This window comes from Rhodococcus sp. 105337 (assembly GCF_012844225.1).
Classification (GTDB): Bacteria; Actinomycetota; Actinomycetes; order Mycobacteriales; family Mycobacteriaceae; genus Rhodococcus.
Window position 1 is genome coordinate 170,377 of the sequence record NZ_JABAGQ010000003.1, and the last position, 230,686, is coordinate 401,062.

Here is a 230,686-nt window from a genome sequence, read left to right on the forward strand (position 1 = left end):
TCGAGCACGTCCTGTACACCCCGCTCGAGGTTCGGGACGGCGTTCTCACCGGCCGCGTCGACGGCAGGTCGCTGTGGCGCAGCGGGAAGGCCCAGGCAGCGCGCGCCTTCATGGACGCCCACGGTATCGACAGCGAGACGAGCTACTCCTACTCCAACGGAGGTGAAGACGCGGATTTCCTTGCTGCGACAGCACATCCCACCGCGACGAACCCCGACCGCACACTACATCGCATCGCGCTCGAACGTGGCTGGCCGGTGTTGCGTTTCCGCCCGCGAGGCACTCCGGGGGCGAAGGAATTCGTACGAACCGCCGCGGCGTACGGAGGATTGTTCGGTTCGGTCTGGGCCGGGCTCGGCCTCGGGCTGCTCAACGGAAGCAGGAAGATCGCACTCGACTCCATCCTCAACCTCGGCTCGGAGGTGTCGCTGGCACTCGCCGGTATCGATGTCCGCGTCGTCGGGCAGGCCAACGCGTGGTCCGCACGGCCGGCGGTGTTCCTCTTCAATCACCAGAGTCAGCTCGACCCGCTGGTGCTCGCGAAAGTGCTGCGCCACGACTTCACCGGAGTCGCGAAACAGGAAATGGCGCGCGACCCGTTCTTCGGGCCGCTGCTGCGATTCGGCGGCGTCACGTTCGTCGACCGAAACAACACGGAGCGAGCCCTCGCCGCGCTCGGCCCGGTGGTGGAGACTCTCCGCAACGGAACGTCGTTGGTCATCGCGCCCGAGGGCACCCGCTCGTTGACGCCGGCGATCGGCACGTTCAAAAAGGGTGCCTTCCGCATCGCGATGGCGGCGGGCGTTCCGGTGGTTCCGATCGTGATCCGCAACTCGGGAGAGATGCTGTGGAAGCACTCGACGCTGCTGAGGTCGGGCACCGTCGACGTCGCGGTGCTCGACCCGATCGACGTCGGCGACTGGTCCCCGGACGAACTGGGTGACCGCATCGCAGAGGTCGAAGATCTCTACCGGAACACCCTCGGCCGCTGGCCGGTCGCCCGATGACGGACGACGAGAACCGCGAGGACCACTCCCCCGACGAGTCGGGGAACGGGGACGAGGCAGGGAACGAGAAGGCGGAGAACGAGAACGACGAGGCCGGTGCCGGCCATACCGGGGCACTGACCCCGAACCGGCGCAAGAAGCTCAAGTGGATCGTCGGCGGACTCCTGGTCGTGGTTCTCACCGTCGAGGTGATCTTGATCTGGCCGGAGTTGTCGAGCAGCGTCCGGGATCTGGGTGATCTGAAATGGCTGTGGGTCGCGGCCGCTGTCGTCGCGTCCATGGCCGAGATGTCGAGTTTCGCGCGGGTGCAACGGGCGCTGTTGTCCGCTGCCGGGGTGAAGGTGACGCAGCGGCAATCGTTGTCGGTGGCTCTCGCGGCGAACTCGATGAGCGTGACGCTCCCCGGCGGGCCGGTACTCGGGACCACGTTCACCTACCGCCGGATGCGCGCGTGGGGAGCCCAGCCTGTCGTCGCGACGTGGCAGCTCGTCATGGCCGGGGTATTGCAGGCAACGGGTCTCGGGCTGCTGGGACTTGTCGGAGCCCTGCTGGTCGGGGCGACCAGCAACCCGTTCTCCCTGATCTTCTCCACCGGCGCGCTTCTCCTGATGATCGTGCTGATCCAGTACGCGGCCAGCAACCCCGGCTCGCTCGAATCCATCGGCCTGATCGCGCTACGGGGAATCAACCGGATACGCAAGAAGCCGGAGCAGTCCGGGACCCGCGCGTGGGGGAAGATCGTCGACCAGATCGGTGCCGTACAACTCGATCGGCCCCACGCCGCGCGGGCCTTCGGATGGTCGCTGTTCAACTGGGTGTGCGACGGCGCGTGCCTGATGTTCGCCGCATACGCGGTCGGAGGACACCCCAGCATCGCCGGAATTGCGGTGGCGTACGCGGCGGGCACCGCTGCGAGTCGTGCGATTCCGCTGTTGCCCGCCGGACTGGGCGTGATGGATGCGGTGCTCGTTCCTGCCCTGACCGCCAGCGGGATGAGTGGTGCCGAGGCGCTCTCCGCAGTGGTCGTCTACCGATTGATCAGCTTCGTGCTCGTCGCAGCGGTGGGATGGATCGTGTTCGCGCTCCGCTATCGCGGCACACCGGAAGACGACGCCGAACCACCACCCGACCTGCAACTCTGGCGCGACGACTGACGACGGCGCACTGCGGTCCCCGCGCGCTTTCGGCACGGCCGGGGTGACGGTTACGCGAAACACACAGCACCCGGGGAAGTACGCTGCTCCCGGGCCACGCACCAGTGTGACCCCATTCCGTCGAGTGGAGGGACGTCGTTCGTGGCACAGCAACAGGTCGCCAAGAAACGGGAGGTCTGGTCCGGGCGCTCAGTGTTCATCATGGCCGCGATCGGTTCCGCCGTCGGTCTGGGCAACATCTGGCGTTTCCCGTACATCGCGTACGAGAACGGTGGCGGCGCGTTCCTGATCCCGTATCTGGTCGCTCTCCTCACCGCGGGCCTTCCGCTCCTGTTCGTCGACTACGCGATCGGGCACAAGTTCCGGGGATCGCCGCCGCTGGCCTTCCGCAGGCTCAGCCGCGGCGCCGAGTTCCTCGGCTGGTGGCAGGTGCTGGTGTGCTTCGTGATCGGTGTGTACTACGCCGTCATCATCGCCTGGGCGGCGCGTTACACGTTCTTCTCGCTCAGCGAAGCGTGGGGCGATGACGCGGAAGGGTTCTTCCTCGAAACGTTCCTGCAGGTCGACGGTGATTCCTCGTTCGGGATGAGCTTCGTCCCGGGTGTCGCGTGGCCTCTGCTGGCCGTCTGGATCCTCACGCTCGGTGTTCTCGCGCTCGGCGTGCAGCGCGGTATCGGCAACGCCAACCGGTTCTTCGTCCCGTTGCTGGTGCTCCTGTTCGGTGCGCTCGTCGTGCGGTCGCTCACCCTCGAGGGCGCCACCATCGGCCTCGACGCCTTCTTCACGCCGAACTGGTCCGCGCTGACCGATACGAGCGTCTGGATCGCGGCGTACGCGCAGATCTTCTTCTCGCTCTCCGTCGCGTTCGGCATCATGATCACCTACTCGTCGTACCTGAAGCGCAAGACCAACCTGACCGGTTCGGGCCTGGTCGTCGGCTTCTCGAACTCGAGTTTCGAGGTCCTGGCCGGTATCGGCGTGTTCTCCGCGCTGGGCTTCATGGCCCAGGCACAGGGGGTGGGAGTCGACGAGGTCGTCGCCGGAGGTATCGGACTGGCGTTCATCGCGTTCCCGACCATCGTCTCCGAGATGCCGGGCGGCCCGATCTTCGGCGTTCTCTTCTTCGGATCCCTCGTGTTCGCCGGTTTCACCTCCCTGATCAGCATCATCCAGGTCGCCGTCTCGGCGTTCGAGGACAAGACCGGCCTCGGACGCGTTCCCGCCGTCCTCACGATCGGTGGCGTGTCGGCAATCGTCTCGCTGCTGCTGTTCCCGACCACCACGGGACTCAACACGCTCGACGTCGTCGACCGCTTCGCCAACCAGTTCGGCATCGTGGGTGTCGCCTTCGTGGCGCTCATCGTGATCGCGTGGATTCTGCGGCGCCTGCCCGACCTGCGAGACCATCTCAATTCGGTGTCGTCGTTCAAGGTCGGCCGGGGCTGGCTGGTGTTCACCGGCGGCGTCACACCCGTAGTGCTGGGATACATGCTGTTCAGCGAGATCCGTGATCGGCTGAGCGAGGGCTACGGCGGACTGCCCGACGACCTCGTCCTGGTGTTCGGGTGGGGCGTCCAGGCAGTGGTGCTCGTGGCCGCCGTCGCACTCTCGTTCGTCCCGTGGCGCAAGAGCATCGACCTCGGATACGACGCCGGTGGCGAGATTCCCACCTCCGACGTGACCGTCTCGGCCGGCACCACGGATCCCGACAGCACCACCACCGGAGGTACGAAGTGAGCACATCCGCCATCGCCCTCATGATCTTCGCCCTGGTCACGCTCTGGGGCGGTCTCATCCTCAGCATCGTGCACCTGCACAACCATCCCGACGAACCCGAGTGATTCCCGGCAGATAAAGGGACACAGTCGGCCGGCAGCGGGGGCGGCGCTTCGAACAGGAGCGCCGCCCCCGCTGCGTACCCATGAGGTCATGAGCGCCGTCTCGTTCGCGGCGGAGTGCGCGTCGCGCCGGCCGGCAGGTCAGCCGGCGCGCTGCAACCGCTCGAGGCGGTCGAACACCAATGTCACCGCGGTATCGGTGTGCGCGAGCACCTCGCGCGTGCTCTGCCGCCCGGCAGCCCAGCTCACGAGGGTGGACATCCACACGTCGGCGATGATGTGCACCGCGTTGAGAACCTCTTCGGTGACGGCGTCGATTCCGGCAGCGCGGGCGAACAGATCGGTGAGGACATATCCGAGGTGGTCGAGTTCGGGGGCCGACGACGCATCGGCGAACATGGTGGCTCGCACCAGAGCGTCGTACAGGCGCGGATTCTCCTCGAGTTGCGCGACCGATGCCCGGAACACCACCATGATCCGGTCGTGCGGGGTGTCGCCGGGAAGCTCCGCCTCGGCAAAGCGCCGGGCGGCCGTTTCGAACTCGAGCACCAGCGCAACCACCAGCAGATGGTTCTTCGACGGGAAGTAGCGGTACACCGTGCCGAGAGCCACGCCGGAGCGGTCGGCTACCGAACGCATCTGCACGGCCTCGTACCCGCCCTCGGACGCAAGCTCCTTCGCCGACCCGATGATGCGCATGTAGCGGGCTCGCTGAGCGGGCCTCAGATCTGCGCCCGGTGTCGAAAAAGCCCGCTGTCTCGTGTGCGCAACCTCCGTAGTCGGGTCGTCCGCCATCACGTCACCTTCCGTTCATCCCTGTTCGAGGATAGTTCAGGCACCGATGCGGCCTTCACGACCAGCCTTCCGGCGACTCATCTAGACAGGTGTCCGGAAACCCCTTCCCTCCAGAGGTAGAACGCGTTACATTTTCTTCGTCATCCGACGAGAGGGGCCGCAGTGCGCCACGGAATCACCCTGTTCACCAGCGACCGGGGAATCCGACCCGATGTCGCCGCGACAGCCGCGGAGAGTCGCGGGTTCGACAGCTTCTACGTTCCCGAACACACCCACATCCCGGTGCGGCGCGAATCCGCGCACCCGGGGACCGGCGACGAGACGCTGCCCGACGACCGGTACATGCGCACCCTCGACCCGTGGGTCTCGCTCGGTCTCGCAGCCGCCGTGACCTCCACGATCAGCTTGGGTACGTCCGTCGCCTTACCGCTCGAACACGACCCGATCACCCTGGCGAAGACGATCGCCACGCTCGATCACCTCTCCGGCGGACGAGTGATCCTGGGGGCCGGCTTCGGCTGGAACGCCGAAGAACTCGCAGACCACGGGGTTCCCCCCGGTAAGCGTCGCACCGCCCTGCGGGAGTACCTCGAGGCGATGCAGGCACTGTGGACCCAGGAGGAAGCGTCCTACGACGGCACCTTCGTCTCCTTCGGCCCGAGCTGGGCGTGGCCCAAGCCGGTACAGCAGCCCCGGCCCCCCGTGCTCATCGGCGCGGGCGCGACCGAGCGGAACTTCGCATGGATCGTGCGCTCGGCCGACGGCTGGATCACCACCCCCACCGAGCGAGACACCGTGGACAACGTGCACCGGCTCCACAAGATGTGGGCAGACGCCGGTCGCACCGGGACTCCGACGGTCGTCGCGCTCGCCGGACGCCCCGATACCGAGCAACTGAGCCGGTGGAGCGACGCGGGCGTGAACGAGGTCATCTTCGGTCTCCCCGATCGCACGGAGGACGAAGTCGTCGCCTACATCGACCGGCTCGCCGGCAAACTCGACCACTGATCCACCGCACCAGAACGGGACCCACATTGAGCACCGACTTGCATCCCCTCCACGCCGACCGGATCACCGCCTGGCACCACGAGGCCGACGTGGTGATCGCCGGATACGGCATCGCCGGAGTGTCCGCGGCCGTCGAGGCCGCGCGCACCGGCGCCGAGGTACTGGTTCTCGAACGCACCGGCGGCTGGGGCGGGGCCGCATCGTTGTCCGGGGGCATCATCTACCTGGGCGGTGGGACGGGTCTCCAGAAAGCGCTCGGGTTCGAGGACACCCCCGAGAACATGAAGACCTTCATGCTCGCAGCGCTCGGACCGGGAGCAGACGAAGCGAAGATCTCCGAATACTGCGAGGGCAGCGTCGAGCACTACGACTGGCTCGTCGACAACGGCGTGGTGTTCAAAGAGAGCTTCTGGGGTGAGCCCGGCTGGGAGATCCCGGGCGACGACGGCCTGATGTACTCCGGCGGCGAGAACGCCGCGCCCTTCAACGACATCGCGACTCCCGCTCCCCGCGGCCACGTCCCCCAGATGGCGGACAAGCGCACCGGCGAGAAGGGCGGCGGATTCATGCTCATGCAACCGCTGTCGCAGGTCGCCGAGAGCCTCGGGGTCCGAGCCGAATACGACGTCCGGGTGCAGCGTCTGATCGTCGACGAGGACGGCAAGGTCGTCGGCATCGCCGCCAAGCAGTACGGCAACGAGGTCTATGTCCGGGCACGTCGCGGCGTCGTCCTCGCGACCGGGAGTTTCGCCTACAACAAAGAGATGATCTCGGCGTATGCGCCCCAGCTGGAGGGGCGTCCGGGTGCTGCGATCGAGGAACACGACGGTCGTGCGATCCGGATGGCCCAGGCGCTCGGTGCCGACCTCGCCCACATGGATGCCACCGAGGTCGCATTCTTCGGGGATCCCCAGTTGATGGCGCGCGGCATTCTCGTCAACGGCCGCGGGAACCGGTACGTGCCCGAGGACACCTACCCCGGCCGCATCGGGCAGTTGACCCTGCTCAAGAACGACAATCAGGCGTTCCTCGTCATCGACGAGGCCGCGTACGAAGACGGCTGTGCCGCAACCAGTTCCACGCCCTTCTTCCGTTTCCGGCCGAAATGGGTCGCCGAGACGGTCGAAGAACTCGAATCCGATATGGGATTGCCGGCGGGAACACTGCAGGCAACCGTCGAGGTCTACAACCGGCACGCAGAGACCGGGACCGATCCCGTCCTCGGCAAGAAGAGCGAATGGTGTGTTCCGATCGGTTCGCCGATCGCCGCGATCGACCTGCGCAACTGCACCGCCGGATTCACTCTCGGTGGCCTGCGCACGACCGTCGACTCCGAGGTTCTCCACGTCTCCGGCGAACCGATCCCCGGCCTGTTCGCGGCGGGCCGTTGCACATCCGGGGTCTGCGCCTGGGGATATGCGAGCGGAACGTCGCTCGGCGACGGCAGTTTCTTCGGTCGACGGGCGGGCGTCTCCGCGGCCAAGGGCTGAACCGGATCCCGACCGGTCCCGGGCTCAGAACACCACACCGGCATCGCGGCGGACGATCTCGTCCGCACCGTACTCCGCGAGCGCGGCGATCGTCATGGACGGATTGCACGCGCCGGTCGAGCCCGGGATCTTCGCCCCGTCCACCACGTACAACCCGCGCTGCCCGAGCACGCGGCCCGCCTCGTCGCACACCGGTCCCATCGGCGCTCCCCCGAGCGGATGGAACGTGTTGACGTCCACCGCATTGATGTCGACCACGAGTGCGGCAGGACCGGCGATACGGCGGATACGTGTTTCGATGGCCCGGGTCAGCTCACGGTCGAATTTCTGATCCCACTGCAGCACAGCATCGTCGGTGGCGGCGTCGTACTGCCATCGCCCGAGCCCGCGCACGACCCCCAGCCCGATCACCGATGTGGTGCCGATGTCGGCCGGCCACGGCACCGGTCCGGTCACGATCATCAGCGCGCCGGCGGGATCGGAATAGTCCTTCATCCCGACGCACGCCGGCCCACCCTGGAACTCCCCCGGACTCGACAGCGGTGTGGTCACCGAGAACACGCGGTCGCCGTTGTTGCCCCACCCCGTTCCCACCTCGTCCGGCAGGTCCGGGACGAGGTTCTTCACGTGGGCCTTCATCAGCAACCGGGTCGTGCCAGCCGATCCCGCACCGAGGAATACCGCCTCCGACAGGAGCCTTTTGCGTTCGAGAATCGTTCCGTCGGTGTGGATCCGGTCGACATGCGTGATCCACGTTCCGTTCGGTGCCCGCTCGATGTCGGTGACGCGATGCAGCGGCGCAACCGACACGTTGCCGGTGTTCTCGGCCGCGGCCAGATAGGTCACATCCACCGAGAACTTCCCACCGTTGTTCACGCCGTAGATGACGTCACCGGTCGTGTAGGACGGTTTCAGTTCGCCCGTGAGTTCGCGACGCGCGAAATCCCAGTCGATGGACATCGGCACCCGGAACGTGTCGAATCCCTCGCGCCCGGCCCGGTCGAGGAATTCCCGCGACGACCGGTAGCGAGGGTGTGCGAGCAGGTCGTCGGGGATCTCCGCGACGCGCAGCATCCGCGCGACCCGCGGGTAATACTCCCGGTCGAGGAGGTCGTAGTCGAGGCTCGGCGACACGGACGCCGCGAACCGTGCACCGTCCGGTTGCAGCGTCATCCCGTGGTACGCGAGCGAACTGCCACCGACGCCCGCGCCGCACAGGATATCGATTCCGTTGCCGCGCACCCGTTCCATCAGGCCCGTGTACGGCTCCGACGGAATCGGCGGCGCACCGGTCATCACCGGCATCGGTGACAGCCACGACGCACGCCGGTCGGGCGCGAACATGCGGGGGAACGTTTCCGCATTCGGGCCTGTGGGCCAACGGATCCCACGCTCGAGCACAACCGTCTCCACCCCCGCACGCCCGAGGTGCATCGCGGTGATCGCGCCGCCGAAACCGCTTCCGATCACCACCGCGCGATGGCGTTCCTCGGTGACCTCCGCCCGGGCGCGGGGAACCGCCACCACCGTCAAGGCCACTGCCGCGGCAGCAGCGGTCCCCAGAAAAGTACGACGCGACAGAGCGGTGTCCACATGATCTCCTGAACGAATGGGGTTCGATCGTGAAGAGCGGAAAGCCTGGCAGAGCCGGAACGTCAGAGAACGGTGAGCGGTAGCGGAATCCCGCGGTCGGCGAACACGAAATCGGTGCCGGAACTGAAGCGGGTGATCGCCACCTCGCCGCATTCCTTCGCGGGCGTGTCCTCACGCACGACACCGACGACGAGGAAGTCCTCGGTTTCCGACTCCACCCGGACGGAAAAGTGTGCGTCCACGCCCCGCACGAGCGCATCGAGAGCACCCAGGTGATCGGAGTCGACCAGTGTCGGCCACGCCCCGTCCACGTGCGCCCCACCCCGCCGGTGGATGTGCAAGGTCAGACCGTGCGAGTCGTGCTCGACGGTGCGTTCGACATAGTGGTAGGGCGACAACACGGGATGAACGTCGAGGACGGCCGCGAGTCCTGCGAACGACTGCGGCGTTCCCAGCGCCCGATGGATCCGCTCCGACGCGATGCCCGCAATCCCGGTGAGCTGTTTGCGGGCGAGATCGAGCGCGGACGCTTCGTCGGTGCGCTTGCGCACGCCCATGAGAAATCCCAGCGTGAGCATGTGCTGTTGCAGGCATACCTCTTCGGCGATCCGCACCAGCGCAGATTTCGAGAAGTCCGCGAACCGCAGGTCCGACAGGAGCGGACCCGAATAGTCGTGGTTCCCTTCGCCGTCGCCGTCGATCGGACTCAGCTCGGCGGCCACGGCCGCGGTGCGCCCGAGTGCTTCGGTGTGCGGTTCCATCTTCGGCGGCACGTGCGACGGATCGATGGTGACCGTCCACGCGCAGTGCGGGTGCCGGTCCTCGGGAACCCGCGGCGGCCGGTGGATTGGCCGCACCTGCGCGTACGGATTGGTGGCGAGCGCGGTCGCGTCGAACGTCGGGTCCTCGATGTCGTGGCACATGGCCGTGACGTACGCGTCGCCGAGCGGTTCGACGTCCATGAGTGCGCCACAGTGATCGAGCTGGAACTCGCCGTGGTTGCGGTCGTCGACGCGGTACCGGAAGTCCATGAACTGCGGCGGTGCACCGATGTCGAGTTGCAGACCCTTGAAGATGGTGACGACGTCGTCACCCTCGTAGTTCAGGGCCCGCTGCATCCGCCGGGTGTACCAGGGCGACGCCGCCTGCCATTCCTCGATCGCGACTTCGGCCATTCCCTCACGACCGAAGGCCGAGATGAGGTGCGCCATGCCCGAGCGGTCGATGAGTTGTCCGCACAGCAGCAGTTCGGGCACCAGCACGGCCAGGTCGGCGCGCGAGAGCGCCGCAAACGATCCCCCCGTGCGCGCCGGGCTCACCACAGCGGAACCGGCGACTGTCCGACGCGGTACCAGCCGGGCAGCGGAGTCTTCGAGGTGGACCGTTCGATCCGCTTGCTCATCCCGTCCGACAGTTTGTTGTCGGTGATCATCTCGAGGAACAGATGGGAGACGTTGCCGAAGTCGAAGAAGTCGCGCTGCCAGGACCACTGGAAGTTTCCGCCGTAACGGAACCAGCTGCCCCCGATGCCCTGCACCGTGTAGGGCTCACCGTTGTCGCGGGTCTCGTCCGCGGTCTGCTTCCAGAAACCGATGACGTCCCCGGACCGCTCGTCGACGACGAACTGCTGATAGGGGTACTGCCACCCTTCGAGTCCCTCCATCTCCTGTCCGAGCGCGATGTCGCGGATCTCGTCGCGGCCGACCGCCATGAACTCCTGCTTCGGTCCGTAATTCCAGCCGTAGGTCGCGTCCTCGGTATACATGTCCGCCAACGGCTTCCAGTCGCCCTCGGCCTCGGCGCGCTTGTTGGCGTCGGTCCAGCGGGCGATCATCTCGTCGAGCTCGGCACGATCGAACGTAGCCATGGGTCGGTCTCCTGGGTCTCAGTCTTCGACGATGCGAAGTGCTTGGGTCGGGCAGTACTTCACGGCGGCCTCGGTGTCGCTGCGCAACTCCTCGGGCACAGGGTTTCGGAGTATCTCCACCTCGCCGTGTTTTGCGACGGCGAACACGTCGGGCGCCTCCATCGCGCACATGGCATGTCCCTGGCAGAGATCGAGATCTGCTTCGACTCTCACGGCGGACACCTCAGTCCCGGTCACGGCGGCGGTACCGGACCGCGCACGGTTGCGCGAGCTGCACCACCATCTTGGAGTGGTCGTTGCGGTAGGTGTCGGACGGCTGGGCGAGCTCGAATTCGAAGTCGCGCAGCAGAACCGAGAAGATCGCTTTGAGCTGCATGAGCGCGAAAGCCGCGCCGACGCAGCGGTGCCGGCCGGCACCGAACGGAATCCACGTCCACCTGTTGACGATGTCTTCCTGGTTGGGATCGATGTACCGGCCGGGATCGAACGCATCCGGATCGGGAAAGTCCTCGGCGATGCGGTTGGACACCGCGGGCGTCGCACCCACGAGATCGCCCTCCCGGATCTTGTATCCGGCCACTTCGAAGTCGTCACATGCCACGCGGAGCAGCAGAATCAGGGGCGGATGCAACCGCAGGGTCTCCTTGAGGACTGCTTCGAGCACCGGGATCTGGCGGAGCGCGTGGAAACTCACGTCGGCACCGTCGGCGTAGAGCGTGTCCAGTTCGTCGGTCACCTGCTCGAGGTACTCGGGATGCCGTAGCAGTTCGATCAACGCCCACGCGGCCGTGCCCGACGTGGTGTGGTGTCCGGCGAACATCATCGAGATGAAGATGCCGGTGATCTCGTCGGCGCTGAACCGCTCGTGCCCTTCGTCGTCCTTGATCGAGACGAGGACATCGAGCATGTCGCGATCCTCTTTCCCCTTCGGCGGGTTCGCGATACGGCCGGTCATGATGTCCTGCACGAGGGCGACGAGGCCACGTCGTGCTTCGTCACGCCGCCGGAAACTCTCGATGGGTGCATACGGGTCGACGAAAGCGAGAGCGTCGGTACCCTTTTCGAGGTCGTGATAGAGGTGGGCGAAGCGGTCGTCGAGCTGGTCGCGGAACTTCTTGCCGATCAGGCACGCGGACGAGGTGTAGATCGTCAGCTCGGCGAAGAACTCGAGCAGGTCGATCTCGCCTTCGTCGCCCCAGCCGGCGATCATGTCCTGCACTTCTCGGTCGATGGTCGCCGCGTGGCCCTTCATCTGTTCACCGCGCAGCGCCGAGTTGTGCAGCATCTCCTTGCGCCGCTCGGGACTGGCATCGAACACGACGCCCTCACCGAAGACCGGCTTCATGAACGGATAGGCGGCCTGCTGGTCGAGTTCCTCGTCCGCGGCACGGAAGAAGAACTCGTTCGCTTCGGCTCCGGAGAGCAGCACGACTTTCTTGTCGGCGAGCTGGAAGACGCCCACGTTTCCGCACTCGTCACGAACGCGCCGCATGAGGGCGATCGGGTCGGTCCGCAATTCTTCGAGGTGGCCGTGCTCGTGCTCGCCACCGGACACCCGTGTGGGTTCGACGATCGTGGTCATCAGGAATCCTTCTTCAGTGGGGCCTCGGGCTGAACTTCGATGAGCACGATGTGGGCGCCACGCGGTGCCGAGACGACCGCCACGGCCGCGTCCGCGATGTCCGACGCCCGGAGGAAGTACGGGTGCCGGGCGAGCCCCCATTTGGTCCAGTCGTTCAGCAGCGGTTCGAGGATTTCCGCGGGTGCCGTCATTCCGGCCGCGGTCTGTGTGGGTCCGGGACGCACCACCGACGCGCGCACTCCGGTGCCCTCGAGTTCCATGCGCATCTCCCGCGCGAGCGCTTCGAGACCGGTCTTGGCCGCGACGTAGGCGCCCATCCACGGACGTGCCACGTCGGCGCAGTCGGACCCGATGACGACGAAATCACCGCGCCGGCGTTCGATCATGCCGGGTATCACCCGGTGGGCGAGCCGCTGAGTGCCCATGAGGTGCACGCTGACCTGGAAGGCGAATCGGTCGGGGTCCATCTCGTGGGCAAGCGAGAAATCCATGTCGCCGGCACCGGACACGACGATCTCGGTGGGGCCGAGTGCGTTCTCGGCCGCGGCGACGAACTCGTCCACCGACTCGGTCGAGGACACGTCGAGCCGATGGGCGAAGGCTTCGCCTCCTTCGCCGCGGATCTTCTCCGCGACGGCCTCGCACTCGTCGACGCGGCGAGCACCGAGAGCGACAGGATGCCCGAGTTCGGCGAGGGCGTACGCGGTGGCGGTGCCGATACCGGAGGACGCTCCGGTGACGATCGCCGGGCGACGAGAGGGGTGGGGTTCGAATCTAGGCATGTCGATCGGTGACCTTCATGGGCAGGGCGGCGAAGCCTCGGACGTTGGTGGAGTGCACACGCTCGCATCTGTCGAAGTCGACCTCGTAGTCGGCGACCCGGCGTGCGAACTGCCCGAGCGCGATGTTCGCCTCCAGTCGGGCGAGGTGCGCGCCGAGGCAGAAGTGCACGCCCCCTCCGAAACTCGCGATCTTCTGGGAACTGCTCCGGCCGATCCGGAACGTGTCGGCATCGTCGAACACCTCCGAGTCGCGATTGGCGGACCCGATGAGCAGGAGCACCTTGTCACCGGCGCCGATGGTGGAGCCGTGCAGGTCGATGTCCTCTGCGGCGGTGCGCGCGACGAGTTGGCTCGACGTGTCGTACCGCAAAGTCTCCTCGACCCACTCCGGAGCCCGGTCGGGTTCGGACAACACCCGTCGCACTTCCGTCTTGTTGTGCGCGCCCCAGAACATGGCGTTGCCGAGCAATTTCGTGGTGGTCTCGTTGCCCGCGACCACCATCAGGAACATGAATCCGATGATCTCGTCGTCCGACAACCGGTCGCCGTCGATCTCCGCACCAAGCAGAGCCGAGGTCAGATCGGAGGTTTCCTTCGCGCGGCGCTCGGTGATCATCTGTGCGTAGTAGCCGACGAGATTCAAGGACGCGTCCATGGCGGCGACGGGGACGTCGAGAACGCCCTCCTCGCGGTGCACGACGAGGTCGGCGAGCCTGCGGATCTCGGCGCGATCGGACTTGGGAACGCCCATGAGTTCGGAGATCACGTCCATCGGCAGCTTGCCGGCGACCTCGGAGATCCAGTCGAACTCCCCTGCCCCCAAAGCGGGTTCGAGGTATTCGAGGGTGAGTTCGAGTATCCGGCCTTCGAGATCCGCCACACGGCGCGGCGTGAAGCCCTTCGAGACCAACTGGCGCATCCGCATGTGTCGCGGGTCGTCCATCGCGAGAAAGGACATCACCTTGTGGGCGTTGGGCCCGTACGCCGACGGATCCAGCGAGACGCCGTTGGCACTCGAGAGCCGGGTGCCGTCACGGAACGCCGCAACCACGTCGGCGTGGCGAGACAACGCCCAAAATTCCAGGTCGGGGTTGTAGTACAGCGGCGCTTCCTCGCGCAGCCGGCGGTAGGTGGGGTACGGGTCCTCGTGGAACGAGTAGTCGTACGGGTTGAAGGTCGGCGGGTCGAGCGATGAGGACTCCAGGGAGGCCTGAATCATGGATCACTCCAGTAAAAGTCGGGCTGAGACTTCCAACCTGTCGGCGAGCTTTTCGTACGTGCCGTAACCCATACCGGCGCGCACGAGGGCACCGGCGTAGAGCAGTTCGAGTGCTTCGAGTTCGTCGGGGTCGGCGCCGGGTCCGAGCGCGGCGGAGAGCCGCTCCCGGATCTCGAGACCGATTCGTGCCCGCAGATGCTCGACGTCCGGATCCTGGCCGAGCAGCGCGCTGGTCACCGCGGCCGCCAGTTCCGGTTCGCCGGCCATCAGCAGCGCGATCCCCCGGAGCACTGCCGACACCCGGTCGGCTCGGTTCCCGTCGGCCTGCCCCGGCGCCGGCTCGACGGCCGCCTCCGTGGCGAGCCGCCGCCAGAACACCTCGGCGACGAGATGCTCTTTCGACGAGAAGTACGTGTAGGCGGTCGCCGGTGCGACACCCGCACGGGAGGCAACCATCCGGACCGTCAGTCCTGCGAATCCCTCTTCGCGCAACACCTCGACCGCGGCCTGCGTGAGGCGCTGCACGGTATCGGCCTGCCTCTCGGTCAGACGGCGGCGAGTCGATTCGAGATTCACATTTCTGGACACGTGTCTGGACATTACTACGGCAGGTCGGGTCCGGCAATGCCGATACTGGGCGGTACGCACCGAATTCGTCACCCGCGCGGGTGGATCCGCACGGGCATGGCCTTGACCCCGTTGATGAAGTTGGACCTCAGCCGTCGCACCGGCCCTGCGGATTCGACACGGTCGAGGCGCGTCGCGAGCGTCTCGAACATCACCCGCAGTTCCAGACGGGCGAGATGCGCTCCGACACAGAAATGGACCCCGCTGCCACCGAAGGCGACGTGCGGGTTGTGTTCCCGGCCGATATCGAAGACCTGCGCGTTCTCGAACACGTCCTCGTCGCGGTTCGCACTGGGGTAGTACACGACCACCTTGTCGCCGCGCTCCACCGCCTGGCCACCGATCGACGCCGGACAGGTGGGGGTGCGACGGAACGCCACTACGGGAGTCACCCAGCGCAGGATCTCCTCCACCGCGCTGTCGATCAACTCGGGCCGGTCCTGGAGTCTGCGCCATTGCTCGGGATGGTCGATGAAGGCCTGCATACCGCCGGTGATCGCGTTGCGGGTGGTCTCGTTGCCCGCGATCACGAGGAGCACGAAGAACATGTCGAACTCCACCTCGGACAGCGTGTCGCCGTTCTCGTCGGGACGAACGAGCGCGGAGACGATGTCGTCGCGTGGCTCCGCTCGCCGTCGGGCGGCAATCTCGTTGGCGTACAGGAAGACCTCTGCTGCGGCGAGCTCACCGTCCTCCTGCGTGCTCCCGTATTCGGGGTCGTCCCAGCCGATCATCCGGTTCGACCACTCGTAGAGTTTGCCGACATCCTCGGTGGGTGCCCCGAGCAACTCGGCGATCACCTCGAGCGGCAGCGGCGCCGCCACCGTCGGCACGAAGTCGACGACGGCACCGTCCCGTCCGGCTTCGACGACCTCGTCGACGATCCGGTCGCACACCTCTCGGATGTGCGCCTCGAGCGTCTTGACCATCCGCGGCGTGAAGCCACGACTGACCAGTTGCCGCAGGCGGGTGTGGTCCGGGGGATCGAGATTGAGGAGCATCGCGGCCTGCTTGAGGCGCGTTTCCTCGTCGAAGTCGTCGACCTGGGTGGTTCCCAATGCCGACGAGAACGTGCTGCTGTCGCGGGAGACAGCGACGACGTCGGCGTGCCGGGTGACGGCCCAGAAACCGGCACCCCCCTCTTCCGGCTGCCGCGGCACCGGGCAGACGCGGCGGAGTTCGGAGAAGTACGCGTGGGGAATCCCCTCGAGGTAGAGATCGGGGTTCTTGAGATCGATGCGGGAGGTGGTCATGCCCTTACCCTCGTCCGGATATACGAATGTGTGTCGCACTTAAACTACAGATCTTCGTTTGATGCGGAAGACCCTTAGACTAAGTTCATGGCACGCGACAATTCCCGGCCCGTCCGGCGGCGCACCCTCACGCGCGAGAAAGTTGTCGCCACAGCGCTCGACATCGTCGAGGAACTGGGCTGGGAGCAACTCACGATGAGCACCCTGTCGGCTCGCCTGGGCATCGTCGCGGCCTCGCTGTACAACCACGTGCGCAATCTCGACGACGTGCGGTCCGCCGTCCAGGTCCGCGCCATGACCGATCTGGGCCTCCACCTGCGTGAGGTGGCGATGGGCCGGAGCGGACTCGCCGGCCTGCGTGCCTTGATCGATGCCCACCGGGCATGGGCCGTCGAGCATGCCCGACTGTACGGCGCCCTGACCGCCGCACCGGTCGACCGCGACGCGCTCGTCGGCGCCGCACTCGACGCGAATGTCGCGCTGCGGACCATGCTGTCCTCGTGCGGAGTCCCGGCCACCGAATCGCTCGAGGTCGCCATCAGCATGTTCGCAGCGCTGCACGGCTTCGCCACGCTCGAGGGGAGCGGATTCCTCGGTGACGAACTGGACCTCGACCAGATCTACGACACCGTGGTGCGGGGCGTTCTGGCAGGAGTTCCCGCCACGGGCACGCACACGGGCTGAGCGAACCGTAGGCTGAATACGGCCGTTGTCGGAGGGAGGGTCCCATGGCAACCATCCGCTCCCTCGGAGATCTGGTGTCACCGCTCGGCGGCACGATCAACGTGGCGAACGTGATCATGCAGTTGGCTCTGCCGGGGGTTGGTCAGGGTGTCGTCGACAGCGCGGTGGACTCCGGTCGAGCCGACCTGCATCCGGTGAAACGCGCCCGGACCACCGGCGCATATCTGGCGGTCGCGGTCTTCGGCAACGACGACGATCGTGCGTATGTCCGGGAAGCCGTGCGCCGCATCCACTCCCAGGTCACGTCCGCTCCGGGAGCCCCCGTTGCGTACAGCGCCAACTCTCCCGTGCTGCAGTTGTGGGTCGCGGTGTGCCTGCTCACGTACTTCGTGGACCAATACGAATTGCTGCACGGGCCGCTGAGCGAGGACGAATTCCGGCGCGTACTGCGCGACGGCGCGAGTCTCGGCACCACCCTCAACGTTCGCCCGGAGTCCTGGCCCACCACGCGGGAGGAGTACGACGAACTCTGGCGCGCAGGCGTGGACAGCATCTCGATGAACGACGACGTCCGCACCTATCTCACCCACCTGGCGGAACTCAGTTTCCTCGAAGTACGGCTGGGACGCCTCGGCCGGGTCATCCACCGCGTGTTCGGTCGTTCCTTCGAGTTCGTCACCCGTGGAGCACTCCCACCGGAGTTCCGGGACGTCATGCACTACGAGTGGACCCTTGCGGACCAGCGCAGATTCGATCGCTATCTGGCGAACCTCCGCACGATGCATCGGTGGACACCGTGGGTGTGGCGACTGCCGTGGCAGGCCTACCTGCTCGACATGCGACTGCGGCGCCGCCTCGGCCTGCCCGTGTTCTGATCCGCGCGCCGCGGCGCCGGCAGTACGGACGAACCCCGGATCAGACGAACCCGGCGATCTCCTCCGGCGTCCACGGCGGAGACGTCTCGTGGTCGCGCCAGGCGAGCAGGTCCGGCGCCTGCTTGCCGAACCGCCCGACGAAACACCCGGACCCGGCGAAGATCCCGCCCGTCGACGAGGACAGCGCACTCGCGAGAAACACGTAGAGGGGTGCCACGTACTCGGGCGGAGCCGGATTGCGGGACGCCTCGTACGCCACGTCGTCGAGCAGGCCCCGCTCGTGCAGCCGCGTGAGGTGCCGCGCGTAGTCGTCTCCCGTGGACAACCGTGTGCGTGCTCCCGGGCACACGACGTTGGCGCGCACGCCGTACTCGCGCAGTTCGGCCGCGATCGCCAGGGTCAAGCTGTTCACCGCGCCTTTTCCCGCGGGGTATCCCGTTCCGCCGTAGTCGCCCAGAAATGCGAACGACCCCGTGTTGACGATCGCACCGCCGCCTTGTTCGACGAAGTACGGAGCGAGGACCCGGCACGTCCGGAAGGTGCCCGTGAGATGTGCGTCGATCAAGTCGTGCCACTGACGGTCGTCGATGCCGAGGATGGACGAGCCGGCCGGTTCCGCGGTACCGGCGCAGTTGACGAGCGCGGCCACCGACCCGAATTCGGCCAGTGCGGTGTCGAGCAGTCGTTCCGCGACCCCCGGTTCGGCGGCAGATCCCGCCACGCCGACCGCCCGCGCCCCGGCTGCCACCATCTCGTCCACGGTCGTCTCCACCGCACCGGGGTCCCGGCCGTTGACCACGACCCCGGCCCCTTCCGTCGCGAACCGCTGGGCGACGGCACGGCCGATCCCCCGGCTCGACCCGGTCACGATCACAGCCTTGCCGGCCAGGCCGGTCGAATTCGGCTCTCCCATAAGTTCTCCCGTTTCGGCCATTGCGTCGTACAACTGCCCGAACTATAGTCCAGACACCTGTCCAGAACCGAGGGAACGTCTGATGACACTTCGCCCCACCGACAGCTCCACACTCCTGATCGACGGAAAGCTCGTACCCGGCAGCGGCGGCACCTTCGAGGTGTTCGACCCGAGCACCGAAGAACTGCTCGGAAAGGCCGCCGACGCCACCGCCGCCGACATGGATGCCGCGATCGAGGCCGCACGACGCGCGTTCGACGACACCGACTGGTCGCGCGACCACGCGTTCCGTGCCCGGTGCCTCCGGCAGTTGCGCGACGCGCTGCGCGGACACATCGAGGAACTGCGCGAGATCACCATCGCCGAGGTCGGGGCTCCCCGCTTCCTCACCTCGGCCGCCCATCTCGAAGGTCCCGTCGACGACCTGCTCTTTTTCGCGGATCTCGCCGAGAACTATTCCTGGAAACAGGATCTCGGCAACGCCGCGCCCATGGGCATCCCCACGCATCGCTACCTGCTCAAAGAAGCCACCGGCGTGGTCGGTGCGATCACACCGTGGAACTTCCCGCACCAGATCAACTTCGCCAAGATCGGGCCCGCGCTAGCCGCGGGAAACACCGTCGTTCTCAAACCCGCCCCCGACACCCCATGGTGCGCAGCCCTGGTCGGAAAGATCCTCGCCGAGGAAACCGATTTTCCGCCCGGGACGCTCAACATCGTGACCTCGAGCGATCATCTCCTGGGCGCACAACTGACCGAGGACCCGCGCGTCGACCTGATCTCGTTCACAGGTTCCACCGCGACCGGCCGATCCGTGATGCGGTCCGCCGCCGACACCCTCAAAAAGGTGTTCCTCGAACTCGGCGGCAAATCGGCGTTCCTCGTGCTCGACGACGCAGACCTGCGCAGCGCCTGCTCGATGGCCGCATTCACCGTGTCCACGCACGCGGGTCAGGGGTGCGCCATCACCACCCGGCTCGTCGTCCCCCGCGACAAGTACGACGAGGCCGTGGCCGCCACGGCGAAAACGATGCGTACCCTGCGTCCGGGCGACCCTCGCGACCCCGGCACCGTCTGCGGACCGTTGATCTCCGAGCGCCAGCGTGCCCGCGTCGAAAGCTACCTGCGGCTCGCTGTCGAAGAAGGCGGCACGATCGTGGTCGGAGGCGGCCGGCCGGCCGAACACGCACGCGGGTTCTTCGTCGAACCCACTCTGATCTCCGGTCTCGACAACCGATCCCGGACGGCGCAGGAAGAGATCTTCGGTCCCGTGCTCGTCGTGATTCCCCACGACGGGGACGACGACGCGGTGCGCATCGCCAACGACTCCCCCTACGGCCTGTCGGGCGCGGTATACGGCACGGATCCCGCGCGCATCGCCCGTGTCGTCGCCGGGGTGCGCACCGGAACCCTCGGCGTCAACGGCGGCATCTGGTACGCGGCCGATGCCCCGTTCGGCGGCTACAAACAGTCCGGAATCGGCCGGGAGATGGGCGTCGCCGGCTTCGAGGAATACCTGGAAACCAAGCTGGTCGCGGAGCCCGCGAGCTGATCGCCGCACCCTCACAGAATCGAAAGGACCGACAGCATGGGCAGATTCACGGACCGCACGGCGATCGTCACCGGTGCAGCACAGGGCATCGGCGAGGCATACGCCCGCGCGCTCGCGGCCGAAGGCGCGAACGTCGTGGTTGCCGATCTCGAAGCCGAACTCGGTGAGCAAGTCGCCAAACAGATCATCACCGACGGCGGCAACGCGACGTTCGTGCCGGTCGACGTATCCGACCCGGTATCCACCGAGGCACTCGCGGCCTCGACCGTCGAGAAGTACGGCCGCATCGACCATGTGGTCAACAACGCCGCCATCTACGGCGGCATGAAACTCGACCTACTGCTCACCGTGCCCTGGGACTACTACAAGAAGTTCATGAGCGTGAACCTCGACGGTGCCCTCAACGTCACCCGCGCTGTATGGCCGCACATGTCGGCCCACGGCGGGTCGATCGTCAACCAATCGTCCACCGCCGCATGGTTGTACTCCGGCTTCTACGGACTCGCCAAAGTCGGAATCAACGGACTGACCCAGCAACTCGCGGTGGAACTGGGCGGGTCGAACATCCGTATCAACGCGATCGCACCGGGCCCCATCGACACCGAGGCGACCCGCAGCACCACACCCGCGAAGATGGTCGCGGACATGATCAAGCATCTGCCGCTCAAGCGAATGGGCACCCCCGACGACCTCGTCGGCATGTGCCTGTTCCTGCTCTCCGACGAGGCGAGCTGGGTGACCGGCCAGATCTTCAACGTGGACGGCGGACAGGTGATCCGCTCGTGAACACTCCCGAGAACATCAGGATCGGGTACGTCGGGCTCGGCAACATGGGCGCACCGATGGCTCGACGTCTCGTCGGCCGTCCCGGCGGGCTCACCGTCCTCGACACCCGCGCCGAGGCCGTCGCACCGTTCGTCGACGCGGGGGCCACCGCCGCGGCGGACCCGGCAGAACTCGGTGCGTCGTGCGATCTGATCTCGGTGACCGTGCTCGACGACGCGCAGGTACGCGAGGTCGTCGCGGGCGGGAACGGGCTCCTGTCTACCGCGCGACCGGGAACCGTGATCGCGGTGCACTCGACGATCTCCGACACCACCGCCACCGAACTCGCCGCCGAGTGCGCCGAGCACGGGGTGGATCTCGTCGACGCGCCGGTCAGCGGTGGCGCACCCGGGGCCCGCAACGGCACGCTCGCCGTGATGGTCGGCGCGACGGACGAGGCGTTCGCCACGGTTGCCGAACCGTTCGGGCACTTCGCCGAGGTCGTGATCCACGCCGGTCCGGTCGGAGCGGGCACCCGCATGAAATTGGCGCGCAATCTCCTGCACTTCATCTCCTTCACCGCCGCGACCGAGGCTGCTCGGCTCGCGGAGGCAGCTGGGATCGATATCGCGGAACTCGGCAAGGTCGTCCGCCACACCGATGCCATCACCGGCGGCGCCGGAGCCATCATGTGGCGTGACAGCACGTCCCGTCTCGACACGGATGATTCGTGGTACCCGATCTTCTCGCACGTCCGCGACCTCGGCGAAAAAGACCTGTCGCTCGCTCTCGAGCTCGGCGAGCGCCTCGGGGTCGAATTGCCGCTCGCAACAAGGGCATTGGCCGGACTCGGGCCCGGACTCGGTGTCGGTACCGGCAGCGCCGCCCATTCCTACGCCAGCGAGGAGCACGCATGACCGACGACACCCGCCGCCGCGGACTCGAGATGATGACCAAGGTCTACGGCTGGGAGATGCAGGACGGTCCGGGAGACCACTTCGCGGTGACAGCAGACCACCTCTTCGCCGACATCTGGTCCCGGCCCGGACTGAGCATCCGGGATCGCAGACTGCTGCTCCTGGGCGCCCTCACCGCGCAAGGACTCACCGATGTCGCCGAGATCCAGATCGGTGCGGCTCTGCACAACGAAGAACTGGACGAGGAGCAACTCAAGGAAATCGCGCTGTTCCTCTGCCATTACGTGGGGTGGCCGCTGGGCACCAAACTGGATTCGACGATCGGGAGCGTGCTGCACAAGCGGCGCGCATCGAACCGGTCGTGAGCGCCACCGGCCGGGCCGCTGCGACCCCCGAGTTCCCGGAACTCGGGTTCTACGGCCTCGCCGGGCACTCCCCCGAACCTCGCGACCTGCTCGACGAGGTTCGTCACGGTGAACAACTCGGCCTCGGGTCGGTGTTCCTGTCCGAGCGATTCGACACCAAGGACGCCGCGGCGCTCGCCGGTGCGGCCGCGGCGGTGAGCGAGACGATCGGAATCGGCACCGCCGCAACGAATCCTCACACCCGGCATCCCCTCGTCACGGCGACGATGGCGACGACCCTGCACCGATTGAGCGGGGGCCGGTACGCCTTCGGCCTGGGACGCGGATTCGATGCACTCTTCGACCTCATGGGCCTGCCGCGCGTCACGTCCGCCGGGCTGGAAGATGCAACCGAAATCCTGCGCGCGCTCTGGAACGGCGAGGCGGTCGCGGGGCACGACGGACCCGCCGGAGCGTTTCCGTATCTACGCCGGATCTCCGAAGGGTCCGACCGTATTCCGATCCTCATGGTCGCGCTCGGCGACAGGACCCTCGACCTCGCCGGACGAATCGCCGACGGCGTCGTCCTGCACACCTTCTTCACCGACGCCGCCGTCGCCCGTGCCGTGAAGATCATCCGCGACGCGGCTGCGGCGGCCGGGCGAGACCCCGCCGCAGTGCGGGTCTGGTCGGTTCTCGCAACGGTCGAGGACTCGATCTCCGGAGACCGGCAACAGCGGATGCTGGTCGGCCGTCTCGCCACCTACCTGCAGGGATACGGCGACGTCCTGGTGCGAGCCAACGGATGGGATCCCGGCGTGCTCGGGCGGTTCCGCGACGATCCCGTCGTGCGCGATCACCGTGGACCGTTCGATGCGGCCGGCAGCCCCGCGGTTCTGCGGCACGTCCGCGCCCTCCTGCCGGAGGAGTGGATCGCTGCCTCCGCCACCGGAACCGCCGGACACTGCGCCGCGCGCATCGCGGACCAGTTCGATGCGGGCGCCGACAGCGTGATCCTGCACGGCGCAACCCCGGCGGAACTCGCACCCGTGGTGGCAGCATGGAGCACAGTACGCACGCCGGAGAACCACTCGCGGCTGCCCGCCAATCCCGGATGGAACGCCCGATGATCTCGCCTCCGCCCGACCCGGCCCTGATGCTCGACGTCGACGAGCTGACCCCGGAGCGATTGGGGGCTGCCCTCGGAAGCGCGGTGCGCTCGGTACGGTCCGAGCCGATCGGGACCGGCCAGATCGGCCGGTGCCTGCGGCTCACGCTCACCGGCGACGAGATACCGGCCTCGATCGTGGCAAAACTTCCCGCGGCCGATCCGGGAACACGAGCGATGCTGGCCGGCGCCTACCGTGGCGAAGTCCGGTTCTACACCGACATCGCAGACTCGGTGTCGGTCTGCGTGCCGGTCTGCTATTACGCCGCACTCGGCGACGGCGGCGATTTCACGCTGCTGCTCGAAGATCTCGCGCCCGCACAGCAGGGCGACCAGGTCGCCGGCTGCACCCCGGCGCAGGCGCACGACGCGGTGCGCAACCTCGCAGGTCTGCACGGGCCCCGCTGGTGCGACCCGACCCTCCTGGAACTGTCGTGGGTCGGCCGGACCGGCCAGGACGAAGCGCAGGTGCTCGCCGAACTCTACGGCCCGGCGCTGGAGACGTTCGCGCACGATCTGGGTGAACACGTCTCGAGTCGAGATCGCGCCACACTGCGCGACTGCGTCGAGGTCACGGAGCGGTGGATCTGCGCACGACCGGAACGGTTCGCACTCGTGCACGGCGATTACAGGCTCGACAACCTCCTGTTCCCCCCGGTCCCGGACACGGGCGTGACCGCAGTGGATTGGCAGACACTCACAATCGGGCTTCCCGCCCGCGACCTCGCCTATTTCGTGAGCACCTCCCTGACCCCCGAATTGCGACGGGAGCACGAGTGCGACCTCGTGGCGACCTACCACCGGGCACTGCTCGGTCACGGAGTCGAGAAATACAGCCTGACGGACTGCTGGGACGACTACCGTTTCGCGATGCTCCAAGGCCCTCTGGTTGCTGTCTTCGGCTGCGCGTACGGCACTCGCACCGACCGTGGTGATCGGATGTTCGCAACGATGGTCGCCCGGGCGTGCACCGCGATCCGCGACCTCGACAGTCTCACCCTGGCGGCCCACACCTCCGGCTGAGGCAGCGTCTCGGTAAGGTTGCCCACCGGACACCGCAGTTCGCGAACGGACGGAGACCCCGATGACCCGCACCAGCTTGCCCCGTGAGGTAGTCGAACTTGCCGAAGCCACTCCGGGTTTCATGCCGGAGGACGAAGGAACTGCGCTGCACGACGTGGCTCTGCGTTACCTCGGCGACGGGGTCGGCGTCGAGATCGGCACCTATTGTGGCCGGTCGACGGTCTACCTGGGCGCGGCGGCGCGATCGACCGGGGGCACGATCGTCACGATCGATCACCATCGTGGTTCCGAGGAACACCAGCCCGGATGGGAGTACCACGATCCCGCGCTGGTCGACGACCATACCGGCCGCATCGATACCGCCGGACGGTTGCGGCACACACTCGCCGACGCGGACCTCGAATCACACGTCGTGGCCGTGATCGGCACTTCGCCTCGGGTGGCGGCATTCTGGCGCACGCCCGCACGCTTCGTCTTCATCGACGGTGGACACAGCAGCGCCGCCGCCCAGGCCGACTACGAGGGATGGTCACCGTGGGTGGAGGTCGGTGGAGCATTGATCATCCACGACGTCTTCCCCGACCCGAAGGACGGCGGCCGGCCGCCGTACGAAATCTACTGTCGCGCTTTGGAGAGCGGGGAATTCACCGAGATGCCCGCGACGGGAACGCTGCGCGTGCTCGAACGCACCGGAGGGACCGTCGGAGTCCTGCCCGGTCGCTAGAGCAGCGGGGCGGCCGTCAGACCAGGACCGGGCAGTTCTCCGTGCAGCGGTCGGCACCCGCGACGTGCGTGGGTGCCGCCGCGTCCCGGAAGACCCCGTTTCCCCGTGTCGTCCGCGACAGTGCGTCGGCAGCCAGGATCACCGCCGCACTGGTCCACGAACTGACCTCGACCGGCCAGCGTTTACCGTCGCTGTAGACGAGGCCGGTCCAGTACGAGCCGTCGGGGTCACGGAGATGCTGCATGGCAGCGAACAATTCGTGCGCACGCGCGCTGTCGCCCAGGCAGTCCAGCGCGAGGACCAGTTCGCAGGTCTCGGCGCCTGTCACCCACGGACGGTGGTCGACGCAGCGAATTCCCAGGCGGTCGACGACGAAGTCCGACCAGCGTTCCCGGATCCGTTCGTGTGCGTCGGGTCCGCGGACGGCACCGCCGAGGATCGGGTAGTACCAATCCATCGAGAACTCCGGCTTGGGAGTGAACACCTCGGGGTGCCGTCGCACGGTGTGTCCCAGCCGGAACGACGCCACTTCCCATTCCGGCTGCGGGTCGCCGACGAACTCGGCGAGACGCATTCCGCACTGCAGGCTCTGGTGGATACTCGAACACCCGGTCAGCAGTGCTTCGTCGAACATGCCGCCCGCCCCGCGGGCCCAGGAGATCGAACCGTCCGGACGTTGCATGTCGACGACGAGATCGAGTGCTCGCCGGACGGTCGGCCACATGTGTTCGACGAAGTTGCGGTCGCCGGTGACCAGATGGTGGTGCCACACTCCCACCGCGATGTAGGCGGTGAAGTTGCTGTCGACGTCCTCGCCGTCGGCCACTCCCCGATCGAACCGGACAGGCAACGACCCGTCGGGCCGCTGCGTGTCCCGGAGCCAGTGGAAAGCGGCATCCGCTTCGTCGCGCAAGCCCGTCACGGTCAGCGCCATCGCCGACTCGACGTGATCCCACGGATCGGTGTGGCCGCCCGGAAACCACGGAATCGCGCCGGAAGACTCCTGCATCCGGGCGATGGCCCGCCCGGTCGCGAGGCACTGTTCCTGGGACAGCACCCCCGGCACGGAGGGAATCATCGGCAGGCTGGTATCACTGGGCGGCACCGGAAGCACCCGGTTTGCGGAGGTAGAACACCACGCTCTTGCCGATGACCGGATCGAGCAACTTCTCGGCGGTCCTCGTGATCCACGGACCTTTCATCAGGTCCCACACCAGCATCCGGTGGTACGCCTTCGTCAGCGGGTTGTCGTTGTTGTCGACGCCCACAGCGCATTTGAGCCACCAGTACGGAGCGTGCAGGGCATGAGCGTGCCCGGTTCCCGACACCTTCAGACCGGCGGCAGTGAGCTTCGCCGCGAGTTCGTCTGCCTTGTAGATGCGCACGTGTCCGCCCTCGACTTCGTGGTACGCGTCGGACAGCGCCCAGCACACCTTCTCGGGGAACCAGCGCGGCACCGTCACCGCGGCGACGCCGCCCGGCTTGAGCACCCGCACGAGCTCGGCGATGGCGCGTTCGTCCTCGGGCACGTGCTCGAGGACCTCCGAGATCAGAACGATGTCGAACGACGCGTCCTCGTACGGCAGTGCGAGCGCGTCACCGACCTCGGCGCGGGCGAGAGTTCCCTCGGGGACCTGGCCCTCGAGTTCCATGGCAACGAACATGTCGGCAACCGCCTTCATGTCGTCGGCACTGCGATCGAACGCCACCACATCCACGCCGCGTCGATACAACTCGAAGGAGTGCCGGCCGGCGCCTGCTCCGATATCGATGGCGCGTTGCCCGGGCTCGATCCCCAGCCGGTCGAAGTCGACGGTCAACATCAGTTGGTCCTTCCTTCACGTGCGGCGATCGCCTGCTCGTACACGCTCGCGGTCTGTGCAGCCACCGCGGCCCAGCTGTACCGGTCGAGCACTCTCGCGCGGGCCTTCGCTCCGAGCTGCTCCCGTGCGCCGGGATCGTCGAACAGTCCGGCCAGCGCTCCCGCCAGTTGTGCTGCGTCTCCGGGCTCCACGAGGACGCCCGCGTCACCCACCACCTCGGGGATCGCTCCGGCGCGACTCGCCACCAGCGGTGTGCCACACGACATCGCTTCCACTGCCGGCAGCGAAAAGCCCTCGTAGAGTGAGGGAACCGCCGCGACTTCCGCAGATGCAAGCAGTGCCGCCAGCTCGGCGTCCTCGATTCCCGAGACCGTGCGCACCACGTCACCGATGGCAAGGGCGTCGATGAGCCGCTCGGTGGCCCCTCCCGGGGCCAGTTTCGAGACGAGGACGAGTTCGACCTCGCGCTCGGTTCGCAGTTTCGCGACGGCCTCGAGCAGCGTCGGCACTCCCTTGAGCGGAGCGTCGGCGCTCGCGACACACACGATCCTGCCCGCGACCCGGGGCGTCGACGGCGGTGCGAACAGTTCCGTGTTCACGCCGAGCGGGATCGTGTGGATCCGATCCGCCTCGATCCCGAACGCCGCACGGATGTCGTCGGCCGAGTTCGCCGACACCGTCAGCAGGGAGCCGATCTTCCGGGCCACCCGCTCCTGCATGCGGAGAAAGCCGTACCAGCGGCGCAAGGTGAGCTTCCGGCGCCAACTGCTCGCCGACGCAAGATCGAGTTCGCGATCGCGGGTGATCGGATGGTGGATCGTCGCGACGAGCGGGAAGTGCTCGGCGATCTTCAACAGCCCCGATCCGAGCGACTGGTTGTCGTGTACGACGTCGAAGTCGCCGAGCCGGGTGCGCAGAAGCCGGGCAGCACGCAGGCCGAACGTCCGGGGTTCCGGGAAGCCCGCCGTCCACATCGTCGCGACCTCGAGGACATCGATGAGATCGCGGTACTCACCGGGACGGGGCGTACGGAACGGATCGTCGTCGCGATAGAGGTCGAGACTGGGGACCTTGGTGAGAGTCACCCACGGATCGAGTTCCGGATAGGGCTGACCGGAAAACACCTCCACCGTGTGACCCTGCGCGACGAGTTCGCGGCTGAGATGCCGCACGTAGACCCCTTGGCCCCCACAGTGCGGCTTGCTCCGGTACGACAACAGAGCTATGCGCACATTCCACCTCGGGTTGGTTCGAACGGACGTGGACCGGACGGACACCTGGCCGTCGGGCCGCGTAGAGCACCCTAGAACAAGTTCCGTCGTGTCACGATAGCGGCACGAACCGGATCGGACCGTCCGGCGGTATGCGAGTGGGACGGACGACGACAAGGCGAAGGCCCGGTATCCGTAGATACCGGGCCTTCGCCTGATGCGACCCTGACGGGACTCGAACCCGCGACCTCCGCCGTGACAGGGCGGCGCGCTAACCAACTGCGCTACAGGGCCATGAAAGAACCCCAACGGGGTTCCCATAGCAGGACCCACCGCACGCGGTGGGTCCTCGATATGTAATTGAGCGGTTGTCTGCCGGACAACCTCTGTGGCCAGGGCCGGGATCGAACCGGCGACCTTCCGCTTTTCAGGCGGACGCTCGTACCAACTGAGCTACCTGGCCGGACGGCACCCGAACCGAATGCCAATCGCTTGCGTTGAGCGACCCTGACGGGACTCGAACCCGCGACCTCCGCCGTGACAGGGCGGCGCGCTAACCAACTGCGCCACAGGGCCATACATATTCAGTTCTTTCACCAAAGTACTGCACACTTCGACATAATCGAAGCGTACCCCCTACGGGATTCGAACCCGCGCTACCGCCTTGAAAGGGCGGCGTCCTAGGCCGCTAGACGAAGGGGGCCCGATCGGATCTCTCCGAACCGCACCCTCAACGGGTTTGGCGTTTCCGTTGGGAGCTTGGACAGCTTATGCCACGGCATTCGAGAATCACAAATCGCCAGGTCACGCCACTATTCGGTGTTCGGACGGGCACTCGGCCAGCCACGCTCGCGCCACCGCGCGAGCCAGTCCTCGGACGCTGTCGCTTCCAGGGGAATCTCGAGGCAGCTCTCGAACCGTGAGCGCACATCCACACCCGGCGCGGTGAGGTCGGCGAGATAGCGCTGGCCGGCGAGCGACGAACCGACGGCGCCGACGAACCGCCGCAGATCCACGCCCGGCCGGAACAGCCCGAGTTTCTCGGCCTCCTCCGCCAGCCGGTAGCCGGCATGCCCCCACACGGAGGTTCCGCGCAACTCCGCCTCGTCGGCGAACTCCGGGTCGATGACGAGACGGAACTCAGCCGCGATGATGACATCGTTGTGGAGCGCCTCTCCCAAATCGCAGATCATCCCGTGGAGCCGCTCGAAGGGATCGAGCTCGGAAAAGCCGACCCACCTGTCGACGATGGCGCGGTAATGGTCGAGCCCCTCCTCGAGTACCGCGCGCGCAAGGTCTTCCTTCGACTTGAAGTGGAAGTACATCGCGCCCTTGGTGGCGCCCGAGTGCTCGAGGATCAGATTGATCGACGCCGCGGCAAATCCCCTCTTGGCGAATTCGGCGGCCGCCGATTCGACGATCGCGGCCCGAGTACGCCGGGCACGCTCCTGCTGTAGTGGCATGGGGAATACAGCCTTCCGAGTACCGGTCAATTCCCCCCTTCAGTCAACTTTAGACTGCTCCGGCACGTCAGGGGGCAGGTAGCCGGAGCGGGAGCACCCGTTCTCGCGGGACGGCCCGGGACGGCTTTCCGGCACTGCGCCCGAGAACACACCGGGTGGTATTCTTTTTCCGGCTCGGGTGCGAAGCAGGGGGTGAGCACCCGAGCCGTTCTGCTTTCACCGGGTCCCGCGCACCACGGGAGGGTGTCGAAACCGGAGCCGAGCGTCCGATACCATCGAGACGCTCGATGTGGTTACATTGTGCGCCCACGCCCCTATAGCTCAGTTGGTAGAGCTACGGACTTTTAATCCGCAGGTCGTAGGTTCGAGCCCTACTGGGGGCACCACGCGCGACCCGGCGTTCGTTTCCGAACGCCGGGTCGTTTCGTTTTTCGTGGCGCCCGGAGCCGGAACAGCGTGCCCGTAACAAAAATCACGACGAAACGGATCAACGAGACATGAGAATTCGCGCTCTCGCGCTCGCACCTGCTCTGGTACTCCTTGCCGCATGCGGAGGAGGGGGCAACACAGCAGAGTCCGGGTCCCCCGCCGGTGCCGGGTCCGAGGTCGACTGGAACTACATCCGCGCACAGCACAGCGACACGCTGGCGAACATCTCGTGCCTCAGCGATGCGACGTCGTCCGCTGTGGACTGCAACCGGGAGCGCTCCGAGAGCCTCGCCTCGCTACGCGCGGACGTCGAACGACTCCCCGACGGTGCGTCGAAGAACGACATGCTCGGCAGCATCGACCACTGGGACGAGAAGTACGGCGAGTACACCGCCAAGGAATGCGTCGGCACCGTCGACACGACCCTGCTCCCGTGTGCGCTCGACGAGAGCCTTCTCAACGTGAACATGCTGAGCATCGCGTCCGCCGCGAAGAACTCGGCAGGCTGATCGGATACGGGGCGATCAACTCCCGGATCGGTGAGCGCCCGGGGGTACGTCGTCCGGGCCGGTCCCCAGTTCCTGGGCAGCCCGGCGCCGCTCTTCTTCACGCTTTTCCTCGAGCCGCTGCCGCTCGAGATTCTCGCGCACGCGGTTGAGGTCGCGCCCCCGCTTGCGGTAGCGGTTGACGGCGACGAAAAAGATCACGCACGCCAGGGCCCCGACGATCGCGCCCACCAGTGACGCGCCCCGGAACCCCGGCGCGTCGACGTCGAGGATGCGCTCACCGGCGTGTGCGGCGTTGCTACCACCGAGCACGATGCTCAGGGTCATGAGGTTGGGGAGCGCGATGACCAGCGCCGCCACGGCGAGCAGGATCTGGAGAACCCGGTGATGCTTCCATCGCCGGACCTGCCAGATACAGGCGAACAGGACGAGCGGGATCGCGGTACAGAGAAGACCGAAAGACAGCCCCCACAGAATGCCGCGGGCGAATCCACCCTCCGCGAGGCCGGCGATCCGTTGCGCCCACCATCTCGGGACGAATGCGGCGAGCACGAAATACGCAATGACGAGCACGGCCAGCGTGACGACGACGACGAGCGTCTTCTTCGCCCACGGAGGCAAACCCTGCCGTGTCTCCTCCGACCGAATACTTGCGTCCGACATCGTGCGGCCCTCCCTGGGTCCTCGGTAGACGCGCCTCAGCCTACGGACCGGTCCGAGTCGTCGAACGTGAATCGGTCCGCCTGCGTTTCTATCCGGTGACCGAACGCTTCTTTGGATACGGTGAGTCCGCAAAACGAATTGTCTCGGTTCGTTTTCGTTTCAGGGGGGAACATGCGCAGTTTCGTGGACCTGGGCCTGTTTCTGGCCGCAGTCGCACTGGGTATCGGGGCGGTGCTGCCCGTCGTCGGAGGTGTACGCCCCACCCAGATCCCGTTGTCGGGATTGCGTGACGGGTTCGCGAGCGCGGATCTCGCCGGCATCGCTTCGCCCGGCTTGCCCCTCCACGAATCTCTCGCGGTGCCACTGGCTGTCGCGGCCGTCCTGCTCCTCCTCGCGGCCTTGTTCGACTCCGTGATCACCGGATGGGTCGGAACGCTTCTGGGGATCGTCACGGCAGTCGCGTTCTGGGCGCAGATCTTCTCCGCGCACGGTGACTACGTGCAGGAGAACCGCCGGACCGCGCTCACCAACCAGAACGGCACGGTGTTGTTGCTGAGCGGCATCCTCGTGGCGTTGCTGTGCTGCCTGGTCGCGCTTCGTCGACCCCCCGGTGGCGCCGACTCGTTCGATTGACAGGTTGCCTGCCGGATCGGCACCACCCGGCGGCCGGGCTCTCCCTGCGGTGCGGTTCGTAACGGCGGCAGTCGCTAATCTCGGCCGCACGGGCGGCCGCGACGGGACGCCCATGACCAGGCAGGTGCTCATGGCAAGTCTCGACGAACTCCTCTCCCAGATCCCCCTCGACCGTGTGGCCGAGCGCCTCGGCGTCGACCGGCAGACCGCGGAGACCGCGGTGCGTGCGGCGCTGCCCACGCTCGTCGGTGGACTCGGTGCCAATGCACGCGATCCGGAGGGAGCGGCCTCGCTGATGTCGGCACTCGACGAACACTCCGGTTCGGGTGTTCTCGACGGCGGGGTGAACGTGGACGAGGTCGACGCCGCAGACGGCAGCAAGATCGTCTCCAACGTGTTCGGGGAGAAGAAGGAACAGGTGATCAGCACCCTGGGTGCGGTCAACGGATCCGGCGGGAACGACCTGATTGCCAAGCTTCTCCCGATCCTCGCGCCCATCGTGCTCTCCTACCTCGCAAAGCAGATCACCGGCAACGGCGCCACCACGGCCGGCGACGCTCGGCCGAGCGGTGGGATCGGCGACATCCTCGGAGGTCTGCTCGAAGGCGCGGCCGGTCGTTCCGGTGCGGGTGGCGGCGGCATCGGGGACGTTCTCGGCAGCGTGCTCGGGGGCAACTCCGGCGGCGGTCTCGGCGGGATTCTCGGTGGTCTTCTCGGCGGCAAGCGCTGAGCCGGGACACCGACGACGACGCCGGCGCCCTGTCGGCGTCGTCGCCCGTTTCGACCGCTCCCCCGCCGTGTCGGGGGCGGCCTCCGGCCGTAGACCGGATCCGGCCTGTACGGTGACCGGCGAACGATTGTGATCGGGGACACGGATAAGACCTGATCACGGCAGCATGTTGTACCGCGTGACAGCGCAGTACGACATTTACCTACGGTTCCGTAGGCTGACAGAGTTCATGCGACACCACACGGAGGGTACGAAGGTATGACGCGAGTCCTGACACAGTTGGAGTTGCTACGCGAGCTGGAGCCCGTTGCCGAAGCGAACGTCGACCGTCACCTGTCGATGGCGAAGGACTGGCATCCTCACGACTACGTCCCGTGGGACGAAGGACGCAACTTCGCTGCGATGGGCGGAGTCGACTGGGAGCCCGAGCAGTCACAGCTCGGCGAGGTCGCCAAGGCTGCGATGATCACCAATCTCCTCACCGAGGACAACCTGCCCTCGTACCACCGCGAGATCGCGGAGGCGTTCTCCCGGGACGGCGCGTGGGGTACCTGGGTGGGCCGCTGGACCGCCGAGGAGAACCGCCACGGCATCGTGATGCGCGACTACCTCGTCGTCACCCGCGGTGTCGACCCGGTGGCACTCGAGAATGCGCGCATGGAGCACATGACCAACGGCTTCGGTTCCCCGAACGAGACGGGAATGCTCCATTCGGTCGCGTACGTGACGTTCCAGGAACTCGCGACGCGCGTGTCGCACCGCAACACAGGTCTGGCCTGCAACGACTCCGTGGCCGACAAGATGCTGCAGCGGATCGCCGCCGACGAGAACCTGCACATGATCTTCTACCGCAACATCTGCGACGCCGCGCTCGACGTCGCGCCCGTGCAGGCACTGGAGGCGATCGTTCACGTTCTCCGCACCTTCGAGATGCCCGGAGCGGGGATGCCCAATTTCCGCCGCAACGGAGTGCTCATGGCGAAGCACGGCATCTACGACCTGCGTCAGCACCTCGACGACGTGGTGATGCCGGTGCTGCGCAAGTGGCGGATCTTCGAACGCGATTTCGGAGCCGGTGGCGCCCAGCTCATCGACGAACTGGGGACCTACCTCGAAGAACTCGAGCGCCAGGCCGTGAAGTTCGAGGACATGCGCGACCGGTCGCTCGCACGCGAAGCAGCCAAACTGGAACGCGCGGGCGCCCTGTCCTGACCCCGGACCGAGGTTCGTCCCGGCAGATTCGGGGCCTACGTCGGTAAACGGTTATCCTGTGCCCGGTACCGCTCTCGGTACCGGGCACAGTCGTATCCCCGGCGAGGTACCGCGGGAGTTCGCAGTCTTGTTGAAACACAACGCTTTCAGAGGTTCTTTATGTCACCCCTTCGCATCGGCTCGCTCGAACTGAACAGCCCGGTCGTGCTGGCGCCGATGGCGGGAGTGACGAACGTCGCATTTCGCACTCTGTGCCGCGAACTCGAACTCGAACGAGCCGGAAGCACCTCCGGGCTCTACGTGTGCGAGATGGTCACCGCCCGCGCTCTGGTCGAGCGACATCCCGTCACCATGCACATGACGACGTTCGGCCCCACCGAAACCCCGCGTTCACTCCAGCTGTACACCGTCGATCCCGACACCACGTACGCGGCGGCGAAGATGATCGTCGACGAGAACATGGCCGATCACATCGACATGAACTTCGGCTGCCCGGTGCCCAAGGTCACCCGGAAGGGCGGCGGGTCCGCCCTTCCGTACAAGCGCCGACTGTTCGGGCAGATCGTGGCCGCTGCGGTGCGGGCCACCGAGGGCACCGATATCCCGGTGACGGTGAAGTTCCGGGTCGGCATCGACGACGAGCACCACACCCACCTCGACGCCGGGCGCATCGCCGCCGACGAGGGCGCGGCCGCTGTGGCACTTCACGCCCGGACCGCCGCGCAGCGGTACTCGGGCGCTGCGGACTGGAACGAGATCGCCCGGCTCAAAGAGCACGTCACCACCGTCCCGGTTCTCGGCAACGGCGACATCTTCGACGCGGGGGATGCGGAGAAGATGATGACCCAGACCGGGTGCGACGGCGTGGTCGTCGGTCGCGGCTGCCTGGGCCGCCCGTGGCTCTTCGCAGAACTCAGCGCCGCGCTCAACGGCCAGGAGATCCCCACTCCTCCGTCCCTGGGAGAAGTGACGCAGATCATGCGGCGCCACGCCGAGCTGCTCGCCGACCATCACGGCGAAGACCGCGGCACTCGCGAACTCCGCAAGCACATCGCGTGGTACCTGCGCGGCTTCCCCGCCGGGTCCGAAGTCCGCAGCGGTCTCGCGCGGGTGTCTTCGCTCGCCGAACTCGATGATCTGCTCGGAAAACTCGACGCCGACGTGCCGTTTCCCGCGGATGCGGAGGGCCCCCGTGGGCGTCAGGGTTCACCGAGCAGCGTCGCACTGCCCGAGGGCTGGCTCGACGATCCGGAGGACACCTGCGTCCCGGTAGGTGCCGACATCATGCACTCGGGCGGGTAGGAGTCCTTACCCTTCCCGTCGTGTGCGCGTCCACATGAGGGGTCCGTCACCGGCCGCGTGTACCGCTTCGGTAACAGACGGTCAGTATCATGACGGGATCATTGCGCACCGCCCCCTATGCGGGCGGTGCGCGCGAATGCGGTCGACCCGCGGAGAGGCAAGGCACCGGTGGACGAAGGGCACGACTCGGGCCTGCCCGACAATCGCGCTCCTTGGGAACGTCCGATAGCCGACCCCACCTTCCGTGAGGCTCCGTCCGGGCATCGCCGCCGCAGTCGTGCCCGCCGCGCCGACATCCCGGCCGACGGTGCGCGTGCCGGTGGCGCTCATTCGGAGGATGCCCGTTCCAGAGGTGCGCATTCCGCGGAGGCGCAGTCCGAGGGTGACCACGCGGCAAGCCGCCGTGATTCCGGCCGGAACCGCCGCGCCGCGGACGCCGGCGACGGGGAGCGGCTCACCGTCGCGGACCTCGTCGACAAGGTGTCGCGCCGAGACGGGTCATCTCCCTCGACGCCGACGCCGCCTGTCACACCCCCGGTCACGCCGCCGGTCACGGCGTCGTCCTCACTGCCTCCCGCACATCCGCGCAACGGTCTTCCCGCGAGTCCGCCCGACCGGCCGGTTCCTCCGCCGCCCGCGGGCCGGCCCCTTCCCGCATCGCCTCCCCCCGTACCACCCACCGCAGCACCTCCTGCCGCACCACCGCCTCCACCGGTGCGAACACCGCAGCCCGGCCCCCCGCGGCCACCTGTCGCCTCGCCACCGCCCGTCGCCCCGCCACCGCCCGCCGCCCCGCCGCGGCAGCCCGTGGTGCCGCCGCCCCGTGCGGCCGTTCCCCCGCCCGGCCCCCCTCCGCCCCGGCGCGCACCCCGGCCTCCCGTCGAGGACAGTCCGACCGAGTTGATCGCGCCGGTCGACGACGACTTCGAGGCCGAGCCCCCTGTCGACGACGACCTGCACGACGAGCCCGTCCACACCCGGACGGTCCGGGCGCACGCGGCACCGAAAGAGGTCGGAACAGACGGACTGACCCGCCTCGAGTCGAGCAAGCGACGGAAGGATCGCAGGCTGCGCGTCGCGGCCCGGTCCGCGGTCGCGTTCTTCTCGGTCCTCGCACTCCTCGGCACCGGATCGGTGTGGGCATACGTGAAGTCGACGGAAGCGGGTTTCTCGCAGATCGCGGCGCTCGACACGGAGTCCGCCGACATCGTCGACGCGGCCGGGCAGACCGGCGACGAGACCTATCTCATCGTCGGCACCGACACCCGTGCCGGAGCCAGCGGCGCGGTCGGAGCCGGCACCACCGAGGACGCGGAGGGAGCCCGCGCCGACACCGTGATCCTCGTCAACATCCCGGCGGACCGCAGCCGTGTCGTCGCGGTGTCGTTCCCCCGCGATCTCGATGTGGAACGCCCGGTGTGCCGGGGCTGGGACAGCTCGACCGGCGACTACAGCTCGGATACCTTCCCCGCGGCGGACGGCGACAAGCTCAACGCCACGTATGCCCTCGGTGGGCCGAAATGCCTGGTCAAGGTCATCCAGAAGATGTCCGGGTTGAAGATCGGCCACTTCGTCGGCATCGACTTCGCCGGGTTCGAAGCCATGGTCGACAAGGTCGGCGGGGTGGAGGTGTGTACCACCACACCACTCGAGGACGGGGAACTCGGCACCATTCTGGACTCGCCCGGCACGCACACGCTGAGCGGCCACAAGGCACTCGATTATGTCCGGGCGCGCTACGTCTTCACCGAAGGCAACGGCGACTACGGCCGGATCACCCGGCAGCAGAAATTCCTGTCGTCGCTGCTGCGCTCGGCGCTGTCGAACAAGGTCCTCCTCGATCCGGGCAAACTCAACGGGTTCATCAGCGCGTTCACCAGCGCGACGTTCGTCGAGAACGTCAACACCGAATCGTTGGTCAAGCTGGGCCGCTCACTGCAGAACGTCGACGCCGGAGCCGTCACCTTCCTGACCGTGCCCACCGCGGGAACGAACGACTGGGGGAACGAAATCCCCCGGCTCGACGACATCGAGTCGATCTTCACCGCGATCATCGACGATCTCCCCCTCCCCGGTGAACGGCGCGAGGAACCTCAGGACGACGCCGGTGCCCCACCACCGGAGCCGGCTCCGACTGCTCCCGCTCAGATCGCGGTCGACCCGGGCACGGTGAGCGTGCAGGTCTCCAACGCGTCCGGTGAGTCCGGTCTGGCAGCCCGGATCGCCGAAACCGTCGGGGCGTACGGCTTCCCCGTCTACGAGGTCGGCAACTACTCGGGCACGAGCGCCAAGACGGTGATCCGCTTCGCGGCGGGCCAGGAGGCCGAGGCGATGACCGTCGCCACGGCGTTCCCGGGCGCTGTGCTGCAGGAGGCTCCCGCATCCGCCCAGCTCGGTTCGATCGTCGAGATCGTGCTCGGGACCGGGTTCGACGGCACGGTCGTCGCCCCCACTCCTGCGGGAAGCCGGCTCGAGCCGGTGAAGATCGAAGCGCCCTCCAGCAAGGATTCGATCGAACTCCCGCCCGATCTGTCGATCACCAACGCAGGGGACGATCTCTGCGGGTGACGCCACTCCGGCCCACTCGTTCACCCGGGGTTCACCCGATGCTCGTGACCTGTACTTTTCCGCACCGTAGGGTGTGCCATTATGCGCGTCGTCTACAACGTACAAATGAGCGAACTCGGTGACCTCCTCGGAGAGATGGCCGGACTCGCCGGACTTGCAATGGAGCGGTCCACCGAAGCCCTACTCACCGCCGATCTCGGCCTCGCCGAGCAGGTGATCGAGGAGCACGACAAGATCACCGACCTCGCCGTGGTGTGTGAGGAGAAGGCGTTCCAGCTCCTCGCCCTCCAGGGGCCGGTCGCGGGCGATCTCCGAGCGGTGGTCAGCGGTATCCAGATCGTCGCCGACATCGATCGCATGGGCGCACTCGCCCTGCACATCGCGAAGGCGACCCGCCGGCGTCATCCGAACCACGTGCTTCCCGACGAGGTCAAGGGATACTTCGCCGAGATGGGCCGCATCGCGGTAGCCCTCGGCGGGGCCACCCGCGAAATCCTCGAAACCCGCGACCCGGAGCGCGCGTTGCGTCTCCATCACGAAGACGAAGCGATGGACGATCTGCACCGCCATCTCTTCAAGGTCCTCATGGACCCGGAGTGGAAGCACGGCGTCGCCGCGGCCGTCGACGTCACCCTGCTCGGTCGCTTCTACGAGCGCTTCGCGGACCACGCGGTGGAGGTCGGCCGGCGCGTGATCTTCCTGGTCACGGGCAAGCTCCCCACGGAAGAAGACATCCGCGAACTGGGTAACAAAGTCGACAAACTGACGGTGTACCCCACCGAATCCTGATTCGTCCGAGACACGTGAAGGCCCCGGCGGGATGTTCCCGCCGGGGCCTTCGCGTGTGACGCACCAGGTGCCGGGTCAGCCGAAACGACCCGAGATGTAGTCCTCGGTGGCCTTCTGGGTCGGGTTGGAGAAGATCTTCTCGGTGTCGTCGATCTCGACGAGCCGACCCGGACGGCCGGTCGCCTCCAGGTTGAAGAATGCGGTCTGATCGCTCACGCGCGCAGCCTGCTGCATGTTGTGGGTGACGATGACGATCGTGAAGTCCTGCTTGAGTTCGGCGATCAGATCCTCGATGGCGAGGGTCGAGATCGGGTCGAGCGCGGAGCAGGGCTCGTCCATGAGCAGCACGTCGGGCTGGACCGCGATCGCGCGCGCGATGCACAGTCGCTGCTGCTGGCCACCGGAGAGACCGCCGCCGGGCTTGTCGAGGCGGTCCTTGACCTCGTTCCACAGGTTCGCGCCGCGCAGCGACTTCTCGGCAACCTCGTCGAGCGTCTTCTTGTCGCGTGCGCCCTGCAACTTCAGGCCGGCGACCACGTTGTCCCGGATGGACATGGTGGGAAACGGGTTCGGGCGCTGGAACACCATGCCGATGGTCTTACGCACGCCCACCGGATCTACGTCGGCGCCGTAGATGTCTTCACCGTCGAGCAGCACGGATCCCTCGACGCGGGCGCCGGGGGTGACCTCGTGCATCCGGTTGAGCGAGCGCAGAACGGTGGACTTGCCACAGCCCGACGGCCCGATGAACGCGGTGACGCTCCGGGGCGGCACGGAAAGGGTCACGTCGGCAACGGCGTGGAACTTTCCGTAGAAGATGTTGACGTCCTTGAGATCCAGACGCTTGGCCATTACAGGCTCCCTACTGGTGTATCGATGTCGTGAGAGAAGGTCATGCGGCGGCTACTTCCTCGAGCCGACCTGCGAGTAATGGCTGATCACCTTGGCCGCGACGTTCAGCACCGCGATCACAAGAATCAGTGTGAGGGCGGCGCCCCAGATGCGCTGCGAACCGGCGGCAGTCGGGTTGTTCATTTCGGCGACCATGACACCGGGGAGCGAACCCTGCTCACCGCCGAACAGGTCGAAATTGATGAACGGCGCGTACCCGACCAGGATCAGCAGCGGCGCGGTTTCGCCCATGACCCGGGCGAGGGCGAGCATGATGCCCGTGATGATTCCGGCCATCGACGTGGGAAGGACGATCCTGACGATGGTCTTCCACTTGGGCACACCCAGCGCGTAGGAGGCTTCGCGGAGGTCCTGCGGCACGATCCGCAGCATCTCCTCGGTGCTGCGCACCACCACCGGCACCATCAGCAGCACGAGCGCGAGGGATACCGCGAAGCCCGACTTGGGCATTCCGAACGTGGACACCCACAGGGCGTAGATGAACAGCGCCGCGACGATCGACGGCACACCGCTGAGGATGTCGACCATGAAGGTCGTGATCTTCCCGAGCTTGGACCGGCCTGCGTACTCCACGAGGTAGATCGCGACGAACACGCCGAGCGGTATCGAGATGATCGCGCAGACGAGTCCCTGCAGCAGGGTGCCCACCAGTGCGTGATAGATGCCGCCGCCTGTCGAAGAGGCGGTCAGGCCGCTCAACGAGTGGGTGAACCACGTGGCCGACATCAGGGCCGGAAGGCCCTTGGCGACGACCGTGGCCAGCACCCAGACGAGCGGCACCAGCGCGACGAGTACCGACAGGGTCACCAGCACGGTGGCGCCGACGTCGGTGATGCGCCGGCGGGTGCTCACCTTCTGGAAGGTGGGTGCCTTGACGGGCGAGTCGAGGGTTGTCGTCGACATCGGTCAGTCCCTCTTTCCTGCGACCACCATGCGGGCCGCGGCGTTGACCAGGAAGGTCAGCACGAAGAGCACCAGGCCGGCAGCGATGTAGGCACCTGCCTGGATGTCGTTGTTGAACTCGGCGTAGCCGAGAGCGATCTTCGACGCGATCGTGGCGCCACCGTCGAACAGGGACCACGAGAACCCGGCGGACGTCGTGCGCAGGATCAGGTAGAGCGCCATCGTCTCACCGAGTGCGCGGCCGAGACCGAGCATCGATCCGCTGACGTAGCCGGACTTGCCGAACGGGATGATGGTCGTCCGGACGACCTCCCAGCGGGTGGCTCCGAGCGCGAGCGCGGCCTCGATGTGCGCGACCGGCGTCTGGACGAACACCTCGCGGCTCACCGCCGCGATCGTCGGCAGGATCATCACTGCCAGGACGATCCCCGCGGTGAAGATCGTGCCACCGCCCGCGATCGAACCGCTGCCCGTGGCGAACAACGGGAACCAGCCGAACGTGGTGTTGAGCCACGAGGCGATCGGGCGCAGGAAGGGCGCGAGCACGAGCACCCCCCACAAGCCGTAGACGATCGACGGGACCGCGGCGAGCAGATCGATCACGTAGGCGAGCGGCTTCTTGAGGCGGCCCGGGCAGTAGGTGGTCAGGAAGATCGCGATACCGAGCGCGACAGGCATCGCGAGGGCGAGCGCGAAGAGCGAGACCAGCACCGTGACCTGGAACAGGTCGAGGACGCCGAAGGCCATGTCCTCGATGTCCTGCGTGATCCACTGGTCGCTCGTGAGGAAGTTGACGGTGTTGCGCTGCAGAGCGGGCACGGCACGCCACACCAGGAACACCGCGATCGCGCCGATGATCACCGAGATCAGGATCGCGGAGCCGGTGGCCAGCGAGCCGAAGATGCGGTCGCCCGGTCGCACGACAGTCTTGTGCGTGCGCTCCGAGGGTGGTGTGGTGCTGATCGTTGCCTCCGTAGTACCAGGGTGACCGCCCGTTCCTGACCGGGCCGGGTCGTCCGACTCCGTACGAGCCGTTTTCGTGGGCGCGTCAGTCATGTGCGCTCATATTCTCTCTGGGCGTGTTCGTCAGGAACGGGCGGTCCACCGATCTATTCGGACGCGATGGCGTCGATCGACTGGGTCAGACGCTCCTGGAAGGAGCTCGGCAGCGGCACGTAACCCTGTTCCCCGAGGCCGTCCTGACCCTCGTTGGCCGCCGAGAGAAGGAACGACTTCACAGCGGAAGCGGTGTCGGCGTCGTATCCGGCGGAGCAGACGATCTCGTACGTGGCGAGAACGAGCGGGTAGGTGCCCGGCTCGGTGCTCCCGAAGATCGAGGACAGGTCCAGCGTGAGATCACCTTCGACCGCGGGCGCGAACTCGGCGCCCTCGATTGCCTTGGCGGCGGACTCCTCGGTGAGTTCGACCGGGCCCGAGCCGTTGTCGATCCGCGCCATGCTCAGCCCGTTCTGATCCGCGAACGACTTCTCCACGTAGGTGATCGAGCCGGGGGAGCCGCTCACTGCCTGCGCGACGCCCGCTGAGCCCTTCGCGCCTTCACCGGTGCCACCGGTGAAGTCGGATCCCGCGCCGGTGGTCCATGCACCGTCGGACGCGACCTCGAGGTACTGCTGGAAGTTGTCCGTGGTGCCCGACGAGTCGGAGCGCACGATCGGCGTGATCGCGCTGTCGGGCAGGTCCACACCCTCGTTGAGTGCGGCGATGGCCGGATCGTTCCACGTGGTGATCGAGCCGTTGAAGATCTTGGCGGTGGTCGCGGCGTCGAGCACGAGGCCGTCGACTCCGTCGAGGTTGTATGCCAGCGCGACCGGGCCGAACACCAGCGGAAGGTTCCAGGCGGGGTTGCCGGCGCAGCGCTCGAGAGCCTGCTCGGCCTGCTCACCCTTGATCGCGGAATCGGACCCGGCGAAGTCGATCTGCCTGGCGGTGAACTGTGTGCGACCGTCACCCGAGCCCGTCGGGTTGTATGCGACGTTGACCGTTGTGCCCTTCTGCGAGCACACGGCGATGTAGGTGGCCACGAACTGGTCCATCGCATTCTTCTGTGCGGATGAGCCGGCAGCGGACAGGTTGGGTTTTCCCTCACAGGTGGCACTGGACGCGGACGCATCCACATCTATCGAACCCGAGTTGTCGTCGGTACCGCACGCGGTGAGCGTGAGAGCACCGACCGCCAATGCGCCCAGCAGGGCACCATTGCGCTTGAGGTTCACCTGTACTCCTCCGGAGTTCACGACCGCTGACCGAAGGCAGCGGAATCGAGGCGCGGGTGATCCCTGCGCCGGGCCGCCACAACGGACCCGTATGAAAAAACTAGGTGCTCACGGTTGACTGACGGACGACCCCGGGTGAACGGGGGATGAACAGACCGGATACACCTGGCAGCACTGTTGCCGCGGTCACGATCGGGCGTAGGCGACGTCCACGTGGAAACGCTCGAATCCCAGCTTGCCGTAGGTGTTGAGCGCCGCGGTGTTGTCACCTTCGACGTAGAGCAACACGGTGTGGAGCCCACGGTCGCGGAGGTGATGCAACCCCGCGAGTGTGAGCAGCCGTCCCAGGCCGCGACCCTGCGCGGACGGGTCGATGCCGACGACGTACACCTCTCCGAGGGCTTCCTCCCCGTCCGTGGCCGGATGCACCTTCGTCCAATGGAACCCCAGCAGGACATCGGGATCGGCGGCGTCGAACGCGAGGAACAACCCTTCGGGGTCGAACCACGACTCCGCGCGGCGCTCCGCGACGTCGACGTCCGTCCAGCGTCCTTGCTCGGGATGCCACTCGAAAGCCGCCGCGTTGACCCGGAGCAGTTCGGAGTCGTCGTTCGGCCCCTGGTAGGTGCGCAGCACGATCGAGTCCGGTACCGCGACGGCGGGTAGTTCGGGGACGTCGAGGGGGCGGCGGAGCTGGAGCAGTTCACGAACGCCGGTCAATCCCAGCCGGTGTGCCACAGCGCGCGCTGCCGGAAGGTCACCGTGTGCCCAGACCCGGGCGCCGTCGCCGCCGGCCGTCAGCGCGGCGTCGACCAGTTCACCGCCGAGTCCCTGCCCCCGATGGGCGGGGTCGACGACCACTTCGGCCATGGCGGGATGGTTCTCGTGCGCGGGTACGAGGTTCGCGTAGCCGACGACGGTGTCGTCGACCGTCCTGATCAGGTGTCTGGCGTCGCTGTCGCGGGTGAGGGAGTGGATCACCTGCTCCGAGACCGGCGCGGTGCCGTCGGCAGCGCCCGCTCGGGCGATGACGTCGCGCACCCCCTGCGCCTGTTCGGACGACGGAAGACCGGTGAACTCGGACGCAATGCTCATTCGGCGAATTCTGCCTCGGACTCCTCGAGTTCCGGGGCGATACCCCCTGCTTTGTTCCGGGAGGACGGCCGGACAGCCTTGTAGCCGACGTTGCGGACGGTCCCGATCAGGGATTCGTATTCGGGGCCGAGCTTCGCTCGCAGGCGCCGGACGTGCACGTCGACCGTGCGGGTGCCACCGAAGAAGTCGTAACCCCACACCTCCTGCAGAAGCTGTGCACGGGTGAACACCCGGCCGGCGTGCTGGGCGAGGTACTTGAGGAGTTCGAACTCCTTGTACGTCAGGTCGAGGGGACGACCACGCAACCGGGCGGTGTAGGTGCCTTCGTCGATCGACAGTTCACCGAGGGTGATCTTGCCCGAACTCTCCGCGCTGACGAGGCCGCCTGCACGTCCGACGAGAAGGCGCAACCGCGCATCCAGTTCGGCCGGGCCGGTGGTCGTGAGCAGGATGTCGTCGAGGCCCCACTCGGGATTCACGGCAACCAGGCCGCCTTCGGTGAGCACCGCGATAACCGGGATAGCCGACCCTGTACTGCCGAGCAGACGACACAGTCCTCGTGCTGCCGCGAGATCGCTGCGCGCATCGACGATCGCTATGTCGGCAGAACTGGCCTCGAGCAGCGACGATACTTCCGTCGGAGCCGGTCGAACCGAGTGCGCCAGCAGCGCCAGCGACGGCAGGACCGCGTCCGGGTTCGGGTCGGAGGTCAGAAGGAGAAGCTCCACTGGGCCTCCAGTTCCTCGCGCTACCAGCGCGGATCGGGTGCGTAAACGACGTGCTACAGATTAGCGCTCTGTTTGTTACCGGCATGTAAGCACGACGTCGCAGAAGATCGATTCCCACATTTCGGACACGCTGCTCGCATCCGCGGCACGGTGCCCGCGGCCGCGTCGGCCACAATGGGAGGCGTGCGCAAACTGATCTTCGGTCTCGTGGTCCTGCTCGGAGTCGCCGTTCTCACCGACTTCGGCGCGGCGGCGTGGTCCGAGTACCGCGTGTCTCGTGCACTGCGCGAGGGTGGCGTACTCCAGGCCGATCCCGCCGTCACCATTCACGGCTTCCCGTTCCTTCTCCAGGCCCGCAACGGGCATTACGAGAACGTGGAAATCGTGGCCGACGGAGTGCACACCGAGATGCTCGGGGACATCACCGTCGAAGCGAACCTCATCGGCGCCCATGCCGCCGCGGGCGAACTGCTCGACGGGTCGATCCGTACCGTGCCGGTGGACCTCCTGTTCGGCCGCGTCATGATCGACGCCACCGAACTCGGGCAGCTCTACAACATCCCTGACCTGCAGATTTCCGCCCCTCCGGAGAGCAAGTCCGACGGGACCGGCGGGTCGGGAGGATCCGGTCCGACCACTGCCGGCGGCGTCGTGCTCACCGGTACCGTGCCGGTCGGGCCGGAGCCCGCGACGGTGAGCGTGCAGGCCGACCTCGTGCTCGACGGGGACCGCGTGCACATCGTGGCGTCCGACCTGTACTTCGGCCGGGAGGGGCGCGCGGACTTCGCGGTGCCCGACGCGCTGAAGCCGGTCGTGCTCGGGTTGTTCACCACGACGATCGAGCCTCAGGATCTGCCCTTCGGCGTGAAGCCGACGTTCGTGGAGGCACGAGGATCGCGCATCGTCATCGAGGGCGAGGCGCACAACACCACGATCGATCTCACCGAGGTGCAGGCAGCCCCGTGATCGCACTCGTTGTTCTCGCGATCGTGATCGTCGCCACGCTCGGCGTCGGAGTGATGTTGCGCACACGCGAAGGCAAGATCCGCGCGAGCAGCCCGGAAGGCGCCGGATCTGACTACGTCGACCCTGCGCTCGCGGCGGTGGGGGTGGGCGGCGGCGTGCCCGTGATCCTGCACTTCTCCGCGCCGTGGTGCGGACCGTGCGCATCCGTCCGGCGCGTGATCGCCCGTGTCCTCGGCGACACGTCCGGAGAAGCACTCGACGTGGAACTCGACCTCGACGAAAACCCGCTTCCCGCCAGGCAGCTCGGGGTGATGTCGCTACCGACGACCTTCGTGTTCGACGCCGCCGGACGCGAGCGCTACCGGGTGTCCGGTGTACCGGAGGCCGCCGACCTCCGCGCGGCCCTCGCATCTCTGTAATACGCAGTGGTCCTATTTCCCCCGATCTTCGGTTAAACTCCTCGCGTGCACACACGCCAGGAGCTGATGCTCACCCGACGCCGCGCAGTCGACCTGTGCCGCCTCGGCGCGTGTTGTTGTACCTGCTCCTGACGCACGGCTGCTGAGTAGTCACCGCGGGCTCCTGTCCCCGCTCCGCAGTTGCTGACGTCTCCCCCGATGCGTTTCCCCGCGGTCGGTCGCCGTTCGGCGACCGAATCCCGCTCAGCTATCCCGGATCCCAGCAGGAGCACTCTCATGTCCGTTCCCGGTCCCACCCGTACCGGTTCGCAGGTCGACGTCCGCGGACCGCGTTTCGCAGCGTGGATCACCACCGCCGTCTTGGTCGTCGTACTGCTCGTCTCGACGGTCTCGAACACCGTTGCGGGCGTTGTGCTCGGGGTGCAGGCCCTCGTCTTCGCGATCGGCGCAGCGTTCGGTCCGCGGCGCAGCCCGTACGGCGCGCTGTTCGCAGGCCTGGTCGCACCACGATTGGGCGCACCTTCCGAGACCGAACCTGTTGCGCCACTGCGCTTTGCACAGTTCGTCGGCTTCGCATTCGCGGCTGTCGGCACCGTCGCGTTCGCGCTCGGCGCCGGAACCGTCGGAATCGTGGCCACCGGCTTCGCGCTGTTCGCCGCTCTCCTGAATGCCGCCTTCGGCTTCTGCCTCGGCTGCCAGATCTACCCACTGATCGCTCGGTTGCGTTCCGTCGCGGCCTGATCACCACCCGGCTTCAACAACCACACGCACCATCACCGAAAGGAATATCCATGGCTCGCTCCGACGTCCTGGTCTCCGCCGATTGGGCAGAGCAGAATCTCGATGCACCCAAGACCGTGTTCATCGAGGTCGACGAGGACACCAGCGCCTACGACGGCGGCCATATCGAAGGCGCCATCCGGCTGGACTGGCGCAAGGACCTGCAGGACGGCGTCCGCCGCGACTTCCTGAATCAGGAACAGTTCTCGGCGTTGCTGTCCGCCAAGGGCGTCGCCAACGACGACACCGTCGTGCTGTACGGCGGCAACAACAACTGGTTCGCCGCGTATGCCTACTGGTACTTCAAGCTGTACGGCCACCAGGACATCAAGCTCATCGACGGCGGTCGCAAGAAGTGGGAACTCGACGGCCGTCCGCTGTCGAAGGACGAAGTCACCCGGCCCGCAACCGAATACAAGGCACAGGCACCGGACACGTCGATCCGTGCCTTCCGCGACGAGGTGATCGACGCGATCGGTTCCAAGAATCTCGTCGACGTGCGTTCCCCCGACGAGTTCGCCGGCAAGATTCTCGCCCCGGCCCACCTGCCGCAGGAACAGGCACAGCAGCGTGGCCACGTCCCCGGCGCCGTCAACATCCCCTGGAGCACCACCGCCAACGAGGACGGCACCTTCAAGTCCGACGACGAACTCACCGCGCTGTACGCGGCGAAGGGCTTCGACGACAGCAAGGAAACCATCGCCTACTGCCGTATCGGCGAGCGCTCGAGCCACACCTGGTTCGTGTTGCAGGAGATCCTCGGCAAGAAGAACGTCAAGAACTACGACGGCAGCTGGGTCGAGTACGGCTCGCTCGTCGGCGCACCGATCGAGTTGGGAGCATAAATATGTGCGGAGCACCTGTTCAGAGCCAGAACCTGCCCGCGGGCGTGGACGTCGAGAAGGAAACGGTCATCACCGGCCGCGTCCTCAACGCCTCCGGTGAACCGGTCGGTGGCGCATTCGTGCGTCTGCTCGACGGCACCGGCGAGTTCACCGCCGAGGTCGTCGCCTCCGCCACCGGCGACTTCCGGTTCTTCGCCGCGCCCGGCGAGTGGACGGTGCGCGCACTGTCGAGTGCCGGAAACGGCACCTCGACGGTGAGCCCCAGCGCTCCGGGCGTCCACAACGTCGACGTCACGGTCGCGAAGTAGCACGCGGCAAAGACTGGAGCCACGGCTCCGGAACACAGGGCCTCGCCCCCGATCACCGGGAGCGAGGCCCTTTGTCGTGAAGCGAAGCCGGTGCAGTCTAGAATGACCCCGTGGTCATCTTCTTCGAACTCTTGCTGGTCCTTGCAGCGGTGCTCATCACCTGGTTCGCGCTGTACACCATCTACCGTCTGGTCTCCGACGGGTCATGACGGACCAGTCGGACGGCGGTACTCGGCGTAGCGGCGACGAGGCCATAGCGCAGGCCGCAGAGCGTGCGCGGGTCACCGCCGAGCTGAATATCCCCGTCCTGTCCGGTCTGCCCGGCGTCGACGACACCGCGAACCTGCGGCGCGGCGCCGATCTGAACCCTGCCCTGCTCGCGCTCCTTCCGCTGGTGGGCGTGTGGCGCGGCGAGGGTGAGGCACACGACCCCGAAACCGCCACCGACTACCCGTTCGGTCAGCAGATCGTCGTCGCGCACAACGGCGGTGACTATCTCGTATGGGAAGCCCGCTCGTGGCGCCTCGACGAGAACGGCGACTACGTCGCCGAGGACCGTCGCGAAAGCGGATTTTGGCGCGTCTCCGGTACCGGCGGCCCCGACAGCGACGACCCCGAAACCCTCGAACTGCTGCTCACCCACAGTTCCGGTGTCGTCGAGTTGTACTACGGCACCGCCCTGACCCAGTCGTCGTGGGAACTCGCCACCGACGTGGTGATCCGGACCAGGTCCGGCGAAGTCGTGGGCGGCGCCAAGCGCCTGTACGGCATCGTCGAGGGCGGCGACCTCGCCTACGTCGAGGAACGTGTCACCCCCGACGGCGACATGCGGCCGCGCATGTCTGCGCGGCTCGCACGCCACGTCGGCTAACGAGCCCACTCCGCTTCCGCGCCCGCGTGGCTTTCCGCCCCGGGCGCCGATCCGTTGCCCGCGTGGGCCGAGGAGCCTTCCCGCTCGTCTCGTCCGCCGTCGTCTCCGTCGATCTCGTCCGGGATGGCGCGGGTCACGACCACGACCTCCGGCGCCGGACGGCTTGCCGCAGCCTCGAGGTCCTCGGCGGTCTTGACTTCGGTCCACTGCCGGGTGACCGGTTCGGGGAGTTCACCGAGATCCTCACGGATTCCGCGCACCAGGCTGTACATCATGACGAAGCCCATCACGAAGAAGGGCAGACCGACCACGGTGATCACCTGCTGTAGCGCGTCCAGACCGTCCTTACCGGTCGCGACGAGCATGGTGGCAGCGACCAGGCCCATGATCACGGCCCAGAACAGCCGCTGATGCATGGGTGCCTTCCCTTCGGTGCCGCCGGACATCATGTCCAGGACCATGGCAGTCGAGTCCACCGAAGTGACGAAGAAGATCACCACCAGCAGGATCGCAATGCCCGACACCAGCCCTGTAAGCGGGAAGTTGCCGAGGAATTCGAACAGCGCACCGGGGATGTCGCCCGCATCGACGACACGTTCGACAAGACCCCCGTCACCCTCGAGCTCGATGTGGAAGGAACCCATCCCGAAGATGCTGAACCAGATGACCGAGAAGAGCACCGGCAGAGCCAGCACCCCGGCGACGAATTCGCGGATTGTCCGGCCGCGCGAAATGCGCGCGATGAAGATGCCGACGAACGGCGACCAGGTGATGGTCCAGGCCCAGTAGAACACCGTCCAGGTGTTCTGCCAGCCGGAGTCGGCGAACGTGTCGTTCCAGAACGCGAGGTTCGGCAGGGTGTCGGCGTAGATGCCGACGGACTCGATCATCCCCTTGAGCAGGAACAGGCTGGGGCCGGTGACCAGGACGAAGATCAGAAGCATCACCGCGAGGCCGATGTTGAAGTTCGACAACCGCTTGATGCCCTTGTCGAGACCGAGAGCCACCGAGATGCCCGCCATGACAGTGACGAGGGCGATGAGCGCAATCTGGATGATGCCGGACTCCTCGAGTCCGAAGAGCTGGGCGAGGCCGGCGTTGATCTGGAGCGTACCGAGGCCGACGGACGTCGCGACCCCGAAGATCGTGCCGATGATCGCAACCACGTCGATCGTCTTGCCGATCGGACCGTAGATCCGCCCGCCGAGCAGGGGCGCGAAGATCGAGCTGACACGGGGCGGGAGCTTGCGCTTGTAGATGAAGTAACCGAAGCACAGACCCGGCAGTGCGAAGATCGCCCACGTGTGGAATCCGAAGTGGTAGAGCGTGAAGCCCATTGCTTCACGCGCGGCCGCCTCGGATTCCGGCGCCACGTCCTGCTGTGGAGGATTCGCGAAATGGGAGATCGGTTCCGCAACGCTCCAGAACATCAGGATCGTGCCGATTCCCGCCGCGAAGAGCATCGAGAACCACGCGAGGGTGGAGTGCTCGGGACGCTCGTCGTCGCCGCCGAGCCGGACGCGTCCGTAGTGCGTCAGCGCAATGATCACCAGGAAGATCAGGAACGTCGTGACGCCCAGGATGTAGAACCATCCGAGGTTGGTCATGATCCAGCCCGACGCCGTGCTGAACACGTTGTCGACCGTGGTCGTGAAGGCAACCGTGAGGACGACGAACACCAGCGATATCAGCGCGGAGGTGAAGAAGACGCCTGGTGACGTGCGTAAACGGAGGGCGTCGTGGGCTTTTGTCAGGATCGGCACGTCACGGTCTACCCCGTTCGTAGCTCTCACTACACATGGGTCTCGTCACATACGGGATCTCGTTACCCGCGGGGTCGTGTCCACGGGGATCTCGTGCCTTCCCACCCAGCGGCCCCGAGACACGAACGACCCCCGAGTCGTCTCGGCGAGCCGGAGGAGATCCGGGACTCGACGAGCCCGGTGGGACGATCCGGGGACTCGGGGGTCGGGTGACTACCTGGTATTCGCCGGCCGCTCGCGGTCGGAGAACGCTGTCGTCGACGAGCGGCTAGCGGGCAGCCACCTCACATGTCCGAAGAAAACTCACTTTCAGACCACCTCCTTCCTCGTGTACCAGCGAAGGTACGCCCGGCTCACGCAGTCGGCAACGTATTTTTCTCGACGTGCATCACGACGTCGGCGGCGGTATCGGACGGCAGCTGGTGTGTCACCACCACCACGGTGCGTTCGGGGTCGACGAGACCCGCGTCCCGGTCGAGCAGGCGGCGTTGCAGACGTGCCGCATCGTCGGCGTCGAGGTGTTCCCCCGGTTCGTCGAGCAGCAGGATCCGCGCGGGCGACAGCAGTGCCCTGGCCAGCAGCAGTCGCCTTCGCTGGCCGCCGGAGAGCGCCCTCGCGCCGGATTCGAGCACGGTGTGCACGCCCTCCGGTAGCCCTGCCACCCACGGTCCGAGCCCCACCGCTTCGAGCACGGAGTACGCCTCGGTCTCGTCGACGTCACCGCGCGCGACGCGCAGATTTTCGAGGACCGACGTGCCGAAGACGTGCGCGTCCTCGGCGAAGAATCCGACACGGTGGCGCAGCGCCGCGGGCTCGAGTTCCTCCAGTGGCACACCGTCGAGCGTCACGCTGCCCGAGACCGGGCTCAGCAACCCGGCCAGGGTCATCAACGTCGTGGTCTTGCCGCTGCCGCTCGTTCCCACCAGCGCGACGCGGGCACCGGGAGCCAGGTCGAGGGTCACAGGGTTCGTCGCGGAACCGCCGGGCCACCCGCTCCGCAGGTTGTCGGCGCGAAGCCGTCCCGGTCCGTCGACAGGGCGGTCGCCGTGCGGGACCGACCGGTCGGCGCGATCGAGCAGGTCGTTGATCCGCCGGGACGCGATCCGCGCCCGGACGAGGGTCTGCGCCGCCGCGGGCAGCACCGAGGTCGATTCGAACGCGGCGAGGGGCAGCAGGACGAGGACGCCCAGCGTCGTGGGGCTCATCGCGGCGGGACCGGACCCGAACACCGTGATACCGATCAGCAAGGCTCCGAGGACGCTCGCTCCCACCGCGAGGGGTGCGGCCGCGTCGGCGAACGCGGACGGGACGGCGGACCTGTCGGTGGCACGCACGGCCTCGACGCCCGACGCCCGAGCGCGCCGGGACGCGCGGTCGAGTTGGCCCGAGACCCGCAGTTCCGCCGCGTGATCGAGCACGGTCACGGCGTCGTGGGCGAACCGGTTACGAGCGTCGTCGCCGTCGGTCTCCGCTTGCGTTGCGGCCCGTGCCGACAGCCACGGCGCCAGCACGCCCGCGACGAGCAGCGCGACGGCGAGCACGGCTCCGGCGGCCGGAGAGATCACCGCGAGAACGATGACGGCGGCGGACGAGAGCACGGCGGAGACGGCGATGGGGACGAGTGCCCGGACGACGACGTCTCCGAGCGCATCGACGTCGGCGCCGGTGCGTGCGAGAAGATCACCGCGCCGCAGGCCCGCCGACGCCGCGGGGTCACCGTCGGCGAGCCGCTGATAGAGACGGGACCGGGCCGACGTCATGCCGCGCAACGCGGTCTCGTGCGTGGCGAGTCGTTCGAGATAGCGGAACAGGCCGCGCGCGACGCCCAGTGCGCGCACCGCGACGACGGCGACCGTGAGGTCGAGTACCGGCGGCATCTCCCAGGCTCTGATGATCAGCCAGGCCGACAGCCCCGACAACATGAGCGCACTACCCAGGGTCGCCACGCCCGCAAGAATCGCGAGCGCGACCCGCCGTGGTTCGAGTTCGAGCAGCGCCATCGCACGGCGCAGATCCGACGATGCGGTCACGACGCACCTCCCGGACGGACCTCGACGATGCGGTCGGCGATGGCCAGCAGACTCGGGCGGTGCGCCACGATCACGACGGTGCGGCCGTCGCGGGCGAGTGCGGTCAGGGCGTCGAGCACGGTTGTCTCGGTGTCGGGGTCGAGGTGCGCGGTGGGTTCGTCGAGCAACAACACGGGCCGCGACGACGCGAGCGTGCGCGTGAGAGCGAGCCGCTGTCGCTGTCCCAGGGACAGTCCGCTGCCTCCGGCGCCGACGACCGTCTCCCATCCCTGGGGAAGCTCCGCGAGTACCGAGTCGAAACCTGTTGTGGCGCAGACTGTACCGAGGTTCGGATCGGCAGGGTCGACGCCGGTGAGCCGGAGGTTGTCGGCGAGCGTTCCGGGCAGCAGCACGGGGTGCTGCGGGAGCCATGCCACCTCGTTCCACCATGCCTCGTCGCCGGCTACGGGCCGCCCGTCGACGGTGATGTCTCCCTCCGCCACCTCGGTGAGTCCGAGGAGGGCGAGCAGCGCGGTCGACTTCCCGGAGCCGTTCTCTCCGGTCAGTACGGTGACCTCACCGGGCCGGCACTCCGCATCGAGCCGGTAGGGAGCGAACCCGTCCCGGCTCGCAACGCTGACGTTCCGGAAGACGATCTCGCGCCCAGCGGCGGAGACAGGTTCACCCGCCACCGTGGCGCGGTGCTCCGTGCCCGCCGGCGCCGGTTCGTGCGCGGTGTGTTCGGGGGCGGTCCGTTCGGGAGCGACAGCCAGAATCGCAAATGCTCGATCCGCCGCGGCCGTGCCGTTCTCCGCGGCGTGGAACTTCGCTCCGACGGTGCGGAGCGGGAAGTACGCCTCCGGCGCGAGGATCAACGCGATGATGCCGGCTTCGAGCGGCATCCCGCCGTAGACCAATCTCATGCCGATGGTCACGGCGACGAGCGCAACCGAGAGTGTGGCGAGGAATTCCAGGACGGTGCCGGACAGGAACGCCACGCGCAGCGCCGACATCGTGGTGCGCCGGTGGTCCTCGCCGAGTTCGCGCACCCGCGCGGCAGGGCCCTGCTCGCGGCCGAGCGCGCGGAGGGTGGGCAGACCTGCGAGCAAGTCGAGCAACTGGGACGAGAGGGTGGTCATCGCGTCGAGCGTGCGGTCCGCTTTGCCCTTGGTGAGCAGTCCGATGAGGATCATGAAGATCGGGATCAGCGGCAGCGTGACGATGATGATGATCGCCGACGTGAGGTCGTGCAGGGCGATGACGACGATCGTGACAGGCGTCAGCGTGACCGCCAGGATCAGAGCCGGCAGGTAGCCGGTGAGGTAGTCGCGCAGGCCGTCGAGCCCTCGGGTCAGCACGGTGGCGATCTCGTCGCGACGCGGATCCAGTTCTCGGGGCGGCAGGGTCGCGGCCGCGTCGAGGACCTCGCTCTCGAGTTCGGCGATGACGCGGCTCGCCGAACGATGCGCGTATCGGGAGTGCAGCCAGGTGGCGACCACACGCACGGCGACTGCCCCCGCGAGGACGAGCAATTCGGTGCGCCAGTCACCGAGGGTGCGGGCATCGGTGGTGATGACCCCCGCCAGCACCGTGCCGATCATCAGGGCGCTCACCACCACCATCACGACATCGACCAGCGACGTCAGAACGGTGAGGGCGAGGTACCCCCGTGCCGATGCCGAGTATCGCCACAGCCGTGGGTCGATCGGTCCCCGCCGGCGCTTCTCGGCGCCGGCGGGAACGGTGGCAGCGGCAACCGTCATTTGGTGCCGATCTTCAGACCGATGGACGGCGGGATGTGCGAGGTCGAGATCCGCTGGCGGAACACCCAATAGGTCCACCCCTGGTAGAGCAGGACCACGGGCGTGACGGCGACGGCGGCCCACGTCATGATCTTCAGTGTGTAGGCGCTCGACGACGCGTTCTCGATGGTCAGCGACCACGCCGGATCGAGGGTGGACGGCATGACGTTCGGGAACAGTGCCGCGAACAGCAGCACGATCGTCGCCGCGATGGCCACGGTGGTGAACACGAAAGCCCAGCCCTCGCGCTCGGCGGCGACCAGCGCGACAACGGCGAGCAGTGCGGCCGCAGCGACGGCGACGAGGATCAGCGTCCAGGTCTTGCCGTAGGCGAGCTGGGTCCAGACCACGAAGGACCCCGCGACCAGAACGGTCGGGATGGACAGCCGGCGCGACAGCCTCACCGCGTCGGTGCGGATGTCACCCGAGGTCTTCAGCGCGATGAACACCGCGCCGTGCAAGGCGAAGACCAGAGCTGTGGTGACGCCGCCCAGCAGTGCGTACGGGTTGAGCAGGGCGAAGAATCCACCCACGTACTGCTTGTCTGCATCGATCGCCACGCCGCGCACGATGTTCGCGAACGCGACGCCCCACAACACGGCCGGAACCCAGGAGCCGAAGATGATGCCCCAGTCGCAGCGTCGCCGCCACACCGGATCGTCGATCTTGCCGCGCCACTCGATCGCGCACACCCGGACGATCAGGGCCAGGAGGATCAGCAGCAACGGAAGGTAGAACCCGGAGAACAGGGTTGCGTACCACTCCGGGAACGCGGCGAACAATGCGCCGCCAGCGGTGATCAGCCACACTTCGTTGCCGTCCCACACCGGGCCGATGGTGTTGAGCAGGACCCGGCGACGGGTGTCGGCACTCTCGGTCTTACCGCGGCCGAGCACGGGGAAATGCATACCGACACCGAAGTCGAAGCCTTCGAGGATGAAGTATCCCGTGAACAGAACCGCGATCAGGATGAACCAGACTTCTTGGAGTCCCATCAGAGATCTCTCCTAGTACGCGAAGGACAACTGCTTCGGCTGTGTGTCGTCGTCGGAACCGTCGTCGGAACCGGGTGGCTGCGCGTCGTGCGGCTGCGGGCCTTCCTTCGCGTACTTGCGGATCAGCCAGAACCAGACCACACCGAGTGCCGCATAGACGACGGTGAATGCGATCAGCGACGCCAGGACGGTCGCGGGGGCATGGTCGGAGACACCCTGTTCGACGGTGAGCCGGATCATGTCCACTCCCGTGGGGTTCGGGTGCACGACCCAGGGCTGACGCCCCATCTCGGTGAAGATCCAGCCCGCGCTGTTCGCCAGGAACGGTGTGGGAATCGCGATGAGCGAGAGTTTCGCGAACCACTTCTGGTCGGGTACGCGTCCACGCCGCGTGACCCACAATCCCGCGAGTGCGAGTGCTGCGGAGCCGGCGGCGAGGCCGATCATCGCGCGGAAGGACCAGTAGGTGACGAACAGGTTGGGGGTGTAGTTGCCCGGGCCGAACTGCTCCTCGTACTGCGCCTGGAGGTCTTCGACACCTTGCAGCGTCACGCCCGAGAATTCGCCCTGGGCGAGGTACGGCAGCACGTAGGGCATCTCGAGCACGTGGACGACGCCGTCACAGTTGTTGTGGGTGCCGAGCGTGAGAATCGAGAAGTTCGGGTCCGTTTCGGTGTTGCACAACGACTCTGCCGAGGCCATCTTCATCGGCTGCTGCTCGAACATCAGCTTCGCCTGGACGTCGCCGGTGACGAACAGGGCGACACCCGCGATGAGCATCACCACCAGGCCGAGACGCGTCACCGGGCGGAACAGTCCCCGGGCGTCGTTCTCGAGCTGCTGGGCTTCCTCCGGCTCGGACGCACGGATCTCCTTGGCACGTCGCATGTTCCGTACCATCCACCAACCGCCGATGCCGGCGATGAACGTGGCGGCAGTGAGGAACCCACCGGCCACGGCGTGCGGATATGCCGCCAGCGCGGTGTTGTTGGTGAGCAGTTCCCAGATACTCGTCAGTTCGGCGCGACCGGTCTCGGGGTTGTAGGTGGCACCGACCGGATGCTGCATGAACGAGTTGGCCACGATGATGAAGTACGCGGACGCGTTGACGCCGATGGCGACGAGCCAGATGGTCGCCAGGTGGACGAGTTTGGGCAGGCGCGACCAGCCGAAGATCCACAATCCGAGGAAGGTGGATTCGAGGAAGAAGGCGACCAGCCCTTCGAGGGCGAGTGGCGCTCCGAAGACGTCACCGACGAAGCGGGAGTATTCGCTCCAGTTCATGCCGAACTGGAACTCCTGCACGATGCCGGTGGCGACGCCGAGCGCGAAGTTGATCAGGAACATCTTCCCGAAGAACTTCGTCAGCCGATACCAGTGATCCTTCTTGGTGACCACCCACATCGTCTGCATGATCGCGACCAGCGGCGCGAGACCGATGGTGAGCGGGACGAGGATGAAGTGATACACCGTCGTGATCCCGAACTGCCACCGGGACAGATCCAAGACGTCCATTGCCACTCCGAGGTGAGGCCCGAATACGAGGAAGTCCGAATCCAGGGCGCGGGCCGACGCTCCGATTTCGGACACTTGGCCGCGCGAAAGCACAATTCGGCCTTGTTACTACAAAATGTAGTAGAAGTTTCGGGCCCTCGGTACCAGCCGTGTCGTTGACCACACGGGATACACCTCACACCTCGCGCAGAAGGTGGTTTTCTCCACCGAAAACCCGCACAAATGGGTCTTTCGTCGCTGGTGGAAGGGCCTTTCGGCCCTCACTCAGGATGCAGCGTCCACGGCCTTGTCGACCAGTTCCTCGACCGTGCCGGCGAGTGACCTCACCGACAGCGGGTGCCCGTCGAGCATGTGCACCCGGGCGGCGCGCGACACACTCGACACGAGCCACACTCCGTCCGCCACGATCAGGTCGGCGGGACGCAACGGCTCGTAGCGCACGGCGAAGTCGTGGTCTCCCGCAACGTCGAACAGCGCCTGCTGCGTGGTGCCCGGCAGGATGCCCAGCTCGGGGGGCGGCGTGAGCAGGGTGTGCCCCCGTGCGATCACGACCGTGGACCGCGGGCCTTCGAGCACGTACCCCTCGCTGCTCGTGTAGATCACGTCGTCGACGCCCAGCGACTCCGCGTGACGCAAAGCCGCCATGTTCGTCGCATACGACAAGGTCTTGGCCCCGATGAGCTGCCACGGAGCGGTCCGCGCGACGTCGACGGAGTACCCGCGCTCGAGAGTCACCACCGACACACCCTCGCGCCGCGTCCGCAGCACCCGTTCCGGAACGGGAGTCACCAGCAGGAAAGCCGTCGGAGAGCCGGCATCTTCGCGACCGCGGGTGTAGACGAGCCGGAGGACCCCCTCCCGGTCCCCGCCCCACTCCTCCACCGCGAGGTCGATGGCTGCACGCCACTCGGCCCGATCCGGTTCGGGGAGAGCGAGTGCCTCCGCGGACGACGCGAGCCGGGCAAGGTGCAGTTCCACCGCGCAGGCCCGCCCACCACGGACGAGCAGCGTCTCGAACACCCCGTCGCCGCGCAGCACTCCGATGTCATCGGCGTGCACCAGAGGAGCGTCGAGGTCCCGCACCTCGCCGTCCAGCGTCATCAGCACCCGATCAGCCATGCTTCCAGCCTAGCGAGTGGCGAACACGCGGCCACTTCCCCATAGACTGTTGTCGTGACCGAGATTCCGATCGTGTCCGAGAGCCGTCTCCTCACCGTTCCCGACGCAGTCGCGTCACCCCCTGGCACCCCCGACGAGGGCTTGGCCTGGCATTACGGTGACCCCCTCGGCGAACAACGCGCCGCGACCACCGGCGCGGCGATCGTCGACCGCTCCACGCGGTACGTCATCGCCATCTCCGGCGACGAACGCCTGTCGTGGTTGCACACCATCACGAGCCAGCACGTCGCCGCGCTGCCCCCGGGTACGTCCGCCGAGAACCTCAGCCTCGACGTGAACGGCCGGGTCGAACACCACTTCGTGCAGACCGACCTCGACGGTGTCACCTGGATCGACACCGAACCGAGCCGCGGACCGGACCTTCTCGGATTCCTGACCAAGATGGTGTTCTGGTCGAAGGCCGAACCGCGGGACGGCAACGACATGGCCGTCCTGTCCCTCCTGGGGCCCGACGCGGGCAGCCCGGGCATCCTCGGCGTCCTCGGTCTCGAGGCCCTGCCGGCGGAGCCCTACGCGGCGGTCGCACTCCCGGGCGGCGGGTTCGTCAGACGGATGCCCTGGCCCACCGACGATTCCTACGACCTGTTGATTCCCCGTGACCGGCTCGTCGAGACGTTCACCGCCCTCGTGTCCGCCGGCGCACGCCCGGCAGGTACGTGGGCTTACGACGCGCTGCGGGTGGTCGCCCTGCGGCCCCGCATCGGCATCGACACCGACGACCGCACCATCCCGCACGAGGTGCGGTGGATCGGTGGGCCCGGGGAGCACGGAGCCGTGCACCTCGACAAGGGTTGTTATCGGGGTCAAGAGACCGTGGCGCGGGTCCACAACCTCGGCAAGCCGCCACGGCACCTGGTCCTCCTGCACCTCGACGGCTCGGCGGACGGACGGCCCGAGACCGGCGACGCCGTCACGGCCGGCGGCAGGACGGTCGGGCGGATCGGCACCATCGTGGACCATTTCGAACTCGGTCCCGTCGCGCTGGCGCTCGTCAAACGCACCATCACCCCGGACACGCCGCTCGTCGCCGGTCCGTGTGCCGCGTCGATCGACCCGGACTCGATACCGCAGGACGACGCCGTGCAGGCCGGAAGGCAGGCCGTCGAGCGGTTGCGCGGCCGGTGACCGCCGGCCGGGTCGAGGCGGTGTGCGTCGTGCACGCGCTCCGCGACACCGGACTGCGGCGCGTCCCGGTGACCGCCATCGACAAACGACCCGTCGACGGTGAGGTCCACGTCGGCGAGTCCGGTCTCGCCGGCGATCGCCAGTGCGACACCGCCAACCACGGCGGCCTGTACAAAGCGGTCTACGCGTACGGGGACGACGAGGCTCGCCGCTGGGCGACCGAACTCGGCCGCGACCTTCCCGTCGGGTGGTTCGGCGAAAATCTCCGGGTGAGCGGCATGTCGCCGACCGACGCCGTCATCGGGGAACGCTGGCGGGTCGGAGACGGCGGCCTGCTGCTCGAGATCACCGGACCGCGCACGCCGTGCCGAACGTTCGGGAACTGGTCGGAGGAACCGCGCTGGGGCGCGCGCTTCACCGCGCGTGCGGACACCGGTGCGTACCTGAAGGTGGTCACGGAAGGATCCGTCCGGGCGGGCGACACGATCACCGTCGAGGACGTCCCCGGTCACGGCGTCACCGTGCGGGACCTGTTCACCGGCCGTGACCCGGAACGGCTCGCCGTGATGCTCGACCAGCAAGACGATCTCGCGCCGACAGTGGCGGAGAAGGCACGCCGGCGGATCGCCGGCCGGAAGGCGGAACAGCAGTGAGCGTCGAACTGGTCGAGGTGGTGCGGTCGGGCTTCCGCGAGTGCGTCCACCGCGGATCGCTGATCGTGCTCGACCCGCAGGGTGAGGTGGTGGTCTCCCTCGGCGAGGTGCACACCCCGATCTACCCCCGCTCGTCGAACAAGCCCCTCCAGGCCGTCGCGATGCTGCGGTCGGGTTTCGTGCCGCGCAGTTCTGCCGAACTCGCGATCGCCACAGCGTCACACGAGGGCGAAACCGAGCATGTCGAGCTGGTCGAGAAACTTCTCACCGCCCACGGCTTCGGCGAGCAGGATCTGCAGTGCCCGGAGGATCTGCCGGGCAACGAGCTGGCCCGGGCCGAGGTGCTCGCGTCGGGTCGGGCACCCCGCGCCGCGTACATGAACTGCTCCGGCAAGCACGCCGCGATGCTGGCCGTGTGCGCTGCCCGGGGCTGGGACACCGGTACCTATCTCGACCCGCACCACCCGCTGCAGGAGAGCGTCGTCGCGACCATCGCGGATCTCACCGGAGACATCGAGGACGCGGATCTCGGCATCGACGGTTGCGGCCTGCCGATCGTGCCGGTACCGCTGATCAATCTGGCGCGTGCGTACGCGCGTCTTGCCACCGCCGGGTCCGGCACACCCGAACGCGCGGTGGCCGACGCGATCCGGGAACATCCCTTCCTCATCTCGGGCACCGGCAAGGACGATCTGAGTCTGATGCGTGCTGTCCCGGGTCTGCTGTGCAAAGCCGGCGCGGACGGGGTCCACGCCGGGGCGCTCCCGGACGGAACCTCCTTCGCCTTCAAGATCGACGACGGCCACGAACGCGCCCGGCTACCGCTTTCCTCGGCCCTGCTCCACCGGCTCGGTGTCGGTGACGCGGAGGTCCTCGCGACGCTCGCCTCCCAGCCGGTTTCGGGCGGCGGGGTACGCGTCGGCACCGTTCGGGCCGTCCCGGGGGTGTTCTGAAGGGCACATTCCACGACGCGAGATCTTCATTGCCGCTGGTCGGGTCCGTTTGAGACGTAAAGGACACCGGCCCGGACAGGTGCGTGGGAGCGGAACCGACTTTTCCACGCTAAAGTGGGCCACAGGAAAATACTCAACTCACCGGGGCCGCCAAATTTCCCCAGGCCGCCCCGTCAAAGCGCGAGGGGGTTAGTCATGGGCCGCGGCCGGGCTAAGGCAAAGCAGACCAAGGTTGCACGGCAACTCAAGTACAGCTCGCCGTCCACCGACTTCGAGAACCTCCAACGAGAGTTGTCTGGCGGTGTAACCAACTCGCAGCGTGACGAGGTCTTCGCAGACCAGCGTTCCGGTTGGGACGACGATTACGACGACGATTTTCGTCGTTGACTCACCTTTCTCTCTGACGGAGGGGGCAGCCGAGAATTCGGCACCCCCTCCGTCAGTGGTGTAGTCGGCTTTTTACCGAGTGGGCCCAGCGGTGGTAACGCCGCGACGGTCCACCTTTCGGCGTAGCTACCCTCCCGCGCCGCTGTTCGTTCGGCAGGCGGGAGACACAGTCGGCCACAAGCTTTCACACGACACAGGTCCGGTCCCCCACCCATCGGGTGAGGGACCGGACCTGTGTCGTGAAGGCTCAGAAGCGCGGGTGGTCGCCCGCCAGGATCGCCCGATCGTCGGAACCGTCCTGCGCCCGGCGGACCGTACCGAGGGTCCAGCAATCGATGTGGCGGGCGGTGAGCACCGCGAGGGCGCGATCGACGTCCTCCGGAGCCACGATCGCCACCATGCCGACGCCCATGTTGAACGTCTTCTCCATCTCGGAGCGCTCGACACGGCCGCGCTGGGCGATGAGACCGAACACCGGCGCCGGGCTCCACGTGGTGCGATCGAGTTCTGCGACAAGACCCTTCGGCATCACGCGCGCGAGGTTCGCGGCGAGACCGCCACCGGTGACGTGGCAGAAGGTACGCACCTCGGTCTCGGCAGCGAGCGCGAGGCAGTCCTTGGCGTAGATGCGGGTCGGCTCGAGCAGTTCCTCACCGAGGGTGCGCCCGAACTCGTCGACGTGCGCGGTCAGGCTCATCTTGCCGATCTCGAGCAGCACCTTGCGAGCGAGCGAGTATCCGTTCGAGTGCAGGCCCGACGCGCCCATGGCGATCACGACGTCGCCGGGACGGACCCGCTCGGGACCGAGAAGTTTGTCGGCCTCCACGACACCCACGCCGGTCGCGGAGATGTCGTAGTCGCCGTCGGCCATCACGCCGGGGTGTTCCGCCGTCTCGCCACCGAGCAGTGCGCAACCCGCCTGGACGCAACCCTCGGCGATGCCGGCGACGATCTCGGCGACCCGCTCGGGAACGACCCGGCCCACGGCGATGTAGTCCTGCAGGAACAACGGTTCGGCGCCGCACACCACGAGGTCGTCGACGACCATCGCGACGAGGTCGAGGCCGACGGTGTCGTGCTTGTCCATCGCCTGCGCGACCGCGAGCTTGGTCCCCACGCCGTCGGTGGACGCCGCGAGCAGCGGTTCCTTGTAGTCGCGCTTGAGCGCGAAGAGGCCCGCGAACCCACCCAGACCGCCGAGCACCTCCGGGCGGGTGGCCTTCTTCGCGTGCGGCGCGAACAGTTCGATGGCACGGTCACCGGCCTCGATGTCCACGCCCGCTGCGGCGTAGGAAGCTCCGGGGGTTGTCTCCTCGGTCATGAGTTGTCGGCTCCAGCCTCGAGTTGTGTTCGATCTACTGATAAAGGGTGGCCGGTATCCGTCACGGGGCATGCAGAACGCACGCCGAACAGTGCCGACCGCGGGACTTACGGTACCCGACCAGGTTCTACGGCCGACTCAGAACGTCTGCGTTGGCGTTCTCGAGGACCGTCGGGGTCGGGGAATCCGTGTCGACGACGCCGTCGAGCGAGTCCTTGACGACCGCATGCCCGTTGGGAAGCGGGATGGGGTAATGGCCGTCGAAACACGCAGCGCACAACCGGGTTGCGGGCTGCTCGGTAGCGCCGATCATTCCGTCGATCGAGATGTAGCCGAGCGAGTCGGCTCCGATCGAGCGTCGCACCATCTCGACCATCAGGTCGTAATCGTGCTCGTCGTCGTTGTCGCGATCGCGGGTACCGGCACCGTTCGCGATGAGTTCGGCCGGCGACGCGAAGTCGATCCCGTAGAAGCACGGCCACTTCACCGGCGGCGACGCGATCCGGACGTGAATCTCGAGGGCTCCCGCCTCGCGAAGCATGCGGATGAGGGCGCGCTGGGTGTTGCCCCGCACGATCGAATCGTCGACGACGACGAGCCGCTTGCCACGGATGACCTCACGCAGCGGGTTGAGCTTGAGCCGGATCCCGAGCTGGCGGATCGTCTGGCTCGGCTGGATGAAGGTGCGGCCCACGTAGGCGTTCTTCATCAGGCCCTGGCCGTACGGCAGGCCCGATCCCTGCGCGTACCCGACTGCGGCGGGCGTACCCGACTCGGGAACCGGGATGACGAGGTCACCGTCGACCGGGTGCTCCTTGGCCAGCCGGCGACCGATCTCGACGCGCGTCGCGTGGACGGACCGGCCGGCGATGGTGGAGTCCGGGCGGGCGAGATACACGTATTCGAACACGCAGCCCTTGGGCTCGGGAGCGGCGAACCGCGACGAGCGCACGCCGTTCGCATCGATCGCGAGAAGCTCACCGGGCTCGATGTCGCGGACGAACGATGCGCCCACGATGTCGAGGGCCGCTGTCTCGCTCGCGACCACCCAGCCACGATCGAGGCGACCCAGGCACAGCGGCCGGATGCCCCACGGATCGCGCGCCGCGTAAAGGGTGTGTTCATCCATGAAGGTCAGGCAGAAGGCGCCCTGGAGGGTCGGCAGCAGCTGCATGGCCGCTTCTTCGATGGTGCTGTCCCGTGCACCGTGCGCCAGCAGTGCCCCGACGGTGTCGGAGTCCGAGTTCGCTGCGCCGGGACGCTTCGGGTCGAGCACGCCGAGCCGGCGGCCGCGTTCGGCCAGAGCCGCGGTGTTCACGAGGTTGCCGTTGTGACCCAGGGCGACCCCGGAACCGGACGCGGTGGTCCGGAAAATGGGCTGCGCGTTCTCCCACGTCGTCGAACCCGTGGTCGAGTAGCGGCAGTGGCCGATCGCGATGTGGCCGGGCATCGCGGCGAGCGTCTGCTCGTCGAAGACCTGGCTGACAAGACCGAGGTCCTTGAACACGAGGACCTGCGAGCCGTCGGCGACGGCGATGCCCGCTGCCTCCTGGCCACGGTGTTGTAGAGCATAGAGGCCGTAATAAGTGAGCTTGGCCACGTCTTCGCCAGGAGCCCACACTCCGAAGACGCCGCACTCCTCGCGCGGTTCGTTCTCGGGTTCGTCGGAGGCGAGAAGATTACGTGTGTGAACCGACAGATCGGCACTGGTCACGGAGGTGCTCCCTGAGGCTGGACAAGGGCGGGGCGGTTTCATTCTACGGGCCACGGGCCGGGACTCCGACCGTCGTCCCCGCTCGGGCGGTGCGGACCGCGCAATTCGGGCATCACAAGCGGAGCAGCGGAAGCCAGTGCGCGATCTCGCCGGCCCGGCTTCCCGAGGCGTCGATCGACCCTACGGCGACCGCCTCGTCGAACGTGAGCCGGCCCACCGCCAGACGTAACCAGGTGAGTGCGTCGGTCTCGACGACGTTGGGAGGCGTCCCTCGCGTGTGCCGGGGGCCTTCGACGCATTGCACCGCGACGAACGGCGGCACCCGCACCTCGACGCTGGAGCCGGGTGCGATCTGTTCGAGGGTTCGTGCGCTGAGCCGCACCGCGGCCGCCAGGTCGGCGCGGGCCGGCCTGTCGTCGCTGCGTCCCGAGACCCACGGCTCGACGCGGCCGAGTGCGGCTCTCAGCTCGGCGGGATCGACAGTTCTACGTGGTGCCATGTTTCCGGAGCCTAATCCCGGCGCACGTGTGTGCCTTTCGCTGCCCGGCCCGTCGCCACCCGGACTGCGACGGCCCCACCCACATTGACGGCCAGATGCGCGAGCGCAGGAGCCAGGATGCTGCCGCTGCGTACACGCAACCACGCGAACACCAGACCCGACAGCCCGGTGACGAGCACCGTGCCGGCAACGCTGTCGCCCTCGATCCTGGCCGGGCGGATGTGCCAGAGGCCGAAGACGAGTGCCTGTGGGACAGGACCGACCAGGGCCGTCAAGGCGCTGCGGAACAGCAACTCCTCCGCGACCACCGTGCCGACCGGAATGTGCAGCCCGATCCACTCGTAGAAGTCCGGACGGTATGCGCGACCCTCGTCGACGAAGTGCGCGCGCAGTCCGGGCACCGTTACCGCGACGACGTACCCCGCCGCGACCGCCGTCGCCGCGCCACCACCCCACCGCACACCGTCCCGGGTGCGGGCGGGATCGAATCCGAGCGCGGATACAGACACTCCGGACGCACGAGTCGCCAGGACCGCGCTCACTCCCGCCGCGGCGGCGAGCAACCCTCGACCCCGAGGGCCCGACCGGACTGCGGGCAGGGCCGCACCGAGCGCGAGCGTCGCGGCGGACGCGACCACCCCTCGCCATGACCCCGGCGTCATTTCTCCGGCCCCTGCACGCCCCGCAACTGCTCGAGTGCGGTGCGGGCTCGTTCGGTGTCGTCGGCGGTCCATCCGTCGGGTCGCGCAATCGCCAGCCAGCCGTCGAGCACCGCAGTGCCGTAGTTGTGGCCGTGCCCGTCCGGCACCCCGGCCGCGTTCGTCAGGTCGGCGGACACCTGCCAGAACGTCACGAACGGGAACCACCGCATCTGCGGCAGCCGGTCGTGTCCCGGTGGTTCCGCGAGCCAGTCGGGTCGGCTGAATATCAGGTCGGGAGACCACCACACCACCGGATCGGAGGTGTGCTGGATGTAGAGCACGCGCGGCGCCAGCCACGCCGCGTCGGGTTCGGGAACGGAGTCGCTTCCGCCGGCGAATCGCACGACGAGTCCGTCCGCGTACACCGGCAACACCTCGGGTGTGCCGGGATCTCGCCGCTCGACGATCTGCCGCCACAATCGGTTCGAGTTCGGCGGACCGACCCACAGGACCCCGTCGACACTCGAGCGGATCTCGCCGATGCTGTCGAACGCTCCCTCCCCGGACTGGGTGCCGAGGCTCTCGCCGTAGATGTACAGCTTCGGGCGGGTGTCCTCCGGCAGCTGCGTCCAGCGCTCTCGTACTCGGTCGATGAGCATCTCCCCTGCCGCGGCGGCCTTCTCGCGGTCGGCGAGGAACGAGATCCAGCTCGGTAGGTACGAGTATTGCCATGCCACCATCGCGAGGTCGCCGTTGTGGACGAGTTCCATCGCCTGCGCAGCTGTCGGATTGACCCACCCGGTGCCGGTGGTCGGGATCAACGCGAGCACCGACCGGTCGAACGCGCCGGTTCGTTCGAGTTCGGCGACAACGAGATCCGCACGCTCTTCGGGGGTGTCGGCGGAGTCGAGCCCGACGTACACCCGGATCGGGTCCTGCGCGGGGACGCCGCTGATGGCGCTCAGCTCGCCGGCGTCGAGGCCGCGCGAGACGAAATCTCTGCCCTGGAACCCGAGCGATTCCCAGGGTGCATGCGAATCGGGGCTGCCCGACTTCGTGGGCTCGGCCGGCTGGAGAGTTCCCTCACGGGTCGTATCGTCGTGCAGACTGAACGCTTGATTGGTGAAAAAGTATGCGCCGCGCAGCAATACTCCGTCGATGAGCATGAACGTGGCGAGCACGACGACGAGCACACCGAGAGTCCGGGCCAGCCCGAGCGGTACGCGGGCACGGCGGATCAGTTGCCCGGCTACCCAGCGGCCGATGTCGTGCAGGGCGCGCCAGAGCCCGATCAGACCGGCGGAGACTCCGAGGCTGAGCAGGATGGTGCGCAGATATCCGCTGGTGGTGGTCCGTTCCGACCCCATGAGCGCGGCGAGCTGACGCTGGTCGTCGGCGGCGAGAACGAGTGCGACGAGAGCCGCGACGACTCCCGCGACCGGTATCGCGACCTTGAACGCCCGGACCACGGGCAGCGGCGGCGGCCACCACCGCCTGCCGGACAGCAGGAAGCGGTGGACGGCCCACCCGACCGCGCACCCGACGCCGTAGCCGATGGCGGCGTTGATGCCGCCGACGATGCCCTGGAACAACCAGTCCCGGGGCAGCAGCGACGGCGTCAACGACCAGCAGAAGAACAGTGAAGCGAAGGCGATGCCGGTGAAGTCCAGGCTCAACCGTCCCCACACCCGCGCGGGCAGAGGATAGCGGTCACCGAAGTCGCTGACCGCCGCGACGATTCGGCCCCGTCGGGCCGCGATCGCCGCCAGGCGATCGACCTGGCTCGCCGGCACGGCTACCCGAACAGAGCCGGGAGGGTGCCTTCCCACACCTCGCGAAGTTCGTCCATCGGAATCGAGAACTGATCTTGGACCTCGATGGAGTCGGAGCCCTCGTCGACGACACCGATACGCACCCACGGCATGTTGCGCGCGGTGCACATCCCGGTGAACCGGGATTCCTCCGTGCGAGGCACTGCGACGAGCACCCGTCCGGCGGATTCGGAGAACAGCGTGACGAACGGGTCTGCGCCCTCGGGCAGCAGGATCCGGCAACCGGTCTCGCCTGCGAGCGCCGCCTCGACGACGGCCTGCGCGAGACCGCCCTCGGACAGGTCGTGGGCAGCCGAGATCAGTCCGTCACGCGAACCGGCGAGCAGGATCTCCGACAGCAACCGCTCCCGTTCGAGATCGACCTTCGGGGGCACGCCGCCGAGATGGTCGTGCTCGACCTGCGCCCAGATGGACCCGTCGAACTCGTCGCGGGTCTCCCCCAGCAGGATCAGCGTCTCCCCGGGTTCGAGACCGAGCCCGGTGGGAATGCGGCGATGCACGTCGTCGATCACGCCGAGCACAGCCACGACCGGCGTGGGCAGGATGGGCGTCGAGCCCGTCTGGTTGTAGAAGCTGACGTTGCCGCCGGTGACGGGGATTCCGAGTTGCGCGCAGCCGTCGGCGAGACCGCGCACGGCCTGCTGGAACTGCCACATCACGGCGGGGTCCTCCGGCGAACCGAAGTTGAGGCAGTTCGACACGGCCTTCGGGGTCGCACCGGTGGTGGCGACGTTGCGGTATGCCTCGGCGAGTGCGAGTTGCGCGCCCGTGTACGGATCGAGCTGGGTGTAGCGGCCCGACGCGTCGGTGGCCAGCGCGATGCCGCGGCCGGTCTCCTCGTCGATCCGGATGACACCGGCGTCGGCGTTCTCGGCGAGCACGGTGTTGCCACGCACGTAGCGGTCGTACTGCTCGGTGATCCACTTGCGGCTGCACAGCGCGGGTGATGCGAGCATCTTGCGCAGCGTGGCCTCGAGTTCGGCGGCCGTCTCCGGACGCTTCAGCCCGGCGGTGGTGTTCGCCACCAGCTCGTCCTGGCCTTCGGGGCGCTGCACGGGACGCTCGTAGACCGGGCCCTCGTGGGCGACGGTGCGCGGGGGCACGTCGACCACGGTTTCACCGTGCCAGTCGATGACGAGGCGATCTCCGTCGGTGACCTCGCCGATCACGGTCGCGAGCACGTCCCACTTCTTGCAGACCGCCATGAAGGCGTCGACGTTCTCGGGAGCGACCACCGCACACATGCGTTCCTGCGACTCGGACGAGAGCACCTCGGCCGGGGTCATGCCGGTCGCGCGCATCGGGACGCGCTCGAGGGAGATGTGCATTCCCCCGTCACCGGCCGCGGCGAGTTCGGATGTCGCGCAGGACAGTCCGGCACCGCCGAGATCCTGGATGCCGACGACGAGCTTCTCCCGGTACAGGTCGAGGCAGCACTCGATGAGCACCTTCTCGGTGAACGGGTCGCCGACCTGCACGCTCGGCAGCTTCTTGGGCCGGCCGCCCGCGCTGTCGTCGAAGGTCTCGGACGCGAGAACCGAGACGCCGCCGATGCCGTCGAGGCCGGTGCGGGCTCCGAACAGAATGATCTTGTTGCCGGTTCCGGACGCGAACGCCAGGTGGAGGTCTTCGACGCGCATCGCGCCCGCGCACAGCGCGTTGACGAGCGGGTTGCCCTGGTACGAGGCGTCGAACACGGTCTCGCCGCCGACATTGGGCAGACCCAGCGAATTGCCGTATCCGCCGACACCGCGCACGACACCGTCGACGACGCGCCGGGTGTCGGGGTGGCTGGGATCGCCGAAGCGGAGCTGGTCCATGACCGCGATCGGCCGGGCTCCCATCGCCATGATGTCGCGGACGATGCCGCCGACACCGGTCGCGGCGCCCTGATAGGGCTCGACGTAGGACGGGTGGTTGTGGGATTCGACCTTGAAGGTGACGGCCCAGCCGTCGCCGATGTCGACGACGCCGGCGTTCTCGCCGATGCCCGCGAGCATCGAGGCACGCATCTCGTCGGTGGTGGTCTCGCCGAAGTACTTCAGGTGCACCTTGGACGATTTGTACGAGCAGTGCTCGGACCACATGATCGAGTACATGGCGAGTTCGGCGTCCGTGGGGCGGCGCCCCAGGATTTCCTTGATGCGCGCGTACTCGTCGTCCTTGAGTCCCAGCTCCCGGAAGGGCTGAGCGACATCAGGAGATTCGGCGGCGTGGGTGACGGTATCCACGTGCGGTGACACTGGGCGTCGGGTCCCTTCACTCTGGGATCGAAAACAGCAGGCCGGGCGGGCACTGCCGGGAGCCAGTCTATCGGGGCGAGGGCTCGGCAGGCGTCACCGGTGCGGGGGCAAGGCCGGGAAGCTCGAGGGTGACGTCATGACCCACCGCTTTCAGGACGGTCGTGCCGGTGTGCTCGCCGTCGTAGCGGTACCAGCCGTCCTCGAGGGTGAACACCGCGACCACCGGCGGTCCGTCGAGATCGATGATCCAGTACTGCGGCACGCCTGCCTCGGCGTATTCGGAGAACTTGGTGACCCGGTCGGTGCGGGCGGTGCCCGGCACGGTGATCTCCGCCACGAGCCGCACCTCGGTGATCGGAGCGCGATCGGGGTCGGCGTCGACGAGCGTCCGGTCCACGACGATCACATCGGGCACCCGCACCGTCAGCGGGTTCTCCGACACCAGCACCTCGACGCCGCCGAGCACGCACAGGTCGTCGGGCAACTGGCGGTCCAGTTGCATCGCAAGGACCATCTCGGCGTGATCGTGTGCGGCGCCCGGTGCCGGTGCGACGACGAGAACGCCCTCGCACACCTCGACGTGATGGTTCTCGTGGTCCGGGAGCGCAACCCACTCGTCGAGGGTCAGCAGGTGATCGGGATAGGACGGGCTGCTCACGCCAACACTCCCGTTCATTGCGGGCCGGACAGGACCACCTCAGTCTGTCACCGGAGTGCGCAGCGGTCTCGGGAACCGCCGGTCTCGGAGATCCGGCTCAGATCGCGGGCGTCAGGAACGCAGCGAGAGCATCGGCGTAGCTCGCGACGTCGGCGGCTCCCATGAGTTCGCGGGCCGAGTGCATCGCGAGCTGGGGCGCCCCCACATCGACGGTGGTCAGTCCCGTGCGCGATGCCGTGATCGGACCGATCGTCGAGCCACACGGCAGATCGGCCCGGTGCACGTATCGCTGCAACGGCACGCCGGCCTGCTCACAGGCGAGCGCGAACGCTGCCGCCCCGGCGGCGTCGGTCGCGTAGCGGAGGTTCTGGTTGACCTTGAGCACCGGGCCGCCGCCGACCAGGATCCGGTGGGCGGGTTCATGACGCTCCGCGTAGTTGGGATGGGTCGCGTGGGCCATGTCCCCCGACGCGACGACCGACCCCGCCAGGGCCCGGAGGTAATCCTCGCGGCCGCCGCCGCGCACCAGCGCGATGCGTTCGAGGACCGTGGTGAGCAGATCGGAGAACGCACCCCGGTCGGACATACTGCCGACCTCTTCGTGGTCGAACAGGGCGAGCAGCGGCACCGGGCCGGCGTGCGCCGCCACGTGATCGGCGGCGTGCAGCATTGCCTGCAGCCCGGTGTAGCAGGTGACCTGGTTGTCCAGGCGCGGTGCGCTGACCAGTTCGCCGTCGGCGCCGACCAGGGAACTCGGCGCCAAGTCGTGGGTCATCAGTTCCCATCCGAGCACGTCCCGGGCGTCGACCCCGGCCTGCCCGGCGACGTACGCCAGGAACGAGCGGGGTTCGCTGCCGATGCCCCACACACCGTTGAGATGCCGCTGCGGGTCCAGTTGCACGCCTTTGCGGTCTTCGGACAGATGGATCGCCAGCTGCGGAACGCGCAGTACGGGAAGGTCGACGCGCACGAGCACGTCGGTGGAACCGGATCCCGAGCGCACCGTCAGCCGCCCGGACACACCGAGGTCGCGGTCGAGCCAGGAATTGAGCCAGGCTCCGCCGTACGGTTCGAGTCCGACGAGCCGCCATCCGGCGGACGCGAGGTCGGGATGCTGTTTCACCCGCAGGTTGGGGCTGTCGGTATGTCCACCGACGATGCGGAAGGGCCGCGCCGGATCGGTGTCGTCGCCTTCGGTGCTCCACGCGACGAGCGATCCGCCGCGGACCAGGAAGTACCGTCCCGGCTCACTCGGCCAACGCTGCGACTCGTCGAGTTCGGTGAAGCCCGCGTCGTTCAGCGCGGCCGCGACGGTCGCGCACACGTGGAACGGCGACGGCGACATGTCGACGAAGTTGCACAGTCCCGGGGCATCCGCTTGCGTCATCGAAGGCATGTCTGCATCCTCGCACTTCCGGATCCTCCGACCGGATACCCCTGACGCGAGAGACCCCGCCGGGAGCTCGGATGACGGCGTCGAAGCCGCTTTGGGGAAAATCGGCGACGAGTTGTCAGGACAAACCGGGGCGAGCCGGGCACACTGGTGGTCGGTGCCTCCATCGAACGAAACGGGGGCGCCGGCCCGGGACCCGATCGGGGGGTTGAGCTCCGGGTTTCACGGACGAGGGATCTCGCAGCCGATCGGGACGGCGCGCGAGATCCCTCGTTCCGTATGTCGTCAGCCTGTGCGGTGCAGGCAGAACAACCACTGCTCCGCGAGCACGGAGACAAGCCGTTCGAAATTCTCGTCGTGCCCCTGCACCAGCGCGAAGTGGAAGTTGCGGTCGGTCGACATCAGCATGGACGTCACGTGGAGGCGTGCCCGCAACCGGGCGTCGTCGTCCGACTGCCGCCCCAGCAGGTTGTCCATACCCGACGCGACACGGCGCAACATGGCGAACCACTCGTCGGACACGAGAGGCTCGTGCGAGAGCGCCTGCTCCATGCTCGCGAACTCGGCCCGGTGCGCCCGCCAGAACAGCGCGTGCTCGTTCAGCCAGTCCGTGACGTCGCCGAGCGACGGGTCCTCGAACGCGTCGAGGCGCCGGTAGTCGTCCCGGATCGGCTGTTCGAGCGCCGACATGTGCCACTGCACGATCTCCGCCTTGGACCGGAAGTGCAGGTAGAACGTCGCGCGGGACACCCCCGCGGCCTTGGCGATCGCCTCGGCCGTGGTGGAGGTGTATCCCGATTCGACGAACAGTGCCCGCGCCGATTCGATGAGTGCTTCACGCGTCGCGCGTTTCTGCTCGACCCGCGTCATCTTCGGCACGACCGCCGTTCTCGGTGCCACTCGCCCTCCCGCCTCTCGTCGCACGAAACCCTACCGGTCCCGCCGCCGGAATCCGATCGAGTTTTCGCACGGTCAGGCGTCGAGCACCAGCCTCGAGCACCCCTTCTCCGCGCGCGAGACACACATCATCATCGTCTCGTTCCGCTCCTGCTCACCGGGGGTGAGGATCGAATCCCGATGGTCGGCGCGTCCCGCGAGAATCCGGACCTCGCAGGTGCCACACGTCCCTTCCTTGCACGACGACAACGCCTCGATACCGTTCTCCTCCGCCACGTCCAGCACCGTTTTCCCGGCGGGCACCGTGGCGGTGATCCCGGATCGGGCGAAGTCGACGTCGAACGCCACGTCCGGTTCGGTGCGCACGATCTTCTTCGCGGCGAAGCGTTCCGTCACCAGCGACCCGACCGGCCAGTGCGCGCTCGCGGCTTCGATCGCCTGCAGGAGCGGTTCGGGACCGCAGCAGTAGATCAGCGTGTCCTCGGTGGGCTCGGCGAGCAACGTACGCAGATCCAGCAGACCGGTCTCGTCCTGCGGGCACACGGTGATCTTGTCGCCGAACCGCTCGAGTTCGGAGAGGAAGGCCATCGACGCGCGAGTGCGGCCGCCGTAGAGCAGTTCCCAGCGGGCACCGTCGGCCTCGGCCTGCGCGATCATCGGCAGGATCGGGGTGATGCCGATCCCCCCGGCCACGAAGACGTACCGCGCAGCCGGGCGGAGACGGAAGTTGTTGCGGGGGAAGCCGACCGTGACGGTCGCGCCGTCCCGCAACCGGTCGTGTACGTACTGCGATCCACCGCGCGAATCCGGTTCGCGGAGCACACCGATCCGCCAGCGTGTGCTGTCCTGCGGAGACGACGACAGCGAATACTGCCGCAGCAGGGCGTCGTCGCCGTCGCCGAGCCGAACTTCGATGTGCGCGCCCGGCTTCCACGTGGGCAGCGCGCCGCCGTCGGGGTGGCCGAGGGTCAGCGACACCACCCCGTCGGATTCGTCGCGGCGCTCGAGCACCGTGAGTTCCATGTGCCGGGCGGTCTTGGTTTTCGCTCGCTCGATGTCGGCGACATCCCAGGTCACCGGCAGGGTCCGGCGCACCGGAAGCAGCGCGATCGGCAGGAAGTCGAGGGGAACCTCCGCCGCGGGACGCAACGACGGGAGCCGTTCGAAGAGCACCTGCAGTGCCGTCGCGCCCTGAACCCGGGCGAGTGCCTGGCCGAGGCAGGTGTGCCGGCCCTGGGTGAACGCGAGGTGGTTCTCGGGTTCGGGGCGGTGGATGTCGAACTCGAACGGGTGCGGGCACCGCGCCGGGTCGGTGTTGGCGCTGGCCAGCGCCAGCCACACCATGTCGCCCTTCCGGATGTGCGCGCCGCCCAGTTCGATGTCCTGCTGCGCCTGGCGCGCAGCGAACGGTGACGACGGCCTGCGTCGCACGGTCTCCTCGAACACTCGCTGCCAGAGTGCGGGATCCTCGATCGCCTCGGCGAGGGTTTCCGGGTTCCGCGCGAGGAACAGCACCGCGTTCGAGACCGCCTGGGTGGTCGAATCGACGCCGGCCATCGCGAATTCGGTGAGATGCACAGCGATCTGGGCCGCCGACAGCATCCGGTTGCCGTCTTTGTCGTTCACGATCGCCATATCGGAGATCAGATCGGTGCCGGGGTTCTCACGACGCTCGTCGATGATGCGGCGCAGCACGAGGGTGGCATCGATGTAGCGCTGCCACACCTGCGTCCGCATCGGCTCGGCCATCGGTTCGGCAGCCGACGCGAGGATCATCGCGAAGTCGTCCCGAAGCTGGCGCATCATCGCGTCGTGCTCGTACCCGAGACCCATGTGCGCCATGATCGTCTGCGTGGTGAGTTCGAGCGCGTAGTCCGTCACGAGGTTGCCGGAGCCGCGTGCCTCGAAGCCGTCGACGACGCGGTGCGCGCGTGCCTCGATCTCGGGCTGCAGCGCCTCCATACGTTCTTTGGTGAACCCGCGCTGCGCGACGAACCGGTGGTCGGTGTGGCTCGGCGGATCGGAGCCCACCAGCATCTGCGTGATGAGGTCCGGCGGCACGATCGCCCGGAACTGTTCGGGGACGTCGATGGTGCCGCTGTTGCCGCCGGAGGTGAACCGCTGCCAGTCGGCGAGCACGGTCTCGACGTCTTCGCGGCGGTTGACGATCCACGCGTTGAGGTACGGGTAGAAGAACACGGGCGTCTCGTCCCGGAACTTCGCGAAATGTGCTGCGGGGTCGGTGAAGTAGTCGTCGCTCAGTGCGTCGAAACCGTGCGCGACAGGGCACCGGGAAGCGGAGGGAGCTTCAGGCGTGAGGGTCATGTCAGGTCTTCCCGGAGGAGTCAGAGGGCGGCCGCGGCGGCCATGGTGGAGAGCTTCTGGAATCGGGCGACGTTGTCGCCTTCGTCCATGCAGCCGGCCGACAGGAATACGAACGTCATGTCGAGTTCGGGGTCGACCCAGAACAGGGACGACCCGGCACCGTAGTTGCCGAAGGTGCGGGGGGAGGTGAAGGGTCCGAAGAACGATGCGTGGGGTCCCGTGCCGGACAAGGAGAATCCGAGCCCGAAGTTGCCGGGCGGGGTTTCCCATCCGCGACTCGCGGCGATGCCCGCATACAGGTCGTTGGGCATGTCGCCGGTCTGCAGGGTCGTGGCCTGGTCGACGACCACGGGAGCGACGAGGTGCTGTCCGTTCACTTCGCCCTTGCGGCGGAACATCTCGGCGAAGGCGAAGATGTCCTCCGCGGTACTGACGGCACCGACCCACGGGATCTCCGCGGCCTCGGTGATGGTGTCGTTGAGGTTTTCGATGTCGGCCGGCGACAGCCAGCCGTTGTCGGGTACGTATGCCTTGAGCGGCACCGCGTCCGCGCGCCAGGCTGCGGGCATGCCGAACGCCGTCCGCGTCATCCCGAGCGGCTCGAAGACGAGATCGCGCGCGAGGTCCCGGAAGTGGTCGTAACCGTATGCGCGACGGACCATTTCACCCATGAGGGCGTGGTTGATCGACGGCGCGTAGTTGAGGGTGGTCCCGGGTTCGTTGACGACGTCCACGGAGCACAGCGCGTCGATCACGTCGGCGAGTACCCCGAAGCGGTCCGGTCCGAGGCCGGGGTTCGGGGTGGCGGGCATTCCCGAGCGGTGTGTGAGGAGGTGGTGGAGGTTGATGCGGTCCTTGCGCACCGAGCGGAAGACGTCGGTGCCGAAGAACTCGGGGATGATGTCGACGACGCGCGTCGACAGCGCGAGCTTGCCTTCGCCGAGTGCGCGGTACGCGAGCGTGTTGGTGAACGCCTTCGACATCGAGAGGATGCGGAAGACGCTGTCCGGGCGCAGGGCTGCGTTCGTGGCGCGTTCCGCGTAACCGAGGGTCTCGTGCACAGCGATGTCGCCGTGACGCGCGACGATGATGTTGACGCCGTCGTAGTCGCCGTGGTCGATGTCACGGCGGATCTCGTCGGTGAGCCGGGTGAGTGCGGTGGGGTCCAGAGCGGGCATGGTGTCGGTCCTGTTTCTCTCGGTGCGGCGGGGATCAGCGGTGGGTCACATGACCAATCCGCCGGACGGCGAGAACGTCTGCCCGGTGTAGTAGGAGCCCTCGGCACCCGCCAGGAACAGCACGGTCTTGGCGATCTCCTCGGGGGTGGCGGGCCGCTTGATGGGCTGCATCGAGATGAGGAAGTCGGAGAACTCCTCGTCGCTCTGGCGGAACAGCGGCGTGTCGACGGCCCCGGGCGCAAGGGAGTTGACGCGGATGTTGAAGGGAGCCAGTTCGGTGGCAGCCTCCCGGGTCAGGCCGAGCACACCGGCTTTGGACGCCGGGTAGTACGCGGGCATCGCCACCGACATCAGCGCGGCGGCCGAGGAGAAGTTGATGATCGCGCCGCCGCCTGCCTTCTTGAGCAGCGGAACAGCGGAACGCATCGTGTAGAAGGGGCCGTACAGGTTGATCTTCAGGACGCGGTCGAAGTCCTCGTCGGTGATGGTTTCGTAGAACTCCGGGTTGTGCTGCCGGCCTTCCTTCATCGCCTCGAAGCCCTTGTAGTTCTCGGCGTTGAGGGCGTCGAGCGCAGCCTTGTTGGGCGCGTTGACGCCAGCCGCGTTGACGAGCACGTCGAGTCGGCCGTGCTCACGCTCGACGGTGGCGAAGGCTTCGCGCACGGCGGCACTGTCGGCGATGTCGAGGGGAACGGCGTGGGCTCCCGGGAGCGCCGCGAAGTCGCGAGCGAGGTTGTCGGCGGAGATGTCCGCGCCGTAGACGACGGCGCCCTGGTCGGCGAATGCCTGCGCGGTGGCAAGACCCATGCCTGACGCGGCACCGGTGATGAAAACGACCTTGTCCTGGAACTGCATACGAATCTCCTCGGGAATGTGCGGTAGCTGGCTCACTCGGCCTCCGCCACCGGTGATGCAGAGCATGACATTTTGGGTAGACGTATGTCTAGTGAAACTTTTCCACCGCAGGTGAGGATGGGTATTTCGGCGTTAAAACGACCGCAAAGAATGGACGGACCAACGAAAAACCCCCGCCGTCCATCGGACGGCGGGGGTTTCGGTGCGTCAGGAGATCAGGCGTTGACCACCGCGTCGAGCGCGCTGTAGAAGATGCCGAGCCCGTCGTCGCTGGGGCCGGTGAGCGCCTCGGTGGCGTGCTCGGGGTGCGGCATCAGGCCGACGATCCGGCCGTTCGCCGACGCGATGCCCGCGATGCCACGCTGGGATCCGTTCGGGTTCTCGCCCACGTAGCGGAACACGACACGGCCTTCGCCCTCGAGTTCGTCGAGCACTTCCTGCGAGGCCTGGTAACGGCCCTCGCCGGACTTGAGCGGTACCAGGATCTCGGCACCCTGCTCGTAGCGCGACGTCCACGCGGTTGAGTTCGATTCGACCTTCAGCCACTGGTCGCGGCACACGAAGTGCAGACCTGCGTTGCGGGTCAGCGCGCCGGGCAGCAAGCCCGCTTCCGCGAGCACCTGAAAGCCGTTGCAGATGCCGAGCACCGGCATTCCGCCGCGCGCCGCCTCGACGACCTTGGTCATCACCGGAGCGAACCGCGCAATGGCGCCGCACCGCAGGTAGTCGCCGTAGGAGAACCCACCGGGCACGACGACCGCGTCGACACCCTTGAGGTCGGCGTCACCGTGCCACAGGCTCACGGCCTCGCCGCCGGCAAGCTTCACCGCCCGGGCTGCGTCGATATCGTCGAGCGTGCCGGGGAACGTGATGACCCCGATGCGTGCGCTCATGCGTCACCGTCGATCCGGCGAACCGCCCAGTCCTCGATCACGGTGTTGGCGAGGAGCGCTTCGGCGATCTTCTCCACCTGGGCGTCGTCGACGCTGCCGTCGACCTCGAGTTCGAATCGCTTTCCCTGGCGGACGTCGGTCACGCCCGCGAAGCCCAGCCGCGACAACGCCCCGGCAATGGCCTGACCCTGAGGGTCGAGAATCTCGGCCTTGGGCATGACTTCGACGACGACACGCGCCACGTGCTGCTCCTCGGTAGTAGTGCTGGCGCCCGGGAACGGACACCGGACCCATCGAAGTTTACCGGCTCAGGCCGCTCGAGCCGGAACCGGCCGCTGCCCCGCCGGCCACCGCCCCCAGGGAGTAGCGGACACATACCCCCTAGGGGTATAAAGGAGGAACGACATCGAAGGAGTATCCACATGACGACCGCCGACACGACGCGTGACGTCGAACTCACCATCGGTGGGATGACCTGCGCCTCCTGCGCCGCGCGCGTCGAGAAGAAGCTCAACCGGATGGACGGCGTCACCGCGTCGGTCAACTATGCGACCGAGAAGGCGAAGGTCAGCTACAGCGGCGACATCACGCCCGAAGACCTCGTCGCGACCGTCGAAGCCACCGGTTACACCGCAGCACTGCCCGCACCCCCGCAGACGCAGCACGCTGCCGGCGAGGACAGCGGACCCGACGAAGCCGCGCCATGGAAACAGCGCCTGACGGTGTCGGCCCTGCTCACCGTCCCCGTGGTCGCGCTGTCGATGATCCCGGCCCTGCAGTTCGACAACTGGCAGTGGCTGTGCCTGACCCTCGCGTCACCGGTCGTCGTGTGGGGCGCCCTGCCCTTCCACCGCGCGGCCTGGACCAACCTGCGGCACGGTGCCGCGACGATGGACACCCTCATCTCCGTCGGTGTCACCGCTGCATACCTGTGGTCGCTGTGGGCGCTGTTCTTCACCCACGCCGGTATGCCCGGCATGAAGATGACCTTCGAGTTGTTCGCCTCGGGCGGCGGCGAGGAGCACATCTACCTGGAGGTCGCCGCGGCCGTCACCACCTTCATCACCGCGGGTCGCTGGTTCGAGGCCCGGGCGAAGCGCCGCTCCGGCGCCGCCCTGCGGGCGCTGCTCGACATGGGAGCCAAAGACGTCGCGGTGCTGCGTGGCGGCACCGAAACCCGCATCCCGGTCGACCAGCTCGCCGTCGGCGATGTGTTCGTGGTGCGTCCCGGCGAGAAGATCGCGACGGACGGCGTCGTCGAATCGGGTTCGTCGGCCGTCGACGAGTCGATGCTGACCGGTGAGTCGATGCCCGTGGAGGTCGCGCCCGGCGACGCCGTGGTCGGTGCGACCGTCAACGCCGGCGGTCGCCTCACCGTCCGGGCGACCCGCGTCGGCTCCGACACCCAACTCGCCCAGATGGCGCGCCTCGTCGAGGACGCACAGAACGGGAAGGCGGAGGTCCAGCGCCTCGCCGACCGGATTTCCGCGGTGTTCGTCCCGATCGTGATCGGGCTGTCGCTGCTCACCCTCGCCGCGTGGCTGTTGTTCACCGACGATCCCGTCTCGGCTGCCTTCACGTCGGCGGTCGCGGTGCTGATCATCGCGTGCCCGTGCGCGCTGGGTCTCGCGACTCCCACAGCGCTGCTCGTCGGCACAGGCCGCGGAGCGCAACTCGGCATCCTCATCAAGGGCCCGCAGATCCTCGAATCCACGCGCCGCGTCGACACCGTCGTACTCGACAAGACCGGAACCGTCACCACGGGCGAGATGACCGTCGCCTCCGTTCATGTGGCGCCGGACGAATCCGCCGACGAAGTACTGCATCTCGCGGGGTCGCTCGAACACGCATCCGAGCATCCGATCGCGCGGGCGATCGCCGACCACGCCGCACAGACGCGCCCGCTGTCCGGTGTGGAGAGTTTCGAAAACCACGGCGGACGCGGGGTTTCCGGTGTGGTCGACGGACGTGCCGTGCTCGCCGGGCGGCTGTCCTGGCTGCGCGACGAATGGTCGCTCACACCGGCACCCAGCCTCCGGCGAGAAGCCGAGGCGGCCGAATCCGAAGGCCGGACGCCGATCTGGGTGGCCTGGGACGGTGCGGTCCGTGCGGTCGTCGTGGTGTCCGACACGGTCAAGGACGGTTCCCGTGCCGCCGTGTCCGAACTCCGTGACCTGGGTCTTCGCCCCGTGCTGCTCACGGGTGACAACCGCGGCGCGGCCGAGGCGGTCGCGAAGCAGGTCGGCATCGACGAGGTCATCGCGGAAGTGATGCCCGCCGACAAGGTTCAGGTGATCGAGCGTCTCCAGTCCGAGGGCAGGGTCGTCGCAATGGTCGGCGACGGCGTCAACGACGCGGCAGCGCTGGCCCAGGCCGACCTCGGGCTGGCGATGGGCACGGGAACGGACGTCGCCATCGAGGCGTCGGATCTGACCCTGGTTCGAGGCGATCTACGGGCCGCCCCCGACGCCATCCGCCTCGCGCGGGCAACGCTGCGCACCATCAAGGGCAATTTGTTCTGGGCGTTCGCCTACAACGTCGCGGCGCTGCCGCTCGCCGCGCTGGGGCTGCTCAACCCGCTGATCGCGGGTGCGGCAATGGCATTCAGCTCGGTGTTCGTGGTCAGCAACAGTCTGCGCCTGCGCAGGTTCGCGCCCCGCTGACCCCGGGCGACGGTGGTGGTGTGCGAGATCTTCCGATCTCGCACACCATCGCTATCGCGATATCGCCGACTCCCATTCGCCGCGTTCGGCAGCAACGAGTTCGCGCACCCGCGGCGCGACCTCGGCTGCGAAGCGTTCGAGGTCCGTCGAGGCGTCGCTCGCGAGAACGAACGTGCTCGTGCCGTGCTGCAGAGTCAGCTCGGCGAGCTGCTCGGCCCACACCTCCGCCGGACCGTGCAGAAACGAACCGTCGGCAACATCGGCGAAGGTGCCGGTGACGTTGTACAGGCGGCGGATCTGCGCGGGTTCGCGCCCGGCCTCCCGAGCGGCGTCGTCGACCCGCGCGCTCATCTCTCCCAGGACGTCGGACCCGGCGGCGAACGAACTCGGCAGCCAGCCGTCGGCGAGCCGTCCGGTCAGTCCGAGCATGCGGGTGCCGTAGGCGCCGACCCAGATTCCGAGATCGTGTGCGGGAGCGGGGCCGCGTTTCGCACCGGACAGCGAGTAATACTCGCCGTCGACCTTCGCCCCGCCCTTCTCGTCGGACCACAGCGCCCGGATCACCGCGATCGCATCGGCCAACGCCGTCACCGCTTGCCCGGCGCTTCGGCGCGGACCTCCGTTGGCCGCCACCGCATCCCAGAACGCACCCGAGCCGAGTCCGAGTTCGACGCGGCCGCCGCTGAGCCGGTCCAGTGACGCGGCGCTGCGTGCGAGGATCACCGGTCCGCGCAGGGGAAGGTTCGCCACGTTCGGCGCGACGGTGACGGTCGTCGTCCGGGCCGCGATCCAGCTGAGCAAGGTCCAGGTATCGAGAAAACGCGACTGGTAGGGGTGATCCTGGATCGTCACCAGATCGAGCCCGGCGCGTTCGGACACGAGAGCGAGATCCACCACCCGGGCCGGGTCACCGGCGGACGGTGTGAGGAAGCTGCCGAATTCGAGGGATTGCCGGTAGTCGGGCACGTGTCACGATCCTTCCGACTCGGAGCGCGGGGCGTGGCGGCTGACGATCGAGATGCGGTTGAACGCGTTCATGGTGATGGCCACCCATGCGACGGCTGAGAGCTGGTCGTCGGTGAGGTGCGCTCGGGCCTCCGCGTAGTCGCGGTCCTGCTCGTAGCTCGAGGGCAGCACTGTCACCGATTCGGCGAGGGTGAGCGCCGCCCGCTCGACATCGGTGAACAGCTCGGTGTCCCGCCACACCGACAACACCGCGAGCTGCGTCGTCGACACGCCTGCCTTCAGCGCCTCGCGGACGTGAATGTCGAGACAGTAGGCGCAACCGTTGATCTGCGAGACCCGGATGTTGACGAGTTCGACGAGGGACCGCTCGAGCCCGGCCTTCGCGACGGCCTCGCGCACCGCGCCGGCGACGGCGACCTGCGCCCGGTAGACAGGCCGGGTCTGTTTGTCGATCAGAACGCGGGGCTCTCGGGTTTCGGTCATGTCCGCTCCTCGGGCCGGTCGGCGATCCGTCGTGCATGTGCACCGATTAGTTGACTACGCAACGTACCATCGGGCTCGCGCACGCACCGGAGATCCGGCTCGCGACCGACACTGCGAACGGCATACTCGGAGGCATGCGACTGACCCACTTCGGCCACTCCTGCATCCTCGTGGAACACCTCGGGCAGAAGATCCTCTTCGACCCGGGCAATTTCTCGCACGGATTCGAGGGGATCACCGGCCTCGACGCGATTCTGGTCACCCATCAGCACCCGGACCACGCCGACCCCGCCCGCCTCCCGGCGCTTCTCGACGCCAACCCCGGCGCTGCCCTGTTCTCGGATCCGCAGTCCGCGGAACTTCTCGAGGGCGACTGGTCGGCGGTGCGGCCCGGCGACCGGTTCACGGTCGGCGACGTGACGATCCGGGGCACCGGCGGCCGCCACGCGGTGATCCACCCCGACCTTGCGGTCATCGACAACACCGCGTTCCTCGTCGGAGACGCGGAGAACCCGGCACGCCTGATGCACCCGGGAGACTCGCTGTACATCCCGTCCGAGAAGGTGGACGTACTCGCACTCCCGGCAGCGGCGCCGTGGCTCAAGATCTGGGAAGCCGTGGACTACCTGCGTGCCGTGAATCCCCGGGTGGCGGTGCCGATCCACCAGGGCATCATCACCGATCAGGCGAACGGCATCTTCTACGGCCGGTACTCCGACATGGCCCCCGACGGCACCGAGTTCCGGGTACTGCCGTACGAGGACGACGTCGAAGTCTGATCCGCACCCGGCGCCGCCGAGGGGGGTTTACCGCGCCGCCGCCCGCCCGGCGGCGCGGCCGGAGAAGATGCATCCGCCGAGGAACGTGCCTTCCAGCGAGCGGTAGCCGTGTACGCCACCGCCTCCGAAGCCCGCGACCTCGCCTGCCGCGTACAGCCCGTCGAACACCGAGCCGTCCGCACGCAACACCCTCGACGACAGGTCGGTTTCGAGGCCTCCCAGCGTCTTACGGGTGAGGAGATGCAGTTTGACCGCGACCAGGGGGCCGGCCTTCGGGTCGAGGATCCGGTGCGGCGACGCAATGCGGGCGATGCGATCCGGCTTGTAGGTGCGGGCCGCACGCATCGCGACGACCTGCAGGTCCTTCGTGAACTTGTTCGTCATCTCCCGGTCCCGCGACTCGACGACCGAACGCACCCGCTCGTAGTCGAGCGGCGTATCAGGCGTCAGCTCGTTCATTCCGGCGACGAGGTCGGCGAGGTTGTCGCGGACGACGAAGTCGACGCCACGCCGCATGAACGCATCCACAGGTCCGGGCGCACCCGACCGGATGCGCTGCAGGAGCAAGCGGACATCCCGGCCGGTGAGGTCGGGATTCTGCTCCGATCCGGAGAGACTGAACTCCTTCTCGATGATCTTCTGGTCCAGGAGGAACCAGGTGTGGTCGTGCCCGGTGCGCGCGATGTGCTCGAGAGTGCCGAGGGTGTCGAAACCGGGGAACAGCGGAACCGGCAGGCGAGTGCCGGTGGCGTCGAGCCACAGCGACGACGGTCCGGGCAGAATCCGGATGCCGTGGTTCGGCCACACGGGGTCGAAGTTCGTGATGCCCTCGGTGTAGTGCCACATCCGGTCGCGGTTGACGATGTTGCCACCGGCGTTCTCGGTGATCTCGAGCATTCGCCCGTCGACGTGCGCGGGAACACCGGTGAGCATCCGCTTCGGCGGCTCGCCCAGACGCTGGGGCCAGTTCTTCTTCACGAGTTCGAAGTTGCCGCCGATACCGCCGGAAGTGACGATCACGGCTCCGGCAGCGAACTCGAATTCGCCGACTCCCACCCGCGACGAAGCGACACCGCGAGCCGCGTCGGTCGGCTCGAGCACGGTGCCTCGCACCCCTGTCACCGCTCCGTCGGTGATCACCAGGTCGTCGACCTGGTGACGGTGCTTCAGCGTGACCAGTCCCCGGTCGACGCCCTCCCGGACCTTACGAGCGAAGATCTCGACGAGAGCCGGTCCCGTGCCCCACGTGATGTGGAAACGGGGAACCGAATTGCCGTGTCCCGCAGCGTCGTAACCGCCACGCTCGGCCCAGTTGACCATCGGGAAGATCTTCAGCCCGCGCTGCTTGAGCCACGCGTGCTTCTCCCCCGTCGCGAATTCGACGTACGCCTGCGCCCACCGGCGTGGCCAGCGGTCGTCGACCTCGCGGTCGAAGCCCGCCGTGCCCATCCAGTCCTGGAGGGCCAGTTCGTACGAGTCCTCGATACCGAGACGCCGTTGCTCGGGACTGTCGACGAAGAACAGTCCGCCGAACGACCAGAATGCCTGTCCCCCGAGGTTGTTCGCATTCTCCTGGTCCACCAGGATCACCTTCCGGCCTGCGTCGACGAGTTCTCCCGTCGCCACGAGTCCCGCAAGGCCCGCCCCCACCACGATCACATCTGCGTCCATGCCGCAAACAGTACCGAGCGAACGCACGGCTCGGGACAAACAGTCGCCCACGCAACTCCTCAGACGGTGACGCGCCCCTTCGAGGAAGCCGGCCGGCGATAGACCGACGCGAGTCGTCGCTCGAACGACGACTGCGGGGCGATCACACGTCGGCGTCGCGACGTTCCGGCAGTCTCGCGTCGTTCAGCCCTTCGTCGTGCTTCCCCCAGGATTCGAAGTGCACGGCCTCACCGAGGGGGCGGCCCTGTCGCCAGCCGAACCGCTCGAGGTCCGGAACCTCCTGCAGGCGTGTCACGGGACCGAGGCACAGCCAGGCGATCGGTCGGACGGGGTCCTCGACTCCGACGAAGTCGCGGAGGAATTCTTCTTCGTAGAACGAGACCCACCCGACGCCCAGGCCCTCCGCCGTAGCCGCGAGCCAGAGGTTCTGGATGGCGAGAACCGCTGAGAACAAGCCGGATTCGTCGACGGTATGCCGCCCGAGGATGTGCTTCCCGCCGCGCGACGGGTCGTAGGTGACGACGATGCCGGTACGCGATTCGGCGATGCCCTCGACCTTGATGGGGTCGAAGGTCCGCCGCTTGTCCTCGGGCAGCGAATCGGCGAATGCCTTCCGGCATCCGGCGACGTGCTCGGCGAAAGCGTCAAGGCGCTCCGGATCACGGACCACCACGAAATCCCACGGCTGCGTATTACCCACGCTCGGTGCGTGGTGGGCAGCGGCGAGAACCCGGTGCAGCGCGTCCTCGCGAATCGCCTCCCCGCTGAACTCGGCGCGCACGTCGCGGCGCATGCGGATGATGTCGTACAGCGCCTCGCGCGCTCGAGCGGTGAACATGATCGTCAGGCCGGCACGACTGCTTCGATGGCCTCGATGACCTCGGGGGCGTCGGGTTCGGTGCGGGGACGGAAACGATCGACGACGGTACCGTCCGGGGCGATCAGGAACTTCTCGAAGTTCCACTGGATGTCACCGGCTTCACCGGACGCATCGGCGTGCTTGGTGAGTTCGGCATACAGCGGATGGCGGCTGTCGCCGTTGACCTCGATCTTCTCCAGCAGCGGGAAGGTCACACCGTAGGTGGCCGAGCAGAATTCCTGAATCTCCTCGGCCGTTCCCGGTTCCTGTCCCATGAACTGGTTGCACGGCACGCCGATCACGATGAGGCCGCGGTCGGCGTAGTCGTTCGCGAGCTGCTCGAGTGCGCCGTACTGCGGGGTCAGTCCGCACTTGGACGCGACGTTGACGACGAGCAGCGCGTGCCCCTCGAACGCCGCGAGGCTGGTGGGCTCACCCGAGAGGGTGTGGATCGAGATGTTCTGGAGGTCGGTGGTCATGCCTACAAGCTAGCGTGCCCGCACCGGACCGTTCGGGACGGCGGCCCGCCCGGGACGACAGCGTCGTCGATGCACTCAGGCGAGAGCGAGAAACAGCTTCTCGAGTTGCGCCTCGGTCATCGGCTCCTTGTTTCCGTCACCCGAATCGGTCATGCACTCCCGCAGGCCGCTGGCGACAATCTTGAAGCCGGCACGGTCGAGTGCTTTGGAGACCGCGGCGAGCTGCGTGACGACGTCCTTGCAGTCACGGCCCTGCTCGATCATCGCGATCACTCCGGCGAGCTGCCCCTGAGCACGGCGCAACCGATTGAGGACCTGGGTGATGCTTTCGTCGTCGCCGACCATGTCGATTCCTTTCGCGAATGTCTCGTCATCGTACCCCCTGGGGTATCGGAAATTTTCCGCAACCCGAAGGTGCCGCCATCCGCCGACGCCGTGGTCACAACGCGATCGATGTCCAGCGGAACGCGTGTGGTGTCGACTGTCGGGGTGTCGCTCCGGCGTGCGGATCTCCGGTGTGGTTATTGCTCCCGACTCATGCGGGGCCTGGTCGCACGCGAAACCGTCACCGGAACGCACCTTGCCGACCCGAAAACAAGAACGCGCACACGTCCACATCTGGGAGATCAGCACCCGCGACCACGCCAACTCAACCCGTAGTGTCGTCGCACTCAACGCAACATTGGAGCCCTTGACCATCACTAACGTCGTGCGCGCGAAAGCCTATACAGTCGGCGGCCCCTCGATCGGCGTATTCAGGAGAGATCCCTGGCCCATCAGGGAGCCATACAATGTCTGATCCATCCGAGGACCACGTCGATGTAACCGCCATGACAAACGTTGGCTCCACACCGCACCACGGCCATACGGATAAACCTCCGGAAGAAGAGTCGACCTCGTCGCCGCTAACGTGCTACTTCACACCTGGCCGGTAGAACCACGCAAGCGCAACCCCCGAAGCGCACAACACGGTCGCAACAAGCCACCCCCGTACAGCAGGATCGCCGCCGACAGCGGTGATCAGCACTCCACAAAACGAGCAGAACAAAAGAATCGACCACACCACCTGGCGGACGACCGCCATACGCACTGCCCTCTTCATACGCGCCGCACAAACCAGGTCTATACCCGCGGCGAAATCCACTGCGTGCTGATTCTGAGGGAAGAGATTCCGGTCCGAGGTGTAAGCAAACAACCCGATCCCATGCGCGTTCGCGTAGTCGACCGCCTGCGGGGTGTACGGCGATTCGGAGAACAATTCCGTGAAGAACAACAAGGACTTGGAGTGATCCGACCCCCGGGCACCGTACAGTCGCTGCAAGTCCGGCCGCCCCACCCTCGCATGCATCCACTTCACCTGCGCGACCGCACGACGAGCGACGACATCGAGGCCCCCATCGGGACCGGCCCCGGTCACAATCGCGTCAACGAAGCCCATATCCCGCATCAGAGCAGCCGCGAAGTGCTCAGCATCCTCAGGGCAAGTGATGTAACCAGACCGAGAACCCATGTCAGTCCAACCTCCCGGGTTGCCGCCACTGTAACCACCGACGGCACCCAAACAACACCAAATCAAGACCCCACCCCAGCAGACGCCGCAAAAACGTCCGAGGCCCGTCTCCGATTCCATCCAATTTCTCTGGACTTCGCGAGCACGTGCATTACCTCGATCTACCAACAGTGTGTTGAAGACGTGTCCTGCTCATCTGCCAGAGATGACAAATATTGGTCCAACCTCCGCCGATCGACCACAGCCTCGTCGCGCAGCCGCACAATGGCGGCCAACTCATCTGCCTGCGCCACAAACGAGTTCAGGCCTCGAGGACCCGGAAACCGGAGACCCCGCAGCTGTCACTCGCCTAACCTAGTTGTTGAGCATAACCCGTTCTAGGACCCGCTCCGCTTCCGGACGCAGAGTGGTGCCCAACCCGGCCCTGGTCGGTCTGCACGAGAGAGTTCGCGAATTATGCGGCAGCAATGGGGATTCGACGCCATCGCCGCAGCGGACAGCGGGTAGTGCGTGTGCACGCATAGGCGGTGCCGGCGGCAACCAGCGTGAGGACCGCGACCGCGCCTCCCACAGCGGGATGCAGTTCCTGCGCAATGATGACGGAGGACATCAGCAGAACGAACCACCCGAAGCCCTTACGCAGCGTATCCGGATCGACCTTCGAGGTGAGCCGGCCACCGATCAGGCTGCCGACCACCGCGGCGCCGGTCACCATCGCCGCCAGGCGCCAGTCGATCTGCACGGACGAGAGGTAGCCACCGAGCCCCGCGAAGGATTTCATGGCGATCACGATGAGTGAGGTACCCACGGCGATGGGCATGGGCAGTCCGCCGAGGAGCGCGAGCGCGGGCACGACGAGGAAACCACCACCGGCACCGACCAGACCGGTGACCAACCCGACGACCACGCCGTCGAGCAGAATCTTCCCGACCGGCATAGCGGGAACAGCACTTCCGGTTGCTGCCTTGTTCTTGCGGCCGCGCAGCATCGCGACCGCGGTGGCGATCATCATGGCCGCGAACGCGAGCAGCAGGATGCCGCCGGGAATGAAGCGCGAGAACAGGCCACCGGCGTAGGCACCGACCATGCCCGCCGCACCGAACAGGATGCCGGTGCGCCACTGCACGCGGCCCGCCCGCGCGTGGGAGATCGCGCCGACCGCGCTCGTGACACCGACTACGAGCAGGGAGGTGGCGATCGCTTCCTTGGCGTCCATGCCCGCGACGTAGGCGAGCAGAGGGACGGTCAGGATGGATCCTCCGCCGCCGAGCAACCCGAGGGTGACGCCGACAAGGACCGCCAGTGACACGGTCAGCGCGATCACGATCAGTTCCCTTCGGCTGCAGTGCCGCTGGAAGCGGTCAACTGTGCCACGATCGTCTGCGGATCACAGGTGGCGCCGCGGTTGTAGGGCAGCTTCGACAGCATCATGCCCATCGCGCACGTATTCGACAGTGCCGCAAAGCTCAGACCGCCACCGATGCCGGCGGCGAGCCACTTGAGCTTGGGCACGGCGACACTGCCCAGGACCGAGCCCAGCACCAGCGAGCCCGCGAGCAGACGAACCTGGCGTTCGAGTTCCCAGCGTGCGGCACCGCGAACGACCGGCAGACCCTGTCCTTCCCAACTCGTCATCCCGCCCTCGAGGATGTGCACGTTGAGCAGCCCCGCCTCGCGCAGGGTCTCCTCGGCGTGCGTCGCACGCTGCCCGGACCGGCACACCAGGACGATGCTCTCGTCGAGGTGGGCGAGGAACTCGTCGCGGTGCTCGCGCAGCAGGTCGAGGGGCACGTTGTAGGCGCCCGCGATGTGCAGGGACTCGAACTCGCCGGGGGTGCGGACGTCGACGACACGCACGTTCGCATCGGCGCCGATCAGTTCGTGGAGCGCACTCGGGTCGAGGGTGGCGGGACCGGACGTGGTCATAAGGAGGGCCTTTCGATTCTGGGTTGTGTGCGCACTAGGCGACGCAATTACCCCATGGGGTATTCTGGGAACTCATCGTACACATACCCCTAGGGGTATCTAAAACTATGATCTGCTGCGGGAGCTTCCCTAGCACTCCGGGGTTCCCCATGCGGAGCCGGAGACGAAACTCTGTGCAGCACGATACCCCGGGGGGTACTTGACATACCCTAGGGGGTATATGCCACGCTGTCCACAGACCCGGAATCAGCAACGGAGGAACCCATGATTCTCGAGCAGTACTACATCGAGTGCCTGTCCCACGCGTCGTACCTGATCGGCGACGAGAGCACCGGCCGGGCGATCGTGGTCGATCCGCGCCGCGATATCGGCGACTATCTCGACGACGCCGCGAAGCACAACCTCACCATCGAAGGCGTCATCAACACCCACTTCCACGCGGACTTCGTCTCCGGACACCTCGAACTGGTGGACGCGACCGGCGCATGGATCGGTTTCGGCGAAGCGGCCGAGACCGACTACCCCATTCGCCGCCTACGGGACGGGGAGCAACTTTCCCTCGGCGAAGTCCACCTGGAGATCCTCTCCACCCCGGGGCACACCTGGGAATCGATCTCGGTGGTCGTACGTGAGCGTCCCGACGCCGCACCGTCCGCAGTACTCACCGGCGACTCGCTCTTCATCGGCGACGTCGGCCGGCCGGACCTGGTCAACCTCGGCGACGGGTCCACGAGCGACCTGGCCCGGGCGATGTTCCGTACGGTGCACGAGAAACTGCTGACACTGCCCGACGAGGTCACGGTCATGCCCGCCCACGGTGCCGGTTCGTCCTGTGGAAAGAATCTCTCCACCGAGCTGACCTCCACGATCGGAGAGCAGCGAGTGAGCAACCCCTCGGTGCAGCCGATGAGCGAAGACGACTTCGTCGCGCTGATCACCGAGGGCCAGCCGGCCGCACCGTCGTACTTCTCGGCCGATGCCGCCATGAACAAGCGGATCCACCCGCTGCTCGCCCAGGACCACACCATCCCGATGCTGACTCCGGCTCAGGTCCGGACCGAGCTCACCGCGGGCACCCGTGTTCTCGACGCACGCAGCGTCGACGATTTCGCCGCCGGGCACCTGCGCGGATCGGTCAACGTCGGTTTCGACGGACGCTTCGCCGAGACCGGTGGCATGGTCGCCGAGGTCGGCGAGAGGATCGTGCTCATCACCTACCCCGGCGAGGAACAGGAGGCGGCGGTACGCCTCGCCCGGATCGGATCGGACAACGCGATCGGCTATCTCGCCGTCGCCGACGGCATGTTCCCGGCCGAGCTGACCGAACTGGTTCGGACCGCACCCCGCACCTCCGTCGAGGAACTCGACACCCTGCTCGCCGCCGGCACCGTCACCCTCGTCGACATCCGCAACCCCGGTGAGCGCGAACTCGGCACGATCCCCGGTGCGGTGCCGATCCCGTTGGCACAGTTGCGCACTCGGCTCGGGCAGGTACCGACGGGTAAGCCCATCGTGGTGCACTGCGCCGGTGGATGGCGCTCGAGCGTGGCGGCGTCGTTGCTCCGCGCCCACGGCTTCGACAACGTCTCGGATCTCACCGGCGGCTACAACGCGTGGGCCGAGAGCCACGTCGCGGCCTGATCGGTCCGGCCGGAGCCGGACCGACAACAACGAAGAAGGAGAACCCCATGTGTTACCCCGTCACCTGCCCGAACTGCCGGAAGACCGGATGGGGCGGCTGCGGACAGCATGTCGACGCCGTCATGCGATCCGTACCCGCCGGCGACCGCTGCACCTGCGGTCAGGACACCGCTCCGGCGCCGAGCCCGGCTCGGACGCTGCGGTCCCTGTTCCGCCGCTGACCGGGCAACAGTCGCACGAACCCGCCGGTTACGACCCGGCGGGTCGCGGCGCGGTCTCCGCGCGGTAGGCACCCGACGTCTCGAGCACCCACGCGAACTCGAAAGCCACCTCGCGCCACTTCTCGTAGCGACCGGAGACACCACCGTGCCCCGCGCTCATTTCGGTTTTGAGCAGCAACTGCGAGTCGCCGGTCTTGGTGGCTCGCAACTTCGCGACCCACTTGGCGGGTTCGACGTACAGCACGCGGGTGTCGTTGATGCTGGTGATCGCGAGGATCGCCGGATAGTCGTGGGCTCCGACGTTCTCGTACGGGCTGTAGGAGCGCATGTACTCGTACACCTCGGGATCGTCGAGCGGGTTGCCCCACTCGTCCCACTCGATCACCGTCAACGGCAGCGACGGATCGAGGATGGAGGTCAGCGGGTCGACGAACGGCACGTTCGCGAGGATGCCCGCGAACAGTTCGGGAGCGATGTTGGCAACCGCACCCATCAACAGTCCACCCGCACTGCCGCCGTCCGCCACGAGCCGGTCCGGGCCGGTCACACCTTCGTCGACGAGATGCCGCGCGCACGCGACGAAGTCGGTGAAGGTGTTCTTCTTCGTGAGGGTCTTGCCGTTTTCGTACCAGTGCCGACCCATCTCGCCGCCACCGCGCACGTGCGCGACCACGAACACCATGCCGCGGTCGAGCAACGACAGTCGGGCTACCGAGAATCCCGGATCGATACTGGCTTCGTAGGATCCGTAGCCGTACAGCAGGGTCGGAGCAGGCCCGTCCGCCAGGTCTTTGCGCTGCACGATCGACAGCGGAATCCGGGTGCCGTCTTCGGCGGTGGCCCATTCGCGACGCTGTTCGTAGCGTGCCGGGTCGAAATCGCCGAGCACCGGCTGCGATTTGCGCAGCAGCAGTTCGCCGGTGGCCACGACGTACTCGTAGACACGGGTCGGGGTGATGAACGAGGTGAAGCCGAGGCGCAGGACGGGCTGCTTCCACTCGGGATTGCCACCCGGACCGACTGCGAACAATTCCTCGTCGAACTCGAGTTCGGTGAGTTCGCCGTATCCGTCGTCGGTGAGGGGCCACACCGCGATCCGGGTGAGCGCCTCGCGCCGGTAGCCGAGCACCAGGTGACCCTCGAACGCCTCGACGTCTTCGAGGCGCACGTCGTGGCGGTGCCCGATGAGGGTGCGCAGCGACGACGGGTCGTCGACCGGCGCTTCGGCGAGGACGAAGTTCTCGGCCTTCTCCCCCGTGTCCGGGTCGACATCGTTGTGCATGATCAACAGCCGGTCCCGGCCGCCGATCACCGCATGCTCGGCGCCGTACTCGACACCCTCACGACGCGGGAGGAGAACTCTGAATTCACCTGTGGGATCATCGGATTCGAGAATCCACCCCTCGGTGGTGATCTTGGACCCGACCCAAATCATGAGATACTTCTCGCTGCGGGTCGAGCCGATCGACACCCAGTACCGCTCGTCGGGCTCGTGGAAGACCTTCACGTCCTCGTCGCGCGGGGTGCCGAGTTTGTGCCGCCACACGGTGTCGGGGCGCCACGACTCGTCCACCGTCTGATAGAAGACGTGGCTGTGATCGAGGGCCCAGGTGGCTCCCGGTGCGGTGCCGGTGATTTCGTCGGGGAGCAGTTCACCGGTCTCGAGATTCTTGAAGCGCAGCGTGTACCGCTCGTCACCGACGACATCGGTCGAGTACGCCAGCAGCGTGCCGTCCTGGCTGATCGAGAACGCGCCGATGGAGAAGAACTCGTGCCCTTCGGCTTCCACGTTTCCGTCGAGCAGCACCTGTTCGCCCGGCAGGTCGACGCCGGGAGTGACCTCGGGCGGCGTCCAGTCGTCCGCGTCCGTGATCGGGGCCCGGCACTGGATGCCGTACTGCTTGCCCTCGACGGTCCGTGCGTAGTACCACCAGTTGCCCATACGAGCGGGAACCGACATGTCGGTTTCCTGCGTACGGGACTTGATCTCCTCGAAGATCGACTCACGCAACGGCGCCAGGTGCGCGGTCTGCGCGTCGGTCCACGCGTTCTCGGCCTCGAGGTACGCGACGACCTCGGGTGATTCCTTGTCGCGCAACCATTCGTAGTCGTCGACGAACGTGTGGCCGTGATGGACACGCTCGTGCGGAACCTTCTGGGCGACCGGCGGGGTCGAATTCGAGGAGGTCATCTGCGTTCAGCCGATCCAATCGTCGAAGGAGAGCCCGGAAATACGCTCGTAGGCTTCGATATACCGCGCACGCGTCTTGTCGACGATGTACTGCGGGAGCGCCGGCGGCGGAGTGTCGGACGCGCGGTCCCAGCCGGATTCCTCGCTGGTGAGCCAGTTACGGACGATCTGCTTGTCGAAGCTCGGCTGCACCTTGCCCTCCTCGTACTCGGCGGCATCCCAGTACCGCGACGAGTCGGGAGTGAGCACCTCGTCGGCAAGGACGAGATTGCCGGCCTTGTCCAGACCGAACTCGAGCTTCGTGTCGGCGAGCAGGATGCCGCGCTCGGAGGTGTACATCGCGGCGCGGCCGTAGATATCGAGGGTGTCCTGACGCAATTTCATCGCAAGATTCACGCCGAGTTTCTCGACCACCTGGTCGAAGGTGATGTTCTCGTCGTGATCACCGAGCGCGGCCTTCGTGGCCGGAGTGAAGATCGGTTCGGGCAGGATGCTCGCCTCCACGAGACCCTCGGGAAGCGCGACGCCGCACACCGCGCCGGTGGCGCGGTAGTCGAGCAGGCCGGACCCGGTGAGGAAACCGCGCGCGACGCACTCGACGGGCACCATCTCGAGCCGCTTCACCACGAGCGCGCGGCCGAGCACCTCTTCGGGGATGCGCTCGTCGTCGGGTTCGCCGGCGAGGTGGTTGTTCGCATCGAGCAGATCGAAGAAGAACACGCTCATCGCGGTGAGGACCCGGCCCTTGTCGGGGATGGGCGTGTCGAGCACGTGGTCGTAGGCCGAGATCCGGTCGCTGGCGACGAGAAGCAGGTGCTCGTCGTCGACGACATGCAGATCACGGACCTTGCCGCCGGCGAGGTGGGGATAGGACTCGAGTGAAGGACGCACGCTGACACCCTAGTGCGCGATGCGGACGGGGACCGAACGCCGTGGCGGATATCCCATCGACGACAATGGTCCGGAACCGGTGTTCGAGCCAGGACAGGGGCGTCATGACTGCATCGTCACGGGTGGATGTCGGATTCCGCTCCGAGCGCGGGCCGATCCTCATCGCCTTGATGCTCGCGACCTCCCTGGTTGCGCTCGAGAGCACGATCCTCGCGACGGCGGTGCCCACGATCGTCGCCGACCTCGGCGGATTCACCCAGTTCCCCTGGCTGTTCTCCAGCTACCTGCTCACGCAGGCGGTGCTGGTCCCGGTGTACGGCAAGTTGTCGGACACCTTCGGCCGCACGCCGGTGCTGCTGTTCGGCATCGGGGTCTTCGCGCTGGGATCGGTGTTGTGTGCGCTGGCGTGGAGCATGCCCGCCCTCATCGCGTTCCGCGCCGTCCAGGGCCTCGGTGCAGGTGCCGTGCTGCCCATGGCGCAGACCGTCGCCGGTGACATCTACACCGTGGCCGAGCGCGCGAAAGCACAGGGATATCTCGCCAGTGTGTGGGGGATGTCCGCGGTCGTGGGTCCGGCCCTGGGCGGGGTCTTCGCCGACTTCTGGTCGTGGCGGTGGATCTTCTGGATCAACGTGCCGCTGTGCGCGATCGCTGCATGGGTGATCGTCCGCAACTTCCACGAGGACCGTCCCTCCGGCAGCGCGCGACGCGTGGACTGGGCGGGCGCAGTGACACTCGCCGCGGGCGCGGCGCTCGTGATCCTCGGCCTGCTCGAGGGTGGCCAGTCGTGGGCGTGGTCCTCGGGCATGAGCATCGGCATCTTCGCCGGTGGGATCGCCCTGCTGGTGGTCTTCGGATGGATCGAGTCCCGCGCGGCCGAACCGATCCTGCCGATGTGGGTGCTTACCCGCCGGGTCCTGATCACCACGAGCGCCGTCTCGGCCCTCGTCGGCGCGGTCGTACTCGGGTTGACGTCGTACATCCCGTCGTTCGTGCAAGGTGCTCTCGGTACGTCCGCGCTGGTCGCCGGATTCGCCCTCGCCACGATGACCATCGGCTGGCCCATAGCGGCGTCGCAGTCCGGCCGGTTGTATCTGCGGATCGGGTTCCGGCTGACCGGCCTGGTCGGTGCGGTGCCGCTGCTGGCCGGGGCGGTCCTGCTCACCCGGCTCGGAATCGGATCCTCGCCGTGGCACGTCGCAGGCTGTTGCGTGCTCATCGGTCTCGGAATGGGCCTGATCGCGAGCCCCGCACTCATCGCCGCACAATCGAGTGTCGAGTGGGCCGAACGGGGTGTGGTCACCGGTGCCAATGCCTTCGCCCGCGCACTGGGAAGCGCCGTGGGTGTCGCCGTGTTCGGTGCGCTCGCGAACACCGCGCTGTCCCGTTCCGATGCGCCCACCGGTCGATCCGTCCCGGACGCCGCGGAGCTTGCGGCGTCCGTCGCACCCGTCTTCACCGCGGTGCTCGTCTGCGCGGTCGTCCTCACCTTCTGTGTCGCACTCATTCCGAACCGCCGGCAATCGGAATCCGACTCTGCCTGAATGTGGTCAGGGTGCCCTAAGGTGTCCGCTATGACCAACGAATACGGGATGCTCCCCGTCCTCATCGAAGTGGCGAGGGTCGAGGACATCACGCCTCACATGCGCCGGATCACGTTCGCCGGCCCCGGCGTCGCCGAATATGCCTCCGTCCCGGGCCGGGTGCCGAACATCAAGTTGGTGTTTCCCCGCGCGAACGGTCGACTCGAGGTGCCTGCCCGTAACGGATGGGGTCGGCTCGCATGGCCCGATCCGACCGTGAAACAGCAGGTTCGCACATACACGGTCCGCCGCCTCGACCCCGAGACCGCCGAGATGGACATCGATTTCGTCAAGCACGGCGACGAGGGCCTCGCGAGCGGCTGGGCCGAACATGCCCGCCCGGGGGACGTGATCGCTGCCGCGGGCGCGGGCGGAGTGACCGCCGGTGAGGCCGACTGGTATCTGATCGTCGGTGACGAGACGGCCCTGCCCGCCATCGGGCGGATGCTCGAGCACATGCGCGAGGACGCCACCGGTGTCGCCCTGATCGAGGTGGCCGACGAGCACGAGCAGCAGGACCTGCGCCATCCCGACGGAGTCGAAATCCGCTGGATCCACCGCCACGGCGCCCCCGCGGGCACCACCGATCAACTGTTCGACGCCGCGACCGCGGTCGAGATCCCCGGGGGTGACGTCACGAAGTTCGCGTGGGTGTCGGCGGAGTCGAAGACCGTGCTGGCGATGCGCAAGTGGCTGCGGAACGAGGCAGGGTTCGACCGAAAGGCCACGCTCGTCATCGGCTACTGGCGACGCGGGATGACGGAGACCGGCTACGGCAAGACCGCCGACCACGACCGGGTCGAGGACGAACACGACGAGGTCCTCCCCCACGATCACGACCACGATCACCAGCACGCTCACTGAGGACCCACCCCGGTCGCGCGGATCGTTACAGACCGGATGTTTCGTTCTGCCGCGCGATCGGGCACCATCTCTGCGGTGAGGACCAGACGTGCAGGCAACGAGACCGTCGACGACATGACATACGTCCCGCTGGGATCGTCCGAGCATGCGGCGAACCAGCTCCGGAATGCCAGGGCGATGCAGGACACGACCGACTATCAGTCACTGCGTTCAGCGATGGACGCCGAGTACTACTGGCGGGGCGTGACCGAGACGTTCCGGATCGCGGACGAGTCGTTCACCGCGGTCTCCGGCGCGACGCGCGACGTCACGGACATCTCGGCGCACGTCATGGCGCGTGCGGCCGACTGGGTGGGCACCATCGAATTGGCCGCGGAAGGCAGCCGCCTCTACGGTGCACTGGTGGCGTACACGCAAGGAGTCGGCGACGGCTACGCGGCGATCGAATTGTGGGCGCACGGCGTCCGGAACGCACACTTCTGACGAGCCCGCCCCCGGCGGTGGGCAGCGCCGACTGGCCGGCTTCCGAGCCGTCCGCTAGGTCGAACGCTCGAGGTGCGCGCGATCCCAGTTCCCGAGATCCGCTGCGGCGTCGTAGGTGCTGCGGAGGAAACCCAGCACTTCCGCGTCGGGGTCGGCTGCCGTGCGCACCGCCTCGTAGGGCAACACGAACTCGCCGAGCTCGGACGAGTAGTACGCGGCATCCGGGCGCACGGGACGGTCCGCGTAGCCGTCCGGAGCGGGGTAGGCATACGAGTAGAAGGCGCCCTCGTCTCCACCGCCGGGCCAGAATCCACAGCTGCTCAGCTCGTGCGAGTAGGCCTCGGTCATCACCTCGTCGGGGCAGTGCGGAATTCCGCCGGGATGTGGCGGTGCGGTGCGGCCCGAGAATCGGGTGCAGGCCAGATCCATTGCTCCCCAGAAGAAGTGAACCGGGCTGACCTTGCCCAGGTACTCGCCCCGGAACTGCTGCAGGACACGGTCGGCTCGGAGCAGTTGCCGCCAGAACAGGTGTGCCGCGTCGGGGTCGTACGTGCTGTGCTGGTGGTCCTGCGCGAAGGGGATCGCCGGGTCGACCTCGTTGGGCGCACCATGGATCCGGGTCTCGATGCCCAGTTCGTCCAAGGCGCCGAAGGTGCGCGAGTAGAACTCCGACACGGGCTGCGCCGTGAGCGGGACGGCGCTACGGCCTCCGTCGCTCGAACGGATCCCGAGGTTGTGCTCGCAGAAATCGAATTCGAGATCGAACACACCGCCGCGGTAGGGAATCGACGAGGTACCCAAGCCGCGTGGCGTGACGTACAACGTCGTGTGCCACCAATGGTTGACCGGCGGCGAGTGGACCAACCGGATCTTGCCCACGATCTGCAGCCACATGTGCAGGGTGTCGCGGGTGGCGGCCCAGTCGGCGACACGCAGACTCGGCCACTCGTCGTCCGGACGCTCGACGGATCGGTTCACGGCACCTCCCACGGTCGGAGTTCGATTACCGCATTCTTACCGACTTTTGCGCGCGCCGGGCGAGACTCGGCTGGACGGGAGGAAATCACGCCGGGTGCTTGCTCGAAATCGACAGTCTTCACGAACGGGAGGGTCGCCCCCGCGGCGTGCCGTCCACCGGCGACCGCGGTGGGTCGGGAGCACGCATCAACAGCGAAGCGACGAGGAAACACACCGCGCCAGTCAGCGTGCCGAGATTCGCGGCCGTCGCGCTTTCGAGCCGTTGCGTGGCCGGGACGACGAGCGATCCGACCGCGGAGACACCGAACGCGATCGAACCGACCGCATTCAGCCACGTACTGGCCCAGTTGCGGGCGTGCGGATCCCACAGGCCGTCGACATCGGTCGTCGCGACGACGGCCAGTCCACTCGAGACGAGGAAACACAGCGACCCGAACATATCCGGTTGCCAGACGAACTCGTCTCGTTCGGGTGCCGACAGACTGCGGATCACGGCGGCACCTGTACTGAGGTTGAACAGCACGGTGCCGACGAACTGGGTCAGGGCGGACCACCAGTCGTACCGGTTGACACGGGACGTCGACGGTCCGGGAGTAACCCGCCCGGTGAACCGGAACTCGGCGAACGCGGCCGCGGTGAAGAACAGCGAACCGGCGAAGTAGGTGAGGTTGCCGATATGGGCACCGACCGTCGTCGCGTAGCCGGGGGCCGCCCCGATCGCGAACAACAGTGAACCCAGCGCAAACCCCAACGACGGACCCCGGAAACCCGAATTCTGGCGGTGCCACCCCATGCGGTCACGATAAGCGGCGTTTCTGCACACCGGACGTGGACGGTTCGATCGAACGGCCGGGTCTGCGGCTACACCGGACGCCGACCGTGGTCAGGAGACAGGTTCGAGCCGATCGTCGTCCACGAACCGCCGCAACGTCGGGAACGACGCCCACATCACGACGACGAGCACGATACCGGCGACTCCGTACACCGTCAGTGCCACCGACATCGGCACCACCGACGCGATCACACCGGCGGCGATCGCACCGAGCGACGTACCCGCAGTCACCTGAGCAGACCACACCGCGGCGATACGCCCGCGGTACTCGTCGGCCGTGTTGCGCTGCACCGTCGCATACCGCATCACATCGGCGAGCGAGTCGCCGAATCCGTACGCTGCCAGGCCCAGCAGCACCACCGCGGTCACGCCGGTCGCGCCCGCTCCGGCGAGCCCTGCGGCCGAGACGGCCATGAGGACGAAGACGACCAGGCCCGACCGACGGACGGAACCCGTCCAGCCGCTCGTGAGCGAACCGAGGACGGCACCGACAGCCGGCGCGGCATAGAGCAACCCGACCACCGACGGCCCCGCGCCGAGCACGCGGTCGGCGAACGCCGGGAGCAGCACGGCCCAGCCGGTGAGCAGCATCGCGGCAAAACCTACGACGAGCACCTGGCCGATCACCCGGTTGCGGAACGCGTACGTGAAGCCCGCGGCGATCGATCTCAGCGGTGATTCGACGGACACCGTCGCCGGCGGCAGCGGTGGCAGCCGGGTGATGCAGAAGGTGGTGATCACGGTGGTGAACGCGGCGAGCGCATAGGCCAGGCCCACGCCACCGGCGGCGATCACGACACCACCCAGTGCCGGGCCGACCATCGAGCCGAGATCTGCGGTGAGCGCCATGAGGGCTCCGGCCGCCGCGAGCTTGTCGCGCGGAACCAGGCTGGGGGTGACGGCCATCAGGGCGGTCGCCGAGATACCGCCCGCCGCCCCGTCGACAACGGAGATGAGGTAGATCGCCCACATCTGCGGCTCGGGCAGGTAGGCGTTGACGGCGAGCAGCGCGAATGCCACTGCCGCGGTCCCCCGCGCAATGGCGATCACGTTGCGACGGTCGAACCGGTCCGCGAGGACACCGCCGACGAAAGTCGCGGCGAACGTGGTGATTCCGAGGACCGCGGTCACTGCCGCGACCTGGGCGGTGGATCCGGTGAGCTGGTAGACCTGCACCGGGACCGCGACGATGAGGAACCCGAGCCCCAGCAGCGACACCACCCGCGCGGTGAACAGGTACCGGAATTCGCGACTGGTCCGGATCGGATCGAGGTCGATGGTCAGTTTCTCGAGGAAGGCCACGGCGATCCGCTCACTGTCCGGCGAGCAGGGCGCACCACTGCTCGAGGTCGGGTTCGGATGCCAGCGACACGAAATCGATGTCTGCGCCCGCGCCGCGCCACTGTTCGATCAGCGCCATCAGGCGCACCGAATCGAGGCCCTGATCCACCAGATTCACGGCCGGGTCGAGCTCGTCCGGCTCCACCTCCAGGATGCGGGCGGTATCGGCGAAGATGGTCGCGCGGTCCAACATGTTCTGTCTCCTTCTGCTGACGGTTCGAAAGTCGTTCAAGCGACCGGGGATCGGCGACCGGCGAGGGCGGTCAGTGCCTGCACCCAGCGCTGCGACAGCAACTCGAGGGTGCCGGCGCCGACAACCCCGGTGGCCGCGGCGAATTCGCAGTCCAGGACGGGACCGTCCTCGGTGTCCTCGGTGATCGCGTCGACCTGCAGGACGTGATCGAGCGGTGTCGACGGATCCACCGACCCGCCGAGTGCCGGCGCCTCGGGGGCACCCGACCACGGGGCGCCGGTCTCTTCGCCGAGCGTCATCCGGCCGAGGTAGTTGAACACCACCTCGGGTCGGCGGTACCCGGCGAACCGGTCCGCGAACTCCGGATTGAAGCGGTGCAGCACACCGAAACCGATCCCGTTGTCCGGCAGAGCGCGCAACGACCGGGTGGCGCGGGCGAGTGCGTCACCTGCGGCCGGGCCGCCCTCGAGCGCGTCGCCGATGTCGATTCCGGTGAGGTCGAGGGCAACCGGGAACATAGAGGTGAACCATCCGACCGTGCGGGAGATGTCGGCGCCCGGCACCACATCCTCCTCGCGGCCGTGTCCCTCGAGTTCGACACGCACGGTGTCCCCGCCACGCACCGACGCCACTGCCAGAGCGAGCGCGGTGAGCAGCGCCTCGTTGATCGACTCGCCGGCGAGCACCCGTTCGGTCACCGGGACCGGGACACGCACGCGGACCGAGCGGAGCGCGGACACGGTGTCGACGGAAGGATCGAGGCCACGCTCTCCCAGGGACGGCTCGGATGTCGACAGGGCGGGTTCCCAGGCCGGCCAGGACTCGACGACCCGCTCCGATCGTGCCGCCTCCACGAGTCCGGTGGCCCAGGCGCGGAACGGGGTACCGGAGGCGGCGAGCCGAATGGTTCCGCCACCGGCGGCCTGCTCGACCGCGTCCGCCAGGTCCGGGACCAGGATCCGCCACGACACCCCGTCCACGACCAGGTGGTGAACGGCGACGAGGACACGACCCGCGGTCCGGGGCCCGAAATCGAACCACACCACCTGGAGCATCACGCCCGCGTCCGGGTCGAGCGAGGAATAGGCCCGTTCCCGTTCGGCAGCGAACAGGTCCTGCCACCGCGGGTCGTCGACGCCGGCCTCACCGAGATGCGTCGCGTCGACGCGCCGGACCAGTGCATCGATGGCGGGGACCTCCGGCGCGCGCTCCGCCGGGACCGTCCACGTCGGACGAGCACCCCCGGCGCGGAACCGAGATCGCAGCATCGGATGCACATCCAGCAGCGCCGTGACGGCCGTCTGCAACGTGGGCACAGTCAGCCCGGACGGAGCGACGAGCAACCGGGCCTGGGAGAAGCGGCCGAGGTCGCTTCCCCAGCCGAGTGCCTCCCACACGATCGGCACGAGCGGGACGTCACCGATCGCTTCGCCGGTGCCGTAGACCCGCTCGTGCACCGGACCGGCCGTGTCGGCCGCCGCGGCCAGATCCGCGACGGTGCGCAGTTCGAAGACCTGACGGGTCGTGATCCGCACGCCGGCAGCACGTGCCTTCGAGACGAGCTGCATCGAGACGATGGAATCTCCTCCGAGGGAGAAGAAGTCGTCGTCGGCGCCGACGCGGTCCAGTCCGAGGACGTCTGCGACGACGGCGGCGAGCGCAGCCTCTGCGGGAGTGCTCGGTTCCCGCGACCCGACGAGCGCCGCGAAATCCGGTTCGGGCAGTGCCTTCCGGTCGACCTTGCCGTTGACGGTCGCGGGAAATCGGTCGAGCACCATCACGACGGCGGGGACCATGTAGTCGGGCAATGTCACCGCGGTCGCAGCCCGAACGGCGGCCGGGTCGACGTCCCCGTCCGGCGTCACGTAGCCGACGAGACGGACCACACCACGGTTGTCGGTGTGCGCGACCACGACCGCGTCGCGTACGCCGCGTACGGCCGTGAGGGCCGCTTCGACCTCGCCGAGTTCGACGCGGAAACCCCGGATCTTGACCTGGTCGTCGCCGCGGCCGAGGAACTCGAGCACGGTGCTGCCGTCCGCCCCGGCCACCCGCTTGACGACATCGCCGGTGCGATACAACCGGGATCCGCTGCTGCCGAACGGGTTCGGGACGAACCGGGTGCAGGTGAGGTCGGGACGGCCGAGATAGCCGCGTGCGACACCGTCTCCGGAGATGTAGAGCTCGCCCGCCACGCCCGTCGGAACGGGCCTGAGCATCGCGTCGAGGACGTGCGCGCCGCCGCCGTGCACCGCTCTGCCCAGACACGGTGTATCGGCGTCGGTGACCTTGCCGACGAGGGAGTCGACGGTGCATTCGGTCGGTCCGTACAGGTTGAATGCGCGCCCGTCGGTGAGTTCCCGGAGGCGGCGCCACGACGCGGGGTTGACGGCTTCACCGCCGAATCCCACCGTGGCGGGACGGTGCGGATGGTCGTAGAGCCCTGCGGCGAGCATCCGGTCGAGGAAGGACGGGGTGACCTCGAGGAAATCGAGACGGTGCTCGATCGTGTAGGCGACCATCCGTTCCGGATCGCGCATCGTGTCCTCGTCGAAGACGTGCACGGTGTGGCCGTCGAACATCCAGAGCGTGGGCTGCCACGACGCGTCGAAGCCGAACGACCACGCGTGGCCCACGCCGACGACCTCGCGCTGCGACGCGGCGACCGTGGGCACGTAGAGGTCGGCGCGGTGGCTGTCGAACAGGTTGAGCAAATTCGCGTGGGTGACGGCGACGCCCTTCGGCACGCCGGTCGATCCCGATGTGTAGATCACGTACACGCCGTTGTCCGGGTGCAACACCGCGCGACGGTCCGCGTCGGTCACGGGGGTCGCGGGCAGCGACGCGAGGGCTTTCCGGGTCGCGGGGTCGTCGAGCACGACCACGGGGGTCTCCCCCGCGACGGCGTCGATCCGGCCGGCGACGTCTGCGGTGGTCACGATGACGCACGGTCCGGAGTCCGCAATCATGTGTGCCAGGCGGTCGGCGGGATAGGACGGATCCATGGGCACGTACACGCCGCCCGACCGGATCGCGGCGGCGATGGCCACGATCATGTGCTCGGACCGGGGCAGGGCCAATCCCACGACCGTCTCGGGGCCGACACCGGCACCGATCAGCAGACGTGCCAGACGGGCCGACCGATCCCCGAGTTCTGCGAACGACAATGTCACCGCACCGGACACGACCGCCGGAACGTCCGGGGTGCGGGCGATCTGCGCGTCGAGCAGGTCGGCAACCGTGGCCGCTCCCGACGCGGGCGCGTGCGGGGTGTCCGACCGGCCGAGCACGTTCCGGTGTTCCGCGTCGGTCAGCACGTCGAGGTGCGCGACGGGCACCGGCCGGTCTGCGACGAGTTGCTCGAGGATCCGGACGAGCCGCTGTCCTACCGCTGCGGCGTCGTGCTCACCGAAGACCGCCGGCTGGTATTCGAGCACCAGGCGCAGCGTGTCCTGCAACCCCGCGACGAGGACGAGGGGGAAGTTGGTGGCGTCCGTGCCGTTCATCGCCGACACCCGGACTCCGCTGTCGTGCTGGGCGCGATCGAGGGCGTCGCGGTCCACCGGATAGTTCTCGAACACCAGCAGGGTGTCGAACAGTTCGCCCACTCCTACGGCGCGCTGCACGTCCGCGAGACCGACGTACTGGTGATCCATCACCCGGTTCTGCTCGGACTGCATGCGCGAGAGCAACTCTGCGACCGACTCCTCGGCGGAAGTGCGGACCCGCACGGGGACGGTGTTGATGAACAGTCCGATCATCGACTCCACACCGGGGACGTCCGGCACGCGCCCCGAGACGATCGCACCGAACACCACGTCCGGCCGTCCGGTGAGCGCGGCGAGCAGCAGTCCCCACGCCGTCTGCACCACGGTGTTCACCGTGACACCGCGGGAGCGGCTCACGGACAGAAGCCGCTCCGACAACGCGTCCGGAACCTCGATCGAGAGTTCGCCGGGCAGTTCGGCCTGCATCGACGACCCGGCTGGTGCGACGAGTGTCGGTTCCTCGACACCCGACAACGCCTCGCGCCACACCTCGAGTCCGGCGGCACCGTCCTGGCGGTCGAGCCAGGCGAGGTAGTCGGTGAACGGCACCGCCCGGGCCAGACCCGATGTGTCACCACCGGCCGCGTAGATCTGGAACAGTTCCTGCACCAGCAGCGGCGTGGACCACCCGTCCAGGACGAGATGGTGTGCGGTGAACACCAGGCGCGACCGGTCGTCGGACAACTGCAGCAGGCGGAAGCGGACGAGCGGTGCGGTGTCGGCAGCGAACCGGTCCACACGGTCGGACTCCGCGAATGCGTCGGCGCGTCCGGCAGGGTCGGCGTCCGCGGACAGGTCGATCACCTCGAACGGCGTCTCGACCGCGGTTGCGACGGCCCCGATCGGGACACCCGAAGCGGAGATCCGGAAGCCGGTGCGCAGCACGGCATGCCGTTCGATCAGACGAGAGATGCTGCGGCGCAGCAACACCGTGTCGATCACACCGTCGAGATCGAGAACCGACTGCATCGTGTAGACGTCGACGCCGTCCTCGTCGAGACCCGACAGGAAGTACATGCCGCGCTGCAGCGGGGTCAGCGGTACGACGTCCTCGAGCCCGCCGGTGACCGCGCGGCCGAGTTCCGCCGTCTCCTCGACCGTCAGCCCGGTCGCCGTCAGATCGGACGGGGTGAGGGAAACTGCGGCGGGTTCGTCTGCGACACGGGACAGGGTGGCGAGCGCCTCGCCCCAGGCGCGGGCGATCCGCTCTGCCGTCACGGCGTCCAGTAGGCCGGTGGCATAGGTGAATTCGGCGGACAGCACCGGACCGTCCGGGCCGTCGTCGGTGATCGCGTTGACATCGAGCACATGATCGAGCGGCGTGGCCGGGTCGACGGATCCGCCGAGCGCGGCAGCCTCGGGAGCCGCCGACCACGGAGCCGACGCGGTCTCCCCGAGCGTCATGCGTCCGAGATAGTTGAAGACGATCTCGGGAGCGCGGTAGCCGGTGAACAGGTCGTCGTCCCCGCCGGACAGGCGCCGCAGGATCCCGAATCCGATTCCGTTGTCCGGTACCGCGCGCAGCGACTCCTTGACGTGGGCGAGGCAGAGGGCAGGGTTGTCGGGAGATGCGCCGAGGTCGAGGACGACGGGATACATCGAGGTGAACCAGCCGACCGTGCGGGACAGGTCGGCGCCGGGCACGATGTGCTCCTCGCGGCCGTGTCCTTCCAGGTGCACCCGGACCGCCGATCCGCCGCGGACCGACGTCACCGCCATCGCAAGGGCTGCGAGCAGGACATCGGCGACGCCGGTGCGGAAGGCGGCGGGTACAGAGGTGAGGATGCGTGCGGTGATGTCGCCGGGAACCTGTACCTCGACCGACGCCGATGTCGACACCGTGTCGCGGGCGGGGTCCAAGGCGCGGCAACCGAGCGCGGTATGCTCACCCGCGCCGCCCGCCGTGTCCGTGCGCGATCGCGACCACACCGGGCGGGTCTGTGTCACCCGATCCGAGTGTGCGGCCTCCGCGAGTCCGGTCGCCCAGTCCCGGAACGAGGTTCGCGGTTCCTCGAGCGCACCGGCGGCACCACGGCGGACACCGTCCACCGCACTCGCGAGGTCCGGGACGAGGATGCGCCAGGACACCCCGTCGACCACGAGGTGGTGCACCGTCACCAGCACGCGGCCGGGCACCTCGGGGCCGGCGTCGAAGAAGACGAGCTGCACCATCACGCCGGCAGCGGGATCGATCGCTGCCCGGGCGGCGTCCTGGGCGGCGGTGAACTCCGCCTGCCACCGGTCGGAGTCGAGTCCACGCACGTCCACGTGCCGGACCAGCCCCTCGGCATCGGGTACCTCCTCGGGCACGGTCCAGGAGGCAGGCGCGTTCCCGTCGGCCTCGACGGTGAAGCGCGACCGGAGCATGTGGTGGGTTGTCAGCAGAGCACGCACACCGGCGACGAGGTCGCCGGTGGAGAGACCCGCGGGTGTCACCAGCAGGCGGGACTGGGTGAACGTCCGCAGCGTGTGGGCAGACATGTGCGTGAGGGTGTCGTAAACGATCGGGGTGAGCGGAACCGGTCCGACGGCCGGGGTCGTCTCGCGTCCCGCTTCCGCTGCGGGCGCGGTGTCGTGCGCCGCCGCGATCGCGGCCGCGGTGCGCAGTTCGAACACCTGACGCGCGGTGACCTGGATGTCGGCGGCCCGGAGTCGCGCCACCAACTGGATCGAGACGATGGAGTCCCCGCCGAGGGTGAAGAAGTCGTCGTCGACGCCTACGCGTTCGAGACCGAGTACATCGGCGAACGCGCTGCACAACGTGGTCTCGAGTTCCGTAGTCGCCTCGCCGGAACCTGTCAGAGCCGCGAAATCCGGTTCGGGAAGGGCCTTCTTGTCGATTTTTCCGTTCGCCGTCACCGGAAGAGCCGGCAGCACGACCACCGTGGCGGGAACCATGTACTCGGGCAGGCGCGCGGCGAGGGTGGTACGCAGATCCGCGGGCTCGAGAGCGTCGTCGGCCACCACGTAGGCGACCAGTCTGGTCACGCCCCTGCCGTCGGTGTGCGGAACGACCACGGACTCCCGCACGCCCGGACAGGCGCCGGCCGCGGCCTCGACCTCGGCGGGTTCGATGCGGTAGCCGCGGATCTTGACCTGGTCGTCGTCTCGGCCCACGTATTCCAGAACGCCCGCACGGGTCCAGCGCACCACGTCTCCGGTGCGGTACATGCGCGCACCGGACCCGGCACAGGGGTCGGCCACGAAGCGGTCGGCGCTCAGGCCCGGCCGTCCGAGATACCCTCGCGCGACACCGTTTCCGGCGATGTACAACTCTCCTGCCACGCCGGGCGCGACGGGCCGCAACCAGTGGTCGAACACGTACAGCCGGGTGCCCGGCGTCGGCCCGCCGATCGTGACCGGCCCGCCGGAGATGCGCGCATACGAGGCATCCACGGTGCACTCGGTGGGGCCGTAGCAGTTGAAGGCTTCGACACCGGATCCGGCGAGCGTGCGCCACAGGTCGCCGCTCACGGCCTCACCGCCGACGGTCACCTTGGCCGGCCGGTGGTGTGCGGGATCGAGGAGGCCGCCCTCGAGCAAGCGGGTCATGAGTACGGGCACCGTGTCGACGTAGTCGATGCGATGGGCGCGGACGTACTCGACGAGGTAGTCCACGTCGGTCCGGCGGTCGTCGTCCGGGAGGTGCAGGGTGTGCCCGTCGAACAGCCACGTGAGCGCGGCGACGGCGGAGTCGAATGCGAACGGATACGTCAGCAGCACACGCCACTGACCCCCGCGCGGCTCCCGTATCCCGGGCAACATCAACGTGTTTCTCTGGGCCGCGTGAAGATCTGCGAGATTGCCGTGGGAGACGACGACCCCCTTCGGAGTCCCCGTCGAGCCGGACGTATAGATCACGTAGGCGGCGTGTCCCGCTCGCAGCGGTGCGCGGCGGTCACCGTCCGTGACCGGGTGCGCCGGGAACTCTGCACGGGTCCGTTCCACAGCGGGATCGTCGAGCAGCAGCACGTCGGCTCCGGCGAGCACGTCACCGAGTTCTCCGGCGACTGCGGACGTACTGATCACGACGACCGGCGCAGCGTCGGTCACCATATGCTTCAGCCGGTCGGCCGGGTACGACGGGTCGAGAGGCAGGTACGCCCCGCCTGCGGCGAGCACCGCCACGATCGCCTCGACCATCACGGCAGTGCGCGGCAGTGCGAGTCCGACACGGTCGTCGGGACCCACACCTCGTGCGATGAGTAGCCGTGCGAGACGGGCGGACTCGGTGCCCAGGTCGTCGAACGTGAGCCGCTGGTCGCCACTCACCACCGCGAGATCGCCGGAACGCTTCCGGAACTGCCGGGTGAGCGCATCCACGACGGTCCCCGTGGCAGGGTCCGCAGCCGCAGAAGACCCGGCTCCCGAAGACCCGGCTCCCGAAGACCATGCTCCGAGAACCTGCTCGCGCTCCGCCCCGGGCAACACGTCGAGTGCCGCGACGGGTGCCTCCGCATCGGACGCAAGGGCCTCGAGGATCGCGACGAGCCGGGACCCGAGGGCCGCCGCATCGTCACGGGTGAACAGCGCCGGACGGTAGTCGAGCTTCACGACGAGGTCGTCGGCGAGTCCTGCGGTGAGGACGAGCGGATAGTTGGTGGCGTCGTGTGCCTCCACACCGGCGATGGTGACGCCGCCGGACTGTTGCGCGCGCTCGAGCGCCTCGCGGTCCACCGGGTAGCTCTCGAAGATGGTGAGAGTGTCGAACAACTCGCCGATCCCGGCGTCGCGCTGGATGTCCGCGAGCCCGAGATACTGGTGGTCCACCGTGCGCGACTGATCGAGCTGGACCCGCCGCAGTGTCTCGGTGACGGTGCCGCGTGGGTCGAGCCGGACGCGGACGGGGACGGTGTTGATGAACAAGCCGACCATGGATTCGACGCCGGCGAGTTCGGGCGGGCGGCCCGATACGGTCGCGCCGAACACGATGTCGTCGCGGCCGAGCAGACCGGACAGGAGCATCGCCCAGGCGGTCTGCAGCACGGTGTTGAACGTGACGCCTGCCGTGCGGGTCAGCGTGCCGAGACGCTCGGCGAGGCCGGGGGGCACGGTGACGGCCAGCTCGGCGCACGGCTCGGTGGCGCGGGTGGACCCGGGCGGGGCGACCAGGCTGGGCTCGGTGAATTCGGCGAGGGTCTCGCGCCACAGCTGCCGCGCGGTGTCGTGGTCCTGCCGTTCCAGCCATGCCAGGTAGTCGCGATAGGGCCGCACCGGGCCGAGCACCGTACCGGCGCGCGCGGCGGGTTCGCCCGCCGCATACAGCTCGAGAAGCTCCCGCACCATGATCGGCGTGGACCATCCGTCGACGACGATGTGATGCGTGGTGAGGAGCAGCCGCACGTCGTCGGCACCGAACCTGACGAAGTGCCATCGCACGAGCGGGGGCTGGGTGAGGTCGAACCAGTGGCGGAGGTCGGCGTCGATCAGGTCCTGCATGCGCCGTTCCGCTTCCGGGCCCGGTGTTCCCGTCAGATCCACGCTGCGCCAGGGCGCTTCGACACCGCGTACGACGAGTCCTGCGGTGCGCCCGTCCTTGCGGGGCCGGAAACACGTCCGCAGCGACGCATGCCGGTCGAGCAGCGCCTGCGCTGCCGTGCGCATGCGATCCTCGTCCACCGTTCCCGACAGACGCAGCACCGACTGCACGGTGTACGCGTCGGGCTCGGCGCTGCCGTCGTTGCCGGCCGGCTCGGCGGGAGCGGCGATCGTGCTCAGGTAGAGCAGACCCTGCTGCAGCGGCGAGAGCGGAACGATGTCTTCGAGCGCAGTGGAGCGAGTCATGGCAGCTTTCCGGGGCGGAGACGGGCGTGTCGGGCACGACGAACACGGCCCCCGAGTCGGGGACATCGGGGGCCGTTCGGTCGATGGCAGCCGCGGTGGTCGACCGCGACGGTGTTACTGCTTCTGGTTCGCGGGCAACTTGTCGAGCGCGGCGTCGATGGAGTCGAGTGCGAGCAGCGCGGTTTCGTACGTGGCGGCGTTGGCGTGCTGGACGCCGACGAGGTTGCCGGCCTTGACGGCGGGCAGGTTCTGCCACAGCGGCGAGTCGAAGACTTCCTGGAGTTCGGCGGAGACCGAGCCGTCCGCTTCGAGGCCGTAGACGATCACGTCTGCGTCCGCGAGGTTCTGCGGCAGCTGCTCGAGCGAGACGTATTCGCCGTGGACGTCTGCGGGATCGACGGGCTCGCCGGGGAACGTGAAGCCGAGGTCGTCGAACAGGTTGGTGGTGTAGGACGACTTGTACTCGCGGAAGAACTCGCCCGGCTCGGTGCCGCAGGTGCTGCACAGGCCGGCGAAGTTCAGGCTGCCGAGGGTATCCGCGTACTTGTCCGCGATCTCGGTGGCACGCGCTTCGTACTCCGACTTGAACTCCCCGTAGGCGTCACCGACGTTGGCGGCGTCGGCGTACTGCTCGCCGAGCGAGCGCCAGTCGCCGGGGTTGGTGGGGCCGAGGAACACGACCGGCGCAAGGGCCTCGAGCTTGGCCATGTCGACCTGGGACTGCACGCGGGCCGGAACGCCCATGATGATCAGGTCGGGCTCGGCAGCCGTGATGGCCTCGTAGTTCAGCTCACTCGCTGCTCCGTCGGGTGCCACCTTCGGCAGTTCCTCGTACGCGGCGAGCGTCTCCTCGTCCATGCTCCCGATCTCGCGGGTCCATTCGCACACCGCGGCAAGGTTCGCCCCGGCCTGGATGAGCGGGAACGCGGCGTAGCCACAGGCGACGATGCGCTGCGGATCGGACGGGATCTCGATCGAGCCGTTCTGCGCCTCGAACGTCCGGGTAGCAGCCGCCTCCGTGCTGTCCGAGGCATCGCCGCTGTCGCTCGAGCAGCCCACCAGGCCGGCCGTGAGCAGCGCAGCCGCACCGAGAACCGCGACGCTACGCGCCCGGCTACGTTCAAGAACCCGCATGACGTTTCTCCCAGATGTGTTCTCGCCGGGATGTACCCCCGGTCACGATTGGTTAGGCTAACCGAAACAATTGGCCACGCCAAGCGTCACGATCATCCGAATTCCAAGGCGAACTCGTCGATCTCCGACTGATCGAGGCCACCGAGAGTCAGATCCGACGGAGTGAATCCACCGGCATCCCCCGACGCCGCGTGTCCGGCCAGCGCCTCCAGTGCCGCAACCCAGCACTCCACGAGGTCTGCGACCACGTGCTCGGGCACCAGTGCCGGGCTGTAGCCGAACGTGCCCCGGAGCACCGGCCCCTCCCCCGTTTCCTCGGTGAAGACGCCGATTTCGAGCGCGTGGTTCACCGGCATGTCTGCCTCGGTGGCACCGCCGAGACCGGCCGACTCCGGCGCACTCGACCACGGCTGTCCCTCCGCCTCACCCAGCGTCAGTCTGCCCAGGTAGTTGAACCCGATCTCGGGGGCGGCCGCCGACGCGAGAACGTGCCGTCCCTGTTCGTCGAGATGCCGGAGAATCCCGAATCCGACACCGCTGTCGGGGATCTCGCGAAGCTGCTCCTTGACCTTCTTGAGTGCCTCACCGGCATTCCGGCCACCTGCGAAGGCGTCGTCGAGGTCTGCCCCCGACACGTCGAGCCTGGCCGGGTACAGGCTCGTGAACCATCCGACGGTGCGCGACAGATCGGCGCCGGCCACCACCTGCTCTTCTCGTCCGTGCCCTTCGAGATCCACCACCACCGCACCCGCGCCACACACCCGGGCTGTGGCCAGTGCCAGCGCGGTGAGCAGAACGTCGTCGACACCCGCGTGGAATTGCTCGGGCACCGTCGTGAGCAGAGCCTCCGTCACTGCGACCGGCACGTCGACATGCGCCTGCGCCGTCGCGGACATCGTGTCCCGCGTGGGATCGACAGGGCGGGAGGCGAAGGCAGCACGGCCGCCGGGCGCCGTGATACGACGCCACAACGGCAGTTCGGTTCGTCGCGCCGGCGCGGCCTCGAGCAAGCCGCGAGCCCAGACACGCAGCGGGGTACCGGACCGGAGCGGCGCGGTACCCGCGACGGCCTCGGCGAGGTCCGGGACCAGAATCCGCCACGACACCCCGTCCACCACCAGGTGGTGCACCGCGAGCAGCACCCGGCCCTGCACGCCGGGGCCCGGATCGAAGAACACGACGCGCACGAGTTCCCCGGACCCGGGGTCCAGCGCCGCGTACGCCTCCTCGGTCGCCGCGACCATCACCGCGGACGGGTCGTCCAGGCCGGAGATGTCGACCCGGGTGACCACGTGCGCAGCCGACACCGCACCCACCGGCAGGACCTCGAGAACGCGTGCAGCCGAGTCGAACACCGAACGCAGCGCGTCGTGGACGTCGAGCAGGGATTGCACGGCGCCGGTCAGTTCGCCGAGCGTGAGGCCTTCCGGGGTACGCAGCAGCCTGGACTGCGCGTACCTGGCGTACGGTCCCCCTCGGTCCAGCAGGTCGTGAACGATGGGCGTCGCCGGAATGCTGCCGAGCGCCGCCGCGACATCCGTTTCCTGCCGGCCTGTATCCACCTCGGCGACGCGGGCCAGACCGGCGACGGTCCGGTGCTCGAAAACGTGCCGCGCGGTGAACCGCAGACCCGCCGCGCGGGCCTTGGCCACGAGCTGGATCGACACGATGGAATCACCACCGAGAGAGAAGAAGTCGTCGTCGAGGCCGACCGCGTCGAGTCCGAGCACGTCGGCCACCACGGCGCAGAGCCGCCGTTCCATGTCGTTGCCCGCCACCCGGCCGGCTGTCGCGGGTGCGAACACCGGGGCGGGGAGCGCGGCCCGGTCCACCTTGCCGTTCGCGGTCAGCGGGAACTCCTCGAGCACCACCACCGCAGCGGGCACCATGTGGTCGGGCAGCCGTTCGGCCGTGTATGCCCGGACCGCGTCACCGTCCACCTGCGCAGTCCCCGGCACGACGTAGCCGACGAGACGTCTGCGTCCGGGTTCGTCCTCGCGGGCGAGCACAGCGGCGGCTGTCACGTCCGGATGTCCGGCGAGTACCGCCTCGACCTCACCGAGTTCGATACGGAACCCGCGAATCTTGACCTGATCGTCGGCGCGGCCGAGATATTCGAGACGATGGGGCACCCGGGATGTCCACCGCACCGTGTCGCCGGTGCGGTACAGCCGGCTCCCCGGTGTACCGAACGGATCGGCCACGAACCTTCCGGCCGTGAGGCCGTGCCGGCCGAGGTATCCGCGGGTCACGTGGGGACCGCCGACGTACAGCTCACCCGGCACACCCGGCGCCACGGGGCGCAGGTAGCGGTCGAGGACGAGCGCACGACCCCCGGCGATGGGCTCGCCGATATGCGGCGCCACGTCCGCCGTCATGACTGCGGCAGTCGCGTCCACCGTGCACTCGGTGGGTCCGTAGATGTTCAGTGCGCGCAGCCCCGGAGTGGCGGCGAGCCGGGCCCACAGCTCGGCGGGCACGGCCTCGCCGCCGACGGCGACCACCGACGGGCGGTGATCCGCGGCGGGGTCGAGAAGCCCTTCTGCGACGAGTTGCGTCATCAGCACCGGCGCGCAGTCCAGGGCGTCGATCCGATGGCCGCGGACATAGCCGACGATGCCGTCTGCGTCGGCGGTCAACTCTTCGGGGAGCACGTGCACGGTGTGGCCGCCGAGCATCGCGAGCAACTGGTCGACCGAGGAATCGAACGCGAAGGTGTAACTGAGCAGCACCCGCAGCCGCTGTTCTGCCGGGTCACCGTAAGTGCCGGAACGCACCGTCTCCCAGAGATTCACCACACCGCGGTGCGGCACGACGACGCCCTTCGGCAGACCGGTGGAACCGGAGGTGTAGACCACGTAGGCGGCGTTGTCCGCACGGGCGCGACCGCGCAGTTCCGTGGCCGGCGACGGCATGCTCGCGTCGCCGCACTCCGCGACGGCACTCTCGTCGAGCGCGACGGTCACCCCTGCATCGCGCATCATGTAGTCGATGCGCTCGAGCGGGTAGTTCGGGTCGATCGCGAGGTACGCCGCGCCCGCCTTCCAGACACCGAGAATCGCCGCGACCACGGCGCTTCCCCGCGGGAGCCGTAGCGCGACGACCGTTTCTGCCCGGACGCCGCGATCCACGAGATGACACGCGATCCGGTCGGACCACGCGTCGAGTTCCCCGAACGTCAGGGTTTCCTCCGCGGAGACGACAGCGGGGAGATGCGCCGCTGCGGCAACCGTGCGGTCGAACAGGTCGACCAGCGTCTCCGGAACGGGTTCCGGGCGTGCGGATTCCGGTGCCGATCGACCGGCGCGGAGCCAGTCGCGTTCGGCGCCGGAGAGCAGGTCGACACGGGACAGGGGACGGTCGGGGTCTCCGGCCAGAGCGGCGAACCCACGCACCACGCGCGCGGCGAAAGACTCGGCGGTGTCGTGGTCGAACAGATCACGGGCGTATTCGACGCGTACCCGCATGGACCCGTCCGGTGTGTCCACGACGTCGAATGTCAGATCGAACATCGCGGCATCGTTGGGGACGAGGGACACCTCGGGCGCCAGGTGCTCGAACGCACGCAGGGCAGGCGGGTTCCGGTACTGCACCATCACCTGGAACAGGGGGTGGCGGGCGGCACTTCGCTCGGGGTCGAGGGCCTCGACGACCCGGTCGAACGACACGTCCTGGTGGGCGTACGCGGCGATGTCGGCGTTCTTGATGCGGGCCAGCAGTTCCCGCACGGTCGGGTCACCGGACAGGTCGGTGCGCAGGACCACCATGTTGACGAAGAACCCCACGAGATCGTCGAGTTCGGAGGCGGGCCGGCCCGCGGTGGGTGAGCCGATCGGGATGTCCTCCCCGGCCCCGCTGTGGGAGAGCGCGAGTGCCACGGCGGCGTGCACCATCATGAACATCGTCGTGCCGGTATCGCGGCCGGCGGTGCGCACCGCGTCGGCGAGTCCGGCCGGGACGGCCAGTTCGACGCCGCCACCGGCGGATGATGCCACGGCCGGGCGAGGCCGGTCGGTTGCCAGCTCGAGTTCCGCGGGTAGACCCGCGAGCTCGGTGCGCCAGAAGTCGAGTTGCCGTCCGGCGAGCCCGGTCTCGTCCTTCGGGTCGCCGAGCAGTTCACGCTGCCACACCGCATAGTCCGTGTACTGGACGGCCAGCGGAGCCGGCTCGGTGACGGCGGCACCTGTGTGCGCGGCGTAGAAGGTTCCGAGGTCCCGCAACAGAATCGGCGTGGACAGTTCGTCGCTCGCGATGTGGTGCACGAGCAGCAACAGGATGCTCACGCCGGGCGCGACGGTGAACAGCCGCACCCGGACCGGCATTTCGCGCTCGAGGTCGAATGCGTAGCGCGCCGCCGACCTCACGTCCGCCTCCACCGTGTCCGGGCCGGTCTCCACGACCGCGAACGGCGTCTCGACGTGCTCGAGTACCCGCTGCATCCCGGTTCCGTCCCGTTCGGTCAGCACCGTGCGCAGGCTGTCGTGGCGGGCGAGGACGTCGGTGACGGCACGGCGCATCGCGTCGGCGTCGACGTCGCCGTGCAACCGCACGGTCAGAGGAACGTTGTACGTGGGGCTGGGCCCCTCCATCCGGAACAGGAACCACAGCCGTTGCTGCGCGAACGACAGCGGGACGAGGTCCCCGTGCTTCCTCGCGACCAGCGGTGGGCGTGCGGGCCCGGCGTCCACACCCGCTCTCTCGCAGCGCACAGCCAGTCCGGCCACCGTCGGATGGTCGAATACTTCCCGGATCGCCAGTTCGACACCGAGAGTGTCCCGCACCCGGGCGAGAAGCTTCGCTGCCGAGAGCGAGTGTCCACCGAGTGCGAAGAAGTCGTCGTCGGCGCCGACGCTGTCGAGGTCCAGGATCTCTGCGAACAGCTCGGACAGGCGGCGTTCGAGTTCGGTGGCCGGAGGTCGCGAGGAGACGAGCGTGGCGAAATCCGGTGCGGGAAGCCCCTTCCGGTCCAGCTTTCCGTTCGAGGTCAGCGGTAGCTCACCCAGCACGACGAGTGCAGCAGGCACCATCGGTGCCGGGAGCCACTCGGTCAGTTGCGCCCGGGCGACCGCCGGATCGAGTGCATCGCCGACGAGATAGCCCACGAGTTGTGCGGTACCGGCAGCGTCCGTCTGAATCGCCGACACGGCGTGCACCACACCGGGAAGCCGCAGCAACGCCGCGTCCACCTCCCCGAGTTCGATGCGGAACCCGCGCACCTTCACCTGGTTGTCGACGCGACCGCGGTAGACGATGTTCCCGTCCTCCGTCCACATCGCGCGGTCGCCCGTGCGGTAGAGGCGCGCGTGGACGGGATCGGCCGAGCCCGTCCCGAACGGGTTCGCGACGAACCGGGTCGCGGTGAGGGAGGGCGCGTCGAGATAACCGCGGACGACACCCGGACCGGACAGGTACAGCTCCCCCTCCGTTCCCGGCGGCACCGGGGCGAGACCGCTGTCGAGGAGGTAGGCGCGCAAGTTCGCGACCGGCCGCCCCACCACGGGAGTCTCGCTGTCGTGCACCTCGGCCACGAGGGCGTCGACACTGCACTCGGTGGGGCCGTAGAAGTTGAACGCGGCGCCGCGGCGCGCGCGCAGGTTCTCCCACAGCCGGCCGGTGGCCGCGTCGCCGCCGAAGCCGAGGGTGGAGACGGTGTTCTCGGGAAGCATCCCGTCCTCGACGACGTGGTCGAGTTGCGCCGGCGACAGTTCGACGAAGTCCCAGTCCTCGCGCAACGCCTGTTCGGTCAGTCGTGCGGGGTCGCGCTGGGCGGATTCGTCGACGATGTGGAGGGTGTGCCCGGCGAGCATCCACAGCAAGGGTTGCACGGAGGCGTCGAACGCGAGCGACCACGCGAGTCCGAGGTGCAGGTGGTCGTGCCCGGCTTCGCGTGCGGCGCGGGTGAACACCTGCTCGCGGTGGCTGTGCAGGAGATTGACCAGGCCGCGGTGTGGGGCGACCACGCCCTTGGGCCGTCCTGTGGATCCGGAGGTGTAGATGACGTACGCGACCGAGTCGGGCGTGGGCCCCGACCGTCCGACGGGTGGCAGATCTGTCTCCACACGGCCGTCGATGTCGGTGTCGGTGTCGTCGAGGAGAATCCGGCGGGTGGCACCGTCGGCGTCCGCAACCCGTCCGTCCGTGGTGCGGTCGGTGAGCACGTACACGGGCGATGCGTCGGACAGCACGTACGCGAGGCGCTCGAGTGGCTGGTCGATGTCGAGCGGCACATACGCCGCGCCGGTTTCGAGCACTGCGAAAATCGCGACGACGGCGTCGACCGTACGCGGCAGTGCGATCGCGATCCGCGGTTCGGCAGCGTCGCCGAGTCCCTCGGACGCGAGATATCGCGCGAGCCGGTCGACCCGGGTGCGCAACTCCGCGTAGGTCAGCGTGGTTGTGGCGTCCGCGAGCGCCGGCACGTCGGGTGTCGCGGCGGCCTGCCGGTGCAGCAGATCGACGAGAGTCAGGTCCGAATCGACCGGTATGTCCGGAGATGCGCTCCAGCACTCCAGGATTCGTGTCCGCTCGGCGGGAACAAGGATCGGCAGTTGCGCGAGCGATGTCGCCGGATCGAGGGTGGTCACCGAATCGAACAACTGCTCGAGACGTGCGGCGTGAAGCCGCAGGTCGTCCTCGTCATAGAGGTCGGCGTCGGCGTCGACGAAGACCTCCAGGCCGGCGCTCTCGTCGAGGGGCCGCACCGTGATCATGAAATCCTGGAGCGGTCCGCGGGCGATCGAATGGACTGCAGCGGTGATATCGGCGAAACGGAACCGGTCGCCGAACGGTTTCACGTTGACGGACGGGCCGATGACCCCTCGCGACCCGGCGGGCAGACGCAGGTCGCGCTGGATGTCCTCACCGCGGTAGCGGTAGTGCTTGCGGCACCGGGCAACCGAATCGCGGACCTGCCCGACGAGGCCGGACAGGCTGTCGCGTGCGGCGGGGCGCAGCCGCAACGGCACGACGTTGACCGCCGTCATCGGCACGTTCAGCGCGGCGGAACCGAGCCTGTTCATCACCGGGAATCCGATGGTGATGTCGTCCCGTCCGGTCGCACCGCGCAGGTACGCGGCGACCAAGGCGGTCACCGCGTCGCCCCAGCTTCCACGGGCTGATTTGCCGAGTGCGGCGAGCGCATTCTGCTGCTGTGCGTCGAGGGTGAACCGGGCGGCCCGGGAACGACGCGCGATTCCGCTCGCCCCGGGGCTCAGTGCCACCGCCTCCTCGACGTCCGCGAGGTAGTCGGCCCAGAACGCCCGGTCGGCGGCGAAGTCGTCCGACTCGCGGTAGCTCTCCTCTTCCCGCACGACCGGTTCGACGGGGGCGAAGCGGTGCGCGGGCGGCTCGGTACCGGCGACGAGCGCGGTGTAGTGCTCGCCGATGCGACGGTTGAACAGGGAGAACCCGAACGCGTCGAACACGAGGTGATGCCCGCACACGTACAGCACGACACGGTCGTCCGCGAGGCGCAGTACGGCGGCGCGGACGCACACGTCGACGGCCGGATCGATGGCGCGTGCCAGGTCGTTCGTCATCCACTCGTGGGCCGCGACCCACGGGTCCGGCGCGCCGCGCACGTCCACGACGGGCGGGTCGCCGAGTTGCCTGCGTCCGGGAAACTGGACGACCGTACCGTCGGGCTGTGTTTCGAAGGCCGCGACCAGGGCCTCGCAGTCGTCGGCGGCACGACGCACCGCCACCACCAGGGCGTCCGCATCGACCGATCCGCGTAGTTCGAGGCATTCCGAGGTGTTGAAAATCGGGTTGTCGGGGGTCAATTGCTGAGCGAACCATACGCCCGTCTGGGCGCGCGTAAGCGCAAGTCCCGAAGTCGACGGCCTGGACGTGGGCACTGTCATCCCCTTTTCTGCGTTCGAAAACTCTTGGGCGCGAGCAGAACACCCGTGTTGCGCAACTCTCGGCAATGCGGAACAGTACCAAAGGTAAGGCTAACCGTATATGTTGCTGAAGCGATCTTGTGCACCTTGCGCTCGATCCGCCTTCTCACTTCCGCTATCGAGAGGTTCGAGCATGCAAACATCGGTTGTCGACGCACCGACACCCGACTGTGCCGAGCGGACCGTGCCACGCCCGTTCGTGTTGTCCCGCCCGCACGGCACCGTGATCGCCGAAGGACTCGACGACCGGTTCGACCGCGCCGACGCCGCGGCCGAGGCTCTGCGAACCGGGCGCGTGCGCGCTCTCGCCGGTGCGCTTCCCTTCGACCCCGCGCACCCCGCCGCCCTCACAGCACCGCGTTCGCTGCGGCACACCTCCACGCCGCTCGGCGTCTCGAGGCCCGATCTCCCCACCATCCGCATCGCCCACGCGATTCCTGCCGAGCAGGCACACGTCGACCGTGTCGCCGCCGCACTCACCTTGCTGCGATCGCCCGACGACGACCTCGTCAAGGTCGTCCTCGCACGCGCACTCCGACTGCGCTCCGAACGGCCGGTCCCGACCGCTGACCTCCTCGCACGACTCGCCGGGAACGACCCCGCCGGCAACGGATTCGCGGTCGACCTCACCCCGGCCGGAGGCTCCTGGCGAGGACGGCACCTGATCGGCTCGAGTCCGGAGGTGCTCATCCGGCGACGGGGTGATCTCGTCACGGCACATCCGCTCGCCGGATCGGCACCGCGTCACGCCGACCCCGACTCGGATCGCGCGACCGCCGAGCGTCTCGCGCAGTCCGCCAAGAATCTCGCCGAGCACGCGCACGTCGTCCGTGCGCTGCGCGCCGTACTCGAACCGTTGTGCACCGACCTCGACATCCCGGACCAGCCGTCGCTGACGAGCACCAAGCAGTTGTGGCATCTCGGCACACCGGTCTCGGGCCGCCTGCGCGACCGCTCCACCACAGCGCTCGACCTCGCCCTCGCGGCGCATCCGACTCCCGCGATCTGCGGCACGCCCACCGAGGCGGCGCGCGAGTTCATCCGCGATGTCGAAGGCGACCGCGGGTTCTACGCCGGGGCCGTCGGGTGGTGTGACGCCGACGGTGACGGCGAGTGGATGGTGACGATCCGGTGCGCCGTGCTCGACGCGGACGGTCTCACCCTCACCGCCTATGCCGGTGGCGGCATCGTCGCCGACTCCGATCCCGCAGACGAACTCGCCGAGACCACCGTCAAATTCGGCACCGTGCTCGATGCGCTCGGGGTGCGGCGATGAGCGCCCCCGTCACCCTCGTCGTCGGTGCCGCACAGGGCATCGGACGTGCCACAGCGGTCACCCTGGCCCGCGCCGGACACCGACTCGCCCTCATGGACCGCGACCCCGTCGGACTCCGCAAGACCGCGGCACTGATCGGTGAGGGAACCCCTGTGTACCCCGTCGATATCCGCGACCACGACGCGGTCGAGTTCGCCGTCGGCAACATCGAAACCGACCACGGTCCCCTCGAGCGACTCGCCCACGTCGCGGGAGTGTTCACCACCGGATCCGTACTCGACTCCGATCCGGACGACTGGCAGCGGATGTTCGACGTCAATGTGACCGGACTGGTCGCCGTCCTCCGCTCCGTGGGACGTGTGATGCGGGAGCGCCGTTCCGGCTCGATCGTCGTGGTCGGCTCGAATTCCGCAGGTGTGCCCCGGATGGGCATGGGTGCCTACGGATCCTCGAAAGCGGCCGCGGCGATGATCGTGCGGGTCGCCGGACTGGAACTGGCGCCCTACGGAATCCGCGCCAATATCGTCGCCCCCGGCTCCACCGACACCGCGATGCAACGGTCGCTGTGGGAGGACCCCGACGACGACAACGGTGCGCGCAGCGCCATCGAGGGCGACCCCGCGCAGTTCAAGGTCGGAATCCCGCTCGGGCGCATCGCCGAACCGTCCGACATCGCGGACGCCATCGAGTTCCTTCTCTCCGACCGCGCCCGGCACATCACCATGCAAGCCCTGTACGTCGACGGTGGCGCGACCCTTCGTGCCTGAGACCCGTTTCCGTCCCCGAAAGGAATCATTCGTGACCTCCGGCCTCCGACGCAGCGCGCTTGCCGACATCGCCCGTTTCCCCGAGGATTTCAGTGAGCTGTACCGCGGTGCCGGTTACTGGTCCGGGGAGACGTTCGCGGAGTTCATGCCCACCCGCGCAGCGCACTTCGGCGACCGGGTCGCGGTCGTGGGACCGGACGCCACCGGGGCGCGGCGGCAGCTCACCTACCGTGACCTCGACGAGTCCGCCGCACGCATCGCCACCGGGCTCCTGAATGCCGGTGTTCGTGCCGGCGACCGGGTCGTGCTCCAGTTACCGAACATCGTCGAATACACCGAAGTCCTCTTCGCGGTCTTTCGCATCGGGGCGTTGCCCGTATTCGCTCTGCCGGCGCACCGCGCCTCCGAGGTCGGCTACTTCTGCCGTTTCGCGGACGCCGCCGCGTATATCGTCGCGGCCGAGCACGGCGGATTCGATTACCGCACGCTCGCCCGTGAGGTGACCGGCGCTCTGGAGAACCCGCCCGCAGTGATCGTCGCCGGAGACGCCGCCGAGTTCACCTCCCTGGCATCGCTGCGCCGGCACGAGCCTGCACCGATCGCCGACGTCGATGCCGAGTCCGTGGCCTTCCTTCAACTGTCCGGCGGTACCACCGGAACCCCGAAGCTCATCCCCCGCACCCACGCCGACTACCTCTACTCGGTGCGCGACTCCGCCCGCATCTGCGGAGTGGACGAGCGCACCCGCATGCTGGTCGTGCTTCCTGCGGCACACAACTTCCCGATGAGCTCGCCCGGGATTCTCGGTGTCCTCCACTCAGGCGGCACGGTCGTGCTCGCGCCGGATCCGAGTCCGGACACCGCCTTCGCACTCATCGAGAGCGAACGGGTGACGATGGCCTCGCTGGTCCCGCCGCTCGCACTGGCATGGCTGTCCGCACGAGCCCGTACCGAACACGACCTGTCGTCGCTCGAGGTACTGCAGGTCGGTGGCGCGAAGTTCCCGGCGGAGGCTGCCAAGCGGGTGCGCCCGGAACTCGGCTGCACGCTGCAGCAGGTCTTCGGCATGGCAGAGGGCCTCGTCAACTACACCCGCCTCGACGACGACGACGAGACGATCATCCGGACCCAGGGACGTCCGATCAGCCCGCACGACGAGATCCGTGTCGTCGACGACGCCGACGAGCCCGTCCCGTTCGGTGCCCCCGGCCATCTCCTCACCCGGGGCCCGTACACGATCCGCGGTTACTACAATGCGCCCGAACACAATTCGACGGCATTCACTCCCGACGGGTTCTATCGCACGGGCGACATCGTGCGGATCACCGAGCACGGTTACATCGTGGTCGAAGGCCGCGCCAAGGACCAGATCAACCGGGGCGGCGAGAAGATCGCCGCGGAGGAGGTCGAAAACCATCTCGTCGCGCACCCCGCGGTGCTCGATGCCGCCGTGGTCGCCATGCCCGACCAGTACCTCGGCGAACGCACGTGTGCCTTCGTCGTCACCGAGGGTGAGGCGCCGAAAGCTCTCGCGCTCAAAGCTTTCCTGCGGGAGCGTGGACTCGCGGCGTACAAGATCCCGGACAAGGTGCGCTTCGTCGACGCGTTTCCGGTGACCGGTGTCGGCAAGATCAGCCGCAACGAACTGCGTCGCGCGCTGGCCGCCACCCTCCAGAACTGACCGACCACACCGCAGAAAGCGAAGATCCGATGGCTCTGCCGAAGTCCGTGTCCTATTCCCTTCCCCACGAGCAGCCCACGAACGTGGTGTCGTGGTCGATCGATCCGAACCGCGCCGTCGTGCTGGTGCACGACATGCAGGAATACTTCGTGCGCTCGTTCGACCGGGCGGCCGATCCGCTGGCCACGGTGGTTCCCCATATCGACCTGCTGCGCAACACCGCTCACGATGTCGGCGCTCCGGTTGTGTACACCGCGCAGCCGGGAGACCAGGACCCGGCCGACCGTGCGCTGTTGTCCGACTTCTGGGGCCCCGGATTGTCCGAGGACCCCGCCGAGACGTCGATCATCGCGGAGTTGGCACCGCACGCCGGCGACACCATGCTCACCAAATGGCGCTACAGCGCCTTCATCCGCACCGATCTGCTCGAACGGATGCGCGCGTGGGGCCGCGACCAACTGATCGTCACCGGCGTGTACGCGCACATCGGGTGCCTGACGACGGCCCTGGACGGGTTCATGAACGACATCCAGGTCTTCTTCGTCTCGGACGCCACGGCCGACTTCTCCCAACGCGAGCACGCCGACGCATTGAGCTACGTCGCCTCGCGGTGCGCGGTCGTGCTTCCGACGCACGAGGTGGTGGGCGCCCTCTCGTCGGTGCGCGCCTGACTCACACGCCCACGGACCGGTCGGTGTGCTCGGCGAGCGTGCGGCCGTCGCGTCGCGCGAGTGCCGCGTACTTGCCGCCGCGCGCGACGAGCGCGTCGTGGGTGCCCCGCTCGATGATGCGTCCGTGGTCGAGGACGACGATCTCGTCGGCGTCGCGCACTGTGGAGAGGCGGTGTGCGATGGTGATGGTCGTCCGCCCGGCCCGGGCGTTGTCGAGCGCCTGCTGCACTGCGCGTTCGGTGTCGTTGTCGAGGGCACTGGTCGCCTCGTCGAGCACCAGGATCCGCGGGTCCCGCAGCAGCGTGCGGGCAATCGCCATTCGTTGCTTCTCGCCACCGGAGAACCGGTGTCCGCGTGCTCCGACCACGGTGTCGTAGCCGTCGGGCAGCGAGGTGATCAGGTCGTGGATGTGCGCTGCCCGCGCGGCGTCCTCGATCTCCGCGTCGGTGGCGTCCGGCCTCGCGTAGCGCAGATTCTCCCGGACGGTGGCGTGCAGCAGATAGGTCTCCTGCGACACGACACCGACGAGAGCCGCTACGTCGGCGAGCCGCATGTCGCGCAGGTCGATTCCGTCGATCGTCACCCGGCCGGAAGTGGGGTCGTACAACCGTGCCATCAGTGACCCGAGCGTGGTTTTGCCCGAACCGGTCTCGCCCACGAGCGCGACCTGCGCACCGGCCGGTATTTCGAGGTCGATCCCCTCGAGCGCGAGACGATGTGCGCCTTCGTACCGGAAGCCGAGATTCTCGAATCGGACCCTGCCGGAGATCTTCTCGGGGTCGACCGGGACCGGATGGGCGGGTTCTTCGATGTCGACGGCCAGATCGAGATACTCGAAGATGCGGCTGAACAGCGCGAGCGAACTGGTGACGGACACGCCGACGTCGAGCAGGCTCATGAGGGGACGGAACAGCGCGCCCTGCAGTCCCGTGAATGCGACGAGCGTGCCGATGGTCATGCCGCCCGAGGTCGCGGGCAGGCCTGCGACGAGATAGAGCACCGCCGGAATCGCCGCGAAGACGATGTTCATGGTGGCCATGCGCCACCGCCCCGACAGTTGCGCCTGCACCTCGAGGTCGGCGAGATCGGCGGAGGTCTTCGCGAACTTGTCCGCCAGCGCGGGACCGGTGCCGAGAGTCTTGCCGAGCAGTACGCCGCTGACGGACAGGCCTTCGTCGATCTGGGTCTGGATGTCGGCGAGACGGCGTTGCTGGCGCGTCGTGATCGCCCGTCGCATCTGGGCGACACGGCGGGTGAGCCAGATGGCCGGCGGAAGCACGATCAGCGACAGCAACGACAACCGCCAGCTCAGGACGGCCATGGCGATCGCGGTGCCGACCACGGTCGTGATGTTGGCGGCGAGCGAGGTGGCCGTCGTCGTGACGACGGACTGCATGCCGCCGATGTCGTTGGTCAGTCTCGACTGGATTTCACCGCCACGGGTGCGGGTGAAGAAGCTCAGGGACTGCCGTTGCAGGTGGCTGAACACCCGGGTTCGCAGGCCGTGCATGATTCGCTGGCCGACCGTGGTGGAGATCCAGGTCTGCACCACTCCGAACAGTGAACTGATCACGGTGACCGCGAGCATGCCGCCCACGGCCCACAGCAACAGGCTCACGTTCTGGTGCGGAATCGCGTCGTCGATGACGGCGCGCACGAGGAACGGCGTCGCGAGCGACACAGCGGACGACGCCACGATCAGCACCACGACAAGGGCGATCTGACGACGATAAGGGGCGAAGAGCGCGCCGATCCGGCGCAGGCTGACGGGAGATTCGCGCAGTTGCTCGACGTCTTTGGGATCGATTTTTCCGCGGCCACCGGGGTGACCGCCTCGACCTGGTGGGGGATGCATCATGCACACCACCTCGATTCATGATTCGTACGTAATTACTGAGGTTGCCTCATTAAGAGGTAACTGTCAAGTGAGGTATAGTCCGGTCATGTCCGATTCTCCCGTTGTGCTGCGCGACCTTCTGATGGGCGCCACCCGCACCTTGCGGCGACGTTGGCACGACCTGCTGAACCCGTGGGAGCTGTCCCCACACGAACACCGCGCACTCCGGGTCATCGGCGACACCGACACCCCGATCCGCCTCGGCGTGGTCGCAAAGGCACTGCGTATCGCGCCTCGATCGGCGACCGAGGTCGTCGACCGCCTCGAATCCCGTGGACTGACCGAGCGCCTTCCCGATCCCGCCGATCGCCGCGCGGTATGTGTGCAGCTCACCGATAACGGTCGCACAGTTCTGGACGAACTCGACGCGGCACGCGACACCGACGCCGCGGAGGTGTTCGCCCGGCTCGACCCCTCCGAACGCGCCGACCTCGCCCGGCTGCTTCGCAAGCTCGTCGACGACGCTCCTCGCTGAGATCTCACGTTCTCGCGCTCCGGTGCGTTTACGGTACGAGAGCGAAGGAGCAAGCATGACGCAGCACACCTCGACCTTGCCCGCCCGCATCGATGATCTCCCTTGGCCGCAGCTCGTCGACGACCTCGACAACTACGGTTGCGCCGCCACCGGCCCGCTCCTCGGGAACGCCGAGCGTGCCGAGATCTCGTCGCTGTGGGACGAGGACACCCGATTCCGCACGACCGTCGACATGGCCCGCCACCGCTACGGCCACGGAACCTACAAGTACTTCGGCGCGCCCGTCCCCCGCCCGGTCGCCCAACTCCGCGCCGCCTTCTACCGGCGCCTGCTCGCCCCCGCGCGCGAGTGGGCCGAGCGATTGGGTGATCCCGCACCCTGGCCCGACGACTTCGACGAGTGGCTGGAAATGTGTCACGCTGCCGGCCAGAGCAAGCCGGCGCCGCTGATGCTGCGCTACACAGTCGGCGACTGGAACGCGCTGCACCGCGACCTCTACGGCGATCTCGCGTTCCCGCTGCAGGTGGTGATCGGGCTCGACCGTCCCGGTCTCGACTACACCGGCGGCGAGTTCCTGCTCCTCGAGCAATGTCCCCGAGCCCAGTCCCGCGGTACTGCCACCGTGATCGAGCAAGGGCACGCCTTGATCTTCACCACGCGCGACCGCCCGACACGCGGTGCACGCGGATGGACGCGGTCGCCGGTGCGGCACGGTGTGAGCACCGTCCGGTCCGGACTGCGGCGCACGCTCGGGCTGGTGCTGCACGACGCCGCGTGAGCGTGCGGGCGAGAATCCGCGGCCGACGATGCCCGGTCCCGCAAGGTAGGCCGGGTCTGTCAGATCACCGTTTCGGACCGGCGTTCGAGCAGGACGGTGTCGTGCCAGACGCCGGCGAGCTTGCCGATTCGTTCGCGGATACCCACGGTGCGGAATCCCGCCGCGTGGTGCAGAGCGAGACTGGTGCGGTTCTCCGGGAAGATCGAGGTCTGCAACGTCCACAAACCCGCCTCGTCGGCGGCGTCGACCTGGGTGCGTAGCAGCACTCTGCCGACCCCGCGCCCACGCATCCCGTCGGCGACGTAGATCGAGTTCTCCGCCACCCCGGCATAGCACTCGCGACTCGATACCGGGCTCAACGCCGCCCAGCCGACGACACACCCGTCGATCTCGGCGACCCACCGGTGGCCGGGCAGCCACATCTCGTCGAGTACCTCACGGGCGGGAACCTCGGTGGTGAAGGTCGCGGTGCCGGTCGCGATCCCCTCACCGTAGATCCGCCGCACTGCATCCCAGTCTCGATCCTCGAGCGGGCGCACCGTCACGTCGGCAGGGCAGTCCTCGGGGCGGGGGCGACCGGTGAGGGCTCCCCTCACTGCGTTGCCGGTGTCCACCCCGACGCCGCGAGCAACCGTGACCGGCAAACCGTGCGATGTCATGACTCCACTGTATTGATCAGCACCGACGGTCGCACTCGTCGATGCTGATACGGATGACTGCAGACGCGGCTCGGCGGCAGCCTCACGTTTCGAAGAACCGCCGCGGATTGTCGACGAGCATCGTGGTGATCTGTTCGTCGGTGACACCGCGCTCGCGCAGCACCGGCAGCACATCGTCACTGATGTGGTTGTAGTTCCAGTTCGGTACCGCAAGTTCCTTGACCTCGTGCGGGAACCAGTCGATGAAGCACGACGCATCGTGCGCGAGCACCATGCGGTCCGCGTATCCGCTCTCCGCCAGTGCGACAACGGTATCGACGCGTTGCTCGAAGGGCAGCAGCAGATCGAGACCGAACCGGTCCATTCCGAGGAGCGACCCGGCGTCGGCGATCTTGCGGAGGTACTCGAGGTCGGTGGAGTCTCCGCTGTGCCCGATCACGACCTTCGTCAGATCGACACCTTCTTCGGCCAGCACCTGTTGCGCCACGAGGCCGGATCCGGTGTGCGGATTGGTGTGGACGGTGATGGGGGCTCCCGTTTCGACGTGGGCCCGGCCCACCGCGCGCATCACCCGCTCGACCCCCGGCGTGAGACCTTGCGCCTCGATCGCGCACTTGAGCATCGCCGCCTTCACACCGGTGTCGGCGATGCCCTCACGAATGTCGTGGACGAACAGTTCGGTGAGAGGTTCGGGGGCGTCGAACAGCAATCCCGGTCCGACATAGTGGAATTGGAACGGCAGTTCGTTGTACGTGTACAGCCCCGTCGCCACCAGTATGTTGATGTCGGTGTGTTCGGCGATGCGCTGAATCCGCGGTATGTACCGGCCGAGTCCGATCACGGTGGGATCGACGATCGTGTCGATCCCACGGTCGGACAATGCACGCAGTTTCGAGATCGCGTCGTCGACGCGCAGTTCCTCGTCCCACCTCGTCGGGTAGCCGGGGTAGTTCTCGCGCAGTTCCTCCCCGAGCACGAAGACGTGTTCGTGCATGAGGACACGACCGAGATCACCGGTGTCGGCGGGGCCGCGGACGGTGTCGACAGAAGCCATGGCGCAGACGCTATGTCACCACGAGCGGATACGGATCGGGTTTCGGCGGGCCCGCGCTCCTACTGTTGCGCCGACTGCCCACGAAGGATGTTCTGGTACCGGCGCATACCGCTCAGCCATCGGTCGTAGTCGGCACCCTTGTGCCGGTACATCTCGAGGACTTCCGGATGCGGAAGGATGAGGAAGTGCTCGTCTTCGAGTGCCCGGAGCACTACCTCCGCGACGTCGTCCGGTTCCAGAACCGCACCGGCACCGGTCACCGCACGGGTGGCCAGCGCGCCGAGTTCGGTATCGGAGTTCTTTCCGGCATACAGCAGTGGCGTGTTGACACCCATCGGGCACAGGCACGAGACCCGGACCCCCTGGTCGCCGTAGGTGACCGACAACCACTCGGCGAACCCGACCGCGGCGTGCTTGGTCACCGAGTACGCCGCGGACCCGATCTGGGTGAGAAGACCGGCAGCCGACGCGGTGCTGACGAAATACCCTGAGCCGCGTTCGACCCATCCGGGCACCAGGATGTTCGCGGCCCGGATGTGCGCCCGGAGGTTGACATCGAGTACCTGGTCCCACGCGGATTCGGCAATATCGAGCCCGGGCGGGCCGGTGATGCCCGCGTTCGCGAAGTACAGGTCCACCGGTCCGAATTCTGCTTCCGCTCGCTCGACGAGGCCACGAATCGCTTCGGTGTCGGAGACGTCTGTGCCCACTGCGATCGCCGAGGTGGCGTCGATCTCGTCCACGACGCGCCGCGCAGCGTCCGCATCGAGGTCGGCCACGACCACGCGGGCACCCTCCTGCACGAGGCGAGCGGCGAGAGCACCACCGATTCCGCCTCCCCCGCCGGTCACGATGGCTACCTTGCCGTCAACCTTCACCGGAACCCTCTCAGCCGTGATGCGCGATGCCCCGGACTATAGGGCGAAGGTGACGCTTGGCGGGGGCACCTCGTCGTCCGTGTCGGCAGTTGGCATCCTGGAGGGGTACGCCTGCCACCACCCGTCCGAGAATCGAAGCGTCCCCCGTGAACGAATTGTTCCCCCTGCCCCGCCCCCGTCGTGAGGTCGCCCCCGGTGCGGTGCACGTACCCGGGTGGCTGAGTATCGACGAACAGCGCGGCCTGGTGGAACGGTGCCGCGAGTGGTCGCGGCGCCCGGCGCCGATGCGGCACACCGTGTTACCGGGCGGCGGGCAGATGTCGGTGCGTACGGTGTGCCTCGGCTGGCACTGGTCCCCCTACCGGTACAGCCGCACAGCGGTGGACGTCGACGATGCGCCCGTCGCGCCCCTCCCCGACCTGCTCGTCGATCTCGGGCGGCGCGCGGTCGGCGATGCGTATCAGGACGCGGCCGCGGGAGCGGACTACACGCCGGACGCCGCATTGATCAACTTCTACGATCACGACGCGCGCATGGGCATGCACCAGGACAAGGACGAACGGGTCGCGGCCCCGATCGTGTCGCTGAGCATCGGCGACGCCTGCACGTTCCGCTTCGGCAACAGCGAGTCGCGGGGCCGCCCGTACACCGATGTTCGTCTCGAATCCGGCGACCTGTTCGTGTTCGGCGGGCCGTCGCGTTTCGCTTTCCACGGCGTGCCCGCCGTCTTCCCCGACACCGGTAGCGCACAGGTGGGACTGCCCGGCGGCCGGCTGAACATCACGTTGCGTTCGACGGGACTGGCCTGACCGGATGTGAACTCGCAGCATCCTCGAGGTTTCGGACATCGGTTTCGGTGAGTTCGACCCGGGCTGCCGCGAGGTTGGCGTGAAGATGCGTGATGCTCGTGGTTCCAGGTAAGGGAACGACCGCGCATCCAGCCCGGCGGCCCCGATGATGAACCCACGCGAGAGCGATCTGGCCACGGGTCGCCCCTACCCGCGCGGCGATGTCCGCAAGGACGTGCGCGAGAGGGTTGCCGGTGGAGTGAGTAAGGCTGCCGTGACCGAGTGGCGAATACGCGACCAGCGCGATCCCCAGGTCGGCAAGAGTCGGAACGAGAGTCTCCACGCTGCGCTGCGACAGGGACCACTCCAACTGCACGGCGGCAATCGGATGTACAGCGTGAGCGCGCCGGATGTCGTCGAGCGTGACATTGGACAACCCGAGCGCACCGATCTTCCCGGCTCGGTGCAGTTCGGCCATCGCGGCGACGGTCTCCTCGATGGGTGTCTCATCGCTGCGGTGATGCAGGTAGTAGAGGTCCAGATGGTCGACGCCGAGACGCAGTAACGAACCGTCGATGGCCGAACGCACTGTCGCAGGATCCGCGCGGACGCTCCAATCGTCCATCCGGCCCGATGGCCCCCAATAGACGCCGAACTTGCTGCACAACGTGACGTCCTGGCGACAGCCGCGGAGTGCACGGCCGACCACTTCCTCGTTTCCGTACATTTCGGCGGTGTCCAGCACGGACACGCCGGCATCGACGGCGGCCCGGACCAGGCGGGCGGGGTCACGGTCGTCGTCGCCCCACCCGTCGTCGGACAGTCGCATCAGGCCCAGGCCCTGAAGAGGCGCAGTGTCGGGAGTCCACGTCGCAACCGTCATGAACGATCACGCTACGACCTCGACTGCACTCGAGGTCAAGAGCGACCGGAGACCGGCCGGCATCGCGGTCGTTGGGGGAACCCGGCGACCCCGATCACCCGGATACGGCCGTCGCCGTGTTCGGTATTGTCGGGCCATGAGCGTCGATACCCCGGCAGCGCAGTTCTCCTCCTCCGGCGACGATCCTCTGGCACTCGACCGGCAGGTGTGCTTCGCGCTCGCCGTCGCGAACCGCGCTGTTCTCGCCGTCTACCGGCCGATCCTGGACCGGCTCGGCCTCACCCACCCGCAGTACCTGGTGATGCTGGCCCTCTGGGAGCACGCCCCGATGACGGTGAAGGACATCGGGCGGGTGCTGCAACTCGACTCCCCGACGCTGTCCCCGCTGCTCAAGCGGCTCGAAGCGCTCGGACTGCTCACGCGCGAACGCAGCACGATCGACGAACGGCAGTTGGTCGTCGACCTCACCGACGAAGGCCGTGCCCTGCGCCACGACGCGGAGTCCGTGCCCGGCCAGGTGTTCGATTCCCTGGGCGTCGACGTCGCCGAACTCGAGGCGCTGCACACCGCTCTCGTCCGGGTCAACGCCGCAGCTCTGAAGGCCGGGGACCCGCCCCGCTGAATGCAGGCCCCCGGGCTTCGGCGAGGGAGACTCAGCCCTGCGAGATCAGCGGCACCGACGCTTCGCTCGTGTACACGAGGAACGTGAACGACTCCTGGAAGTACAGCTGGACGTTCTCGCTGTCGTGCGAGAGGTAACCGATCGAGAGGTCCTGTCCGACCTGCAGGTCGTAGTCCCCGCCACGGGTGGTGAGGACGAACGCTCCATCGATCGCGGGAGCCCAGATGATGTCCCCGTCGATAAGGCGCCTGATCTGCTCCCGGATCGGATAGCCGTGGTCGGACGTTTCGCTGACCTTGGTGAATTCGTCGGCGCTGAGCAGCACGTGGTACGGCCCGCCGACACCTGCGAGTCGCAGCTCGGACAGCGCCTGGCTGATGGTCTCGGGGATGTCGCGCGGATCGTCGGGCAGTTGCAACGCGGTGTTGGACGACGACGCGCGGATGCCTTCGATACCGGCGGCGGCGTAACCCTCGAAGATCGCCCGGTCTTCGGCGAACGCGATCTGGCGCGCAGCTTCCTTGACGGCATCGAGATCGACGTCCTTGGCGCCTCGCTCGACGTTGTCCAGTTCTTCGCGCGAAAGAGTGAACGGCACCCGCAGTTCGACCAGCGGCGCCACCCGATGCTGACGCGCGCGAACACCCGCCGCGGGTGACTCGACCTCGCCCAGCCGGCCGAGACCGACCGCGGCGAAATCTGTCCCGTGCGGGCCCGAGAAATCGACCACGAGGCGGCCCGCGACATGCCGCTTGAACGTGCGGGTCGCCTCCTCCTCGATCTCGGCCCACGCCGCGTCGGTGATCGGAGCAAGGTCACGATAGAGATTGTTCACAGCGTTGAACTCCTTCTGAGAGCACCGATTCCGAGTGAGCCGTCCGCATCCGACGGCGTCGATGCACTCGTGTCGGCAGTTCCGGGTACGTCCGCCGGTGCGGGCGGAAGATCTTCGAGCATTTCCGACGAGGGACAGAAGAAGAGCGAACCCGTGACGGCCGTGGAGAAGTCGAGGATGCGGTCGTAGTTGCCGGGCGGATTGCCCAGAAACATGTTGCGCAGCATCTCTTCGGTCACATCCGGCGTCGCGGCGTATCCGATGAAGTACGTACCGAACTCGTCGGCACCGAAGCTGCCGAACGGCATATTCGCCCGCAGGATCTGGCGTTCCTCACCGTCGTCGTCCTCGATGGTGGTGAGGGCGACGTGTGAGTTCGCGGGCTTGGTGGCGTCGTCGAGTTCGATGTCGTCCAGTTTCGTCCGGCCGATCACGCGCTCCTGCTCTTCGACGCTGATGGCGTTCCAGGTCGACAGATCGTGCAGGTACTTCTGCACGATCACGTAACTGCCGCCTGCGAACTCGGGATCCCCGTCGCCGACGAGTGCGGCAGCCGCCGCCTCCTCGTCTTCCGGGTTCTCGGTGCCGTCCACGAATCCGAGAAGGTCGCGACGCTCGAAGTAGCGGAAACCGTGCGTTTCGTCGACGACCGTCGCCGCGCCGCGCAACCGGTCGTTGATCTTCGCCGCGAGTTCGAAACACAGATCCGTCGACGACGCGCGCAGGTGGAACAACAGGTCGCCCGGGGTGGACGGCGCGCGGTGCCGGCCGCCGTCGAGCGGAACGAAGGGATGCAGCTCTGCGGGACGCGGCCCGTCGAACAGTCGGTCCCACATCTCCGACCCGATGCCCGTCACCACCGACAGCCCACCGTCCGGAATCCGGAAACCGACGGACCGTCGCAGGCCGGACAGATCTTCGAGGAGACTGCGCACTTCGCCTTCTCGACCTTCGTCGATCGTGAGGACGAGAAAGATCGCCGCTTCGGTGAGCGGAGTCAAGATCGGTTGGGAACGCGCCACCGTCTCACCGTAGTTCACGCGAGCGGCCCCAGTGCCACTACGTCCCCGAACGTACTACGGCACCATCCACGACAAGACTGCTGTGGTCTGCAACCAGACAAGCACAGCCAGCACGACGACCATGGCCACGCTGATCGGCCAGAGGCGCCGCATCAGCAACCCGTCTCGTCCGGACAGCCCCTGCACCGAGGACACCAGCGCCAGGTTCTGCAGCGCGATGGGGGTACCGGCGGTCCCGCCGGCCATGTTGCCCGCCACCAGCACGGTCGGGTCGAGCCCCGCCTGCTGTGCGGCGGAGACCTGGAGACTGCCGAACATCGCGTTGGACGCGGTGTTGGATCCGGTGACCAGCACACCGAGCCAGCCGAGCAGCGGAGACAGCAGCGCGAACGCGGCGCCGGCTCCCGCGAGGAACTGGCCGATGGTGGTGGTCTGGCCCGACAGGTTCATCACGTACGCGAGGGCCAGCACAGCCGTCACGGTCGCAAACGACCAGCGCAGCTGCACGACCGCAGCGACGAGGCACCGCAGCGCGTCTCCTGCTGCCACTCGGAGCACGACCGTCGACAGCAGCGCCGCGACGAACACGAGCGATCCCGGAGCCGTGAGCAGGTTGAGCGTGAACGTCTCCGCCGTCGGAACCCTGCCGTCGGCGCCCGTCACGTCGAGACCCGGCCAGGTGAACGAGAAGGTGGCGTTGGACAGGAACGACTCCACCGGGCCGAGACGGCTGACGAGGAACACGACCACGATCAGCGCGTACGGCGCGAACGCCTCGATCATCCGCCGCCGAGTGTCCTGGATCCCGTCGTTCCCACCGGTACGTGCCGCGTCCGGGCGCGGTGTCCGCACCTTCAGCACGATCAGGAGTGCGACCAGACCGGCCGCCGCTCCCGCGATGTTGCTCAAGCCCACGGTCAGGTAGCTCGCGCACAGGAACTGCGCGGCACCGAACGCGGCACCGACCACGAGCGCGACGGGCCACGTCTCGCGCACACCGCGGCGACCGCCCACCACCGCGACGAGCACCAGCGGCACGAACACCGCGAGCAGGCACACCTGACGGGCCACCACCGGGCCGATCTCGTCGACCGGAATCTCCGACACCCGCGACATCGTCAGGATCGGCGTACCCATCACCCCGAGCGGCGTCACCACCGAGTTCGCGAGGAGCGACGCCGCTGCCGCGCGGACCGGCGGCAATCCGGCCCCGATGAGCACCACCGTCGCGACGACGATGGGAGTGCCGAACCCGGCGACCGCCTCGAGCAGCGCACCGAACAGGAATGCGATGACGATGGTCAGGATGCGGTGGTCCGGGGAAATCCGCGCGAACGCGCGGGTCAGCACGTCGAAGTGACCGGACTCGACCGTCAGCCGGTACACCCACACGGCGTTGAGGACGGTCCACATGATCGGGAACAGACCGAAGACCGCACCCTCGAGCCCCGCGCTGAGCGCCGACCCGACGGGCATGCCGTACCCGGCGACGGCGACGACGAGCGCGACCAGCACGGCCACCGCCGCCGCCGCGTGCGACTTGAAACGGAACACCGCGAGGAGCACCAGCATCGTCAACAGCGGAAGCGCCGCGACGAGTGCCGACCACGCGAGCGAGCCGCCGATCGGCGAGATCGGCTGGATATACGAACCTGTCACCGCATCATGCCCCGAACGACTCCACGGCGGCCCGAAGTGCGTCTGCGGTGCCGTCGAGCACCGTACGGTTCGGCGTCTGCGCACGCGCACGGATACCGAATCCGTCGCCACTCGTGCGCGGCACCAGGTGCAGGTGGACGTGAAACACTTCCTGACCGGCGGCGACACCGTCGGCCAGGAAGAGGTTCACGCCGTCGATCGGCAGGTCACCCGACCGCATCGCGGTGGCGATGCGCTGACCGGCGGCGAACACCTTCGCGCCGTCGGCCGGGTCGAGCTGCGCCAGACCCGACGCGTGCCGCTTCGGCACCACGAGCAGGTGCCCCGGTGTGAACGGCCGGATGTCCATGAAGGCGAGGACGTCCGGTTCGTCGAGCACGATGCTCGCCGGCGCGTCACCGGCCACGATGGCGCAGAAGATGCACTCGCTCACCGGCCCGGCGCCTCCGCGGCAACCGGCTCGCGTGCGGTGCCGAGCAGGCGGAGCAGTTCCGCCTGCACCGCGGGACGATCACCGACCGGATCGTCGCTGTGCGCGAGGTAGAGCATGGCTTCCTCGACGGCAGCGACGAGCAGATGGGCGAGCACCGAGGTGCGCGTGGACGACGACCGATGCGTGTCGGGAGCGAGCGTTGCAAGCATCTCCTCGACGACGCGCAGGGTGGAATGCCGATGTGCCTCCCGCACTTCGGTCCACCCCAGCACCGCCGGCGCCTCGATGAGCAACAGTCGGCGAGTGGGCTGGTCGTTGACCACGTCGAGGGACGCCAGCACCGCCGTGGTGAAACCGTCCCACGGATCGTCGACCTCGCCGGGATGCAGCGTCTGCTCCGCCTCCCTCTGCACCCGCTCGACGACACCCCGGAACAGATCGCGCTTGTTCACGAAGTGGTGATAGAGCGCGCCGCGCGTCACCCCCGCGACGGCCACGATGTCCTCCGTCGCCGCTGCGGAATACCCGTCGCGCAAGAACACTTCGAGCGCTGCGTCCAGCAACGCTGTGCGCGTGCGCGTCGCGTTTCTCACCCTTCCCGGGCTCATTTTCTCGAGCACTGCTTCCTCCCCTGTGTGTGCAGCTATCCCCTCGGGACTCCCCCGTAGCCGCCCCCTACTTACTACAAAATCGGCGCCGGCGAGTAACGCGCTGCGTCCGGGTAACGGTCCACCAGCTCCTGCACGGCCGCGATGACCGCGCTCACCTGCGCGTCGGCAGCGCCGACGAACGCCGACCGGTCGGCGAGCGCCTCGTCGAGCGCGGCACGGTCGAGCGGAAGCCGGTCGTCCGCGGCGAGCCGGTCGAGCAGGTCCGGTTCGCGGCCCTGCTCACGCATCGCGAGTGCCACCGACACCGCGTGTTCTTTGATCGCCTCGTGCGCGGTCTCCCGTCCGACACCGGCGCGCACCGCGGCCATGAGCACCTTGGTGGTCGCCAGGAACGGCAGATAGCGGACGAGTTCCTTGTCGATCACGGCGGGATAGGCGCCGAATTCGGAGAGCACGGTCAGGAAGGTCTCGACCTGGCCGTCGATCGCGAAGAACGCGTCGGGCAGCGCGACGCGCCGCACCACGGAGCAGAACACGTCGCCTTCGTTCCACTGCGCACCGGCGAGTTCGGCGGCCATCGACGCGTACCCGCGCAGCACGACCTGCAGCCCGTTGACCCGCTCGCACGACCGGGTGTTCATCTTGTGGGGCATCGCGGACGACCCGACCTGGCCGGGCTGGAAACCTTCGGTCACCAGTTCGTGCCCGGCCATCAGCCGGATGGTGTGCGCGAGAGACGACGGCGCGGCACCGACCTGCACGAGGGCCGAGAGGACGTCGTGGTCGAGCGAGCGCGGGTAGACCTGCCCGACGCTGGTGAACACGTGGGAGAACCCGAGGTGCTGCGCGATCTTCTCCTCGAGCTGCGCGAGCTTCGCGGCATCCCCACCGAGCAGGTCCAGCATGTCCTGCGCGGTGCCCATCGGTCCCTTGATACCGCGGAGCGGGTACCGCTCGATCAACTCGCGGACCCGCTGCAGCGCGAGCAGCAGTTCGTCGGCCGCCGAAGCGAAGCGCTTACCGAGCGTCGTGGCCTGCGCGGCCACGTTGTGCGACCGGCCCGCCATCACGTACGACGAGTACTCCGCGGCCCGTTCGGCGAGTCGCGCGGCCACCGCGACACCGTGCGCATGGACGTGCTCCAGTGACCGCAGGATCTGCAGCTGCTCGACGTTCTCGGTGAGGTCGCGGCTCGTCATGCCCTTGTGGACATGCTCGTGGCCGGCGAGGGCGTTGAACTCCTCGATACGGGCCTTCACGTCGTGGCGCGTGACGCGCTCGCGGTCGGCGATGGACGCGAGGTCGACCTGGTCGACGACCCGTTCGTAATCGGCGATCGCCTCGGCCGGCACATCGATCCCGAGTTCCGCCTGCGCACGCAGCACTGCGATCCACAGCTGCCGTTCGAGCACGATCTTGTGCTCCGGTGACCACAACTCCCGCAGTTCGGGGCTGGCGTAGCGAGTGGCAAGGACGTTCGGGATGTGGCTCACGAGTGGCCAGTTTACGTTCCGTGCCCGGACTCATGGTTCGGCAGGCGGCGCGACCGTGTGCATGACATCGAGGAGAATCGTCCTCGCCAGGGCGCGCGGGTCGGGATCGAGGTCGCCGAGCCCGCACAACACCGCCCCGTCGACCACCACCACGAGGGTGTGCAACTGCGGTACCCGGACCGCGCGACCGCACCGTTCGAGCAGGTCGGTCAGCACCTCGTCGACCTGCTCCCGGATGCCCACCTGCGCTTCACGCAGTTCCGGATGGCGCACCGTGGCCACGCAGCCTTCGACGCGGGCGACGAGCCGGTCGCGGTCGTCGTCGGACACCGCTTTCCCGACGAGCAGGTCGAGAACGAGGTCGGCGGTTTTCTCGAGGCTGCGGGGGCACGCCGGAACGTCGCGGACACGCGCGCGCATCATTTCGACGTCCCGCGCGCCGTTGTGCTGCATGGCGCACAGGACGAGGTGTTCGAGGGAGTCGAAGTAGTACGTGGTCGAAGCGAGTGGCAAGCCCGCCCGCGTAGCGACGGCGCGGTGGCGTACCGCGCCGATTCCCTCCTCGAGAATCAGATCGGCAGCAGCCTCGACCAGCGCCTGACGGCGCCGTTCCCCTTTCGGTGTGGCTGCGATAGTCACAGTCACATCGTGACAGCCTGCCGCGCTCACCAGGGGAAAACGCCAGTTGATACCACCCGGTACGATTGCGCCGCAGTCGTCAGATGGGGGCCCGGACTGCGCGGCCCGCTTCGCCTTTTTCACGAACGATCGGAGCCGTACCGGGATGAGACGTCGCCGCTTGCTTCAGGCCTCCGCACTGGGTGCCGCCGTTGCCGCCCTCGGAGTGCCGGGCGGCCCGGTCCGGGTCGCGTCGGCGTTGCCCGTCGGGCTCGACACCTATCGGAACACCCTTCCCGAACTGTTCGCGCCGTCGCCGGTGCCTCCGCAGCATTCCGAGGTGATCGTCGTCGGTTCGGGGTTCGGTGCGAGTGTCGCCGCGCTCAGGCTCGCGGAAGCCGGCAGCCGCGTCACCGTCCTCGAGCGCGGGATGCGCTGGCCGCGCGATCCGTGGCGCGAGGTGTTCACGTCCGATCTGCTCGCCGACGGTCGCGGTTACTACCACCGCACACATTTCACCGGCCCGACCGGAATCCCGGTGCACTGCGACGATTTCGCCGGAGTCCTCGATGTCGTCGACTATCCGCACATGTCGGTGTGGCGTGGCGCTGCCGTCGGCGGCGGGTCGATCGTGTTCTCCGGCGTGATGATCGCACCCGAACAGCGCTTCTTCGAGCACGTCTTCGGCAACTCACTGAGCTACGACGACATGGCCAAGACCTGGTATCCCAAGGTCCGGTCGATGCTGCGCCTCGACGCCATGCCCGACGACATCTATCACGCTCCGGAGTTCACGCACTCCCGCCGCTGGGACGACGACGCGCGGGCCGCGGGATACTCGCCGCACCGGATCGACGGAATCTGGGACTGGGACGTGATCCGCGCCGAATTGGCCGGCTCGGTACGCCGCTCGGCCGTCGCCGGCGAGAGCAACCTCGGCAACTCCAACGGGGCCAAGTTCGACCTGACGCAGAACTACATTCCGGCAGCGGAGGCGACGGGACGCGCCCTCGTGTGTCACGGACACCGGGTGCTCGCGGTCGGCCAGGAGCCCGACGGCCGGTACCGGGTCGAGGTGCAGGCCGTCGACCCGACCGGCGCGGTCCTGAACACCACGACCCTCACGTGCGACCGCCTGGTGCTCGGCGCCGGGTCGATCGGCACGACCGAGTTGCTGGTCGAGGCACGCCACACCGGGTCGCTGCCGCGCCTGAACGAGCACGTCGGCCGGGGCTGGGGCACCAACGGGGACGCGGTGCTGGTGCGTTCCCTGGCCCTGACGGACGGGTTCGGTGGTGACCAGGGCGCACCGTCCGCATCGCGGATCGTCGACGAGTCGGGTCTGCCGCTGAGCCTCGAGAACTGGTTCGTCGCGGGCACCGCCAAGGACGTGGGGATGCTGGCCTCGCTCGGGATGACGCTCGACCCCACTCGCGCGGAGATGGTCTACGACGCCGCCACCGGCCGCACGATCGTCGATTGGCCTGCCGGCGGTGAACTCGCGAGTGTCGACGCGCTGCGCACGGTGCACAACGCGATGGCCGCGGCCGGTGGCACCGTCCCGGGCGCCCCGCCGATGGCGGAGGACGTCAACGCGTCGTTCACGGCTCATCCGCTCGGCGGGGCGGTCCTGGGCGACGCCACCGACGGTTACGGGCGCGTGCACGGTCATCCCGGCCTGTACGTCGTGGACGGTGCCCTGATACCCGGTAGCACGGGCACGGTGAACCCGTCGTTGACGATCGCTGCCCTCGCCGAACGCAACCTGGCCCGCATCGTCGCGGACGGCGGCTAGGACACCGGCCGGACCGCAGGTCACAGCAGCGGAAGCCATCCCGCGAGCCGGTCGAGTGCGGCGGTGACATCCGCGGTGGCACCCGCGAAGGACAACCGCACGGTGCCGTCGCCGCGCACGGTGTCGAAATCGACGCCGGGTGCGAGCGCGAGACCGGTGTCGTGCAGCAGGCGCGCGCACCAGGCCGTGGACGTCTCCCCGGAGAGCAGCAGGTGCCGGATGTCGGCGTAGACGTAGAACGCACCGTCCGCAGGGGCGAGTTCGGTGATACCGAGATCGGGCAGTCCGTCGAGCAGCAACTCGCGGTTCACCGCGTAGCGCTCCACGTGGCCGTCGAGTTCGGTCCGTGCCTCGGTGCCGAACGCCTCGATCGCGGCGAACTGCGCGATCGACGGAGGGCACACGGTCATGTTCGATCCGAGCCGTTGCAGCGCGGGACGCAGCGATTCGGGTGCCAGCATCCAGCCGAGGCGCCATCCCGTCATCGAGAAGTATTTCGACACCGAACCGACCACCACGGAGTCCCGGGAGGTCGCCCAGGCCGTCGATGTCGCGGGCGAGCCGTGCGTCCCGAATTCGATGCCGTGATAGATCTCGTCGGAGACGAGCAGCGCGTCGTGCTCGTCGCACCAGCGGGCGAGCGCTGCGAGTTCGGCGGGTTCGATCATGGTGCCCGTCGGATTGGCGGGACTCGCGACGATCAGACCGGCCGGCGGAGAGTCGAGTGCCTCGAGCATCGCCACCGTCGGCTGGTACCGCGTCTCCGGGCCACAGTCCAGTTCGACGACAGTGCATCCGAGCGCTGCGAGAGTGTTGCGGTAGGCGGGATATCCGGGTCGTGCGACCACCACCGTGTCGCCCGGGTCGAAAGCAGCGAGAAACAGCAGTGTGAACGCGCCCGACGATCCCGTGGTGACGACCACGTCGTCCGCGTCGACATCGATTCCGTAGCGGTCGTGGTGGTACGCGGCGATTGCTTCGCGGAGCGGAAGAATCCCGAAAGTTTCGGTGTAACCGAGCAGTTCCGCATCGATGGCCAGTCCGGCCGCGCGGAGCACGGGCGCGGGCGCGGGAGTCGAGGGCTGGCCCGCCGCCAGGCTCAGGACGTCGCCGTGGGAGCGCTGCCGTTCGGCTGCCGCCTTCCACACGTCCATGACGTGGAAGGTCTCGATACCGGAGCGTTGCGATTCGGTGCGCACATCCTCGACGTTAGTACGCCCGACCAGCCCCCTAGAGGCCGACCCGTTGCCGCCCGACGACCGACCACGCGATCGGCATTTCATCCGGGGCGACGAACCGCGCGGCCCGGTTCGGGAGCCCCGGTGTCTCGCCGCACTGCTCTGCGTCCCCTTCGTTCCCGCCACCGGCGGCGCCCTCGAGCGCGGCGGGCGGGCGAGCCGGAACCACGGGAAGAAGCAGATGCGAATCGAAGTCGCCACCGGCGTGGACGATGTGGAAACCCTTGTTGACGGTGCGGTCGTGCCCGACCGCGGGATTGTCGTCGAGGTCGTGGCCGGTGACGACGAGCACGAGCGTCGAACCCGCCTCGAAGAAGGTGCTGTGCGGCATGATCTCGATGTCGACGGGCACGAGTTGGCCGGGCAGCAGCGGCCAGTACTTGGTGTAATCCAGGACCGGCCGGTACGCGGTCGACGCCTCGGGATCGAGCGCGCGATGCGATACACGGATCCAGCCGTGTGCGACGAAGCCTTTCTCGTAGCCGCCGTGCCCTTCGAACCACACGTCCTCTCCGGACGAGTCGAGTTTCTTCAGGCCGACGAACAGATCCATGTCGTTGGCGTCCTTCGCCTGGACCCACAACCGCAGGGCGGTGTGCCCGGTGATCTCGGTGTCTTCGGTGAAGGTGGTGGTGAAGGTGAGTTCGTCACCCGCGACGGGGAAGGTGCGCCGGGACTGCGGTTCGTCGGGCACCGTGGGCTCGAGCGAACTCGTGCCGTGGTCGAGATACAGCGGCACGTATCGCGTGTCGGGGATGGGCCAGTCCTGCTCGAATCTCTCCGAGTAGGTGCGCAGGTCGTGCCTGGTTTCGAGACGCACGCGCGGCACTGTGTCGAACCCGTTGTCCTCCTCTTTGAGGAAGCGGTCGAAGAACCGGCGCTGAACGTCGAGCGCCTCGGGGCTGTAGTAGGTCTGCCACATCTTGCGTCCGTGGGTGTAGAGCCACTTGTCGGCCGATCCGATACGGGTGTATCCCTCGACCGACCCGCGATTGCGGGGACCCTGATCGGACCACGACGCCCCCACGAGCGCGGGCACGGTGACGTCTTCGAGTTTGGGCGGTGCGGCGACGTGCCGGAACCTGTCGGGAAACCGCCGCAGAAGCCACGGGGTGAGGCGGCGCAAGGACGCCGACGCCGGTTTGGATCCGGTATGCATCGCGCGGTACCAGAACTCGCTGTAGCGGGTCTCGGGGATTCCGCCATGGGTGAGCGTGTCGCGGCAGGGATCGGTGATGCCCTCCCACGGTGCGATCGCCGCGAGGTGCGGCGGCGCGAGTGCAGCGGTGTACCACTGCAGCGTGGCGAGGTACGACGCGCCGGCGAGACCCACTTTGCCGGTACACCAGGACTGTTCCGCAGTCCACTCGATCACGGCCGCGGCGTCTGCGGCGGCACGGCCGAGCAGCAATCTGGGACGACCGTCGCTGGCGAAACAGCCGCGCATGTCCGCGACCACGACGGTGTATCCGCGCGGCACCCAATACGCGGGGTCGGGGGCTTCGAACGACGTCGCCTCACTCAGTTCGAGGTCGCCGACGAATGTGCCGGATGCCGCGAGCGCTGCGAAATCGATCGGGTAGTCGTCGACGCCGGCGTTCTTGCCGTACGGGGTGACGGCGACGAGCGCGGGCCACTGCTCGTCGGCCGCATCTCGCGGCCGGTATACGTCGGCGCGGAGGAGTGTGCCGTCGGCTGTCGAGATCGGAAGATCACGCTCGACGACGATGTCGTCGGGAAGCGGGTACCTCACGACATTGTGGTGCCCCAACGGTGTCGGATCCTGCGTGAGTGTTCGTTTCCACGAAACCATGCTTTCACCCCTGGCACGTCAGAAGATGCACAGAGTGTGCAACATGCACCTGGCAGGCGCAAGATTTACCCGGCCGGCCCGTCGGTTACAGCGCGATGCGGCCCTCCACCGCGGCGAGACCGATGTCGCGGCGGAAATGCCCGCCCGGGAGCTTGATTCCGTCGAGCGTCGCGTAGGCGTCGGCACGGGCGGCAGCCAGGTCGTCGCCCACACCGACCACGCTGAGCACGCGGCCACCGGACGAGAGCAACTCGCCGTGCGGCCCGCGCTTCGTTCCGGCGTGGAGCACGTTGGGGCCTTCCGCACCGGTGATCACGTCGCCCGTACGCGGGGTCGACGGGTAGTACTCGGCCGCGAGCACGACCGTCACCGCGGCTCCGTCGCGCCACTGCAACGGAGGCAGACTCTCCAGCGTGCCGGTCGCGACCGCGTGCAGCACACCGCCGAGCGGCGACTCGAGCAGCGCGAGCACGGCCTGTGTCTCGGGGTCTCCGAACCGGCAGTTGAATTCGACGACGGCCGGCCCGTCCGCACCCATTGCCAGACCCGCGTACAGCAGCCCGGAGAACCCGCAGCCCCGCCGGACCATTTCGGCCGCAACGGGTTTCACGACCTCGTCGACGATGCGCTCGACGCTGCCTTCCGGCAGCCACGGAAGCGGGGTGTAGGCACCCATCCCGCCGGTGTTGGGGCCGGTGTCGCCGTCGCCCACCCGCTTGTGGTCCTGCGCGGGGAGCAGCGGTACGACGGTCTCGCCGTCCACCAGGCAGAAGAGCGAGACCTCGGGACCGTCGAGGAACGACTCGAGCAGGACCGGATGGCCGTTCTCGATGATCTCCGCGGCGTGGTCGCGGGCAGCGTCGCGGTCGGCGGTCACCACGACCCCCTTGCCGGCCGCGAGACCGTCGTCCTTGACGACCCAGGTGGGCCCGAACCGGTCGAGGGCCTCGTCGATCTGTGCCGGTGTGTCGACGACCTCGCTGCGGGCGGTGCGCACTCCGGCAGCGGCCATCACATCCTTGGCGAACGCCTTGGACCCTTCGATGCGCGCGGCGTCGGCGGACGGACCGAAGCAGGGAATGCCCGCCGCGCGGACGGCGTCGGCAACACCGAGCACGAGCGGGACCTCGGGGCCGATGACGACGAGATCGGCCTTCTGCGCGGTTGCCAGTGCCACCACCTCGTCGGCGGAGGCCGCGTCCACCGGGAACTGCTCGGCGATCGTGGCGATCCCGGCGTTGCCGGGGGCGACCATCACCGCGGTCACCGCGGGGTCACGGCTCAGGGCCAGGACGAGAGCATGTTCACGGGCACCGGAGCCGATAACGAGTACGCGCACGCACGACAGACTACGGGACCGGTTTCCACACCAGATCGGCGCGGCAGCGGGTCCGGGCGACGGCCGCAGCGTTGGGAAGGTCGACGGTGTGCACCCAATCGCGGGCTTGGTCGTCGGCCCGGCCGTGGGTGCGGTGCCGGTGCACGAGACGGCGGGTGAGCGTGCGATCGGGGACGTCGAGGTAGATCACGAGGTCGAGCAGCGGGCGGATCTCGGCCCAGCCGTCCTCCTCGAACAGCAGGTAGTTCCCCTCCGTGATCACCACACGGGCGTCCGGGGCCACGGCATGAACCGCGGCGATCGGCTCGTCGAGCGGCCGGGAGAAATCCGGTGCGTAGATCGTGTCGTCGCCCCGGGCTCTGATCCGCTCGAGGATGTTCCGGAAGCCCGCGACGTCGAAGGTGTCGGGTGCTCCTTTTCTCGAGCGTGCGCCCCGGGCTTCGAGTTGCCGGTTCGACAGGTGGAATCCGTCCATCGGTACCTGCCCGGCGGCGATCCCCGCACGTCGCAGGGCCTTCATGAGCAACCAGGCCGCGCGACTCTTTCCCGCGCCCGGGGGGCCGCACAGGCCCACCACGGTGCGCCGGTCCGCCGGTAGTCCCGCGAGCACATAGGTGACGAGTTCGTCCACGAGCTCCCGCAGCGGTGCCGAGCGCACGGATTCGGGGGCCTCCATGGTGCTGACGATACGACGGTCGCGGCATCGGGCCGGTTCGTGGTCGCTCGATCCAAATATTCGGACTTCCGGAATTCCGGAATCTTGTAGTAGCGTCCACTCACCGAGTAGCGACAGGACAAAGAGGAGTTCCCATGGCGAGTAGGTCGATCCCGTGCGTTGCCATAGCCGTGGCACTGACCCTGACCGGCTGTGCCGGTGCTGCCGCGGAGCCCGATTCCGCGGGCGCAGCCCCTGTCCCCCGCGCCGCCGACTGCGAGGCCGTGCCCGAGGCCGACGTCACAACGGCGGAAGGATGGATCGGCTACGTCGCCGAAAACACCGACACGGTTGCGATCGCACTGGACGACGGCAAGGGCACCGTCCTCGACCACCGCAGCGACGAACCGCACCCACTCGCCTCCGCGGTCAAGGTGGTGCATCTGGCTGCGTACGCGCAGGCCGTCGCCGAAGGCCGGCTCGACCCCCTCGAGCGGGTTCCGGTCACCGAGTGGGAGCGCTGGTACCTACCGAATACCGACGGCAACGCACACCCCGCTGCTCTGGAACGGCTCGACGCCACCGGTCCGGCTGCGGTGGTCACGCTGGACGAGATGGTCACAGCCATGGTTCGCGAAAGCGACAACGCGGTGCCCGACTACCTCCGCGACAGGCTGGGCGACGACGCCCTCACCGCAGCAGCAGCGCGAGGTGGCTGGTCGGACTTCCGGCCACCGACGATGCTCGGCACCACATTGGCACTCTTCGATTCCTCGCTGGACGAAGCCGCGGTGTGGCCTGCCGCCCGCCGTTACGCCGACGATCCTCGCTTTCGAGACGAGATCATGAGCGCCGCACAACTGGGCGACGACGTGTTCGCCGACGTCGACCGCATCCAGCGTTTCGGGAATGCCGGGTCGGCTGCGGACCTCGCCCGACTTCACCGAGCCATCGCCGACGGATCGTTCGGACCGGGCGCCGACATCGCTCGCGAGCACCTCGAATGGCAGCCCGCACCCGAGGGATTCGCAGGCGTGGGATTCAAGGGCGGGAGCTTACCGGGCGTGCTCACCGAAGCCATGACCTTCCGCCGGGAGGACGGGAGTATCGCGACGGCAGTGCTCCTGAGCGCGGGGATGTCGGAGAGCGAGTACACGAGCGCCCTCGAGTCGCTACCCCACCAGCAACTCTTGGCTGCCGCAGCGAACGACCCCGCAACCGCGGAGCGGATACGCTGCGCGATGTGAACGACGCATACGAGGCCCGGCTCACCGACCTCGAACGGCGGGTGCACGACCTGGAGGCCGGAGCGACCCCGGCCGGTACCCGAACAGCGAGCGACACGCCCGCACCGGACGCCTCCGGCCGGGTCGCATACAGCGGCACAGTCGCGCTGAACGGGAACATCCAGTGGTCCATCGAATACGACGCCGGTGCGGTTCTGTCGCTGGATCCGGCGACAGTGGCAACAGTCCTCGACGCACTCGGCAGTTCTGCACGCCTCGCCATCGTCCGGACCTTGCTCCGGGGTCCCGCCACCGCCGCCGAACTCCAGGACGCGACCGAGTTGTCCTCCGCGGGGCGGCTCTACCATCACCTGCGGGCCTTGTCGGCGGCGCGGATCGTCGAACAGGAAACACGCAGCCGCTATCGCATCGCACCGGAAAAAGTGGTGCCGCTGCTGGTGCTCGCCCTGGCCGCCGCAGATGTCGCCGAGCGTCTCTGATCCGCCTATCCTCGCCCTATGGCTTCCGTGTTCAGCATGATCATCTCCGGGGAACTTCCGGGCAGGTTCGTCTGGCAGGACGACGACGTCGTGTCCTTCCTGACCATCAACCCGCTCACCGAAGGGCATGTGCTCGTCGTGCCCCGGCAGGAAGTCGACCATTGGCAGAGTGTCGACGATGAGCTGTGGGCGAAGATCAACGGTGTCGCACGGATCGTCGGCCGGGCGGTGTCCGCCGCGTACGACACGCCGCGAACCGGTCTGGTGATCGCGGGCCTCGAGGTGCCGCACCTGCACCTTCACGTGTTCCCCGCCCACTCGCTCGACGACTTCGACTTCGCGAAGGCTGAGAAGGATCCTTCCGCGGAGTCCCTCGATCGGGCACAGGAGAAGATCCGTGCGGCGCTCCGGGAGATGGGCCACGGCGACAACGTTCCCGCCTGACGGGACGCCCGGAACAAGTTTCCCCTCCCGTGGGTTGAGACTCACATGTCTTCCCACCCGCCACACTCTCCAGAACGTCCGGCCGGCTCCCTTCCCCCGGGAGCCGGCCGTCTGATCGCCGTACTCGTCGGCGCGGCCTTCGTGGTCATCCTGAACGAGACGATCATGAGCGTCGCTCTTCCCAAGCTCATGATCGAGTTCGACGTGGGAGCGGCAACCGCGCAGTGGCTCACCACCGCGTTCATGCTCACGATGGCGGTGGTCATCCCGGTCTCCGGATACCTCATGACGCGCCTGGCTCTGCGGACCGTGTACGCCGTGGCGATGTCCAGCTTCCTGCTCGGCACCTTCATCGCGTCCGTGGCGCCGGTGTTCTGGATTCTGGTTCTGGGCCGCGTGGTTCAGGCCGTGGGTACGGCCCTGATGTTGCCGCTGTTGTTCACGACGGTGCTCAACGTGGTGCCCGCCGAGCGGCGTGGCCGCATGATGGGCGTCATTTCGATCGTGATCGCCGTCGCCCCCGCGACGGGCCCGACGATCGGCGGTGTCGTACTCGACCAGTTGACGTGGCGCTGGATGTTCTGGCTGGTCCTTCCCATCGCGGCGATTGCCACGGCACTCGGCGTCAAGTGGATCCGGAACGTGACCGAGCCGCGCGCGATCCCGCTCGACGCGTTTTCGGTAGCGCTGTCGGCATTCGCGTTCAGCGGTCTCGTTTTCGGCCTGAGCAGCATCGGTGAAGCCGCCGAAGGCGACCCCCTCCTTCCTCCGTGGCTTCCGTTGGCGGTCGGCATCACGGCGCTGGTGATCTTCGTGGTCCGCCAGATCAGGCTCGGGGACAATGCGCTGCTGGACCTGCGCGCCTTCCGTACGCCGTCGTTCGCCCTCGCGGTCGTGCTCGTGTCGATCAGCATGATGTCGCTCTTCGGAACCCTGATCCTGCTGCCCATCTACCTGCAGAACGTTCTCGGGCAGTCCACCCTGGCGACCGGCCTGATGTTGCTGCCCGGCGGTCTGGCCATGGGCGTGCTCGGTTACGTGGTCGGGCGCCTGTTCGACCGCTTCGGGCCGCGCCCGCTCGTCGCGCCCGGCGCCGTCGTCGCGAGCATCGCACTGTGGGGAATGACGTCGTTCGGCACCGAGACGACGGTCGGCACCGTCATCGCCTGGCACGTCGTGCTCAACATCGGGCTCGCGATGATGTTCTCGCCGCTCCTGACCTCCGCGCTGGGTGCGCTCCCCCAGCGGATGTACTCGCACGGCAGCGCCATTGTGAGCACCATGCAGCAGGTCGCCGGCGCTGCCGGGACCGCACTGTTCATCACCGTGATGACGCGCACGACGGTCGCGGGTGCCGAGAGCGGCGCCGATCCCGTGGCCGCACTGGGCGACGGTGTCCACGGCGCACTCGTCTGGGGTGCGGCGATCTCACTGATCGCAGTGGTGGGGGCGTTCTTCGTCCGACGGCCCGCCACGACGGTCGAACCCGTGCCCGAGCAGCCGCAGTCCGCGGACCTCGCGCGGCGGGAGCCTGAGACCGAACCGGTGGGCTGATACCGGCTATGCGTCGGCCGGTGCTGCGTCTGCCGCATCGGCCGGCGCGGTGTCGCCGGGTGACGGAACGTCGCCGTGCGGGTTCTCGAGGAACGCGGCGAGTTCTGCCCACGACGTGGTGCGCGCACGGGCACCGGTGAGCATCCCCAGGTGCGTGCCCGGTACCTGCACGAACCGCACCCGTGCGTTCGGCAGCAACCGGGTAACCGGTTCGACGGCCGCGGTCGGCGCGAGGATGTCCTCTGTCCCGGCGAAGGCGAGCACCGGAACCGTGACGTCGGCCAGGTCGACGATCCGCTCGCCGAGGTGGAGCGCCCCGGACGACAGGTCGTTGGCGACCGTGATCCGGGCGAGCTGACGGAACGCGCGGCCCGCATAGCCGTAGATCTGCTCCTGGAACCGATCCACGAATTCCATTCGCCCCAGCTTGTCCGCATCGGTGATGTTGGAGGCGATGAACCACGGCCGCGTCAGTTCCCGGTCGAGCGCGGTGATGCGGTACGCGGCCTGGACCAGCGGAGCCGGAACGCCGCCGAACACCGCGTCGAGAACGTCGATCGCGGGCTCCGCGCAGATCTTCCCGGCCAGCCGCAGCGGCGCCATCACGGGAATCTTCGAGAAGTCGAGCGGACTTCCGAAGGCGGTGATGGACCGCACCGGCAGATCGGGATGCGCGGCGGAGGTGAGCAGTGCCATGGCTCCGGCGATACTCCAGGCGACGACGTCCACGTCGCGGCCGCCGCACAGTTCGGATACCCGGTGGATCGCGTCGGGCACGATGTCGTCGATCCAGTAGTCGAGTCCCAGGTCGCGGTCCTCGGCGCTCATCTCGCCGTATTCCACGACGAAGACGCTGGGGCCGAGGCCGGCGAGATACTGCACCAGACTCTGGTCCGGCATCAGGTCGAAGCACGCGGGCGACGCAGCGAGCGGCGTCACGAGGAGGACCGGATCACCGCCGTCGTCCTCGGCGCCGAACCGGCGCAACGTCCGGTGCGGTCCCTGCCCGACGACAACCGAGGGCGTCCGGTGAGGTGCCGCGACTCCGTCTGCGACGAACAACGACCACGCGTTGTGGACCGCGCGCGTCACCGAGTCCGTGATTCCCATGAGATGCCTCCGCTGCTTGCTGAACGGTCCGGGTTCCAAGATCGTATGGGCACTCGGCCCGGTCACAGCGCCCGGCCGGGCGGCGCTTGCTGGGAAGTTGCCGGCTGCGACGCGCAACACGCCAGGGGACCCGCCTCGAACGACCTGTCCGTGGCGAGTGCTATCAAAGGACTATGACGTGTAGGGAGTGCGACAGCCGAATCGACCATTGCCACGGGTCGTTGATCCTGCACTCGGCGGTGGAAGTCGAGTGCACCGACGACACCTGCGTGGACCTCTCGATCGTCCGGCATGCGCTGGTCGCCGAATGCACCGACCTCGTCGGCGGATGCGCATGCACCGCGGTGGTCGAGGAGTCGGAGATGCTCGTCGCGTCCTGACGCCGTTCGTGGTCCGACGCGTCACATCCGGCGGTGACGGCTTGCCTCCCGCCTCGAGTCTTCATAATCTGCCGGTAGGGGCTGTCACCGGTTTCCCCCGGACGAGCGCACCGTACCCGGCGAGCGACAAGACGGTGTAGGAGCGTTGCGTCATGGCCTGGATCGTTCTCGTCCTCTCCGGTGTTCTCGAAGCGGTCTGGGCGACCGCTCTCGGGAAATCCGACGGCTTCACCAAGCTCTGGCCGACGGTGATCTTCGGCGTCACGGTGGTCGCGAGCATGGCGGGCCTCGCTTACGCGATGCGCACGCTTCCGGTGGGCACCTCCTATGCGGTGTGGGTAGGTATCGGCGCCGCTCTGACCGTCGGCTACGCGATGGTGACCGGCACCGAGTCCGCAACGCTCGTCAAGCTGCTGTTGATCGGCGGGATCGTGGCCTGTGTCGTGGGCTTGAAACTCGTGCATTGACCGCTGCGCGAGGTCCCTGGCGCATAACGGCCGTGCGGTTACAGTGACCCCATGAGCCTCGGTTCCGCTTTGGCACTCCCGCTCCGGGTCGGTATGTCCGTGGCCGATACGGCGCTCGGAATCACCGAAGTTGTCGTCGGTACGGTCCGTATCGCGGTGTCGCCGCAGACATATTCGGCACTCGGCGCCGTCGGTCTGCCCGCGGCCCGGAGTTCGCGCGGATTGTTACAGCAGATTTCGACGCTGACCTCGGAAGATCGCGCACTCGGCCAGGCGCTGCGTCCCGGCGGACCGCTCGATCGTCTGCTGGAACCGGGCGGGCCCGTCGACCGCCTGACCGCTCCGGGCGGACTACTCGACCGGTTGCTGGTGCCAGGCGGAGCGCTCGATCGCCTGACCGCTCCCGGCGGGCCGCTGGACCGGGTCCTCGCCGACGACGGCGCTCTCGACCGTTTGCTCTCGGACGGCGGGTTGCTCGATCGGCTGACGGCGTCCGACGGGCCTCTCGAACGACTGCTGGCGCAGGACGGAGCCGTGGAGCGGCTGACGTCGCCGGGCGGGATCGTCGACGTCGCGACCCGGCCGGGCGGTGTCGTCGAGCGGGCGTTGGCGGAGGGCGGCGCACTCGAGGTGTTGCTGGCCGAGCAGGGTGCCCTCGACCGGCTGCTCGCCCGGGGTGGCCCCCTCGATCAGATCGTCTCGCTCTCCGCCACCCTCGCGGAGTTGACGCCGGGAATCATCAAGATGAACGCGAGCGTCGACATGCTTCAGGAAACCGTCGAGTTGCTGCGCGGCGCGGTCGGTCCGCTCGGCGACCTCGCGGGCAGGCTGCCCGGACGATGGCTACGCGGCAGCAAGGGCGAATTGATGCCGCCCACGTGACACGCTCCGGCGTGTCGGCCGGTCAGCGCTGGGCACGGTGCGATGCGACGAGGATCGCCGCGGCCCTCGCGGCCTCGTGTGCTGCGGCAAAAAGGTCGTGGCCCGTACCGAGCAGCGCGGCCAGGGTTCCCGCGAAGTGGTCGCCCGCACCGGTCGTGTCCACCGCACGCACCCTCGGAACCGCGATGCGTTCGACGTAGTCCTCGGTGGCGACCACCACGTCGTCCGCACCCCGGGTGATCACCACGGTCCGGACGCGTTCGAGGAGCCTGGCGACGATCTCGTCCGGGTCGTCGCCCGCGGAGGCATCCGCGTAGTAGAGCGCTTCGCTCTCGTTCACGACGAGCGGATCGGCGTCGGCGAGGACGTCCTCGCCGAGCGGGGCAACCGGGCTGGGGTTGAGAACGAACCGCCGGTGACGGGCACGCGCCCACTCTGCGGCCGCCGCCGTCGCGGCGGGCAGCAGTTCGAGTTGGGTGAGTACGACCGCAGGGTCCAGCGTGTCGAGCGCCGCGGTGACGTCGGTGGCCGACACCTTCGAGTTCGCTCCGGGTATCACGATGATCCGATTCCGGCCGTCGTCGGTCACGACGACGATCGCACGCCCGGTGGGCACCTGGACGCTGAGCAGGTGGTCGGTGTTCACGCCCGCGGCCGTCTGCGCGGAACGCAGCGCAGTGGCGGCACTGTCGGATCCCACGGCGCCGACGACGGCGGTAGGAGCGATCCGTGCGGCGCCGATGGCCTGGTTCGCGCCCTTGCCGCCCGGATAGGTGTCGAGGCGTCGGCCGAGTACGGTTTCGCCTTCGTCGGGCGCCCGCGCAACCGTGGCGGTCAGATCCAGATTCAAGGATCCGACGACGGCAACCACACAGCCCTGAACGTCTGTCACCCTCTCGACCCTACGGACGGCGTGTCCGCCGAGCGACTCAGTGCTCGTGCGCGTCCGGTTCGAGTTCCGGGCACATGGCGTGGACGACACCGTCGGCCCACGACTCGCTCACCTCGCCGTGACGGAGGTACGCACCGAGATACGAACCGACGAGCATGGACACCGCCGTGTCGATGTCGAGGTCGGCGCGGACCGCACCGGCGTCGACAGCGGCGCGAAGCACACCGGCCACCACGTCGCTGCGGGCATTGATGATCTCCCGGAACGATTCTGTGAAATCCGGATCCTCGTCGATGAGTACCGCACCCACGCTGCCCATGCCCATATCACTCGCCAACGCGCGCCGGACCTGTTCCAGCGTCCACTTCATCCGGTCGTAGACACACAGACCGTCCGGCACACACGGCGTGATCGCCTGCGAGTCCAACGCTGCGTCGAGGATCTCCTCGCGGTTGGCGTAGCGCCGGTAGATCGTCGTCTTCGCTACACCGGACAGGGCGGCGACCGCCTCCACGGTGACGCGGTGGGGGCCGTGCACACGCAGGATCTCCAGCGCCGCCCGCATGATCCGCGCATCCGTTCCCGCGCGTGCCTTGCCGGGGCGTCGCGGCGATTCGGACACCGGATCTGCGTCGGTATCGACCACCATGTCACTCCTTTTCAGGCGAGTATGCCCCGCATGATCCTGAGTGTCTCCGAAAAGAAGACCCGAATCAAACGCTACGAAACGCTACGCTACGCTATACGTATCGTTACATTCACATCGAGGAGGAACGTATGACTGAGATCTACGCACCGACGACGGGCTATGCCACCGATTCGGAGACCCTTCTCGAGAGCTATCGCACATACGAAGCAGTCGAGCGGGCCATCGACCACCTCTCCGACGAGGGCTTTCCGGTCGAATACCTGCGCGTCGTGGGTCAGGGAGTGACGACCGTCGAGAGCATCGAAGGCCGGATGACCAACGGCAAAGCGGCACTCAACGGCGCGGCCGCCGGCGTGTGGACGGGCCTGCTGTTCGGTTTCCTGCTCGCCCTGTTCCTCCCGGCCACCAGCATGGCGGCCATCCTCCTCGCCGGCGCCGCCTTCGGCGCGGTGTGGGGCGGAACCCTGGGATTCGCGGCGCACTGGAGCACCGGCGGCCGCCGCGACTTCGTCTCCCGCAAGAGCATCGAGGCAGCCCGCTACGACCTGATGGTCGACAGCGACTTCGAAGACCAGGCGCGTCGGAAACTCGCTCTCCGCTGACCTGCCCCCTCATCCACCGTGCTCCGCCCCCGCCCCTGTGGCGGGGGCGGAGTCGTCTTGCAGCACCGACCGGGCTGTGAGATCCCACACCGCGCGTGGTCGAAGCGGGGTGCGGATCGAAGGGCCGCTTCCGCCGGGCGCAGGCACTCGCAGCCTCGTCGACCTCGAGGCCGACCCTGCCGCGACCACCGGGGCGTCATGTCGAAAAAAATAGGCCGACCTGCAGTTATCTGCAGATCGACCCACTCTCGAGCCCCCTAACGGGATTGAACCGTTGACCGCTCGCTTACAAGGCGAGTGCTCTACCGCTGAGCTAAGGAGGCAGCGAACGCCGCCCATCATATAGGTCGTCCCACCTCCGGCGCACACCGCCCGTTTCGTTACGGTGGAACGCATGCGTACCGCCCCACCTGTCTCCGCCCGTACCGGAGGTGGCGGTCAGTGAGCCTGCTGGGCGATGTCCTGGACCGGACCCTGGGTACGCGCCGCGCGACCATCGACGCGGTCACCGCAGCACCCACGCCGCTGCAGCCGATCGACCTGACCGACGACGCGGTGGTCGCCGAGGCGCTCGATGTCGCGGTCCGCGTCGGCGAAGTTCTGCTCGCCTCCGGCACGGGCGCGATCGACACCGCAGAGCAGGTCCGGTTCGTCGCCGCGACCTACGGCCTCGCGCAGTGCGACGTCGATGTCACCTACAACTCGATCGTGCTGTCCGCTTATCGCGGGCAGACGATGCCGCCCGCGAGCACGATGCGCGTCGTGCACTACCGCTCGATGGACTTCACGCGGCTGGCCGCGGTCGACCGGTTGACGCGCCGAATCCGCCGCGACGCGATCTCCCCGGCGCAAGCCCACGAGGAACTGCTCGCGATTACCTCGGCGGCCCACCCGTACAACCGCTGGGTCGCGACGATCGCGTGGTCGGGGATGGCCGCGGCGATCTCGGTGCTCCTCGGGGGCGACGCCCTGGTGGCTCTCGTCGCCTTTGCGTCGACGTTCGTCATCGACCGGGTCAACCGCGCCCTCAACCACGCCGGTCTGCCGTTCTTCTTCCAGCACCTCGTAGGCGGCATCATCGCGACCGCCCCGGCGATCACGTTGTACGGGCTACGGGAAACACTCGGCTTCGAAGTGTCCCCGGGGTTGATCATCGCCGCCGGCGTCACCGTGCTGTTGTCCGGTCTGTCGCTGGTGGGTTCCGTGCAGGACGCGATCACCGGAGCCCCGATCACGGCGTCGGCCAGGTTCTTCGAAGTACTCATGATGACGGGCGGCATCATCGCCGGCGTCGCGACCACCCTGCGCGTCGCGGAGGTGTTCGGCGCCGAACTGCCGTTGATCAGTTACGCGGCACTGCCGGATCTCACCCAGTTGCCGACGAAGATCCTGGCCGGTGCCGCCGCCGCCGCGTTCTACGCACTGGCGTGTTACGCGGAGCGCCGCGCACTCACCGTCGCGGCCCTGGCCGGAGCTGCCGGCAGCCTGGGCTATCAGCTGGCGCTCGGGCTCTCGCTCGGTCCCATCATTTCCTCGGCGGTGGCGGCCACCGTCATCGGCTTCGCGGGTGGCCTGATGGCCCGCCGTGCCCTCACCCCGCCGCTGGTCGTCGCGGTCGCGGGTATCACTCCGCTGCTTCCCGGTCTCGCCCTGTATCGCGGTCTGTACGCGATGCTGCGCAACGAGATGAGCATCGGCATGACCGCGCTGTTCGCGGCATTCGGTATCGGCTGCGCACTCGCGGCCGGAGTCACCCTCGGCGAGTGGCTCGCGCGTCGCACCCGCAACCCGCGAAGCATCTTCAAGGTCGGGTCGCTGCGCCGCCCGCAGTTGCGCCGGATCCCCCGGATCAGGCTGGAGAAGAAGCGTGCGATCCGGCCGGCCCCGACACCGGTGACCGGCCCGATCCCCATCACGGACACGATCCCAATTGTCGACGCCGCGGCAACCGAAACAACGAGAGCCACGCTGCGCCTCGGTTGGCGCGGGCGTGACTCTCGCAGAATGTAGAAGTATTCGGTGTATCAGCCGTGACGAAGGGTCAGCCCTGACGAGCCTTTTCGTCGGCTTCCATGGCATCGCGAAGGCTCTTCGGACGCATATCGGTCCAGTTCTGCTCGACGTATTCGACGCACGCGGCACGCGACTCTTCGCCGAATACCACCCGCCACCCCTGCGGAACCTCGGAGAAGGTCGGCCACAGCGAGTACTGCTCCTCGTCGTTCACGAGGACGTAGAACCGGCCGTCCTCGTCGTCAAATGGGTTCGTGCTCATCTCGCCTCACTTGTTGCGTAGGTGTGATGGTCCGGAATCCTATCAAGTTCACCGACAACACCCAGGGCTCCGGACATCTTCAGTTCCCGGCGACCGAGGACGGAAGCCAGGATTTCTCCTGCTCGTACCGCCGCGTTCGACAACAGCGACGAGGTCAGGCCGTGTGTCTTCTCGGTGCCGCCCTGCAGGTAGATGTCGGCATCGATGTCCTCCGGCGTCGGCAGCCGGTAGTCACGGTCGACCACCAATACCGGCCCGTCCGGCGCGAGGTCGCCGAGGAGCGGAGTGAGCGGCGCGGGCTCGAAACCGGTCGCCAGGACCACCGCATCGCACATCAATGTCTCGACGGCGCCGTCCAGGTTGTTCCGGACGTCGATCTCGATGCCCGCGGCGCTTTCCGTGGTGGAGACGATTTCGGAGGCGCGGCGCATGAACAGCCGGCGACGCCCACTGACCCTTTCCCGGTACTCGGTGGCGTAGAGCGCCTCGATGAGTTCCGGGGCCACGACGGAGTAGTTGGTGCCGCGATGAAGAGTGAGCACCCGCTCCCGCTCCGCGGGCGACGCTCCGTGGAGTTCGTCGACTGCCGAAGGATCGAAGATCCGGTTCGCGTACGGGCTGTCGTCGGCCGGGCTGTAGCCGAACCGGTTGAAGATGCTGTGGACTTCGGCCTGCGGGTAGTGGGCGTGCAGGTATTGCACCACCTCCGCGGCGCTCTGTCCTGCCCCGACCACGGCGAATCGCTGATGCGCCGGCTCGGGCATCGCGTCCAGGTGGAACAGGAACTGGTGGTTGTGAAAGCACCGCACCGATTCGGTGGCCCAGCGCGGGATCTGCGCCCGGAGCCCGACACCGACCACGACGCTGCGCGCATGGACCACGCTGCCGTCGGCTGCGTGGATCGCGAACAGATCGGCTGCGCCGTTGTGGTGACGGACCGCTTCGACGGCAGTGATCTCGGTTCCGTACCGGACATCCGCGGTGACACGGTCGGCGGCCCACCGCAGGTAATCCTGGAATTCGTGCCGGGTCGGAAAGAACGTCTGGTGGTTGACGAAGTCCGCGAGCCGCCCGCGCTCGTGCAGGTACGCGAAGAAGCTGTAACTGCTGGTGGGGTTCCGGAAGGTGACGAGATCCTTGGGAAAGGCGATCTGCATGGTCGCGCCCTCGAGGATCATCCCCGGGTGCCACGCGAAGTCTGGTCTCCGCTCGAAGAAGGTGGCACGCAGCGGTGAGGCCGGATCGGCCGCATTGTGTTCCTCGATGGCGATGGCCAGAGCGAGGTTGGCGGGGCCGAAGCCGATTCCGACGAGGTCGAACACGTCCCCTCGAGGTTCGTCCGGATTCTCCGAATCACCTGCGGTAGCGCTGGATCGGTCGGTCATCACTCAACTTCCGTACTCGGGGGCGCGAGCCCAGGTCCGTCGACCAAAGCTCTGAGAATGTAGCTCAGGCTAACCTTGGTTGAGCGAGCCTACCAAGGGTCGACCGTCCATGGGGGACTCCGAACCGCCGGACTCCCACCATCTTCCGGACACGGCTGCCGCCCTTCCCCGGACGGACGCGAGCGCGGTGGGATCGAAGTCGATCCCACCGCGCTCGCCGAACACGTGCCCTGGCCGCTACGCCGCCAAGAAGTCCAGCAACACCTTGTTGACCACCTCGGGACGCTCCAGGTAGCCGTAGTGGCCGGCGTCCGGAATCTCCTCGTACCGTGCGCCAGGAATCGCTTCCGCCACTTCCCGCGACAGATACGCCGGAATCATGCGGTCGTCGGCGAATCCCACCGCGAGGCACTGCTTCGTGATCGCCCGGTAGGCGGCACGGCGATCGAACTCGCGGTCCATGCCCAACTGGGCCCGCACGCCGGGCGACATCTTCCCGCCACTGAACTCGAACACGTCGAGCCAGTCGCGTGCGGTGTTCTCGTCGGCAAGCGAGGCGGGCGACAGGTTCATCACCGCGGTCACCGCGGCCTGATACTTGGGCGGCAACTCCACACCGCTGTCGTACAACTGCCGCTCCCCCTCGGTGAGCGTCATCTGGAACCGGTCCATCCGTGCATGGCCGGCGAGGAACACCGCTTTGCGGACGAGGTCCGGACGCGCCAAGGTCAGTTCCTGCGCGACGCGCGCACCCATCGACGTGCCGACGACATGCGCCGGGCCACCGAGCAACTCGATCAGGCCCGCGGTGTCGGCAACGAGATCGTCGAGCGTCATCCCACTCAGGCTCTCCCCCGACGGCGCAATGCCACGGTTGTCGAACGTGGCCACGCGGTAGCCGGCCTTCACGAGCGCAGGCACCTGATGCAGGTCCCACACCCGGCCGGGGCTGCCGGTTCCCATGACGAGAACTACGAGGTCGCCGGATCCCTTGACCTGGTAGTTCAGCGGGATTCCGTTGATCGTCGCAATGGGCATGGAGACCTTCCTCGAAGACTGCGGGGGGCGAACGCGCACAGATCGACGAGCGCGGCGTTACGGGCCCTACGGTACCGCGAGGGCCCCGGCCACGATCGATCCAGCACCCGGCGGGTGGCGCCCCGGTGTCCCACTCTCCTAGAGTCGAGGCAGATGCATGCTCGCGCCGAGCAGCTACCCGGGAGGAACACATGACCGCGGACCCCACCACGCCCGACGTTCTGGCAGACGACGATCTCGAACCTGTCGCCGACGAGACCGCCCGACAGGCACAGCGCGTCGTCGCCGCCTACGCCGAGACTGCGGACGAGTGCCGCATGCTGCTGTCGATGCTGGGCATCGGCCCGGCCGAAAAGTACTGACGAGATCCATCGGACCGGCACCTCGAGAGGACACGACGTGACAGCAGGCGGCGCGGATGCGACCGAAGAATCCGAGTCGATCACCCCGTCCGATTTCGTCGTCGTCGCGAATCGCCTGCCGGTGGATCTCGAACGCCTGCCGGACGGCACGACCCGATGGAAGCGCAGCCCCGGCGGTCTCGTCACCGCCCTCGAGCCGATCCTGCGTTCCAACCACGGAGCGTGGGTCGGCTGGGCCGGGGTGGCCGACGCCGACGCCGGCGTCATCGTCGAGGACGACCTCACGCTGTACTCGGTTCCCCTGAGCACTCAGGAGATCGCCGACTACTACGAGGGGTTCTCCAACGCGACGCTGTGGCCGCTCTACCACGACGTCATCGTCCGCCCGGAATACCGGCGCGAATGGTGGAACGTCTACGTCGAGGTCAACCGGCGCTTCGCGGAAGAAGCGGCCAAGGCCGCAGCACCGAACGCCACCGTCTGGATCCAGGACTACCAACTCCAGTTGGTGCCGAAGATGCTGCGGATGCTGCGGCCCGACCTCACGATCGGGTTCTTCCTGCACATTCCGTTCCCGCCGGTCGAGTTGTTCATGCAGATGCCCTGGCGCACCGAGATCGTCGAAGGGCTCCTCGGTGCCGACCTCATCGGCTTCCATCTCCCCGGCGGCGCCCAGAACTTCCTGTACCTGGCGGGCAGGCTCGCCGGCCACCAGACCTCGCGCGGCAACATCGGTGTCCGCTCGAAGCTCGGTGTGGTCCAGGTCGGATTCCGCTCGGTGCGCGTCGGTGCCTTCCCCATCTCCATCGCGTCGGGCGAACTCGACGAACAGTCGCGTAGCAAGAAGATTCGCGACCGGGCCAAAGCGATCCGCAAGGAACTGGGCAACCCGGACCACATCCTGCTCGGGGTCGACCGGCTCGACTACACCAAGGGCATCGACGTCCGGCTCGACGCCCTCAACGAACTCCTCGACGAGGGACGGGTCGATCCGGCCCGCACCGTCATGGTGCAGCTCGCGACTCCCAGCCGCGAACGCGTCGAGTCGTATGTGCAGATGCGCGGTGAGATCGAGCGCATGGTCAGTCGCATCAACGGTGAGTACGCCGAGGTCGGCCGCCCGGTGGTCCACTACATCCACCGCCCGGTGCCCCGCGAGGAACTCATCGCCTTCTTCGTCGCCGCCGACGTAATGCTGGTGACGCCGTTGCGCGACGGGATGAACCTCGTCGCCAAGGAATACATCGCGTGCCGCAGCGATCTCGGTGGTTCGCTGGTGCTCAGCGAATTCACCGGCGCAGCAGCCGAACTGCGTCAGTCCTTCCTGTGCAATCCGCACGACCTGGAGGACGTCAAGGACAAGATGCAGGCAGCGATCGAGCAACCCCGCGACGTCGGACGCAAGACGATGCGTGCCCTCCGCCGTCAGGTCCTCACGCACGATGTCGACCGGTGGGCACGCTCGTTCCTCGAAGCGCTGTCGCACACCGGCGCTGCGGGACCCGCACTGATCACACCGGGTGAAGGCCGCAACGGGAACGGCGGGTAGCGGGTCGGTCCCACTGAGTGGAACTATGCCGCGGGACACAACCCGCGGGCATAACGTCTTGGTGTGACGACCGGAACCTTCCCCCATCTCCTTTCCCCCGGCACCATCGGGCCCGTGACGCTGCGGAATCGGGTCGTCCTGCCCGCCATGGACATGAATCTGTGTGACGACGGCGAGATCGAGCAGGGCGACATCGACCATTTCGTCGCCCGCGCCGAGGGCGGCACCGGGCTGATCATCACCGGATGCTGCGCTGTCGCCTATCCGCTCGGCTGCGCCAGCACCAAGGAACCCGGACTGTCGGAGGACAGGTTCATCCCCGGTCTCACCGCACTCGCCGACGCTGTCCACGAGGCCGGTAGTGCTCTGTGCGTGCAGATGACGCACCACGGCAAGGTCGCACGGATCGACACCGTCAACGATCGGCCGCTGCTCGTCCCCTCGACCCCGAACTCGAGCCCCGACCTGAGCGCGCTCGCCGACAACACCGGTGAAGAACTCCAGAAGATGGCTGCGGTCACCCACGGCAAGCAGGCCGAATACCACGAAGCCACACAGGAAGACCTGGCATGGCTCGTGCGCTGCTTCGCGGACGCCGCGGGCCGGGTGAAAGCGGCAGGCGCGGACGCGGTCGAAATCCATTGTGCGCACGGCTATGTGCTCGGCGCCTTCCTCAGCCGCGCCGACAATCGGCGCACCGACGAATACGGTGGTTCGTTCGCGAACCGTGCGCGACTTGCGTGCGAGGTCATCCGCGCGGTGAAGGCCGAAGTCGGCGACTCCCTGGCGATTCTGGTGCGCGTCGCCGGACGCGAATTCGGCGAAGCCGACGGCCTGAGCACAGACGAGGCAGTGCGCGCTTCACAGTTGTTCGAAGCCGCGGGAGCCGACGCGATCCACGTGACCGGCTGGGGCCGAAACCCGTTCTCCAACTTCACCGACGGGCCGCTCCCGAACACTGTCGGCGCCTACACGGGTCTGGCAGCCTCGGTGAAGAAGGCCGTCGGCATCCCGGTGATCGCAGTCGGTCGCGTACTGCCCGAGGTGGGCGAGAAGACCATCGCCGACGGTGACGCCGATTTCGTCGCGATGGGCCGCCAGTTGCTCGCGGATCCCTCCTTGGTCGGCAAGCTCGCCGCGGGCACGCCGGAGCAGGTGCGGCCGTGCATCAACTGCTATGTGTGTGTCCAGGAGAATTTCTGGGACGACACCCCGATCTGCGCGGTGAATCCGGCGCTGGGCAACGAGACCCTGGTGCCGTTCACCCCCACGTCCGCGGCGAAGCACATCGTCGTGGTGGGTGCCGGGCCGGGCGGGCTCGAAGTCGCGCGCGTCGCCTCCGAGCGAGGACACCGGGTGACGGTGCTCGACAAGTCGGATCGGCTCGGCGGCACACTCTGGTTCTCGACCCTCACCACCCCGGACAACGAGCAGTTGCTGAGGTGGCTCCGCTCCGAGATCGAACGCCTCGGCGTCGACGTCCGCCTGAACACCGAGGCCACCGCCCACTCCGTCGCCGCACTCGCACCCGATGCCGTCGTGATCGCCACCGGCGCGGTGCGCGGCCGGCCCGACGTTCCCGGTGGCGATCTGCCCCACGTGCACACCGGCGATACGCTGCGAGCCCTGATGACCGGGGCCGGCGACACGTCGGAACAACCGCTGTTCCTCCGCACCATGGGGCGCCTCGGCAAGCTGTCGGGAATCACCAAGAGCCCACAGGCGATTCGCGCCGTCACCCGCAAGTTCCTGCCCATGGGCAAAGACGTGGTCGTGGTCGGGGGCTCGCTCGTCGGTCTCGAACTGGCGGAGTTCCTCGCAGAACGTGGGCGCCGGGTGACCCTGCTCGAAGAGGGCGGACAACTGGGCGTGCCGATGGCCATGCCACGACGCTGGACGGCAGTTCGGCACGCCGGCGAAGTCGGCGTAACCATTCACCGGCGAGCACAGGTGCAGCGCATCACCGCCGACACCGTCGAATTCCGCGTCGGTGACGAAACCCTCACCGCCCCGGCCGATATGGTCGTCGTGGCGTCCGGAGTCTCGGCCGCGGCGCCGCTCGCCGACGAGCTCGAGGGCAGGGTACCGGAGATCCACGTGGTCGGTGACGCCGCGGACGTCGGCTACATCGAAGGAGCGATCCACTCCGCGTGGAACGTCGCCACGGTGCTCTGACAGAAACACGGTGCTCTGACAGAAACACCGTGCTGACGGGAACACGGTGCTGTTGAGGGAGCGACCCCCCGGAGCCTAGATCGGTGTCAGCCGGCTGACGAGCCAGCGGTCGTCGTGTTTTTCGAGTTCGACTCGCACACGACTGCCGCTGCTCACAGCTTCCGGATTCTCGGAACTCGTGGTGATCTGGTTGAGGAACAGCAGGGTCACGGCGCTGTCGGCATCGGCGGATACCACCGACGATCCCTGCACGCTCACCTGCACGCTGATGGCCTTCTCCTTGGCCCCCGGCGCGATGACGTTCTTCATCAGATTCGTGTACTCGTCACGGAAGTCCCCGGTGAGGCCCTCGCCCGCCACGGCGATCTGATCGTCCACCTCGCCGTGGGTGTAGGCGAGCATCGCGACGGCCTGCTCCTCTGCTGCCACACGGGCTTCGGTACGGGCAGCCTCGGCAGCCGAGTCGGCCCGCGCTCCGTACGCGAGCCAGCCCACGACGACCGCGAACACGAGTACGAGCACCGACAGCCCGATCGCGACGTGCCGCAGGTACGACTGCGAGGACGGTGCTGTGTCCACGGGCGCGGGTGCGGTGTCCGCGGGTGCCGGAGCGGTGTCTGCGGAATTCACGACCGTGTCCGTGGAAGCCGGAGCGGTGTCTGCGGCTGCGGTATCCCCGGGTGAGGAAGCCGTCGCGGCCGCGGTCTCACCGGATGTGGTGTCGCCGGTCGTGTTCGTCTCGCCGGTCGTGTTCGTCTCGCCGGTCGTGTTCGTCTCGCCGGCCGTATCCGTCCGGCTGTTCGTGTCCGCCTGGCTGTCCGTGTTCACTGACGTCACCTGCTTGTCTTTCCGGTCTTCACTCACGGCACGAACTCCACCTTCGACGCCAGCAGTCTGCCGTTCTCGTCACAGATCGTCACGCGCAGACGGAAATCGCGTGGTTCCGGCTCGGTCTGGTCGGCATTGCTCACCATCGCACGCGACGCGACGAGCGACGACGCGCACGTACCGTCCTCGTTCTGGATTCCGGCCTCGAGCACCTCCCCCATCGTCGTGACGCCGGCTTGCTGCACGACCTCGACGAACGGGCCTTCGCGCCCTTCGAATTCGGCCTTGAAGTCGCCGGTGGCCCCGTCGATCAGCCGCTGCACGTCGGCGTCTGCGGAGTCGGCGCGGATCGTCGTCAGGTTCAGCACGGTCTGACGCGCAGCCTGGACGAACGCCGCTCGTCGCTCGTCACGCTCGTCGGCCGACCGCTGGTCGATGATCAGCCAGACACCGGCGGCCACAACGGCGATCAGCAGAATCGATGCGACCACGACCACCCGTTTGGGCCATGTCGGCGCCGCCGGTGCCGTGTCGCTGCCCCCGGTATCGGTCGCACTCGTCGGCGTGGTGCTCTCGTCGGGAACCGTATCGGGCTCGACGGTGGGACCGTCTTTGTCGTGTTCGTTCGCCATCAGCCCTGCTGTGCCTTCATGAAAGTCTCCAAACTCCGGTCGTCTCCCAGTTGGGCGTGGGTATACACGGTGCCGTCGGGACCGATATACGTCCCCGTCTGCGGATCGATCCGGCGCGCGGTGACGCCGGCCGGTGCCGCAGCACCGCTGCCTTCGGTGTATGACGCAGGCGTCGGCACGACATTGTCGGACCCTACCGGCGTAGGTGGACCCTGCCACGGATTGTCGGAGTATTTCGGTGTGTAGCCGGTACGGCACTGATCGGGCGTCGGTGCACGGCGCCCCGGATACTCCATGCACGGCAGGTTCCGGGCACCGCGCTGGGCGTTCGGATAGTCCTGCGGCAACTGGCAGAACACATCCCCCGGCGTGTCGACCATCGTGGTGTCGGCGGGGCTGCGCCACTGATCCGGCGGGACGAATCCGGAAAGACAGGGCGGCGGGTCGTGAAGCTGGAGATGGAAGTCGACGACTGCACCGTCCTCCGGCGGTCCGGACCCGGCCGCCGTGATCAGCGCGGTCGTCATCGGCGGATACAGCACGAGGACCTGCTCGATCCCGGAGTTGTAGATGACACCGACTTCACCGACGCTCACCAGGTTCGCGAGCAGGAGCGGAAGTGTCGGGCGGAGATCCTGCAGCAGCACTTCGGCTTCGGCCGCGGCCGACGGACCGGTCTCGAGCAGTGTCCGCAGATCGGGGTCGCTCTCGCGCAAGCGGTCGGTGAAGGTCACCATGTCCCGCGTCCACGACCGGATGGCGTCGCTGGTGACCGTCTGAGTGTCGAGCAGCGGCCCCACCTCGTCGATGAGCCGACGGGTTTCGGCGCTGTTCCCCGATGCCTCCTGCACGAACAGGCGGGTCGAGTCGATCAGGTCCTGCAATTCGGGACCGGATCCGTTGAACGCCTCGAAGGCTTCGTCCACGAGTGCCTGCAGTCGCGTGTCGCCGATGCTGGCGAGCAACACGTCCGCCTGGTCCAGCAGGGCACCGACCTCTTGCGGGACGGTAGCGCGCTCCACCGGCACCACGTCGCCGTCCGCGAGATACCCACCACTCGAACCCCCTTCGCGGGGAACGAGATCGACATACTGCTCACCTATGGCGGACACGCTCCGAACGGCCGCGTCCACATCGGCAGGAATCTTGTAGTCGCTGCCGATCGACAGCGTCGCGTCGACGCCTGCGGGCGAGAGCGCGACCGACTGGACCGTTCCGACGTTGATACCCCGGTAGGTCACGTTCGAGTGCGGATACAGGCCGCCGGTGGACGGAAGTTCCACGGTGAGCGTGTACCGGCCGACCCCCAGCAGCGCCGGCAGACGCACGTACTGCAGCGTCATCACGACGAGACCGATCACGGTGAGCACAGCGAAGATCGAGAGCTGGATACGAACGAATCGTGAAAGCATCATGGTCCGAACACCCCCTCGGGAAGTCCGGGAATCGTGATCTCGCCGATTCCGGGGATCGAGAGTGTGCCGGCAGGTCCCGGGGCGGGTTGTGCGGGCGGCGGCGCGAGCGGCGCCTGGAACGGATCGACGGCCTGGGCGGCGAGTCCGGCGTCCCTGCCGAGAATTCCCTCCGGTCCGGCCAATCGGCCCGCCAGTGGGGTTCCGGTCAGGAAATTCAGGTCGAGCCGATCGAGGGTCAGGTCGATCGTCATGGCGAGGTTCGCGTAATCACCCCGGATGACGTTGTTGATCCCGTTCTGAGGGAAGGGGTACGTCAGGAGTACGCCGAGGACTTCGGTGAGCGCGCTGCCCGAGTCGGCCAGCGCCCGCAACGTCGGTGCCAGCCCCTGCAGGTTCGCTTTGAGATCGTCGTTGGAGCTTTCGACGACACGACTCGCCACCGTGCTCAGCTCACCGAGCGAGGACATCGCGGACGTGAGGTTCTGCCGCTGGTCCACGAGGACTTCGAGCGCGGGCGGTAGTTCCTCCAGTGCCCGCACGAGGGTTTCGTTCTGGTTGTTCACCGTGACCGCGAGCCGGTCCATCCCTTCGAGCGCGGACACGATATCGCCGCGCTGGGTGTCGAGCGCGGACACGAGTTCGTCGAGACGCGGGAGCAGGTTGCGGACGGAATCCTCCCGCCCGACCAGTGCGGCGTTGAGTTCGGTGGTGATGTCGTTGATCTGCGCCAGACCGCCGCCGTTGAGTACCAGTGACAACGACGAGAGCGTCTGCTCCGTCGTCGGATAGACACCCGCACGCTCGAGGGGAATCCGATCGCCGTCCGCGAGCCGTCCACGCGCGGGTTCGCCGACGGGGGCGAGCAACTCGAGGTGCTGCGAACCGAGCAGGCTCGTCTGGCCGATCTTGGCCGTCGCGTTGGCGGGCACCACGGTGTCCTTGTCGAGCGCCACCGTGACGAGAGCGTGCCATCCGTCCACTTCGATCGCGGCAATCGACCCGACGGTGACATCGTCTACGCGGACCGGTGAGTTCTGGGTCAGCGTCGTGACATTGGGCATCTCGATCTCGACGCGGTAGGCACCTTCACCGCGTCCGGCGGTGCCCGGCATGGGAACCGAGTTGAGCCCGTCCCATTCACAGCCCGTCAGCGCCAGCGTTGCCGCCAGCACGACCGCGGCCGCGGTGATGCGCCGTCCATTCGACAGGATCATCGTCCCCCTCCCGGCTGCAGCAGCGTTCCCAGGTCCTGCGGGACCGCGACGTTCGGTAATCCGCCCAGCAGTCCGTCGAGCGGCGTGGGCGCGGGCGCCGCCTGCGGCGGTGCGGTCCCTCGTCCCGCGGACGCACCTTCGAGCCACGGTTCGCTGTAGACGATGTCCCCGGGGAAGGCCTGCACACTGGCGAGCGGGTTGGCCAGGACCGGCAGGTAGTTGGCGCTCATCGAGGCCAGGACCGGACCGAGTTGCTGACGGCACAACTCCTCGCTTCGTTCGGACGTCGCGTTCGCGGCGGCAGCGACCGACCCACACATCCATTCCACGGGGTTGGCGAGGTTGTTGATGGCGAGGGCGCCGGTCAACGACCCCTGTGCCGGCTTGTAGATGTTGTAGAAGTTGGCCAGCGACGTCGGGCCCGAGTGCAGAATCCGCTCGATCTCCGGCCGCTTGCGCGCGAGCACTTCGGTGGCGTCGGCGAGACGCTCGACCGACTCGGTCAGTCCGGCCCGGTTGTCCTGGACGAAACGCTGCACGTCGCCGACCGCAATGCCGAGATCGGTGAGCGAGACCCCGAGTTGGTCGGAACTCTGCGCGAGCACATTCGAGACGGAGGCCAGCCGTCCACCGAACTGCACGATCTGCTCGTTGCTCGACGACAGCACCGAGACGAAGGTCTGGAGGTTCCGGATCGTCGAGAACAGATCGGTGCGTCCCTCCGACAGCGTATGCATGGTCGCGGACAGCTCTCGCAGTGTGGTGCGGATGGTCTGCCCGTTTCCGTCGAGGTTCTCCGCGGCGGTGTCGATGAACCGGCCGAGCGAGCCCTGTGGATCGAGTTCTTCCGGCCCGAGCGCCTCGGACAGACGCATGAGTTCGGTCTTGATCTGATCCCATTCGACGGGCGACGCGGTGCGCTGCGGAGGAATCGTCGCGCCGTCCTCGAGGGCGGCGCCGCCGGAGTAGACGGGGGTGAGCTGGACGAAGCGGGCAGAGACGAGGCTCTGCGCGATGACGACGGCAGCGGCGTCGGCCGGCACGTCGACCGCGTCGTCGATCGACATGGTCACCCGAACCAGGTCGTCGCCGGGCTCGATATCGGTGATGCGCCCGACCGACACACCCAGCACGCGTACGTCGTCACCTTCGTACAACCCACTGGTCGAGACGAATTCGGCATAGACCGTCCGCTTGCCGAGGCCGGGCAGCACGAACCACACGAAGCCCGCGACCAGCGCAAGGACGACGGCGGCCGCGATACCGATCAGCAACCGGCGCGGAAGTCGGGAGTTCTTCGGAGGCGCCGGTTCGTGGTTGTCCACCGGCATGGTGTCGGTACTCATTCGCCATCCCTCGTGATCGACGGCGGCTCTTTGGGAATCACGTTCTGGAGATCCTCGGGGAGAAGGTCGGGGGCAACCTGGCTGTCCACGATGGCTTTCCACCACGGCGCCGGCAGGATATTCGACACGTAGGCGTTGAAGAACGGCCCGCTGGCCACAGACTCACCGAGAGCGCTGATGTATGGTCCGAGACCGTCGAGCGCCCCAGCGATGTTGTCCTTGTTCGCCTGCAGGTTCGCGGTGACCGCGTTGAGCTTCTCGAGCGTCGGCCCCATCTGGCTCTGGTTGTCCTGGACGAGGCCGGTGAGCTGGCGCGAGACCGCGGAAATGTTCGCGATGAGTTCGGTGATGGCGTCTCGGCGAAGGTTCAGCTCGCCGAACAAGGCGTTGGCGTCGACGATCAGCGCGTTGACCTGATCGCTGCGCTCGGAGAGGATCGCGGTCACGTCCTCGGCCCGGTCGAGCAACTGCAGCAGGGACTCGTCCCGCGAGTTGATCGACTGGGACAACCGGGTCATGCCCTCGAGGGCACCGCGTATCTCCGGCGGAGTGTCCTGCAGCGAATCCGACAGGGCATCGAGCGACTCGTTGATCTGTCCGGTATCGAGTTCGGACACGGTGGTCGTGAGGTCGCCGAGCGCGTCGGTCAGCGAGTACGGCGAGTTGGTTCGGTCGATCTCGATGATCGTGCCCGGACGCATCACGCCGGAGCCTCCCGGACGCACTGCGAGCGACTTGCGGCCCAGCACGGTGTTGGTCTTGATGTCGGCGCCGGTGCCGTCGCCGAGGCCGATGCCGTCCTGGATCGTGAAGTTCACGAGTACGGTCTGGCCGTCGAGCTTCACGTCGGTCACGTCGCCGACCGTGACACCCGAGAGCATCACCTCGTCTCCGGCGACGAGTCCACCCGCGTCCTCGAATCGAGCCGAATAGCTCAGCCCGCCCGAGAGGAACTGGAGCTGGTCGTACTGCAACCCGGCGAGGACGATGGCGGCGGACACACCCAAACCGACGATGCCGATCTGGAGATGACTGCGTTCGCGCGGTGCACTCATTCGACCTTCGCACACCTTCCCGTGTCGTGGTTCGCCGTCGTGTACCTGACGGTGGTGCCGTCGGGTCCGGAGAACTTGAAGGTGTTGGCGCAGAGGAAGAACTGGAAGAAGTTGCCGTAGGCGCCCACCCGGATGAGTTTCTTGTAATCCGACGGGAGACGTTCGAGTGTGCGGTTGATGTCGTCCTCACCCAGATCGAGTTGTGTCATGGACCGATTGGTTTCGGCGATCACGGACTGCAGGTCGGGCCGGTTGTTCTGCAGCAGCGCTGCCAGATCCGCAGTGCCCCCGGCGATCTCCGGGATCGCGGCGCCGATCGGGTCGCGGTCTGCGGCCAGCCCACCGGCGAGGGCACTCAATTGGTCGATGGTCTCGGCGAACTCGCGATCGTGGTCGTCGATGGTGCCGAGAACGCCGTTCAGATTGTCGATCACGTCGCCGATCAACCGGTCGCGATCCGCGAGCGAATTGGTGAACGAATTCGTGTTGCCCAGCAAGGAGACCAGCGTCTGGCCCTGCCCCTGGAACACTTGCAGCAACGCGCCGGACAGGTCGTTGACCTGCTGGGAATCGAGCCCTTGCAGCAGTGGCTTGAACCCTCCCAGCAGCAGGTCGAGGTCGAGAGCAGGTTCGGTCTGCTCGATCGGGATGCTTCCGCCCGGCTGGAGAACGTCGACGCTGCCGGCTCCCTCGAGCAGTTCCAGATACCGGTCTCCCACCAGGTTCTCGTAGCGGACGGTCGCGCGAGTGCCGGTGAAGAGCGTGTACTTGGAATCGACGCCGAATTCGATTTCCGCGTGGTTGCCGTCCCCGATGTCGACCCCGTCGACCGACCCCACCTGGACACCGGCGATACGCACCTTGTCGCCGGATTTCAGTCCGGAGACGTCGGTGAAGGCCGCGTGGTAGGTCTCTTTTCCGGTGAACCGGGCCTGGCTGAACACCACTGCGAGGCCGGCGAACACGAGCACCATCGTGAGCGTGAAGATCAGGAACTTGATCGTGGTGGGCCGCATCGTCACTGCCCTGCCGCGAGTTGGTCACCGAACAGGTACTGGAAGATCGTCGGGTAACGCACCCATGCCTCCGTGGCCGGTTTGTACGGCGTGGTCCCGGTATCGGTCACCACGAACTTCGCGTTCCCGTCGCGTCGCGGATCGTAGTCCGGCATGCCCCAGCAGTTCGGGCCGCCGGAGGCCCCGACGACGGGCAGGTCCTGGGCCGCGTTGTACGGCGTGGCACCACCCATGAAGCTCGTGCTCAGCGTGAGCGCGGCATATTCACCCGTTCCGGCCATCGGTTCGAAGGCGATGCGAGCATCGTTGAGACCGATGATGAAGCACGTGAGTTCGGGCGAGTACTCGCCGAGGAGCCCGGTGGTGTACGACAAGCTGTCGAGTGCGGTGACCACTTGGTTCTCGTTCTCCCCCAGAACGTTACGACCGGTATCGGCCAGACCGGTGAGATTCATGAGCAACAGGTCGAGTTGCGACTGTTCGTCGACGATCGTGTTACCGACCTCGGTGGCGTTGCCGATCGTGGTCATCAGATCCGGCACGGTGTCCGCATAGAGATTGGCGACGTCGGCAGCAGCTCCCAGGTCGTATTGCAACTGCGGGAGCGAGGGGTTCATCTCGGCCAGGTAGGCGTCCGCGTCCGCGAGGGTGGCCCCGAGCGCATCGCCGCGACCGTTGAGCGCCTCCGAGAGCGCACCGAGCGTGGCGTTGAGCTTCTCAGGCTGCACCTGCGTCAGCACCTCGGACAGATGCTCGAAGACCGTATTGAACTCGACCGTCACACTGTCGGCCGCAATCACCGCGCCCTCTTGCAGCGGTACCCGTGACGGATCCTCCGGGACCACGAGGTTGACGAACTTGGCACCGAACACGGTGGTCGACTCGATCGACACGCGCGTGTCGGACGGAATGAGGTGCATCTGTCCGGGCTGCATCGCGAGCCGCAGCACGGCACCGTCCGGGGTGTGCTCGATGGACGAGACCCTGCCGACCTCGACGCCGCGCAGTTTGACCTTCGCGTCGGGTTCCATCACCAGGCCCGATCGCTGCGCGGTGACGGTGACGGGCGTGGTGGAGGTGAATCCGGCGGCAAACATCGTCAGTGCCACGAAGACGATCACGGCGAGCCCACCCACCAGCACGAACGCCGCGAGCTTTTTCTTCCACGAGGGAGTGTCCATGTGCCGCGCCCTATCCCGACAAGTTGAAGTTGCCGGTCGCGCCGTACACGGCGAGAGAGATGAGGAGGGTGACGGTGACGACTGCGACGAGCGACGCGCGCACCGCGTTGCCGACGGCCACGCCGACACCGACGGGTCCGCCGCCGGCGGTGAACCCGTAGTAGGTGTGGATGAGCATGACGGCGATCGCCATCACGATCGCTTGGACGAACGACCAGAGTATGTCGGTGGGTATGAGAAACGTCGTGAAGTAGTGGTCGTAGACGCCGGCCGACTGGCCGTAGATGACGACGGTCGCGAATCGGCTGGCGACGAACGACGCGATCACCGCGAGCGAGTACAGCGGGATGATGGCGATCATTCCCGCCAGGACCCGGGTGGAGACGAGGTACGGGATCGACGGGATGGCCATGGTCTCGAGTGCGTCGATCTCCTCGGAGACGCGCATCGCACCGAGTTGCGCCGTGGACCCCGCGCCGATGGTGGCGGCCAGGCCGATCCCGGCGATGGTGGGCGCCGCGATGCGGACGTTGATGAACGCCGCGAAGAACCCTGTGAGTGCTTCGACGCCGATGTTGCCGAGGGAACTGAACCCCTGCACCGCGATGATGCCGCCGGTGAACAGGGTGAGGAATCCGACGATGACGACGGTACCGCCGATCACGGCGAGGGCACCTGTCCCCATGCTGATTTCGGCGACGAGCCGGAGGGTTTCCTTCGGGTACTGCCGGAGCGCGCGAGGGATCGTCGCGAGCGCCTTGCCGTAGAACAGGGCCTGCTCGCCCAGACGGTCGATCGACGTCGAGGCGCGGGAGAACCGTCGCACGGCCCTCGGGAATCGCCCGGAGATCACTGCCATGGTGTGTCCTCCGCGTTTCTCATCCGGCCGTCAGCTTGATGCCGACGGCGGTGACGAGGAGGTTGACGACGAACAGGGCCATGAACGCGAAGACGACCGTCTGATTGACGGCGTCCCCGACGCTCTTGGGGCCACCTTTGACGTTGAGTCCGAGGTAGGAGGCGACGAGGCCTGCGATCATGCCGAACAATCCTGCCTTGACCTGGGAGATCATGAGTTCACCGAAGCCGGTGAGAAGCGTGATGCCGTTGATGAAGGCTCCGGGGTTCACGTCCTGGAGGAAGACGGAGAACACGAAGCCACCGAGGATGCCGATCGTGCAGACGAGCCCGTTGAGCAGCAGCGCGACGACGGTGGACGCGAGTACGCGCGGGACCACGAGCCGATGGATCGGGTTGATGCCGAGCACCCGCATCGCATCGATCTCCTCGCGGATGGTGCGGGCTGCGAGATCCGCACAGATCGCGGTGGCTCCGGCACCGGCCACGATCAGCACCGTGACCATCGGCCCGACCTGCGTGACGGCTCCGAGCGCGGCCCCGGCACCGCTGAGGTCCGCCGCACCGATCTCGCGGAGCAGGATGTTCAGGGTGAAACTCACCAGGACGGTGAAGGGAATGGCCACGAGAACGGTCGGCACGAGAGACACCCGCGCGACGAACCACGCCTGGTCGACGAATTCACGTCTCTGGAAGGGCCTGGTGAACACCGCCCTCGCGGTGTCGCCGGTCATTGCGAAGAGGCCGCCGACGGCGCGCAGTGGAACCTCGAGGAGATCTACCACCGTCTCCCCTTTCGTTCGCCGGCCCGACCGAAATCCGACCGTGCGCAGAAATCTGCTGTGACCCGCGTCATAGTAACTAGAACGTGTTCACGTGTCAAAGAAACATCCTGTAGACAATTCATCCGTTTTTTCCGCAGCCGCACTCTCCGCGTCCCCACTCTCGCTAATACGGACATAAGGCGCATTGATCAGCCGTTTTTCCGTGGATTCGGCACTACTCTCCCGCTCGCCCCAACCCCGGAAGACGATTCAACACAGTTGAATATTGAAATTGAACGGAGATAAAACTAGAACAGGTGTCCTTTGCCGCCGACGCGCGGCGCACTGCCGACGCGGAACCGGCCGGTCGGCGTGATACGTACCCTTCGCCCAGGATACGTGTCACGCAGGGTTGCAGAGAGTTCCGGCTCGGGCGAGTCGGAAGCGTTCACAGTTTCAGTGCGTCGGACGCGGAGAACGTCGCAGCCGGATCGCGGTCCGCGAAGTAACCCCCCAGTTCGGCCGCGAGGGCGTCCGGTGTCCACTGCACGTCCGCGTCGAACCGTTGCTCCACGACCGGCGCGGCCATGAGTGCGACCATCGGCCCGTACACGATGAAGACCTGCCCACTGATGTGGTCTGCGGCGGGCGAGGCCAGGTAGGCAACCAGATTCGCCACATGGTCGGGCGAGAGTGGATCGACCTCACCGTCCGGCGGGGCGCCGAAGACCGATTCGGTCATCGCCGTGCGGGCACGGGGGCAGATCGCGTTTGCTCGCACGCCGTAGCGCGCCAGCCCCCGCGCGGCCGACACCGTCAATGCCGTGATGCCGGCTTTCGCGGCACCGTAGTTCGCCTGCCCCTCCGGCCCGAGCAGCCCCGCCTCCGACGACGTGTTCACGATGCGCCCGTAGACGGGCCCGCCGGCCTCCTTGGACTTGCCCCGCCAGTACGCGGCGGCGTTGCGGCACAACAGGAAGTGGCCGCGCAGGTGAACCGCGACGACCGAGTCCCACTCGTCGTCGGACATGTTCGGCAGCATCCGGTCACGCGTGATGCCCGCATTGTTGACCACGATGTCCACTCCACCGAACTCCTTCTCGGCGGCGTGAACCATCGCATCGGCGGTCGCGCGCTCGGCGACGCTTCCCGGCACGAACGCCGCACCGGGTCCGATGGCGCGGATCTGCGCGAGAGTGTCCTCCACGGAGTCGTTGGCGACGAGATCGTTGACAACCACCGACGCGCCGGCGCGAGCCAACGCGATCGCTTCGGCCCGCCCGAGGCCCGCACCCGCGCCGGTGACCACGGCGACCTTGCCTTCGAGGGACACACCGCTGCCGACAGAACTCATCCACGCACTCCTTGCGATTCGGGCCGGCCGGACGGCCACACCCCGGTGGACGTCCCCGGCACCACATCGGGACAGTCCAGAGAATGTAGAACGTGTTCCTGTTTATGACAAGACGCGACGGGGTCCCAGTTCACCCTTCGGACAGGGCTGCCCTGGGGCACTGCGCAATTGCCTCACGCACGTTCGCCTCACTACCCTCGGGAACCGGGTGCTTCACGAGCAACTCGTCGTCGTCGTTGAGATCGAACACCTCGGGCGCCACCCCGACACACACGCCGTTCGCCTCGCAGCGGTCGAAGTCGACCTTGACATCCATGACCCGAACCCCGTTTCACTTTCGTACCGACCCGACCGCCTCAGGCTAGAACGCGTTCCATTTCTGTGCAATGATTCGCGCTAATCCCGCAGCGGCGAAGTGGAGCGTTCGTGGACATCAGCTATACCTCCGAGCAACAAGCGCTACGTGAGGAATTGCGACACTATTTCACCCATCTCATGACTCCGGAACGGCGTGAGGCCCTCGCCGCGACGACCGGCGAGTACGGGGCCGGCAACGTCTACCGCGAGATCGTGCAGCAGATGGGCAAGGACGGCTGGCTCACGCTGGGCTGGCCCGAGGAGTACGGCGGCCAGAACCGCTCCGCGATGGACCAGCTGATCTTCACCGACGAAGCCGCGATCGCAGGCGCACCGGTCCCGTTCCTCACCATCGATTCGGTGGCGCCGACGATCATGCATTACGGCACCGCGGAGCAGAAGGAGTATTTCCTCCCGCGCATCTCCGCGGGCGAACTGCACTTCTCCATCGGTTACTCCGAGCCCGAAGCCGGCACGGATCTCGCGTCGTTGCGCACCACGGCCGTGCGCGACGGCGACGAGTGGGTGATCAACGGTCAGAAGATGTGGACGAGCCTGATCGCGTACGCCGACTACGTGTGGCTTGCGGTGCGGACCGACCCGGATGCGAAGAAACACAAGGGCATCAGCGTTCTCATCGTGCCCACCGACGCGGAGGGGTTCTCGTATACCCCGGTCCACACCATGGCCGGTCCGGACACGAGCGCCACCTATTTCGAGAACGTCCGTGTCCCCGCGTCCGCTCTGGTGGGCGAGGAGAACGCCGGATGGTCCCTGATCACCAACCAGCTCAACCACGAGCGTGTCGCGCTCACGTCCGCCGGACCGGTGCTCACCGCGCTCGGCGAGGTGCGCCGCTGGGCGCAGCAGACGAGGCTGCCCGACGGACGCCGCGTCGTGGACCAGGAATGGGTGCAGGTGGGCCTGGCGCGGGTGCACGCCCGTGCGGAATACCTCCAGTTGATGAACTGGGATATCGCGTCGAGTTCCGGCAAGACGCCGCTCGGGCCCGGGCCGGCGTCGGCGAACAAGGTGTTCGGTACCGAATTCGCCACCGAGGCCTACCGTGTGCTCATGGAGATTCTGGGACCCGCGTCGACGATCCGTCAGAACTCTCCGGGCGCGCTGCTGCGCGGACGGATCGAACGTATGCACCGCAGTTCCCTCATTCTCACCTTCGGCGGAGGCACCAACGAGGTCCAGCGCGACATCATCGCGATGGCCGCCCTCGGCCAGCCTCCCGCCAAGCGCTAACGAAGGATCCTCCACCGTGGACTTCACCCTCACCGAGGCTCAACAGGACCTGTCGAGCCTGACCCGCAGCATCGTCACCGACATCGTCACCAACGACCATCTGCGCGTGCTCGACTCGCTCGACGACCGGATCGACCGGACCTTGTGGGACCTCCTCGCCTCCTCGGGAATCCTCGGCGCGGCATTGCCGGAGTCGGTGGGCGGCGACGGGTACGGGCCGCTCGAGCAGGCAAGCATCCTGCTCGAACTCGGCCGCGGCGTTGCCGCCGTCCCGTATCTGACGTCGATCGCGGTGTGTGCCTCCGTCATCGGTGAATTCGGTACGCCGCAACAGGTGTCGGAGTGGGGCAGGCCGGCTGCCGCCGGTGGGACGATCCTCACCGCCGCACTGTCCGAAGAACTCGACGACGACCCGGTGGCCCCCACCACCCGAGCACACGCCGTGGACGACGGGTACGTGCTCGACGGCACCAAGACGGTCGTCGACGCCGCACCGGTCGCCGACGGATTCCTGGTCCCGGCGTCGCTGGAGGACTCCGTCGTGGTCTTCCTCGTGCGGGCCGACGACCCGGGTGCCGGGGTCACCCGCCAGGCAACGACCGACCGCGGCAGCAGAGGCATCCTCACGCTGGACGGGGTGAGGCTCGACGCCGGCCGGGTGCTCGGCACGGACGGCGCAGCCGTGGCCGCCCGGCTGCGGGATCGGACCCTGCTCGGGTCGGCCGCCTACCAGTGCGGAGTGCTCGACCGCGCACTCGAACTCACCGCGCAGTACGCCCGCGAACGCATCCAGTTCGACAGGCCGATCGGCAGTTTCCAGGCTGTCGCGCAGCGACTCGCGGACGCCTACATCGACACCAAGGCGGTCCGCCTGACCTTGTGGCAGGCCGCCCACCGGATGGCCTCCGGCGAACCGCACGACGAGGAACTCCGCAGTGCCGCATTCTGGGCGGCGGATGCGGGACACCGCGTGGCACATACCGCGATCCACGTGCACGGCGGCGTCGGCCTCGACGAGGACCATCCCGTCCACCGATACTTCCTCGCCGCCAAACAGCACGAGTTCCTCCTCGGTTCGGCCACCGCACAACTGCGTGCGCTCGGCCGGGTACTCGCCGACACCCCCGCCTGACCGGACGACGAGGACTGCCATGACCGCCGATCCCACTGTGACCTCGCTGCTCACACGCCTGTCCGACATCGACGACCGCGGCATGGCCTTCGAGGACACCCGTATCTCGTGGCGGGAACACGTCCGCGCCTCGCACGACCGCGCGGCGTTGCTGCGCGACCTGCTCGACGAGAACGCTCCCCCGCACATCGGGGTGCTGATGGACAACGTGCCCGAGTTCTCCCTGCTGCTCGGTGCCGCCGCACTCTCCGGATCAGTGGTCGCGGGCCTGAACACCACCCGTCGAGGCGAGGCGCTCGCCCGCGACATCGCGCTCACCGACTGCCGCGTGGTCTTCACCGAATCCGCTCACCTGCCACTGCTCGACGGTCTCGACCTTCCCGGCGTGCGCGTGATCGACGTCGACTCCGCCGACTGGCCGGAGATGCTCGCTCCGTTCGCAGGCTCGGCCCCGGTGGTCGCGCAGACGAAGCCCGACGACTTGTTCATGCTCATCTTCACTTCGGGGACGAGCGGAGATCCGAAAGCGGTGCGCTGCACCCACGGGAAGGTGACCGGCCCGGGGCTCATGCTCGCGGAGCGGTTCGGCCTCGGGCCGGATGACGTGGTCTACCTGTCGATGCCGATGTTCCACTCCAACGCGATCATGGCCGGCTGGGGCGTGGCGCTGGCAGCCGAGAGCAGTGTGGCACTGCGGCGCCGGTTCTCGGCATCCGGGTTCGTCACCGATCTCCGGAAGTTCGGTGTCACCTACGCGAACTACGTCGGCAAACCCTTGTCGTACATCGTCGCGACACCGGAGCGCGCGGACGACGCCGACAATCGTCTGCGCATCATGTACGGCAACGAAGGCACGGCTCCTGCGGTCGCGGAGTTCACCCGACGATTCGGCGCCCGGGTCGTGGACGGCTTCGGTTCCACCGAGGGCGGCGTCTCCATCGCCGCCACCCCCGGTGCGCCGCCCGGGGCACTCGGAACGCTCCCCGACGGCATCGACATCCTCCATCCGGAAACCGGGAAGCCGTGTCCTCCCGCCGAATTCGACAGCGACGGCCGGATCGTCAACGCCGCCGACGCCACCGGCGAGTTGGTCAACACTCGTGGAGCCGGAATGTTCAGCGGCTACTACAACAATCCCGAAGCCGACGCCGAACGTCTCCGCGACGGGAAGTACCACAGCGGAGACCTCGGTTACCGGGACGCGGACGGGTTCGTCTATTTCGCCGGCCGCAGTTCCGGTTGGCTCCGTGTCGACGGCGAGAACCTCGGCGCCGCGCCCATCGAGCGAGTCTTGATGCGATACCCGGGTTTCGCCCAGGTGTCCGTGTACGGAGTCCCCGACCGGCACGTGGGTGATCGCGTGATGGCGGCCGTCATACCCACTGTCGCCGAGGAATTCGACGCGAAGAGATTCGCCCTCTTTCTCACCGAGCAGACCGATCTCGGCCCCAAGCAGGTGCCCACACTCGTGCGCGTCTGCCGCGAGTTCCCCCGGACCGCGACGTTCAAGATCCTCACCCGATCGCTCGCTGCAGAACGATGGCACTGCGCCGATCCGGTCTGGGTCCGCGAGCGCGGCGATGCCGAATTCGTGCCCTTGTCGCCGGACACGACACACCTCCTCGAACCTCTCACAACGACATCGGGACACCGATAACGTCTAGCCGAACGCCAGGAAGACCCGTGGGAGAAGCGAGGATCGATGGGATCGGTGCCCGGTACCGCAGCGCGCGCCCTCGGGAGTTTCTACGCGTTGTCGCTCGACGCATTCGTGAGTGCGTTCCGGGGCCCGTTCCAGTGGCGTGAATTCCTCTCGCAGTTCTGGTTCATCGCGCGGGTGTCCCTCGTCCCGACGGTCCTCATGTCCATCCCGTTCACCGTCCTGGTGGTCTTCACCCTCAATTCGCTGCTGCTGGAGATCGGCGCGGGTGATCTCAGCGGTGCGGGCGCCGGCCTCGGCGCGATCACACAAATCGGTCCCCTGGTGACGGTTCTCGTCGTGGCCGGAGCAGGCGCCACAGCCATCGCAGCGGATCTCGGATCGCGCACCATCCGTGAGGAGATCGCTGCCCTCGAAGTCCTCGGTATCGATCCCGCGGCGCGCCTGGTGCTGCCGCGCGCGCTCGCGTCGACGGCCGTCGCGGTGACGCTCAACGGGGCGGTGTGCGCGATCGGGCTCACCGGCGGATTCTTGTTCTCGGTGACCTTCCAGAACATCGACCCGGGCGCCTACGCCGCGGGCGTCACCTTGCTCGTGGGGCCGGGAGAACTCCTGCTGTCGGAACTCAAGGCGGCCGTCTTCGGGCTGCTCGCAGGTCTCATCGCATGTCACCGCGGCCTGTCCGTCACCGGCGGACCGAAGAGTGTCGGCGAAGCGGTCAACGAGACCGTGGTGTTCGCGTTCGTCGCCCTGTTCCTCGCGAACATGCTGCTCACCTCGATCGGGATCGCGGTGATGGGTCGGTGAGCGTGCCACGGCCCACCGGCGGGCGGGTCGCGCACGCTGCGCGCCGGACCGGTCACGGTCTCGACCGCGCGGTCGACACCGTCGGCCGTCAGGTGGTCTTCTCGATCGGTGCACTCGCCTCGACCGGGCGGGCCGCCCGCCAGTATCCACGCGAAACACTGCGCGTGGTCTCCGAGATCGGGCTCGGGACCGGCATTCTCGCGATGATCGGTGGGAGCGTCGCGATCATGGGGTTCCTCACCCTGTTCGCCGGTGCGACGGTCGCGGTGCAGGGGTTCACGTCTCTGGGCAATATCGGGGTCGAAGCGCTCACCGGGTTCCTGTCCGCCTACGTCAACGTGCGGGTCGTCGCGCCCGTGACCGCCGGAGTGGGCCTGGCCGCGACCATCGGCGCGGGCACCACCGCACAACTCGGCGCGATGCGCATCAGTGAAGAGATCGACGCCCTCGAAGTCATGGCCATCCGCTCGGTGCCGTACCTGGTGGGTACCCGCATCCTGGCCGGCCTGATCGCGGTGATTCCGCTCTACGCGCTGTCCGTGCTCGCCGCGTTTCTGTCGAGCCGTATCGCCACCGTGGTCGTTCTCGGTCAGTCCCCGGGGGTGTACGACCATTATTTCTCCACGTTCCTGCGCCCGGCCGACGTGGCGTGGTCGTTCTTCCAGGCGGTCGCGATGGCACTCGTCGTCATGACCGTGCACAGCTACTACGGATTCACCGCGAGCGGTGGTCCTTCCGGTGTGGGTGTCGCAACGGGCCGCGCGGTGCGCATGTCCCTCATCGCCGTCGTGACGATCACCCTGCTCATTTCGCTGGTCCTCTACGGCAGCGCCCGCCAGCTGCATCTGGCCGGGTGAGAGCGGTGCGGGCAGGACGGATGCGGAGCACCGGGTTGCACAGACTGGCCACAGCGGGCTTCGTCGTCGTCGCCGCGGTAGTGCTGGTCGTCGTCGGACTCGACTTCCGGGGAGCGTTCGCTTCGGGGGTGACCGTCACGGTCGACACCGGCCGGGCGGGGCTGATGCTCGAGCGCGGCGCGATGGTCAAGGCGCACGGTGTACAGGTCGGCACCGTGACCGAAGTCCGGCACACTCCTGCCGGGGCCGAGGTAGTCATTCGCCTCGACCCCGCCGACGCGGCGCGCATCCCGTCCACCGCGGAGGCCGAGATCCTGGCGACGACAGTGTTCGGCGCCAAGTACGTCTCCCTCACCGGCACCGGATCGACCGGCACTCCCGGGTTGTCCGACGGTGCGGTGTTGCAGGCTTCGAGCGTGACGGTGGAGACGCAGACCGTGTTCGAGTCGCTGTCCGGGATGCTGCAGGCCGTCGACCCCGCGAAGCTCAACCGGACCCTCGGCGCGTTGGCGGCCGCCCTGCGCGGCCGGGGCGAGACACTCGGCGCGGCTCTGTCGGACACCGATGCCGTGCTCGCACGACTCGAGCCGCGCATCGAGGTGATTCGACGCGACCTCGCCGCTGCCGAAGCCACCGCCGACATCTACTCGCCGGTGACCGACGAGGTGACGGAGTCGCTCGGCAATCTGACGGTGACCGGAGCAACGATCGTCGAGCGCGCCGACGATCTCGACCGGTTGCTGCTCGCCACCATCGGGATGGGCGACGCAGGGCGGCGCGTCGTGGAACCGAACACCGCGCAGATCATCGACGTGCTCGATCTCCTGCGCCCCACCGCGTCGCTGCTCGAGGAGTACTCCCCTGTTCTGCCGTGCTTCTTCCAGGGTGCCGACCGTGCCCGGCAACTCGCCGAACCGGCGTCCGGCGGCAACGGATCGTCCATGATGCTCAATTCGACGCTGCTGCTCGGTGTCGATCCATACGAGTATCCGCGCAACCTTCCGGTGGTCGCCGCGACGGGCGGTCCGCGGTGCGGCGCACTGCCGATCGTCACCCTCGACGAAACACCTGCGCCTTACGTGGTCGCTCGCACCGGGGCCGATCCGTTCGAGAGACGGAACACCACACCGGTATTCGTACCGGAATCCCTGTTCGAACTGCTGGGCGGAGGAGCCGGATGACGCGTACCGCGATCGCGGCCGGCATCTACGCCCTCGTCATGACGCTGATCCTCGGCGGGTTGTTCGTCGTCTTCGGTCAGGTGCGCTTCGGCGACTACACCCGGTATCACGCTGTGTTCGAGGACGTGTCCGGACTCGAGCCGGGTCAGTTCGTCCGGGTGTCCGGCGTGGAAGTGGGGCAGGTGGAGAAGGTCGAGTTCGCCGACGGAAACCGCATCGACGTCGTCTTCGAGGTCGACTCCGTCTACACGCCGACCCGGGCGACCGTCGCGACGGTCCGTTACCTCAACCTCGTCGGCGACCGTTATCTCGAATTGTCCGATGGTCCGGGAGAACTCGTCCCGATGAGTGCCGGCGAGACGATCGGTCCCGAACGGACCCGCCCGGCACTGGACCTGGACGTGCTCGTCGGCAGTTTCACACCGCTGTTCCGCGCGCTCGACCCGGACCAGGTCAACCGGCTGTCCGCAGATCTCATCTCCGTACTGCACGGCCAGGGCGGAACGGTGGAGTCGGTGCTTGCCCATGCCGCGTCCCTGACGTCGGCCATCGCCGACCGGGATCTCCTGGTCGGGCAGGTGATCACGAACCTGAACGCGGTGCTGGCCACTCTCGCTGCGCACCGTGACACGTTCGACGCCGCACTCGTGCGCGCGCAGGAACTGCTGTCGGGACTTGCGCAGGATTCGGTGATGCTGGGCGAGTCGGTCACCCGTCTCGATGCGGCGAGCGGATCCGTCGCGGACCTCCTCGGCCGGACGCGCTCCCCGCTTGCCGGTACGCTCCGCGAAACCGAACTCGTAGCGGCACAACTGGAGTCCCGCAGCGACACCATCGACAGCCTGGCGACACGCCTGCCCGATGCGTACGCCGCGCTCACCAGACTCGGCGCCTACGGCGGGTTCTTCAACTACTACCTGTGCGGAATGCTCATCAAGGTCAGCGACCCTTCCGGCAACACCGTCACCTCGCCCCTGTTCGGTCAGACGACGGGCAGGTGCGCTCCGGCATGACACAGTTCCGCGACATGAATCCCACCCGCGTGGGTGTGATCGGCACGGTCGTGCTGATCGTTCTCGTGCTGTGCGCCCTGAACATCCGGTCACTGCCGCTGTTCGACTCCGGGTCCACCTATCGCGCGCGTTTCGTCGACGCCGGCGGTCTGAACCCCGGGGACGCCGTGCAGGTGTCGGGCAAGGACGCCGGCCGTGTGCTCGACATCGTCATCGACCACGACGCCGTCGCCGTCACATTCACCGTCGACCAGCGGGTCACACTCGGCACCGACACGACCGTCGACATCGCGACCGCCACCGCACTGGGTGCACGGCACCTGCGCGTACGTCCGGCAGGTCCGGGGAGACTCGAACCGGGCAGCACGATGGACCTCGACCGGACCACCGCCCCGTACCAGCTGACGGACGCCCTCGGTGATCTCGCCGATACCGCAGCCGAACTCGACGCCGAACAGCTCCGTACCTCGATGCGCGTGCTGTCCGACACCCTGCGCGAGACACCCGACGACGTCGGTGCCGCCGTGGACGGGGTGATGCGCCTGTCCGAGACGGTGGCGAGCCGCGACGCCTCGTTGCGCGAACTGCTCACGCACGCGGAGCAGGTCACCGCGGTGCTCGCCGAGCGCAGCGACGCTATCGACTCGCTCATCGTCGACGCCGACCTCGTGCTCGGCGAACTCGACCGCCGTCGCGCAGCACTCGACACGTTGTTCGCCAACGTCGACGCGTTGTCCGTGGAGATCTCGAACCTGGTCGCAGACAACGAGGCCCAGCTGACGCCCACGCTGACCACGGTCAACGCGGTTCTTGCCGTCCTCGAACGCAACCGCGACAACATCGCGCTCGCCATCGAAAGGCTCGGTCCGTACGCGACCGAACTCGGCGAGGCGGTCGCGTCGGGCCCGTTCTTCAACTCCTACATCCAGAATCTGCTGCCGATGCAGATCATCGAACCGGCCCTCACGCGGGCGCTCGACGATGCCGGTATCACCGTTCCGGGAGGTACTCCGTGAAGCGGAGCACAGGGTTCCTGACGTGGGTGGTGCCGCTGCTCGTCCTGGCGGTGATCGCCGTCGTGTCGTTCACCGTCGTGCCGTGGCGTGCGACCGACGAGTATTCCGCGGAGTTCACGACTGCACGTGGCCTGTACGTCGGCGACGATGTGCGCATCATGGGGGTCGAGGTCGGACGGATCACCGGCATCGAACCGCGCGGCGACCGGGTGCTGGTGACATTCACCGTCGACGCAGCCCATCGCATCCCGGCCGCCGCGGAGGCCGCGCTCATGGCGCCGACACTGGTCTCGGCCCGCTTCCTCCAGATCACTCCGCCCTACACCGGCGGCCCCGAACTCGCTCCCGGCTCGAGCATTCCGCTCGACCGCACAGCGGTACCCGTCGAATGGGACGAGATCACCGCCCAACTGGCTCGCCTGACCACCGAACTCGGTCCGGCCGACGACGATGCGCGGGGGCCACTCGGTGAGGTGCTCGACGTCGCCGCCGACAATGCCGAGGGGCACGGCCCCGCGATCCGCGATTCTCTGCGGGAACTGTCGGCCGCGATGCGCACCGTCTCGGACGGCCGTAGCGACCTCTTCGGCACGCTGGGCAACCTGCAGGTGTTCGTCGACGCGCTGTCGGCGAGCGGCGACCAGATCGTGTCCTTCCACGACCGGCTTTCTGCGGTGACGGATGTCCTGGACGCGAACCGCGACGAGATGGGCGCTGCGCTGGCCGGACTCGACACCGTGCTCGTCGATGTCGAACGGTTCGTCCGCACCAATCGCGAGGAGATCGACACGACCGTGGATCGCACCGCTGTGCTCGCCGAGACGCTCGCGGCACAGCGTGACGGCATCGCCCAGGTGCTCCATGTCGCGCCGACCGCATTGTCGAACCTGCAGAACATCTACCAGCCGGCCCACAACACCGTCGTGTCGGCGCTCGCGCTGACCAACTTTGCGAACCCGGCCCAGTTCATCTGCTCGGCACTGGCCGCTGCGGAACAGGTGGACGCCCACACCGGTTCCGAACTGTGCGTGCAATACCTGGGCCCGATCCTTCCGCTGCTCGCGACGGAGTATCCGCCGGCGCGCATCAATCCCACCCGGGGTGTGGGCGCGCTGCCCGACCAACTCGTCTACACCGAGCCGGATCTCGCACCGGGCGCCCCGGCACCCACCGACCTGACCGAACTCTTCTCGCCGGGGTCGCCGTGAGTACGCGCCCGGCGGTAGCGGCAGGCATGCTCGCGTGTGTTCTCGTGGTGACCGGATGCGACTGGCAAGGACTCAACTCGCTCGACCTGCCCGGCACGCGCGGGCACGGGGCGGACGCCTTCGAAGTCACCCTCGAGATGCCGGATGTGACGACACTGGAACGTAATTCGCGCGTACGCGTGGGTGACGTGACGGTCGGTCGCGTGTCGGGGCTTCGGTTGAGCAACGGGCATGCCGAGGTGACGGTGATGCTGGACGGCTCCACCGTGCTGCCCGCCAACGCGAGTGCCGCAATCGGTCAGACGAGCCTGCTCGGCTCCGCACACGTCGAACTGTCACCGCCGGTGGGCGAACCCGCACGCGGCCGTCTCGTGGACGGCGACGTCATCCCTCTGGAACGGTCGAGTGCTTTTCCCACCACCGAACAGACGCTCTCGTCGCTCTCCCTGGTCCTCAGCGGCGGCGGGCTCGCGCAGGCTCAGGAGATCTCCCTCGAGCTCAACCGCGCGCTGGACGGACGACAGGAATCGACGCGTGCGGTGCTCGTCCGGCTCGACGCCGTACTGAGTGGACTCGATGCCCAGCGGAACGGGATCGTGAGCGCGATGGAGTCCATCGACGCACTTGCCGCGGAGGTTGCCGTGCACAACGACCGGATCGCCGCGGCCGCGGATCAACTCGCGCCTGCGCTCGAGGTGCTGGCGGCTCAGCGCGCGGAACTGACCCGTGCCGCCGATTCCCTCGGGCAGTTCGGGCGGGTCGCCACCGAGGTCGTCGAGGCGAGCGGCGACGACGTGGTGGCGAATCTGCGAGATCTCGAGCCCATCCTGTCGTCACTGGCAGCCTCCGGCGACTCGCTGACCGAATCGCTGCGGTACCTGCTGACCTTCCCGTTCCCGATCGACACGTACCGCAACGCGGTTCGGGGCGACTATGCGAACGGCACCGTCATTCTCGATCTGACCCTGCCGACGCTCGAGAACGCGTTGCTGCTCGGCACTCCGTTCGAGGGTGCGCTCACCGGCGGTGCCGCTCCCCTCCCCGACCTGGTGTCGTTGCTCGTTCCCCCGTCAGGGGAGGCCCCGCGATGAGTCCTACCGCGGCGTTGCGAACCCGCCTGCTCGCGTTCTTCGCGATCGGACTCGCTGCCGTCCTCGTCGTCGCGCTGTGGGTCGTGGAGGTGCCTCGCCTGGTCGGCATCGGCCGCTACGACGTCCGGCTGGAACTCACCGACGGAGCCGGTCTGTACCCGTCGGCCAACGTGACCTACCGCGGAGTCGAGATCGGGCGCGTGACCGCTGTGACGATGACGATCGGCGGTGCGGAAGCCGTGCTGTCCCTCGATTCGGGCGTACCCGTCCCCGCGGACGCCGCGGTTCAGGTCCGGAGCATGTCGGCCATCGGCGAGCAGTACGTCGAGTTCCTGCCTGCCGGCGCCGACGCGCCGTACCTGGGCGACGGTGACGTCGTCGGGTCCGACCGTGTGTCGGTGCCCGAGCCCATCGGACGGGCACTCGATCAACTCGACAGCACCTTGCAGTCGGTCGGGACCGACCGTCTGTCCGTGCTGCTCGACGAAACCCACTCCGCTGTCGCCGATTCGGACGACGCGTTGCGGACGCTCATCGAGTCTGCGGCGGCAGTGAGCGGTGAGGCAGCCGCGAGCATCGACAGCACGGCGACCCTGCTGGATCAGGTCGGGCCGCTGCTCGAGACACAGGTGGCATCCTCGGACGCCATCACCCGATGGGCATCGTCACTCGCCGGCACGACCGGGCAACTCCGTGACTCCGACACCGATATCCGCACCCTGCTCGGGGTCGGCGCGCCTGCCGCCGCGCAGGTGCAGGCATTGTTCGAGGACGCCGAACCCACCCTGCCCCTGCTCCTGGCGAACCTCATCACGGTCGAGCAGGTCGCGGCGGTGTATCAACCGTCGCTCGAGCAGATACTCGTGCTCTTCCCCTCGATCATGGCGTCGACACAGTCCGCCGGCCTGCCCAACGTCGACAACCCGGCGCAGAACACGTATTTCGTCAATTCGTACAACGATCCGCCGCCGTGTATCAGCGGGTTCCTGCCACCGGAGCAACGCCGGTCGCCCACCGAACTCGACGTTCCGGAAACCCCGCCGGATCTGTACTGCACGTTGCCGGCCGATTCGCCGGTCGCGGTGCGCGGGGCACGGAACATGCCGTGCATCGAGTACCCGGGACGACGGGCACCGACCGTGCAATTGTGTCGCGACGGTGGATACCCGGCCACCGGGCTGGAAGATCTGCTGACGCCGACGGGCTGAGCAGGAGCCGGGAGCGGCACTGCGCAAGAGCGCGGGCAGAACACGACCGCGCGCAGCCGGCGAACGAACGGTGGCCGCCGCGCCGGAGCGCAGCGGCCACGTGATCGTCCCGGTCAGGCGCTCGCGGCCTCGTTCAGCCGCTCGAGCGTGCCGGTCGCGTCGAGGTACTCCTGCACCCACCGCTCGATGACCGCGGAGGTCTTCTCGACCTTCGAGAACTGGCCGACGACCTGCCCGACGGGGTTGAACGCGACGTCGACGGAATCGTCCGGGTACTTGTGCGTCGCAGCGACGGCCATGCCCGAGACCATGTACTGCAGAGGCATTCCCAAAGGCTCCGGGGTGTCGTCCTGCTCCCACGCCTCGGTCCAGTCGTTGCGGAGCATCCGGCAGGGCTTGCCCGTGAACGAGCGGCTGCGCACGGTGTCGCGACTGGTGGCGTTGACGTAGGCCGCCTGCTGCACGGCGGTGTTCTCGGCCTCTTCGACCATCAGCCACTGGGAACCGGACCAGGTGCCCTGCGTGCCCAGCGCCAGGGCGGCCGCGATCTGCTGGCCGCTGCCGATACCGCCCGCTGCCAGGACAGGCACCGGCGCAACCTCTTTGACCACCTGTGGCCACAACACGATCGAGCCGACTTCGCCGCAGTGTCCGCCACCTTCTCCGCCCTGGGCGATGATGATGTCGACTCCGGCGTCGGCGTGCTTGCGCGCCTGGTAGGGGGATCCGCACAGGGCTGCGACCTTGCGCCCGGATTCGTGGATGTGCGCGATCATGTCCGCCGGAGGCGTCCCGAGTGCGTTGGCGATGAGCGTGACCTTCGGATGCTGGAGGGCGACGTCGACCTGCGGGGTGGCCGTTGCTTCCGTCCAGCCGAGAAGCTGCAACGCGTTATCGTCTCCTTCGGGCAGCGGCACACCGTGGTCGGTGAGAATCTTGCGGCCGAAATCGAGGGTTTCCTGCGGCACCATCGACTGCAGCATCTTGGTGAGTTCTTCGGCCGAGAGGTCGGTGTCCATGCCCTCGTACTTGTTCGGAATCACGATGTCCACGCCGTACGGACGGTCGCCGATGTGCTCATCGATCCAGTTCAGCTCCACTTCGAGCTGCTCGGGGGTGAACCCGACGGCGCCGAGGACACCGAACCCGCCCGCCTTCGACACGGCGACGACAACGTCACGGCAGTGGGTGAAGGCGAAGATGGGGAACTCGATGCCGAGTTCGTCGCAAAGGGGCGTGTGCATTCGGCACTCCTCGGGAGACAGTGGAAGACTGGAACAGGTTCTACTTTAGAGTGCGCGCGGCGGATTGAACATGCCCAGCGGCGTCTCGCCCGAACTCAGATGATCCCGCGCTCGCGGAGCGCGTCCTGCTCGGCCTCGGCGAGTCCGAGGATGTCGCCGTAGACGGCGGCATTGTCGTAACCGGCGATCGGTGCGCCCGCCATGCGAACCGATCCGGGTGTGCCGGCGAGGACCGGCACGACACCAGGCCCGAGCACGTCGCGGCCCGTGCGCTCGTCGTGGTGCGGCACAAGCATTCCGCGGGCCTGGAACTGCGGATCGCGCACCACTTCCGCGACCGTGTTGACCGGACCGGCGACGACGCCCGCCGCAGACAGGTGTGCGAGCAGGTCGTCGAGCGTCCAGGTCGCCGCCCATCGCCCGATCAGTGCGTCGAGTTCGTCCTGGTTGGTGCCGCGGGAAAGGTGGTCGGCGAAACGCGGGTCGTCTGCGAGTTCCGGGGAGTCCATCGCAGCGCACAGCCTCCGGAAGACGGTGTCCTGGTTGGCGGCGATGACGATCCACATGTCGTCGGCTGTCCGGTAGAGATTCGACGGGGCGATCCCCTCGAGGCGGGTGCCGGACGGGCCCCGTACCACGCCGGCGGCGTCGTAGTCGGGCACCACGGATTCCTGGACCGCGAAGCACGCTTCCGTCAATGCGACGTCCACGATCTGTCCACGTCCCGTGCGTTCACGGCTGAGCAGCGCGGCGAGCACCCCCTGGACGGCGAACATGCCACCGAGGGTGTCGCCGAGGGACAGCGCGAGTCGCGGCGGGGCCTGCCCGGGATAGCCGTTGAGGTGCCGCAGACCGCTCTCGGCCTCGGCGACCGACGCGTAACCCGCGTGCCCGGCCTTGGGACCGGTCTGCCCGTACCCGGACACGCGGGCCAGGACGAGGCCCGGATTGATCTCGGACAGCACGTCGTACCCGAGTCCCCACTTCTCGAGGGTGCCCGGCCGGAAGTTCTCGACGATGACGTCCGATTCGGCGACCAGGCGCCGGAACAGTTCCTGACCGTCTGGAGCGCGCAGATCGAGAGTGATGCAGCGCTTGTTGCGGGCGTGCACCGTCCAGAAGAATCGGTGCCCGTCCCGCTCGCCCTGTCCCCATGTACGCAGCGGGTCGGGACGAGCGGGATCCTCGATCTTGATGACGTCTGCGCCCATGTCGCCGAGCAGGCGTCCGGCGAACGGACCCGCGATCAGGGTGCCCAGTTCGAGCACCCTGATGTCCGCGAGCGCACCGGTGCCTGCCGTCGTCTGCGCCGAATCACCCTGCGTACCTGCGTTACCGGATTGCACTGTGTTGCCTGTTCCTTCGGTCAGTAACCGAGGTGAACCGTCTTCTCCTCGGTGAACGCTTCGAGGCCGCTGCGGCCCAGTTCGCGGCCGATACCGCTGGCGTCGCGCCCGCCCCAGGGTAGCGCCGGGTCGGGCACTCCCCAGCCGTTGACCCACACCGTTCCGACCCGCAACTGCGGGATGACGCTGTGCACCGTGGAGAGGTTCTGGCTGAAGATGAAGGCGTTGAGGCCGTACTTGGTGGTGTTCGCGAGCCGGACCGCCTCGTCGGTGGTCTTGAACGTGATGACCGTGGCGACCGGGCCGAAGATCTCGTCCTGCGCGATGGTGAGGTCGTTCGTGCCGCGGAACACGGTGGGTTCGACGAAGAAACCGCGGTCGCCGATGCGGGATCCTCCGGTGACGAGCTGGGCGCCCTCACTGCGCCCCTTCTCGATGTAGCCGAGGATGCGGTCGAGTTGCTTGCGATTGACGATCGTGCCCTGGGTGCTGGCCGGGTCGAAGGGGTCGCCGACGACCGCGTTGCGGGCGAACTCGACGAGCCCTTCCACCACCTGGTCGGCGATCGACTCGTGCACGATCACCCTCGTACCCGCCGCGCACACCTGGCCCTGGTGGTAGAAGTTGCCCATCGCGATCCACGGCAGCGACGCGTCGAGGTCCGCGTCCGGGAAGATCAACTGCGGGGCCTTGCCGCCCAGCTCGAGGGTGACCTTCCGGAACTTCTCGCCCGCGAGCGAGGTGATGGTCTTTCCGACCGCGGGGCTTCCCGTGAAAGTGATCTTGTCGATGCCGGTGTGCGCGGCGAGCGCAGCACCGGCCTCGGGACCGAGCCCGGGCACGACGTTGAACGCACCGTCGGGCACACCGGCTTCGGCGAGCAGGTCGGCCAGCCTGAGCGTCGCCAGCGATGCGTCCTCTGCGGGTTTGACCACCACCGAGCATCCGGCTGCGAGCGCGGGTGCGATCTTCCAGGCCGCAACCACGGTCGGGTTGTTCCACGGTGTGATCGCACCGACCACGCCGAGAGGCTGCCGCAGCGTGAATCCGAATCGGTGCTGGGGGCCGACATCCGGAAGGATCATCGCCTCGCCGGCAATCTTGTCGGCCCAGCCGGCGTAATGACGGAACGACGCGGCGGCAGCGGGAATGTCACCGGCCACGGTGTCGGCGTAGAGCTTTCCCATCTCCGCTGTCTCGAGCGCGGACAACTCGGGCGCGTGCTGTTCGAGGAGATCCGCCACGCGCGTGAGGATTCGCCCACGCTCGGCGCCGGGCATGCGCGACCACACTCCGGACTCGAAGGTGTCGCGGGCCGCGTCGACGGCGGCGTCGATGTCTGCGGCGCCGCCCGCTGCCACTTCGGCGACGACTTCTTCGGTCGCCGGATTGATCGACGAGAAGTGTGCACCGGACTGCGCCGGGACGGTCCGCCCTCCGATACGCAGGCCGGAGTCGGGAATTGTGACGGGGGCGGGGACGGGGGTGGAGAGGTCGGTCATCGGGACTCCTCAGGAAGAAGGCGGGGTGAAGCGACGGATGAGCCCGGACCACGACGCGTCGTAGTCCGTCTGACGGTGCGCACAGCGGTAGGCGGCGTCGGTCACGGTGAGCGCCGATCGCGTCTCGAACATGAACGAGAGGGTGTTCTCGAGCTTGACCGGTACCAGGTCGGCCGCGGTGGCAAGGTCGAACGTCTCCGCATCGGGACCATGCGCGCCCCACTGGTTGTGGAGGGACGCACCGCCGGGTACGAACCCCTCGGCCTTCGAATCGTGGCGCCCGCGTACGAGTCCCATGAACTCGGTCATGACGTTGCGGTGGAAATGCGGTGGCCGGAAGGTGCGCTCCGCAACCACCCACCGGTCGGGGAAGACACAGAAATCGACGTTCGCCTGGCCCGGTATCGGCGTCGGGGAGGTAAGCACGGTGAAGATCGACGGGTCGGGATGGTCCCACCCCGCGGTGGTCATCGCGTTGAACCTGCCGAGGTCGTACTTGTAGGCACCGTGCGTGCCGTGCCAGGCGACCACGTCGAGTGGGGAATGATCCAGCTCGGTCGCCCAGATCTGTCCACCGAACTTGTTCACCAGTTCGACAGGTCCGTTCCGGTCCTCGTACCAGGCGGTGGGATAGAGGAAGTCGCGTGCGTGTGCGAGACCGTTCGCCCCGATGGGGCCGAGTTCGGGCAGCGCATAGGCAGACCCGTAATTCTCACAGACGTAGCCCGACGCCCGTTCCCCCAGCAGCTCGACGCGGAACCGCACGCCACGGCCGATCACCGCGATCTCACCCGGGCCGACCGCGAGGCGCCCGAATTCCGTGCAGAGCAGCAGTTCACCGTCCTGCGGGACGAACAGCAGTTCCCCGTCGGAGTCGACGAAGTACCGGTCGGTCATCGACGACGACATGGAATAGAGGTGTACGGCTATGCCGGTGCGGGCGTGGACGTCGCCGTTGACGGCGTAGGTGATGATCCCGTCCACGAAATCCGTCCCGGGTGCCGGTGGAGGCAGCGGATCCCACCGGATCCGGTTGGGGGTGAGCACGCCTCCGGACGCCGGCGCCGACACCCAGCCACGGCTGTCGACGCGCTCGAACGGCCCGTGCGCGGCAGACGGCATGATCCGGTAGGTCCATGTTCTGCGGTTGTGTTCGCGTGGTTCGGTGAACGCGGTCGCCGAGTGCTGCTCGGCGTACAAACCGTACGGCGCACGCTGGGGGGAATTCTGCCCCCACGGCAGCGAACCCTCGACGGCCTCGCTGTGATGCTCGTTGCCGAATCCCCGCAGATAGGAAAGACCCGGCGGATCGTCGACCTCCACGCGACCGTCGCTGCCTCCGCTCACGTGAGCGCGACCATCTCGTGCAGTGTGGTCCCGGTACGGACGTACTCCTCGCCATCGACCGTGACCGTCATCGTGAAATCCGACCGGAATCGGAAGTACCCCGGGCGGCCGACGAGTCGATTGACGATCGGCTTCACCAGCGCGCTCGAGGCGAGCGGTACGTCTTCGAGAAGATTGTGGGCGTGCACGATGTCGCGGACGGTGAGCTTCAGATCGAGCGAGCCCGGAACACGGATCCGCAGCCACGACGGATAGGTGCGATCGGCGACCGGGTCGAAGACCGCGGGGCCCTCGGTCATCTCGACCTCGCCGTTGCTGAGCACGATCCGGTCGTCCCGGGCGATCATCACCGGCTGCGACCAGTGGGCACCGTATTTCTTCTGGGTGTGCACCATCGCGTACACGAGGGAGAAGTCGTCGGTGTACAACCTGCCCCAGTACCACTTGTCGATGACACGCTTCATGTCACCGACACCCCAGTTGTGGTCGTGGTAGCCGCGACCGGTGACCTCGGTGGTGACGCCGTCGACCGTCACAGTGCCGGCGACAGAGGCCCGAGGCGCGCCCACGACCCAGGCGAAGAACTCGCGGTCGTTGTAACTCGTCCGGCCCCTGCCCGGCATCCACGGCGGAATCAGGACGGTGAACGTCAGATCGAATCCGAGGCCGCCCTCGGAGACGGCGACACGGTAGATCGGCTTGCCCTCGTCCTCTCCGACGAGACGTGCCGTGTTGTGCGCGACCCGCACGTCGCAGCGTTCCTCCGACACCGTGAGGTCCGAGTCACGGTACTGCCGGATCTCCTCCCTGCGCTGCCCGTCGGGCGAGTAGATGTGGATCTCCACTCCGGGTCTGCGGTGCACCAGTTCCCGCGTCTGCACCATCGCGACGACGATCCGGCCGTCGTCGAGATGTGCGTCGAAATACCAGTGTTCGAAGGCGTGTTTCTCGCTGGAAGGATGAGCGGCATTGTCTTTCGGTCCGACGACGGTGATCTCGCCGTCACGGCGTCCCGGTCCGTTCCAGGCTTCGACGATCTGTAGAGCGGGCATGGGTTGTCTCCAAGAGTTCGGGTGTCGGCGGGGTACTTGTCACACTGTGCGGTCGAGCCGCCCGCTCGATCGCATGTCCGATCAACGACGCAGCGCACCGCTGGCGTCGAATTGTGCTTCGCGGCCGTCCATTTGGGCTCGGTACCAGTTCTCCCGGTGGACGACCATGATCTTCTCGTGCAGCGTGCCCACGCCCGGCACGAATCGCCGGGCGAGTTCCATGAGCGTGATCAGCGGGAACCGCACAACCGGGATGAGGATCCACGGCAGCACCTTCGGCATCGAGTATTTCCGCCGGGTGCCGGGCGACATGAACATCGCCGAGTACACCGAGTTGATGCGGAAATTGTATTTCGCACGGAGCAGGGCGAGACCACGGTGCCCTTCTCGCGGAGCGAACGCCTGCGGGTACGACTCGATGAGTTCCTTGCCGTACTCCCCCGAGTCGTACGACCGCGACACGACGGTGGTGAGCAACGTCCGCACGCTGTCGCCGATCGTCTCGGGGTACCAGGTCGTCCGCACACCGAGGAGGTAGCCCATGTACTTCTGGAAGTGGATGAGCGCCCGTATTTCTCGCGGTGTGGTGTGGTAGCCGAGAGTCCACAGTGCCAGCCCCGGAGTCACGCTGCCCGCGATGAGCGTGAGCAGCATGTAGGTCTGGCTGATGGGAAGTCCCCATTTGGCGGCGTCCCATTCGGGGTGCCCGGCCACGCGGGCACGTACGGAGACATGCATGATCCGCACCTTCAGCGCCGTGGCCCGGCCGCGCGATCCGGCGGCGAGAAGCGCGCCGGGCTCGGACACGTCGATCCAGAACCGCGAGGTTTCGAGGAATCGGCGCAGAGCGTTGTCGCCCGCGTAACCGCCGGCGAGCGAGAGCGGTGTCGCGACAGCGGATTCCGTATAGATTTCGAGAGTTTCCGCACCTGCGAAGCTGAACAGCATCGTGCCCCAGCGCCGCCAGATCTCGGCGCCCTGTTCCACGAGTTCCGGCTGCACCCATTCGGGGACGGTCTCGAACTCGTCGAACAGCGCCTTCATCGCGTCGGGTGCCTCGGGAACGGAGTCGATGCCCTCCGTCAGGGCCCGCTCGAGCAGTGCGCGGGCCGCCTGGGGGCCGAGGTCACCGTGGTAGACCTCGTCCACGAAGCGCTCCGCGGTGGGGTCGCCACTGTAGAGGTCGTTGCACAGTGCGCGAGCCTGCTCGTCGGTGGGAAGGATGTCGAAGCCCGTCACGGCGCGAATCAGTCCCCGTACCCGCCGGACACCGGGCCGGGCCTTCGCCTGCCAGTAGGGGAACGCGCTCGGGCAGCGGTCCGGGGTATCCGATTCCCCGGATGCGCGTGTTTCCAGTGTTCCGGTCATGCCGACGCCTCCTCGGCTCGGTCGTCTGTCACCGTGCGGCGGCTCCATCCGGTCAGGCGGCTCACGACGTCATCGAGGCCACCCGGTTGGTCCACCAGGTAATGGTTGAGGTTGCGCATCTCGATCAGTTCCGCCTCTCCCGGCAGGGCATCACGCATGAGACGCGAATCCTCGGCGAAAGCGGCCTGGTCGCCGAGCAGGCTCATCACGAGCGCCGGCGCGGTGACGTTGCTCAGATCGGTCAGTGCGTCGGCGTGCGTGTGGTCGACGCTCCAGGTGCTGAGCCAACTGCGCACCGTCACGAATCGGGCGAGTCCTCCGGCGGCGGTGTTCGCGGCGGCCGGATCGCCGTACATGCTGCCGGCCTCTCGGTCCGACGGGTCGAGGGTGGTATCCACGAACCGCGGGTCTCCGACGGTGCGATGCACCACGAACCCACGGTCGGACGCGCCCACCCGGTTCAGTTCGTCGAGTTGCCCGAGAGCCCACGCGTCGATGCGGCGCATCCGGGCGAGTTGCGCGTCGCGGTAGCGGGCGACCCACTCGCGGTCGAGCGGTACCGTCCGGCCCGGCGCGTACAGGTCGAGGTCGGGATCGGTCGCATACGGGTCGGCCTCGTCGACGACGGCGCCGTCGATCCAGTGCCGCAGCACCCGCGCCCGTCCGGGGTGAGCTCCGACGAGCAGCAGTCCGTCGGCGGGGCGCAGTTTCGCGTCGGCGAACCGGGCGGGATCGCCGGCGGGGGTCTGCGTGACCGTGGGGTTCTCCGCCTGCGACTGGTAGAACGAGGCCAGCGAGCCCCCGCCGCTGAACCCGAGCAGCACCACCTTCTCGAAACCGAGTTCGTCCGTCATCCATCGCACGCCGGTACCGAGGTCGAACGCCGCGCGCTCCATGATGAGAGCGGGTTCGTTGGATGCGTACCGGGTGTTGAGGCCCATCGCCGGGATGCCGGCGCCGGCGAACGCGCGAAGCAGGAAGTGACTGAGGAAGTTCGACGCCGGATGGCACATGATCACGCCGACCTCGCGTGAGTATCCGGGTGCCGCTACGAGGTTGCCGTGGAGCGTCGGATAGTGGCGGCTCAGACCGGAGTGCATCTCGACGCGGCCGTCCGTCGCCGGTTCGTAGGGAATGCGCTGGAAGTGGTCGCGGGGTTCGGGGCCTGTCGTGGGGTTCATCGCACCGTCCGATACTCGAGCATCATGTCGTGGTCTTCGTGGTCGAGGACGTGGCAGTGCCACACGTAGCCCTGCAACCGGTGGTCGTCCCGGTGTTCCGTGTGTTCGTGGTGCCCGGCACTCTCGGTCGTTGCGGTGCCGACCGCAGCCGGGAACGTCGCGTCGGGATCGAAGCCCAGTTCGTCGGCGGTCGGGAAGTAGGCGACGATGCGGGTCACCGAATTCGGATCACAGATCACGGTGTCCTTGTATCCGGTCTCCCACGGCTCGGGGCCACGCAGTGGTTCCACGACGAACGGATCGGCGTCGGGGGTCCACTTGGTGCCGATCGGCGGCTGCGGTTGCCGCGCGCACATCGCGAGGGTGTCGATCGCCTGGCGTCCCACGACGCGAAAGTGCACGAGGTGCAGGTGGATCGGGTGCGGGTCGGGTGTCGCGTTGACGATGTTCCACTGCTCGACGGTGCCCTGCCGGGGCATCTCGATATCGTCGCTGTGGAATCTGAGATTGTTGAGCGACATGATCGACGGGGGTAGCCGTACGTCCGACGGCTGACTCAGCGACACGTTGCGAATGTGCGCGGGTTCCGGCGTGGCTCCCACGATCGGCGGTTGCCCGGTGCCGCCGCGCAGTCGGTCCGGTACCGGTCCGGTGAAGCCGCGCGCGGCCTCGGCCCGGAAACGCAGAAACATCGGCATGTGCACGGCACCGATCTGGGCGGCTTGGGGTGCGGCCGATTCGGTGTTGCGGAGTTCGACGGTGGCGCCGGGTTCGAGCATGCCGAAATCCACCAGCAGGTCTACGCGTTCGCCCGGTGCCAGCCGTACGTGGGTGGTCGGTGCGGGAGCGTCGAGCAGTCCGCCTTCCATCCCGATGACCCAGAACGGCATGCCGTTGGAAAAACGCAGATCCCACACACTGAAGGACGCGGCATTGACCAACCGCAGTCGGTAGAGGCCCCGTGCCACCCGCGCCTCGGGCCAGATCTTGCCGTTGACGACGCCGACGTCACCGACCGCGCCGCCTTCCCACCTACCCTGCGGAACGATCGGGGTGGAGCGGATGCTCTGGCGTCCGTCGCCGTGGACGATCTTCTCCTGCAGTACCAGTTCGAGTTCGAACTCACCGGCCGGCAGTCCGAGCGGGTTGCCGCGTTCTCCGGTGTCGTAGTCGTCGCGGAGCAGGTACACACCCGCCAGCCCGGCATAGACGTTCAGGCGCGTAACAGCCATGGCGTGGTCGTGGTACCAGAGCCCGGCCGCATCCTGCCTGTTCGGGAAGCGGTACGTCGATCCCTCTCCCGGTCGCGCGATCTTCTGAGGGTGACCGTCGAATTCGGGAGGCGTCACGCCGCCGTGCAGGTGCATCGATGTGGGCACCTCGGTGCGGTCCCGCTCGCTCAGCCCGTGCAGGGTGGTGTCGACGTCGGCAGCAAACGGATGCACAGTGATCCGGTTCCGGTATTCGATCGCCGTTTCCTGTCCGCGGTGCGCGGTGATCACCGGACCGAGATACGTGCTGTCTCCGTAGGCCAGGGTCGGACCGGGCGCGAGGTCGCGGTGGAAGCTGTGTGTCGCGCTCACCGCGTCGATCGTCAGCGACGAGCCCTCGAGCCTCGGGAGGATGGGAAGGTCGTCGACGAACGGCGTCAGCCGGGGCGACGGGAAAAGCATAGGACGGGGCAGGTCGGGGCTGTCGGCGACCGCACGACCGCCGACCAGCGCGCTTGCGCCGGCGCCGGCTGCGATTCCGGCGAGAAGAGTTCTGCGACTGATATTCCGCATGGACCAGGCTTCCGTTTTCACGCGACCGCAGCCGAGAAGGGAGCACATTTCGTGACTGCCGTCACAATACCATACGGTATGGTGTGGTCGACGTTCCGTCCTGGCCGCGATCGCTGTAGTCGACATGATGATCTGTATTGCAGTGTGCCGGAAGGCCGTTCGATACCCTCTCGGGGTGCGCGGTATCGCTCGCCCACGTTCTCTTTTCCCGCGACATGTACGCTCGACGCGTACAGCGAGAGACAAGAGGTGACGACCCCGTGGCGCAGCAACCGACGAAGGACGGCTCGCGGTCCGGGCGGCGCCCCCGGCTTTCCCTCGACGACTGGACCGCGGCCGGGTTGCAGTTGCTCGTCACCGAAGGCCGCACTGCCGTGAAGATCTCCAGATTGTGCGACGAACTCGGCGTCACCAAGGGCAGTTTCTATTGGCACTTCACCGACATCGACGACCTGATGAAGGCCATCGCCACCCGGTACACCTCACAAGACAACGACGCTGCCCGCGGCCTGACGAGCGTCGAAGAACTGCCCGTCCGGGAACGGCTGACGCGCATGGGCACGATGCTCGTCGACGACCGCGCCTGGGAGGCCGAGGTGGCGGTGCGCGAGTGGGCGCGGAGCGACCCGCAGGTCGCCGAATCCGTGCGCGCCCTCGATCAGAGAATCATGACGGTGGTCGAGAACGCGTTCCTCGAACTCGGTTTCGACAAGGACGAGGCACGGGTCCGCGCCGGGACACTGGTGTACGCGGGGATCGGATTCGTGTACGGCCGCGACGGATTGCCCTCCCCCACGGTCGAGCAGATTCAGGCGCTGCTCACGATTCTGGTCCGCAAGTAGAAGACTGTGCCCGGGAGGATTCACCTCCCGGGCACAGTTCCATCCCCCCGGACTATCGGGCTTCGTTCAGACGATCGACCGCCTGGTCGTAGCCGGTGACAAGTTCGTTCATGATGTCGGCGACGGGACGGATGTCGTTCATTCGGCCCACCACCTGGCCCACCGGCATTGCGACGACCTCGGGGTCGTTCGCGGCCGAAATGCGCTGGTGCGCCTCGCTGACGAGGATGTTCTGGAGCGGCATAGGCAGCGGCGACGGTGCGTCCGGCCGCGACCACGCCTCGGTCCACTTGGTCTTGAGCAGTCGCGCCGGCTTGCCCGAATAGATGCGCGACCGCACCGTGTCGGACGACGTCGCACCGAGCAGCGCCCGCTGGATCGACGACGGGCCGTCGGCCGCGGAGCCGAGTTTGTATTCCGCGGCGGTGAGCCAGTACGAACCCATCCAGACCCCGTCGGCCCCCAGCGCCAATGCGGCCGCAACCTGCCTGCCGGACCCGACGCCGCCCGCGGCAAGTACCGACGCGGAATCGCCGACGGCATCGACGATCTCGGGCCAGAGCACCATCGACGCCACCTCACCGGTGTGCCCTCCGGCCTCGTATCCCTGGGCGATCACGATGTCGACACCGTTCTCGACGTGCCGGCGCGCGTGCTCCACCGCCCCCGCCAATGCCGCGACCGGCACTCCCTTCTCGTGAGCGAGGTCGATGACATCCTTCGGGGGCGAACCCAGAGCATTCGCGATCAGCGAAATCCTGTGCCCCAGAGCGATGTCGACGTGGGAGCGCGCCACCGAATGCAGCCAGCCGAGTACACCGCTCGCCTGCTCGACGTCATCGGACAGTGGAGGAACACCGAGTTCGGCGAGGGTCCGGTCGACGAACGCGCGGTGTTCCGCCGGGATCAGTTTGTCGAGATCGACCGCGGTGCCCTCGGTGGGCACCTTGGCCGGCATCACGATGTCCACGCCGTACGGCTTGCCGTCGGTGTTCTCGTCCATCCAGGTCAGGACGGCGTCGAGTTCCTCCGCGTCGTTGAAGCGCACGCATCCGAGGACACCGAGTCCGCCGGCGCGACTGATGGCCGCGGCGACGTGTTCGGAGGGAGTGAACCCGAAGATCGGATAGTCGATTCCGAACTTCCGGCCGAGGCTGGTCTGCATCTCCCTGCCTCTCAGCCCACCGCGCCGGAAGCGCTCGGGGTGCAGTGCTCGTCGGCGGGGCGCCCTTCGGTCTGCTCGTGGGCCCACCGGTAGTCGGGCTTGCCCGCCGGCGAGCGCTTGATCTCGTCGACGAACCATGCGCTGCGCGGCACCTTGTAGCCCGCGATCTTGGTGCGGGCGCTCGCGACCAGTTCGTCGAGAGTCGCGGTGTGGCCCTGCCGAAGCGCGATCACCGCGGCGACCCGTTCGCCGAACCGATCGTCGGGCACGCCGACCACGAGCACGTCGAAGACAGCCGGGTGCTGCTTGAGCGCGCCCTCGACCTCTTCGGGGTAGATCTTCTCGCCGCCGCTGTTGATCGAGACCGAACCGCGCCCGAGCATCGTGACGGTGCCGTCCTCCTCGACCCGGGCGTAGTCGCCGGGGATCGAGTAACGGACGCCGTTGTACTCGCGGAACGTCGCCTTCGTCTTCTCTTCGTCCTTGTAGTAGCCCAGGGGGATGTTTCCCTTGCGCGCGATCAGGCCGACCTGCCCCGAGCCGGGAGCGATGGGGTTGCCGTCTTCGTCGAGCACCGTGGTCGACTCGTCGATCTTCACCGTGGGGCCGCCGCCGCGGGTCTTGCCCTTCTCCACGATTCCGAGACCGCCGAACCCGCTCTCGGACGAGCCGATCGAGTCGGTGAGCACCTTGCCGGGAAGCAGCTCCAGGAAGCGGTCCTTGAGGGAAGGAGAGAACAGCGCGGCACTCGACGCCATCGCGAAGAGAGTCGAAAGGTCGTACGGCTGACCCGTCTTCGGGTTGCCCTCTTCGAGTGCGTCCAGCATCGGGCGGCCCATCGCGTCACCGGTGATGAAGATGACGTTGACCTTGTGTTCGTCGATGATTCGCCATACCTCGTGGCCCGAGAACTCGGGGTGCATGACGACCTTGCCGCCGCTGAACAGCGACTGGAACAGCGCCCACTGCGCGCCGCCGTGGATCATGGGGGGAATGGGATACCGCACGAGCCCGGGGTTCTCGGCACCCTGCTTGGCGAGTTCCCACTCGTCTTTCACCCACTCGCCGGTCATGAAGTTGATGCCGCCACCGAGCACGCGCCAGACATCCTCGTGGCGCCACATGACGCCCTTGGGATGGCCGGTGGTGCCGCCGGTGTAGAGCATGTACAGGTCGTCGGGGCTGCGCTCACCGAAGTTGCGCTCGGCCGAACTCCCGGCCAGCGCGGTCTCGTACTCGACCCCTCCGTACGACGAGAAGTCGCCGTCGGTGCCGTCCTCGATCACCACGACGGTCTGGACCAGCGGCGTGGACGGCAGAACGTTGGCGACCTTGTCCGAGTACCGGCGCTCGTGAATGAGGGCGACCGTATCGGAATTGTCGAACAAGTACTGCAACTCGTTCTCGACATACCGGTAATTGATGTTGACCATGACGGCCCGGATCTTGAACACCGCGACCATCGCCTCGACGGCCTCGATGGTGTTGCGGGAGTAGATCCCGACTTTGTCACCGGGCTGGACACCCTGTTCGGCCAGGTAGTTGGCGAGTCGGTTGGCTCGTTCCTCCAATTGTCCGTAGGTGACCTCCCTGCCGTCCGAGGCCAGTGCGACACGGTCGGGAACGAGGTCGATTGCGTGCTCGACGAGGTCTGCGATGTTAAGGGGCACGCCACAAAAATAGAACGTGTTACCGTTATTGACAAGACTTTACTGAGACCTATTTCACAACACCCGCCAGGAGTCCCCAGTGTCCTCTCCCGCAGCCCCCGGCGCAGCCGATTCGGACATTTCGTCCCGCGCTCCCCACTGCCTCGTGGAGCAACGCGGTCACGTTCTCATCGTGACGCTCAACCGGCCGGAGGCACGCAACGCGCTGTCGGGCGAAATGATGGCGATCATGTCCGACGCCTGGGATCGAGTCGACAGCGATCCCGAGATCCGCGTCGCGATCCTCACCGGTGCCGGCGGCGCTTTCTGCGCAGGCGCCGACCTCAAGGCGATGAACCAGTCGGCACCGGGTGACAAGTTCGAGGGCGGTGGCTGGGACCTGTCCCGCTTACCCGCCCTCCTCAAAGGCCGCCGGCTGACCAAGCCCCTCATTGCCGCAGTCGAAGGCGCGGCCATCGCGGGTGGCACCGAAATCCTGCAGGGCACCGACATCCGGGTCGCCGGCGAAAGCGCCAAATTCGGTGTCTCCGAAGCGAAGTGGGGACTGTTCCCCCTCGGCGGTTCCGCCGTGCGCCTCGTCCGCCAGATTCCGTACACGATCGCAGCGGACATCCTGCTCACCGGCCGGCACATCAAGGCGCCCGAAGCCAAGGAGATCGGGCTCATCGGTTACGTGGTCCCCGACGGCACCGCACTCGACAAGGCACTCGAGATCGCGGAGACCATCGCGAACAACGGTCCGGTCGCCGTCCAGGCCATCCTGCGCACGATTCGCGATTCCGAGGGCCTCCACGAGGAAGAGGCGTTCCGGATCGACGCCGAACTCGGTGCCGCGGTCTTCAAGAGTGCCGACGCAAAAGAAGGTCCCCGTGCCTTCGCCGAGAAACGGCCCCCGAAGTTCACCGGAGCCTGATTCCCCATCGAACCGGCGACGCGCCCGCGCACAACTTCGTGCGCGGGCGCGCTCGTCTGCGCGGCCTTACGAGCCTGTGAGACCTGGACCACACCGACATCCCGGCCTCTGCTACGTTCCGTTGTGATCCAGGACACAGGCCTGCACTGTTCGTGCAGGCGGTAAGGAGCCCCATGTACCCCGGCGTCCACGCGCGCAACACACCCGACAAAATCGCTGTCGTTCTCGCCGACAGCGACCGCAGCCTGACCTATCGCGAATTGGACGACCGTTCGGCGGCATTGGCACGGGTACTGCACGACGCGGGACTCCGGCCGGGCGACGTCGTCGCATTGCTCACGGACAACCGGGTCGAAGCCTTCGAGGTCTTCTGGGCAGCACTGCGTTCGGGCCTCTACATCACGGCGGTCAACAGCCATCTCACTGCCGGTGAAGTCGCCTACATCGTCGAGGACAGCGGCGCGAAGGCGCTCGTCGTCTCGGCGACTCTCGGCGACCTGGCCGAACACGTCGGAGACACGGTTGCCGCCCGGTCGGCCCGGCTCGCCTTCGGCGGCGCGGTTCGCGGCTTCGAGTCGTACGAGGATGCGATCGCGAGCGCCGGACCACGACTCGACGAGGAACCGTCCGGCGCGATCATGCTCTACTCGTCGGGCACCACCGGATTTCCCAAGGGGATCCAGCCGCCGTTGCCCGACCGCCGCGTGGACGAACCGGGTGAATCGCTGGTGATGGTGGCGCAGTACATGTTCGGCATCAGCGACGCCGACGTCTATTACTCCCCCGCACCGATCTACCATGCCGCGCCCCTGCGTTGGGGTGCGGCGGTCCACGCGCTCGGCGGCACGGTGGTGCTCGCGTCGAAGTTCGACCCCGAGACCGCGCTGCGCCACATCGAGGAGTACTCCGTGACCGCGGGGCAGATGGTCCCGACGATGTTCGTGCGCATACTCAAACTCGACCCGCAGATCCGGGCCCGCCACGACCTCTCGAGCCTGCGGGTACTCATCCATGCCGCAGCGCCGTGCCCACCCGACGTCAAGCGCGCCATGATCGACTGGCTCGGCCCCGTGATCTACGAGTACTACAGCTCGACCGAAGCGAACGGCATCACGTTCATCAACAGCCAGGAATGGCTCGACCATCCCGGCTCGGTGGGCAAGAGCGTCATCGGCCCTGCCCACATCTGCGACGACGCCGGCACGGTGCTGTCGGCCGGCGACATCGGAACGATCTACTTCGAAGCCGATCACGTGCCCTTCACCTACCACAACGATCCCGAGAAGACCTCGACCGCACAGCATCCCGAGCATCCGACGTGGACGACGGTGGGGGATCTCGGGTACCTCGACGAGGACGGGTTCCTGTACCTGACCGACCGCAAGTCCTTCACCATCATCTCGGGCGGCGTGAACATCTATCCGCAGGAGATCGAGAACGTCCTCGCGCTTCACCCCGCCATCGACGACGTCGCCGTCATCGGCGTCCCCCACCCGGAGATGGGTGAGGAGGTCAAGGCGGTGGTGGAACTGTCCCCGGATGCCACCGAATCCCCGGAGCTCGCCGAGGAACTGCTCTCGTATGTTCGAGAGCGGGTCGCGCACTTCAAGGTGCCGAGGTCGGTGGACTTCGTCGACCGGCTTCCCCGCACTCCCACGGGCAAGCTCGTGAAGGGGAAGCTGAAGGCGGCCTACTCGTCCTGAGGTGCGTGCGCGACAGCCGCCCCGGTCACTGCAGCACGGCCGAGGCCAGCTCCTTGATCTGGGCGGCGTCGCGGCACGAGACGAGCAACATGGTGACGCCGGCGTCCTCCCACCTGCGCACCCCCTCGCGCACCTCTGCCAGGTCACCGACGATCATCGTCTCGGTCACCATCTCGTCCGGAATCGCCGCGGCTGCTTCGTCTTTGCGGCCGGCGCGGAAAAGTTCGGTGACCTCGTCGACGACGTCGCCGTAGCCCATGCGCCGGTACACCTGCGCGTGAAAGTTCAGCTCGGGCGCTCCCATCCCTCCGACATACAACGCCGTCACCGGTTTCATCGCGGCGACGGTGCCCTCACGGTCGTCGGTCACCACCACCTGGCACGTCGCGGCGATCTCGAAGTCCTCGCGCGTGCGACGTGCGCCGGCACGGGCGAACCCTTCGTCGAGCCATTCGTTGTACATCGGTGCGAGCCGCGGCGTGTAGTAGATGGCGAGCCACCCGTCGGCGATCTCCGCGGTGAGTGCGACATTCTTGGGACCCTCGGCGCCCAGCCAGATGGGTATGTCCGAACGCAACGGGTGGGTGATGGGCTTGAGCGGTTTCCCGAGTCCGGTGGCTCCGGCTCCGGTGTACGGGAGCGGGTAGTGCGGCCCCGGACTCGTGACCGGCGCTTCACGGGCCAGCACCCGACGGATGATCGAGACGTACTCCCTGGTTCGCGCGAGCGGCTTCTCGAACGGCGCGCCGTACCAGCCCTCGACCACCTGTGGACCGGATACACCGAGACCGAGGATGTGCCGGCCGCCCGAGAGGTGATCGAGTGTCAGCGCGTGCATCGCGCAACTGGTCGGCGTACGCGCCGAGATCTGGACGACGGAGGTACCCAGCCGCACCCGGTCGGTCGCCGACCCCCACCATGCGAGCGGGGTGAACGCATCCGAGCCCCACGACTCGGCTGCGAACACCGCATCGAACCCCTCGGCTTCGGCTGCTGCAACGAGTTCCGGTCCGTTGCCCGGGGGTTGCGCACCCCAGTATCCCAGTTGCAGTCCCAGTTTCATTGCACGCCTTTCGGGTCGGACCAAGCGCGGCAAGGTGCAGATCACACGGTACCCTTGCCAGCAACACTAGAACCTGTTCTACTCGAACTTGTGAGCCTGGGAAAGAGTGCGGTCGCCGAGCCACCGCTGAATGCACCGCTGAATCTGAAGTTCGACTACACACGATCCACCGGGCCGACCGTGGGCGCGTTCGTCACCGGACTGCGCGACGGTCGCATCGTCGGTGCGCGCGGATCCGACGGCAGGATCTTCGTCCCGCCCCCGGAATACGACCCCGTCACCCATGAACCGCTCACCGATTTCGTCGAGGTGGGCCTGACGGGAACCGTCGTCAGCTGGACGTGGAATGCGGACCCGTTGCCGGGCCAGCCCTTCGACCGGCCTTTCGCATGGGCTCTCGTCCGCCTCGACGGTGCCGACACCTCGATGCTCCACGCAGTGGACGTCGCCTCCCCCGACGACATCGACACCGGCATGCGCGTCCGGGTCCGCTGGGCCTCCGAACGCACCGGCGGAATCCACGACATCGCGGCCTTCGAGCCCGGTGAAGCGACCGCGGACACACCGTCCGAGCCCGGCGAGCCCGTCTCGATGATCACCACTCCCGTCGACCTGCACTACCGGCACAGCGCGTCACCCGAAGAATCCTGGTATCTCCGGGGATTGAAGGAAGGCAAGATCATCGGCGGCCGCACGGGTCCCGGTGAGAAGGTGTACGTGCCGCCGCGCGGGGCGAGCCCCACCGACGGCGTCCCCACCAAGGAACCGGTCGAGTTGCCCGACAAGGGCACCGTCACGACGTTCTGCATCGTCAACGTGCCGTTCATGGGCCAGCAGATCAAGCCTCCTTACGTCGCCGCATATGTGCTGCTCGACGGTGCCGACATCCCGTTCCTCCACCTCATTCTCGAGTGCGAGGCCACCGACGTGCGCATGGGAATGCGTGTCGAGGCCAAGTGGCGACCGCGGGAAGAGTGGGACCACACACTGCGCAACATCGAATACTTCCGCCCGACCGGCGAGCCCGACGCCGAGTTCGACACCTTCAAACACCACCTCTAGGAGCGTCGAGCACCATGACAGACATTGCAGTCGTCGGCTTCGCGCACGCCCCCCACGTGCGCGAGACATTCGGCACCACCAACGGTGTCGAGATGCTCGTCCCCTGTTTCCAGGAGCTCTACGACAAGCTCGGCATCACGAAGTCCGATATCGGGTTCTGGTGCTCCGGGTCTTCGGATTACCTGGCCGGGCGCGCCTTCTCGTTCATCTCGGCCATCGACGCCATCGGCGCCGTCCCGCCCATCAACGAGTCACACGTCGAGATGGACGCCGCCTGGGCGCTCTACGAGGCGTGGGTCAAACTCATCACCGGCGAAGTGGACACCGCACTGGTCTACGGCTTCGGCAAGTCGTCGGCCGGCACCCTGCGGCGGACACTGTCGCTGCAACTCGATCCGTATCTCGTCGCACCGCTCGGCGTCGACTCCGTCTCCCTTGCCGGACTGCAGGCCCGGATGGGTCTCGAATCCGGGAAGTGGACGGATCGCGAGATGGCCGAAGTAGCCGTGCGCTCTCTCGCCGCAGCGAAGAACAACCCGAAGGCCCAGCTCTCCGGCGACCTCGACATCGACGAACTCCTGTCCCGCCCGTACATCGCCGACCCGCTCCGGAAGCACGACTGCGCTCCCGTCACCGACGGCGCCGCCGCAATCGTTCTGGCCACAGGAGACCGCGCACGCGAACTGTGCGAGAACCCCGCCTGGATCACCGGAATCGAGCATCGGATCGACTCGCCGAACTTCGGCGCCGCCGACCTCACCACCGCGCCGTCCGCGCGTGCCGCGGCACGCGCCGTGACGGGCGGCGACACCGCGTTCGACGTCGCCGAACTGCACGCCCCGTTCACCCATCAGGAACTCATCCTGCGCGAGGAGATCGGACTCGGCGACGACACCGCCGTCAATCCGTCGGGCGGTCCGCTCAGCGGCAACGCGATGTTCTCCGGCGGCCTCGAGCGAATCGGTTACGCCGCACAAGCGATCATGAACGGGACAGCGGGTCGCGCGCTGGCCCACGCGACGAGTGGCGCACTGCTGCAACAGAATCTGGTAGCTGTCCTGGAGGGACGTAACTGATGGCCAAGCAACCCGCAGCTGTCCTGGGCACCGGGCAGACCCATTACGTCGCCAAGCGTCACGACGTATCGATGTCCGGCCTGGTGCGCGAGGCGATCGACCGCGCCATGCTCGACGCCCAGGTGGGCTGGGACGACATCGACGCCGTCATCATCGGCAAGGCACCCGACCTGTTCGAGGGCGTCATGATGCCCGAGTTGTCGATGGTCGATGCGATCGGCGCCACCGGCAAACCGATGCTGCGCGTACACACGGCGGGGTCGGTGGGAGGATCCACCGCCAACGTCGCGGCGAGCATGGTGCAGTCCGGCGTCCACCGCCGAGTCCTCGCCGTGGCGTGGGAGAAGCAGTCCGAATCCAACGCGATGTGGGCGCTGTCGACACCGGTGCCGTTCACGATGCCGGTCGGTGCGGGCGCGGGCGGCTACTTCGCCCCGCACGTCCGCTCCTACATCCGCAGGTCCGGCGCCCCGGAGCACGTGGGCGCGATGGTGGCGGTCAAAGACCGGCTCAACGGTGCGAAGAACCCGTACGCACACCTCAGGCAGCCGGACATCACCCTGGAGAAGGTTCAGGCATCGCAGATGCTGTGGGACCCCATCCGCTACGACGAAACCTGCCCGTCGTCGGACGGCGCGTGTGCCGTGGTGATCGGTGACTCCGACAGCGCCGCCGCGGCAGAGGCCGCCGGGCGCCCGGTGGCGTGGATCCACGCCACCGCGATGCGGACCGAACCCACGACGTACGCGGGCCGCGACCAGGTCGACCCCCAGGCCGGCCGGGACGCGGCAGCAGCATTGTGGAAGCAGGCGGGCATCACCGATCCGCTCACCGAAATCGACTGCGCCGAAATCTACGTCCCCTTTTCCTGGTTCGAGCCGATGTGGCTCGAGAACCTCGGATTCACTCCGCAGGGATCGGGCTGGAAGCTGACCGAGTCCGGCGAAACCGCGATCGGGGGACAACTGCCGATCAACATGTCCGGCGGGGTCCTGTGCTCCAACCCCATCGGCGCGTCCGGCATGATCCGCTTCGCCGAGGCCGCGATCCAGGTCATGGGCAAGGCCGGCGACCACCAGGTCGACGGTGCCCGCAAAGCACTCGGTCACGCCTACGGCGGTGGTTCGCAGTACTTCTCGATGTGGGTGGTTTCTTCCGATCGACCGACGAACTAGGAGCGTCACATGGTGGATTTCACCGTCGGGGTCGCGATGACGCCGCTCGATCAGTTGAGCGGTATCGCGCGCACCGCCGAGGAGTGCGGGTTCTCGTCGATCGCCCTTCCCGACTCACTGTTCTTCATGGAGAAGCAGACCGTCGACTATCCGTACACCCCGGACGGGTCCCGGATGTGGACGGCAGACACACCGTGGGTGGATCCGCTGATCGCCGCCGCCGCGATGGGCGCGGCGACCTCGACCATCCGGTTCTATACCCAGGTGTTGAAGTTGGGGTCGCGCAACCCTGTTCTGCTGGCTCGCCAAGTCGGCTCCGTCGCGAATCTGACGGGAGACCGGTTCGGTCTCGGAGTCGGCATCGGCTGGGCACCGGAAGAATTCGAGTGGTGCGGCGTCCCATATGCCCGGCGCGGCAAGCGCGTCGACGAAATGATCGATGTGCTGAAGCTGATTCTCGGTGGCGGCATGGTCGAGCATCACGGCGAGTTCTTCGAATTCGACCGGCTTCAGATGAGTCCGGCTCCCAGTACCCCGGTGCCGCTCTACGTGGGTGGGCACACCGATATCGCGCTGCGTCGTGCCGCACGGGTCGGTGACGGCTGGACGTCGGCCATGATCGGGTTCGACGACCTGGTGGCGGTCATCGACCGGCTGCGGGTCCTGCGCGACGAATACGGGCGGTCCGACGTGCCGTTCGAGATCCAGGCTGTGTGTGTCGATCGGTTCGGTTCGTCCGGTTACGCCGAGCTGGCCGATGCGGGCGTCACCGACATCATCGTGGTGCCGTGGATCTTCGACGGCCACGGGTTCGACTCCCCCCTCGAGGCGAAACAGGAATCGCTGCGGAAGTTCGCAGACAAGTACATCCACGGAAAGGATGCGGCATGAGCGAGGAACACCCCGCACGGGTGGCGGCGCGCGCGTCGCAAACGGCAGCCAGCGGCAAACGCAAGGACGAGTGGCTCGCGGTCTTCGCAGACGACGCGTGCGTCGAAGACCCGGTGGGGCCGTCGGGATTCGACCCGGAAGGCAAGGGGCACACGGGCCGCGATGCCATCGCCGCGTTCTACGACATGACGATCGCCAACACCGACAAGCTCGAGTTCCTCATCGACGACGTGCTGGTGTGCGGTGACGAGTGCGTCAATATCGGCACCATTCGCACCACGATGGCCGGGAACATCGTCGATGCCGAGGGGGCCTTCGTCTACCGGGTGAACGGCGACGGCAAGATCGTGTCGCTGCGGGCGTTCTGGGAGATGGACCGAGCCATGAAGACGGTACGTCCGGCCCCGTAGGGCCGGTCCCTCGTAGAGTCGGGGGATGAGCACCGCCGGAATCGTTCTCGCAGCAGGGGACGGCTCGCGATTGGGTGGGCGCGCGAAAGCGCTCCTGCCCCACCGCGGCCGTCCCCTGCTGCATACCGTGACCACCGCGCTCGCCGACGGCGGGTGCGACGAGGTGATCGTGGTGCTCGGTGCGTACGCCGGCGAGGTCGCCGCGGCGTGTCCGCCGGATAGCACCGTGGTGGTCAATCCGGAGTGGAGCACCGGGATGTCGACGTCGCTGCGCCGCGGCGTCGACGCTGCTGGCGGTCACGCCACGGTGGCGCTCACCGTCGTGGACTTCCCCGGCATCACCGCCGAACTGGTCCGGCACGTACTGGGCGAACACCACGGCGGAACGGTGACGCTGCCGGTGTTCGACGACCGGCCCGGTCATCCGGTCGTGTTCGACCGTGCCGACGCGGTCGCAGCGGCCCGGCAGGCCACCGCGGACGAGGGCGCCCGCAGTTACCTTGCGCACCACCGCGACCGGGTACGGCGTCTGGACTGCACCACCCTCGCGGATGCCGGAGACGTCGACACGGTGGACGATCTGCACCGGCTCGAGCCCTGAACACGCGACGGCCGCCGGACATTCCCGTCTCCGACCGCCGCGCCCTGACCATCCCGCAGGTGTCGCGAACGACGCGGTCCCCCGCACCCGAAGGTGCGGGGGACCGCGGTACTGCCGTGTGTCAGTGCTTCACCGGGCATCCACCCGACGTCTTGTAGTCCACCTCGAAGTCCTTGATTCCGTTGAGCCACCCGGACCGCAGGCGACGCGGATCACCGATCTTCGTGATGTCGGGAATGTGGTCGGCGATCGCTCCGAAGATCAGATCGACCTCCATGCGCGCGAGGTTCGCGCCGAGGCAGTAGTGCGCACCTGTGCCGCCGAACGCCAGATGCGGATTCGGGTCGCGCAGAATGTCGAACTCACGCGGCTTCTCGAAGACTTCTTCGTCGTTGTTCGCCGACGCGTACAGCATCACGACGCGGTCGCCCTTGCGGATCGCCTGCCCGCCGAGTTCGGTGTCCTCGAGTGCGGTGCGCTGGAAGGACGTGACCGGCGTGGCCCAGCGGATGATCTCGTCGGCAGCGGTCTTCGGGCGGTCGCGCTTGAAGATCTCCCACTGCTCGGGATTGTCGAGGAACGCCGCCATGCCGTGCGTGATCGCGTTGCGGGTGGTCTCGTTGCCGGCAACAGCGAGCACGATGAAGAAGAAGCCGAACTCCTCGGGAGCGAGTTCGTCGCCGTCGATGTCGGCCTCGATCAAGGCGGTGACGATGTCGTCCGCCGGGTTCGCCTTGCGGTCGGCCGCCATCTGGTAGGCGTAGCCGAGCACCTCCATCGACGCCGCCGCCGGGTCGGCGGTGTTGTCGGGATCGTCGTAGCCCGTCATCTGGTTGGACCATTCGAAGATCTTCGAGCGGTCTTCCTGCGGGACACCGATGAGGTCCGCGATGGCCTGCAGGGGCAGTTCCGCGGCGATCTGGGTGACGAAGTCGCCCTGACCGGCGGTGCACGCATCCTGGACGATGGACTTCGCGCGGCGGTCGAGTTCGTCGCGCAGACCGTTGATGGCGCGCGGGGTGAAACCACGGGCAACGAGCTTGCGGAGCTTGGTGTGCTCGGGTGCGTCCTTGTTCAGCAGGACGTGGCGCTGCAGTTCGATAGCCTCTCGGGGCATGTCGTCGTTGAACCGCGGGATCGCGGTGTTCTCCCAGTTGGAGAACACGTCGCTCCGGCGGGAGACCTCACGGACCTCCTCGTGGCGGGACACCACCCAGAACCCGTCGTCGTGGAATCCCCCCTTGTCGGGGGACTTCTTGTTCCACCACACCGGTGCCGTCTTCCGGAGTTCGGCGAACTCTTCGAAGGGCATGCGGTCTGCATACAAGTCGGGATCGGTGAAGTCGATTCCCTCGGGGATGTTCGGCTGCGCCACTTATCTCTCCTGCCTGGCGAGTACCGCTCGCGTGATGTGTAACACGTTCTAAAACCATTCAAACACAGGCGCGGCTCGTGACCAAGAGATCAGCACGTCCCGACCGATTCACACGCTTGCCGCCGCCGACGGCAACCTGTTCTACTTTGCAGAGAGCATTTAGAGTGCAGAGAACTGCAGAGAAAGGAGCCCGCCGTGGGCACCCCAGTCATCGTCGAGGCCGTCCGCACCCCGATCGGCAAGCGGGGTGGATGGCTCGCGGGCCTGCACGCTGCGGAAATCCTCGGCGCCGCCCAGAGCGGAGTCGTCGAGCGCGCCGGGATCGATCCGGCCCTCGTCGAACAGGTCATCGGCGGCTGCGTCACCCAGGCCGGCGCGCAGTCGAACAACATCACGCGCACCGCGTGGCTGAACGCCGGCCTCCCCTGGCAGGTGGGCGCCACGACCATCGACTGCCAGTGCGGCTCGGCTCAGCAGGCCAACCACCTCATCGCCGGTCTCATCGCCACCGGCGCCATCGATGCCGGGATCGCGTGCGGCATCGAGGCCATGAGCCAGGTTCCCCTCGGCGCCAATGTGGGCGACCAGGCCGGCCCGCGACGGCCCGAATCGTGGAACATCGACATGCCCAACCAGTTCGAGGCCGCGGAGCGTATCGCCCGCCGGCGCGGCATCACCCGCGAGGACATCGACGCGCTCGGCGTCCGGTCGCAGATGCTCGCCAAGCAGGCATGGGACGAGGGCCGCTTCGACCGCGAGGTGCTGCACGTCGTCGCACCGGTCGTCGACAAGCAGGGCAACCTCACCGGCGAGAAGCAGACCGTCACCCGGGACCAGGGCCTTCGCGACACGACGTCCGAGTCGCTGGCGAAGCTGAAGCCGGTGCTCGACGGCGGAATCCACACCGCGGGCACGTCGTCGCAGATCTCCGACGGCGCAGCCGCCGTCCTACTGATGGACGAGGACCGCGCCAAGGCCCTCGGTCTGAAGCCCCGTGCCCGCATCGTCGCGCAGGCGCTGGTCGGTGCAGAGCCCGAGTTCCACCTCGACGGCCCCGTCCAGGCCACCGCGAAGGTGCTCGAGAAGTCGGGCATGAGCATCGGCGATCTCGACCTGTTCGAGGTCAACGAGGCATTCGCGTCGGTCCTGCTCTCGTGGGCGAACGTGCACGGCCCCGATATGGACAAGGTCAACGTGAACGGTGGAGCCATCGCGCTCGGACACCCCGTCGGATCCACGGGTTCGCGTCTGCTGACCACCGCGCTGCACGAACTGGAACGGCGTGACGGCTCGACCGCGTTGATCACCATGTGTGCGGGTGGCGCGCTCGCCACCGGAACCGTCATCGAGCGGATCTGACGTGGGAACGGACACCGCTCCCAAAGGACTGAACTCGAAGGCGACCATCCCGATCATGAAGTGGATGTCGCGCGTCAACGTCGCCGCCTACCGGGCCACCGGCGGCCGGGTCGGTGGCAAGTGGCGCGTCGGCAGTGCCTTTCCCTGGGGAATCCCGGTCTGCCTGGTCACCACGACCGGACGCAAGACAGGACAGCCCCGCACCGCTCCCCTGCTGTTCCTCGAGGACGGCGACAAGGTGGTCCTGGTCGCCTCGCAGGGCGGAATGGCCAAACACCCGTTGTGGTTCCGCAATATCCAGGCGAATCCGGAGGTCACCGTCCAGATCAAGTCGCGGGTGCGGAAGATGCACGCGCGGGTCGCGACGGACACCGAGCGCGCGGCGTACTGGCCCCGGCTGGTCGAGATGTACCCGGATTTCGACAATTACCAGTCGTGGACCGACCGCGTCATCCCCGTGGTGGTCTGTGAGTAGGACGGCGACCCGCGGCAACACCGGAATGCGGGAATACTGGCACCGGTAGTTACACGCTTTCGAGAAGGGATGTCGCGATGGCAACCACGAACCACGACCAGGTCCTCGACCGACGGGAGATCGCAGCAGCGCTGCTGCGTGCTCTGGAACAACGTCACGAGGTACTCGATGCCATCGTCGAGAGCGCCGACCGAGCGGAGGCGGTGACCGCAATCGCCGCGCTGCTCGAGACGAGTGAGTTCTGCGCGGAGGCGGTGCTCAACCTCCCGTTCCGCCGCTTGACCAAGGCCGAGCGCAAGAAGATCCGGGAAGAACTCGAAGATCTCGACGCCGTAGTCCACTGGACGACGGCGGCACGGCCCTACGCGACGGGCGCGCATTTCCGCGTGCGTCCGATCTCGGACACGGCGACCGACCTGGAGTTGCTCGAGGCCAGGTGTGCCGACCAGCTGGGCGACAACAGCGCCGAAAGCGTCGCCGCCGAGCAGGCGCGCGGAAACGCGTTGATGAAGGACGAATCCGGGATGTGGCTCGTCGCCGAAGATCTTTCCGGCGACGAGCCCACCGCGGTCGGATTCGCGTTCGGTGAGCTCGTCGGCAACGAGGTGGAAGTGCGCATCTGGGTTCGCCCCGAACTGCGCAAGCAGGGTTACGGCACAGCCGTTCTCAAGCAGGCACGCACCGAATTGGCGGCCTACTTCCCCGGTTCGACCCTGATCGTGCGCACACCCGCCTGATCTGCGCCGCACAAGGATGCGCGCTTCCGATAGCTCTCGCTACCGGAAGCGCGCATCTTTTCTGTCAGGCTCCGTACACCGGCGTCGGTGCCTCGGTGGACGCGAGGAGCTTGTCCACGACCGGTCCGAGTTCCTTGGGATCCCAGCGGTCACCCTTGTCGACGACCTCGCCGTGACGCCAGCCGTCCGCGATGGACACCTTTCCGCCCTCGACCTCGAACACGCGGCCTGTGACGTCCTTCGATTCGGTGCTGCCGAGCCACACGACGATCGGCGAGATGTTCTCCGCCGCCATCGCATCGAATCCTTCTTCCGGCGCGGCCATCATCTCGGCCATCGCGCCGCCGGCCCCGACCGTCATGCGGGTGCGTGCGGACGGGGCGATGGCGTTGACGGTGACCCCGTAACGACCGAACTCGGCCGCGGCCTGAATCGTGAGTGCGGCGATACCCGCCTTGGCAGCGGCGTAGTTGCCCTGGCCGATGCTGCCCATCAGGCCCGCGCCCGAACTCGTGTTGATGATGCGCGCGTCGACCGGGTTGCCGGCCTTGGACTCGGCACGCCAGTACGACATGGCGTGGCGCATGGGCGCGAAATGCCCCTTGAGATGTACGCGAATCACCGCGTCCCACTCTTCTTCGCTCATGTTCGCGAGCATGCGGTCGCGCAGGAAGCCTGCGTTGTTGACCAGTACGTCGAGCCGCCCGAAGTTGTCGAGCGCCGTCTTGACGAGATTCTCCGCGCCGGCCCAGTCGGCCACGTCGTCGCCGTTGACGACGGCCTCACCACCGAGAGAACGGATTTCCTCGACGACCTGCTCCGCGGGTGATTCTCCGGTCGCGGCGCCGTCGATGCCGGCACCGATGTCGTTGACGACGACCTTCGCGCCTTCCGCGGCGAGGGCCAGCGCGTGGGCGCGGCCGATTCCCCGGCCCGCGCCCGTCACGATCGCGACGCGTCCGTCCAGCAGTCCACTCACTTTGTCTCCTTCGTTCGGGCCGCTGCCATGTAGGCAGGGCGTTCGCCGCCGCCGTGGACGGTCAGTGTCGATCCGCTGACGTATGCCGCCAGCGGGGATGCCAGAAATGCTGCGCAGTGACCGATGTCGTCGGGAGTGGAGAGGCGGCCGAGCGGCACCGTGGCGCCGACGGCGGCGACACCCTCGTCGTCACCGTAGAACAGGTGCGACTGCTCCGTGTCGACCATCCCGACCACCACCGAATTCACGCGCACCTTCGGTGCCCATTCCACCGCGAGGGATTGGCCGAGACTGTCGATTCCGGCCTTCGCGGCACCGTAGGCGGCGGTACCCGGTGACGGCCTGGAACCGCTCACGCTGGAGATGTTGACGATGGAGCCACCCGCGTCCTGGGTCTGCATCACCGCGTTCGCGGCCTGCGCGACGAGCAACGGCGCAAGCAGGTTGAGCTCGACGATCTTGGCGTGGAACTTCGGGCTGGCGTCTGCGGCCAGCGCGTAGGGCGAACCGCCGGCGTTGTTGACGAGGGTGTCGAGCCTGCCGTGCCTCGCGACGATCTCGTCCATCATCCGGCCCACCCGATCCGGGTCGCGCACGTCGCAGGCGAGAAACTCCGCGGTCCGGCCGTCCGCCTCCACGGGATGCTCGCCCTCGTTGCGTGCGCACGTCACCACGGTTGCTCCGGCGCGGAGAAACGTTCGGGTGATGCCCGCACCGACGCCGCGGACGCCTCCGGTCACCAGCACGACCGTGCCGTCCAGTCCCAGATCCATTCACTGCCTCCGCGTCCGTGTGGTCGCCCGGGGCGACCGAGGTCGATTCGTCCGGCCCACCGGCGGGGCCGCCCGCCCAACTTACCAAGCAATCGCTTGGTTTGGTATCCGTCGGCGGGCTCGACCACGCCCGGCTCCTGCTCAGTGGGAATCGGGCGATACCGGCTCGGGACCGCACTTAGCGTGGCGTCCGAGTGGGGTGTGCCGAAGAGAAGGTGATTGGGGCCATGCAGACGGTCGAGCATGATTACGAGAAGTACGTCGGCCAGGTGGCCGAGCCGCCCCGGGTCGCCCGGTACGCGGTCGACGAGGCGATGATCCGCAACTGGGTCGAAGCCCACGACGACTTCAATCCGATCTATGTCGACGCCGACGCGGCCCGCGCCACCGGTCGCGACTCCGTGGTGTGCCCTCCCGCGATGATCTCCACCTGGGTGATGGCGGGGTACCGCCGGTGGCGTGAGGTGCACCGCAAGCGCGCCGCAGGAATCGTGGAGGACTTCGCGTACTCGAGGATGCTTGCCGAACTCGACAGCGAAGGCCTCACGTCCGTCGTGGCCACGAACGTCGAACAGGAATACCATCGCGAACTCGTTCCCGGGGACCGCATCACCGCCCACCTGACGATCGAATCCGTTTCTCCCGTCAAGCGAACGGGTCTCGGCGACGGTCGCTTCTTCACGTTGTACAAGCGCTACGAGGACCAGCACGGCGAACTCGTCGCCGAGGAGCGTTTCCGGATGCTCCGGTTCAATCCGAACACCCCCAAGGAGGCGTGATGACCACCGTCCCCAGACTCACCATCACTCAGGACAACGAGTTCTGGTTCAACGCGGTCCGCGAAGGCAGGCTCGAGATCCAGCGGTGCAGCGACTGCCACACCCTCCGGCACCCGCCCGGCCCGGCATGCCCCGTGTGCCGGTCGTTCGAGTGGGACTCCGTCGAATCATCGCGCCGCGGAACCCTACACAGCTGGACCATCATTCATCACCCGCAGGACCCGGCGTTCGAATACCCCCTTGCCGTCGGACTGATCGACCTCGACGAAGGCATCCGCATCGTGGCCGACATCGCGGGCGTGGACCACGACAGCCTCGAACTCGGCATGGAACTCGAGGTGGGTTTCGCCGAACACGCTCACGGTGAGATCCTCCCGCAGCTGCGCAAAGTCGGAGGAACGTCGTGAATCTCTCCGAATGCGCTGTCGGGCAGTCCCTTCCCGGGCTCGAACTGCCCCTCGACCGCTCCACCATCGCCGCGACCGCGATCGCATCGCAGGACTTCGAGGACGTACACCACGATGCCGGGGCCGCACAACGGCGCGGAACACCCGATGTCTTCATGAGCATCAATGCGACGAACGGTTTCGTCGACCGCTACATCACCGATTGGACCGGGCCGGGGGCACGCATACGCCGTGCCTCGCTGCGCCTGGGCGTCCCCGCCTTCCCGGGCGACCCGCTGCAGATGAGCGGCGAGGTGGTCGCGGTCGAGGACCGCACCGTCACCGTGAAAGTGCAGGGCCGCAACAGCAAGGGCGTCCACGTCACCGCGGAGGTCGTCGTGGAGCCGTACGAGAGGAAGACTCCATGACCGTGCAGGGCTTTTCCGGAGCTGCCGCGATCGCCGGCATCGGAGCCACCGAATTCTCGAAGAACTCCGGTCGCAGCGAGTGGCAACTCGCGTGCGAGGCCGTGGTGGCCGCGCTCGCAGATGCGCAGATCGGCGTCGAAGAAGTCGACGGCTTCGCACTCTTCACCATGGAGACGAACCCCGAGATCGCCGTGGCCCGCGCGCTCGGCATCCCGGAACTGAAGTTCTTCAGCCGCATCCCCCACGGTGGCGGCGGTGCCTGCGCACCCGTCCAGCAGGCCGCGATGGCCGTCGCGACCGGCGTCGCCGAGGTCGTCGTGGTCTACCGCGCGTTCAACGAGCGCTCGGGCCACCGATTCGGCTCCGGCCCACCGCCGTTCGCCTACAACTCGAGCACCGATCAGGAATACCGCAACTGGATCAATCCGTACGGTCTGCTCACCCCTGCCCAGCAGGAAGCATTCCTGGCGCGCCGGTACATGCAGCGCTACGGCGCGACGAGCGCCGACTTCGGTCGCGTCTCGGTACTGTCGCGCAAGCACGCCGCCACCAACCCGAAGGCGTGGTTCTACGAGCGGCCCATCACCCTCGACGACCACCAGAACTCGAGGATGCTCGCCGACCCGCTGCGACTGCTGGATTGCTGTCAGGAGAGCGACGGGGGCCAGGCACTGGTCATCGTGAGCGCCGAACGCGCACGCTCACTGCCGCATCCTCCGGCCGTCATCACCGGTGCCGCGCAAGGTGTCGGCCCGCAGCAGATCTCGATGAGCAGTTACTACCGTGACGACATCGACGTGATGCCCGAGGTCGAACTGGTCGCCAAGCAGATGTGGGCACAGGCCGGTATCGGCCCGGACGACATCGACGCCGCGATCCTGTACGACGCGTTCACTCCCATGGTGCTGCTGCAACTCGAGGAGTACGGCTTCTGCGGTCGCGGCGAGGCCAAGGACTTCGTCGCCGAGGGCAACCTCGAGGTGGACGGCCGCCTCCCGGTCAACACCCACGGAGGGCAGCTCGGCGAAGGCTACATCCACGGCGTCAACGGAATCGCCGAAGGCGTGCGGCTCATCCGCGGCACCTCGGTCAACCAGCCCACCAAGGTGCTGAACAACGTCCTCGTCACGGGTGGCTCGCCGGTTCCGCACAGCGCGATCGTGCTGTCGACGGATCGCTGAACCGCGCCGCTCCCACGCCATCCGACCACCTCTCAGGAGACCACATGCATCCCGAGCTGTCCGACAAGTCACGGCGGCTACGCACCGAACTGCGGGAGTACTTCGCCCGCATCATCAACGACGAGGATCGCAGGGCCCTGGTCGACCAGACCGAGGGCGGCCCGGTCTTCGACCGGATCTACCGGCAGATGGGCAGCGACGGCTGGCTCGGACTCGGCTGGCCCGAGGAGTACGGCGGACGCGGTGAGGACCCCGAGGCTCTCTACGTCTTCTACGACGAGACGATCCGCGCGGGCGCCCCGGTCTCGCTGGTCACGCTCAACACGGTGGCACCGGCCCTGATGAAATACGGGAGCCAGGAACACAAGGACTACTTCCTTCCCAAGATCCTCACCGGCGAGCTGAAATTCGCCATCGGGTACACCGAACCCGGTGCCGGAACCGACCTCGCGGCGCTGCAGACACGTGCGCGCATAGACGGCGACGAACTCGTGATCAACGGCACCAAGCTCTTCACCAGCTCCGCGATCTTCGCGGACTGGATCTGGCTCGCCGTGCGTACCGATCCCGACGCGCCCCGCCACAAGGGCATCTCGGTCGTGCTGGTGCCCACCTCGTCCCCGGGGTTCTCGGCTACCGAGATCAAGACCGTCGGCGGCATCAGCACCGCGGTCACCTACTACGAGGACATCCGGGTGCCGCTGAGCAACGTCGTCGGCGGAGTGAACCAGGGATGGACACTGATCACCAGCCAGCTCAATCACGAGCGGGTCGCCCTGGCCGCGCGCGGCGGTATCGCCAACGAGATGTACGACGAAGTACTCGCGTGGGCCAAGCAGGAGCCCGTCGGACCGGGTGTGCTGTTCGACGTCCCGTGGGTCCGCAAGACACTCGCGGAGGTCTACGCACTGCTGTCGGCCGCCGATCTCGTGAACCTGCGCTTGGTGTCGGATATCGCTGCCAACACCCTCGGCGGCGGTGATTCCGCGGCGGCGAAGATCTTCGGCACCGAAGGCGTCGTCACCGCGTACGGCATGTTGCAGGAAGTGCTCGGTGCCCGCGGTCTGCTGCGTCCGGGCAGCCACGGTGCCGTGGTCGAGGGCCGTGTCGAGTCGCTCGCCCGTCGTGCGCAGAACAACACCTTCGGTGGCGGCACCAACGAGGTCCTGCGCGAGATCGTGGCAGCCAAGACACTCGGTATGACCCTGGGCGCCCGTCGGCGCCCCGAAGCCAAAGCGCCGGAGCGGGCAGCGACAACGGCCGTGACGCCGTCAGAGACGAGGAGCTGACATGGAATTCGAGCTCGATGACGACCTGATCGCCGTCGAGGACCTTGCCTCGCAGGTCTTCGGTGCGCTGGCAACGGTCGAACGGGTAGTCGAGGTGGAACGGACCGAGGGTGGCTTCGACGCCACACTGTGGAAGGCACTCGCCGACTCCGGACTGCTGGGCCTCGCCCTGCCCGAATCCGCCGGAGGCGCGGACATGGGCATGCTCGGTTTGACGACGATCCTGCAGCAGCAGGGCCGTCGCGTCGCGCCGGTGCCGGTCTGGTCCGTCGTAGCCGGCGCTGCTCTGCCCCTCGCTCGGTTCGGCACACCCGAACAGGTCGAGCGTTACGTCCCCGGGATCGTCGACGGGTCGATCGTCCTCACCGGCGCATTCGACGGCAACCCCGGTGAGAGCGCGGCGCTGACCGCGATCCGCAAGGGCGACGACCTGGTGATCAGCGGCGAGATCCCGTCCGTCCCCTGGGCGCCCGGCGCAGCCGGAGTGGTGGTCCCCGTCCTGTGCGACGAGTCCGTCGCCGTCGTCGTGGCATCCGCCGACGCGCCGGGCCTCACGGTCACGCCCGTGTCCGTGACCGGACAAACCGCCGACGCGGCCCTTCGCTTCGACGACGTCGTCGTCGCGGCCGCAGACGTTCTACCCGGTGACGGCACGCAGATCACCGAGTGGACACGTCGGCGGATCCGTCTCGCCATCGCAGCGCTCCAGCTCGGCGTGTGTGAGGAATCGCTGCGCATGACCGCGGCGTACACCTCCGAGCGCATGCAGTTCGGGCGGCCGTTGTCGACGAACCAGGCCGTTGCGGTGCGCGCGGCGGACGCCTACATCGACACCGAAGCCATTCGTCTGACGATGCGCCGCGCCGCGTGGCTCATCGACACCGGGCGCGAAGAGGAGGCGGACGCCGCAGTGCTCGTCGCGAAGTGGTGGGCGGCGCGCGGCGGCATTCGTGTCGGCCTGACGGCTCAGCACCTGCACGGCGGGATCGGTGCCGACATCGACTACCCCATCCACCGCTACTTCCTGTGGGGGCGCCAGTTGGCCTTCACGCTCGGTGGCGCGGACGCCAGCGCCGCCGCACTCGGCGACATCCTCGACCGCGCGCCGTCGATCGGCGCCGCCGGGTAGACCTGCCCGGCCACGTCGCCGCTCGACGCGCCGAAGCCCCGCCCACCGCATCCGCGGCCGGCGGGGCTTCGGCGTTGTCACACCGGTCCGGGTGCCGTATCCGCCATGTGGACGAGAAGCAGATCGCAGGCGCGCCGGATGTCGGTCTCGGTCTCCTCGATCGACACTCTGCCGTTCAAGAGCACCAGGATCAGGCCGAACCACACCATCGACAGCAGGCGCACCGCGTCGCGATCTGTGTCCGTGGGCTGTTCGATGCCGCCCTGCGCGAGCACGATGCCCTGGAAGACACGCTCCACCTCGACCGAATCCGGCACCACCGATGCGGAGGCGGTGCTGTTGGACACGAGCATGGCGGACGCGAGGCGGGGCCGCGCGACGATCGCGCGCGTCATGACGACAAGCGCATCGCAGATCGCCTGCGGTGGGGCCACGCCCGGCGGTGGATCGGGCAGTCGTTCCTTCGCGCGTTCGAGTTGGCTCAGGAGCAACGCCACGAAGAGGTGCGTCTTCGACGGGAAATATCGGTACAGCGTGCCGATCGCGACACCCGCGTCCTTCGCGACCTCCGCCATCTGCACCCGGGTGAGTTCGTGTTCGGAACCGAGACGGGCGGCAGCGGTCAGGATCCGCACCTGCCGTTCGCGTTGCACGTCCGATGTCGGTTCGGCGCCCTCCCGCGCCTTGGCAATCCTCGGCATCGCCGGCCCCCTTCCTGCAATTGGACGTGCAGATTGTCCCATCGTGCCCGCATCCACCCGGGCGAGGGAGCCGGGTCGCCGGAATCACCGTTGGTCTCGCTCAGTGGGACCGCCGCCGGCGGGCAGACATCGGGCGCAGGGATCGGCGCGGCGATTTCGCGTGAACGTCCGCTGAGCGAGAACCGGTTCAGGCGTGGCGCAGGTCACCCATACTCTCGGATTCGTGGACGTCGCCGAACCCAGGCGGCCCGGGATCGAATCGGAGTGAGGCACATGCAGATTCAGTCGCTGACCCAGGAACGTGCGTTCGACGGTGACGTACCCACTCCCGACGAGATGCGCAGGGCGATGGGACGTTTCGCTTCGGGTGTCACCGTGGTGACCGGACTCGACGACGACGGCCCCGTCGGCTTCGCCTGCCAGTCGTTCGCATCCGTCTCGCTCGAACCGCCGCTGGTGCTGTTCTGCGCGGATCACCGGGGCCGGGCCTGGCCACGCATCCGGCGCGCCGGCCGGTTCACCGTCAACGTGCTCGGCGCCGAACAGACGGACCTGTGCGGGCGGTTCGGTTCGAGCCGGGGGCTCAAGTTCGACGGTCTCGACTGGGAACTGTCCCGATGGGGCACGCCCACCTTGCCGGGCGTGCTCATGCGAGTCCACGCCGAGGTCCACGACGTACACGTCGCCGGGGATCACGACATCGTCGTCGGCCGCGTGACCGAACTCGAATGCCCGGCAGAAGACCGTCCGATGGTCTTCTACCGGGGCGCGTTCGGCCTCGACGGCTGACCGACCGGGGTTACCCGGTGGCGGCGGCGCTGATCCCGGCCCGCCGCCCGAAGAAGCTCCCGTCACCGAGCGAGATCCCGCTGCAATATCCTCCGGCAGACAATCCGGAGGTACAGCGGCCCGCCGCGTACAGGCCCGGTATCGGATCGCCGTCGACGTGCAGGACCTCCGAGTCCACCGATGTCCGGAGACCGCCCAGCGTGAAACCACCGGTCATGCCGCGCAGGTCGATCGCAGCGATCGGCGACCCGATCGGCTTGACCCATTCGGGCTTCTTCCCGAGCACCGGATCGGTGCCTGCGGCGGCGTGCCGGTTGTACAACTCCACGGTGGCGGTCAGGGTGCCCTCGGGCAGACCCATCTCCGATTCGAGTTCGGCGACGCTCTCGCACACCCAGGTCGGCTGCCTGCGAAGCTGCGGGCTCGAACTCGGCGCTGCCATCCCTTCTTCGTACGCCGCCTCGTCGAGGACGAGAAACGCCTGGTTGTCGTTCTGGTACATGGTGAGCTGACCGATGCGGCCCGGATAGGTGTCCTCGGGGACGTACCGCTGTCCTCGTCCGTTGACGAGGATGCCGCGGGCCATCAGCTGGGGGTCGCAGAAGAAGGCGACCTCGCACGCGTCCATGTGCGCCAGTCCCGCACCGAGTGCCTGCGCCATGAGGATGGCGCGACCGTCGTGCTCCTCGACCGTCGCGGCGGGCCGCTTGTAGAGACGCGGCGCGTAGGCCTGCATCATCTCGTCGTTGTACGCGAACGAGCCGGTCGCGAGCACCACACCGCCGTGCGCGCGGACGGTGATCTCCTGTCCGAGTCGGGTCGCGGTCACACCGACGACACGGCCGGTGCCGTCGACGACCAGGCGCTGCACCCGGATGTCGGATTCCACGCGGACACCGAGGTCGGTCGCCTTTCCGATCAGCGTGGTCATCAGAACGTGCCCGGCTCCCTGCTCGCCGTTGCGCGGCATCGGGACCTGCGCGAGGTGTCCGCGGGGCGCCGGCGGCACGAGTGTGTCGAACGGTGCCGCGTTCTCTCCCCCGCTGTACATCAGGGAGTCGTCGACGGGGCATTCCCAGCCGGGCTGGGACCAGAAACTTTCCTTGTACCGGACCCCGCACGCTTCGAGCCACTCGAAATGCTGCACGCTGCCGTCGCAGTAGACATCGAGTTTGTCCTGGTCGACTCCCGGCCCCAGCGCCTCGGCGAGAAACGTCTTCATGTTCTCGGGGGTGTCGTCGAATCCGCACGCCTTCTGCACCCGGGTGCCGCCGCCGAGGTACACGATGCCCCCGGACAACGCGGCCGCTCCACCGCCGCCGCCGGTGCGCTCGAGTACCAGCACATCGGCGTCGTTCTCCGCAGCACCGATCGCCGCGGACACCCCCGCAATGCCGTATCCCGCGATCACGACGTCGGCCTCGAAATCCCAGGTGCCGACGGTCTCGGAGGAAATCGGACGAATCGGTGAACTACTCATGGGCACAGCCCCTTCCGCATTACAGCCCAGTGGTCTCCTGCGGACCGTAAGCGGACCCGGACCGGTCGGCCGGGAGTATCCCGCTGGTCGGGAGCATGCCCACGCGCAGCGCCGCACATGCGCTTGCGTAGGTGCGACACCCACCACAACCGAGAGGACAACTCCCGTGCAGGACAACACCAGTGAATTCGACGTCATCGTCGTCGGATCGGGCGGCGGGGCGCTGGCAGGCGCATACTCCGCCGCTGCGGCCGGTCTGCGCACCGTCGTTCTGGAGAAGACCGGACTGTTCGGCGGCACCTCGTCGTACTCCGGCGGGGCGATGTGGCTGCCCGGCACCACGGTCCAGGAACGCGCGGGCCTCGGCGACTCGACCGACGCGGCACGCACCTATCTCGCGGCCGTACTGGGCGACGCGGAGAAGGATCGTCAGGAAGCGTTCCTGACCACGGCCCCGGTGCTCGTCGACTTCCTCGAGCGCGACCCGCACCTCGAATTCGAGTGGCGCCCCTTCCCCGACTACTACCCCGCACCGGGGCGTGTGGACGTGGGACGCGCGATCAATGCCCTGGACCTGCCGAGCGAACAGATCGGTGCTCTCCGTGAGCGAATTCGCCCCGAACCGGGACTCGATCGCAACGGTGAACCGCACCCCGACGAAACCCTCATCGCGGGACGCGCCCTGATCGGACGGCTACTCCTTGCCCTGCAGGGCACCGGCAACGCGGACCTGCGTACCGGCACCGCCGTGCGGTCGCTGATCGTCGAGAACGACCGGGTCGTGGGGGTGGAAGCGCTCACCGAGTCCGGGGAAACCGTCCGGTTCCGCGCGACCCGCGGCGTGCTGCTCGCCGCCGGCGGCATCGAAGGCAACCAGGACATGCGCAGCGAGCACGGCACTCCCGGTGCCGCGGCGTGGAGCATGGGCCCGCGCGGTGCCAACACCGGCGATCTGCACGTCGCGGCCGCCGACGCAGGTGCCGCGATCGCGTTGACGGACGAGGCGTGGTGGTGCCCCGGCGTCGAGATGCCGGACGGATCGGGCGCATTCATGGTGTGCGTGCGCGGCGGCGTCCTCGTCGACGCGGACGGCCGGCGCTACCTCAACGAAATGCAGCCGTACGACCGGTTCGGGCGGGAGATGCTGGCACACGGCGTGTCGCGGTCGGTGCCGTCGTACCTGATCTTCGACTCGCGTGAAGGTGGGCCGGTACTGCCGGCCATGTCGATTCCCGAGGCGAGCGCGGACGATCATCTCGCCGCCGGAACGTGGGTGCGCGCCGACAGCATCGAAGAACTCGCCGCACAACTCGGCATGGACGCGGACGCCCTGCGATCGACCGTCGAGCGCTTCAACGACTCGGCGGCCACCGGAGTCGACGAGGACTTCGCGCGCGGTGAAGACCCCTACGACGTGTTCTTCTGCCCGCCGAGCGAGAACCCCAACCGCGCCCTCACCGCCCTGACCGAGGCACCGTTCTACGCGGCCCGGATCGTTCTCAGCGATCTCGGGACGAAGGGCGGGGTGCGCACCGATACCGATGCGCGGGTGCTCCGTGAGGACGGTTCGGCGATCGCCGGGTTGTATGCGGCAGGCAACACCGCTGCATCACTCAGCGGCCGGTTCTATCCCGCGCCCGGAACTCCGCTGGGAACGGCGATGGTGTTTGCCTACCGCGCGGCCCAGCACATGGCGCAGGCGGACTCGATGCTCCCCGGTGCTGCCGTGACCGAGAGCTAGACGAGGTTGTCTTCGACGGGCAGCCCGAAGGCGTCCTTCCCGTACAGGGCGAAGGCGCGTTCGGGCTCGTTCGCGACGTGCATGCTCCCGGCATGCGCGTCGCGCCACGCCCGTTCGATGACGTTGCCGAGAAACAAGGACGTTCCACCGGCGGTCTTGAACAGCAGATCGATTGCTTCGACGGCCCGTTCGGTGGCTCGTACCTGATCGCGCCTGGTTCGTAGCCGCAGGGAGAAGGGGATGTCGTCTCCGGCCTCTGCGAGTCGCCAGAGTTCCCGGATGTTCCGTTCGAGTTGCAGTACCGCGGCGTCGATTTCCGACGACGCGCGCCCCACCGCGACCTGCGCGAACGGGTCGTCGGCGAACCGCCCGCCACCGAGGCTCAGCCGCACCCGTTCCCGCATCGCCGCGAGGTACTCGTCGTAGCAACCCTCGACCACGCCGACGATCGGCACGGCGACGGTGGTCGCGAAGAGCGACGCGAACGGAAGCCGGTACAGGGGGCCGGCATTGACTTTCTGACCGGGACCGCGAAGGTTCGCGGTGTCGAAGTTGCGCACGACCCGGTACGAAGGAACGAACACGTCGTCGACGGTGATTTCGTTACTGCTCGTTCCCCGCATGCCGACGACGTTCCACACGTCGCGAATCGAGTAGTCGTCACGCGGAACGAGTGCGGTGACGAAATCCAGCGGTCTGCCGTCCGCGCCGACGACCATCCCGCCCAGCAGTGCCCACGACGCGTACTCGCATCCGGACGAGAACATCCACGTCCCCGACAACCGGTAACCGTCGCCGACCTGACGGAGCCTGCCGACCGGCGCGTACGCGGACGACACGAGCGTCGACTCGTCGCGGCCCCAGACGTCGTGCTGTGCGCGGTCGGGGAACAGCGCGAGATGCCAGGGATGCACACCGACGACCGATGCGATCCATCCCGTCGACCCACATGCCGCCGACAGCGCCCGCACGACCTCGTAGAACCGCATGGGGTCGGTTTCGGTCCCACCGTAACGTCGCGGTTGCAGCATCCGGAAGACGCCGGCGGCAACCAGTTCCGCGATCGTCTCGTCGGGAATCCTGCGCGACTCGTCGATGTGCGCGGCCCGGGCCGCCAATCCGGGTGCGAGTTCCCGTACCGCGTCGAGCACGTGGCAAGGCGTCATGGAGTGCGCTCCCGTCCTGCTACCCCGTCAGTGCGACGGCGGAGTGAATGCCGCCAGGGGTTCGGACGCCGACCAGTCGTGTCCCCAATAGCTGTCTGCGGTGATTTCCTCTGCCGTGTAGAAGGTCTCGTCCACGAGCATGCCTTCGGTACCGAATTCGATGTCCCAGCCGCCCGGTGCCCGGACATAGAACGAGACCATCTTGTCGTTGGTGTGCCGGCCGAGCGTCGACGAAATCGAGAAACCCAGCTTGCCGATCCGGTCGAGTGCCTGGCCCACCGCGTCGAGGGTGTCCACCTCGAGCATGAGATGGACCAGACCCGGTGCGCCGAGCGGCGGCGCGGGGCACAACGCCAGGCTGTGGTGGCGGCGGTTGACGCCGAGGAAACGCACGCGCCGGACGGGAGGCGGCGCGGACAGACCACCGAGGCGGGTCGCACCCCGGGGAAGGAAACCCAGTACCTCGGTATAGAACTCGTACGATTCGGCGAACATCGCGGAGGGGAGCACCACGTGTCCGAGGCCCTCCGGCCCGGTGTGGAACGTGCCGCCGAACGGAGTCACGAGCGGGCTGTGGTCGAGCACGGGACCGAAGAACACCTCGGTACGGGTGCCGCCCGGATCGTCGAACGCGATGACCTGTTCGGCGTCGCGGTACGTGGACTCCTCCTCGCTCAGCACCTCGACCGAGATGCCGGCCTTCTCGACCGCTTCCCGGACACGCCGGAGCGCGAATTCGTCGCGCACCTCCCAGCCCACCGCCAGGGCACGGTCGGTGTCGCCCGGAAGGACGATCAGGCGTGAGCGCCGCTCGTCGATCCGCAGGTAGAGCCCGTCGCTCTCCGGTCCGGTGCCGACGGCCATCCCCAGCCCGTCGACGACGAGTTCACGCCAGCGAGCCACGTCGCGGGTCTGAATCCTGACATAGCCGAGTCCACGGATATCCGTCATGTCCGTCCTTTCCTGCCTGGGGGGTGGAACTAGATCATCGAGCGCATCATGCCCTGCGGTTCCTCACCGAGCTGGGTGAGCGTCGCCGCATGGAAGATCGATCCGGGCACGTGGATGGCGTGGCTCAGACCGGCGTGGGCATCGCGCCAGAAACGCTGGAGCGGGTTGCTCAACTGCAGGGCACCGCCGCCCGCGCGGCCGAAGATCTCGTCGACCGCGGCCACCGCACGCCACGCGGCAGCGGTCTGCGTCCGCCTGCCGACGGCACGCATCTCGAAGGTGACCTCCTTGCCGCGCTCGGTGAGATCCCAGAACCGGTCGACGGTCTCGAGGACGGCGGCACGCGAGGCGGCGATCTCCGCGGCCGCGTTGCCGAGCGCGGACAGCACGTACGGATCCTGCTTGATCGCGGTTCCGGAGACGGTGACCCGTTCACGCTGCGTCTCGATGTAGCAGTTGAGGGCGCCCTCGGCGATACCGATGAGCGACGAGGTGATGCCCAGCGGGAAGATGCACGAGAAGGGGAACTTGTAGAGCGTCTCCTCGCGTCCGGCGTCCTGCCACGCCACGCCGCCCATCACGCGTTCCGCCGCCAGTGTGCGGTACGCCGGGAGAAAGGCGTTCTCGACGATGAGGTCCTTGGAACCGGTGCCACGCAGGCCGACGACGTTCCAGCTCTCGTGGTCGATGCGGTAGTCGGATCTCGGCACCAGCACGTGCAGGCTCTTCGGCGGAGACACCCGCTTGCCGTCCTTGTCGCCGACTGCCGCACCGATCATCACCCAGTCGCAGTGATCGGTGCCCGACGAGAACGACCAGCGGCCGTTGAGGATGTATCCGCCGTCGACGGGAGTCGCCACGCCCATCGGCGCGTAGGGCGAGGCGATCCAGGTGTCGGGGTTCTCGCCCCACACTTCCTGCTGCGCCTTCGGGTCGAAGAACGCCATCTCCCAGGGGTGTACACCCACGATGCCGCTGACCCAGCCCGTCGCGCCGTCCATCGCGCCGATGGCCATCGCCGTCTCCGCGAACTCTCGCGGGTGAGCCTCCAGGCCGCCGAATTCCTTGGGCTGCAACATCCGGATGACGCCTGCGTCGCGGAGCCGTCCGGCACTGCGGTCGGTCAGACGCATGAGCGTGTCACCCTCGGCGCCGTCCGCCCGGATTTCGTCTGCAAACTCTGCGAGGGAGTCGAGGACCTGTCCCATGATGTCTCCAGCTTTCTGATGGCGACGCCCGGTCACCGTGCGAATGTGCTGCCGGCGGCGTCGGAGTTCCGGTGGTGGCTACGGTCTCAAGAGATCGCAGCCGTGCTCCGGAAATGTTCCACTGAGCGGGATCGACCGGGGCCGAGGGTGTTCAGACCGTCAGGACGCCGTGGCGTCGTCCCGCTTCAGGAACGCCAGGACCGTCGCGAGCCACGCGTCGCGGGCCTCGATCATGGTCCAGTGCCCGCAGTTGGGGAACACGTGCAGTTCTCCGCGGCGCAGGTCCCGCATCGGGAGCATCGCCATGTCGACCGGGCTGACCCGGTCGTCACGGCCCCAGGTGAGCAGGGTCGGTGCGGTGATCCGGCCGAGTTGCGCCCAGTAGGGGGTGGCGTCGGAGGCGAGGGCTGCCCGCCCGGCCGCGGCGAATGCCGCGGTGCTGTACATGCGACGCGCGATTTCCAGGGTCTTGGGCTCGGTGGCCAGTGCCCACCGCTCCTCGATGAGCTCTTCGGTGATGATCGCCGGGTCGTACACCATGGAATGCAGCCAGCGGACGAGCTTTTCGCGTGTCGGATCGTCCGTGAACTCCATCAGAAGCTTGATGCCCTCGCCCGGTGCCGGCGCGAAGACCGAACGTCCTGCGCCGCCGATGGTGACAAGCTTGCTCACCCGGTCGGGCTGTGCGATCGCGAACTGGGTACCGACGATGCCGCCCATCGAGTTGCCGATGATCGCTGTCCGGTCGAGGCCCAGTCCGTCGAGGAAGTCGGCGACCGCTACCGACGCCATCGCCATCGGGTGACCCTCGCAGGGGTCACTGACCCCGAATCCGGGAAACTCCAGGACGAGGCACCGAAAGTGCTCGGAAAGGTCGGCGAGCACGCCGCGATAGTTGCGCCATCCGGTGACTCCGGGGCCGGACCCGTGCAGAAGGACGAGCGGTTCTCCGGCACCTGCCTCGTGGTAGCGGAGGGTGCCCCGGTCGGTCTCGAGCGTCCTGGCAGTCTCGTCGTAACTCAATTCGGTCGTCATATCCGAGACGTTCCCAGTGACGGCCCTCACGCGGCGCGCGACCTCCCGGTCACCGGGACGTGCCGGGCGGTCGTCGGTCGTGGCGGGTTATATCCACTCCCCCGATTGGGTGGCGAGCAGCCGCTCCATGGCGTGCGAGGACCACGACTCTGCGGGGACCCGCGCCGTGCGGGTGCCCCGCCGGGGAACGCTCAGTTCGGGATACAGCGCGCGCGAAACGTCGCGGGCCGCCGCCGCGACGAGCGGCGCGGTCCGTTCGAGAAGACCCGCGCGGGTGGGACCGCACAGGGAGATCGAGGCGATGGGCCCCTCGGGTCCCCGAATGGCGGCACCGACACATGCCATCCCGACCGCGGACTCACCGGTTTCGAATGCCAGACCGCGCCGGCTACGGATGCGGTTGAGTTCGAGATGCAGAGTCGACAGATCGTGGATGGTGCGGTCGGTACGGCGGGCGAGCCGCTCGTCGTAGAGGTCGTCGACCTGCTCGGGCTCGAGGCCTGCGAGCAAGGCTTTTCCGCACGCGCTGGCGTAGGCGGGAACCCGGCCGCCGACACGGGACGGCAGTGCCGCGGCGAGCTGGCCGCCGATCTTGTCGAGATAGACGCAGTCACCGCCGTCGAGCACCGCGAGGTGCGCGACCATGCCCGTGGTCATGTGGAGTTCGTAGAGCAGCGGAGCGGCGGCTTCCCGGATCCGGATGTGGCCGTTGTCGCCTTCGGTCATGGCCTTCGCCCGCCGGCCCAGGCAGTAACCGAACGACGCGTGGTCGATCCAGTCGAGCCGAACCATCTGGTCGAGGATGCGATGAACGGTCGAGCGCGGCAGTCGCGTGCGGCACGCGACCTCTTCGAGAGTGAGACGAGACGAGCGATCGTCGAAGGCATCGAGGATCAGGGTCATGCGTTCCACCATCGACGCGGGAAGCTCGCGCTTCGCGGACTCGGCCGGTTTCGCGTGGTCGGACTCTGACATCGGCACCCTTTCGTTCACCTGCACAGAACCCACAGAACGACAAACTGAAATTCATTCTTGTGGTCTGCACCAAAGGGTACTACGGAAGGTGACGAAGTACACACACCGCCCGCACATCCCACTGACCAGGAAGAACCTGTCCACCGATCTGCGGCGC

The 230,686-nt window shown here is 67.5% G+C and carries 204 protein-coding genes, 6 tRNA genes, 1 pseudogene and 1 riboswitch (1 of these 212 cut by a window edge); of the genes and pseudogenes, 91 read left to right on the forward strand and 120 right to left on the reverse strand.

Annotated elements, in window-relative coordinates; translation table 11 throughout:
- The 4 genes from HF886_RS21375 to HF886_RS07215 all read left to right on the forward strand — a co-directional run.
- On the forward strand, window positions 1-1,007 hold the 3' portion of the coding sequence (locus HF886_RS21375) for an HAD-IB family hydrolase (protein WP_169651926.1). It extends 427 nt beyond the left edge of the window; the window shows 1,007 of its 1,434 coding nt (coding positions 428-1,434); its start codon lies beyond the left edge, outside the window; its stop codon occupies window positions 1,005-1,007.
- Window positions 1,004-2,161, forward strand: a complete 1,158-nt coding sequence (locus tag HF886_RS07205) for a YbhN family protein (protein ID WP_169621235.1) — start codon at window positions 1,004-1,006, stop codon at window positions 2,159-2,161. Before HF886_RS21375 ends, HF886_RS07205 begins: the two co-directional genes overlap by 4 nt.
- Before the next feature lie 141 nt (window positions 2,162-2,302).
- On the forward strand, window positions 2,303-3,898 hold the full coding sequence (locus HF886_RS07210) for a sodium-dependent transporter (protein ID WP_169651927.1): 1,596 nt from the start codon (window positions 2,303-2,305) through the stop codon (window positions 3,896-3,898).
- Window positions 3,895-4,002, forward strand: coding sequence for a methionine/alanine import family NSS transporter small subunit (locus tag HF886_RS07215; protein WP_169621237.1), 108 nt, complete (start codon window positions 3,895-3,897; stop codon window positions 4,000-4,002). Before HF886_RS07210 ends, HF886_RS07215 begins: the two co-directional genes overlap by 4 nt.
- Before the next feature lie 138 nt (window positions 4,003-4,140).
- Here HF886_RS07215 and HF886_RS07220 read toward each other — a convergent pair whose 3' ends face one another.
- Window positions 4,141-4,794, reverse strand: coding sequence for a TetR family transcriptional regulator (locus HF886_RS07220; protein ID WP_169651928.1), 654 nt, complete (start codon window positions 4,792-4,794; stop codon window positions 4,141-4,143).
- 162 nt (window positions 4,795-4,956) lie between these two features.
- On the opposite strand from HF886_RS07220, the gene HF886_RS07225 reads away from it, so the two are divergent.
- Complete coding sequence (locus HF886_RS07225) at window positions 4,957-5,802, forward strand: LLM class F420-dependent oxidoreductase (protein WP_169621239.1); 846 nt, start codon at window positions 4,957-4,959, stop codon at window positions 5,800-5,802.
- 26 nt (window positions 5,803-5,828) lie between these two features.
- Window positions 5,829-7,292, forward strand: coding sequence for an FAD-dependent oxidoreductase (locus HF886_RS07230; RefSeq protein ID WP_169651929.1), 1,464 nt, complete (start codon window positions 5,829-5,831; stop codon window positions 7,290-7,292).
- Window positions 7,293-7,316: 24 nt separating this feature from the next.
- On the opposite strand, the gene HF886_RS07235 is transcribed toward HF886_RS07230, so the two are convergent.
- From HF886_RS07235 to HF886_RS07275, 9 genes are all read right to left on the reverse strand, one after another.
- Window positions 7,317-8,885: a GMC oxidoreductase gene (locus HF886_RS07235; protein WP_346765312.1), complete on the reverse strand. Its 1,569-nt coding sequence runs from the start codon at window positions 8,883-8,885 to the stop codon at window positions 7,317-7,319.
- A 62-nt stretch (window positions 8,886-8,947) separates the two neighbouring features.
- A complete protein-coding gene (locus HF886_RS07240; RefSeq protein ID WP_169621242.1) occupies window positions 8,948-10,207 on the reverse strand; it encodes a hypothetical protein in 1,260 nt (419 codons plus the stop codon).
- A complete protein-coding gene (locus HF886_RS07245; protein ID WP_169621243.1) occupies window positions 10,201-10,752 on the reverse strand; it encodes a nuclear transport factor 2 family protein in 552 nt (183 codons plus the stop codon). Before HF886_RS07245 ends, HF886_RS07240 begins: the two co-directional genes overlap by 7 nt.
- 18 nt (window positions 10,753-10,770) lie before the next feature.
- Window positions 10,771-10,965, reverse strand: coding sequence for a ferredoxin (locus HF886_RS07250; protein ID WP_169621244.1), 195 nt, complete (start codon window positions 10,963-10,965; stop codon window positions 10,771-10,773).
- A 10-nt stretch (window positions 10,966-10,975) separates the two neighbouring features.
- Window positions 10,976-12,334 carry a cytochrome P450 gene (locus tag HF886_RS07255; RefSeq protein WP_169621245.1) on the reverse strand — a complete coding sequence of 453 codons (1,359 nt, stop codon included), beginning with the start codon at window positions 12,332-12,334 and terminating at the stop codon, window positions 10,976-10,978.
- Window positions 12,334-13,116 (reverse strand): SDR family oxidoreductase, encoded by a 783-nt coding sequence (locus HF886_RS07260; protein WP_169651931.1) that lies wholly within the window; start codon window positions 13,114-13,116, stop codon window positions 12,334-12,336. Before HF886_RS07260 ends, HF886_RS07255 begins: the two co-directional genes overlap by 1 nt.
- Window positions 13,109-14,335 (reverse strand): cytochrome P450, encoded by a 1,227-nt coding sequence (locus tag HF886_RS07265; protein WP_206036964.1) that lies wholly within the window; start codon window positions 14,333-14,335, stop codon window positions 13,109-13,111. Before HF886_RS07265 ends, HF886_RS07260 begins: the two co-directional genes overlap by 8 nt.
- A 3-nt stretch (window positions 14,336-14,338) precedes the next feature.
- A complete protein-coding gene (locus HF886_RS07270) occupies window positions 14,339-14,911 on the reverse strand; it encodes a TetR/AcrR family transcriptional regulator (RefSeq protein WP_169621414.1) in 573 nt (190 codons plus the stop codon).
- 80 nt (window positions 14,912-14,991) lie between these two features.
- Window positions 14,992-16,215: a cytochrome P450 gene (locus tag HF886_RS07275; protein ID WP_169651932.1), complete on the reverse strand. Its 1,224-nt coding sequence runs from the start codon at window positions 16,213-16,215 to the stop codon at window positions 14,992-14,994.
- Between the two features lie 87 nt (window positions 16,216-16,302).
- On the opposite strand from HF886_RS07275, the gene HF886_RS07280 reads away from it, so the two are divergent.
- A complete protein-coding gene (locus tag HF886_RS07280; RefSeq protein WP_169651933.1) occupies window positions 16,303-16,899 on the forward strand; it encodes a TetR-like C-terminal domain-containing protein in 597 nt (198 codons plus the stop codon).
- A 44-nt stretch (window positions 16,900-16,943) separates the two neighbouring features.
- The gene (locus HF886_RS07285) at window positions 16,944-17,774 is read left to right on the forward strand and encodes an oxygenase MpaB family protein (protein WP_169651934.1); all 831 of its coding nucleotides are present in this window, start codon (window positions 16,944-16,946) and stop codon (window positions 17,772-17,774) included.
- A gap of 40 nt (window positions 17,775-17,814) precedes the next feature.
- Here the strand turns inward: HF886_RS07285 and HF886_RS07290 are convergent, their stop codons facing one another.
- The gene (locus HF886_RS07290; protein ID WP_169651935.1) at window positions 17,815-18,687 is read right to left on the reverse strand and encodes an SDR family oxidoreductase; all 873 of its coding nucleotides are present in this window, start codon (window positions 18,685-18,687) and stop codon (window positions 17,815-17,817) included.
- A gap of 82 nt (window positions 18,688-18,769) precedes the next feature.
- Here HF886_RS07290 and HF886_RS07295 point away from each other — a divergent pair, with 82 nt between their 5' ends.
- From HF886_RS07295 to HF886_RS07325, 7 genes are all read left to right on the forward strand, one after another.
- Entirely contained in the window at window positions 18,770-20,239 is a 1,470-nt protein-coding gene (locus tag HF886_RS07295; protein WP_169651936.1) for an aldehyde dehydrogenase, read from the forward strand.
- A 36-nt stretch (window positions 20,240-20,275) separates the two neighbouring features.
- Window positions 20,276-21,025, forward strand: a complete 750-nt coding sequence (locus HF886_RS07300) for an SDR family oxidoreductase (RefSeq protein WP_169651937.1) — start codon at window positions 20,276-20,278, stop codon at window positions 21,023-21,025.
- Window positions 21,022-21,921: an NAD(P)-dependent oxidoreductase gene (locus HF886_RS07305; protein WP_169651938.1), complete on the forward strand. Its 900-nt coding sequence runs from the start codon at window positions 21,022-21,024 to the stop codon at window positions 21,919-21,921. The genes HF886_RS07300 and HF886_RS07305 overlap by 4 nt, the downstream gene beginning before the upstream one ends.
- Window positions 21,918-22,286, forward strand: coding sequence for a carboxymuconolactone decarboxylase family protein (locus HF886_RS07310; RefSeq protein ID WP_169621254.1), 369 nt, complete (start codon window positions 21,918-21,920; stop codon window positions 22,284-22,286). Before HF886_RS07305 ends, HF886_RS07310 begins: the two co-directional genes overlap by 4 nt.
- Window positions 22,283-23,395 (forward strand): TIGR03857 family LLM class F420-dependent oxidoreductase, encoded by a 1,113-nt coding sequence (locus HF886_RS07315; RefSeq protein ID WP_169651939.1) that lies wholly within the window; start codon window positions 22,283-22,285, stop codon window positions 23,393-23,395. Before HF886_RS07310 ends, HF886_RS07315 begins: the two co-directional genes overlap by 4 nt.
- Window positions 23,392-24,456 (forward strand): phosphotransferase, encoded by a 1,065-nt coding sequence (locus HF886_RS07320; protein WP_169651940.1) that lies wholly within the window; start codon window positions 23,392-23,394, stop codon window positions 24,454-24,456. Before HF886_RS07315 ends, HF886_RS07320 begins: the two co-directional genes overlap by 4 nt.
- Window positions 24,457-24,517: 61 nt before the next feature.
- Window positions 24,518-25,180, forward strand: a complete 663-nt coding sequence (locus HF886_RS07325; RefSeq protein ID WP_169621257.1) for a class I SAM-dependent methyltransferase — start codon at window positions 24,518-24,520, stop codon at window positions 25,178-25,180.
- A gap of 16 nt (window positions 25,181-25,196) precedes the next feature.
- On the opposite strand, the gene HF886_RS07330 is transcribed toward HF886_RS07325, so the two are convergent.
- The 8 genes from HF886_RS07330 to HF886_RS07365 all read right to left on the reverse strand — a co-directional run bounded on the left by HF886_RS07330 (window position 25,197) and on the right by HF886_RS07365 (window position 29,677).
- Window positions 25,197-26,258, reverse strand: a complete 1,062-nt coding sequence (locus HF886_RS07330) for a prenyltransferase (protein ID WP_169651941.1) — start codon at window positions 26,256-26,258, stop codon at window positions 25,197-25,199.
- Between the two features lie 13 nt (window positions 26,259-26,271).
- Window positions 26,272-27,003 carry a class I SAM-dependent methyltransferase gene (locus HF886_RS07335; protein ID WP_169621259.1) on the reverse strand — a complete coding sequence of 244 codons (732 nt, stop codon included), beginning with the start codon at window positions 27,001-27,003 and terminating at the stop codon, window positions 26,272-26,274.
- Window positions 27,003-28,280 carry a glycosyltransferase family 4 protein gene (locus tag HF886_RS07340; RefSeq protein WP_346765313.1) on the reverse strand — a complete coding sequence of 426 codons (1,278 nt, stop codon included), beginning with the start codon at window positions 28,278-28,280 and terminating at the stop codon, window positions 27,003-27,005. The genes HF886_RS07335 and HF886_RS07340 overlap by 1 nt, the downstream gene beginning before the upstream one ends.
- 154 nt (window positions 28,281-28,434) lie before the next feature.
- Window positions 28,435-28,508: transfer RNA gene (locus HF886_RS07345), tRNA-Asp, on the reverse strand.
- Window positions 28,509-28,603: 95 nt separating this feature from the next.
- Window positions 28,604-28,677 (reverse strand) — tRNA-Phe (locus tag HF886_RS07350).
- A gap of 39 nt (window positions 28,678-28,716) precedes the next feature.
- Window positions 28,717-28,790 (reverse strand) — tRNA-Asp (locus HF886_RS07355).
- 54 nt (window positions 28,791-28,844) lie between these two features.
- Window positions 28,845-28,917 (reverse strand) — tRNA-Glu (locus HF886_RS07360).
- 109 nt (window positions 28,918-29,026) lie between these two features.
- A complete protein-coding gene (locus HF886_RS07365) occupies window positions 29,027-29,677 on the reverse strand; it encodes a TetR/AcrR family transcriptional regulator (RefSeq protein WP_169651943.1) in 651 nt (216 codons plus the stop codon).
- A 310-nt stretch (window positions 29,678-29,987) separates the two neighbouring features.
- Here HF886_RS07365 and HF886_RS07370 point away from each other — a divergent pair.
- Window positions 29,988-30,063: transfer RNA gene (locus tag HF886_RS07370), tRNA-Lys, on the forward strand.
- Window positions 30,064-30,174: 111 nt separating this feature from the next.
- Window positions 30,175-30,615 carry a hypothetical protein gene (locus HF886_RS07375; RefSeq protein WP_169621091.1) on the forward strand — a complete coding sequence of 147 codons (441 nt, stop codon included), beginning with the start codon at window positions 30,175-30,177 and terminating at the stop codon, window positions 30,613-30,615.
- Window positions 30,616-30,630: 15 nt separating this feature from the next.
- Here HF886_RS07375 and HF886_RS07380 read toward each other — a convergent pair whose 3' ends face one another.
- A complete protein-coding gene (locus HF886_RS07380) occupies window positions 30,631-31,275 on the reverse strand; it encodes a hypothetical protein (RefSeq protein WP_169651944.1) in 645 nt (214 codons plus the stop codon).
- Between the two features lie 171 nt (window positions 31,276-31,446).
- Here HF886_RS07380 and HF886_RS07385 point away from each other — a divergent pair, with 171 nt between their 5' ends.
- The 6 genes from HF886_RS07385 to phoU all read left to right on the forward strand — a co-directional run bounded on the left by HF886_RS07385 (window position 31,447) and on the right by phoU (window position 38,509).
- Window positions 31,447-31,908 carry a hypothetical protein gene (locus tag HF886_RS07385; protein ID WP_169621263.1) on the forward strand — a complete coding sequence of 154 codons (462 nt, stop codon included), beginning with the start codon at window positions 31,447-31,449 and terminating at the stop codon, window positions 31,906-31,908.
- A gap of 130 nt (window positions 31,909-32,038) precedes the next feature.
- On the forward strand, window positions 32,039-32,638 hold the full coding sequence (locus HF886_RS07390) for a DUF937 domain-containing protein (protein WP_169652041.1): 600 nt from the start codon (window positions 32,039-32,041) through the stop codon (window positions 32,636-32,638).
- A gap of 258 nt (window positions 32,639-32,896) precedes the next feature.
- Window positions 32,897-33,850 (forward strand): acyl-ACP desaturase, encoded by a 954-nt coding sequence (locus HF886_RS07395; protein ID WP_169621264.1) that lies wholly within the window; start codon window positions 32,897-32,899, stop codon window positions 33,848-33,850.
- A 159-nt stretch (window positions 33,851-34,009) separates the two neighbouring features.
- A complete protein-coding gene (dusB, locus tag HF886_RS07400; RefSeq protein WP_169621265.1) occupies window positions 34,010-35,152 on the forward strand; it encodes a tRNA dihydrouridine synthase DusB in 1,143 nt (380 codons plus the stop codon).
- Between the two features lie 807 nt (window positions 35,153-35,959).
- On the forward strand, window positions 35,960-37,720 hold the full coding sequence (locus HF886_RS07405) for an LCP family protein (protein ID WP_346765314.1): 1,761 nt from the start codon (window positions 35,960-35,962) through the stop codon (window positions 37,718-37,720).
- An 81-nt stretch (window positions 37,721-37,801) separates the two neighbouring features.
- On the forward strand, window positions 37,802-38,509 hold the full coding sequence (gene phoU, locus HF886_RS07410) for a phosphate signaling complex protein PhoU (RefSeq protein ID WP_169621267.1): 708 nt from the start codon (window positions 37,802-37,804) through the stop codon (window positions 38,507-38,509).
- 75 nt (window positions 38,510-38,584) lie between these two features.
- Here the strand turns inward: phoU and pstB are convergent, their stop codons facing one another.
- The 6 genes from pstB to HF886_RS07440 form a co-directional block, all read right to left on the reverse strand.
- The gene (pstB, locus tag HF886_RS07415) at window positions 38,585-39,361 is read right to left on the reverse strand and encodes a phosphate ABC transporter ATP-binding protein PstB (protein ID WP_169621268.1); all 777 of its coding nucleotides are present in this window, start codon (window positions 39,359-39,361) and stop codon (window positions 38,585-38,587) included.
- 51 nt (window positions 39,362-39,412) lie between these two features.
- Entirely contained in the window at window positions 39,413-40,324 is a 912-nt protein-coding gene (gene pstA, locus HF886_RS07420; RefSeq protein ID WP_169621269.1) for a phosphate ABC transporter permease PstA, read from the reverse strand.
- Window positions 40,325-40,327: 3 nt separating this feature from the next.
- The gene (gene pstC, locus HF886_RS07425; RefSeq protein ID WP_169651946.1) at window positions 40,328-41,380 is read right to left on the reverse strand and encodes a phosphate ABC transporter permease subunit PstC; all 1,053 of its coding nucleotides are present in this window, start codon (window positions 41,378-41,380) and stop codon (window positions 40,328-40,330) included.
- Between the two features lie 53 nt (window positions 41,381-41,433).
- On the reverse strand, window positions 41,434-42,558 hold the full coding sequence (pstS, locus tag HF886_RS07430; RefSeq protein ID WP_169621271.1) for a phosphate ABC transporter substrate-binding protein PstS: 1,125 nt from the start codon (window positions 42,556-42,558) through the stop codon (window positions 41,434-41,436).
- A gap of 186 nt (window positions 42,559-42,744) precedes the next feature.
- Window positions 42,745-43,653: a mycothiol synthase gene (gene mshD, locus HF886_RS07435; protein ID WP_169621272.1), complete on the reverse strand. Its 909-nt coding sequence runs from the start codon at window positions 43,651-43,653 to the stop codon at window positions 42,745-42,747.
- The gene (locus tag HF886_RS07440; RefSeq protein ID WP_169621273.1) at window positions 43,650-44,381 is read right to left on the reverse strand and encodes a response regulator transcription factor; all 732 of its coding nucleotides are present in this window, start codon (window positions 44,379-44,381) and stop codon (window positions 43,650-43,652) included. The genes mshD and HF886_RS07440 overlap by 4 nt, the downstream gene beginning before the upstream one ends.
- Window positions 44,382-44,564: 183 nt before the next feature.
- On the opposite strand from HF886_RS07440, the gene HF886_RS07445 reads away from it, so the two are divergent.
- The 6 genes from HF886_RS07445 (at window position 44,565) to HF886_RS07470 (ending at window position 48,570) form a co-directional block, all read left to right on the forward strand.
- On the forward strand, window positions 44,565-45,347 hold the full coding sequence (locus HF886_RS07445; RefSeq protein ID WP_169621274.1) for an LmeA family phospholipid-binding protein: 783 nt from the start codon (window positions 44,565-44,567) through the stop codon (window positions 45,345-45,347).
- Window positions 45,344-45,766 (forward strand): thioredoxin family protein, encoded by a 423-nt coding sequence (locus tag HF886_RS07450; RefSeq protein ID WP_169621275.1) that lies wholly within the window; start codon window positions 45,344-45,346, stop codon window positions 45,764-45,766. The genes HF886_RS07445 and HF886_RS07450 overlap by 4 nt, the downstream gene beginning before the upstream one ends.
- 276 nt (window positions 45,767-46,042) lie before the next feature.
- The gene (locus tag HF886_RS07455; RefSeq protein WP_169621276.1) at window positions 46,043-46,507 is read left to right on the forward strand and encodes a DUF4395 domain-containing protein; all 465 of its coding nucleotides are present in this window, start codon (window positions 46,043-46,045) and stop codon (window positions 46,505-46,507) included.
- A gap of 50 nt (window positions 46,508-46,557) precedes the next feature.
- A complete protein-coding gene (locus tag HF886_RS07460) occupies window positions 46,558-47,391 on the forward strand; it encodes a sulfurtransferase (protein ID WP_169621277.1) in 834 nt (277 codons plus the stop codon).
- A gap of 2 nt (window positions 47,392-47,393) precedes the next feature.
- A complete protein-coding gene (locus HF886_RS07465; RefSeq protein ID WP_169651947.1) occupies window positions 47,394-47,699 on the forward strand; it encodes a DUF1416 domain-containing protein in 306 nt (101 codons plus the stop codon).
- A 205-nt stretch (window positions 47,700-47,904) separates the two neighbouring features.
- Window positions 47,905-48,570, forward strand: a complete 666-nt coding sequence (locus HF886_RS07470) for an FABP family protein (protein ID WP_169651948.1) — start codon at window positions 47,905-47,907, stop codon at window positions 48,568-48,570.
- On the opposite strand, the gene HF886_RS07475 is transcribed toward HF886_RS07470, so the two are convergent.
- The 6 genes from HF886_RS07475 to HF886_RS07500 form a co-directional block, all read right to left on the reverse strand.
- Entirely contained in the window at window positions 48,567-50,327 is a 1,761-nt protein-coding gene (locus tag HF886_RS07475; RefSeq protein ID WP_346765323.1) for a BCCT family transporter, read from the reverse strand. The genes HF886_RS07470 and HF886_RS07475 overlap by 4 nt on opposite strands.
- 359 nt (window positions 50,328-50,686) lie before the next feature.
- A complete protein-coding gene (gene cydC, locus HF886_RS07480) occupies window positions 50,687-52,333 on the reverse strand; it encodes a thiol reductant ABC exporter subunit CydC (RefSeq protein WP_169652043.1) in 1,647 nt (548 codons plus the stop codon).
- Between the two features lie 26 nt (window positions 52,334-52,359).
- Window positions 52,360-54,105 (reverse strand): thiol reductant ABC exporter subunit CydD, encoded by a 1,746-nt coding sequence (gene cydD / locus HF886_RS07485; RefSeq protein WP_169651949.1) that lies wholly within the window; start codon window positions 54,103-54,105, stop codon window positions 52,360-52,362.
- A complete protein-coding gene (cydB, locus tag HF886_RS07490) occupies window positions 54,102-55,139 on the reverse strand; it encodes a cytochrome d ubiquinol oxidase subunit II (protein ID WP_169651950.1) in 1,038 nt (345 codons plus the stop codon). Before cydB ends, cydD begins: the two co-directional genes overlap by 4 nt.
- Window positions 55,140-55,151: 12 nt before the next feature.
- Entirely contained in the window at window positions 55,152-56,654 is a 1,503-nt protein-coding gene (locus tag HF886_RS07495; RefSeq protein ID WP_169651951.1) for a cytochrome ubiquinol oxidase subunit I, read from the reverse strand.
- A 264-nt stretch (window positions 56,655-56,918) separates the two neighbouring features.
- A complete protein-coding gene (locus tag HF886_RS07500; protein ID WP_169621283.1) occupies window positions 56,919-57,773 on the reverse strand; it encodes an aminodeoxychorismate lyase in 855 nt (284 codons plus the stop codon).
- A 54-nt stretch (window positions 57,774-57,827) separates the two neighbouring features.
- On the opposite strand from HF886_RS07500, the gene HF886_RS07505 reads away from it, so the two are divergent.
- The 4 genes from HF886_RS07505 to HF886_RS07520 all read left to right on the forward strand — a co-directional run bounded on the left by HF886_RS07505 (window position 57,828) and on the right by HF886_RS07520 (window position 60,951).
- Window positions 57,828-58,958: a folate-binding protein YgfZ gene (locus HF886_RS07505; protein ID WP_169651952.1), complete on the forward strand. Its 1,131-nt coding sequence runs from the start codon at window positions 57,828-57,830 to the stop codon at window positions 58,956-58,958.
- Window positions 58,955-59,611, forward strand: a complete 657-nt coding sequence (locus tag HF886_RS07510) for an MOSC domain-containing protein (RefSeq protein ID WP_169651953.1) — start codon at window positions 58,955-58,957, stop codon at window positions 59,609-59,611. Before HF886_RS07505 ends, HF886_RS07510 begins: the two co-directional genes overlap by 4 nt.
- Window positions 59,608-60,564: an asparaginase gene (locus HF886_RS07515; protein ID WP_169621286.1), complete on the forward strand. Its 957-nt coding sequence runs from the start codon at window positions 59,608-59,610 to the stop codon at window positions 60,562-60,564. Before HF886_RS07510 ends, HF886_RS07515 begins: the two co-directional genes overlap by 4 nt.
- A 195-nt stretch (window positions 60,565-60,759) precedes the next feature.
- Window positions 60,760-60,951, forward strand: coding sequence for a DUF3073 domain-containing protein (locus HF886_RS07520; protein WP_072701946.1), 192 nt, complete (start codon window positions 60,760-60,762; stop codon window positions 60,949-60,951).
- 247 nt (window positions 60,952-61,198) lie between these two features.
- Here the strand turns inward: HF886_RS07520 and purM are convergent, their stop codons facing one another.
- The 14 genes from purM to purS form a co-directional block, all read right to left on the reverse strand.
- A complete protein-coding gene (purM, locus tag HF886_RS07525) occupies window positions 61,199-62,272 on the reverse strand; it encodes a phosphoribosylformylglycinamidine cyclo-ligase (RefSeq protein WP_169651954.1) in 1,074 nt (357 codons plus the stop codon).
- Between the two features lie 127 nt (window positions 62,273-62,399).
- Window positions 62,400-63,986, reverse strand: a complete 1,587-nt coding sequence (gene purF, locus HF886_RS07530) for an amidophosphoribosyltransferase (protein ID WP_169621288.1) — start codon at window positions 63,984-63,986, stop codon at window positions 62,400-62,402.
- Between the two features lie 112 nt (window positions 63,987-64,098).
- The gene (locus HF886_RS07535; protein WP_169651955.1) at window positions 64,099-64,485 is read right to left on the reverse strand and encodes a sterol carrier family protein; all 387 of its coding nucleotides are present in this window, start codon (window positions 64,483-64,485) and stop codon (window positions 64,099-64,101) included.
- A gap of 11 nt (window positions 64,486-64,496) precedes the next feature.
- Entirely contained in the window at window positions 64,497-65,147 is a 651-nt protein-coding gene (locus HF886_RS07540) for a CPBP family intramembrane glutamic endopeptidase (protein WP_169651956.1), read from the reverse strand.
- Complete coding sequence (locus HF886_RS07545; RefSeq protein ID WP_169651957.1) at window positions 65,144-66,919, reverse strand: alpha/beta hydrolase; 1,776 nt, start codon at window positions 66,917-66,919, stop codon at window positions 65,144-65,146. Before HF886_RS07545 ends, HF886_RS07540 begins: the two co-directional genes overlap by 4 nt.
- A 2-nt stretch (window positions 66,920-66,921) precedes the next feature.
- The gene (purL, locus tag HF886_RS07550; RefSeq protein WP_169651958.1) at window positions 66,922-69,201 is read right to left on the reverse strand and encodes a phosphoribosylformylglycinamidine synthase subunit PurL; all 2,280 of its coding nucleotides are present in this window, start codon (window positions 69,199-69,201) and stop codon (window positions 66,922-66,924) included.
- Window positions 69,202-69,268: 67 nt separating this feature from the next.
- Window positions 69,269-69,859, reverse strand: a complete 591-nt coding sequence (locus HF886_RS07555; RefSeq protein WP_169621293.1) for a Uma2 family endonuclease — start codon at window positions 69,857-69,859, stop codon at window positions 69,269-69,271.
- A 97-nt stretch (window positions 69,860-69,956) separates the two neighbouring features.
- Window positions 69,957-71,255, reverse strand: a complete 1,299-nt coding sequence (locus tag HF886_RS07560; RefSeq protein ID WP_169651959.1) for a M18 family aminopeptidase — start codon at window positions 71,253-71,255, stop codon at window positions 69,957-69,959.
- Between the two features lie 282 nt (window positions 71,256-71,537).
- Window positions 71,538-72,152 (reverse strand): TetR/AcrR family transcriptional regulator, encoded by a 615-nt coding sequence (locus HF886_RS07565; RefSeq protein WP_206036968.1) that lies wholly within the window; start codon window positions 72,150-72,152, stop codon window positions 71,538-71,540.
- A 72-nt stretch (window positions 72,153-72,224) separates the two neighbouring features.
- Window positions 72,225-74,474 (reverse strand): cytochrome P450, encoded by a 2,250-nt coding sequence (locus HF886_RS07570; protein WP_169651960.1) that lies wholly within the window; start codon window positions 74,472-74,474, stop codon window positions 72,225-72,227.
- Between the two features lie 20 nt (window positions 74,475-74,494).
- Window positions 74,495-75,652, reverse strand: a complete 1,158-nt coding sequence (locus tag HF886_RS07575) for a serine hydrolase domain-containing protein (protein WP_169651961.1) — start codon at window positions 75,650-75,652, stop codon at window positions 74,495-74,497.
- Window positions 75,653-75,697: 45 nt separating this feature from the next.
- A complete protein-coding gene (locus HF886_RS07580) occupies window positions 75,698-76,543 on the reverse strand; it encodes an SDR family oxidoreductase (RefSeq protein WP_296551446.1) in 846 nt (281 codons plus the stop codon).
- Window positions 76,544-76,722: 179 nt separating this feature from the next.
- Window positions 76,723-77,400: a phosphoribosylformylglycinamidine synthase subunit PurQ gene (gene purQ / locus HF886_RS07585; RefSeq protein WP_169621297.1), complete on the reverse strand. Its 678-nt coding sequence runs from the start codon at window positions 77,398-77,400 to the stop codon at window positions 76,723-76,725.
- Window positions 77,397-77,642, reverse strand: a complete 246-nt coding sequence (gene purS / locus HF886_RS07590; RefSeq protein ID WP_072701971.1) for a phosphoribosylformylglycinamidine synthase subunit PurS — start codon at window positions 77,640-77,642, stop codon at window positions 77,397-77,399. The genes purQ and purS overlap by 4 nt, the downstream gene beginning before the upstream one ends.
- Window positions 77,643-77,822: 180 nt before the next feature.
- Here purS and HF886_RS07595 point away from each other — a divergent pair, with 180 nt between their 5' ends.
- On the forward strand, window positions 77,823-80,063 hold the full coding sequence (locus HF886_RS07595; RefSeq protein WP_169651962.1) for a heavy metal translocating P-type ATPase: 2,241 nt from the start codon (window positions 77,823-77,825) through the stop codon (window positions 80,061-80,063).
- A gap of 51 nt (window positions 80,064-80,114) precedes the next feature.
- Here HF886_RS07595 and HF886_RS07600 read toward each other — a convergent pair whose 3' ends face one another.
- Entirely contained in the window at window positions 80,115-81,029 is a 915-nt protein-coding gene (locus HF886_RS07600; RefSeq protein WP_169651963.1) for an LLM class flavin-dependent oxidoreductase, read from the reverse strand.
- A 3-nt stretch (window positions 81,030-81,032) separates the two neighbouring features.
- Entirely contained in the window at window positions 81,033-81,512 is a 480-nt protein-coding gene (locus tag HF886_RS07605) for a carboxymuconolactone decarboxylase family protein (RefSeq protein ID WP_169621300.1), read from the reverse strand.
- Window positions 81,513-81,646: 134 nt separating this feature from the next.
- Here HF886_RS07605 and HF886_RS07610 point away from each other — a divergent pair, with 134 nt between their 5' ends.
- A complete protein-coding gene (locus HF886_RS07610) occupies window positions 81,647-82,291 on the forward strand; it encodes an MBL fold metallo-hydrolase (RefSeq protein ID WP_169652045.1) in 645 nt (214 codons plus the stop codon).
- Between the two features lie 27 nt (window positions 82,292-82,318).
- Here HF886_RS07610 and HF886_RS07615 read toward each other — a convergent pair whose 3' ends face one another.
- From HF886_RS07615 to HF886_RS07645, 7 genes are all read right to left on the reverse strand, one after another.
- On the reverse strand, window positions 82,319-83,962 hold the full coding sequence (locus tag HF886_RS07615; RefSeq protein WP_169621301.1) for an FAD-binding dehydrogenase: 1,644 nt from the start codon (window positions 83,960-83,962) through the stop codon (window positions 82,319-82,321).
- A 142-nt stretch (window positions 83,963-84,104) separates the two neighbouring features.
- Window positions 84,105-84,800, reverse strand: coding sequence for a 5,6-dimethylbenzimidazole synthase (gene bluB, locus HF886_RS07620; protein WP_169651964.1), 696 nt, complete (start codon window positions 84,798-84,800; stop codon window positions 84,105-84,107).
- A 5-nt stretch (window positions 84,801-84,805) separates the two neighbouring features.
- Window positions 84,806-85,300: a glutathione peroxidase gene (locus HF886_RS07625; protein ID WP_169651965.1), complete on the reverse strand. Its 495-nt coding sequence runs from the start codon at window positions 85,298-85,300 to the stop codon at window positions 84,806-84,808.
- A 75-nt stretch (window positions 85,301-85,375) separates the two neighbouring features.
- Window positions 85,376-85,645 (reverse strand): metal-sensitive transcriptional regulator, encoded by a 270-nt coding sequence (locus HF886_RS07630; protein WP_169621305.1) that lies wholly within the window; start codon window positions 85,643-85,645, stop codon window positions 85,376-85,378.
- 568 nt (window positions 85,646-86,213) lie between these two features.
- On the reverse strand, window positions 86,214-86,930 hold the full coding sequence (locus tag HF886_RS07635; protein WP_346765315.1) for a restriction endonuclease: 717 nt from the start codon (window positions 86,928-86,930) through the stop codon (window positions 86,214-86,216).
- 334 nt (window positions 86,931-87,264) lie between these two features.
- Window positions 87,265-88,134, reverse strand: coding sequence for a sulfite exporter TauE/SafE family protein (locus HF886_RS07640; protein WP_169651967.1), 870 nt, complete (start codon window positions 88,132-88,134; stop codon window positions 87,265-87,267).
- Window positions 88,135-88,136: 2 nt separating this feature from the next.
- The gene (locus HF886_RS07645; protein WP_169621307.1) at window positions 88,137-88,736 is read right to left on the reverse strand and encodes a rhodanese-like domain-containing protein; all 600 of its coding nucleotides are present in this window, start codon (window positions 88,734-88,736) and stop codon (window positions 88,137-88,139) included.
- Between the two features lie 264 nt (window positions 88,737-89,000).
- Here HF886_RS07645 and HF886_RS07650 point away from each other — a divergent pair, with 264 nt between their 5' ends.
- Entirely contained in the window at window positions 89,001-90,377 is a 1,377-nt protein-coding gene (locus HF886_RS07650) for an MBL fold metallo-hydrolase (protein WP_169651968.1), read from the forward strand.
- Window positions 90,378-90,626: 249 nt separating this feature from the next.
- Here HF886_RS07650 and HF886_RS07655 read toward each other — a convergent pair whose 3' ends face one another.
- A complete protein-coding gene (locus tag HF886_RS07655; protein ID WP_169651969.1) occupies window positions 90,627-92,789 on the reverse strand; it encodes a S9 family peptidase in 2,163 nt (720 codons plus the stop codon).
- Window positions 92,790-92,795: 6 nt separating this feature from the next.
- Complete coding sequence (locus HF886_RS07660; RefSeq protein ID WP_169651970.1) at window positions 92,796-93,680, reverse strand: phosphoribosylaminoimidazolesuccinocarboxamide synthase; 885 nt, start codon at window positions 93,678-93,680, stop codon at window positions 92,796-92,798.
- A 104-nt stretch (window positions 93,681-93,784) separates the two neighbouring features.
- Here HF886_RS07660 and HF886_RS07665 point away from each other — a divergent pair, with 104 nt between their 5' ends.
- The 3 genes from HF886_RS07665 (at window position 93,785) to HF886_RS07675 (ending at window position 96,610) form a co-directional block, all read left to right on the forward strand.
- A complete protein-coding gene (locus tag HF886_RS07665; RefSeq protein WP_169651971.1) occupies window positions 93,785-95,224 on the forward strand; it encodes an MDR family MFS transporter in 1,440 nt (479 codons plus the stop codon).
- 30 nt (window positions 95,225-95,254) lie between these two features.
- Window positions 95,255-96,127 carry a siderophore-interacting protein gene (locus HF886_RS07670; RefSeq protein WP_169651972.1) on the forward strand — a complete coding sequence of 291 codons (873 nt, stop codon included), beginning with the start codon at window positions 95,255-95,257 and terminating at the stop codon, window positions 96,125-96,127.
- Window positions 96,128-96,202: 75 nt separating this feature from the next.
- Window positions 96,203-96,610, forward strand: a complete 408-nt coding sequence (locus HF886_RS07675) for a hypothetical protein (RefSeq protein ID WP_296551430.1) — start codon at window positions 96,203-96,205, stop codon at window positions 96,608-96,610.
- 54 nt (window positions 96,611-96,664) lie between these two features.
- Here the strand turns inward: HF886_RS07675 and HF886_RS07680 are convergent, their stop codons facing one another.
- From HF886_RS07680 to HF886_RS07710, 7 genes are all read right to left on the reverse strand, one after another.
- On the reverse strand, window positions 96,665-97,588 hold the full coding sequence (locus tag HF886_RS07680) for a DUF5996 family protein (protein WP_169621313.1): 924 nt from the start codon (window positions 97,586-97,588) through the stop codon (window positions 96,665-96,667).
- Window positions 97,589-97,706: 118 nt separating this feature from the next.
- The gene (locus HF886_RS07685; protein WP_169651973.1) at window positions 97,707-98,381 is read right to left on the reverse strand and encodes a YrhK family protein; all 675 of its coding nucleotides are present in this window, start codon (window positions 98,379-98,381) and stop codon (window positions 97,707-97,709) included.
- Window positions 98,382-98,471: 90 nt separating this feature from the next.
- Window positions 98,472-99,722 carry an enterobactin transporter EntS gene (gene entS, locus HF886_RS07690; RefSeq protein ID WP_169651974.1) on the reverse strand — a complete coding sequence of 417 codons (1,251 nt, stop codon included), beginning with the start codon at window positions 99,720-99,722 and terminating at the stop codon, window positions 98,472-98,474.
- A 10-nt stretch (window positions 99,723-99,732) separates the two neighbouring features.
- The gene (locus tag HF886_RS07695) at window positions 99,733-99,954 is read right to left on the reverse strand and encodes a phosphopantetheine-binding protein (RefSeq protein ID WP_169621316.1); all 222 of its coding nucleotides are present in this window, start codon (window positions 99,952-99,954) and stop codon (window positions 99,733-99,735) included.
- Window positions 99,955-99,989: 35 nt separating this feature from the next.
- Window positions 99,990-109,286, reverse strand: coding sequence for a non-ribosomal peptide synthetase (locus HF886_RS07700; protein ID WP_169651975.1), 9,297 nt, complete (start codon window positions 109,284-109,286; stop codon window positions 99,990-99,992).
- A 114-nt stretch (window positions 109,287-109,400) separates the two neighbouring features.
- A complete protein-coding gene (locus tag HF886_RS07705; RefSeq protein ID WP_169621318.1) occupies window positions 109,401-110,420 on the reverse strand; it encodes an ABC transporter substrate-binding protein in 1,020 nt (339 codons plus the stop codon).
- Between the two features lie 92 nt (window positions 110,421-110,512).
- Complete coding sequence (locus HF886_RS07710; protein WP_169651976.1) at window positions 110,513-118,276, reverse strand: non-ribosomal peptide synthetase; 7,764 nt, start codon at window positions 118,274-118,276, stop codon at window positions 110,513-110,515.
- Between the two features lie 178 nt (window positions 118,277-118,454).
- Between HF886_RS07710 and HF886_RS07715 the strand changes: the two genes are divergently transcribed.
- The 4 genes from HF886_RS07715 to HF886_RS07730 are packed head-to-tail and all read left to right on the forward strand — an operon-like array spanning window position 118,455 to window position 122,716.
- Window positions 118,455-119,597: an isochorismate synthase gene (locus HF886_RS07715; RefSeq protein WP_169651977.1), complete on the forward strand. Its 1,143-nt coding sequence runs from the start codon at window positions 118,455-118,457 to the stop codon at window positions 119,595-119,597.
- Window positions 119,594-120,364, forward strand: a complete 771-nt coding sequence (locus HF886_RS07720; RefSeq protein ID WP_169651978.1) for a 2,3-dihydro-2,3-dihydroxybenzoate dehydrogenase — start codon at window positions 119,594-119,596, stop codon at window positions 120,362-120,364. The genes HF886_RS07715 and HF886_RS07720 overlap by 4 nt, the downstream gene beginning before the upstream one ends.
- 31 nt (window positions 120,365-120,395) lie before the next feature.
- Complete coding sequence (locus HF886_RS07725; RefSeq protein ID WP_169651979.1) at window positions 120,396-122,045, forward strand: (2,3-dihydroxybenzoyl)adenylate synthase; 1,650 nt, start codon at window positions 120,396-120,398, stop codon at window positions 122,043-122,045.
- Between the two features lie 29 nt (window positions 122,046-122,074).
- A complete protein-coding gene (locus HF886_RS07730; RefSeq protein WP_169651980.1) occupies window positions 122,075-122,716 on the forward strand; it encodes an isochorismatase family protein in 642 nt (213 codons plus the stop codon).
- 1 nt (window position 122,717) lies between these two features.
- Here HF886_RS07730 and HF886_RS07735 read toward each other — a convergent pair whose 3' ends face one another.
- On the reverse strand, window positions 122,718-124,574 hold the full coding sequence (locus HF886_RS07735; RefSeq protein WP_169651981.1) for an ABC transporter ATP-binding protein: 1,857 nt from the start codon (window positions 124,572-124,574) through the stop codon (window positions 122,718-122,720).
- A gap of 85 nt (window positions 124,575-124,659) precedes the next feature.
- On the opposite strand from HF886_RS07735, the gene HF886_RS07740 reads away from it, so the two are divergent.
- Both HF886_RS07740 and HF886_RS07745 read left to right on the forward strand, forming a co-directional pair.
- Window positions 124,660-125,088 (forward strand): MarR family transcriptional regulator, encoded by a 429-nt coding sequence (locus HF886_RS07740; protein WP_169621325.1) that lies wholly within the window; start codon window positions 124,660-124,662, stop codon window positions 125,086-125,088.
- A gap of 55 nt (window positions 125,089-125,143) precedes the next feature.
- Window positions 125,144-125,866, forward strand: coding sequence for a 2OG-Fe(II) oxygenase (locus HF886_RS07745; RefSeq protein ID WP_169651982.1), 723 nt, complete (start codon window positions 125,144-125,146; stop codon window positions 125,864-125,866).
- A gap of 59 nt (window positions 125,867-125,925) precedes the next feature.
- Here the strand turns inward: HF886_RS07745 and HF886_RS07750 are convergent.
- The 3 genes and pseudogenes from HF886_RS07750 to HF886_RS07760 all read right to left on the reverse strand — a co-directional run.
- Window positions 125,926-126,468: pseudogene (locus HF886_RS07750) on the reverse strand (N-acetyltransferase family protein); the annotation flags it as partial.
- A gap of 139 nt (window positions 126,469-126,607) precedes the next feature.
- Window positions 126,608-127,579, reverse strand: a complete 972-nt coding sequence (locus tag HF886_RS07755) for a phosphotriesterase (RefSeq protein ID WP_169651983.1) — start codon at window positions 127,577-127,579, stop codon at window positions 126,608-126,610.
- A 59-nt stretch (window positions 127,580-127,638) separates the two neighbouring features.
- Entirely contained in the window at window positions 127,639-128,457 is an 819-nt protein-coding gene (locus HF886_RS07760; RefSeq protein ID WP_169621328.1) for an SDR family NAD(P)-dependent oxidoreductase, read from the reverse strand.
- 146 nt (window positions 128,458-128,603) lie between these two features.
- On the opposite strand from HF886_RS07760, the gene HF886_RS07765 reads away from it, so the two are divergent.
- Window positions 128,604-129,266 carry an alpha-ketoglutarate-dependent dioxygenase AlkB gene (locus tag HF886_RS07765; RefSeq protein WP_169651984.1) on the forward strand — a complete coding sequence of 221 codons (663 nt, stop codon included), beginning with the start codon at window positions 128,604-128,606 and terminating at the stop codon, window positions 129,264-129,266.
- Here the strand turns inward: HF886_RS07765 and HF886_RS07770 are convergent.
- The gene (locus tag HF886_RS07770; protein ID WP_206038604.1) at window positions 129,238-130,128 is read right to left on the reverse strand and encodes an aldo/keto reductase; all 891 of its coding nucleotides are present in this window, start codon (window positions 130,126-130,128) and stop codon (window positions 129,238-129,240) included. The two genes, HF886_RS07765 and HF886_RS07770, sit on opposite strands and share 29 nt — an antisense overlap.
- 136 nt (window positions 130,129-130,264) lie before the next feature.
- Here HF886_RS07770 and HF886_RS07775 point away from each other — a divergent pair, with 136 nt between their 5' ends.
- Window positions 130,265-130,750, forward strand: a complete 486-nt coding sequence (locus tag HF886_RS07775; protein WP_169621330.1) for a MarR family transcriptional regulator — start codon at window positions 130,265-130,267, stop codon at window positions 130,748-130,750.
- Window positions 130,751-130,781: 31 nt separating this feature from the next.
- On the opposite strand, the gene HF886_RS07780 is transcribed toward HF886_RS07775, so the two are convergent.
- From HF886_RS07780 to HF886_RS07810, 7 genes are all read right to left on the reverse strand, one after another.
- A complete protein-coding gene (locus HF886_RS07780) occupies window positions 130,782-131,585 on the reverse strand; it encodes a family 1 encapsulin nanocompartment shell protein (protein ID WP_169621331.1) in 804 nt (267 codons plus the stop codon).
- Entirely contained in the window at window positions 131,582-132,607 is a 1,026-nt protein-coding gene (locus HF886_RS07785) for a Dyp-type peroxidase (RefSeq protein ID WP_169651985.1), read from the reverse strand. The genes HF886_RS07780 and HF886_RS07785 overlap by 4 nt, the downstream gene beginning before the upstream one ends.
- A gap of 54 nt (window positions 132,608-132,661) precedes the next feature.
- Window positions 132,662-134,266 (reverse strand): lactate permease LctP family transporter, encoded by a 1,605-nt coding sequence (locus HF886_RS07790; RefSeq protein ID WP_169651986.1) that lies wholly within the window; start codon window positions 134,264-134,266, stop codon window positions 132,662-132,664.
- Window positions 134,267-134,270: 4 nt separating this feature from the next.
- Window positions 134,271-134,699: an HIT family protein gene (locus HF886_RS07795; protein ID WP_169621334.1), complete on the reverse strand. Its 429-nt coding sequence runs from the start codon at window positions 134,697-134,699 to the stop codon at window positions 134,271-134,273.
- Complete coding sequence (locus HF886_RS07800) at window positions 134,696-135,292, reverse strand: TetR family transcriptional regulator (RefSeq protein WP_169621335.1); 597 nt, start codon at window positions 135,290-135,292, stop codon at window positions 134,696-134,698. The genes HF886_RS07795 and HF886_RS07800 overlap by 4 nt, the downstream gene beginning before the upstream one ends.
- An 89-nt stretch (window positions 135,293-135,381) precedes the next feature.
- Window positions 135,382-136,803: an adenylosuccinate lyase gene (purB, locus tag HF886_RS07805; RefSeq protein WP_169621336.1), complete on the reverse strand. Its 1,422-nt coding sequence runs from the start codon at window positions 136,801-136,803 to the stop codon at window positions 135,382-135,384.
- 30 nt (window positions 136,804-136,833) lie between these two features.
- Entirely contained in the window at window positions 136,834-137,442 is a 609-nt protein-coding gene (locus HF886_RS07810) for a TetR family transcriptional regulator (RefSeq protein WP_169621337.1), read from the reverse strand.
- 145 nt (window positions 137,443-137,587) lie between these two features.
- Here HF886_RS07810 and HF886_RS07815 point away from each other — a divergent pair, with 145 nt between their 5' ends.
- Window positions 137,588-139,216, forward strand: coding sequence for a GMC oxidoreductase (locus tag HF886_RS07815; RefSeq protein WP_169651987.1), 1,629 nt, complete (start codon window positions 137,588-137,590; stop codon window positions 139,214-139,216).
- Window positions 139,217-139,236: 20 nt separating this feature from the next.
- Here the strand turns inward: HF886_RS07815 and HF886_RS07820 are convergent, their stop codons facing one another.
- The 4 genes from HF886_RS07820 to HF886_RS07835 form a co-directional block, all read right to left on the reverse strand.
- Window positions 139,237-140,415: a pyridoxal phosphate-dependent aminotransferase gene (locus HF886_RS07820; protein ID WP_169651988.1), complete on the reverse strand. Its 1,179-nt coding sequence runs from the start codon at window positions 140,413-140,415 to the stop codon at window positions 139,237-139,239.
- Between the two features lie 31 nt (window positions 140,416-140,446).
- Complete coding sequence (locus HF886_RS07825; protein WP_346765316.1) at window positions 140,447-142,207, reverse strand: CocE/NonD family hydrolase; 1,761 nt, start codon at window positions 142,205-142,207, stop codon at window positions 140,447-140,449.
- 145 nt (window positions 142,208-142,352) lie between these two features.
- Entirely contained in the window at window positions 142,353-143,606 is a 1,254-nt protein-coding gene (gene purD, locus HF886_RS07830) for a phosphoribosylamine--glycine ligase (protein ID WP_169621341.1), read from the reverse strand.
- Window positions 143,607-143,616: 10 nt separating this feature from the next.
- Window positions 143,617-144,282 (reverse strand): nucleoside/nucleotide kinase family protein, encoded by a 666-nt coding sequence (locus tag HF886_RS07835; protein WP_169621342.1) that lies wholly within the window; start codon window positions 144,280-144,282, stop codon window positions 143,617-143,619.
- A 134-nt stretch (window positions 144,283-144,416) separates the two neighbouring features.
- Between HF886_RS07835 and HF886_RS07840 the strand changes: the two genes are divergently transcribed.
- Genes HF886_RS07840 through HF886_RS07855 form a run of 4 tightly spaced genes read left to right on the forward strand, consistent with a single transcriptional unit; the run spans window position 144,417 to window position 147,985 of the window.
- Window positions 144,417-145,508 carry a serine hydrolase gene (locus HF886_RS07840; protein WP_169621343.1) on the forward strand — a complete coding sequence of 364 codons (1,092 nt, stop codon included), beginning with the start codon at window positions 144,417-144,419 and terminating at the stop codon, window positions 145,506-145,508.
- Window positions 145,505-145,987: a helix-turn-helix domain-containing protein gene (locus HF886_RS07845; RefSeq protein ID WP_169621344.1), complete on the forward strand. Its 483-nt coding sequence runs from the start codon at window positions 145,505-145,507 to the stop codon at window positions 145,985-145,987. Before HF886_RS07840 ends, HF886_RS07845 begins: the two co-directional genes overlap by 4 nt.
- 18 nt (window positions 145,988-146,005) lie before the next feature.
- The gene (locus HF886_RS07850; RefSeq protein WP_169621345.1) at window positions 146,006-146,431 is read left to right on the forward strand and encodes an HIT family protein; all 426 of its coding nucleotides are present in this window, start codon (window positions 146,006-146,008) and stop codon (window positions 146,429-146,431) included.
- Window positions 146,432-146,476: 45 nt separating this feature from the next.
- Entirely contained in the window at window positions 146,477-147,985 is a 1,509-nt protein-coding gene (locus HF886_RS07855; RefSeq protein WP_169621346.1) for an MDR family MFS transporter, read from the forward strand.
- A gap of 6 nt (window positions 147,986-147,991) precedes the next feature.
- Here HF886_RS07855 and HF886_RS07860 read toward each other — a convergent pair whose 3' ends face one another.
- A complete protein-coding gene (locus tag HF886_RS07860; protein ID WP_169621347.1) occupies window positions 147,992-149,095 on the reverse strand; it encodes an alpha/beta hydrolase in 1,104 nt (367 codons plus the stop codon).
- A 173-nt stretch (window positions 149,096-149,268) separates the two neighbouring features.
- Between HF886_RS07860 and HF886_RS07865 the strand changes: the two genes are divergently transcribed.
- The 3 genes from HF886_RS07865 (at window position 149,269) to HF886_RS07875 (ending at window position 150,824) form a co-directional block, all read left to right on the forward strand.
- On the forward strand, window positions 149,269-149,475 hold the full coding sequence (locus tag HF886_RS07865) for a hypothetical protein (RefSeq protein ID WP_169621348.1): 207 nt from the start codon (window positions 149,269-149,271) through the stop codon (window positions 149,473-149,475).
- 74 nt (window positions 149,476-149,549) lie between these two features.
- A riboswitch (guanidine-III (ykkC-III) riboswitch) is annotated at window positions 149,550-149,616 on the forward strand.
- An 11-nt stretch (window positions 149,617-149,627) separates the two neighbouring features.
- Window positions 149,628-149,942, forward strand: a complete 315-nt coding sequence (locus HF886_RS07870; protein WP_169621349.1) for a multidrug efflux SMR transporter — start codon at window positions 149,628-149,630, stop codon at window positions 149,940-149,942.
- Window positions 149,943-149,993: 51 nt separating this feature from the next.
- On the forward strand, window positions 149,994-150,824 hold the full coding sequence (locus tag HF886_RS07875) for an ABC transporter (protein ID WP_169621350.1): 831 nt from the start codon (window positions 149,994-149,996) through the stop codon (window positions 150,822-150,824).
- Window positions 150,825-150,846: 22 nt separating this feature from the next.
- On the opposite strand, the gene HF886_RS07880 is transcribed toward HF886_RS07875, so the two are convergent.
- Both HF886_RS07880 and HF886_RS07885 read right to left on the reverse strand, forming a co-directional pair.
- On the reverse strand, window positions 150,847-151,716 hold the full coding sequence (locus HF886_RS07880; RefSeq protein ID WP_169651990.1) for a ribokinase: 870 nt from the start codon (window positions 151,714-151,716) through the stop codon (window positions 150,847-150,849).
- Between the two features lie 37 nt (window positions 151,717-151,753).
- Window positions 151,754-152,365, reverse strand: coding sequence for a TetR/AcrR family transcriptional regulator (locus HF886_RS07885; RefSeq protein ID WP_169621352.1), 612 nt, complete (start codon window positions 152,363-152,365; stop codon window positions 151,754-151,756).
- A gap of 128 nt (window positions 152,366-152,493) precedes the next feature.
- Here HF886_RS07885 and HF886_RS07890 point away from each other — a divergent pair, with 128 nt between their 5' ends.
- A complete protein-coding gene (locus HF886_RS07890) occupies window positions 152,494-152,967 on the forward strand; it encodes a general stress protein (protein WP_169621353.1) in 474 nt (157 codons plus the stop codon).
- 251 nt (window positions 152,968-153,218) lie between these two features.
- On the opposite strand, the gene HF886_RS07895 is transcribed toward HF886_RS07890, so the two are convergent.
- Window positions 153,219-153,290, reverse strand: a tRNA-Thr gene (locus HF886_RS07895).
- Between the two features lie 118 nt (window positions 153,291-153,408).
- Between HF886_RS07895 and HF886_RS07900 the strand changes: the two genes are divergently transcribed.
- Window positions 153,409-154,977: a threonine/serine exporter family protein gene (locus HF886_RS07900; protein ID WP_346765317.1), complete on the forward strand. Its 1,569-nt coding sequence runs from the start codon at window positions 153,409-153,411 to the stop codon at window positions 154,975-154,977.
- Window positions 154,978-155,008: 31 nt separating this feature from the next.
- On the opposite strand, the gene HF886_RS07905 is transcribed toward HF886_RS07900, so the two are convergent.
- The 3 genes from HF886_RS07905 to HF886_RS07915 all read right to left on the reverse strand — a co-directional run bounded on the left by HF886_RS07905 (window position 155,009) and on the right by HF886_RS07915 (window position 157,665).
- The gene (locus HF886_RS07905; RefSeq protein ID WP_072702139.1) at window positions 155,009-155,242 is read right to left on the reverse strand and encodes an MbtH family protein; all 234 of its coding nucleotides are present in this window, start codon (window positions 155,240-155,242) and stop codon (window positions 155,009-155,011) included.
- The gene (locus HF886_RS07910) at window positions 155,239-156,627 is read right to left on the reverse strand and encodes a SidA/IucD/PvdA family monooxygenase (protein ID WP_169651991.1); all 1,389 of its coding nucleotides are present in this window, start codon (window positions 156,625-156,627) and stop codon (window positions 155,239-155,241) included. The genes HF886_RS07905 and HF886_RS07910 overlap by 4 nt, the downstream gene beginning before the upstream one ends.
- Window positions 156,628-156,864: 237 nt before the next feature.
- Window positions 156,865-157,665 carry an alpha/beta hydrolase gene (locus HF886_RS07915; protein ID WP_169621355.1) on the reverse strand — a complete coding sequence of 267 codons (801 nt, stop codon included), beginning with the start codon at window positions 157,663-157,665 and terminating at the stop codon, window positions 156,865-156,867.
- A 191-nt stretch (window positions 157,666-157,856) separates the two neighbouring features.
- Here HF886_RS07915 and HF886_RS07920 point away from each other — a divergent pair, with 191 nt between their 5' ends.
- From HF886_RS07920 to HF886_RS07930, 3 genes are all read left to right on the forward strand, one after another.
- Window positions 157,857-158,027 carry a hypothetical protein gene (locus HF886_RS07920; protein ID WP_169621356.1) on the forward strand — a complete coding sequence of 57 codons (171 nt, stop codon included), beginning with the start codon at window positions 157,857-157,859 and terminating at the stop codon, window positions 158,025-158,027.
- 37 nt (window positions 158,028-158,064) lie between these two features.
- Window positions 158,065-159,576: a trehalose-6-phosphate synthase gene (locus HF886_RS07925; RefSeq protein WP_169651992.1), complete on the forward strand. Its 1,512-nt coding sequence runs from the start codon at window positions 158,065-158,067 to the stop codon at window positions 159,574-159,576.
- Between the two features lie 63 nt (window positions 159,577-159,639).
- On the forward strand, window positions 159,640-161,751 hold the full coding sequence (locus tag HF886_RS07930; RefSeq protein WP_346765124.1) for an FAD-dependent oxidoreductase: 2,112 nt from the start codon (window positions 159,640-159,642) through the stop codon (window positions 161,749-161,751).
- 75 nt (window positions 161,752-161,826) lie between these two features.
- Here the strand turns inward: HF886_RS07930 and HF886_RS07935 are convergent, their stop codons facing one another.
- The 12 genes from HF886_RS07935 to HF886_RS07990 form a co-directional block, all read right to left on the reverse strand.
- The gene (locus tag HF886_RS07935; protein ID WP_296549168.1) at window positions 161,827-162,381 is read right to left on the reverse strand and encodes a twin-arginine translocation pathway signal; all 555 of its coding nucleotides are present in this window, start codon (window positions 162,379-162,381) and stop codon (window positions 161,827-161,829) included.
- Between the two features lie 230 nt (window positions 162,382-162,611).
- Window positions 162,612-163,211: a hypothetical protein gene (locus HF886_RS07940; RefSeq protein WP_240954924.1), complete on the reverse strand. Its 600-nt coding sequence runs from the start codon at window positions 163,209-163,211 to the stop codon at window positions 162,612-162,614.
- Complete coding sequence (locus tag HF886_RS07945) at window positions 163,211-164,626, reverse strand: MlaD family protein (RefSeq protein WP_169621358.1); 1,416 nt, start codon at window positions 164,624-164,626, stop codon at window positions 163,211-163,213. The genes HF886_RS07940 and HF886_RS07945 overlap by 1 nt, the downstream gene beginning before the upstream one ends.
- A complete protein-coding gene (locus HF886_RS07950) occupies window positions 164,623-165,840 on the reverse strand; it encodes an MCE family protein (protein WP_169651993.1) in 1,218 nt (405 codons plus the stop codon). The genes HF886_RS07945 and HF886_RS07950 overlap by 4 nt, the downstream gene beginning before the upstream one ends.
- Window positions 165,837-167,171 carry an MCE family protein gene (locus tag HF886_RS07955; protein ID WP_240954970.1) on the reverse strand — a complete coding sequence of 445 codons (1,335 nt, stop codon included), beginning with the start codon at window positions 167,169-167,171 and terminating at the stop codon, window positions 165,837-165,839. Before HF886_RS07955 ends, HF886_RS07950 begins: the two co-directional genes overlap by 4 nt.
- 11 nt (window positions 167,172-167,182) lie before the next feature.
- Window positions 167,183-168,241: an MCE family protein gene (locus HF886_RS07960; RefSeq protein ID WP_169651995.1), complete on the reverse strand. Its 1,059-nt coding sequence runs from the start codon at window positions 168,239-168,241 to the stop codon at window positions 167,183-167,185.
- On the reverse strand, window positions 168,238-169,257 hold the full coding sequence (locus tag HF886_RS07965) for an MlaD family protein (protein WP_169621362.1): 1,020 nt from the start codon (window positions 169,255-169,257) through the stop codon (window positions 168,238-168,240). Before HF886_RS07965 ends, HF886_RS07960 begins: the two co-directional genes overlap by 4 nt.
- 2 nt (window positions 169,258-169,259) lie before the next feature.
- Entirely contained in the window at window positions 169,260-170,438 is a 1,179-nt protein-coding gene (locus tag HF886_RS07970; protein ID WP_169651996.1) for an MCE family protein, read from the reverse strand.
- Between the two features lie 10 nt (window positions 170,439-170,448).
- Window positions 170,449-171,297, reverse strand: a complete 849-nt coding sequence (locus tag HF886_RS07975) for an ABC transporter permease (protein ID WP_169621364.1) — start codon at window positions 171,295-171,297, stop codon at window positions 170,449-170,451.
- A gap of 19 nt (window positions 171,298-171,316) precedes the next feature.
- Entirely contained in the window at window positions 171,317-172,081 is a 765-nt protein-coding gene (locus HF886_RS07980) for an ABC transporter permease (RefSeq protein ID WP_169621365.1), read from the reverse strand.
- 427 nt (window positions 172,082-172,508) lie between these two features.
- Window positions 172,509-173,414 carry a 3-oxoacyl-ACP reductase gene (locus HF886_RS07985; RefSeq protein ID WP_169651997.1) on the reverse strand — a complete coding sequence of 302 codons (906 nt, stop codon included), beginning with the start codon at window positions 173,412-173,414 and terminating at the stop codon, window positions 172,509-172,511.
- Window positions 173,415-173,544: 130 nt separating this feature from the next.
- Window positions 173,545-173,730, reverse strand: a complete 186-nt coding sequence (locus HF886_RS07990) for a ferredoxin (RefSeq protein ID WP_169621367.1) — start codon at window positions 173,728-173,730, stop codon at window positions 173,545-173,547.
- Window positions 173,731-173,840: 110 nt separating this feature from the next.
- Here HF886_RS07990 and HF886_RS07995 point away from each other — a divergent pair, with 110 nt between their 5' ends.
- The 11 genes from HF886_RS07995 (at window position 173,841) to HF886_RS08045 (ending at window position 186,198) form a co-directional block, all read left to right on the forward strand.
- Entirely contained in the window at window positions 173,841-175,025 is a 1,185-nt protein-coding gene (locus tag HF886_RS07995) for an acyl-CoA dehydrogenase family protein (RefSeq protein WP_169621368.1), read from the forward strand.
- Window positions 175,026-175,041: 16 nt separating this feature from the next.
- Entirely contained in the window at window positions 175,042-176,157 is a 1,116-nt protein-coding gene (locus HF886_RS08000; RefSeq protein WP_169651998.1) for an acyl-CoA dehydrogenase family protein, read from the forward strand.
- 19 nt (window positions 176,158-176,176) lie between these two features.
- On the forward strand, window positions 176,177-177,814 hold the full coding sequence (locus HF886_RS08005) for a long-chain-fatty-acid--CoA ligase (protein ID WP_169651999.1): 1,638 nt from the start codon (window positions 176,177-176,179) through the stop codon (window positions 177,812-177,814).
- A 45-nt stretch (window positions 177,815-177,859) separates the two neighbouring features.
- Window positions 177,860-178,624, forward strand: a complete 765-nt coding sequence (locus HF886_RS08010; protein WP_169621371.1) for an ABC transporter permease — start codon at window positions 177,860-177,862, stop codon at window positions 178,622-178,624.
- Window positions 178,625-178,716: 92 nt separating this feature from the next.
- The gene (locus tag HF886_RS08015) at window positions 178,717-179,481 is read left to right on the forward strand and encodes an ABC transporter permease (RefSeq protein ID WP_346765324.1); all 765 of its coding nucleotides are present in this window, start codon (window positions 178,717-178,719) and stop codon (window positions 179,479-179,481) included.
- 20 nt (window positions 179,482-179,501) lie between these two features.
- Complete coding sequence (locus HF886_RS08020; protein WP_169652000.1) at window positions 179,502-180,662, forward strand: MCE family protein; 1,161 nt, start codon at window positions 179,502-179,504, stop codon at window positions 180,660-180,662.
- Window positions 180,659-181,675 carry an MCE family protein gene (locus HF886_RS08025; RefSeq protein ID WP_169652001.1) on the forward strand — a complete coding sequence of 339 codons (1,017 nt, stop codon included), beginning with the start codon at window positions 180,659-180,661 and terminating at the stop codon, window positions 181,673-181,675. The genes HF886_RS08020 and HF886_RS08025 overlap by 4 nt, the downstream gene beginning before the upstream one ends.
- The gene (locus HF886_RS08030; protein WP_206038606.1) at window positions 181,672-182,691 is read left to right on the forward strand and encodes an MCE family protein; all 1,020 of its coding nucleotides are present in this window, start codon (window positions 181,672-181,674) and stop codon (window positions 182,689-182,691) included. Before HF886_RS08025 ends, HF886_RS08030 begins: the two co-directional genes overlap by 4 nt.
- Window positions 182,688-183,899: an MCE family protein gene (locus HF886_RS08035; RefSeq protein ID WP_346765318.1), complete on the forward strand. Its 1,212-nt coding sequence runs from the start codon at window positions 182,688-182,690 to the stop codon at window positions 183,897-183,899. Before HF886_RS08030 ends, HF886_RS08035 begins: the two co-directional genes overlap by 4 nt.
- Entirely contained in the window at window positions 183,896-184,990 is a 1,095-nt protein-coding gene (locus tag HF886_RS08040; RefSeq protein WP_346765319.1) for an MCE family protein, read from the forward strand. The genes HF886_RS08035 and HF886_RS08040 overlap by 4 nt, the downstream gene beginning before the upstream one ends.
- On the forward strand, window positions 184,987-186,198 hold the full coding sequence (locus tag HF886_RS08045) for an MlaD family protein (RefSeq protein ID WP_169652003.1): 1,212 nt from the start codon (window positions 184,987-184,989) through the stop codon (window positions 186,196-186,198). Before HF886_RS08040 ends, HF886_RS08045 begins: the two co-directional genes overlap by 4 nt.
- Before the next feature lie 113 nt (window positions 186,199-186,311).
- On the opposite strand, the gene HF886_RS08050 is transcribed toward HF886_RS08045, so the two are convergent.
- The 8 genes from HF886_RS08050 to HF886_RS08085 form a co-directional block, all read right to left on the reverse strand.
- The gene (locus tag HF886_RS08050) at window positions 186,312-187,442 is read right to left on the reverse strand and encodes a nitronate monooxygenase family protein (RefSeq protein WP_169652004.1); all 1,131 of its coding nucleotides are present in this window, start codon (window positions 187,440-187,442) and stop codon (window positions 186,312-186,314) included.
- A gap of 95 nt (window positions 187,443-187,537) precedes the next feature.
- Entirely contained in the window at window positions 187,538-188,716 is a 1,179-nt protein-coding gene (locus tag HF886_RS08055; protein WP_346765325.1) for a CoA transferase, read from the reverse strand.
- 92 nt (window positions 188,717-188,808) lie between these two features.
- Window positions 188,809-190,290, reverse strand: a complete 1,482-nt coding sequence (locus HF886_RS08060) for an aldehyde dehydrogenase family protein (protein WP_169652006.1) — start codon at window positions 190,288-190,290, stop codon at window positions 188,809-188,811.
- Between the two features lie 9 nt (window positions 190,291-190,299).
- On the reverse strand, window positions 190,300-191,637 hold the full coding sequence (gene hmgA / locus HF886_RS08065) for a homogentisate 1,2-dioxygenase (RefSeq protein ID WP_346765320.1): 1,338 nt from the start codon (window positions 191,635-191,637) through the stop codon (window positions 190,300-190,302).
- Window positions 191,634-192,689 carry a lipocalin-like domain-containing protein gene (locus tag HF886_RS08070; RefSeq protein WP_169652007.1) on the reverse strand — a complete coding sequence of 352 codons (1,056 nt, stop codon included), beginning with the start codon at window positions 192,687-192,689 and terminating at the stop codon, window positions 191,634-191,636. Before HF886_RS08070 ends, hmgA begins: the two co-directional genes overlap by 4 nt.
- 81 nt (window positions 192,690-192,770) lie before the next feature.
- A complete protein-coding gene (locus HF886_RS08075; RefSeq protein ID WP_169652008.1) occupies window positions 192,771-194,057 on the reverse strand; it encodes an oxygenase MpaB family protein in 1,287 nt (428 codons plus the stop codon).
- Window positions 194,054-195,238, reverse strand: a complete 1,185-nt coding sequence (locus tag HF886_RS08080) for an alpha/beta hydrolase (protein WP_169652009.1) — start codon at window positions 195,236-195,238, stop codon at window positions 194,054-194,056. The genes HF886_RS08075 and HF886_RS08080 overlap by 4 nt, the downstream gene beginning before the upstream one ends.
- Complete coding sequence (locus HF886_RS08085) at window positions 195,235-197,022, reverse strand: multicopper oxidase domain-containing protein (protein WP_169652010.1); 1,788 nt, start codon at window positions 197,020-197,022, stop codon at window positions 195,235-195,237. Before HF886_RS08085 ends, HF886_RS08080 begins: the two co-directional genes overlap by 4 nt.
- A 260-nt stretch (window positions 197,023-197,282) precedes the next feature.
- Here HF886_RS08085 and HF886_RS08090 point away from each other — a divergent pair, with 260 nt between their 5' ends.
- Entirely contained in the window at window positions 197,283-197,864 is a 582-nt protein-coding gene (locus HF886_RS08090; RefSeq protein WP_296549114.1) for a TetR/AcrR family transcriptional regulator, read from the forward strand.
- Between the two features lie 52 nt (window positions 197,865-197,916).
- Here HF886_RS08090 and HF886_RS08095 read toward each other — a convergent pair whose 3' ends face one another.
- Both HF886_RS08095 and HF886_RS08100 read right to left on the reverse strand, forming a co-directional pair.
- Window positions 197,917-199,029, reverse strand: a complete 1,113-nt coding sequence (locus tag HF886_RS08095) for a nitronate monooxygenase family protein (protein ID WP_169621384.1) — start codon at window positions 199,027-199,029, stop codon at window positions 197,917-197,919.
- A gap of 11 nt (window positions 199,030-199,040) precedes the next feature.
- Complete coding sequence (locus HF886_RS08100) at window positions 199,041-200,699, reverse strand: acyl-CoA synthetase (protein WP_169652011.1); 1,659 nt, start codon at window positions 200,697-200,699, stop codon at window positions 199,041-199,043.
- Window positions 200,700-200,778: 79 nt separating this feature from the next.
- On the opposite strand from HF886_RS08100, the gene HF886_RS08105 reads away from it, so the two are divergent.
- Complete coding sequence (locus tag HF886_RS08105) at window positions 200,779-201,612, forward strand: crotonase/enoyl-CoA hydratase family protein (RefSeq protein WP_169652012.1); 834 nt, start codon at window positions 200,779-200,781, stop codon at window positions 201,610-201,612.
- Between the two features lie 173 nt (window positions 201,613-201,785).
- Complete coding sequence (locus HF886_RS08110) at window positions 201,786-203,315, forward strand: AMP-binding protein (RefSeq protein ID WP_169652013.1); 1,530 nt, start codon at window positions 201,786-201,788, stop codon at window positions 203,313-203,315.
- A 25-nt stretch (window positions 203,316-203,340) separates the two neighbouring features.
- Here HF886_RS08110 and HF886_RS08115 read toward each other — a convergent pair whose 3' ends face one another.
- A complete protein-coding gene (locus HF886_RS08115) occupies window positions 203,341-204,378 on the reverse strand; it encodes an LLM class F420-dependent oxidoreductase (RefSeq protein ID WP_169652014.1) in 1,038 nt (345 codons plus the stop codon).
- A gap of 90 nt (window positions 204,379-204,468) precedes the next feature.
- On the opposite strand from HF886_RS08115, the gene HF886_RS08120 reads away from it, so the two are divergent.
- The 6 genes from HF886_RS08120 to HF886_RS08145 are packed head-to-tail and all read left to right on the forward strand — an operon-like array spanning window position 204,469 to window position 209,593.
- On the forward strand, window positions 204,469-205,440 hold the full coding sequence (locus tag HF886_RS08120; RefSeq protein WP_169652015.1) for an OB-fold nucleic acid binding domain-containing protein: 972 nt from the start codon (window positions 204,469-204,471) through the stop codon (window positions 205,438-205,440).
- Window positions 205,441-205,454: 14 nt separating this feature from the next.
- A complete protein-coding gene (locus HF886_RS08125) occupies window positions 205,455-206,516 on the forward strand; it encodes a thiolase domain-containing protein (RefSeq protein WP_169621390.1) in 1,062 nt (353 codons plus the stop codon).
- Entirely contained in the window at window positions 206,516-207,691 is a 1,176-nt protein-coding gene (locus HF886_RS08130) for a thiolase domain-containing protein (protein ID WP_169621391.1), read from the forward strand. The genes HF886_RS08125 and HF886_RS08130 overlap by 1 nt, the downstream gene beginning before the upstream one ends.
- Window positions 207,692-207,703: 12 nt before the next feature.
- The gene (locus tag HF886_RS08135) at window positions 207,704-208,582 is read left to right on the forward strand and encodes a TIGR03619 family F420-dependent LLM class oxidoreductase (RefSeq protein ID WP_296549162.1); all 879 of its coding nucleotides are present in this window, start codon (window positions 207,704-207,706) and stop codon (window positions 208,580-208,582) included.
- Entirely contained in the window at window positions 208,579-208,992 is a 414-nt protein-coding gene (locus HF886_RS08140; protein WP_169652016.1) for a nuclear transport factor 2 family protein, read from the forward strand. Before HF886_RS08135 ends, HF886_RS08140 begins: the two co-directional genes overlap by 4 nt.
- Before the next feature lie 25 nt (window positions 208,993-209,017).
- Window positions 209,018-209,593 (forward strand): nucleotidyltransferase family protein, encoded by a 576-nt coding sequence (locus tag HF886_RS08145; RefSeq protein WP_169652017.1) that lies wholly within the window; start codon window positions 209,018-209,020, stop codon window positions 209,591-209,593.
- A gap of 121 nt (window positions 209,594-209,714) precedes the next feature.
- On the opposite strand, the gene HF886_RS08150 is transcribed toward HF886_RS08145, so the two are convergent.
- Complete coding sequence (locus HF886_RS08150; protein WP_169652018.1) at window positions 209,715-210,968, reverse strand: cytochrome P450; 1,254 nt, start codon at window positions 210,966-210,968, stop codon at window positions 209,715-209,717.
- 195 nt (window positions 210,969-211,163) lie between these two features.
- Here HF886_RS08150 and HF886_RS08155 point away from each other — a divergent pair, with 195 nt between their 5' ends.
- From HF886_RS08155 to HF886_RS08165, 3 genes are all read left to right on the forward strand, one after another.
- Window positions 211,164-212,327: a steroid 3-ketoacyl-CoA thiolase gene (locus tag HF886_RS08155; RefSeq protein WP_169623126.1), complete on the forward strand. Its 1,164-nt coding sequence runs from the start codon at window positions 211,164-211,166 to the stop codon at window positions 212,325-212,327.
- Window position 212,328: 1 nt separating this feature from the next.
- Window positions 212,329-212,802: a nitroreductase family deazaflavin-dependent oxidoreductase gene (locus tag HF886_RS08160; protein WP_296550254.1), complete on the forward strand. Its 474-nt coding sequence runs from the start codon at window positions 212,329-212,331 to the stop codon at window positions 212,800-212,802.
- A gap of 77 nt (window positions 212,803-212,879) precedes the next feature.
- Complete coding sequence (locus tag HF886_RS08165; RefSeq protein ID WP_169623125.1) at window positions 212,880-213,539, forward strand: GNAT family N-acetyltransferase; 660 nt, start codon at window positions 212,880-212,882, stop codon at window positions 213,537-213,539.
- Window positions 213,540-213,603: 64 nt separating this feature from the next.
- On the opposite strand, the gene HF886_RS08170 is transcribed toward HF886_RS08165, so the two are convergent.
- Window positions 213,604-214,518, reverse strand: a complete 915-nt coding sequence (locus HF886_RS08170) for an SDR family oxidoreductase (protein ID WP_169623124.1) — start codon at window positions 214,516-214,518, stop codon at window positions 213,604-213,606.
- Window positions 214,515-215,291, reverse strand: a complete 777-nt coding sequence (locus tag HF886_RS08175) for an SDR family oxidoreductase (protein WP_169623123.1) — start codon at window positions 215,289-215,291, stop codon at window positions 214,515-214,517. Before HF886_RS08175 ends, HF886_RS08170 begins: the two co-directional genes overlap by 4 nt.
- Before the next feature lie 227 nt (window positions 215,292-215,518).
- Here HF886_RS08175 and HF886_RS08180 point away from each other — a divergent pair, with 227 nt between their 5' ends.
- From HF886_RS08180 to HF886_RS08205, 6 genes are read left to right on the forward strand one after another with little or no spacing between them, the layout of a single operon-like run.
- Entirely contained in the window at window positions 215,519-216,070 is a 552-nt protein-coding gene (locus HF886_RS08180) for a MaoC family dehydratase N-terminal domain-containing protein (protein WP_169652019.1), read from the forward strand.
- Complete coding sequence (locus tag HF886_RS08185) at window positions 216,070-216,477, forward strand: Zn-ribbon domain-containing OB-fold protein (protein ID WP_169623121.1); 408 nt, start codon at window positions 216,070-216,072, stop codon at window positions 216,475-216,477. Before HF886_RS08180 ends, HF886_RS08185 begins: the two co-directional genes overlap by 1 nt.
- Window positions 216,474-216,884 (forward strand): MaoC/PaaZ C-terminal domain-containing protein, encoded by a 411-nt coding sequence (locus HF886_RS08190; protein WP_169623120.1) that lies wholly within the window; start codon window positions 216,474-216,476, stop codon window positions 216,882-216,884. Before HF886_RS08185 ends, HF886_RS08190 begins: the two co-directional genes overlap by 4 nt.
- Window positions 216,881-218,065 carry a lipid-transfer protein gene (locus HF886_RS08195; protein WP_169623119.1) on the forward strand — a complete coding sequence of 395 codons (1,185 nt, stop codon included), beginning with the start codon at window positions 216,881-216,883 and terminating at the stop codon, window positions 218,063-218,065. The genes HF886_RS08190 and HF886_RS08195 overlap by 4 nt, the downstream gene beginning before the upstream one ends.
- A 44-nt stretch (window positions 218,066-218,109) precedes the next feature.
- The gene (locus HF886_RS08200; RefSeq protein ID WP_169652020.1) at window positions 218,110-219,354 is read left to right on the forward strand and encodes an acyl-CoA dehydrogenase family protein; all 1,245 of its coding nucleotides are present in this window, start codon (window positions 218,110-218,112) and stop codon (window positions 219,352-219,354) included.
- 1 nt (window position 219,355) lies between these two features.
- Window positions 219,356-220,483 carry an acyl-CoA dehydrogenase family protein gene (locus HF886_RS08205; protein WP_169652021.1) on the forward strand — a complete coding sequence of 376 codons (1,128 nt, stop codon included), beginning with the start codon at window positions 219,356-219,358 and terminating at the stop codon, window positions 220,481-220,483.
- 77 nt (window positions 220,484-220,560) lie between these two features.
- On the opposite strand, the gene HF886_RS08210 is transcribed toward HF886_RS08205, so the two are convergent.
- The gene (locus HF886_RS08210) at window positions 220,561-221,184 is read right to left on the reverse strand and encodes a TetR family transcriptional regulator (RefSeq protein ID WP_169623116.1); all 624 of its coding nucleotides are present in this window, start codon (window positions 221,182-221,184) and stop codon (window positions 220,561-220,563) included.
- 273 nt (window positions 221,185-221,457) lie between these two features.
- On the opposite strand from HF886_RS08210, the gene HF886_RS08215 reads away from it, so the two are divergent.
- Window positions 221,458-221,973 (forward strand): flavin reductase family protein, encoded by a 516-nt coding sequence (locus HF886_RS08215; protein WP_169623115.1) that lies wholly within the window; start codon window positions 221,458-221,460, stop codon window positions 221,971-221,973.
- A gap of 10 nt (window positions 221,974-221,983) precedes the next feature.
- Here HF886_RS08215 and HF886_RS08220 read toward each other — a convergent pair whose 3' ends face one another.
- The gene (locus HF886_RS08220) at window positions 221,984-223,453 is read right to left on the reverse strand and encodes an FAD-dependent oxidoreductase (RefSeq protein ID WP_169652022.1); all 1,470 of its coding nucleotides are present in this window, start codon (window positions 223,451-223,453) and stop codon (window positions 221,984-221,986) included.
- 166 nt (window positions 223,454-223,619) lie between these two features.
- Between HF886_RS08220 and HF886_RS08225 the strand changes: the two genes are divergently transcribed.
- Complete coding sequence (locus HF886_RS08225) at window positions 223,620-225,194, forward strand: FAD-dependent oxidoreductase (protein ID WP_169652023.1); 1,575 nt, start codon at window positions 223,620-223,622, stop codon at window positions 225,192-225,194.
- Here the strand turns inward: HF886_RS08225 and hsaA are convergent.
- From hsaA to HF886_RS08250, 5 genes are all read right to left on the reverse strand, one after another.
- Complete coding sequence (hsaA, locus tag HF886_RS08230) at window positions 225,191-226,360, reverse strand: 3-hydroxy-9,10-secoandrosta-1,3,5(10)-triene-9,17-dione monooxygenase oxygenase subunit (RefSeq protein WP_169652024.1); 1,170 nt, start codon at window positions 226,358-226,360, stop codon at window positions 225,191-225,193. The two genes, HF886_RS08225 and hsaA, sit on opposite strands and share 4 nt — an antisense overlap.
- Window positions 226,361-226,387: 27 nt before the next feature.
- A complete protein-coding gene (locus tag HF886_RS08235; RefSeq protein ID WP_169623111.1) occupies window positions 226,388-227,311 on the reverse strand; it encodes a VOC family protein in 924 nt (307 codons plus the stop codon).
- Window positions 227,312-227,340: 29 nt separating this feature from the next.
- A complete protein-coding gene (locus HF886_RS08240) occupies window positions 227,341-228,519 on the reverse strand; it encodes an acyl-CoA dehydrogenase family protein (protein ID WP_169623110.1) in 1,179 nt (392 codons plus the stop codon).
- Between the two features lie 159 nt (window positions 228,520-228,678).
- The gene (locus HF886_RS08245) at window positions 228,679-229,554 is read right to left on the reverse strand and encodes an alpha/beta fold hydrolase (RefSeq protein ID WP_169623109.1); all 876 of its coding nucleotides are present in this window, start codon (window positions 229,552-229,554) and stop codon (window positions 228,679-228,681) included.
- Between the two features lie 87 nt (window positions 229,555-229,641).
- Window positions 229,642-230,529, reverse strand: a complete 888-nt coding sequence (locus tag HF886_RS08250) for an IclR family transcriptional regulator (RefSeq protein WP_169652025.1) — start codon at window positions 230,527-230,529, stop codon at window positions 229,642-229,644.
- Window positions 230,530-230,686: the final 157 nt, after the last annotated feature.

Bases quoted from the DNA above. Each gene is read 5' to 3' on its own strand.
- HF886_RS07885 (WP_169621352.1), bottom strand. From the start codon at position 152,365: ATGGTGGTCGATACCGACGCAGATCCGGTGTCCGAATCGCCGCGACGC.
- HF886_RS07535 (WP_169651955.1), bottom strand. From the start codon at position 64,485: ATGGCACCACGTAGAACTGTCGATCCCGCCGAGCTGAGAGCCGCACTC.
- HF886_RS07310 (WP_169621254.1), top strand. From the start codon at position 21,918: ATGACCGACGACACCCGCCGCCGCGGACTCGAGATGATGACCAAGGTC.
- HF886_RS07905 (WP_072702139.1), bottom strand. From the start codon at position 155,242: ATGAGCACGAACCCATTTGACGACGAGGACGGCCGGTTCTACGTCCTC.
- HF886_RS08080 (WP_169652009.1), bottom strand. From the start codon at position 195,238: ATGAACCCCACGACAGGCCCCGAACCCCGCGACCACTTCCAGCGCATT.
- HF886_RS07455 (WP_169621276.1), top strand. From the start codon at position 46,043: ATGTCCGTTCCCGGTCCCACCCGTACCGGTTCGCAGGTCGACGTCCGC.
- HF886_RS08205 (WP_169652021.1), top strand. From the start codon at position 219,356: ATGGAATTCGAGCTCGATGACGACCTGATCGCCGTCGAGGACCTTGCC.
- HF886_RS07965 (WP_169621362.1), bottom strand. From the start codon at position 169,257: ATGCGGCCCACCACGATCAAGTTCCTGATCTTCACGCTCACGATGGTG.
- HF886_RS07395 (WP_169621264.1), top strand. From the start codon at position 32,897: ATGACGCGAGTCCTGACACAGTTGGAGTTGCTACGCGAGCTGGAGCCC.
- HF886_RS07245 (WP_169621243.1), bottom strand. From the start codon at position 10,752: ATGGCTACGTTCGATCGTGCCGAGCTCGACGAGATGATCGCCCGCTGG.
- HF886_RS07610 (WP_169652045.1), top strand. From the start codon at position 81,647: ATGCGACTGACCCACTTCGGCCACTCCTGCATCCTCGTGGAACACCTC.
- pstA (WP_169621269.1), bottom strand. From the start codon at position 40,324: ATGTCGACGACAACCCTCGACTCGCCCGTCAAGGCACCCACCTTCCAG.
- HF886_RS07375 (WP_169621091.1), top strand. From the start codon at position 30,175: ATGAGAATTCGCGCTCTCGCGCTCGCACCTGCTCTGGTACTCCTTGCC.
- HF886_RS07335 (WP_169621259.1), bottom strand. From the start codon at position 27,003: ATGTTGACCGTCGACTTCGACCGGCTGGGGATCGAGCCCGGGCAACGC.
- HF886_RS07855 (WP_169621346.1), top strand. From the start codon at position 146,477: ATGTCTTCCCACCCGCCACACTCTCCAGAACGTCCGGCCGGCTCCCTT.
- dusB (WP_169621265.1), top strand. From the start codon at position 34,010: ATGTCACCCCTTCGCATCGGCTCGCTCGAACTGAACAGCCCGGTCGTG.
- HF886_RS08095 (WP_169621384.1), bottom strand. From the start codon at position 199,029: ATGCAGACCAGCCTCGGCCGGAAGTTCGGAATCGACTATCCGATCTTC.
- HF886_RS07500 (WP_169621283.1), bottom strand. From the start codon at position 57,773: ATGGCTGATCGGGTGCTGATGACGCTGGACGGCGAGGTGCGGGACCTC.
- cydB (WP_169651950.1), bottom strand. From the start codon at position 55,139: ATGGGACTCCAAGAAGTCTGGTTCATCCTGATCGCGGTTCTGTTCACG.
- HF886_RS07470 (WP_169651948.1), top strand. From the start codon at position 47,905: ATGACGGACCAGTCGGACGGCGGTACTCGGCGTAGCGGCGACGAGGCC.
- HF886_RS08210 (WP_169623116.1), bottom strand. From the start codon at position 221,184: ATGCCGAGGATTGCCAAGGCGCGGGAGGGCGCCGAACCGACATCGGAC.
- mshD (WP_169621272.1), bottom strand. From the start codon at position 43,653: ATGAGCATTGCGTCCGAGTTCACCGGTCTTCCGTCGTCCGAACAGGCG.
- HF886_RS08020 (WP_169652000.1), top strand. From the start codon at position 179,502: ATGCGGAGCACCGGGTTGCACAGACTGGCCACAGCGGGCTTCGTCGTC.
- HF886_RS08180 (WP_169652019.1), top strand. From the start codon at position 215,519: ATGCAGACGGTCGAGCATGATTACGAGAAGTACGTCGGCCAGGTGGCC.
- HF886_RS07960 (WP_169651995.1), bottom strand. From the start codon at position 168,241: ATGAGTGCACCGCGCGAACGCAGTCATCTCCAGATCGGCATCGTCGGT.
- HF886_RS08175 (WP_169623123.1), bottom strand. From the start codon at position 215,291: ATGGATCTGGGACTGGACGGCACGGTCGTGCTGGTGACCGGAGGCGTC.
- HF886_RS07715 (WP_169651977.1), top strand. From the start codon at position 118,455: ATGCAAACATCGGTTGTCGACGCACCGACACCCGACTGTGCCGAGCGG.
- HF886_RS07920 (WP_169621356.1), top strand. From the start codon at position 157,857: ATGACCGCGGACCCCACCACGCCCGACGTTCTGGCAGACGACGATCTC.
- HF886_RS08025 (WP_169652001.1), top strand. From the start codon at position 180,659: ATGACGCGTACCGCGATCGCGGCCGGCATCTACGCCCTCGTCATGACG.
- HF886_RS07975 (WP_169621364.1), bottom strand. From the start codon at position 171,297: ATGGCAGTGATCTCCGGGCGATTCCCGAGGGCCGTGCGACGGTTCTCC.
- HF886_RS07835 (WP_169621342.1), bottom strand. From the start codon at position 144,282: ATGGAGGCCCCCGAATCCGTGCGCTCGGCACCGCTGCGGGAGCTCGTG.
- pstB (WP_169621268.1), bottom strand. From the start codon at position 39,361: ATGGCCAAGCGTCTGGATCTCAAGGACGTCAACATCTTCTACGGAAAG.
- HF886_RS07745 (WP_169651982.1), top strand. From the start codon at position 125,144: ATGACGCAGCACACCTCGACCTTGCCCGCCCGCATCGATGATCTCCCT.
- HF886_RS07390 (WP_169652041.1), top strand. From the start codon at position 32,039: ATGGCAAGTCTCGACGAACTCCTCTCCCAGATCCCCCTCGACCGTGTG.
- HF886_RS07720 (WP_169651978.1), top strand. From the start codon at position 119,594: ATGAGCGCCCCCGTCACCCTCGTCGTCGGTGCCGCACAGGGCATCGGA.
- HF886_RS07460 (WP_169621277.1), top strand. From the start codon at position 46,558: ATGGCTCGCTCCGACGTCCTGGTCTCCGCCGATTGGGCAGAGCAGAAT.
- HF886_RS07265 (WP_206036964.1), bottom strand. From the start codon at position 14,335: ATGATTCAGGCCTCCCTGGAGTCCTCATCGCTCGACCCGCCGACCTTC.
- phoU (WP_169621267.1), top strand. From the start codon at position 37,802: ATGCGCGTCGTCTACAACGTACAAATGAGCGAACTCGGTGACCTCCTC.
- HF886_RS07625 (WP_169651965.1), bottom strand. From the start codon at position 85,300: ATGACCACCGACCTCCAGAACATCTCGATCCACACCCTCTCGGGTGAG.
- HF886_RS07645 (WP_169621307.1), bottom strand. From the start codon at position 88,736: ATGACCACGTCCGGTCCCGCCACCCTCGACCCGAGTGCGCTCCACGAA.
- HF886_RS07255 (WP_169621245.1), bottom strand. From the start codon at position 12,334: ATGACCACGATCGTCGAACCCACACGGGTGTCCGGTGGCGAGCACGAG.
- HF886_RS07870 (WP_169621349.1), top strand. From the start codon at position 149,628: ATGGCCTGGATCGTTCTCGTCCTCTCCGGTGTTCTCGAAGCGGTCTGG.
- HF886_RS07275 (WP_169651932.1), bottom strand. From the start codon at position 16,215: ATGACCACCTCCCGCATCGATCTCAAGAACCCCGATCTCTACCTCGAG.
- HF886_RS07670 (WP_169651972.1), top strand. From the start codon at position 95,255: ATGACCAACGAATACGGGATGCTCCCCGTCCTCATCGAAGTGGCGAGG.
- HF886_RS08005 (WP_169651999.1), top strand. From the start codon at position 176,177: ATGACCGCCGATCCCACTGTGACCTCGCTGCTCACACGCCTGTCCGAC.
- HF886_RS07295 (WP_169651936.1), top strand. From the start codon at position 18,770: ATGACACTTCGCCCCACCGACAGCTCCACACTCCTGATCGACGGAAAG.
- HF886_RS08215 (WP_169623115.1), top strand. From the start codon at position 221,458: ATGCAGATTCAGTCGCTGACCCAGGAACGTGCGTTCGACGGTGACGTA.
- HF886_RS07575 (WP_169651961.1), bottom strand. From the start codon at position 75,652: ATGCCCGCTCTGGACCCCACCGCACTCACCCGGCTCACCGACGAGATC.
- HF886_RS07915 (WP_169621355.1), bottom strand. From the start codon at position 157,665: ATGCCCATTGCGACGATCAACGGAATCCCGCTGAACTACCAGGTCAAG.
- HF886_RS08060 (WP_169652006.1), bottom strand. From the start codon at position 190,290: ATGACCGACCTCTCCACCCCCGTCCCCGCCCCCGTCACAATTCCCGAC.
- HF886_RS07705 (WP_169621318.1), bottom strand. From the start codon at position 110,420: ATGCGGGTTCTTGAACGTAGCCGGGCGCGTAGCGTCGCGGTTCTCGGT.
- purQ (WP_169621297.1), bottom strand. From the start codon at position 77,400: ATGAGCGCACGCATCGGGGTCATCACGTTCCCCGGCACGCTCGACGAT.
- HF886_RS07875 (WP_169621350.1), top strand. From the start codon at position 149,994: ATGAGCCTCGGTTCCGCTTTGGCACTCCCGCTCCGGGTCGGTATGTCC.
- HF886_RS08245 (WP_169623109.1), bottom strand. From the start codon at position 229,554: ATGACGACCGAATTGAGTTACGACGAGACTGCCAGGACGCTCGAGACC.
- HF886_RS08220 (WP_169652022.1), bottom strand. From the start codon at position 223,453: ATGAGTAGTTCACCGATTCGTCCGATTTCCTCCGAGACCGTCGGCACC.
- HF886_RS07775 (WP_169621330.1), top strand. From the start codon at position 130,265: ATGAGCGTCGATACCCCGGCAGCGCAGTTCTCCTCCTCCGGCGACGAT.
- HF886_RS08010 (WP_169621371.1), top strand. From the start codon at position 177,860: ATGGGATCGGTGCCCGGTACCGCAGCGCGCGCCCTCGGGAGTTTCTAC.
- HF886_RS07770 (WP_206038604.1), bottom strand. From the start codon at position 130,128: ATGACGGTTGCGACGTGGACTCCCGACACTGCGCCTCTTCAGGGCCTG.
- HF886_RS07860 (WP_169621347.1), bottom strand. From the start codon at position 149,095: ATGGGAATCACGGACTCGGTGACGCGCGCGGTCCACAACGCGTGGTCG.
- HF886_RS08250 (WP_169652025.1), bottom strand. From the start codon at position 230,529: ATGTCAGAGTCCGACCACGCGAAACCGGCCGAGTCCGCGAAGCGCGAG.
- HF886_RS07850 (WP_169621345.1), top strand. From the start codon at position 146,006: ATGGCTTCCGTGTTCAGCATGATCATCTCCGGGGAACTTCCGGGCAGG.
- HF886_RS08240 (WP_169623110.1), bottom strand. From the start codon at position 228,519: ATGGGACAGGTCCTCGACTCCCTCGCAGAGTTTGCAGACGAAATCCGG.
- HF886_RS07300 (WP_169651937.1), top strand. From the start codon at position 20,276: ATGGGCAGATTCACGGACCGCACGGCGATCGTCACCGGTGCAGCACAG.
- hsaA (WP_169652024.1), bottom strand. From the start codon at position 226,360: ATGACGCCTTGCCACGTGCTCGACGCGGTACGGGAACTCGCACCCGGA.
- HF886_RS07815 (WP_169651987.1), top strand. From the start codon at position 137,588: ATGAGACGTCGCCGCTTGCTTCAGGCCTCCGCACTGGGTGCCGCCGTT.
- HF886_RS07635 (WP_346765315.1), bottom strand. From the start codon at position 86,930: ATGGAATCGGAGACGGGCCTCGGACGTTTTTGCGGCGTCTGCTGGGGT.
- cydD (WP_169651949.1), bottom strand. From the start codon at position 54,105: ATGACGGTTGCCGCTGCCACCGTTCCCGCCGGCGCCGAGAAGCGCCGG.
- HF886_RS07330 (WP_169651941.1), bottom strand. From the start codon at position 26,258: ATGATTCCCTCCGTGCCGGGGGTGCTGTCCCAGGAACAGTGCCTCGCG.
- HF886_RS08115 (WP_169652014.1), bottom strand. From the start codon at position 204,378: ATGAAACTGGGACTGCAACTGGGATACTGGGGTGCGCAACCCCCGGGC.
- HF886_RS08145 (WP_169652017.1), top strand. From the start codon at position 209,018: ATGAGCACCGCCGGAATCGTTCTCGCAGCAGGGGACGGCTCGCGATTG.
- HF886_RS07730 (WP_169651980.1), top strand. From the start codon at position 122,075: ATGGCTCTGCCGAAGTCCGTGTCCTATTCCCTTCCCCACGAGCAGCCC.
- HF886_RS08235 (WP_169623111.1), bottom strand. From the start codon at position 227,311: ATGACGGATATCCGTGGACTCGGCTATGTCAGGATTCAGACCCGCGAC.
- HF886_RS07665 (WP_169651971.1), top strand. From the start codon at position 93,785: ATGACTGCATCGTCACGGGTGGATGTCGGATTCCGCTCCGAGCGCGGG.
- HF886_RS08085 (WP_169652010.1), bottom strand. From the start codon at position 197,022: ATGCGGAATATCAGTCGCAGAACTCTTCTCGCCGGAATCGCAGCCGGC.
- HF886_RS07520 (WP_072701946.1), top strand. From the start codon at position 60,760: ATGGGCCGCGGCCGGGCTAAGGCAAAGCAGACCAAGGTTGCACGGCAA.
- HF886_RS07325 (WP_169621257.1), top strand. From the start codon at position 24,518: ATGACCCGCACCAGCTTGCCCCGTGAGGTAGTCGAACTTGCCGAAGCC.
- HF886_RS08045 (WP_169652003.1), top strand. From the start codon at position 184,987: ATGAGTCCTACCGCGGCGTTGCGAACCCGCCTGCTCGCGTTCTTCGCG.
- HF886_RS07615 (WP_169621301.1), bottom strand. From the start codon at position 83,962: ATGGACGCAGATGTGATCGTGGTGGGGGCGGGCCTTGCGGGACTCGTG.
- HF886_RS07695 (WP_169621316.1), bottom strand. From the start codon at position 99,954: ATGTTGGACCGCGCGACCATCTTCGCCGATACCGCCCGCATCCTGGAG.
- HF886_RS08050 (WP_169652004.1), bottom strand. From the start codon at position 187,442: ATGCACACGCCCCTTTGCGACGAACTCGGCATCGAGTTCCCCATCTTC.
- HF886_RS07650 (WP_169651968.1), top strand. From the start codon at position 89,001: ATGATTCTCGAGCAGTACTACATCGAGTGCCTGTCCCACGCGTCGTAC.
- HF886_RS08200 (WP_169652020.1), top strand. From the start codon at position 218,110: ATGCATCCCGAGCTGTCCGACAAGTCACGGCGGCTACGCACCGAACTG.
- HF886_RS07700 (WP_169651975.1), bottom strand. From the start codon at position 109,286: ATGACTCGCTCCACTGCGCTCGAAGACATCGTTCCGCTCTCGCCGCTG.
- HF886_RS07630 (WP_169621305.1), bottom strand. From the start codon at position 85,645: ATGGTCGGCGACGACGAAAGCATCACCCAGGTCCTCAATCGGTTGCGC.
- HF886_RS07260 (WP_169651931.1), bottom strand. From the start codon at position 13,116: ATGCCTAGATTCGAACCCCACCCCTCTCGTCGCCCGGCGATCGTCACC.
- HF886_RS07685 (WP_169651973.1), bottom strand. From the start codon at position 98,381: ATGGGGTGGCACCGCCAGAATTCGGGTTTCCGGGGTCCGTCGTTGGGG.
- HF886_RS07595 (WP_169651962.1), top strand. From the start codon at position 77,823: ATGACGACCGCCGACACGACGCGTGACGTCGAACTCACCATCGGTGGG.
- HF886_RS08185 (WP_169623121.1), top strand. From the start codon at position 216,070: ATGACCACCGTCCCCAGACTCACCATCACTCAGGACAACGAGTTCTGG.
- HF886_RS07655 (WP_169651969.1), bottom strand. From the start codon at position 92,789: ATGACCTCCTCGAATTCGACCCCGCCGGTCGCCCAGAAGGTTCCGCAC.
- HF886_RS07205 (WP_169621235.1), top strand. From the start codon at position 1,004: ATGACGGACGACGAGAACCGCGAGGACCACTCCCCCGACGAGTCGGGG.
- HF886_RS07910 (WP_169651991.1), bottom strand. From the start codon at position 156,627: ATGACCGACCGATCCAGCGCTACCGCAGGTGATTCGGAGAATCCGGAC.
- HF886_RS07290 (WP_169651935.1), bottom strand. From the start codon at position 18,687: ATGGGAGAGCCGAATTCGACCGGCCTGGCCGGCAAGGCTGTGATCGTG.
- HF886_RS07970 (WP_169651996.1), bottom strand. From the start codon at position 170,438: ATGGACACTCCCTCGTGGAAGAAAAAGCTCGCGGCGTTCGTGCTGGTG.
- HF886_RS08130 (WP_169621391.1), top strand. From the start codon at position 206,516: ATGGCCAAGCAACCCGCAGCTGTCCTGGGCACCGGGCAGACCCATTAC.
- HF886_RS07945 (WP_169621358.1), bottom strand. From the start codon at position 164,626: ATGATGCTTTCACGATTCGTTCGTATCCAGCTCTCGATCTTCGCTGTG.
- HF886_RS07890 (WP_169621353.1), top strand. From the start codon at position 152,494: ATGACTGAGATCTACGCACCGACGACGGGCTATGCCACCGATTCGGAG.
- HF886_RS07840 (WP_169621343.1), top strand. From the start codon at position 144,417: ATGGCGAGTAGGTCGATCCCGTGCGTTGCCATAGCCGTGGCACTGACC.
- HF886_RS08030 (WP_206038606.1), top strand. From the start codon at position 181,672: ATGACACAGTTCCGCGACATGAATCCCACCCGCGTGGGTGTGATCGGC.
- bluB (WP_169651964.1), bottom strand. From the start codon at position 84,800: ATGTTCACCGCTCGAGCGCGCGAGGCGCTGTACGACATCATCCGCATG.
- HF886_RS07465 (WP_169651947.1), top strand. From the start codon at position 47,394: ATGTGCGGAGCACCTGTTCAGAGCCAGAACCTGCCCGCGGGCGTGGAC.
- HF886_RS08070 (WP_169652007.1), bottom strand. From the start codon at position 192,689: ATGCCCGCTCTACAGATCGTCGAAGCCTGGAACGGACCGGGACGCCGT.
- HF886_RS07950 (WP_169651993.1), bottom strand. From the start codon at position 165,840: ATGATCCTGTCGAATGGACGGCGCATCACCGCGGCCGCGGTCGTGCTG.
- HF886_RS07955 (WP_240954970.1), bottom strand. From the start codon at position 167,171: ATGCCGGTGGACAACCACGAACCGGCGCCTCCGAAGAACTCCCGACTT.
- HF886_RS07940 (WP_240954924.1), bottom strand. From the start codon at position 163,211: ATGGCGAACGAACACGACAAAGACGGTCCCACCGTCGAGCCCGATACG.
- HF886_RS07985 (WP_169651997.1), bottom strand. From the start codon at position 173,414: ATGAGTTCTGTCGGCAGCGGTGTGTCCCTCGAAGGCAAGGTCGCCGTG.
- HF886_RS08110 (WP_169652013.1), top strand. From the start codon at position 201,786: ATGTACCCCGGCGTCCACGCGCGCAACACACCCGACAAAATCGCTGTC.
- HF886_RS07495 (WP_169651951.1), bottom strand. From the start codon at position 56,654: ATGGACGTCTTGGATCTGTCCCGGTGGCAGTTCGGGATCACGACGGTG.
- HF886_RS07990 (WP_169621367.1), bottom strand. From the start codon at position 173,730: ATGGATGTCAAGGTCGACTTCGACCGCTGCGAGGCGAACGGCGTGTGT.
- HF886_RS07320 (WP_169651940.1), top strand. From the start codon at position 23,392: ATGATCTCGCCTCCGCCCGACCCGGCCCTGATGCTCGACGTCGACGAG.
- HF886_RS07755 (WP_169651983.1), bottom strand. From the start codon at position 127,579: ATGGCTTCTGTCGACACCGTCCGCGGCCCCGCCGACACCGGTGATCTC.
- HF886_RS07865 (WP_169621348.1), top strand. From the start codon at position 149,269: ATGACGTGTAGGGAGTGCGACAGCCGAATCGACCATTGCCACGGGTCG.
- HF886_RS07365 (WP_169651943.1), bottom strand. From the start codon at position 29,677: ATGCCACTACAGCAGGAGCGTGCCCGGCGTACTCGGGCCGCGATCGTC.
- HF886_RS07740 (WP_169621325.1), top strand. From the start codon at position 124,660: ATGTCCGATTCTCCCGTTGTGCTGCGCGACCTTCTGATGGGCGCCACC.
- HF886_RS07285 (WP_169651934.1), top strand. From the start codon at position 16,944: ATGGCAACCATCCGCTCCCTCGGAGATCTGGTGTCACCGCTCGGCGGC.
- HF886_RS07560 (WP_169651959.1), bottom strand. From the start codon at position 71,255: ATGCCTTCGATGACGCAAGCGGATGCCCCGGGACTGTGCAACTTCGTC.
- HF886_RS08165 (WP_169623125.1), top strand. From the start codon at position 212,880: ATGGCAACCACGAACCACGACCAGGTCCTCGACCGACGGGAGATCGCA.
- HF886_RS07570 (WP_169651960.1), bottom strand. From the start codon at position 74,474: ATGACCCTCACGCCTGAAGCTCCCTCCGCTTCCCGGTGCCCTGTCGCG.
- HF886_RS07280 (WP_169651933.1), top strand. From the start codon at position 16,303: ATGGCACGCGACAATTCCCGGCCCGTCCGGCGGCGCACCCTCACGCGC.
- purM (WP_169651954.1), bottom strand. From the start codon at position 62,272: ATGACCGAGGAGACAACCCCCGGAGCTTCCTACGCCGCAGCGGGCGTG.
- HF886_RS08195 (WP_169623119.1), top strand. From the start codon at position 216,881: ATGACCGTGCAGGGCTTTTCCGGAGCTGCCGCGATCGCCGGCATCGGA.
- HF886_RS07380 (WP_169651944.1), bottom strand. From the start codon at position 31,275: ATGTCGGACGCAAGTATTCGGTCGGAGGAGACACGGCAGGGTTTGCCT.
- cydC (WP_169652043.1), bottom strand. From the start codon at position 52,333: ATGGCGCTGCTCGAACTCGAACCACGGCGGGTCGCGCTCGCGATTCTT.
- pstC (WP_169651946.1), bottom strand. From the start codon at position 41,380: ATGACTGACGCGCCCACGAAAACGGCTCGTACGGAGTCGGACGACCCG.
- HF886_RS08125 (WP_169621390.1), top strand. From the start codon at position 205,455: ATGACAGACATTGCAGTCGTCGGCTTCGCGCACGCCCCCCACGTGCGC.
- HF886_RS08140 (WP_169652016.1), top strand. From the start codon at position 208,579: ATGAGCGAGGAACACCCCGCACGGGTGGCGGCGCGCGCGTCGCAAACG.
- HF886_RS07220 (WP_169651928.1), bottom strand. From the start codon at position 4,794: ATGGCGGACGACCCGACTACGGAGGTTGCGCACACGAGACAGCGGGCT.
- HF886_RS07385 (WP_169621263.1), top strand. From the start codon at position 31,447: ATGCGCAGTTTCGTGGACCTGGGCCTGTTTCTGGCCGCAGTCGCACTG.
- HF886_RS07540 (WP_169651956.1), bottom strand. From the start codon at position 65,147: ATGACGCCGGGGTCATGGCGAGGGGTGGTCGCGTCCGCCGCGACGCTC.
- HF886_RS08075 (WP_169652008.1), bottom strand. From the start codon at position 194,057: ATGACCGGAACACTGGAAACACGCGCATCCGGGGAATCGGATACCCCG.
- HF886_RS07735 (WP_169651981.1), bottom strand. From the start codon at position 124,574: ATGATGCATCCCCCACCAGGTCGAGGCGGTCACCCCGGTGGCCGCGGA.
- HF886_RS07605 (WP_169621300.1), bottom strand. From the start codon at position 81,512: ATGACCGAAACCCGAGAGCCCCGCGTTCTGATCGACAAACAGACCCGG.